This is a genomic window from Ruegeria sp. CDSA246 (assembly GCF_059611225.1).
In genome coordinates this window covers 339,686-557,455 of sequence record NZ_JBXWPD010000001.1, presented here as the reverse complement: position 1 = coordinate 557,455, position 217,770 = coordinate 339,686, and the positions used below count along the sequence as shown (strand labels likewise).

The 217,770-nt window shown below is 56.2% G+C and carries 214 protein-coding genes, 3 tRNA genes, 1 other RNA gene and 2 pseudogenes (1 of these 220 running past the window's edge); 134 read left to right on the top strand and 86 right to left on the bottom strand.

Annotated elements, in window-relative coordinates; all coding sequences use genetic code 11:
- The 8 genes from AC2FI9_RS02780 to AC2FI9_RS02745 form a co-directional block, all read left to right on the top strand.
- Positions 1-1,308, top strand: a 1,308-nt coding sequence (locus AC2FI9_RS02780) for a metal-dependent hydrolase family protein (protein ID WP_496765329.1), incomplete at its 5' end; no start/stop codon positions are given.
- 68 nt (positions 1,309-1,376) lie between these two features.
- Entirely contained in the window at positions 1,377-2,729 is a 1,353-nt protein-coding gene (locus AC2FI9_RS02775) for a metal-dependent hydrolase family protein (protein ID WP_282121510.1), read from the top strand.
- Between the two features lie 58 nt (positions 2,730-2,787).
- A complete protein-coding gene (locus tag AC2FI9_RS02770) occupies positions 2,788-3,186 on the top strand; it encodes a GYD domain-containing protein (protein ID WP_282121511.1) in 399 nt (132 codons plus the stop codon).
- A 59-nt stretch (positions 3,187-3,245) separates the two neighbouring features.
- Positions 3,246-4,484 (top strand): dipeptidase, encoded by a 1,239-nt coding sequence (locus tag AC2FI9_RS02765; RefSeq protein WP_282121526.1) that lies wholly within the window; start codon positions 3,246-3,248, stop codon positions 4,482-4,484.
- Positions 4,485-4,538: 54 nt separating this feature from the next.
- Positions 4,539-5,660, top strand: a complete 1,122-nt coding sequence (locus AC2FI9_RS02760; protein ID WP_496765327.1) for a HupE/UreJ family protein — start codon at positions 4,539-4,541, stop codon at positions 5,658-5,660.
- Positions 5,661-5,841: 181 nt separating this feature from the next.
- Positions 5,842-6,666 carry a hypothetical protein gene (locus AC2FI9_RS02755; RefSeq protein WP_496765325.1) on the top strand — a complete coding sequence of 275 codons (825 nt, stop codon included), beginning with the start codon at positions 5,842-5,844 and terminating at the stop codon, positions 6,664-6,666.
- A 660-nt stretch (positions 6,667-7,326) separates the two neighbouring features.
- Positions 7,327-8,253 (top strand): hypothetical protein, encoded by a 927-nt coding sequence (locus AC2FI9_RS02750; RefSeq protein WP_496765323.1) that lies wholly within the window; start codon positions 7,327-7,329, stop codon positions 8,251-8,253.
- 269 nt (positions 8,254-8,522) lie between these two features.
- A complete protein-coding gene (locus AC2FI9_RS02745; protein ID WP_496765320.1) occupies positions 8,523-9,158 on the top strand; it encodes a DUF2306 domain-containing protein in 636 nt (211 codons plus the stop codon).
- 349 nt (positions 9,159-9,507) lie between these two features.
- Here the strand turns inward: AC2FI9_RS02745 and AC2FI9_RS02740 are convergent, their stop codons facing one another.
- The gene (locus AC2FI9_RS02740) at positions 9,508-10,080 is read right to left on the bottom strand and encodes a recombinase family protein (protein ID WP_496765318.1); all 573 of its coding nucleotides are present in this window, start codon (positions 10,078-10,080) and stop codon (positions 9,508-9,510) included.
- Between the two features lie 319 nt (positions 10,081-10,399).
- On the opposite strand from AC2FI9_RS02740, the gene AC2FI9_RS02735 reads away from it, so the two are divergent.
- Positions 10,400-12,244 (top strand): adenylate/guanylate cyclase domain-containing protein, encoded by a 1,845-nt coding sequence (locus tag AC2FI9_RS02735; RefSeq protein ID WP_496726985.1) that lies wholly within the window; start codon positions 10,400-10,402, stop codon positions 12,242-12,244.
- Positions 12,245-12,472: 228 nt separating this feature from the next.
- Here the strand turns inward: AC2FI9_RS02735 and AC2FI9_RS02730 are convergent, their stop codons facing one another.
- Positions 12,473-13,486, bottom strand: a complete 1,014-nt coding sequence (locus tag AC2FI9_RS02730) for a helix-turn-helix transcriptional regulator (RefSeq protein WP_496765316.1) — start codon at positions 13,484-13,486, stop codon at positions 12,473-12,475.
- A 112-nt stretch (positions 13,487-13,598) separates the two neighbouring features.
- Here AC2FI9_RS02730 and AC2FI9_RS02725 point away from each other — a divergent pair, with 112 nt between their 5' ends.
- The 6 genes and pseudogenes from AC2FI9_RS02725 to AC2FI9_RS02700 all read left to right on the top strand — a co-directional run.
- Complete coding sequence (locus AC2FI9_RS02725) at positions 13,599-14,672, top strand: alpha/beta hydrolase (RefSeq protein WP_496741260.1); 1,074 nt, start codon at positions 13,599-13,601, stop codon at positions 14,670-14,672.
- 51 nt (positions 14,673-14,723) lie between these two features.
- Entirely contained in the window at positions 14,724-15,524 is an 801-nt protein-coding gene (locus AC2FI9_RS02720; RefSeq protein WP_496765314.1) for an efflux RND transporter periplasmic adaptor subunit, read from the top strand.
- Between the two features lie 55 nt (positions 15,525-15,579).
- Positions 15,580-16,284: an MFS transporter gene (locus AC2FI9_RS02715; protein ID WP_496765312.1), complete on the top strand. Its 705-nt coding sequence runs from the start codon at positions 15,580-15,582 to the stop codon at positions 16,282-16,284.
- A gap of 9 nt (positions 16,285-16,293) precedes the next feature.
- Positions 16,294-17,001, top strand: a complete 708-nt coding sequence (locus tag AC2FI9_RS02710; protein ID WP_282021412.1) for an IS6 family transposase — start codon at positions 16,294-16,296, stop codon at positions 16,999-17,001.
- Between the two features lie 56 nt (positions 17,002-17,057).
- Complete coding sequence (locus tag AC2FI9_RS02705) at positions 17,058-18,215, top strand: hypothetical protein (protein WP_496765310.1); 1,158 nt, start codon at positions 17,058-17,060, stop codon at positions 18,213-18,215.
- A gap of 238 nt (positions 18,216-18,453) precedes the next feature.
- Positions 18,454-18,636 (top strand): annotated as a pseudogene (locus tag AC2FI9_RS02700) (IS6 family transposase); the annotation flags it as partial.
- 52 nt (positions 18,637-18,688) lie between these two features.
- Here AC2FI9_RS02700 and AC2FI9_RS02695 read toward each other — a convergent pair.
- The gene (locus AC2FI9_RS02695) at positions 18,689-19,678 is read right to left on the bottom strand and encodes an AraC family transcriptional regulator (protein ID WP_282119862.1); all 990 of its coding nucleotides are present in this window, start codon (positions 19,676-19,678) and stop codon (positions 18,689-18,691) included.
- A 273-nt stretch (positions 19,679-19,951) separates the two neighbouring features.
- Here AC2FI9_RS02695 and AC2FI9_RS02690 point away from each other — a divergent pair, with 273 nt between their 5' ends.
- The 9 genes from AC2FI9_RS02690 (at position 19,952) to AC2FI9_RS02650 (ending at position 28,437) form a co-directional block, all read left to right on the top strand.
- Positions 19,952-21,529, top strand: a complete 1,578-nt coding sequence (locus tag AC2FI9_RS02690; RefSeq protein ID WP_416383906.1) for an arylsulfatase — start codon at positions 19,952-19,954, stop codon at positions 21,527-21,529.
- Between the two features lie 155 nt (positions 21,530-21,684).
- On the top strand, positions 21,685-22,194 hold the full coding sequence (locus tag AC2FI9_RS02685) for a DUF1269 domain-containing protein (RefSeq protein ID WP_271946075.1): 510 nt from the start codon (positions 21,685-21,687) through the stop codon (positions 22,192-22,194).
- Positions 22,195-22,332: 138 nt separating this feature from the next.
- Positions 22,333-22,686 carry a PRC-barrel domain-containing protein gene (locus tag AC2FI9_RS02680; RefSeq protein WP_271946077.1) on the top strand — a complete coding sequence of 118 codons (354 nt, stop codon included), beginning with the start codon at positions 22,333-22,335 and terminating at the stop codon, positions 22,684-22,686.
- Positions 22,687-22,750: 64 nt separating this feature from the next.
- Positions 22,751-23,347, top strand: coding sequence for an HdeD family acid-resistance protein (locus AC2FI9_RS02675; protein WP_271946079.1), 597 nt, complete (start codon positions 22,751-22,753; stop codon positions 23,345-23,347).
- A gap of 70 nt (positions 23,348-23,417) precedes the next feature.
- Positions 23,418-25,136: an alkaline phosphatase family protein gene (locus AC2FI9_RS02670; RefSeq protein WP_282021410.1), complete on the top strand. Its 1,719-nt coding sequence runs from the start codon at positions 23,418-23,420 to the stop codon at positions 25,134-25,136.
- The gene (locus AC2FI9_RS02665; RefSeq protein WP_271946083.1) at positions 25,133-25,918 is read left to right on the top strand and encodes a hypothetical protein; all 786 of its coding nucleotides are present in this window, start codon (positions 25,133-25,135) and stop codon (positions 25,916-25,918) included. The genes AC2FI9_RS02670 and AC2FI9_RS02665 overlap by 4 nt, the downstream gene beginning before the upstream one ends.
- Positions 25,919-25,990: 72 nt before the next feature.
- A complete protein-coding gene (locus AC2FI9_RS02660; protein WP_271946085.1) occupies positions 25,991-26,848 on the top strand; it encodes a DUF1269 domain-containing protein in 858 nt (285 codons plus the stop codon).
- Between the two features lie 109 nt (positions 26,849-26,957).
- Complete coding sequence (locus AC2FI9_RS02655) at positions 26,958-27,197, top strand: hypothetical protein (protein ID WP_271946087.1); 240 nt, start codon at positions 26,958-26,960, stop codon at positions 27,195-27,197.
- 22 nt (positions 27,198-27,219) lie between these two features.
- Complete coding sequence (locus AC2FI9_RS02650; protein ID WP_271946089.1) at positions 27,220-28,437, top strand: AI-2E family transporter; 1,218 nt, start codon at positions 27,220-27,222, stop codon at positions 28,435-28,437.
- A gap of 35 nt (positions 28,438-28,472) precedes the next feature.
- Here the strand turns inward: AC2FI9_RS02650 and AC2FI9_RS02645 are convergent, their stop codons facing one another.
- Entirely contained in the window at positions 28,473-29,561 is a 1,089-nt protein-coding gene (locus AC2FI9_RS02645) for a mechanosensitive ion channel family protein (RefSeq protein ID WP_496765308.1), read from the bottom strand.
- A gap of 362 nt (positions 29,562-29,923) precedes the next feature.
- Between AC2FI9_RS02645 and cls the strand changes: the two genes are divergently transcribed.
- Positions 29,924-31,312 (top strand): cardiolipin synthase, encoded by a 1,389-nt coding sequence (gene cls, locus AC2FI9_RS02640; RefSeq protein WP_496765306.1) that lies wholly within the window; start codon positions 29,924-29,926, stop codon positions 31,310-31,312.
- Positions 31,313-31,315: 3 nt separating this feature from the next.
- On the opposite strand, the gene AC2FI9_RS02635 is transcribed toward cls, so the two are convergent.
- A complete protein-coding gene (locus AC2FI9_RS02635; RefSeq protein ID WP_271946095.1) occupies positions 31,316-32,212 on the bottom strand; it encodes a YegS/Rv2252/BmrU family lipid kinase in 897 nt (298 codons plus the stop codon).
- 459 nt (positions 32,213-32,671) lie between these two features.
- Here AC2FI9_RS02635 and AC2FI9_RS02630 point away from each other — a divergent pair, with 459 nt between their 5' ends.
- Positions 32,672-33,379 (top strand): IS6 family transposase, encoded by a 708-nt coding sequence (locus tag AC2FI9_RS02630; RefSeq protein WP_496677384.1) that lies wholly within the window; start codon positions 32,672-32,674, stop codon positions 33,377-33,379.
- A 103-nt stretch (positions 33,380-33,482) separates the two neighbouring features.
- Here the strand turns inward: AC2FI9_RS02630 and AC2FI9_RS02625 are convergent.
- A pseudogene (locus AC2FI9_RS02625) lies at positions 33,483-34,485 on the bottom strand (AbrB family transcriptional regulator).
- 140 nt (positions 34,486-34,625) lie between these two features.
- On the opposite strand from AC2FI9_RS02625, the gene AC2FI9_RS02620 reads away from it, so the two are divergent.
- Positions 34,626-35,303, top strand: coding sequence for a GntR family transcriptional regulator (locus tag AC2FI9_RS02620; protein WP_496765304.1), 678 nt, complete (start codon positions 34,626-34,628; stop codon positions 35,301-35,303).
- Positions 35,304-35,432: 129 nt separating this feature from the next.
- On the opposite strand, the gene AC2FI9_RS02615 is transcribed toward AC2FI9_RS02620, so the two are convergent.
- A complete protein-coding gene (locus tag AC2FI9_RS02615) occupies positions 35,433-36,311 on the bottom strand; it encodes a LysR family transcriptional regulator (RefSeq protein ID WP_496765302.1) in 879 nt (292 codons plus the stop codon).
- A 106-nt stretch (positions 36,312-36,417) separates the two neighbouring features.
- On the opposite strand from AC2FI9_RS02615, the gene AC2FI9_RS02610 reads away from it, so the two are divergent.
- From AC2FI9_RS02610 to AC2FI9_RS02600, 3 genes are read left to right on the top strand one after another with little or no spacing between them, the layout of a single operon-like run.
- On the top strand, positions 36,418-36,759 hold the full coding sequence (locus tag AC2FI9_RS02610) for a hypothetical protein (RefSeq protein ID WP_496765300.1): 342 nt from the start codon (positions 36,418-36,420) through the stop codon (positions 36,757-36,759).
- Positions 36,760-36,762: 3 nt separating this feature from the next.
- Positions 36,763-37,017: a hypothetical protein gene (locus AC2FI9_RS02605; RefSeq protein WP_496765298.1), complete on the top strand. Its 255-nt coding sequence runs from the start codon at positions 36,763-36,765 to the stop codon at positions 37,015-37,017.
- A 43-nt stretch (positions 37,018-37,060) separates the two neighbouring features.
- Positions 37,061-38,065: a GlxA family transcriptional regulator gene (locus tag AC2FI9_RS02600; RefSeq protein WP_496765296.1), complete on the top strand. Its 1,005-nt coding sequence runs from the start codon at positions 37,061-37,063 to the stop codon at positions 38,063-38,065.
- A gap of 7 nt (positions 38,066-38,072) precedes the next feature.
- On the opposite strand, the gene AC2FI9_RS02595 is transcribed toward AC2FI9_RS02600, so the two are convergent.
- From AC2FI9_RS02595 to AC2FI9_RS02575, 5 genes are all read right to left on the bottom strand, one after another.
- Positions 38,073-38,633, bottom strand: coding sequence for a sarcosine oxidase subunit gamma (locus AC2FI9_RS02595; protein WP_496738636.1), 561 nt, complete (start codon positions 38,631-38,633; stop codon positions 38,073-38,075).
- Positions 38,626-41,571: a sarcosine oxidase subunit alpha family protein gene (locus AC2FI9_RS02590; protein WP_496765294.1), complete on the bottom strand. Its 2,946-nt coding sequence runs from the start codon at positions 41,569-41,571 to the stop codon at positions 38,626-38,628. The genes AC2FI9_RS02595 and AC2FI9_RS02590 overlap by 8 nt, the downstream gene beginning before the upstream one ends.
- A complete protein-coding gene (locus AC2FI9_RS02585; protein WP_058277765.1) occupies positions 41,568-41,855 on the bottom strand; it encodes a sarcosine oxidase subunit delta in 288 nt (95 codons plus the stop codon). The genes AC2FI9_RS02590 and AC2FI9_RS02585 overlap by 4 nt, the downstream gene beginning before the upstream one ends.
- A 13-nt stretch (positions 41,856-41,868) precedes the next feature.
- On the bottom strand, positions 41,869-43,119 hold the full coding sequence (locus AC2FI9_RS02580) for a sarcosine oxidase subunit beta family protein (RefSeq protein WP_496765292.1): 1,251 nt from the start codon (positions 43,117-43,119) through the stop codon (positions 41,869-41,871).
- A 77-nt stretch (positions 43,120-43,196) separates the two neighbouring features.
- Complete coding sequence (locus AC2FI9_RS02575) at positions 43,197-44,060, bottom strand: LysR family transcriptional regulator (protein WP_496765290.1); 864 nt, start codon at positions 44,058-44,060, stop codon at positions 43,197-43,199.
- Between the two features lie 107 nt (positions 44,061-44,167).
- Here AC2FI9_RS02575 and AC2FI9_RS02570 point away from each other — a divergent pair, with 107 nt between their 5' ends.
- The 6 genes from AC2FI9_RS02570 to AC2FI9_RS02545 are packed head-to-tail and all read left to right on the top strand — an operon-like array spanning position 44,168 to position 49,866.
- Positions 44,168-44,767: an amino acid synthesis family protein gene (locus AC2FI9_RS02570; RefSeq protein WP_496765288.1), complete on the top strand. Its 600-nt coding sequence runs from the start codon at positions 44,168-44,170 to the stop codon at positions 44,765-44,767.
- On the top strand, positions 44,739-45,518 hold the full coding sequence (locus tag AC2FI9_RS02565) for an alpha/beta fold hydrolase (protein ID WP_496765286.1): 780 nt from the start codon (positions 44,739-44,741) through the stop codon (positions 45,516-45,518). Before AC2FI9_RS02570 ends, AC2FI9_RS02565 begins: the two co-directional genes overlap by 29 nt.
- Positions 45,515-46,435, top strand: coding sequence for a flavin reductase family protein (locus AC2FI9_RS02560; protein WP_496765284.1), 921 nt, complete (start codon positions 45,515-45,517; stop codon positions 46,433-46,435). Before AC2FI9_RS02565 ends, AC2FI9_RS02560 begins: the two co-directional genes overlap by 4 nt.
- A complete protein-coding gene (locus tag AC2FI9_RS02555) occupies positions 46,435-47,469 on the top strand; it encodes an LLM class flavin-dependent oxidoreductase (protein WP_496765282.1) in 1,035 nt (344 codons plus the stop codon). Before AC2FI9_RS02560 ends, AC2FI9_RS02555 begins: the two co-directional genes overlap by 1 nt.
- Positions 47,470-47,477: 8 nt before the next feature.
- The gene (locus tag AC2FI9_RS02550) at positions 47,478-48,956 is read left to right on the top strand and encodes an aldehyde dehydrogenase (RefSeq protein WP_496765280.1); all 1,479 of its coding nucleotides are present in this window, start codon (positions 47,478-47,480) and stop codon (positions 48,954-48,956) included.
- A 43-nt stretch (positions 48,957-48,999) separates the two neighbouring features.
- Positions 49,000-49,866, top strand: a complete 867-nt coding sequence (locus tag AC2FI9_RS02545) for an urea carboxylase-associated family protein (RefSeq protein ID WP_496765278.1) — start codon at positions 49,000-49,002, stop codon at positions 49,864-49,866.
- Here the strand turns inward: AC2FI9_RS02545 and argE are convergent.
- Positions 49,863-51,002: an acetylornithine deacetylase gene (argE, locus tag AC2FI9_RS02540; RefSeq protein WP_496765276.1), complete on the bottom strand. Its 1,140-nt coding sequence runs from the start codon at positions 51,000-51,002 to the stop codon at positions 49,863-49,865. The two genes, AC2FI9_RS02545 and argE, sit on opposite strands and share 4 nt — an antisense overlap.
- Before the next feature lie 14 nt (positions 51,003-51,016).
- Positions 51,017-52,201 carry a M24 family metallopeptidase gene (locus tag AC2FI9_RS02535; RefSeq protein ID WP_496765274.1) on the bottom strand — a complete coding sequence of 395 codons (1,185 nt, stop codon included), beginning with the start codon at positions 52,199-52,201 and terminating at the stop codon, positions 51,017-51,019.
- A gap of 195 nt (positions 52,202-52,396) precedes the next feature.
- On the opposite strand from AC2FI9_RS02535, the gene AC2FI9_RS02530 reads away from it, so the two are divergent.
- The 7 genes from AC2FI9_RS02530 (at position 52,397) to AC2FI9_RS02500 (ending at position 60,630) form a co-directional block, all read left to right on the top strand.
- Complete coding sequence (locus AC2FI9_RS02530; protein ID WP_496765272.1) at positions 52,397-53,542, top strand: M24 family metallopeptidase; 1,146 nt, start codon at positions 52,397-52,399, stop codon at positions 53,540-53,542.
- Positions 53,539-54,246, top strand: coding sequence for a maleate cis-trans isomerase family protein (locus AC2FI9_RS02525; protein WP_496704307.1), 708 nt, complete (start codon positions 53,539-53,541; stop codon positions 54,244-54,246). Before AC2FI9_RS02530 ends, AC2FI9_RS02525 begins: the two co-directional genes overlap by 4 nt.
- A 149-nt stretch (positions 54,247-54,395) precedes the next feature.
- Entirely contained in the window at positions 54,396-55,487 is a 1,092-nt protein-coding gene (locus AC2FI9_RS02520; RefSeq protein ID WP_109311640.1) for an ABC transporter ATP-binding protein, read from the top strand.
- A gap of 111 nt (positions 55,488-55,598) precedes the next feature.
- A complete protein-coding gene (locus tag AC2FI9_RS02515; protein ID WP_496704306.1) occupies positions 55,599-56,690 on the top strand; it encodes an extracellular solute-binding protein in 1,092 nt (363 codons plus the stop codon).
- 69 nt (positions 56,691-56,759) lie between these two features.
- Entirely contained in the window at positions 56,760-58,031 is a 1,272-nt protein-coding gene (locus tag AC2FI9_RS02510; RefSeq protein ID WP_496765269.1) for an ABC transporter permease, read from the top strand.
- Between the two features lie 5 nt (positions 58,032-58,036).
- On the top strand, positions 58,037-59,248 hold the full coding sequence (locus AC2FI9_RS02505; RefSeq protein WP_108858770.1) for an ABC transporter permease: 1,212 nt from the start codon (positions 58,037-58,039) through the stop codon (positions 59,246-59,248).
- 161 nt (positions 59,249-59,409) lie between these two features.
- Positions 59,410-60,630 carry an aminopeptidase P family protein gene (locus tag AC2FI9_RS02500; RefSeq protein ID WP_496765266.1) on the top strand — a complete coding sequence of 407 codons (1,221 nt, stop codon included), beginning with the start codon at positions 59,410-59,412 and terminating at the stop codon, positions 60,628-60,630.
- Between the two features lie 21 nt (positions 60,631-60,651).
- Here AC2FI9_RS02500 and speB read toward each other — a convergent pair whose 3' ends face one another.
- Positions 60,652-61,626: an agmatinase gene (gene speB, locus AC2FI9_RS02495; RefSeq protein WP_496765264.1), complete on the bottom strand. Its 975-nt coding sequence runs from the start codon at positions 61,624-61,626 to the stop codon at positions 60,652-60,654.
- 150 nt (positions 61,627-61,776) lie between these two features.
- Here speB and AC2FI9_RS02490 point away from each other — a divergent pair, with 150 nt between their 5' ends.
- The 3 genes from AC2FI9_RS02490 (at position 61,777) to AC2FI9_RS02480 (ending at position 64,170) form a co-directional block, all read left to right on the top strand.
- The gene (locus AC2FI9_RS02490) at positions 61,777-62,619 is read left to right on the top strand and encodes a glycosyltransferase family 25 protein (RefSeq protein WP_496765262.1); all 843 of its coding nucleotides are present in this window, start codon (positions 61,777-61,779) and stop codon (positions 62,617-62,619) included.
- 127 nt (positions 62,620-62,746) lie between these two features.
- The gene (locus AC2FI9_RS02485; protein ID WP_496720189.1) at positions 62,747-63,115 is read left to right on the top strand and encodes a group I truncated hemoglobin; all 369 of its coding nucleotides are present in this window, start codon (positions 62,747-62,749) and stop codon (positions 63,113-63,115) included.
- Positions 63,112-64,170, top strand: a complete 1,059-nt coding sequence (locus AC2FI9_RS02480) for an adenylate/guanylate cyclase domain-containing protein (RefSeq protein WP_496765259.1) — start codon at positions 63,112-63,114, stop codon at positions 64,168-64,170. Before AC2FI9_RS02485 ends, AC2FI9_RS02480 begins: the two co-directional genes overlap by 4 nt.
- A gap of 8 nt (positions 64,171-64,178) precedes the next feature.
- Here the strand turns inward: AC2FI9_RS02480 and AC2FI9_RS02475 are convergent, their stop codons facing one another.
- The 9 genes from AC2FI9_RS02475 to guaA form a co-directional block, all read right to left on the bottom strand.
- Complete coding sequence (locus tag AC2FI9_RS02475; RefSeq protein WP_058271885.1) at positions 64,179-64,793, bottom strand: TetR/AcrR family transcriptional regulator; 615 nt, start codon at positions 64,791-64,793, stop codon at positions 64,179-64,181.
- Positions 64,794-64,896: 103 nt separating this feature from the next.
- Positions 64,897-65,706, bottom strand: a complete 810-nt coding sequence (ppk2, locus tag AC2FI9_RS02470; protein WP_496765257.1) for a polyphosphate kinase 2 — start codon at positions 65,704-65,706, stop codon at positions 64,897-64,899.
- A 109-nt stretch (positions 65,707-65,815) separates the two neighbouring features.
- The gene (locus tag AC2FI9_RS02465) at positions 65,816-66,769 is read right to left on the bottom strand and encodes an alpha/beta fold hydrolase (RefSeq protein WP_496765254.1); all 954 of its coding nucleotides are present in this window, start codon (positions 66,767-66,769) and stop codon (positions 65,816-65,818) included.
- Positions 66,759-67,676 carry a homoserine O-acetyltransferase MetA gene (metA, locus tag AC2FI9_RS02460; protein WP_058271457.1) on the bottom strand — a complete coding sequence of 306 codons (918 nt, stop codon included), beginning with the start codon at positions 67,674-67,676 and terminating at the stop codon, positions 66,759-66,761. The genes AC2FI9_RS02465 and metA overlap by 11 nt, the downstream gene beginning before the upstream one ends.
- Positions 67,677-67,715: 39 nt before the next feature.
- Positions 67,716-68,588 carry an ATPase gene (locus AC2FI9_RS02455; protein WP_496765252.1) on the bottom strand — a complete coding sequence of 291 codons (873 nt, stop codon included), beginning with the start codon at positions 68,586-68,588 and terminating at the stop codon, positions 67,716-67,718.
- 49 nt (positions 68,589-68,637) lie between these two features.
- Entirely contained in the window at positions 68,638-69,534 is an 897-nt protein-coding gene (locus AC2FI9_RS02450; RefSeq protein WP_282118578.1) for a DMT family transporter, read from the bottom strand.
- Positions 69,535-69,635: 101 nt separating this feature from the next.
- Positions 69,636-70,763 carry an OmpP1/FadL family transporter gene (locus tag AC2FI9_RS02445; protein WP_496765250.1) on the bottom strand — a complete coding sequence of 376 codons (1,128 nt, stop codon included), beginning with the start codon at positions 70,761-70,763 and terminating at the stop codon, positions 69,636-69,638.
- 121 nt (positions 70,764-70,884) lie between these two features.
- Positions 70,885-71,790 (bottom strand): DMT family transporter, encoded by a 906-nt coding sequence (locus AC2FI9_RS02440; protein ID WP_496765248.1) that lies wholly within the window; start codon positions 71,788-71,790, stop codon positions 70,885-70,887.
- Between the two features lie 97 nt (positions 71,791-71,887).
- Positions 71,888-73,447, bottom strand: a complete 1,560-nt coding sequence (guaA, locus tag AC2FI9_RS02435) for a glutamine-hydrolyzing GMP synthase (protein WP_496765244.1) — start codon at positions 73,445-73,447, stop codon at positions 71,888-71,890.
- 91 nt (positions 73,448-73,538) lie between these two features.
- Here guaA and AC2FI9_RS02430 point away from each other — a divergent pair, with 91 nt between their 5' ends.
- Positions 73,539-73,979, top strand: coding sequence for a GNAT family N-acetyltransferase (locus tag AC2FI9_RS02430; protein WP_496765241.1), 441 nt, complete (start codon positions 73,539-73,541; stop codon positions 73,977-73,979).
- A gap of 133 nt (positions 73,980-74,112) precedes the next feature.
- Entirely contained in the window at positions 74,113-75,657 is a 1,545-nt protein-coding gene (locus tag AC2FI9_RS02425; protein WP_496722559.1) for a trimethylamine methyltransferase family protein, read from the top strand.
- On the opposite strand, the gene AC2FI9_RS02420 is transcribed toward AC2FI9_RS02425, so the two are convergent.
- A complete protein-coding gene (locus tag AC2FI9_RS02420; RefSeq protein WP_108859085.1) occupies positions 75,658-75,957 on the bottom strand; it encodes a DUF6477 family protein in 300 nt (99 codons plus the stop codon).
- 240 nt (positions 75,958-76,197) lie between these two features.
- On the opposite strand from AC2FI9_RS02420, the gene AC2FI9_RS02415 reads away from it, so the two are divergent.
- Together AC2FI9_RS02415 and AC2FI9_RS02410 are read left to right on the top strand one after the other, a co-directional pair.
- Positions 76,198-77,307 carry a DUF6456 domain-containing protein gene (locus AC2FI9_RS02415; protein WP_496765238.1) on the top strand — a complete coding sequence of 370 codons (1,110 nt, stop codon included), beginning with the start codon at positions 76,198-76,200 and terminating at the stop codon, positions 77,305-77,307.
- Positions 77,308-77,359: 52 nt separating this feature from the next.
- Entirely contained in the window at positions 77,360-78,283 is a 924-nt protein-coding gene (locus AC2FI9_RS02410; RefSeq protein ID WP_496765236.1) for a hydrogen peroxide-inducible genes activator, read from the top strand.
- Positions 78,284-78,330: 47 nt separating this feature from the next.
- Here AC2FI9_RS02410 and AC2FI9_RS02405 read toward each other — a convergent pair whose 3' ends face one another.
- The gene (locus tag AC2FI9_RS02405) at positions 78,331-78,879 is read right to left on the bottom strand and encodes a peroxiredoxin (protein ID WP_496765232.1); all 549 of its coding nucleotides are present in this window, start codon (positions 78,877-78,879) and stop codon (positions 78,331-78,333) included.
- A gap of 263 nt (positions 78,880-79,142) precedes the next feature.
- Between AC2FI9_RS02405 and lipA the strand changes: the two genes are divergently transcribed.
- Both lipA and AC2FI9_RS02395 read left to right on the top strand, forming a co-directional pair.
- The gene (lipA, locus tag AC2FI9_RS02400; protein WP_058277796.1) at positions 79,143-80,093 is read left to right on the top strand and encodes a lipoyl synthase; all 951 of its coding nucleotides are present in this window, start codon (positions 79,143-79,145) and stop codon (positions 80,091-80,093) included.
- Positions 80,090-81,232: an amidohydrolase gene (locus AC2FI9_RS02395; protein WP_496765230.1), complete on the top strand. Its 1,143-nt coding sequence runs from the start codon at positions 80,090-80,092 to the stop codon at positions 81,230-81,232. The genes lipA and AC2FI9_RS02395 overlap by 4 nt, the downstream gene beginning before the upstream one ends.
- Positions 81,233-81,236: 4 nt before the next feature.
- Here AC2FI9_RS02395 and AC2FI9_RS02390 read toward each other — a convergent pair whose 3' ends face one another.
- Together AC2FI9_RS02390 and hpt are read right to left on the bottom strand one after the other, a co-directional pair.
- Complete coding sequence (locus tag AC2FI9_RS02390) at positions 81,237-81,596, bottom strand: hypothetical protein (RefSeq protein WP_496765225.1); 360 nt, start codon at positions 81,594-81,596, stop codon at positions 81,237-81,239.
- 131 nt (positions 81,597-81,727) lie between these two features.
- On the bottom strand, positions 81,728-82,270 hold the full coding sequence (gene hpt / locus AC2FI9_RS02385; RefSeq protein WP_058271886.1) for a hypoxanthine phosphoribosyltransferase: 543 nt from the start codon (positions 82,268-82,270) through the stop codon (positions 81,728-81,730).
- Positions 82,271-82,341: 71 nt separating this feature from the next.
- On the opposite strand from hpt, the gene AC2FI9_RS02380 reads away from it, so the two are divergent.
- Together AC2FI9_RS02380 and AC2FI9_RS02375 are read left to right on the top strand one after the other, a co-directional pair.
- Positions 82,342-82,788: a type II toxin-antitoxin system RatA family toxin gene (locus AC2FI9_RS02380; protein ID WP_496765222.1), complete on the top strand. Its 447-nt coding sequence runs from the start codon at positions 82,342-82,344 to the stop codon at positions 82,786-82,788.
- Positions 82,789-82,825: 37 nt separating this feature from the next.
- The gene (locus tag AC2FI9_RS02375; protein ID WP_496765219.1) at positions 82,826-84,121 is read left to right on the top strand and encodes an MmgE/PrpD family protein; all 1,296 of its coding nucleotides are present in this window, start codon (positions 82,826-82,828) and stop codon (positions 84,119-84,121) included.
- Here the strand turns inward: AC2FI9_RS02375 and pyrC are convergent.
- Positions 84,118-85,155 (bottom strand): dihydroorotase, encoded by a 1,038-nt coding sequence (gene pyrC / locus AC2FI9_RS02370; RefSeq protein WP_496765216.1) that lies wholly within the window; start codon positions 85,153-85,155, stop codon positions 84,118-84,120. The genes AC2FI9_RS02375 and pyrC overlap by 4 nt on opposite strands.
- A 154-nt stretch (positions 85,156-85,309) precedes the next feature.
- On the opposite strand from pyrC, the gene AC2FI9_RS02365 reads away from it, so the two are divergent.
- Both AC2FI9_RS02365 and AC2FI9_RS02360 read left to right on the top strand, forming a co-directional pair.
- Complete coding sequence (locus AC2FI9_RS02365; RefSeq protein ID WP_496722580.1) at positions 85,310-86,218, top strand: AAA family ATPase; 909 nt, start codon at positions 85,310-85,312, stop codon at positions 86,216-86,218.
- A complete protein-coding gene (locus AC2FI9_RS02360) occupies positions 86,218-87,474 on the top strand; it encodes a vWA domain-containing protein (RefSeq protein WP_496704294.1) in 1,257 nt (418 codons plus the stop codon). The genes AC2FI9_RS02365 and AC2FI9_RS02360 overlap by 1 nt, the downstream gene beginning before the upstream one ends.
- A gap of 3 nt (positions 87,475-87,477) precedes the next feature.
- Here the strand turns inward: AC2FI9_RS02360 and AC2FI9_RS02355 are convergent, their stop codons facing one another.
- Positions 87,478-87,978, bottom strand: coding sequence for a hypothetical protein (locus AC2FI9_RS02355; protein WP_254452874.1), 501 nt, complete (start codon positions 87,976-87,978; stop codon positions 87,478-87,480).
- 241 nt (positions 87,979-88,219) lie between these two features.
- Between AC2FI9_RS02355 and AC2FI9_RS02350 the strand changes: the two genes are divergently transcribed.
- The 5 genes from AC2FI9_RS02350 to AC2FI9_RS02330 all read left to right on the top strand — a co-directional run bounded on the left by AC2FI9_RS02350 (position 88,220) and on the right by AC2FI9_RS02330 (position 94,149).
- Positions 88,220-89,188, top strand: coding sequence for an XdhC family protein (locus tag AC2FI9_RS02350; protein ID WP_496765211.1), 969 nt, complete (start codon positions 88,220-88,222; stop codon positions 89,186-89,188).
- Positions 89,185-90,186 (top strand): molybdopterin-binding protein, encoded by a 1,002-nt coding sequence (locus AC2FI9_RS02345; protein WP_496765207.1) that lies wholly within the window; start codon positions 89,185-89,187, stop codon positions 90,184-90,186. The genes AC2FI9_RS02350 and AC2FI9_RS02345 overlap by 4 nt, the downstream gene beginning before the upstream one ends.
- 151 nt (positions 90,187-90,337) lie before the next feature.
- The gene (locus AC2FI9_RS02340) at positions 90,338-90,823 is read left to right on the top strand and encodes a (2Fe-2S)-binding protein (RefSeq protein ID WP_109311614.1); all 486 of its coding nucleotides are present in this window, start codon (positions 90,338-90,340) and stop codon (positions 90,821-90,823) included.
- A gap of 79 nt (positions 90,824-90,902) precedes the next feature.
- Complete coding sequence (locus AC2FI9_RS02335) at positions 90,903-93,263, top strand: xanthine dehydrogenase family protein molybdopterin-binding subunit (protein WP_496738600.1); 2,361 nt, start codon at positions 90,903-90,905, stop codon at positions 93,261-93,263.
- Between the two features lie 94 nt (positions 93,264-93,357).
- Entirely contained in the window at positions 93,358-94,149 is a 792-nt protein-coding gene (locus tag AC2FI9_RS02330; RefSeq protein WP_496740001.1) for an FAD binding domain-containing protein, read from the top strand.
- Between the two features lie 47 nt (positions 94,150-94,196).
- Here AC2FI9_RS02330 and AC2FI9_RS02325 read toward each other — a convergent pair whose 3' ends face one another.
- Positions 94,197-95,096, bottom strand: coding sequence for a MurR/RpiR family transcriptional regulator (locus tag AC2FI9_RS02325; RefSeq protein WP_496765204.1), 900 nt, complete (start codon positions 95,094-95,096; stop codon positions 94,197-94,199).
- 89 nt (positions 95,097-95,185) lie between these two features.
- On the opposite strand from AC2FI9_RS02325, the gene AC2FI9_RS02320 reads away from it, so the two are divergent.
- Both AC2FI9_RS02320 and AC2FI9_RS02315 read left to right on the top strand, forming a co-directional pair.
- Complete coding sequence (locus AC2FI9_RS02320; RefSeq protein WP_496765202.1) at positions 95,186-95,956, top strand: beta-keto acid cleavage family enzyme; 771 nt, start codon at positions 95,186-95,188, stop codon at positions 95,954-95,956.
- On the top strand, positions 95,953-97,275 hold the full coding sequence (locus AC2FI9_RS02315; RefSeq protein ID WP_496765200.1) for an aspartate aminotransferase family protein: 1,323 nt from the start codon (positions 95,953-95,955) through the stop codon (positions 97,273-97,275). Before AC2FI9_RS02320 ends, AC2FI9_RS02315 begins: the two co-directional genes overlap by 4 nt.
- Positions 97,276-97,363: 88 nt before the next feature.
- Here the strand turns inward: AC2FI9_RS02315 and infC are convergent, their stop codons facing one another.
- From infC to cobA, 7 genes are all read right to left on the bottom strand, one after another.
- Positions 97,364-97,945, bottom strand: coding sequence for a translation initiation factor IF-3 (infC, locus tag AC2FI9_RS02310; protein WP_186437359.1), 582 nt, complete (start codon positions 97,943-97,945; stop codon positions 97,364-97,366).
- Positions 97,946-98,073: 128 nt separating this feature from the next.
- The gene (locus tag AC2FI9_RS02305) at positions 98,074-98,907 is read right to left on the bottom strand and encodes a ferredoxin--NADP reductase (protein ID WP_113789088.1); all 834 of its coding nucleotides are present in this window, start codon (positions 98,905-98,907) and stop codon (positions 98,074-98,076) included.
- 107 nt (positions 98,908-99,014) lie between these two features.
- Complete coding sequence (locus tag AC2FI9_RS02300; protein WP_496765197.1) at positions 99,015-99,422, bottom strand: DUF934 domain-containing protein; 408 nt, start codon at positions 99,420-99,422, stop codon at positions 99,015-99,017.
- Positions 99,419-100,180 (bottom strand): phosphoadenylyl-sulfate reductase, encoded by a 762-nt coding sequence (locus AC2FI9_RS02295; RefSeq protein ID WP_282168401.1) that lies wholly within the window; start codon positions 100,178-100,180, stop codon positions 99,419-99,421. Before AC2FI9_RS02295 ends, AC2FI9_RS02300 begins: the two co-directional genes overlap by 4 nt.
- On the bottom strand, positions 100,170-101,834 hold the full coding sequence (locus tag AC2FI9_RS02290) for a nitrite/sulfite reductase (RefSeq protein WP_496765195.1): 1,665 nt from the start codon (positions 101,832-101,834) through the stop codon (positions 100,170-100,172). The genes AC2FI9_RS02295 and AC2FI9_RS02290 overlap by 11 nt, the downstream gene beginning before the upstream one ends.
- Positions 101,835-101,902: 68 nt before the next feature.
- Positions 101,903-102,217 carry a DUF2849 domain-containing protein gene (locus tag AC2FI9_RS02285; RefSeq protein ID WP_170557547.1) on the bottom strand — a complete coding sequence of 105 codons (315 nt, stop codon included), beginning with the start codon at positions 102,215-102,217 and terminating at the stop codon, positions 101,903-101,905.
- Complete coding sequence (gene cobA, locus AC2FI9_RS02280; protein ID WP_496765193.1) at positions 102,217-102,993, bottom strand: uroporphyrinogen-III C-methyltransferase; 777 nt, start codon at positions 102,991-102,993, stop codon at positions 102,217-102,219. Before cobA ends, AC2FI9_RS02285 begins: the two co-directional genes overlap by 1 nt.
- Before the next feature lie 143 nt (positions 102,994-103,136).
- Here cobA and AC2FI9_RS02275 point away from each other — a divergent pair, with 143 nt between their 5' ends.
- The gene (locus AC2FI9_RS02275) at positions 103,137-103,616 is read left to right on the top strand and encodes an Lrp/AsnC family transcriptional regulator (RefSeq protein ID WP_058271489.1); all 480 of its coding nucleotides are present in this window, start codon (positions 103,137-103,139) and stop codon (positions 103,614-103,616) included.
- Here the strand turns inward: AC2FI9_RS02275 and AC2FI9_RS02270 are convergent.
- Positions 103,613-104,794, bottom strand: a complete 1,182-nt coding sequence (locus AC2FI9_RS02270) for a cytochrome P450 (RefSeq protein WP_496765357.1) — start codon at positions 104,792-104,794, stop codon at positions 103,613-103,615. The genes AC2FI9_RS02275 and AC2FI9_RS02270 overlap by 4 nt on opposite strands.
- Before the next feature lie 47 nt (positions 104,795-104,841).
- Between AC2FI9_RS02270 and AC2FI9_RS02265 the strand changes: the two genes are divergently transcribed.
- The 6 genes from AC2FI9_RS02265 to AC2FI9_RS02240 all read left to right on the top strand — a co-directional run bounded on the left by AC2FI9_RS02265 (position 104,842) and on the right by AC2FI9_RS02240 (position 111,985).
- On the top strand, positions 104,842-106,575 hold the full coding sequence (locus AC2FI9_RS02265) for a sensor histidine kinase (protein WP_496765191.1): 1,734 nt from the start codon (positions 104,842-104,844) through the stop codon (positions 106,573-106,575).
- Complete coding sequence (locus AC2FI9_RS02260) at positions 106,572-107,801, top strand: sigma-54-dependent transcriptional regulator (RefSeq protein ID WP_496765189.1); 1,230 nt, start codon at positions 106,572-106,574, stop codon at positions 107,799-107,801. The genes AC2FI9_RS02265 and AC2FI9_RS02260 overlap by 4 nt, the downstream gene beginning before the upstream one ends.
- A 371-nt stretch (positions 107,802-108,172) precedes the next feature.
- Complete coding sequence (locus tag AC2FI9_RS02255) at positions 108,173-109,174, top strand: DctP family TRAP transporter solute-binding subunit (RefSeq protein WP_109311602.1); 1,002 nt, start codon at positions 108,173-108,175, stop codon at positions 109,172-109,174.
- Positions 109,175-109,289: 115 nt separating this feature from the next.
- The gene (locus tag AC2FI9_RS02250) at positions 109,290-109,967 is read left to right on the top strand and encodes a TRAP transporter small permease (protein WP_496765187.1); all 678 of its coding nucleotides are present in this window, start codon (positions 109,290-109,292) and stop codon (positions 109,965-109,967) included.
- Positions 109,967-111,343, top strand: coding sequence for a TRAP transporter large permease (locus tag AC2FI9_RS02245; protein ID WP_496765184.1), 1,377 nt, complete (start codon positions 109,967-109,969; stop codon positions 111,341-111,343). Before AC2FI9_RS02250 ends, AC2FI9_RS02245 begins: the two co-directional genes overlap by 1 nt.
- A gap of 330 nt (positions 111,344-111,673) precedes the next feature.
- On the top strand, positions 111,674-111,985 hold the full coding sequence (locus AC2FI9_RS02240) for a DMT family transporter (protein WP_496765182.1): 312 nt from the start codon (positions 111,674-111,676) through the stop codon (positions 111,983-111,985).
- A gap of 2 nt (positions 111,986-111,987) precedes the next feature.
- Here AC2FI9_RS02240 and tpiA read toward each other — a convergent pair whose 3' ends face one another.
- Positions 111,988-112,737 (bottom strand): triose-phosphate isomerase, encoded by a 750-nt coding sequence (gene tpiA / locus AC2FI9_RS02235; protein ID WP_496765180.1) that lies wholly within the window; start codon positions 112,735-112,737, stop codon positions 111,988-111,990.
- A gap of 121 nt (positions 112,738-112,858) precedes the next feature.
- Here tpiA and AC2FI9_RS02230 point away from each other — a divergent pair, with 121 nt between their 5' ends.
- Positions 112,859-113,770: an isopenicillin N synthase family dioxygenase gene (locus AC2FI9_RS02230; RefSeq protein ID WP_496765178.1), complete on the top strand. Its 912-nt coding sequence runs from the start codon at positions 112,859-112,861 to the stop codon at positions 113,768-113,770.
- On the opposite strand, the gene AC2FI9_RS02225 is transcribed toward AC2FI9_RS02230, so the two are convergent.
- A complete protein-coding gene (locus AC2FI9_RS02225) occupies positions 113,767-114,132 on the bottom strand; it encodes a HesB/IscA family protein (protein ID WP_058277823.1) in 366 nt (121 codons plus the stop codon). The two genes, AC2FI9_RS02230 and AC2FI9_RS02225, sit on opposite strands and share 4 nt — an antisense overlap.
- Before the next feature lie 238 nt (positions 114,133-114,370).
- Here AC2FI9_RS02225 and AC2FI9_RS02220 point away from each other — a divergent pair, with 238 nt between their 5' ends.
- Positions 114,371-114,667 carry a hypothetical protein gene (locus AC2FI9_RS02220; RefSeq protein ID WP_496765176.1) on the top strand — a complete coding sequence of 99 codons (297 nt, stop codon included), beginning with the start codon at positions 114,371-114,373 and terminating at the stop codon, positions 114,665-114,667.
- A 98-nt stretch (positions 114,668-114,765) separates the two neighbouring features.
- On the opposite strand, the gene AC2FI9_RS02215 is transcribed toward AC2FI9_RS02220, so the two are convergent.
- The 3 genes from AC2FI9_RS02215 to AC2FI9_RS02205 form a co-directional block, all read right to left on the bottom strand.
- Positions 114,766-115,128 carry an SUF system Fe-S cluster assembly protein gene (locus tag AC2FI9_RS02215; protein WP_058271500.1) on the bottom strand — a complete coding sequence of 121 codons (363 nt, stop codon included), beginning with the start codon at positions 115,126-115,128 and terminating at the stop codon, positions 114,766-114,768.
- A gap of 98 nt (positions 115,129-115,226) precedes the next feature.
- Positions 115,227-115,505, bottom strand: a complete 279-nt coding sequence (locus AC2FI9_RS02210; RefSeq protein WP_108858729.1) for an NfeD family protein — start codon at positions 115,503-115,505, stop codon at positions 115,227-115,229.
- Positions 115,505-116,395, bottom strand: a complete 891-nt coding sequence (locus AC2FI9_RS02205; RefSeq protein ID WP_282151106.1) for an SPFH domain-containing protein — start codon at positions 116,393-116,395, stop codon at positions 115,505-115,507. Before AC2FI9_RS02205 ends, AC2FI9_RS02210 begins: the two co-directional genes overlap by 1 nt.
- Positions 116,396-116,572: 177 nt before the next feature.
- Between AC2FI9_RS02205 and AC2FI9_RS02200 the strand changes: the two genes are divergently transcribed.
- Complete coding sequence (locus tag AC2FI9_RS02200; protein ID WP_496765174.1) at positions 116,573-117,484, top strand: nucleoside hydrolase; 912 nt, start codon at positions 116,573-116,575, stop codon at positions 117,482-117,484.
- A 64-nt stretch (positions 117,485-117,548) separates the two neighbouring features.
- Entirely contained in the window at positions 117,549-118,679 is a 1,131-nt protein-coding gene (tgt, locus tag AC2FI9_RS02195; RefSeq protein ID WP_496765172.1) for a tRNA guanosine(34) transglycosylase Tgt, read from the top strand.
- 46 nt (positions 118,680-118,725) lie between these two features.
- On the opposite strand, the gene AC2FI9_RS02190 is transcribed toward tgt, so the two are convergent.
- Complete coding sequence (locus tag AC2FI9_RS02190; protein ID WP_496765170.1) at positions 118,726-119,898, bottom strand: sugar-transfer associated ATP-grasp domain-containing protein; 1,173 nt, start codon at positions 119,896-119,898, stop codon at positions 118,726-118,728.
- 338 nt (positions 119,899-120,236) lie between these two features.
- Between AC2FI9_RS02190 and lon the strand changes: the two genes are divergently transcribed.
- Positions 120,237-122,645 carry an endopeptidase La gene (lon, locus tag AC2FI9_RS02185; protein ID WP_496765168.1) on the top strand — a complete coding sequence of 803 codons (2,409 nt, stop codon included), beginning with the start codon at positions 120,237-120,239 and terminating at the stop codon, positions 122,643-122,645.
- A gap of 52 nt (positions 122,646-122,697) precedes the next feature.
- Here lon and AC2FI9_RS02180 read toward each other — a convergent pair whose 3' ends face one another.
- Entirely contained in the window at positions 122,698-124,284 is a 1,587-nt protein-coding gene (locus AC2FI9_RS02180) for an APC family permease (protein WP_496765166.1), read from the bottom strand.
- A 127-nt stretch (positions 124,285-124,411) separates the two neighbouring features.
- A tRNA-Val gene (locus AC2FI9_RS02175) sits at positions 124,412-124,486 on the bottom strand.
- Between the two features lie 211 nt (positions 124,487-124,697).
- Between AC2FI9_RS02175 and AC2FI9_RS02170 the strand changes: the two genes are divergently transcribed.
- The 3 genes from AC2FI9_RS02170 (at position 124,698) to uvrA (ending at position 127,932) form a co-directional block, all read left to right on the top strand.
- Positions 124,698-124,774 (top strand) — tRNA-Asp (locus AC2FI9_RS02170).
- Between the two features lie 46 nt (positions 124,775-124,820).
- Positions 124,821-124,897 (top strand) — tRNA-Asp (locus AC2FI9_RS02165).
- Positions 124,898-125,073: 176 nt separating this feature from the next.
- Positions 125,074-127,932, top strand: a complete 2,859-nt coding sequence (uvrA, locus tag AC2FI9_RS02160) for an excinuclease ABC subunit UvrA (protein ID WP_108858724.1) — start codon at positions 125,074-125,076, stop codon at positions 127,930-127,932.
- A 9-nt stretch (positions 127,933-127,941) separates the two neighbouring features.
- Here uvrA and AC2FI9_RS02155 read toward each other — a convergent pair whose 3' ends face one another.
- The 5 genes from AC2FI9_RS02155 to AC2FI9_RS02135 form a co-directional block, all read right to left on the bottom strand.
- Positions 127,942-128,166: an excinuclease ABC subunit A gene (locus AC2FI9_RS02155; protein ID WP_472723686.1), complete on the bottom strand. Its 225-nt coding sequence runs from the start codon at positions 128,164-128,166 to the stop codon at positions 127,942-127,944.
- A 205-nt stretch (positions 128,167-128,371) separates the two neighbouring features.
- Positions 128,372-129,244: a 3-hydroxyisobutyrate dehydrogenase gene (gene mmsB, locus AC2FI9_RS02150; RefSeq protein WP_496765163.1), complete on the bottom strand. Its 873-nt coding sequence runs from the start codon at positions 129,242-129,244 to the stop codon at positions 128,372-128,374.
- 3 nt (positions 129,245-129,247) lie between these two features.
- A complete protein-coding gene (locus AC2FI9_RS02145; RefSeq protein ID WP_496765161.1) occupies positions 129,248-130,288 on the bottom strand; it encodes an enoyl-CoA hydratase/isomerase family protein in 1,041 nt (346 codons plus the stop codon).
- A gap of 7 nt (positions 130,289-130,295) precedes the next feature.
- Positions 130,296-131,438 carry an acyl-CoA dehydrogenase family protein gene (locus tag AC2FI9_RS02140; protein ID WP_496765158.1) on the bottom strand — a complete coding sequence of 381 codons (1,143 nt, stop codon included), beginning with the start codon at positions 131,436-131,438 and terminating at the stop codon, positions 130,296-130,298.
- 117 nt (positions 131,439-131,555) lie between these two features.
- Positions 131,556-132,671 (bottom strand): carboxylate-amine ligase, encoded by a 1,116-nt coding sequence (locus AC2FI9_RS02135; protein ID WP_496765153.1) that lies wholly within the window; start codon positions 132,669-132,671, stop codon positions 131,556-131,558.
- Between the two features lie 141 nt (positions 132,672-132,812).
- Here AC2FI9_RS02135 and AC2FI9_RS02130 point away from each other — a divergent pair, with 141 nt between their 5' ends.
- The gene (locus tag AC2FI9_RS02130; protein ID WP_496765150.1) at positions 132,813-133,664 is read left to right on the top strand and encodes a class I SAM-dependent methyltransferase; all 852 of its coding nucleotides are present in this window, start codon (positions 132,813-132,815) and stop codon (positions 133,662-133,664) included.
- A 72-nt stretch (positions 133,665-133,736) separates the two neighbouring features.
- Positions 133,737-134,213 carry a fasciclin domain-containing protein gene (locus AC2FI9_RS02125; protein WP_496722649.1) on the top strand — a complete coding sequence of 159 codons (477 nt, stop codon included), beginning with the start codon at positions 133,737-133,739 and terminating at the stop codon, positions 134,211-134,213.
- A gap of 53 nt (positions 134,214-134,266) precedes the next feature.
- Here the strand turns inward: AC2FI9_RS02125 and AC2FI9_RS02120 are convergent, their stop codons facing one another.
- Together AC2FI9_RS02120 and AC2FI9_RS02115 are read right to left on the bottom strand one after the other, a co-directional pair.
- A complete protein-coding gene (locus AC2FI9_RS02120) occupies positions 134,267-134,866 on the bottom strand; it encodes a L,D-transpeptidase (protein WP_496765147.1) in 600 nt (199 codons plus the stop codon).
- Between the two features lie 405 nt (positions 134,867-135,271).
- Complete coding sequence (locus AC2FI9_RS02115) at positions 135,272-136,771, bottom strand: CoA-acylating methylmalonate-semialdehyde dehydrogenase (protein WP_108858716.1); 1,500 nt, start codon at positions 136,769-136,771, stop codon at positions 135,272-135,274.
- A gap of 104 nt (positions 136,772-136,875) precedes the next feature.
- On the opposite strand from AC2FI9_RS02115, the gene AC2FI9_RS02110 reads away from it, so the two are divergent.
- From AC2FI9_RS02110 to coaD, 3 genes are all read left to right on the top strand, one after another.
- The gene (locus tag AC2FI9_RS02110; RefSeq protein ID WP_496765141.1) at positions 136,876-137,778 is read left to right on the top strand and encodes a LysR family transcriptional regulator; all 903 of its coding nucleotides are present in this window, start codon (positions 136,876-136,878) and stop codon (positions 137,776-137,778) included.
- Positions 137,779-137,838: 60 nt separating this feature from the next.
- Positions 137,839-138,276, top strand: a complete 438-nt coding sequence (locus AC2FI9_RS02105) for a CBS domain-containing protein (RefSeq protein WP_058271514.1) — start codon at positions 137,839-137,841, stop codon at positions 138,274-138,276.
- A gap of 85 nt (positions 138,277-138,361) precedes the next feature.
- Positions 138,362-138,853 carry a pantetheine-phosphate adenylyltransferase gene (coaD, locus tag AC2FI9_RS02100; RefSeq protein WP_170412872.1) on the top strand — a complete coding sequence of 164 codons (492 nt, stop codon included), beginning with the start codon at positions 138,362-138,364 and terminating at the stop codon, positions 138,851-138,853.
- Here coaD and gap (AC2FI9_RS02095) read toward each other — a convergent pair.
- The 3 genes from gap (AC2FI9_RS02095) to gap (AC2FI9_RS02085) form a co-directional block, all read right to left on the bottom strand.
- The gene (gene gap / locus AC2FI9_RS02095) at positions 138,845-139,849 is read right to left on the bottom strand and encodes a type I glyceraldehyde-3-phosphate dehydrogenase (protein WP_496765121.1); all 1,005 of its coding nucleotides are present in this window, start codon (positions 139,847-139,849) and stop codon (positions 138,845-138,847) included. The two genes, coaD and gap (AC2FI9_RS02095), sit on opposite strands and share 9 nt — an antisense overlap.
- An 82-nt stretch (positions 139,850-139,931) precedes the next feature.
- Positions 139,932-140,075, bottom strand: a complete 144-nt coding sequence (locus AC2FI9_RS02090) for a hypothetical protein (protein ID WP_282151119.1) — start codon at positions 140,073-140,075, stop codon at positions 139,932-139,934.
- Positions 140,076-140,146: 71 nt separating this feature from the next.
- Positions 140,147-141,148, bottom strand: a complete 1,002-nt coding sequence (gap, locus tag AC2FI9_RS02085; RefSeq protein ID WP_496722660.1) for a type I glyceraldehyde-3-phosphate dehydrogenase — start codon at positions 141,146-141,148, stop codon at positions 140,147-140,149.
- Between the two features lie 181 nt (positions 141,149-141,329).
- Here gap (AC2FI9_RS02085) and AC2FI9_RS02080 point away from each other — a divergent pair, with 181 nt between their 5' ends.
- Together AC2FI9_RS02080 and AC2FI9_RS02075 are read left to right on the top strand one after the other, a co-directional pair.
- Positions 141,330-142,301, top strand: coding sequence for a DUF808 domain-containing protein (locus AC2FI9_RS02080; protein ID WP_496739915.1), 972 nt, complete (start codon positions 141,330-141,332; stop codon positions 142,299-142,301).
- Positions 142,302-142,421: 120 nt separating this feature from the next.
- A complete protein-coding gene (locus AC2FI9_RS02075; RefSeq protein WP_496765108.1) occupies positions 142,422-142,730 on the top strand; it encodes a hypothetical protein in 309 nt (102 codons plus the stop codon).
- Between the two features lie 51 nt (positions 142,731-142,781).
- Here the strand turns inward: AC2FI9_RS02075 and tkt are convergent, their stop codons facing one another.
- On the bottom strand, positions 142,782-144,806 hold the full coding sequence (gene tkt, locus AC2FI9_RS02070; RefSeq protein ID WP_496765105.1) for a transketolase: 2,025 nt from the start codon (positions 144,804-144,806) through the stop codon (positions 142,782-142,784).
- Between the two features lie 234 nt (positions 144,807-145,040).
- On the opposite strand from tkt, the gene AC2FI9_RS02065 reads away from it, so the two are divergent.
- From AC2FI9_RS02065 to AC2FI9_RS02055, 3 genes are read left to right on the top strand one after another with little or no spacing between them, the layout of a single operon-like run.
- Positions 145,041-145,838: a hypothetical protein gene (locus AC2FI9_RS02065; protein ID WP_496765102.1), complete on the top strand. Its 798-nt coding sequence runs from the start codon at positions 145,041-145,043 to the stop codon at positions 145,836-145,838.
- On the top strand, positions 145,838-146,233 hold the full coding sequence (locus AC2FI9_RS02060; protein WP_496739919.1) for a cell division protein ZapA: 396 nt from the start codon (positions 145,838-145,840) through the stop codon (positions 146,231-146,233). The genes AC2FI9_RS02065 and AC2FI9_RS02060 overlap by 1 nt, the downstream gene beginning before the upstream one ends.
- Entirely contained in the window at positions 146,230-146,580 is a 351-nt protein-coding gene (locus tag AC2FI9_RS02055) for an MliC family protein (protein ID WP_496765100.1), read from the top strand. Before AC2FI9_RS02060 ends, AC2FI9_RS02055 begins: the two co-directional genes overlap by 4 nt.
- On the opposite strand, the gene grxD is transcribed toward AC2FI9_RS02055, so the two are convergent.
- The 6 genes from grxD to AC2FI9_RS02025 form a co-directional block, all read right to left on the bottom strand.
- On the bottom strand, positions 146,581-146,943 hold the full coding sequence (gene grxD / locus AC2FI9_RS02050; protein WP_496765098.1) for a Grx4 family monothiol glutaredoxin: 363 nt from the start codon (positions 146,941-146,943) through the stop codon (positions 146,581-146,583).
- Positions 146,930-147,220 (bottom strand): hypothetical protein, encoded by a 291-nt coding sequence (locus AC2FI9_RS02045; RefSeq protein WP_496765095.1) that lies wholly within the window; start codon positions 147,218-147,220, stop codon positions 146,930-146,932. The genes grxD and AC2FI9_RS02045 overlap by 14 nt, the downstream gene beginning before the upstream one ends.
- A 250-nt stretch (positions 147,221-147,470) precedes the next feature.
- Positions 147,471-147,707 (bottom strand): BolA/IbaG family iron-sulfur metabolism protein, encoded by a 237-nt coding sequence (locus AC2FI9_RS02040; RefSeq protein ID WP_108858706.1) that lies wholly within the window; start codon positions 147,705-147,707, stop codon positions 147,471-147,473.
- Between the two features lie 136 nt (positions 147,708-147,843).
- The gene (gene purL, locus AC2FI9_RS02035; protein WP_496765093.1) at positions 147,844-150,003 is read right to left on the bottom strand and encodes a phosphoribosylformylglycinamidine synthase subunit PurL; all 2,160 of its coding nucleotides are present in this window, start codon (positions 150,001-150,003) and stop codon (positions 147,844-147,846) included.
- Between the two features lie 189 nt (positions 150,004-150,192).
- Positions 150,193-152,439 (bottom strand): mechanosensitive ion channel family protein, encoded by a 2,247-nt coding sequence (locus tag AC2FI9_RS02030; RefSeq protein WP_496765090.1) that lies wholly within the window; start codon positions 152,437-152,439, stop codon positions 150,193-150,195.
- Positions 152,440-152,715: 276 nt separating this feature from the next.
- Entirely contained in the window at positions 152,716-153,621 is a 906-nt protein-coding gene (locus AC2FI9_RS02025) for a LysR family transcriptional regulator (RefSeq protein ID WP_058271530.1), read from the bottom strand.
- A 171-nt stretch (positions 153,622-153,792) separates the two neighbouring features.
- On the opposite strand from AC2FI9_RS02025, the gene AC2FI9_RS02020 reads away from it, so the two are divergent.
- The 10 genes from AC2FI9_RS02020 to AC2FI9_RS01975 all read left to right on the top strand — a co-directional run bounded on the left by AC2FI9_RS02020 (position 153,793) and on the right by AC2FI9_RS01975 (position 165,213).
- A complete protein-coding gene (locus AC2FI9_RS02020; protein ID WP_496765087.1) occupies positions 153,793-157,212 on the top strand; it encodes an indolepyruvate ferredoxin oxidoreductase family protein in 3,420 nt (1,139 codons plus the stop codon).
- An 80-nt stretch (positions 157,213-157,292) separates the two neighbouring features.
- Entirely contained in the window at positions 157,293-158,171 is an 879-nt protein-coding gene (locus tag AC2FI9_RS02015) for a lysophospholipid acyltransferase family protein (RefSeq protein ID WP_496765084.1), read from the top strand.
- A gap of 8 nt (positions 158,172-158,179) precedes the next feature.
- Positions 158,180-158,989: a glutamate racemase gene (gene murI, locus AC2FI9_RS02010; protein WP_496739925.1), complete on the top strand. Its 810-nt coding sequence runs from the start codon at positions 158,180-158,182 to the stop codon at positions 158,987-158,989.
- 94 nt (positions 158,990-159,083) lie between these two features.
- The gene (gene argC, locus AC2FI9_RS02005) at positions 159,084-160,112 is read left to right on the top strand and encodes an N-acetyl-gamma-glutamyl-phosphate reductase (protein WP_496765081.1); all 1,029 of its coding nucleotides are present in this window, start codon (positions 159,084-159,086) and stop codon (positions 160,110-160,112) included.
- 7 nt (positions 160,113-160,119) lie between these two features.
- Positions 160,120-160,566, top strand: coding sequence for a cytochrome c maturation protein CcmE (gene ccmE / locus AC2FI9_RS02000; RefSeq protein ID WP_496739927.1), 447 nt, complete (start codon positions 160,120-160,122; stop codon positions 160,564-160,566).
- Between the two features lie 123 nt (positions 160,567-160,689).
- Positions 160,690-161,301, top strand: coding sequence for a holin-associated N-acetylmuramidase (locus tag AC2FI9_RS01995; RefSeq protein WP_496765078.1), 612 nt, complete (start codon positions 160,690-160,692; stop codon positions 161,299-161,301).
- Positions 161,292-161,870, top strand: coding sequence for a holin family protein (locus AC2FI9_RS01990; RefSeq protein ID WP_496765075.1), 579 nt, complete (start codon positions 161,292-161,294; stop codon positions 161,868-161,870). Before AC2FI9_RS01995 ends, AC2FI9_RS01990 begins: the two co-directional genes overlap by 10 nt.
- A 74-nt stretch (positions 161,871-161,944) precedes the next feature.
- The gene (locus AC2FI9_RS01985) at positions 161,945-163,909 is read left to right on the top strand and encodes a heme lyase CcmF/NrfE family subunit (RefSeq protein ID WP_496765353.1); all 1,965 of its coding nucleotides are present in this window, start codon (positions 161,945-161,947) and stop codon (positions 163,907-163,909) included.
- Positions 163,906-164,361 (top strand): cytochrome c-type biogenesis protein, encoded by a 456-nt coding sequence (locus AC2FI9_RS01980; protein ID WP_496739930.1) that lies wholly within the window; start codon positions 163,906-163,908, stop codon positions 164,359-164,361. The genes AC2FI9_RS01985 and AC2FI9_RS01980 overlap by 4 nt, the downstream gene beginning before the upstream one ends.
- A 75-nt stretch (positions 164,362-164,436) precedes the next feature.
- Positions 164,437-165,213 (top strand): enoyl-CoA hydratase-related protein, encoded by a 777-nt coding sequence (locus tag AC2FI9_RS01975; RefSeq protein ID WP_496765073.1) that lies wholly within the window; start codon positions 164,437-164,439, stop codon positions 165,211-165,213.
- A 5-nt stretch (positions 165,214-165,218) separates the two neighbouring features.
- On the opposite strand, the gene bmt is transcribed toward AC2FI9_RS01975, so the two are convergent.
- Positions 165,219-166,235, bottom strand: coding sequence for a betaine--homocysteine S-methyltransferase (gene bmt / locus AC2FI9_RS01970; RefSeq protein WP_496765071.1), 1,017 nt, complete (start codon positions 166,233-166,235; stop codon positions 165,219-165,221).
- Between the two features lie 117 nt (positions 166,236-166,352).
- Positions 166,353-166,670, bottom strand: coding sequence for a DUF1476 domain-containing protein (locus AC2FI9_RS01965; protein WP_496765068.1), 318 nt, complete (start codon positions 166,668-166,670; stop codon positions 166,353-166,355).
- 187 nt (positions 166,671-166,857) lie between these two features.
- Here AC2FI9_RS01965 and purC point away from each other — a divergent pair, with 187 nt between their 5' ends.
- The 7 genes from purC (at position 166,858) to AC2FI9_RS01930 (ending at position 176,020) form a co-directional block, all read left to right on the top strand.
- Positions 166,858-167,613 (top strand): phosphoribosylaminoimidazolesuccinocarboxamide synthase, encoded by a 756-nt coding sequence (purC, locus tag AC2FI9_RS01960; protein ID WP_058271542.1) that lies wholly within the window; start codon positions 166,858-166,860, stop codon positions 167,611-167,613.
- Positions 167,614-167,751: 138 nt separating this feature from the next.
- Complete coding sequence (locus tag AC2FI9_RS01955) at positions 167,752-168,420, top strand: MarC family protein (RefSeq protein ID WP_496722693.1); 669 nt, start codon at positions 167,752-167,754, stop codon at positions 168,418-168,420.
- A gap of 117 nt (positions 168,421-168,537) precedes the next feature.
- Positions 168,538-168,768: a phosphoribosylformylglycinamidine synthase subunit PurS gene (gene purS, locus AC2FI9_RS01950; protein ID WP_109311572.1), complete on the top strand. Its 231-nt coding sequence runs from the start codon at positions 168,538-168,540 to the stop codon at positions 168,766-168,768.
- A gap of 23 nt (positions 168,769-168,791) precedes the next feature.
- A complete protein-coding gene (purQ, locus tag AC2FI9_RS01945; protein WP_496722696.1) occupies positions 168,792-169,460 on the top strand; it encodes a phosphoribosylformylglycinamidine synthase subunit PurQ in 669 nt (222 codons plus the stop codon).
- A gap of 36 nt (positions 169,461-169,496) precedes the next feature.
- The gene (locus tag AC2FI9_RS01940; protein ID WP_496739934.1) at positions 169,497-171,275 is read left to right on the top strand and encodes a sensor histidine kinase; all 1,779 of its coding nucleotides are present in this window, start codon (positions 169,497-169,499) and stop codon (positions 171,273-171,275) included.
- 12 nt (positions 171,276-171,287) lie between these two features.
- Positions 171,288-172,622, top strand: coding sequence for a sigma-54-dependent transcriptional regulator (locus AC2FI9_RS01935; protein WP_496722971.1), 1,335 nt, complete (start codon positions 171,288-171,290; stop codon positions 172,620-172,622).
- 509 nt (positions 172,623-173,131) lie between these two features.
- Positions 173,132-176,020 (top strand): Rne/Rng family ribonuclease, encoded by a 2,889-nt coding sequence (locus tag AC2FI9_RS01930; protein ID WP_496765351.1) that lies wholly within the window; start codon positions 173,132-173,134, stop codon positions 176,018-176,020.
- 46 nt (positions 176,021-176,066) lie between these two features.
- Here the strand turns inward: AC2FI9_RS01930 and AC2FI9_RS01925 are convergent, their stop codons facing one another.
- The gene (locus AC2FI9_RS01925; RefSeq protein WP_058271547.1) at positions 176,067-176,300 is read right to left on the bottom strand and encodes a sulfurtransferase TusA family protein; all 234 of its coding nucleotides are present in this window, start codon (positions 176,298-176,300) and stop codon (positions 176,067-176,069) included.
- 105 nt (positions 176,301-176,405) lie between these two features.
- Here AC2FI9_RS01925 and AC2FI9_RS01920 point away from each other — a divergent pair, with 105 nt between their 5' ends.
- From AC2FI9_RS01920 to AC2FI9_RS01905, 4 genes are all read left to right on the top strand, one after another.
- Positions 176,406-177,158, top strand: coding sequence for a cytochrome c biogenesis CcdA family protein (locus AC2FI9_RS01920; RefSeq protein WP_058271899.1), 753 nt, complete (start codon positions 176,406-176,408; stop codon positions 177,156-177,158).
- A gap of 63 nt (positions 177,159-177,221) precedes the next feature.
- A complete protein-coding gene (locus AC2FI9_RS01915) occupies positions 177,222-178,436 on the top strand; it encodes a hypothetical protein (RefSeq protein ID WP_496765065.1) in 1,215 nt (404 codons plus the stop codon).
- Positions 178,433-179,782, top strand: coding sequence for a cytochrome P450 (locus tag AC2FI9_RS01910; protein ID WP_496765062.1), 1,350 nt, complete (start codon positions 178,433-178,435; stop codon positions 179,780-179,782). The genes AC2FI9_RS01915 and AC2FI9_RS01910 overlap by 4 nt, the downstream gene beginning before the upstream one ends.
- A gap of 72 nt (positions 179,783-179,854) precedes the next feature.
- Entirely contained in the window at positions 179,855-180,736 is an 882-nt protein-coding gene (locus tag AC2FI9_RS01905; RefSeq protein WP_496765057.1) for a fructose bisphosphate aldolase, read from the top strand.
- A gap of 3 nt (positions 180,737-180,739) precedes the next feature.
- On the opposite strand, the gene AC2FI9_RS01900 is transcribed toward AC2FI9_RS01905, so the two are convergent.
- The 5 genes from AC2FI9_RS01900 to fumC form a co-directional block, all read right to left on the bottom strand.
- Positions 180,740-181,342 carry a DNA-3-methyladenine glycosylase I gene (locus AC2FI9_RS01900; protein ID WP_496765052.1) on the bottom strand — a complete coding sequence of 201 codons (603 nt, stop codon included), beginning with the start codon at positions 181,340-181,342 and terminating at the stop codon, positions 180,740-180,742.
- A 64-nt stretch (positions 181,343-181,406) separates the two neighbouring features.
- A complete protein-coding gene (locus AC2FI9_RS01895) occupies positions 181,407-181,625 on the bottom strand; it encodes a ribbon-helix-helix domain-containing protein (protein WP_496739939.1) in 219 nt (72 codons plus the stop codon).
- Entirely contained in the window at positions 181,622-181,798 is a 177-nt protein-coding gene (locus AC2FI9_RS01890; RefSeq protein WP_496765050.1) for a DUF4169 family protein, read from the bottom strand. The genes AC2FI9_RS01895 and AC2FI9_RS01890 overlap by 4 nt, the downstream gene beginning before the upstream one ends.
- Positions 181,795-182,319 (bottom strand): gamma subclass chorismate mutase AroQ, encoded by a 525-nt coding sequence (aroQ, locus tag AC2FI9_RS01885; RefSeq protein WP_496765048.1) that lies wholly within the window; start codon positions 182,317-182,319, stop codon positions 181,795-181,797. The genes AC2FI9_RS01890 and aroQ overlap by 4 nt, the downstream gene beginning before the upstream one ends.
- A complete protein-coding gene (gene fumC / locus AC2FI9_RS01880; protein WP_109311562.1) occupies positions 182,316-183,707 on the bottom strand; it encodes a class II fumarate hydratase in 1,392 nt (463 codons plus the stop codon). Before fumC ends, aroQ begins: the two co-directional genes overlap by 4 nt.
- A 207-nt stretch (positions 183,708-183,914) precedes the next feature.
- Between fumC and AC2FI9_RS01875 the strand changes: the two genes are divergently transcribed.
- Positions 183,915-184,478 (top strand): hypothetical protein, encoded by a 564-nt coding sequence (locus tag AC2FI9_RS01875; RefSeq protein ID WP_496765046.1) that lies wholly within the window; start codon positions 183,915-183,917, stop codon positions 184,476-184,478.
- A 33-nt stretch (positions 184,479-184,511) separates the two neighbouring features.
- Here the strand turns inward: AC2FI9_RS01875 and AC2FI9_RS01870 are convergent, their stop codons facing one another.
- From AC2FI9_RS01870 to AC2FI9_RS01840, 7 genes are all read right to left on the bottom strand, one after another.
- Complete coding sequence (locus AC2FI9_RS01870; protein ID WP_496765043.1) at positions 184,512-184,973, bottom strand: SspB family protein; 462 nt, start codon at positions 184,971-184,973, stop codon at positions 184,512-184,514.
- 76 nt (positions 184,974-185,049) lie between these two features.
- Positions 185,050-186,303, bottom strand: coding sequence for a chromate efflux transporter (chrA, locus tag AC2FI9_RS01865; RefSeq protein WP_496765041.1), 1,254 nt, complete (start codon positions 186,301-186,303; stop codon positions 185,050-185,052).
- The gene (locus tag AC2FI9_RS01860) at positions 186,300-187,115 is read right to left on the bottom strand and encodes a chromate resistance protein ChrB domain-containing protein (protein ID WP_496765038.1); all 816 of its coding nucleotides are present in this window, start codon (positions 187,113-187,115) and stop codon (positions 186,300-186,302) included. Before AC2FI9_RS01860 ends, chrA begins: the two co-directional genes overlap by 4 nt.
- 126 nt (positions 187,116-187,241) lie before the next feature.
- Positions 187,242-187,673, bottom strand: a complete 432-nt coding sequence (locus tag AC2FI9_RS01855; protein WP_282168355.1) for an ester cyclase — start codon at positions 187,671-187,673, stop codon at positions 187,242-187,244.
- Between the two features lie 99 nt (positions 187,674-187,772).
- Positions 187,773-188,118: a transfer-messenger RNA gene (gene ssrA, locus AC2FI9_RS01850) on the bottom strand.
- A 36-nt stretch (positions 188,119-188,154) separates the two neighbouring features.
- Positions 188,155-188,517 (bottom strand): DUF4345 family protein, encoded by a 363-nt coding sequence (locus AC2FI9_RS01845; RefSeq protein WP_496722729.1) that lies wholly within the window; start codon positions 188,515-188,517, stop codon positions 188,155-188,157.
- 10 nt (positions 188,518-188,527) lie between these two features.
- Positions 188,528-189,259 (bottom strand): FadR/GntR family transcriptional regulator, encoded by a 732-nt coding sequence (locus tag AC2FI9_RS01840; RefSeq protein WP_496765035.1) that lies wholly within the window; start codon positions 189,257-189,259, stop codon positions 188,528-188,530.
- An 86-nt stretch (positions 189,260-189,345) separates the two neighbouring features.
- Here AC2FI9_RS01840 and AC2FI9_RS01835 point away from each other — a divergent pair, with 86 nt between their 5' ends.
- From AC2FI9_RS01835 to AC2FI9_RS01750, 18 genes are all read left to right on the top strand, one after another.
- A complete protein-coding gene (locus AC2FI9_RS01835) occupies positions 189,346-190,137 on the top strand; it encodes a DUF2182 domain-containing protein (RefSeq protein WP_496765029.1) in 792 nt (263 codons plus the stop codon).
- 4 nt (positions 190,138-190,141) lie between these two features.
- Positions 190,142-190,846 carry a DUF1326 domain-containing protein gene (locus AC2FI9_RS01830; protein ID WP_496722732.1) on the top strand — a complete coding sequence of 235 codons (705 nt, stop codon included), beginning with the start codon at positions 190,142-190,144 and terminating at the stop codon, positions 190,844-190,846.
- On the top strand, positions 190,846-191,352 hold the full coding sequence (locus tag AC2FI9_RS01825; protein WP_496765025.1) for a DinB family protein: 507 nt from the start codon (positions 190,846-190,848) through the stop codon (positions 191,350-191,352). Before AC2FI9_RS01830 ends, AC2FI9_RS01825 begins: the two co-directional genes overlap by 1 nt.
- Positions 191,353-192,456: a dimethylsulfoniopropionate demethylase gene (locus AC2FI9_RS01820; RefSeq protein WP_496765020.1), complete on the top strand. Its 1,104-nt coding sequence runs from the start codon at positions 191,353-191,355 to the stop codon at positions 192,454-192,456.
- 59 nt (positions 192,457-192,515) lie between these two features.
- Positions 192,516-193,511, top strand: coding sequence for an acryloyl-CoA reductase (acuI, locus tag AC2FI9_RS01815; RefSeq protein WP_496765015.1), 996 nt, complete (start codon positions 192,516-192,518; stop codon positions 193,509-193,511).
- Positions 193,512-193,696: 185 nt separating this feature from the next.
- Positions 193,697-194,260 (top strand): ribosome recycling factor, encoded by a 564-nt coding sequence (gene frr, locus AC2FI9_RS01810; protein WP_496722742.1) that lies wholly within the window; start codon positions 193,697-193,699, stop codon positions 194,258-194,260.
- 8 nt (positions 194,261-194,268) lie between these two features.
- Positions 194,269-195,000: a polyprenyl diphosphate synthase gene (gene uppS / locus AC2FI9_RS01805; RefSeq protein ID WP_496722744.1), complete on the top strand. Its 732-nt coding sequence runs from the start codon at positions 194,269-194,271 to the stop codon at positions 194,998-195,000.
- Complete coding sequence (locus tag AC2FI9_RS01800) at positions 194,997-195,779, top strand: phosphatidate cytidylyltransferase (RefSeq protein WP_496765012.1); 783 nt, start codon at positions 194,997-194,999, stop codon at positions 195,777-195,779. The genes uppS and AC2FI9_RS01800 overlap by 4 nt, the downstream gene beginning before the upstream one ends.
- Positions 195,779-196,951: a 1-deoxy-D-xylulose-5-phosphate reductoisomerase gene (gene dxr, locus AC2FI9_RS01795; protein WP_496765008.1), complete on the top strand. Its 1,173-nt coding sequence runs from the start codon at positions 195,779-195,781 to the stop codon at positions 196,949-196,951. The genes AC2FI9_RS01800 and dxr overlap by 1 nt, the downstream gene beginning before the upstream one ends.
- A 4-nt stretch (positions 196,952-196,955) precedes the next feature.
- Positions 196,956-198,308, top strand: coding sequence for an RIP metalloprotease RseP (gene rseP, locus AC2FI9_RS01790; RefSeq protein ID WP_496765006.1), 1,353 nt, complete (start codon positions 196,956-196,958; stop codon positions 198,306-198,308).
- A 90-nt stretch (positions 198,309-198,398) separates the two neighbouring features.
- Positions 198,399-198,527: a hypothetical protein gene (locus AC2FI9_RS01785; protein WP_282151161.1), complete on the top strand. Its 129-nt coding sequence runs from the start codon at positions 198,399-198,401 to the stop codon at positions 198,525-198,527.
- A gap of 123 nt (positions 198,528-198,650) precedes the next feature.
- Positions 198,651-201,011: an outer membrane protein assembly factor BamA gene (bamA, locus tag AC2FI9_RS01780; RefSeq protein ID WP_496765001.1), complete on the top strand. Its 2,361-nt coding sequence runs from the start codon at positions 198,651-198,653 to the stop codon at positions 201,009-201,011.
- A gap of 7 nt (positions 201,012-201,018) precedes the next feature.
- Positions 201,019-201,603 carry an OmpH/Skp family outer membrane protein gene (locus AC2FI9_RS01775; RefSeq protein ID WP_496764999.1) on the top strand — a complete coding sequence of 195 codons (585 nt, stop codon included), beginning with the start codon at positions 201,019-201,021 and terminating at the stop codon, positions 201,601-201,603.
- A gap of 72 nt (positions 201,604-201,675) precedes the next feature.
- Positions 201,676-202,149 (top strand): 3-hydroxyacyl-ACP dehydratase FabZ, encoded by a 474-nt coding sequence (fabZ, locus tag AC2FI9_RS01770; RefSeq protein WP_496764997.1) that lies wholly within the window; start codon positions 201,676-201,678, stop codon positions 202,147-202,149.
- Positions 202,146-202,931, top strand: a complete 786-nt coding sequence (gene lpxA, locus AC2FI9_RS01765) for an acyl-ACP--UDP-N-acetylglucosamine O-acyltransferase (RefSeq protein ID WP_058277897.1) — start codon at positions 202,146-202,148, stop codon at positions 202,929-202,931. Before fabZ ends, lpxA begins: the two co-directional genes overlap by 4 nt.
- A 3-nt stretch (positions 202,932-202,934) precedes the next feature.
- The gene (locus tag AC2FI9_RS01760) at positions 202,935-203,729 is read left to right on the top strand and encodes an LpxI family protein (RefSeq protein ID WP_496764990.1); all 795 of its coding nucleotides are present in this window, start codon (positions 202,935-202,937) and stop codon (positions 203,727-203,729) included.
- Complete coding sequence (gene lpxB / locus AC2FI9_RS01755; protein ID WP_496764988.1) at positions 203,729-204,895, top strand: lipid-A-disaccharide synthase; 1,167 nt, start codon at positions 203,729-203,731, stop codon at positions 204,893-204,895. Before AC2FI9_RS01760 ends, lpxB begins: the two co-directional genes overlap by 1 nt.
- Positions 204,888-205,463: a hypothetical protein gene (locus AC2FI9_RS01750; protein WP_496765360.1), complete on the top strand. Its 576-nt coding sequence runs from the start codon at positions 204,888-204,890 to the stop codon at positions 205,461-205,463. The genes lpxB and AC2FI9_RS01750 overlap by 8 nt, the downstream gene beginning before the upstream one ends.
- A 10-nt stretch (positions 205,464-205,473) precedes the next feature.
- Here the strand turns inward: AC2FI9_RS01750 and mnmA are convergent, their stop codons facing one another.
- Positions 205,474-206,619 (bottom strand): tRNA 2-thiouridine(34) synthase MnmA, encoded by a 1,146-nt coding sequence (mnmA, locus tag AC2FI9_RS01745; protein WP_496764986.1) that lies wholly within the window; start codon positions 206,617-206,619, stop codon positions 205,474-205,476.
- Between the two features lie 129 nt (positions 206,620-206,748).
- On the opposite strand from mnmA, the gene sciP reads away from it, so the two are divergent.
- The 5 genes from sciP (at position 206,749) to AC2FI9_RS01720 (ending at position 212,413) form a co-directional block, all read left to right on the top strand.
- Positions 206,749-207,027 (top strand): CtrA inhibitor SciP, encoded by a 279-nt coding sequence (gene sciP / locus AC2FI9_RS01740; protein ID WP_496722773.1) that lies wholly within the window; start codon positions 206,749-206,751, stop codon positions 207,025-207,027.
- Between the two features lie 97 nt (positions 207,028-207,124).
- A complete protein-coding gene (gene ctrA, locus AC2FI9_RS01735) occupies positions 207,125-207,841 on the top strand; it encodes a response regulator transcription factor CtrA (protein ID WP_496733195.1) in 717 nt (238 codons plus the stop codon).
- A 124-nt stretch (positions 207,842-207,965) separates the two neighbouring features.
- Positions 207,966-210,092: an NAD-dependent DNA ligase LigA gene (ligA, locus tag AC2FI9_RS01730; protein ID WP_496764982.1), complete on the top strand. Its 2,127-nt coding sequence runs from the start codon at positions 207,966-207,968 to the stop codon at positions 210,090-210,092.
- Complete coding sequence (recG, locus tag AC2FI9_RS01725; RefSeq protein WP_496765349.1) at positions 210,089-212,179, top strand: ATP-dependent DNA helicase RecG; 2,091 nt, start codon at positions 210,089-210,091, stop codon at positions 212,177-212,179. The genes ligA and recG overlap by 4 nt, the downstream gene beginning before the upstream one ends.
- A gap of 111 nt (positions 212,180-212,290) precedes the next feature.
- Positions 212,291-212,413 (top strand): hypothetical protein, encoded by a 123-nt coding sequence (locus tag AC2FI9_RS01720; RefSeq protein WP_255414864.1) that lies wholly within the window; start codon positions 212,291-212,293, stop codon positions 212,411-212,413.
- Between the two features lie 185 nt (positions 212,414-212,598).
- Here AC2FI9_RS01720 and AC2FI9_RS01715 read toward each other — a convergent pair whose 3' ends face one another.
- Both AC2FI9_RS01715 and AC2FI9_RS01710 read right to left on the bottom strand, forming a co-directional pair.
- Positions 212,599-213,237 carry a MarC family protein gene (locus AC2FI9_RS01715; protein WP_058277905.1) on the bottom strand — a complete coding sequence of 213 codons (639 nt, stop codon included), beginning with the start codon at positions 213,235-213,237 and terminating at the stop codon, positions 212,599-212,601.
- 59 nt (positions 213,238-213,296) lie between these two features.
- Positions 213,297-213,749, bottom strand: coding sequence for an iron-sulfur cluster assembly scaffold protein (locus AC2FI9_RS01710; protein ID WP_282118465.1), 453 nt, complete (start codon positions 213,747-213,749; stop codon positions 213,297-213,299).
- A gap of 48 nt (positions 213,750-213,797) precedes the next feature.
- On the opposite strand from AC2FI9_RS01710, the gene hisI reads away from it, so the two are divergent.
- Positions 213,798-214,187 (top strand): phosphoribosyl-AMP cyclohydrolase, encoded by a 390-nt coding sequence (hisI, locus tag AC2FI9_RS01705; protein WP_496695431.1) that lies wholly within the window; start codon positions 213,798-213,800, stop codon positions 214,185-214,187.
- 5 nt (positions 214,188-214,192) lie between these two features.
- Here hisI and gluQRS read toward each other — a convergent pair whose 3' ends face one another.
- The 4 genes from gluQRS to AC2FI9_RS01685 all read right to left on the bottom strand — a co-directional run.
- On the bottom strand, positions 214,193-215,089 hold the full coding sequence (gene gluQRS, locus AC2FI9_RS01700; RefSeq protein ID WP_496764977.1) for a tRNA glutamyl-Q(34) synthetase GluQRS: 897 nt from the start codon (positions 215,087-215,089) through the stop codon (positions 214,193-214,195).
- On the bottom strand, positions 215,086-215,700 hold the full coding sequence (locus AC2FI9_RS01695) for a class I SAM-dependent DNA methyltransferase (protein WP_496764974.1): 615 nt from the start codon (positions 215,698-215,700) through the stop codon (positions 215,086-215,088). Before AC2FI9_RS01695 ends, gluQRS begins: the two co-directional genes overlap by 4 nt.
- Positions 215,701-215,737: 37 nt before the next feature.
- Positions 215,738-217,078, bottom strand: a complete 1,341-nt coding sequence (gene trmFO, locus AC2FI9_RS01690) for a methylenetetrahydrofolate--tRNA-(uracil(54)-C(5))-methyltransferase (FADH(2)-oxidizing) TrmFO (protein ID WP_496764972.1) — start codon at positions 217,076-217,078, stop codon at positions 215,738-215,740.
- 264 nt (positions 217,079-217,342) lie between these two features.
- Positions 217,343-217,770 carry the 3' portion of an enoyl-CoA hydratase gene (locus tag AC2FI9_RS01685; protein ID WP_282168336.1) on the bottom strand. It continues 358 nt past the right edge of the window, so 428 of the gene's 786 nt are visible here — the last part of the coding sequence; its start codon lies beyond the right edge, outside the window — the gene reads right to left on this strand; its stop codon occupies positions 217,343-217,345.

Sequence of the window (217,770 nt, the reverse complement as noted above, 5' to 3'; positions counted from 1 at the left end):
AGCCATCTGTTTCCAACTCATGCCGCTTCACAGGAAGAAAGTTTCCCGATCCTTTTCACAAATGTTCATGTCTTTGACGGGGTGAACGAGGCGCGGATCGAGAACGCAAATGTTCTGGTCGTTGATAACCTGATCGCCGAGGTCTCGACTAAGCCGCTTGCCGTCGCCAATGCGCAAATCATCGACGGCGGTGCGCGCACGCTGATGCCCGGACTGATCGATGGCCACAACCATATCATGATGCCAGCGGCCCCCAATCAGGCGGTGAACGGCTGGCACTGGGGATATCTCAGTGCTGTCGTGGGCCGCGAGGCGGAGAAAATGCTCCTGCGCGGTTTCACCACGCTGCGAGATACAGGGGGCCCAGCCTACGGCATCGCCAGAGCAATTGACGAGGGTATTCTGCCGGGTCCGCGGGTCTATCCCAGCGGTCACTTCATCAGTCAGACTTCCGGCCACACGGATTTCCGCTCGTTCAACGAAAGCCATACGCGTGACAGAAGCAGCCGCAATGCCTTTGAAAGTGAGTTTGGTTTCATGGCAGACGGCCGGAGCGAAGTTCTCGCATACACCCGAGAAACGTTGCGCCGGGGGGCGACGCAGATCAAGATCAGCGTAGGTGGCGGGGTCGCCTCCGCCTTTGATCCTCTGGACACGGCGCAATTCACCTTCGATGAAATCAGAGCCGCCGTCGATGCGGCCGAGGACTGGAACACCTACGTCTTGGCGCACGCCTATACGGACCGCTCCGTTCTGCGCGCTGTGGAGGCCGGCGTTCGCAGTATCGACCATGGGACGTTGATCTCGGAACTGGACACCATGATCGCGATGCGGGACGCGGGTGTGATCTACAACCCTCAGGCCGTGGCCTTTACGCCAACTCCCGAGAGCGTGGCGTCGCTCCCGCCCGAAACCGTTGAAAAATCACGCCCGGTCGTCGAAGGGCTCGACAGGTCAATGCGTCTGGCAAAAGAAAGCGGCGTGACGATCACCTTCGGAACGGACGTCTTCGGCTCGCCCGAAGCGTTGGCCCGGCAGAACGAAGAATTTGAACTCAGAAAGCAATGGTTCACGTCGCATGAGATCCTGGTCCAGGCCACGTCAAACACCGCGAAACTGGTGGCAATGTCAGGTCCTCGAAATCCTTACACGGACGGACCGCTGGGCGTGATCGAAGCCGGTGCTTATGCAGACTTACTTCTGGTTGAAGGCAATCCGGTGGAAGATGCCGGACTACTGGTCGACTACACAAATAACATCGATCTGATCATGAAGGATGGCGTGATCTACAAGAACACACTCGACTGAGTGTCGCGTGGGGTGAACTTACCTCGGCACCCCGCGCACAAACTAATTTGTCTAAGGGAGAGAGGAACATGAATGCATCAAAACGGTTATTGGCGGCCGCAAGTGTGGTTGCCTTCTCGGCGTCCGCGTCATTTGCGCAGGATGGACCTGTTCAAACCCTGTTCACCAACGTGCATGTCTTTGACGGAATAAATGAGGCCCGAATAGAAAACGCCAATGTTCTGGTTGTCGATAACCTGATCGCAAAAGTCTCACCCGAACCTCTTTCGGTTGCAAGTGCCGAGGTCATCGACGGTGGGGGTCGCACCCTAATGCCGGGTTTGATTGATGCGCATGTGCACATGGCGATCACGGAGCCGGTTGCGGACCTCAGGGACAATTTTGATTGGATGTACTGGGGCGCCGTTTCCACGATCGAGGCGGAAAAGATGCTGTTGCGCGGCTTCACGTCCGTGCGCGATGCGGGTGGACCGGCGATTGGGCTTCAGAAAGCCATCGACCGGGGCAAGGCTGTCGGCCCGCGAATCTATCCGTCCGGCCCTGTGATCTCTCAAACCTCCGGGCATGGCGAGCATCGGCACTACACGGAACCGCACCCAAACTTCGAAGGTGCCTCGCCCTCATTCTTCAACCAGCACGTAGAGTTTCTTGCTGACGGTGTTCCAGAAGTTCTGCGGGCGACGCGGGAAGCGCTGCGTCTGGGCGCATCGCAAATCAAGATCATGGCCGGCGGAGGTGTGTCTTCCAGCGTAGACCCATTGCACACGGTTCAATTCTTACCGGAAGAACTGGAAGCTGCAGTCAAGGCTGCGGCAGATTGGGATACTTACGTTCTTGTGCACGTCTACAATGACGAGGGCATTCTGCGGTCCATCGAGGCAGGTGTGCAGAGCATCGATCATGCACAATTGATGACCGAGGTGTCGGCGCAGGCGATCAAGGACGCGGATGTTTGGGTTGTGCCATTCTTCTCGCTGCTGGGGCTGGATGCCGAAACAGTCACCAAAGCGCTTGGTCCGTTGGCTGCGCCCAAGTTCCTCGAGGTTCAGGGCGGGGCGAGAAACCAGATGCGGTTGCTGAAAGAATTCGGGATCGAAAAAGTCGCCTTTTCAACCGACATTATTGGGGATCCTGTCGCTCTCACAAAACAGAACGATGAGTTCAAGTACCGTCTCGAACAATGGTCGTCCTACGAAGTTCTTATGCAAGCAACGTCTAAAGCCGGTGAGTTGTTGGCCCTGTCAGGCAAACTCAACCCCTATCCCGAAGGCCAGCTCGGTGTGATTGCAGAAGGTGCGTATGCCGACATTCTACTGGTCGATGGCAACCCGGTCGAAGACGCGATGATCATGACCGACTACGAGAACAACTTCGATCTGATCATGAAAGACGGCGTGATCTACAAGAACACGCTGGAATGACTCTTGGACCGGCGGAGGTGCCTCCCTTTGTCGGCTGTTGAACGAAAAGGATGAGCCTATGAAACGACTTCTATTGTCCGCATTTGCAAGTGCGCTGGTAGTCGCGACCGCCGTGAGCGCCGAAGAAACTCGCAGCCGATACTATCTGGGGATCGGAGAGCCGTCTCCCGAAGCTTGGCAGATCATGATCGAAAACCCCACCGACCGGGGCGAGGGCATGGGGGCCGCGCTCGAGGCAATGGGCGGTGAGATGATCAGCTATTTCTGGGGCATGGCCGACGGCCGGAACTACGTCACCGTGCGGGTGCCGGACGATCCTAGTATGGTGCAGGCAATGTACGCGGCCCGCCTCAGCCAGGGCGTTCTGAAGAACTACACCTTCATTGAATTGATGACGAGCGCCGACATGGTTGAGGCGCTGAAACGGGTGCCGGAGTTTACGACACCGGCGGAGTAATGTTGGCCTCTGATCATGAAAGACGGCGTGATCGATAGGAACAAACTCGATTGAGTGTCGTGCGGCGGGAATACACCTCGCCACAAGGTAAGTCTTTAGAAAATCGAAACAATCGAAACTGGGAGAACTTCACCATGCAAAACAGACGCGCATTTTTGAAAACTGCTGGCGCAGCAGCTGCCCTGTCAGCTACCTGCGGAAAAATGACATGGGCCAGTGAATTTAGTCCAGTTTGGGAGTCCAGTGACAAGGCAGCCCAATTCCTAAGGGACATTGTTGCCATCGACTCGCTGAACGCGAACTTTGAGCAAACCGCCACACGCCCAGAAATGTGGGACGAATATTACACCAGAGCACTCGACGCAGGCATAACGGCAACGGGTGTTACGACCGCGCAAGGCATCAACGACTTTGACACTTTTGCGCGTGAAACAAGCTACAATCTACGCAAAATCGCTGCGGATGATCGATTCATGGTAGTGCGTACAGCAGGCGACATCCAGCGAGCCCAGGACGCGGGAAAGTATGGCTTTTTCTGGAACTCGCAGTCAGCGGAAATTCTTAACAATCAGCCGGACATCTACATGCCCGTGGCAAAGTCGATGGGACTTGGCACAATGGGCTTGGCCTACAACGAGCGTCAGCGTGCGGGTGATGGGAATTTTGTCCTGAACCCAGGGCCAATCTCGGCCTATGGCAAGACAGTCGTCGACGCGATGCAAAGGCATGGAGTGCTCGTCGACACGTCACATGCCAGCGAACCCACCGCACTTAGTACCATCGAATATGCAAAACAAATGCGTCCCGACTTACCTGTAATCGAAACGCACTCTTCCGTGCACGCTCTCTACTCTGGCTATCCTGAGGGAGAAATCCGCCTGCGGACAAGTTCCGATGAGCGGATTCAAGCGGTTGCAGATACCGGAGGTGTGGTTAGCCTTTGTATGTTGCCTTTCATAATGATCAGCCCACAGACAGAGCTCACTCGTCCTCAGGACGTTGTCGACCGAATTGACTACATGCGGGATTTGACAAGCATCGACAACGTTGGACTCAGCTCCGACGACGGTTTTGACTGGTCTAAGATTTATGAGTTTGGGAAGTCAAATCCAGAACAATTCGACGACGGCGGACTCAGTGCAGCGGTAAACAAATTGGCCACAACTGGCATCGGGGAAGCCGCGAAAATCTATGCGGCCATTATCGATGAAATGTGGTTGCGCGGGTACTCTGACGAGGACGTCAAGAAAGTGATGGGAGGCAACTTCACGCGCATCTTCGAGCAGGTTTGGGGGTAGTCGATAAGAAAAGCGAGACATGACTTCCCATCGCTTGATAAGGTGGTCGGGTTATTGCTCACCCGACTAGCCCTTGCGTTTTTGCTTGTGCTCTTTGCGCAGTCCGCTCTCGCACATAAGTTCGAGTTGGGCGATGCACGGTTGTCCATTGAAGGCGAAAGCTATCAGATTGCCGTAAGCGCCGACTTGATCGAGGCTTTCGAGCGGCACTTAGGCTTGAACGGATCCGACCGATTTCTTGTTGAGCAGGTGCGCGGGCTGGATCTCGGCACAATCGAAACCACGCTGTCAGAAATACGTGCAGAAGTCTCCGAAGAGACGCTCATATGGTTCGACGGCAATACGGCCGAATTGCGGGCATTGTCCTTTCCATCTCCGCGCGATATCCGTGCTGTTCTCGACAGACCACCGGACAGCACTGAATACCGCTTGGTTTTCGTCGGTTATGGTGACGCTCCGCAAGGTGCCAGCGCAGTAAGTATCAAAATGTCGCCTTTACTTGGGGATATGCGGCTTGAAGTGTCGGTCCCAAGTGTCACGCTGCTGCAGGCTGGACGAACCAGCCAGACACTGAACCTTATTGGGTCCCAAGAAACAACACTGAGCTCAGCAGTGGCCGACTTCTTGTATTTCACATGGCAGGGGATCATTCACATCGTCCCTTACGGGCTGGATCACATCTTGTTCGTACTCTGCCTGTTCCTATTTGCGCAAACGGTCCGCGACCTGATCTGGCAGGTCACGGCTTTTACCGTCGCGCACTCGGTGACACTGACCCTCGGCTGGCTAGGCTTCGTTGATTTGCCAACAGGGTTCTTTGAACCTTTAATTGCCTTGTCCATTGTATATGCCGCTGTTGAAAACATATTGCGCAACAAACCAGGCGGTGCCCGCTTCACTCTAATTTTCTTCTTTGGTTTGCTCCATGGGATCGGTTTTGCGTCAGTTCTAGAGGAGATTAGCCCATCAGGCGGCCATTGGTTGACCCGGCTAATTGGATTCAATGTAGGCGTTGAGATTGGCCAGTTGGTTGTCATAGCGGCGGCCTTTCTGGCTGTTGGACTTTGGCGCAAGGAACCGTGGTACAGATCGCTCATCGTGGTACCCGTGAGTTTTGTCATCGCTTTGGTGGGCGCCCTCTGGACTGTCGAGCGGGCTCTTGCAGCGTTGACATAATACGTGAGCATCAAGTCTATGGTTTTTGATTGTCCGCTATTTATCAGAAGCCGTCTCCGAGCCAATGCGAACCAAAGGCTGCATTGTCCGCACAGCGGTCACTGGCGCACTGCGCAGCGAACGACTGTTCCGAGCCCATAGTGTTCGCGTCTGTTATTTTGCGTTTTGGCAATGGTAGTGTGTGAGCAGTCTGATAGTGATGATGTTTATTAACCAACTCGCATTCACGGTCGATTGGACAACCTATTTTGCAGAGACTTACACTTCTTGCCACCGCTCTTTTTTTGCTGTCCTAATTTGGGCATTTTACCCACGCGAAAACGACTTGAACCGACCAGACCCAGAGTTCTTGGCGACCGACGCGTATTTTCGATTGGGCGATTTCGTGATTTCTGTGCCAGTGGTATCGGTGCAAAGACTTACCGAGCCGCCAAACAACACTGATCCTCTTCCGAAGTTTAGAAATAGCGGGCCATTCGGTGAGTCTCGGTGGTTTGCGACCCAAAACTATAAAACTGCGATGCGCGAATTTGCAGCTGAGCCAACACAGCCCGCGGAAGTATCTAATATTAGACTAAATTTTGGTGTCTACGGAACCTACGGCGAGTACGGCATATCACAAGAAATTTGCCCAAAGTTGTCGTTGGAGTGGAGCCGGAAGGCATGCAACAATCAGCTTCGAATGGAGCTGAAGAACCTCCCTGCTGATTTGTATTTGTCCACCGAATTGGGTCTGAAAGTATTTGAACACCATCATTTTGCAGGGCTGCCGAATGCAGAGGTGGCGGCTCTAATTGATGAGATGTACCCCATTCAAAACAAGGCAAATGTGGCTTGCGCTGACGGTCAAAATAAATGCTACGCAGCCATTTTGATAGCAGATGGGATTTATGCCGTTTGGTCTTTCATCTGCACAAATGCTCACGAGGCTGTCTGCGAAAACAAACTTATTGCAGAGGGTGCCGAAGTCCTAAAGTTTGTGGCAACTAAACTCCGAGCCGGGTAAAAGGCAAAGTCGGCTTTGTCCGCGTAGCAGTCGTTCATGCCGAGTGCGGCGAATGACTGCTCCGAGCCCAAAGTAGACATGGTCCGGCACCGATACTCGCAGATGCAGCAATCTAATTGACCAAACCATCAGCTGCGTTGCAGAAAGAAAAGCGGCTGTTCGTTCTAGGCGCAGCGAAGTTTTCGACGCGGATATCTCATTTGCGGACGCAGTGAGCATTCGCTGGACGAGCCAGATCATCCCAGCGCACCCTGAAAATCGGTCCACCGCGCTTTAGCTAGAGTTCGCAGCCCGCCGACCATGGGCCAAAATTTTGGTGTATCAACGACAACTTGCTCAAGGTGGCCGCGAAAAACACAGTTCGGATCGCGGACTTTCTGGACCGTGAGGTTCCGAAAAAAGGCTGAACTTTACCGAGATCATATGGATGATTCGCGCGCTGGTAACTCTCCTGGCGGATTCATTTCGAATTGTGTCAAATCGGCACGACATCCAAAACAGTTGCGTCGGCCCTTGTGCATTGTCTGACACGCAACGACAATCAGGCGGGCCAAACGAGGATTTTTTGGATTTTGACGGATATGTGCCAAATATCATCTGTTATCTAATCGCGCGGGAGTGGGTGGTCCAGCGCCTCTATTATAAAGGGAGAGGTGCATTATGAGATTTGTTGATCTGGGTTTTGAAGACGACGGCGTTGAATTCGAATGGGCTGCGGCCAAAGGCGGTAACGGCGGAGGTCGCGGCGGCCCGCCAAGCGGTGGCGGCGGAGGAGACGGCGGCGACTCCACAACGGTGAGCTATACATTCTCCAGTGGTCTTGCGGATGTCGAAGCCGACGCTGCTCTTGGCATCGAGGCTATTGATAATTTCAACATCGATCTGAGGTTCATGGGAGAAGGTTGGACGCTTGATGCAATGAGCGCAATAGCTTCCGCCGCAGATTACTTGTCGCGCCTCATCACAGCCGGTCTGACCGAAGACGAAGGCATCGACGATGTGCAGATTGATCTGTCACTTGCCGACATCGACATTCTAGGTGGCACAGTCGCGCAGGGTCGTCCGACTTCAGTTCGGTCTTCCGATAACGGGACGCCCGACGGGCTGCCAGTAACAGGCGAGATCATCTTCGATACCAACGACCTGTCGGCTCTGCTGGATCTCGGAACTTTGGATGATTTGGCTCTGCACGAAATGATGCATGTATTGGGTCTTGGTACGCTTTGGGAAGTTTCTGGCGTGCGCGACTTTCTAAGCGATCCGGAGTTCGTCCCGGATCTGACCACAAAAAACCCCAGAGATGGATTTAACGTCATCGAATATACCGGCGGAGCATTGGACACCGACGGCAATCTGCCACTGGTCGAAACAGAAGGCACATTGGGCCATTGGGAAGAAGCGGCCTTTGGAGATGAACTGATGACGACAGTCTTTAATGTGAATGGCAACTTTATGTCTCAGATGACAGCGGATGCTTTGAAAGACCTAGGTTACTCGGTCGACGACTCGGTTGCAGCGGAACTGGCTTCAGCCATTGATCTGGATTTCAGCGGCTACACGATAGATGATTTCGCCTTTATGGCCTAATTCCTTGACCGCGTAAGCCCGGCTGACTTCGAAGAGCGGTCAGCCGAATTTTCTGATACCGTCCACTGACACGGAGCAAAACGACTAGGCAGTCCTTCATTGCAGCATGCATGAAAGTCTACATTCGGCGATTTACGATTACAGTCTGCTTTGAGCCCAGAGCGGTCGGATTGAAATCGCGTCCTTTGCTCATGCAGCATAACCAAACCTATTTTCGTTCCTCTGTCACAAAGTTGCGAAGGCCTGAAAGACCTTATCTAATGTAACCTATGAAAGCCTCGGTCCAAACAGCTTCTCTCATCCTTCTGGCACTGCTAACACTTCCCTTTGCGGTCTATGCTATAAACTTTGCTCAAGGTGGCCTGCGGGATGCTCTGCCCGCGCCGCACTACATACGGTCCGATTACCCTGTAGCCAATCTGTCTATTTTTAGCCATATGGCCACTGGAGCGGCAATAACCGCATTGGTGCCGCTCCAATTGATCCCTTTAATCCGGCTGCGTCTACCCGCGCTGCACCGCTGGTTAGGGCGGCTGATCATCATCGCTGCAGTTGCGACCGCAGTAGGTGGCCTCATCTACATTCCACTGCGAGGCACAATCGGTGGGACGCCCATGAATATCGGTTTCTCCCTTTACGGGGTATTGGTGCTCCTAGCCGCCCTTCAAACGATACGCTACGCAAGGGCAAGGCGCATTGTAGAACATAATGCTTGGGCCTTGCGTTTCTTCTGGCTGGCTTTGGGCTCTTGGTTCTATCGCGTCCATTATGGCCTTTGGTATCTGGCCACTGACGGCCTATGGTCCAACCCGCAATTCACGGGAGGCTTTGATCTGGTACAAAGCGTGGCGTTCTTTCTTCCCTATCTCGTTGGCGTCGAAGTTTACCTGCGCATCAAGCAGTAATTAGATCGCAAGGCTTTCGTACCGCCAACAGCTAAAAGTCTGCTTTGTCCGCAACTCAGACGCTCGACACTCGCGCAGCGAGTGTCCGGATTGGATTTCGGCCGATTTGGCAGATTTGAACGTCCGCTTTCGGGAAATCGCGCTGCGGCACCGCGACGCGTTCCAACTTTTGGTGGGCTTGCGACCGCCAAATTCGCCGCATGAGCAAAAGGCGGCTTAGTCCGCATAGCAGTCGTTCATTCCAGGCGATATGAAAGTCCGCTTTCTTTCTTCAGCCAGAATGTGAAGTCGGTGAACTTGAGTTCACTTCACCTGGTTGAGCTGAACTGATTTTGCGTCAAGTAGTTCGCTAAGCGAGCTCTGCATCCGCCTTCGTGGATAGAATGCGATAGACTGAGGCTCGCCCGATCCCAAGTCTTTTGGCTATTTCCGTGGCTCCTGTGCCCGCTCCGTGCAGTTCCAAAACTTCTTTAGACCGAGCCATGGCAGTTGGCTTCCGTCCTTTGTATTTTCCGGCGGCCTTCGCTTTGGCGATACCCTCTCGTTGCCGCTCCAGCATAATCTCACGTTCGAACTCGGCGATACCGCCCAAGACTGTCAGCATCAGCTTACCAGTAGGTGTGCCCGTATCGATGCCCATACCCAGGATACGGAGTGTTGCACCCTTGGTTGTCAGCTTATCCAGTATCTCCAAGAGGTGCGGCACTGATCGCGCTAGCCGGTCCAGCCGCGTTACGATCAGCGTATCGCCTTCGCGCATGTAATCTAACGCTTCAGCGAGCCTTTCGCGCGCTCTTACATCGACAGATGATACCTGCTCCTCAAACAACTTCTCACAACCAGTCGCCTTCAGTTCGTCACGTTGCGCTTCCAGACCGGCTTTTTGATCTAGTGTCGAAGTTCGGGCATAGCCGATAAGCATTTTGGCGTTCCTGTCTCACACGGTTCTTAAACAATATGAGGCATATTGTTTCAAAAATCAATACCCAGCCTAATGAGACACTTCTTGCACAGATCATTACTGTCTCACTAGGGCAAGCCCTATTGGAAACTCCATTGTTCGAAGGGGAAGCGGACATTCGTGACCAGCACGCCTAGCGACTGCTTCGAGCCCGAAGCGGTCACTGATCTTCGAAGAACCAGCAAAACCTAAATGCTTGACCAAGTGTCGTTCAACACAGACCATGATGTGACGCGGAAGTTCCCAGGGACGGGCGATGGAAAGACGCATAACCGCAATTATGGCCGCAGATATAGTCGGGTTCAGTCGCTTGATCGAACGCGACGAGGTCGGTGTTCTACATCGACAAAAGACAATCACGAAGTCAATAATCAAGCCCGCGCTCGATCTGCATCACGGAAGGATAATAAAGACGACAGGTGACGGCTTTCTCGCTGAATTTCCTTCAGTGTTTGCCGCGGCGAATTGCGCGATTGAACTGCAAAGGACGATCCTCAACTCGCAGGCCGAAATTGCGGAAGGAGACCAAATCAGCTACCGGATGGCTGTGCATATTGGTGATGTCGTTGCTGACGAAGGTGACTTGTTTGGAGATGGTATGAACGTTGTTTCCCGTCTTGAAGCGTTCGCCGCTCCGGGAGGCATCGTTGTATCTGATGTTGCTTGCAAACTATTGCAGAAACAACTGCCCGTCCGCTTCGTCTCGGGAGGCAAAAAGCAGCTAAAAAACATACTTGAGCCGGTAGAGATCTATCATATCAGCGTTGACGGTTTTGGAGACGCAAACGTAGCCGTCGAGCCATTGGGCAAGCCAAGCAGGCGCCTGAGGCTTGGTGTGTATGCGCTCGGTTTGGGTCTGCTTTTGGTCGGGACATGGTTCGCGGTTACAAGCTTTCCGAGCCGTCAAACTGAAAACGATTTGTACAATGGTCGCACGTCGATTGTCGTGATGCCGTTCAGTGACACCGGGTCGCTCCAGGGACAAGACTATTTTGCTGACGGACTGACGCATGACATCACGACCGATCTATCCCAACTTCCAGAGTTGTTCGTTATGTCACGCGCGAGCGCCTACAGTTACAAATCTACGAGCGCTGAGCCCATGCAAATCAGCCAAGATTTGGGCGTACGCTACATTTTGTCCGGAAACGTAAGGAAAGTCGAAGACACGATCCGCATTAACCTGACGCTGGTGGATGGCACGACAGGAGGGGAAATATGGGCAGAAAGGTTTGATGGCGAAACAGAAAATGTTCTCGCTTTTCAGGATCGGGTCGTCAATCGAGTAGTGTCTTCTCTGCCGGTGGAGCTCGACGTCCAGCAAGTTGCCAGAAGCGAAATTGGTGGCACCCAAAACCCTCTTGCTTTTGATGCATACCTTCAAGCTCTGCATCTATACGACACTGGCACAGCGCAGAGTTTCGCTGAGGCTGTACCTTATCTTGAGGTCGCTACGAAACTTGATCCCGACTACGGGCGAGCATATGCGCTTCTGGCTCTGATTTACTTTGAAGCTTGGCAAAACTACTGGCACGCAGAATTTGGATACCAAACCGAACTGGAGCGCCGGTTTCTCAAAAGGTCTTCGGAAGAGACACTCAAGTTAGCGAAACAAAACCCTACCGCACTCGCTTACCTGGTGACGGCGCAAATTATGCGTGTCGACGGCAAAACCAATGAAATGTTTCAGCAAGCCGTCAACGCCTTGGAGGTTGAACCGAACTCAGCTGACGCTCTATACACACGCGCTTTGGCCCGCCTGCTCAATGGTGAAACGAATGCGGCACTTACAGACATTGAGAAAGCCATCGCTGCGAACCGAATTTACCCGACGTACTACCTGACGTTAAAAGGCGGCATTCTGTTTTCTCTTGAGCGCTATGAGGAAGCAGCGCCTGTCTTGGAGGTAGCGCGTTCGAGAGAACCTTCTTCGCGGGATGCGCTGATGTTCAATGTCGCAACTCTTTCCATGCTTGGTCGTTCCGTTGAGGCTGAGATGCGGGAAATCTGGAGGCTTGGAGAGCGCATTCACATTTACAAAACCCGGTGGCGTTTCAAAAATGATAGCGATTGGGACAGATTGGCTGATGCGCTTCGATCTGCCGGCGTCTCCGAAGATTACTAGTCAAGTAGCTAAATCGATCGACTTGCGCAGATCTTTTTTCAGCGCTAGATGCCGCCTGGCGGCGAACGGCGTCTTTGTCCGCAATGCAGTCACTCACGAAATTTCGGCGAACGACCGTTACGAGCCCAAAGGCGACTTAGGTAATGGGCTTAGCATTTGTCGTTTTGGGCGGAAACTGAACCTTCGCTGCGCATTGCGCCATTGTCCGCTCCATTGAGGCCTTGCTACCTAAGTACCGCTCAATTTGCGAAACTTAGATGGTGAAATTCCAAACCAGCTGGCAAATGTGCGGCGGAAGCTGTTGACCTCGCTGAACCCAAGATTGAAGGCAACCTCCGCGACAGAAAGGTCAGTGCCCGACAGCAGCGACCTGGCTCGATCTGTCTGTTCAGCCACACGGATCTCTTTGAAACTGGTGTTCTCTGCAGTGAGTTGCCGTTGCAGCTTGCGTACGCTGATACCCAATGTGGCCGCCACCGTTTCGATGTCGGCGTGCCCCATGGCGAGTTGCGCACGCAAGGCGTTCCCAACCACCTCTTTGCTGGTTGAGGGCGTTTGCCGCGACCGGACATCGCGGATGCCTGCCAACGTCATCGCCAGCCTCTCATCGGTTGTCCGCGGATTGGGGGTTTCGATTTCTGACAGAGGGATCGCAATGCTGGCGGCGGATCCCCCCACGCGCACCTCTGCATTGTAGATGTACTGCAGCGCGGTTTCGGTGCCTCGGTGCACCTCTGGCATCTCCACCCAGCTCGGCCGCCAGCGGCGTCCACAGAACTCGCGCACCACAGACTGCAGCACAAACGGCAGGTCCTGATCGATCAAATTTGCCCCGGCGATTCCGCCGAGCATGGCATCAAACCCAAGCACAAAATGATCGCCAACCACGCGGGTGCGCATAACTGACCCCCGTTGAAGGAACGGCAGGATTTTTTCTGCCCGCGCCAGGGCCACATCCAGTTTCGGCGCGCCGAGCACATAGTCTGCGTAGGCCCCAAAGGAGGCGTAACGGAAGTCTTGCGTGATATAGGCACCGATGTGTTTTTCGGAGATCTTCAGGCTGGCGGCTTGCATGAACCGCGCCTGAAGCCGATAGGGGAGGAACACCGACGGGTCTTCCATTACCGCTCGCGACAGCCCGGCTTCTTTCAGCGCATGTTCGGACACCCGCGGCGATGCAATTTGGTCAAGCCCTTGTAGCGCGGGGCGAAACGCCAAGGTGCTTTGCAAAACCGTGTCCATGACGGACAGTTTGTCGTGAAATGATCACTTTTGGAAGTGGCGCGGCCTCCCCCCACAAATTACCTCCAGTTTAGCAAAACGAATGACCCAAACTGAAAGTTGGAGACCAAACATGAAACGCCGTTCCGTCCTGAAAGTTGTTCTGACAAGCGCACTGATTGCGGCTCTTTCGGTGCCTGCAGTCGCCACCGCAGACAGCGCAAAGCCCGTGATTGAAGGTCTGCCAATGGCGGCGCGGACCGCACCGGTTCCTGCGGGCGTGTCCCCGGAACTGGCCGGGCTCATCGAAAGCCGTCAAGTTGGAACGCATGCCGAAACGCCATCCTCCACCGAGCAATGGCTTACGTTGCAAGCCGAGTTTGACGCTGCCTCCCTGCAAGGGGTCGCACGTTTGCTTGAGATGACCGGCGCTCAATTCGCCATCGAGAACGTGGCGGGGGTGACCACCTACCGTGTCACGCCAATCACCATTGATCCCCGGTGGGCGGACACCGTTTTTGTGCATGTGCACGGCGGGGCCTTCGTTTTTAATGGTGGTGAGGCCGCCATGGCCGAAGCGATCTGGATGGCGCATGGTTTGGGTGTTGAGGTGGTGTCTGTCGACTATCGCCGCCCACCGCTGCATCCGTTTCCTGCCGCAACAGATGATGTGATCGCCGTGTGGCAGCAAGTTATCAAGGACTATGATCCAGCCAAAGTTGCGATGTTTGGCACATCTGCGGGGGGCAACCTGGTGTTGTCGACGGTTTTACAACTGCGCGACATGGGCACCCCTTTGCCTGGGGCCATTATGGCAGGCACGCCTGCTGTGGATCTGGCGCAGACGTCGGACAGCTGGATCACGTTGCAGGGTCTTGATCCGCTTGGCGCCCGCGAGGGTGTGATTGAAGGCACGTTTGACATTTATGCGGACGGTACCGACCGCACCGATCCGCGACTGTCCCCGATCTACGCCAATCTGGACAACCTGCCGCCGGCGGTTCTTCTGACCGGCACACGCGACCTGTTGCTGAGCGACACGGTGCGCATGCACCGCGCCCTGCGCGCCGCCGGAGTTGCCGCCGATCTACATGTCTACGACGGCCAGTCACACGGCGACTACATGGCAGGTTTCTTCGTGAACGCGCCGGAGACTCATGACGCTTGGCGTGAGCTCAACACCTTCTTTGACCTGCATCTGGAGTGACCAACAATGACCGTTTTTGCAAAACTCCCGCTTCTGCTGTTGGGTCTTCTAATGACACACAGTGCCCATGCAGAGCCTATTAAAGACTTCACCAACATGCTCGCCGCAGAGACATTTACCGGACGGATAGAGGCCAGTGAGAGCGCCCTGGTGGCCAATTCGGTGCGCGGCATCCTCGCGGCGGTGCATTTCAAGCCGGGCGATACGGTTGAGAAAGGCCAATTGCTGTTTGAAATTGCGGCCCCGGCTTACGAACAAAAGCTCGCCGCCAGCCGTGCGATCGAAAACCGTCGTGAGGCCGAATTGGCAACAGCGGAGGCCGAGGCGCAACGGCAGGCGAAACTTGGCGCGCGCGATGCGGTTTCCGAACTGGCCGTTCAAAACGCTACGGACCGGCTGATACTGGCCAAGGTGGCGTTGCAAGAGGCGCAGGCGCACCGTGCATTGGCAGAGCTTGAACTGGCTTCGACACAGATCAGGGCGCCGATTTCGGGGCAAATTGGGCTCGCCCGCAAACAGGTGGGCACCTATCTGGACACAGAAAACGGTCAAGCGCTGGCGCAGATTGTGCACACAGACACGGTCCGCGTTGTGTACGGAATGCCGTACAAGTCCCTGATCGCGCTGGACCAGTCGACGCCAGAGGGCCTGAGTGCTCTGATGGAGCGTTTTCAGGTCGACTTGCATTTGCCAGGTGACGTTCAGCCACTGGCACAGGGTGGCCGCGTGCTTTTTGCTGAAAGCGTGCTGGCCGCGAACGAAACCCTGCGCATCTGGGCGGAAATACCAAATCTTGAGCGCGGCCTTATTCCCGGCTTGAACGTCGAAGTCAAAGTCAGCTTTCCAAACTAAAGCAGGTCGCGCGTCAGGCGCGGCCCACTTTTCCTCTCTTTCCTGGAGCAGTTCCATGGCCCGGTTCAGCGATCAAATCCACACCCTGAAATACCTGTTTGTCGCGGTCGCGGCGATACAGCTGGTGACTGCGGCATCGGGCACCATCGTCGCGCTCTATTTTGCCCAAACCGGCGCGTCTCAGGAAATCGCCGCGCTGGCGCCCGCTGCTTACTCGTTGGGATTCCTGATCGGCTGTTTCTACATTGCAGGCTGGATCACCAGCATTGGACATATTCGTGCATTTTCTGCGGCGGCGGCCATATGCACCGCTGCCGCCCTGCTGTTTTCTGTGACTGAAAACGAGCCCACGCTGCTAATCGTGCGCCTGATGACCGGCGTTGCAACCGCGGGCCTATTTGCCATCGGTGACGCCTGGATCAGCGAAACAGTCGACGAAAAATCGCGGGGTCGATTGCTTGCCGTGTTTGCCATTATCCTCGGATTGATGTCGGTTCTCAGTCAGGTTCTCGTCATCGTTACACCCGACGACCTGAACCAGTCTTTTGTGCTGATGTCCTTGCTCTACTGTCTGGCCATTGTGGTGATCGCCGCCACACCCAGCACGCCGCCCGAGGGCAAAGAACGGGCAAATGTGCGTTTCAAGGCGCTGTTTCAAGACGCGCCGACTGCCGCCCTCGGCGCGCTCACCGTTGGTATCGTGTCCACCGTGTGGCACTGTCAGAAGAAACTTATTGAGGCGGGCAGGGCGAGCACTTAGCGTCGCAGGATGACAAGACGCAGCCCTTTTCGCTACTTCAAGACGAGCCCCGAGATCATCCGTCTGGCCGTCATGATGTATGTTCGGTTTCCGCTTTCGCTTCGCAATGTTGAAGATCTTTTGCACGAGCGCGGCATCGAGATCAGCCACGAAACTGTGCGTTATTGGTGGAACAGATTTGGCCCGATGTTCGCGGCAGAGATCCGCAGAAACAGGGTCAATCGGATGCGATCTTATTCGAACTGGCAGTGGCATCTGGACGAGGTCTTCGTGAAGATCAATGGCGAGACGCACTACCTATGGCGGGCTGTGGATCACGAAGGCGAGGTGCTGGAAAGTTATGTGACCAAGCGCCGTGACCGCAAAGCTGCGTTGAAATTCCTCAGAAAATCAATGAAACGCTACGGTCAACCTGAATCCATCGTGACAGACAAACTGCGGTCTTATGGCGCGGCGATGAGAGTTGTCGGGAACGGTAGTCGGCAAGAGACCGGCCGCTGGCTGAACAATCGGGCCGAGAATTCCCATCTGCCATTTCGACGACGAGAACGTGCGATGCTCCGCTTCAGGCAAATGCGGTGTTTGCAGAAGTTCGCCGCAGTTCATTCTTCCGTCCACAACCATTTCAATCAGGAACGCGCCCTCTACAGCAGAGACAATTTCAAGCTCAACCGCGCCGCTGCTCTCTCCGAGTGGCGCCAACTTTGTTCAGCATAAGTTACGGCATTTAGGGGTAAACAGAGACTGCTTCGAATTGGTCTGACAGCACCGTCTTGCCGTTCGAAGACTTCCAGATCACCGATATCAATTCCGAGACGTTGCGTGCCGCGATTGCCGAAGCGATCACAACCGATCTAGCGCTTCAGCCAGAGCTGACTGTTATCTCGCGGGCGTCCAGTTTTCAGTTGTCGCCGAACACACCTCTCACCTCGGTCTTCGCCAGACTGCAGGCGAACTTTGTCGTGACGGGCTCTTTGCGTTCCGACGGCAACAATGCAACGGCGACGATCAATCTCATTGAGGCAAAAGACGAGAGCTGCGTCTGGGTTGGCACCATTGATTTCCACATTCGGGAAGTGCTCTCTATGACCCGTGCGATAAGTCGCCGCGTCGCCAACTTGGTTGGTGCAAAGGCTATTGATCTGGCCCAAAACCGGATCGACCTCGGAGAGGTTAGCGCCGTTCTGATCGAAAATGCCGCCCGAAGTCGGATGATGCATTTTCAATCCAAGGACGCATGGCTGGTAAACCTCTATGAGCAGGATATCGCCCTGGAGCGCTATAGCGACTCTGCTTGGGGACATTTCGGTCAGGCTCTGGCCCTGCGCGTTGGGCTCGACGAGGGCTGGATTTTGGAAGGCCGTGCCGCTGCGGCGGCGAAAGCCGAGCAGTTCGTCGCGACGGCGCTTAAGTTGGTCCCCGACAACTACCTGACCCAGTACGCCCTTGCTCGAACGCTTGCCGGCAAGGGGGAAATGATCGCTGCGAAGGAGGTTTTTGAAAAAGCTGCACGGCTAAACCCCGCTTCAACGCTGGTTCTGTCGGGCCTGATCGGCCAACACCTTTACCTTGGCGAAACCGGTATGGCCCTGAAGATAATTGAGGATTCCGAGCGCATTAATCCATTGCACAACTATGATCTCAGTCACAAGAAAGCTTGGGCCTACTGGCTTTCGGGGGACGTCGACGCTGCCCGCGACGTCCTGATGACATGTCCGGCCTTGAATGAAGGGCAATCCAAACTCCATGCAGCAGTGCTTATGGATCTCGGCGAAAAGGACAAAGCCAGACAGGTCCTAAAACCGTTTCTTGAAGAAAACCCCGACTGGACCACGGGCATGGAAGAACAACTTCAGTCTGAGTTGTGGGCACCGGAAGAGGCGAGGCCAAGATGGCTATCCAGACTGTCTGGAGCGGGCATGCCCAGTTGACCAAGTCGTACCGCAGATACGGTGCAGCATCTGCGTGCAAGGAATTGCTTGAATACTGAAACCGGCCCAAGGACGATACCGCTCGCGCGGTACTGGCGCTTAATGCTAGCGTTCTTCCACCCACCAGATTTGGGCTCATTTTGGGAAGTGAGCATCCCCCCTGACGATTTAGGTTTCTGAATCGAACAGGGGGCTTCCATGACACGACCGAAGATGAGCCCGCTGCGCGGGCGGATGATGGCGGAAACGAGAACGCGCAATGCAGCGTTTCAAGCGGATGCAAAGTTTGCAGAAGTTCGCCGCTGTCCATTCCTCTGTCTACAACCACTTCAACCAGAAAAGATCGCTCACCAGCCGAGACACATTCAAGCTGACACGCACCGCTGCTCTCGCCGAGTGGCGCGAACTCGGTGCGGCATAAAAGTCAGCAATACAGGCCTAGCTGAGACTGGTTCGAATTCGTCTGACAGTACCTAAACCCTACTTGTGAAGGCCGACGGAGAAAGGCCTTCCCACCTTGAGAATGCCTCTGAAAAACTCTGCCGATGCTCGAAGCCAAGTATTTCGGCAGTTTCAACTATGTCTTTTCCAGCCACTAGGAGGCGCTTTGATGCAAGGTGCCGCTCAGTCTGAACGATTTCACGAAAAGAAGTTCCTTCAGACTTCAAACGAAGTTGAAGCGTCCGCTCGTGTAATTGCAGTGCTCCACAGGTGTTGACTAGAGACCATGGCGCAACTCCGAATGAAGCACGAACTAGGCCTGCGACAATGTCCTTCGTCAGTGGTTTTTCGCAAGCCTTTATGGATTCATCGGCCAAATAGCGCGAAAACACTTCGGCTCTCAGTGCATCCATTTTGGACATCTGCGACTTGAGTGCTTCTTCGTCGAACGAAATGTACCCTTGGGTGGAAGCCCTAACGCGACTGATAGCGGAGTTGAACAGAACGTGCGTCGAACAGCCATTAGGGTAGGAAACATCAATGTCCGGATCGGTGCGATTGTTTGCAAGGCAGACAACGTTGGCCAATAGAGTTATTGTGTATTGAACATCTTTGGCGCCTTCAAAAGCTTCAAAAGGATTGAAATACCAGATATGGCAACGCTTTTTGTAGGTTCTGATTACTAACTCTGAATCGCTCTGATAGTACAACAGCGCAGACTTGGCGATCTGCAAAGCGTCCCACAAGGTATCAGCGGAAACGATTGCGCGACCAAATACGCCCAAATCTTCCACTTTCTGAACATAGCCTGCTCGGGCAAAGAAATCATCATCGCCAGCGAACCGAGTTATTTCCTTCATGCCCTCTAGGTAGTTGGAAACGTCAACAATCTCCTCTGGCTCCGTTGGCAGGTTGAAAGAATGCAGCGTTTTTTGAAACATCCGAGCGTTGTCAGTAAGCAAGGAGATTGGACCATGGAATGAGCCCGCTCTAATCGTGAATTCGTTGACCTTTTCACTCATACACTGTGCTCGGACAGTGATTCATTATGTGCTTCGGCGTGTTTAGCGAATCTCTTCATATAACTTCTTATATATGAATGCTTCCCGTCGTTGGCAGGCTAACACACGTTTTTCGTGAATATGAATGTTGCTTTTGCAGCCTTGATTCGTATTTGCCGACAGATTGTAGGGCAAACACGGCTAACCAATGGGGTCATCGTGGGAATGAACTTTGATCGCGATGTCACCAGTCTGTCGATTGATGCGTTGGTTTCGAATTTTTCAGGAGAGCACATGAAACATAATTTGGGCATAACAAAGTCAGCGATATTGGGTGCATTGTCGGTCGCTGTCCTCGTGGTTGGCACACCAGTTTCTGCACAAGACAAACCAAACATTCTAGTGATTTGGGGAGACGATATTGGGCAATCCAACATATCCGCTTACACTAGGGGATTAATGGGCTACGAAACGCCCAATATCGACCGGGTTGCTGATGAAGGCATGATGTTCACCGACTACTATGGTGAGCAGTCCTGTACAGCTGGTCGGGCTTCTTACATTATGGGACAGTCTGTCTATAGAACCGGCTTGTCCAAGGTAGGCCTCCCGGGCGCAGACTTGGGTATGAAGGAAGAAGATCCCACGATTGCTGGCCTTCTGAAGCCTTTAGGATACATGACCGGTCAGTTTGGGAAAAATCACCTTGGTGATCAGGACAGCATGCTTCCCACAAACCACGGTTTTGATGAGTTTTTCGGAAACCTGTACCATTTGAATGCGGAAGAAGAGCCAGAAAATCGCGACTATCCCGGCGACGCGGTTTTGGCGGACGGCCAGACCTTCCGTGAGGCATTTGGCCCTCGTGGCGTTATCAAGTCTTCGGCTGATGGGCATGTTGAAGACACGGGACCGTTGACCAAAAAACGGATGGAGACAGTCGACGATGAAACCGTTGCAGCTGCCGTCGACTTTATCAAAAATGCGCACGAACAAGGCAAACCTTTCTACGTTTGGTGGAACGGCACACGGATGCACTTCCGTACACATGTGAAAGACGAATTGTTCGGGATCTCGGGGCAAGATGAGTATGGCGATGGCATGGTGGAACATGACATGCATGTCGGTCAGCTATTGGATGTGCTTGACGAACTGGGCATTGCTGACAACACCATTGTTCATTATTCGACTGATAATGGCCCCCACAAGAATACATGGCCAGATGCTGGCACCAACCCGTTCTACAGTGAAAAGAACACCAACTGGGAAGGTGGATGGCGCGTGCCCTCGCTCGTGCGTTGGCCTGGGAAAATAGAACCTGACTCTGTCTCAAACGAAATCATGCACCACATGGATTGGTTGCCGACGTTGTTGGCAGCAGCGGGCAATGAGACCATCAAGGAAGATTTGAAAGCAGGTGGTGTTCAAGCCATTGGTCGCGAATATAAAGTGCATCTGGATGGCTACAACTTCTTGCCCGTTCTTACTGGTGAAACAAAAGACGGCCCGCGACATGAGATTTTCTATTTCGCGGATACCGGAGAATTAACAGCCTTGCGCTATGACGATTGGAAACTGATTTTCCTTGAGCAAAAAGCTGTTTCGACATTGCGTGCGTGGATCGAACCTTGGACCCCACTTCGCGTCCCTTTGATCACCAACCTTCGGCGTGATCCATTCGAACAGGCGCATCTAACATCCAATACTTACTACGACTGGATGATTGATCGGATCTATTTCCTGGTGCCCGCACAAAAGTATGTAGGCCAGTTCCTGGCTACATTCCAGGAGTTCCCACCGCGTCAGAAGCCAGCCAGCTTTTCAATTGATCAGGTCATGGAACTGATGGCGGCAAATAACGGAAGTAAGTAGTTTCGAGCTTGCTAAACTTAATTCATGCGCGGTGTTGGGAGAGAACCGCGCATGGAGTTCAGAGATGAAACATCGTCACGGGATGGCGTCAGGACGTACATTCTTTTGTGTGTCACTGCGCTGCAAAAAACAATTTTCAACTAGGGAGAGAAACGATGAGTGATTTGGTCATTATTGTCTTCGAGGGCCGTCATACAGCAGACGAAGCACTTTTGCGTCTGCAAAAAATGAGCCTGGATTGGGAAGTCGATCTCGACGAGGTCGTGGTAATGACCCGCGATAAGAACGGCGTAGTGCGGACCCGGAATTCCGATACTCTTACAGCAACGGGTTTCGTCGGAGGCACGTCTCTTGGAGCACTGACCGGCACTTTGATCGGTGCCATGGTCGGTAACCCTGCTGCCGGGTTTATTGCAGGTTCGGCTGTTGGTGCTGGCTCTGGGACACTTGCAGGAATGCTGGATCAAGCAGACGAAGAGGATGCATTGGCAGCTCGCGTCGGCTCAAAGATGGGCCCTGACTCATCGGCTCTGGCCGTTATCGGGTGGTCAAACCGACCTACGAAGTTGTTGGGCGAATTGGAGGGCATGAAGGGCGAGGTTATCGAGACATCATTGTCTGTCAGTGATGAAAAAGAGCTTCGTGCCGCTTTGTCCGGAAACTGACCAGTTTGTTTTGGGGGCGGGCTGCTTGATCACCCGGCGACCTGAATTCAATTTTCACATTGTCGAGACGGGATCAGTAATATGAAAAAAGTTCTGAGAACAACGGCTCTCTTGTGTGCTTTCGCAATTGGAGACCCAATGTATGCGCTCGCACAGTCCACACCTCATGTGGCTGGCGGTGTTGTTGTCGAGTACAACAATCTTGATGTCGCCTTAGTCGCTTCCGGTTGGAGCGTAGTCGAGCTTTTACGCGGTGATGTTTACAATGCTGGTGGCGACTTTGTGGGATATGTCCATGATGCGCTCGTCTTGCCGGATGGTGATACGACCTTTGTGATCGTCAACGTCGCCGGCTTCCTGAACATCGGTGAAAAGTTGATCGCGCTGCCAGCGGTCGCCTTCGAGATCAACGCGGATGGCGATCTGGTTTTGCCCAATGCGACCAAGGAAAATCTGAAAAGCCTGCCGCGCTTTCACTACGCTCGAAACTAACGGAAGGTCGCACTCGACAGGCTTTGACCTGCTTGAGGGCGCCTAAACGCAAAAGCAGTCGCCAGTGTTTGAAAATGCAATCGACCAAGGGAAAGATACAATGAGTATGGGAAACTCAGACAACGATCTGCAAAAATACTGGGGCTGGTTTCTTGGACTCGGGATTGTGTTGGCTATCGGGGGTGTATTCGCATTTTTTGCACCTTTTTTGGTATCATTGGCCATTGAATTTGCTGTGGGATTTGTTTTCGCTGTAGGTGGCTTCGTGGTGCTAGTGCAGGTTTTCACAACCAAAGATGGCTGGAATGCAAGGCTCATCTATTCCATCTTGGGGGGCTTCAATCTGATTGCCGGGTTGTTGCTGATATTTCGCCCTCTTGAAGGGCTCATGGCGCTTACATTGGTCTTGATTGTTGCAATTTTTGTGAATGGCTTGATGCGGATTGCAGTGGGCGTGATGGCGCGACCGGATCAAGGTTCTGGCTGGGTCATTTCCGTTGGTTGTGTGTCCGTACTGGCATCGGGATATGTGTTAGCGAAGTACCCCGAGGTGAGCGTGATGCTGTTGGGGATCGTTGCACGCGTATCGCTGATCGGTGAGGGCGCAGGATATATCCGCTTTGCCAATGGCCTAAGGAACGACGTGTCGGTCGCGGTCTGAAAAAACGACCCAAAACTGCGGCAAACGTTGGGTAAACACAAATTCTACTGTTATAAAAAGGACGAAATACGTGATCGAACCGAGAACTTTTCCCCTGCTAATCAGATGGTTGGTTGTTGGAGGCAGCTTGGTCGTTCCGTCTGTCTCAAGCGCTCAAGGCAAGCCTCGACTGGTTCTTCAAATAACTGTTGATCAGTTGCGTGGAGACCTAATCGACAGATTCAGTATCCACATAGGAGAGGGCGGCTTTCGCTATTTGTTGGATCATGGCGTCAATTTTACAAATGCTCATCACCGCCATGCCAACACTGAAACAATTGTCGGGCACACGACGCTCGCGACCGGCACGGACCCTGCTATCCATGGTATGGTAGCCAACCTGTGGTTTGATCGAAAAACTGGCAAGCCTTTCTATAACGTGCAGGATCCGGACTTTCCTTTGGTCGGGGCTACCGGAGTCGATGCGGAGAACGAAATCGATCCGACCCAACGAGCAGCCACAACTGACGGTCGGTCTCCCCGCAATATCATCAGTTCAACTATCTCCGATGAAATTGGCCTGCACTTTGGGCCGACTTCAAAAGTGTTTGGTGTGTCGGTCAAGGATCGCGGTGCAATTGCAATGGCAGGTCACGCTGGTGACGCTTACTGGTTCTCAAAGTCAGAAGGCCGGTTTGTTACAAGCACGTTCTATCGCGACGCCTATCCCGGTTGGATTGAGGATTGGAACTCAAAAGGCCTTGTCGCATCATATGCCAATCGATCTTGGACTCTTCTGGGAGACGTTGGGAAGTATGCCTTTGCAGACCGCGACGACCAACCGTGGGAAACCGATATACAGGGGTTTGGCCGGACATTTCCGCATAACTGGGGAGCGGCAGAAGGGAAATACTTCACAACGCTCTTAACCCTCAGCCCGGCTGGGGATGAAATAACAGTAGATTTTGCCAAAGCCCTGTTGGATGCAGAACAACTGGGGCAAGATGACGTTACTGATTATCTGTCGGTCAGCTTGTCATCTACAGACTATGTCGGCCATATGTTCGGCCCTTCAAGCCTAGAAGCCGAAGACAATTTCGCGCATCTCGACAGGCAAATCGCTGACCTTTTAACACATGTGGATGCCGTAGTTGGTCTGGAAAACACATTGATCGTTTTGTCGGCAGATCACGGCGCACCGGAACACCCGGATTTTCTGGCGACTCTAGGCATTGAAGCTGGTTTGTTCAGCTTTGAACGCGTCGATACAGAACCAGGATTTGTGCGTCTTCAAATTGATTTTGGTGAATCCGCTGATCTGGTTCAGAACTTTTCCAACCCCTACGTCTATTTGAACCAAGATCTTATTTCCAAACGTTCTTTAGATCCTTTGGTCGTCGAACGAGCTGTTGCTGAGGAACTTCAAAAGCTCCCCGGCATTGCCTATGCGGTTGGGAGTTCAGATTTGCGACGCGGGTCGTTTGCAAAAACCAAGATTAGCGATGCCGTCTTGGCTAACTTTAATCCAGATAGGTCGGGAGATATCTATGTGGTGTTCGAACCGCATTGGTTTGTGGCTGATTTTGACGGGTTGCACGTTGCGTCTGCTCATGGCTCTCCCTGGACATACGACACACACGTTCCCCTAATTTTTACAGGTTCAAATATTGTTCCACAAACCGTCGCACGACGCGTCGAAACTGTGGATGTCGCGCCTACGATTGCGTCTCTTCTGGGCACTAAGCCCCCTTCCGGAGCGGTGGGTGCACCTTTGCCAGAAGCGATGCCCGAGACAAAGGCAGCCCCATGAAATCCTTCTTTATGCGCTTAGCCCAACTTTCCATTCTGTGCGTCGCCAGCACTCCGGCCTATGCGCAATCTGATGCAGCGCAAGCCAACAATCCGCTGGCTGATATCACAGCGTTCAATATCCAAAACTACTATATCGGTGACTTTACAGGACCAGGTAATGCGACCGGAAATCAATTTGTTCTGCGCTATGCAAAGCCGGTCACTTTAGGCAGCTCAAATTGGCTGATCCGAGCCTCGTTGCCATTTAACTCGTTACCGGTGGGAACAGATGGCCAAACTTTGAGTGGCGTCGGAGATTTTGATGTTTTTGCGGCCTATCAGTTTACTACGGGTAACCCCGGAATTAGTTTTGCGCTTGGTCCGCAAGTGGTCGTGCCAACAGCCTCCGACGACCGCTTGGGAGCCGATCAATGGCAGCTTGGGTTAGCCAACGTTTATTTCAATGCAACTTCGCCTGTCTTTCAGTATGGATATCTTCTGACATGGCGTGGAGGCGTTGGGGATACAAATGGGCGCCCACGCGCCAATTTGGGTGCCTTTCAACCCTTTGTTTTTTACCAACTGGGCAATGGGTACTACACGGGCGGCGCCCCGATCTGGACCTACAATTTTGTTAATGACAGCTATTCTGTCCCATTGGGCATTCGCCTAGGCAAGGTCACCAAACGCGGCAATACCGTTTACAACTTTTTTGTCGAACCGCAGTACTCGGTTTTCGACAAAGGAATCGGTCTGCCCAAATGGCAAATTTACGCGGCACTTAACATGCAGTTTCAATGAGCATTTAGTGTTTAGAAAAGTTCCTGTCCACTAAGAAATTCCCGCCTAAAATCAACCATCAGGAGTACTAACATGGAAAAGTTTATTGCCGTCGTTTTCGAGGATGATGCTGCTGCATTCAAGGGTGAAACCGCACTGCGCGCGCTACATTCCCAAGGAGATCTCGCGGTGTATGCCGCTGCAGTCATTGGGAAAGATCTCGAAGGCAAAGTTGAAGTTAAGAAGGTGGAAGATGAAGGGCCGTTGGGAACGGCACTGGGCCTCGTTCTCGGCGGAATGGTTGGTGTTTTGGCCGGCCCGGTGGCAGTCGCATCCGGAGCTGCAGTCGCCGGATCTGCGGCTGCAGCATCAGTGGCCGCCTCAGGAATGGCTGTCGGATCGATGACAGGTGGATTGTTTGGTGTCTACAGAGATCTTTGGGTTGCGGGAATAGATTCTACGATGCTTGACGAAATCAGCATCGAACTTATTCCTGGTAAATCTTGCTTGGTGGCCTCGGTTGACGAAGTTTGGACATCGCCATTGGATGTCAAAATGAGCGAGGCTGGAGGAGTGGTTTTCCGCAAGCCACGCGCCGATGCAATCGATGAACAATACGCTGCTGAAATGGCGGAACTTAATCGGGAAATTGCAGAGCTAAAAGACGAGTGGAAGCAATCTAACGAAGAAACCAAACAAGCAATCCACGACAAAATCGACGCAACCAAGGCAAAGGCAAGTATAGCCAAAGAAAAAATCTCGCAACGTATCACCGAACTGAACAGCCAAACAGCTGCAAGGCTCGAGGCGATTGAAGAGCAAATTGCGGTGGCCAAAGAAAATACAAGGAACAAGTTTGAAAAGCGTAAAGCTGAAATTCAGGCAGACTACAAAGAACGAAAGGCCAAGCTAGATGCGTCAATGTCACTGGCCAAAGAAGCATTGACCTAATTCTTTTTAGTAAGATGTTTAAACATCCAACCAGCACCGTTTAAATTGGCAGTGCAGATAAACCCGAGAGCCGTCTCGCGGCAATTACGTGTTACAAAAGGTGAAAGAAATGCCCGATCTGAAGGCCATGATGGCCGAGCTACAACAAAAGAGAGATGAAATTAAACTTCAGTTGAACCTTGGAACAATGGAGGCGGAAGACGAGTGGGATTCACTTGTTTCGGAGTGGGATAGGTTCCTGTCTACATCACAATTTAATCAGTCGGCGGATGAAGTCGGCGAAGCTGCGCGGGAACTTGGTTTGAAAATGAAAGCCGTATATGATAAGGTTCGGAAATCCGTAGGGTAATAGACAGGAAGTAGCCCAGCCGGTGCCAGATCAACAGCAAACACACGTTTTTAGTCTGGCGTTTTGGCACCGGGTTGTCGTGATCGCCTTTTTTACTATCGCAGGACTGGTCCTGGCGGCTGATGTTCTAGTTCCATTGTCGATTGCTTCCTTGATTTTCATTCTTCTGACTTCCGCAGTCGACAGGTTATGTCAGGTTGAAATTCTCGGGACACGGATCCCCAGATGGTTGGCCCATGTCATTAGCGCTGCTCTTTTAGTGTTGGGATTGCTCGGATTACTGTCAATTCTGACCAGTCAAGCGGGCGCGGTTGCCGATGCGTTGCCTAGATATGAAGCAAGGTTCTCTGAAATCTTGGCCCGAGTGGTCACTCTTGTTGGAGACAAGAACTATCAGGCAGCGCAACAGGCGATCTTAGAGATGGACTTCACCGGCTTCGCTGGCGGAGCAATCGGTTCAGCCGGAAGCTTTTTGAGCGCCTTCTTTCTGATCCTTCTTTATATTCCTTTCATGATGCTGGAACAGGGGCCCATGAGGTTGAAAGTCGCACTGGCAGCGCCAGATGCGGAATCCGCACAAAACTTACACCGCGTGCTGACGCGCATTTCAGAAAGCGTGCAGCGATATGTAGGAATCAAAACACTCGTTAGTTTCCTAACGGGTGTCGGTAGCTACGCGATCATGAAGCCCGTGGGATTGGATTTTGCCGAAACCTGGGCCATCCTGGCATTCGTACTGAACTTCATTCCAACGATTGGTTCAATCATCGGGGTAGCGTTGCCCTCGCTCGTTGCTCTTGTGCAGTTTGATACTAACACGCCTTTTCTAATTATTTTGGTGGGCTGTGGGGCGGTTCAGTTCATCATCGGGAATATTCTGGAACCATCGCTAACCGGAAAATCACTAAACTTGTCGCCTTTGATGGTTATCCTCGCACTGACGTTCTGGACCGCAATCTGGGGTATCCCCGGGGCTCTACTAAGCGTGCCGATTACCGTCTGTACTATGATCGTGTTAGCCAACATCCCATCGACGAAGTCACTCGCAATATTGATGTCGGGCGATGGTAACTTGTCCGACGGTAGTCAAAAAGACAATCCAGTAAGGGAAGTAGCACAGGGCGAAGCCTCTGAAGCTGCACGTCGAAAATCTAAGCTGACGGTATCCAAATCCGAACTAGATACCGAAACAGAAGCAATCCGTCAGGAATTTGAGCAAAACTTAGACAACCGGAGCTAGACGCTTGGGAAATACTGATCGGTATCATCAGGAGGTCACGGAATGGCTGATCCGCGCAGATTGATCGATTGTGTTGGATAGGCCAGTTCTGTTCCTGCCGCGCGCACTGTCTCAAGGATTTTGAGCGAAAGACTTTCATTCACACGGAGGAAATTGTCGTATTCAGGGGTAGTCGTCCACGCGTAAAAAATGATGGTTACGGCGCATTCTGACAACCCTTCGACATAGACATGTTTCGGTGCCTCTTCAGACAATTCGAAATCTCCACAGGCCGACAAATGTTCCCGCAACGTATCACGCACCTGAAGGACCTGAGCCTCGGTACTGTCTAGAAGCAACGGTATGCTAAGCATGACCCTTCGATGTCGGCGGTGTGAATAGTTTAGGACAACTGCGTTGGATAACTCGGAGTTCGGAACATGCCGTGGGATCTGATCGAACCCACGGATTAGGGTGGAGCGCAGGTCAATGGATTCGACTGTCCCGACAAACGAACCGTCGATTTGAATCGAGTCCCCAATAGCGAAGCGCTTTTCACTCATGTTATTCATGCCTGCCACAAGATTGCGGATCAGGTCCTGCGTCGCGATAGCCAATCCTGCGCCCAGTACTCCAACACCGGTCAGCGCACCGCTGATGTCGACCCTCCAGACTTCTAACAGTGACGTAATGGCAAACAGCAAGATGCCAAAACGGGCAACGCGCTCCATCCATCCGGCCTCCATCCTGACTTCTCCAAACCGGTCGCTCTGAAGAAGGGATACAAAAGACCCGCTCAGGTTGTACCACCCTGAGAATACTGCGATCACAGCGATTGAGGCCATAACGCGCCTAAAAATGTCACCAGGCATGTTTGGAACATTCAATGTTTCCAGAACCACAAAAACAGCAAAGGTCACAATCAAAACTGATGTGGTCCGCATCAGTTCGTCAGCTACCTTTTCCGAAAGTTCAATGGACAAGCGTCTGAGAAGTGCCCGAAACATTGCCATAAGCCATCGTGCAAGTGGCCGCCTGCCGATGACAACGGCCAAGAGAAAGATCAAAGAGAGAATTACGCTGCTTTGATTTAGTTCGGCCTGCCAGTGGCTGAAACGTTCCTGCATTTCGACAACTGCGCTCATCGACGGAGATTGAGTTTCTTCCAATTGCTGAACTGGCCTCTCTTTTGGATCATGTAGGTCGTAAACTTCTCAAACGACACCCGAAGTTTGCAGGAGGACAGCATCGGAAACTCTGGGAGAATCTTCCAGCTTTTTCTGGAGTATCGGGATAAATTGCTCCTAATTTGTCAAAGCGGCATACGAATGAAAATTCTCTATCGAATTGCAACCCGAGCTCAACAAGAACTGCGTTTCTACGCGCTTGCCCTAGGCGATCCTTTCCTGCGAGTATCGGTTAATCTGGTGGATCTCCACCGGGTGTTGGAACGCCCTTTCAGCAACCGTGAACCAAAGAGGCCCACATGGTGTCCACAATTCTGGTCTTGCTCCTGATCGCCCTCGAAGCCACTGCCATTTGGTTTGCATGGAGAGCGATCTCATCGGCGCGAACCTCTCAGGGTGCAGTGGGTTGGGTCGTTTTTTTGATTACTGCCCCGTATCTTGGCGTTCCGCTTTACCTTTTTTTGGGGCATCACAAGTTCGACCGATACTTAACTGCGCGCCGCGATAGCGAGGAGGTAATTGACGGAATCAAGACGTTTCGCGAGGTCAATGCCCCCGACGTGCCTACAGAGTTTCCGTCCGAAGCGTTGGAAAGGATATCTGAACTCCCTGTGGTCCGGGGCAACAACATGCGAATCCTATTAAACGGGCAGGAAACGTTCGATGCAATCTTTGCCGCTATTGACGCAGCCCAAGATTACATTCTGGTGCAGTTTTATATTGTTCATGATGATGATCTGGGTCGGAAACTGCAGGACCATCTGATCACCGCAGCAAAACGTGCAGTTGCAGTTCGGTTCATGTGCGATCCAGTTGGGAGCGTTAAACTTCCAAACTCCTATCTTAATGATCTCCGTTCAGCCGGTGTGCAAGTAGTTGAACCCGCGCAGATGCGCGGAGCTAAAAACCGATTTCAACTCAATTTACGCAATCACCGCAAGACGGTGATCGTCGACGGAACGGTCGGCTTTACCGGCGGATTGAATGTTGGAGACGAATATATGGGGCGCGACCCAAAATTCGGTGATTGGCGCGACACACATGTCGAAATCCGTGGCCCGATCGCCTCGCAGTTGCAACTGGTGTTTGTAGAGGATTGGCATTGGGCAACTGAAGAAATCCTGATTTCGGAGATGAACTGGGAGGCTGGTCACATGGAAGAGAACATGTCCGGGTTAATCGTCCCAACCGGTCCCGGGGACGAAATGGAAACCGGTGCCTTGTTCTTTTTCACGGCAATCGCGAATGCCAAACGTCGGATTTGGATCGCTTCGCCGTACTTCGTACCCGATACCGATGTGCTCACAGCTTTAAAACACGCTGCGTTGCAAGGAGTAGATGTCCGCATCCTGGTTCCGGACGTCATTGACCATAAGATTCCTTGGCTTGCCGCTTTTGCCTTTTTTGATGAAATCCGCGAGGCCGGAGTACAGGTCTTGAGATATAGTTCCGGTTTCATGCATCAAAAAGTATTGGTTGTTGATGATACTTTGGCCGCGATAGGGACAACGAACATGGATAACCGCTCATTCCGGCTGAATTTTGAAGCAATGGCCGTTTTCTTCGATACACGCGCCGCCGGGGCTACAGCCGCGATGCTGGAAAAGGATTTCGAACGGTCGTTTAGGCTAGACAAATTGCTTGCTGAACAGCCCCCGCATATCCGGATTGGCGCCCCGATTGCCCGCCTGTTCGCTCCAATTCTTTAGAGATCAAGACCCAGTAGAAGGTAGCGCAAAGCTTAGTCTACCCGGTAGAACCGAAATTTCGAACCTCGTGTCCACCATCGGTTCACCGTCAAGGTTTAAGTGGAACGGTGTTTCTGTTTCCAACACCGCATGTTTGAAACGGCTACGTTTTACGAGCCCCGCAATCGGGTCACTCAGGTCGGGGAAATTTCCAAAAGACAGGTTTGCAGGTGGCCACTCGTCCGTGGTCAAAACACCCAGATCGAGCAACCCGTCGAACATGTCAGCCTCTGGAGTTACTTCGAACCCACCACCGGCAAAGCGGTTGTTGCCAATTACCAGCGCAGAAACCGACGCCCAGTTATGCTCTGACCCATCCAAAGCAATCATGGCCTGCGTTGGTTTCAGCTCAGAAACTCGCGCCAATCCGGTAAGGGTGTAGGCTAACCCTCCTAGCCGCCTCTTAACTTCTTTGGGAGTTGTCGCGGTAATCATGGCCCCAAAACCGCCACTGGCGACATTCACGAATGGGCGACCGTTGATGGAACCAATATCTATCGACCGGGCTCTTCCGGTTGCGGCCTGCACCAATGATGCAGAAAGATCCGATCCGTCATCACCATAAGACCTGGCAAAGTCGTTAGCAGTGCCCAAAGGCATAAGCCCCAAAACAATGGTTGGTCCCGCATCGCATCGCAATAGGGCGCTGGTAACCGCGTTGAGTGTCCCGTCACCACCTCCTGCAACAAAGCGCGTCACCCCCTTGGCCAAGTGCTTGTGTATCGTTTTTCGCAACTGTTTACCTGACCATGGGATAGCAATCTCCAGACCAAGCTCCTTTTCCAGAGGTCTGACAGCCGAACGTACGTCAGGTCGGGCCGCAGATTTTCGATTGAGGATGAGGAGTGTTTTACAATCCATGAAGCCGGCCTTTTCCTCTCATTTATTCAGGTTCTTGATCACTGCCTTGGCAACCGTCGTGGCCAACCCAGGGTCAAACGCACCTAAAGGATCACGCGCCATTTTCTTTAGTGCGTCCGTGGCAGCTCTGGCTTATGCCGCTGCCATACAAAATTCGGCTTTGGTTGCCATTGTTTTTAGCCCTCCAAATCTGACCAAACATGTGATCGACGGTATGTTTTGCCATCCCACTAGGCCAATATTACTCAAGTAATTCACATTGGCCCTGAGCGGTGTCTACGCGGTGCTTCCTGAGAGCAAAAAAACTCAATGCCAAATTATGCCCCGAATTCAATAAGATTGCTACTCCCGTAGCACCGCGCAAATAAAACCAGTGGATTTCACTCCACAGAAACCGTGTTGGGTCTTGTCAGAAGAACTTTGCTTGAGAGGGGTAGGGCGGTTGCGTAGCTTTTGTTCATGACCAGACCTGCCTCATTCAAATACTTCAAAACCAGCCCTGAGATTATCCGCCTTGCGGTGATGCTGTATATTCGGTTTCCACTCTCGCTTCGGAATGTCGAAGATTTACTGCACGAGCGAGGCATCGACGTGAGCCACGAAACTGTCCGATACTGGTGGAATAGGTTCGGCCCGATGTTTGCTGCTGAGATCAGGCGGAAGCGGGTGCAGCAGCTGTGCGCGTTCTCGAAATGGAAGTGGCACGTGGATGAAGTCTTTGGGAAGGTGAATGGCAAACGCCGCTATCTCTGGCGTGCAGTTGATCACGAGGGCGAGGTGCTGGAAGCCGTTGTCACCAAACGCCGAAACAAAGCTGCAGCACTGAAATTCCCTAAGAAATTGATGAAACGGCACGGTTGCGCCGAGGAGGTCGTGACCGACCGTTTTGCATCCTACAAAGCAGCGCTCAGAGATTTAGGCGCCCTCGAAAAACAACAGACGGGCAGGTGGCTCAACAACCGCGTTGAGAATTCGCACCTGCCTTTCCGACGAAGAGAGCGCGCTATGCAACGTTTCAGGCGCATGCGAAGTTTGCAGAAATTCGCCTCCGTCCATTCCTCTGTCTACAACCACTTCAACCAGGAAAGATCGCTAGCCAGTCGAGACACCTTCAAGCTGACCCGCGCCGCCGCTCTTAGCGAGTGGCGTCAACTCTGTTCCGGATAGGTTCGCGGTTTCCTCGGCAAACTGAGACTGGTTCGAATTAGTCTGACAGCACCGCCACAATCCCCTATCAACATTTATCCAGCCGCGTTTTTACGTGAATCCGTCAATCCCTGGATTTCGACCAGCGCAGAAGTAGGTTGGCCGCGATTGGCGCGCCGATGATCACGACGACAATGCGCGCCAGGTGGTGTGTGACCACATAGCCCAGATCCGCCCCTGATACGATGGCCAGCACTGTCATCTCTGCCTGACCGCCCGGTGCAAAAGCTAGAAAGGCTTCGACCGGATGGCCCAGCCCCAGCGTGGTGACCACTGCCGTGAAAGCAGCGGCCAGAACGGCCAGCAAGATCACATAGGTGAACCCAGCCGCCACGACGCGTGTGAGTTCCGACCACGTGATGCCGACGAACTTGACGCCGATCCCACAGCCGATGAAGAATTGGGCGAACAGGATCGCCTCGCGCGGGGGGGCGGGTATGGATGAAATCCCCAAGCGATAAGGCCGCTGTCAGGATTAATGGTCCAAGAATCGAGGCACCGAAAAGCCCGATCTTCTCTCCACCTTTCCAGCCGACAAAAACTGCGACCGCCATGAGTATCAGTTCATGCAAGGGTAGGGCCGAGGCAGGTTCGCCCAACGGGTTGGTCAGTTCGGCACCTTAAAACAAAGTCAGGAACAAAGGGGCAAGGGTGACGATAATCAATACGCGCGTCCCGTGGATCAGAGACAGGGTTCGCGGATTGGCACCGGCCTCGGCTCCAAAGATAACCATGTCCTGAAAGCCGCCCGGCATGGCCGCAAAAAACGCAGTTTTGTCGTCAAAGCCCCAGAATTTACGAAAGAACGGCACACCAACCATTGCAATCAGCAGGATAAATACCGGTATCAGCAAAAGGGACGCCGCCATCTTTGGAAGTTCCGCGAACAGGCTGGGTGTGATCGACGCCCCGACCGCGACGCCAAGAATGGTTCTGGACGTGACCGAGATTTGCCCGAAATCCCGCATGGGTGCGTGTGCCAAAGCGGCAATCAAACACGCTGACATCGGCCCGAACAGAAAGGGCAGCGGCAGGTTCAACGCCCAAAAAACTGCAGTTCCCAACATAGCCAAAGTCAGCGTGACTTACCGTTGCAACAGCGGGGACAAATGAAGGCTTGAAGCGGTCAAGGATAGTGTCCGATTTCGTTGAATAAGATGTGTATCCAAATGTATACAAAGATATCCAATATGCAAGATTGAGATTGATGAAAACTCAAGAAGATCCTAATCAGACCGGCCCGCAGGGGAGTTCCGCTTATCAGCGTTTGCTGGATGAAATTCGCGAGGGCGTTTTGTTGCCAGGTGACAGGCTCAGAGAGATCGAGCTGTCCGAAAGACTGGGTGTCAGCCGAACACCTGTGCGCGAAGCGATACGGCAACTCGAAGCGGATGGGTTGGTTACGCATGTCCCTAGGCTGGGCGCAACGGTTCGCAGCCTGAGCTATTCGGAAGTCATGGAGCTGTACGAAATGCGCGCCGTACTTGAGGGCACGGCGGCACGTTTGGCGGCACGCTCGGCTTCGGATGTGGAACCGGACGAACTGAATGTCCTGAACAATCGCCTTGCCGAGGCTGGCACCGGTCCGGTGGCCGCCCAGTTGAACCGTATTTTCCATGCTACACTATTGGATGCCGCCAAAAACCGCTTTCTCACAAAGTCGATGCTATCGCTGCAAAAGGCGCTGTTGATATTGGGCCCGTCCCAAATGCTGGACGGTCAGCGCGCAGACGATGCCGCGGATGAGCATCGCCGTGTGATGGAAGCCTTGCAGGCTCGTGACGGCGACGCAGCCGAGCTGGCGATGCGCGCCCATGTTCATGCGGCCCAGCGGATGCGTATCCGCGCTTTGCAGAAACGGGACCGCGCAATTGATCAGACCTGATCTGAGGAGTTGATCGTCCTACCTCTTGGTCCTAGGCTCTTTCGCCAAACCACTCCTCCCATCCGCAGAAGTCGACGGAAAATCCGGCCATCGTGGAGGTCGTTGTTTAGGCTTTTCCGGTACAAACACTCAGCTGACCACTTTCAAAGGGTTGGGGCCTTCAACCTCGCGGCTGATCTCTTGAACCAGCGCCATCGCGGCAGGGTTTCGGCGCTTAACATGCATCCGCGCGACAAAAATGATCGCCGGGGGATCGGGGAACACGCCTTTGATCACCTCTATGTCCGGTGTGACATGCATTCCATTCAACAGGGCGACGCCCAAACCGGACCGCACGGCCGACTGAATGCCAGTGGCGCTTGGGCACTCTAATACGTTGTTGAAGCGGTGCCCTTGCAGCTGCCCATCTCCGAAGCCCCATTTTCGATAGAAGCACTGGCTGTCGAAGGACAGAAAGGGAACAGGTGCTGTCGTATCCAGTTGGAAATCCGGTGATTTTACCCAGTGCAGAGTGTCCTCGAACAGGATCAGGTCATCTGGCCGCGCATCGTGCCGAAAGATTTGCATGACGGCGACATCCAACTCTCCGGCCTTCAACCACTCTTGCACGTTCATACTTTGACTGGTGCGTGTTCGGACCTGAACGTCCGGATAAAGCCGTGTGAAACGACCCAATATGCGAGCGATGTCGCTGGTGGCCGTGTCCTCGGTCATACCCAGCCGGAGTGCGCCGGCCAAAGGTTTCTTGCCCAAGCTGGCAAGCGCCTCATCGTGCAGGGAACAAATTCGGCGGGCATAATCGCACAGGCGCAGACCAGTATCCGTGAACAGAGGGCCACCGGGTCGGCGCGCCAGCAGATCGCAGTCCAGTGCTTGCTCTAACCGTCTGATTTTGTGGCTGACTGCCGATTGCGACAGCGCCAGATGCTCGGCCGCGCGCGTCACGCCGCCATGGGATGCGATGGCTAGAAGGGCGCGCAGGGCGTCAATTTCCAATCGGTCGGTCATTTGTGAAGCCATGACAAATTTGGATTGAAGTATGAATATCATTCATTTGTGTCACATACCAGTATTGAACTACTGGTCAGGAAATCCAAAGCACAGGAGCATTCGCATGCCGCATCTCGTCCCGGACCACACAGTGATCAAAACCCCGCGGATGGCCCCCGGAATCCATGGGGTGGGCGATCCGGTGGTTTTGATCCACAGCACATTATCTTACATCCGGCGCGACGTGCTGCCTGAAATGGCAGCGGCGGGCAACAGGGTACACTTGTTCGATCTGGCGGGTCTTGGTCAGTCTGAACGGCCTTGGAATCCGGCGCTTAGTGGGCCGGTCACTGATCAGGTTCCCGTCGTTCACAAGTTGCCGAAAAATTCCGGTCAATCCCCGATAAATGATCAGCCCAAACAGACACCCGCGCCGCTGATCAATCTCCTGAAGCGAAAGGGCTGAGCCATGACAGATCAAATCAATACCCGTGACCAGCGCGGTCTGACGACCGTATTCGAAATCGGCGGATCGGTTCTGGCCATGGCCTATGCCTTGTTGATCGCGTCTAATACAGGGGCCGAGCTGTTCGGGTTTGCCCTGTTGTTACTGTCCTCGGGCCTGTTTGCGGCCTGGGCCGTGATTGATCGCCGCTGGACGTTCCTGTTGTTGCAGGGGTTTTATGCGGCCTCGGCGATCATCGGCTTGATCCGGTGGACATGAACTTCGCATAGGGCAGTTGCGGAAATCTTGTTAGAACAGCCTTATGCGAAACGAAGACAGAATCAAAATCGGCTTTTTGCTGTTCGACGGCTTTCCCATGGCTTGCCTGACCTCGGTGATCGAGCCGTTGCGGGCGGCCAATGAAATCGCCGGGCAAGAGGCGTTCTGCTGGTCGCTGCTGTCCGAGCGTCAACAGAAAGTACAATCCAGCGCAGGTGTCCGGTTCGAGGCCGAGAGGTCTTTGACCGACTGCAAGGATATCGACATTTTGTTCCTTCTCAGCAGCCCAACGTCCGGCTTTGACAACACAACCGTTGGCAACGGTGCTCTGCGCAGTCTCGGACGGCATGGCACCGTTTTGGGCGGGATTAGCGGTGGGGTTTTCCCATTGGTCCGGTCCGGGGTGATGGGGGGGCAACCTGTTTCCGTCCATTGGTGCTATGAGGCCGCATTTCTGGCTGAGTTTCCCGAAGTCGACTCGCGTAGCGAGGTGATCGTGAAAACGGCGACACGCTACACCGCAGCCGGTGCCGCTGCCGGGTTCGATCTGGCCCTGCATCTGATCGAGGATCGGCTGGGTGGCGAAGTCGCGCATGAGGTTGCCTGTTGGTTTCAACATCCGATGATGCGCGGGGCAGGTGTGCGGCAGCAGGTTCCTACCACGACCGCGCCGGAAACTGGCGACAGCCTGCCGCCGCTGGTGTCGCGCTGTGTCGACCTATTCTCGGGCCACATGAGCGAACCGATTTCCATCGCAGAGGCCGCACAGCAGATGGGGGTTACGCCGCGCCAGGTGGAACGTGCCTTTAAACAGGCGACAGGCCAAAGCCCCAGCCACTATTATCGCGCAATGCGCATGAAGGCGGCGCGCCAGATGGTGGTCTATACCAAAGACCCAATCGCAGACATCGCGGCTGCGATCGGGTATGGTTCAGTGGCGCCGCTTGTGACGCATTACCGGTCGGCCTTTGGGCTAAGCCCCAGCGAAGATCGCCGTAGGATCAATCGCTTCCGCGTTGAAGGTAATGCGCCGCTGCCGTCAGTCTGACACTGCTTTACAGCGCCGAACGCATTGCAGTGACGATGGCATGATGCAACGATCCGGCGGATGAACGGGGGCCATAAATGCTGAACGCTTCATCTGACCGACAGAGAACAAAGCAGCCAATGTGGTGAATTGAGCAACGGGCGACGCTGCCCGCATCGATATTGCGCAGGTCCAGCATAGATAACAGTTCCAACACAGCCGGAATCTGATCGCCGTTCAGGTCGAAACGTGTCCAACCGTCGGTCTGTTCTGTCACCGACGCGGTATCGCCCAAAGCGGACTTCACCTGATCAGCAAGCTCCTCGTGCGTGTCAAAAGGCGCCTCGATCATCCACTGATCCGGACCGGCCCAAAAAGCAGTGACAGTGTCACCGGCATGTTGGCCGATACCAGGTGCAGGGGCACCGATCAGTTTCGCCAGGGCTTTGCTGGCTTTGGTTTCCTGTCCCATCCGCGCGGCGACGGATGCCAGTGCGACGCCCGGAACTTCCCGGCACGTAACCCCGCCAACAGTGTCGACCTGCGGTTCTGACCCGCCCAATGCGGTTATTGCAACTAGATCATGCACGCAGACGCTCTCCTTCGGGGTCAACGAAATGGGCCGATACAATTTCGACTTCGACGGTCAGATCGGTCAGTGGGGACACGAGGCGCATTTTCTCGCCCATCCGGTTGGCACCATCCTTCAAAAGACCCAGCCCGATATTGCTGTTCAGAATGGGCGAATACGCAGCCGAAGTGACATAGCCCTGATCGTGCGCGGCATCCACAGGGCCGGTCGTGTTCATCAGATGGCCGCCCGCGGTGACTTTTTCTTCGGGCGATACCGGTTTGATCCCGACCAGCCGCAGGACATCCGGTTCTACCAAAGCCTCGCGTTCGGACAGGGTCGATCCAATGCTGTCTTTCTTTTTCGACACCATCTTACCCAATCCAAGGTTCAATGCCGTTGTGGTGCCATTCAGCTCGTTTCCTGCCGCGTGGCCCTTTTCGATCCGCATGACGCCCAGCGCTTCGGTGCCGTAAGGGACCACGTCAAATTCCTCACCCTCGGTCATCAGACGCCGCATCAGGGCGTCGCCATAACGTGAAGGTACCGCGATTTCGAACGCCAACTCTCCCGAGAATGAGATCCGGAACAGCCGCGCGCGCAACCCGCCGCAGACCGTAATGTTGCCACAGCCCATAAACGGGAACGCGTCGTTCGAGATGTCGAATTCAGGGTCGACGATCTTTTGCAACAGCTTGCGCGAATTGGGACCAGCGACAGCATATTGCGCCCAGGATTCCGTGGTCGAGATCAGCTGCACATCCATATCCGGGAACAGGCATTGGCGCACAAATTCCATGTGACGATAGACATTTACCGCGTTGGCCGTGGTCGTTGTGACGACAAAATGATCCTCGGCCAGACGCGCGGCTGTGCCATCGTCCATTACCATACCGTCTTCGCGAAGCATCAGGCCATAGCGGGTTTTTCCCACGGGAAGCTTGGCGAAACCGTTCGCGTAGACGCGGTTCAGGAAATCAGCCGCGTCCGCGCCCTGCACGTCGATTTTTCCAAGTGTCGTACAGTCGCACACCCCGACGGACGCGCGGGTCTGGCGCACTTCACGGTCCACTGATTCACGCCAATGAGTCTCACCCGGAAGGGGGAACCACTGCGCGCGCAGCCAGTTGCCGACTTCGACAAACACAGCGCCTTTCTCCTTGGCCCAGTAATGCGAGGGCGTCAGGCGCGTGGGGTGGAATTCTTGTCCCTTCATCCGACCGGCGAAGGTGCTGATCGGAACAGGCGTGTAAGGCGGGCGAAAAATGGTTGTCCCTGTTTCGGGGATCGATTTTCCGGCCACCTCGGCCATGATCGCCAATGCGCTGATGTTCGAGGTCTTGCCCTGATCAGTCGCCATGCCAAGGGTGGTATAGCGTTTCAGGTGTTCAACTGACCGGAACCCTTCCTGATAGCTGAGTTTGACGTCTTTGACGGTCACGTCATTTTGCTGGTCCAGCCAAGCGCGTTTGCAGCCTTCGACATACCAGAACGGTTTCTGCGCGATCGGAGTATCCTCGGCCTCGGGCAAGACAGGCTGAGCAACGCTCAGCTCCAGCGCTGCAGCGGCAGCCTCGGCACCGGATTGCAATGCACCTTGCGTAGACATCACTCCGTTCGCTGCGCCCGCGACAGTCAATCCGGCGGGCAGATTTGAACCGGGCACAAAGGCGGCCAGATCGTCGTTCCAAACCGGACGCCCGCGCTGATGGCAGGTCAGGTGCACATTCGGGTTCCAACCCCCCGAAACGCCCAGCGCGCCGCATTCCAGCGTGCGGGTCGAGCCGTCGGGCAGGGCAACTTCGACAAAGGTCAGACCAAGACGCCCCTTGGTATTCACAACCTGTGCGCCGCTCAGGACTTCGTAATCGTAGTTGACCGGAGCATCCTCGCGCACGTCGACAACGGCGCAAATGTGAACGCCCTTGGCATGCAAGTCGGCGGCGGTGCGGTGACCGTCGTCGTTGTTGGTAAAGATCGCCACGCGTTGAGAGGCCGTAACCGCAAACCGATTGGCATAAGTTCGCAAGGCGCTGGCCATCATGATGCCGGGGCGGTCGTTGTTTTCGAACGCAATTGGCCGCTCGGTCGCGCCAGCACACAGCAAGGCTTTCTTGGTGTAAATGCGCCAGAGGATTTGGCGCGGCTTACCGGCGGGCAGGGTGGCCACGTGATCCCCGGTGCGTTCTACAGCGCCATAGATGCCGTGGTCGAAGGCGCCGATGACAGTGGATCTGGCCATCAGCCGGACGTTGGGCAAGGATGACAGTTCCGCGACGGCCTGCGCTGCCCAGTCGCTGGCGCTTTGATCGTCAACCGAAAATGTCTCGCTGTTCAGACGTCCGCCGAACCGAAAATCCTCGTCTGCCAGAATAACATCCGCTCCAGCGCGCCCCGCGGTGAGAGCTGCCATCAAGCCCGATGGACCGGCGCCGATGATCAGCAGATCACAGTGGCGGAACCCCTTGTCATATTCGTCGGGGTCAGCCTCCATCGACAAAGAGCCAAGGCCCGCGGCGCGACGGATGATCGGCTCATAGACTTTTTCCCAAAAAGCGGCCGGCCACATGAATGTCTTGTAATAGAACCCGGCGGACAGGAAGTTTGAGAATAGATCATTTACACCCAGCGCATCGAACTTCAGGCTTGGCCAGCGGTTCTGCGATTGCGCCTCCAGCCCGTCAAACATCTCGGTTGTTGTGGCCCGTGTGTTGGGTTCCTGCCGGTTGCCAGAGCGCAGCTCGACAATGCCGTTGGGTTCCTCGGATCCGGCGGTCAGAAGGCCGCGTGGGCGGTGATACTTGAACGAGCGTCCGATCAACCGCACGTCATTGGCCAGCAAAGCCGAAGCCAGTGTATCGCCGGGATGGGCGGTATAGTTGCGGTTGTCGAACCGAAAGTTAACAGTGGTGTTGCGGTCGATCTGGCCACCGCCCAGCCTGTTGGATTGCGTCATTTGGATCGCCCCCGCGCGCGGGCCACATCGCGGGCCAGTTCTACCTTAGAAATCTCATGAGTGGTGGTGTCGCGGGTAACGACCAGCCAAGACCGGTCGCCAGCCTCATGATACCACAGTTCTTGATGCTCGCCTGCGGGATTGTCGCGCAGATAGCCGTATTCATAGAACGCGTCCGCCGCGTCTTCGGCCTGCCAGTCCGGGCGGTTAATCAGTGACGCGTCACCCAGATAGGTGAATTCAGATGCGTCGCGCGGGCCCAGAAGGGGATGGTTGATAATCATTCTCGTGCTCCCCTCAATGCAGGTTGGGCTGGTTGCCCACGCCCTTTTCGTCGATCATCCGGCCCGTGCGGAACCGGTCGAAGCGATAGGCCGTGGCGGTAGAGTGCGGTTCGTCCTTCGCCAACAGATGCGCAAAACAGTAACCGGACGCCGGGGTCGCTTTGAACCCGCCGTAACACCAGCCGCCGTTGAAATAGAGCCCCTCAACCGGTGTGCGGTCGATGATGGGTGAGCCATCCATCGACATGTCCATAACACCACCCCACATACGCAGCAGACGGGCGCGGCCGATCATTGGCATCAACGAGACGCCGCCTTCGCAGACATCCTCGACCACAGGCAGATTCCCGCGTTGCGCAAAGGTGTTGTAACCGTCGATGTCGCCGCCAAAGACGAGCCCGCCTTTGTCGGATTGGCTGACATAGAAATGTCCGGCCCCATAGGTGATGACGCTGGGCAGAACCGGCTTCAGACCCTCGGACACAAACGCCTGTAACACGTGGCTTTCGATCGGTAGGCGCATGCCCGCCATGCCCATCACCCGGCCCGAGTTTCCGGCAACAGCGCAGCCGACTTTGTTAGCCCCGATAAAGCCCTTTGAGGTCTCGACGCCCAGGCATTTGCCGTTCTCGATACGCAGCCCGGTGACTTCGCAATTCTGGATGATGTCGACACCGTGGCTGTCCGCGGACCGGGCAAAGCCCCAGGCCACGGCATCGTGGCGCGCGGTGCCGCCCCGCCGCTGGGCCAGACCGCCTTTGATCGGGAAACGCGCGTCGTCGAAATTCAGATAGGGGTGTTCTTTGCGTACCTGATCGGCATCCAGCAATTCGGCATCTGCACCGTGCAGGATCATCGCATTGCCGCGCCGCGTATAAGCGTCGCGCTGACCATCCGTGTGGAACAGGTTGAGTATTCCGCGCTGGCTCATCATGGCGTTGTAGTTCAGGTCTTGTTCAAGCCCTTCCCACAGTTTCATCGAGAATTCATAGAACGGCTCATTCCCGTCCAGCATGTAGTTCGAGCGAACGATTGTCGTGTTCCGCCCGACATTGCCGCCGCCGATCCAGCCCTTTTCGACAACCGCGACATTGCGATGACCGTAGACCTTGGACAGATAATGGGCCGTCGCCAGCCCATGACCACCACCGCCTATGACGATAATGTCGTAATGAACTTTGGGTTCGGGGTCACGCCAGACCGGTTTCCACCCTTTGTGGCCGGTAAGCGCCTCTTTGATGACTCGAAAGCCTGAATATCGCATGAATCGGACCTTTTTTGCCAGAATTCACTATTTTCCTGCTCAGCGATATCCTCAGATGCGACATTGGTGTGTCTGAATCAGACCCTTTGGTGTGACGAGCCGGGAACCAATTGTGAAAACCATGATACAAAGGCGTCAACCTCGGGTGATGCGCGCTGCACGGCCAGAAAGTACCCTTCGGCCGCTGGAGCAGTCTCATCGAAGGCACGCGCGACCTGTCCGGTCTGCAGAGCGTGATCGGCGATAAGTGCATTCACCAAGGCCACGCCGTTCCCGGAAGCCGCCAATTGCAAGGCGAGCCCGTAAGAATCGACATAATAGGCCGGGGTATGGATTTTATGACCGGTGACTTCCGCCCATGTGGACCAGTTGTCTGACGTTCCCACGGCCTCGATCAGGGGCAAGTCCTGAAAAGCGCCAACCAAGCCAGGTGCTTTTACCGCGATCAGGTCATTCGGTCGTAAAGGCATTGCATCCCGTCCAACCTGTTTTTCCGACCCGAACCGGATTTCGACATCGGCGCGCAGGGCCGAGTATTCATCCGGCCAGATCGTGCTGACAAAGCGAATGGACGTATCTGGGTTTTGCTCTCGGAACCGAGGTAACGCTGGGGAAATCAACCATTCGATGATACTGATCGACGCCGCAACAGTGACGTGCTTGGCCCGTTCCTCTGCCAAATACGGAGAGGCGGCGGATTGCAGCAATTGCAGTGCGGCTTCGACTTGCGGCAGCAGCTTTCGCCCCTCATCCGTCAAGGACAGGCCGCGCGGGTGCCGATGAAACAGAACGACACCAAGCCGGGATTCCAGCGACCTGATTTGTTGGCTTACGGCGGATTGAGTCAATCCGATTTCATCCGCCGCAGCTGTTGAGCTCAGCCGTCGGGCCGCAGCCTCGAAAGACCTGAACCATGTAAGGGGGGGCAGTGTTTTGGGCATGTGCAACCGACCTAGTAGCTTTGTTAATACCTAAGACCCAACTTCTTTCGTTTGTCAAAGTGCCGGCCAATCAAAGATATTTCTCGTACTCAAGATTGGGGGATATCGTGCAGCCGGAAATTCGTAAAATAGTGACCTTCGACGAAGAAGTTCTGATCGAAGGATATCGCAAAGCCGAACGGCCGTGGCGCATGTTCGCCGTGGCAGCGGTTGTCACGAACCCTTGGGTCGGGCGTTTCGTCGAAGATCTGCGGCCTGAAATTTTGGCCTATGGCCCAATTCTGGGCCAAGAATTGACCGACAAGATGATCGCGCTGGCCGGAAGCGGCGAGGCGATTGAGGCTTATGGCAAGGCCGCGGTTGTGGGGCTGGACGGAGAGGTCGAGCATGCCTCGGGCCTGATCCACACGCTGCATTTCGGAAATATCTTCCGGCAGGCAGTTGGTGCCAAGTCCTATCTTTCATTCACCAACACCCGGGGGCCTGCGAACACACCGATCATGGTGCCACTGATGGACAAGAACGATGCAGGCCGCCGGTCACACTATCTGACGCTGCAATTCGCCATCCCCGACGCGCCCCGTGCGGATGAGATCGTCGTGGTTTTGGGCGGAGCAACCTCGGGCCGTCCGCATCATCGCATCGGCGACCGTTATCAGGACTTGAAGGATTTGGGCCATGACGTGGACAACCCGGCCTCGGTCTGACATCGGCGGGCTCGCCGCTATAGACGAAGGTGAAGGCCCGCTTGTGGTTCTGCTCCATGGCGTTGGCCTGCGGGCCGAAGCCTGGGGCGCGCAAATCGATGCGCTGTCTGCCGCCGGGTATCGTGTTCTGTGTCCGGATATGCCCGGGCACGGAAAAACCCAGTTTCAAGGTGCTATAGGGCTGGATGGGTACTCCAACCCGATCGCGGCCCGATTGACCGAGCCTGCCGTTCTGATTGGGCATTCCATGGGAGCTTTGATCGCTTTGGACGTTGCGGCATCGGGGCATGATCAGGTGAGAGGCGTTGCCGCGTTGAACGCAATTTACCGCCGAACCCCCGAAGCGCGTGCGGCTGTCACGACCCGCGCGGCGGCACTGGATGCTGCGGCCATAAACGATCCCACCGTGACTTTGCAGCGTTGGTTCGGCGATCAGGTTTCAGAAGAAGGCGAAGCCTGTTCGCGTTGGCTGAAAGATGTCCACCCGGGCGCATACAAAGCGGCCTATACCATCTTCGCCGAAAGCGATGGGCCGACTGACGCACAACTGAGGCAAATCAAATGCCCGGCACTGTTTATGACAGGCGCGGATGAGCCGAATTCCACACCGGGCATGTCACAGGGCATGGCGCAGAAGGTGACAAATGGGCGGGTAGAGATAGTCCCAAATGCTGCCCACATGATGCCCATGACGCACCCTGCTGACGTTAACGCTAAATTGCTTGAGTTCGTTCGGAGGTGCCTGCCATGACCGAGATAGACACTCGCTCCCTGCGTGATGCATTCGGCAACTTCATGACCGGTGTAACGGTTGTGACGACCCGCGACACCTCTGGAAACCCGGTTGGGTTCACGGCAAATTCCTTCACGTCCGTGTCGCTTGATCCGCCTTTGCTGTTGGTCTGCCCCGGCAAGTTTCTGTCCAGCCACGATACCTTTGCCGGATGCTCGCATTTTGCGGTGAATGTTCTGGCAGATGGGCAGCAGGGCGTCTCGAATACCTTCGCAAGTTTCAAGGGCGACCGATTTGGTCGGGTGGCGCATCGCGACGGAGCCAATGGCTTGCCGCTGATCGACGGAGCGCTGGCGCAGTTCAGTTGTGAAACGCATCAGGCGCTGCCCGCAGGCGACCACACGGTTCTGATTGGTCGTGTCACAGACTTCACCCATATCGGTGGAAACGGTCTGGGTTATGTGAACGGGTCGTACTTCAGTCTTGGGCTCGAGCGTCAGATGGACGCGCAGGTTCCGACAATCTGCGGCGCGATTGTTGCGGCAAATGGCAAAGTTCTTCTGGAACGCTACGAAGGCGCATTTCGCCCGGTTCAAATCGCCGGTGCAGAACCCGGGGGGCAACGCAACAGGTTGGCACAGGGCCTTTCTGATCGGGGCATTCAGGCGCAGATCGAACAGGTCTATTCTTCGTTCAACGATGCCGAAACGAACCTGCACTACACGTTCTTTCTGGCGTCTTGCGTTCAGAACATCCCGGTGGAAAATGCCGAATGGGTAGATATCGGCGATCTGGCTGATCTGACTTACGCCAGCAATAGTTTGCACCACATGATGACCCGCTACGCCCTTGAAGCCCGCGAAGGCGTTTTCGGGCTGTATCTCGGCGACGCCGAGCGCGGCGAAATTCACAGTTTCGGTAAAGGAGCCATTTGATGGAGTTTTCACTGTTTGCCCACGTGGAACGTCTGACCCCGGATCAGCCTCACGATGTTCTGTATGATGAATTCGTGAGCCTGGTGAAGATGGCTGATGACGGGGGCATGCGGGCAGTTTGGACAGGTGAACATCATGGGATGGAGTTCACCATTGCCCCCAACCCGTTTCTGTCGCTGGTCGATCTGGCGCATCACACGCGCAATGTGCGGTTGGGCACCGGAACGGTAATTGCGCCGTTCTGGCATCCGATCAAACTGGCAGGTGAGGCCGCCGCAGCGGATCAGATGACGAAAGGGCGTATCGAGTTGGGGATCGCGCGCGGTGCGTATTCCTATGAATACGAACGTCTGATGCCGGGAATGGACGCTTGGGAGGCGGGGCAGCGCATGCGCGAGTCCACCCCGCTGTTGCCTCAGATCTGGAAGGGCGATTGTGCCCATGAAGGCGAGTTCTATGCGTTTCCGGCCGCAACTTCGGCACCGAAGCCATATCAGGAGGACGGCCCGCCAATCTGGATCGCCGCGCGGGATCCTAACAGCCACGAATTCGGCGTTCACAACGGATTCAATATTCAGGTCACCCCGCTGTGGCAGGGTATGGAAGAGATCGAGACCCTGATGGGGCGGTTCAACGATGCCTGTGACAGCTACGAGGGGCTGCGCCCCAAGATCATGCTGTTGCACCACACCTATGTCGGTAAAGATGACGACGATGTTGCGCAGGGCGTGCAAAATCTGCGCCGGTACTACAATTACTTTGGTGCTTGGTTCCTGAATAAACGGTCGGTTGAACAGGGCTTGATTAAGCCGATTACCGAAGCCGAGATGGACGCGAACCCGATGTATACCAAAGAAAAATTGGGCCGTGATCTGACAGTTGGGACTGCCCAACAGGTGATCGACAGGATCAAGCGCTATGAGGATCTGGGTTATGATGAGTTTTCGTTCTGGGTCGACAGCGGCATGACCAATGAACGCAAGCGCGCCTCTTTGGCGCGGTTCATCGACGACGTCATGCCGGCATTTCAGTGAGGACGACCATGGGAAACCTACCGCATTTTCAGCTGTTCATTGACGGCACTTGGACCGAAGGATCAGCCTCGCAGGTGATGACATCGGAAAATCCGGCGACAGGTCAGGGGTGGGCCACATTCGCGTGCGCTACTTCCTCCGATGTTGATCGCGCCATTGCCGCCGCCAAACGGGTTCTGGATGACCCGGAATGGCGGGATATGACACAGACCCAGCGGGGTAAGCTGCTGTATCGCCTGGCCGATCTGGTGGCTGAGAATGCCGCGCGTCTGGGTGAGTTGGAGACGACCGACAGCGGAAAGCTGTTGGCGGAAACCTCGGCACAAACCGGATATGTCGCGGATTACTACCGTTACTTTGCGGGGCTGGCAGACAAGATCGAAGGCACGGTCCTGCCCATCGACAAGCCCGACATGCACGTCTTTACCACACGCGAAGCGATCGGCGTCGTGGCCGCGATCGTGCCGTGGAACGCGCAAATGTTCCTGACCGCGACCAAGCTGGGTCCGGCGTTGGCTGCCGGGTGTTCCGTCGTGCTGAAAGCATCGGAAATCGCGCCCGCACCTATGCTGGAGTTCGCCAAGCTGATTGAACAGGCTGGGTTCCCGTCCGGAGTTGTGTCGGTTATCACCGGTGACGCCGAAAACTGCGCGATCCCACTGACCCGGCACCCGGATGTCGACCGAATTGCCTTTACGGGTGGGCCTGAAACCGCCCGCCATGTGGTGCGAAACTCGGCTGAGAACTTTGCGGTCACGTCATTGGAGCTGGGTGGAAAGTCGCCGATCCTCGTGTTTGAGGACGCCGATTTGGACGGTGCAGCAAATGGCCTGATTGCGGGAAATTTCGGCGCATCAGGCCAAAGCTGTGTGGCAGGAACGCGTGGGCTGGTGCATCGGTCAATCCTGGAACCTCTGGTCGAACGGATCGCCGAAAAGGCCAGCGCCATCCGGTTGGGTGATCCTTTGCAGCCCGAAACGCATGTTGGACCGCTTTGCACGGCAGCGCAGGTGCGCAAAATCGAAGAGACCTTGGACAAAGCGCAGGGGCAGGGCGCGACGATCCATTTCGGTGGAGAAGCAGCGGAGCGTCCCGGGAATTACATGAATCCCACTTTGGTCGAATGCGTGTCACCCGAGACCGAAACCTTGAAGATCGAAATGTTCGGACCTGTCATGTCCTTGCTGCCGTTCGATACCGAAGAAGAGGCTATCGCGCTGGCAAACAGCACCCCTTACGGGTTGGGCTCGGGCGTGTTCACGCAGAACCTTGCGCGTGCACACCGTGTTTCGAAACGGATCAGGGCCGGTATCTGCTGGGTGAACACCTATCGCGCGATCTCTCCTATCGCGCCGTTTGGCGGGTTCAATCAGTCGGGATATGGCCGCGAGGCCGGCGTTGAGGCGATCCTGGATTACACCAGAACCAAGACCACCTGGATCAGCACCGCGCAAGAGCCGATGGCGAACCCTTTCATAATGCGCTAAGGATTCGGAAAGGCAGGGATTTCCGGAGGGAAGTGAGGGGCGCATGAAACTGACAAAACCGAACTTCCCACCACCGGCCGATGCCGCCGACCGCAAGGCCATTGCCCCAGTAATCTGCTACCCACCGGACTCGTTGCAGCAGCCTGATCTGATTGGTTTGGGCCAACTGCGCGAAGGTGCCGTAAAGGTGGCCGAGGCCACTGCTGCCCCGCGTGACGCGGCATGCATTGATGTTCCGGCTGGCGCTTTCTTGAGGGTGGTTTCGGTCGACGGTCCTCAGGTTGGCGACCTGAACATGTGGAACAAGCATGACCTGACCGAGCGGTTCTATTCCGGCAAAACCCGCGCGCTGCACGGCACGCACCTGTCGACCGGAGACCGGATGTGGTCGAGCTTTCCCAACATGCGACCGATGGCGACGATCGTTGCCGATACTCTGGACTGGTATGGGTTCGATACCTATGGCGGATCGGTCCATGACGTGATTGGCACACGGTGTGATCCGTATACCGGGCGTTTGCTATCGGGGGACGACTATCACTATTGCTGCCACTCGAACCTGACCCGCTCGCTGGCCAGCCATTGCGACCTGCCGCTGCATGAGGCCGAAATGCTGGTGCATGACGTGCTGAACGTGTTCATGTGCACCGGATTTTCCCGCGACACGGGCCAGTATTTTATGAAAGCCAGCCCGGTTCGCCCGGGCGACTATCTTGAGTTTTATGCCGAGATTGACCTGATCGTCGGCCTGTCTGCGTGCCCCGGCGGGGATTGTTCGTCGGAACATTCTTCGGATGCCGCTGCCTGCCATCCGTTGGTGATGGAGGTCTATGACCCCGGCGAGAAAGCGCGTGCGGCGCATGTGCAACCGGATCGATCAAAATATGACCGCACGCACGGAACCGGTTAACGAGTCAGGCGCTGACCCAAACGGGTTAACATTCTGCAGCACAGGTCCAACTGTTCGATTTCAAGAAACTCGTCCGCCTTGTGGGCTTGAGCGATCGAACCCGGTCCGCAAACGATCGCGTGAACGCCAAGCTTCTGAAACAACCCGGCCTCGGTCGCAAAGGCAACAACACCTGTACCGTTGGCCCCGGTCAGTTCGGCGACCAGATCACGGGCTGCGTTTTCTTCCATGGGCTCAAGGCCTTCGACTTCGGCGATAGCCTCTTGCGTGATGCTCGAGTCGCTGTGGACCGCTTGCATTTCCGGCAACAGTGAATGCTGTACGTAGTCCGAAAGGGTTTTTTTGACGAGGTCGGCGTCGCCTGCTTGCACGGGCCGCATCTCCCACAAGACCTCGGCCTTGCTGGCTATGACGTTATGGGCTACGCCGCCTGAAATTTGGCCGATATTGACCGTCGTCCAAGGCGGCTCGAACCGGCTGTCGGCGGGTGCGCGGGACTTGAGGATATGGCGCAGCTCCAGCAGTTTGGCGATGTATCGCGCGGCATACTCCGCAGCATTCACCCCGTCATCGGGGGCAGAGCTGTGTCCCTCTAACCCGGTAAAGCGAGTTGTATATTCAAAGCAGCCCTTGTGCCCCTCAATCACGCGCATCTCAGTCGGTTCGCCGATAATCGCGATGTCCGGAACGATGCCGCGTTCGGACAAGTCATCGACCAGCGCTTGCGCACCAAGGCAGCCGACTTCCTCATCGTAAGTAAAGGCAAAGTGCAGCGGCTGGGTCAGCTTCCCGACATCCAGCGTTTCGCCGAAAGCCACCGCCGCTGCGATGAAGCCCTTCATGTCGCATGTGCCGCGACCGTAGAGCTTGCCGTCATTTTCAGCCATCTGGAACGGATCGGTTGTCCAATCCTGATCGGCCACTGGCACCACGTCCGTATGGCCTGACAAAAGGATGCCGCCGGGTTGATCGGGGCCGAGGGTGGCAAACACGTTCGCCTTTGCACCGGTCTTGTCCCGCGTCTCGATACACCGTGCACCCAATGCCTCGAGCCGTTCGGTCAGATAGCTGATCATTTCCAGATTCGAGTCCGCTGACACCGTCTCAAAAGCGATCAGGTCGGCTAGTATTTCCATGGTTCTGGGTAAAGTCATGGCTTCACAAACAGCTTTCTGGGGCGGTCGCAGAAACATTCGGCAGGTCCGGAATCTGTGATGAGGATCGGCTCTGTGATCTCCAACCCCCAATCATCCATCCAGAGGCCTGGCATGAAGTGAAAGGTCATGCCGGGTTCCAGTACGGTCTCGTCCTCGGGTCGCAGGGAAATCGTGCGTTCGCCCCAATCCGGTGGGTAGCTGAGACCAATTGGATAACCGCATCGCGCGCCGCGTTCGATACCGGCCCGTTCCAGCGGGGTGGCCAGTGCCAAAGCAATGTCACGCGCCTGATTTCCGGCACGCGCGGCCTCTAGTCCCGCTTCAAGCCCTTCTACCAGCGCGGCTTCAGCACGAAGCAAAAAGTCGGGTGGCTTACCCAAAAAGACCGAGCGGCAGAAGGGCGCGTGGTAACGGCGATAGCAGCCTGACAGTTCGAAAAATGTACACTCTCCGGATTTGAATGGTTCACCATCCCAAGTCAGGTGCGGTGCAGCGGCATCCGGACCAGACGGGAGCAAGGGCACAATGGCCGCGTAATCGCCCCAATCCTCGCCAACTCCGGTGATTGCGTCATGGTAGATTTGCGCGACAAGGTCGTTCTTTCGCATACCCGGTTCAATGCGTTCCAATACGCCGTCGGTCACATGCTCGGATATCCGCGCAGCTTTTCGCATTAGCGCAATTTCTTCATCGGATTTCACAGCGCGCTGCCAGTTGACCAATGTGTTTGCGTCGATCAGCTCTGCGTCTGGCAACTCTGCCAGCAAAGTCAGGTGCGCTTTGGCCGAATAATAATAATTGTCCAACTCGACACCGATCCGCCCCTTCGCGATACCAGTGTCCGCAATCAGCGTGGCCAGATCCTGCATGGGGTGACGCACGGTGGATTGTACGTATTCGTCGGCATATCCATGGATCCGGTCATTGGACATCCAAACGGTTCTGCGCGCGCCATTGGCATCCTGATTTCGGCCCCACCAGATCGGGTCGGCATCCTGAAGCACAAATACCCCCTGATGCACATAGAACGACCAGCCTTCATACCCGGTCAACCATGCCATGTTTGAAGGATCTTCGACAAACAAGGCATCTAAACCCGCCGCTGCCATGGCAGCGCGGGTTTTTGCCAATCTGCGGTCATACTCGGCGCGGCTGAAGGCCGGATCTGAATGGGGCATTTTAGGCTCCTGCCTTAGGCGAGTTTTGTTGACAGAACTTGACGAATGCGATCACGTCAATGGGCATCACGGGAAAGACACCAAATTGAGAATCTCACCTACCCCCCATCGCGGCGGCCAAATGCTGATCAATGGCGCTTGTTTGAGAATTGACGCGGACGCGCAGGTTAGCTGCTTTTTTTCTGAGGTCACGGAATGAGGGGGTTTGACACATCTGAGTTCGCAGCACGAACGGAACGTGCGCAAAACAAGATGCAAGCCTCTGGTCTGTCGGCGCTGTTGCTAACGACGGAACCTGAGGTTCGATATTTTACCGGCTACCTGACGCGGTTTTGGGAAAGCCCGACACGGCCCTGGTTTCTGATTGTACCTGCGAGTGGTAAGCCGATTTCTGTGATCCCTTCGATCGGGGCCGCGCTAATGGCCGAGACATGGCTCGACGATATCCGAACCTGGGCCGCGCCGGATCTCGCCGACGATGGCATTAGCCTTTTGGCTGAGACACTTCGTGAGGTGACGCCCGACGACGCAAGGATCGGTCTACCAGATGGGCATGAAACGCATGTCAGGATGCCGTTGGCAGACCTTCGACGTTTGCAACAGGCAGTCGGTCGGCGAGACCTTTGCGGCGACGAAGGGATCATGCGCGCGCTTCGGATGGTGAAATCATCAGCGGAGATTGCAAAGATCGAAACGGCTTGCGCCATCGCCGGACGCGCCTTTCAGCGGGTGCCCGAAATCGCCAAAGAAGGCGTGGCGTTGGATGCTGTGTTTCGCCGGTTTCAAATGCTGTGTCTGGACGAGGGGGCCGATTGGGTTCCATACCTCGCGGGCGGTGCGGAACAGGGCGGTTACACTGACGTAATATCCCCGGCATCTGATACGCAACTGCAACAAGGCGATGTCCTGATGCTGGACACCGGCCTGGTTTGGGATGGGTATTTCAGTGATTACGACCGCAACTGGTCGATAGGGTCCGCGAACGCACAGGTTAAGTCAGCCTATAGTGCATTGATTGAAGCGTCGGATGCGGCATTTGAGATTGCGCGCCCGGGCGCCACGGCGGCTAACTTATTTCAGGCGATGAACTCTGTGCTGTCGCGCCACGATGCCGATACGGGGGCAGGGCGTTTGGGGCATGGTTTGGGTATGTCTCTGACGGAATGGCCATCTCTCATTCCAACCGACCACACAGTTTTGAAACCAGGCATGGTCATGACGCTTGAGCCGGGCATTGCCGTGGGCGGAAAGATCCTTGTTCACGAAGAGAACATCGTCATAACCGAAGACGAGCCCCGCTTTCTTAGCCCGCGCGCTGGTATGGAGTTGCCCGAGATATGACCCGTTTACCTTATACCGTTGATGCAGATGATCCCGCCACGCTCCCAATGGGTCTGATCGTCTTGCAGACAGACGAGACCCTTGAGCCAGAGTTCAACGCGTATTTTTCCGACCGTAGCTGCCCCATTTACGTCTCTAGAATTCCCAGCGGCAAAGAGGTGACGACAGATACTCTGGCGGAAATGGAAACCGCGTTACCTGCCGCTGCTGATCTGTTGCCCAAGACCCGACCATATCGTGTGGTTGGTTATGGCTGCACCTCTGCCAGCTCGGTTATCGGCTCGGATCAGGTCGAACAAATGGTTCAAAAAACTTGCGAGGCAGAGGTCGTTACAAACCCATTGCGCGCGGCCTCGGCCTGCGCCCACGAACTTGGTGTAGCAAAGTTCGCACTTTTGTCGCCATATATCGAAGAAGTGAACGATCCCTTACGCAGTGCATTTGCGCAAAATGGCATTTCGATGGATGTTTTTGGCACATTCGGCGAAGCCGAAGAGGCCAAAGTCGCGCGGATTTCACGGAAGTCTCTGATTGAGGCTGCAGTGAGTCTTGGGCAGGATGATTCAGTTGAAGCTGTTTTTCTAAGCTGCACGAATCTAAGAACTTTTGATGTTATTCCGATTGTACAGGAACACCTGATGAAACCGGTGCTTTCCAGCAATCAAAGCCTTGCGTGGCACATGCGCAAGTTGAATTCTGCCTGAAAACTCTGCTGCTTCTTTTTTAATCGTTACCCACGTGTCATATTTTGGTTGCGTGCCGCACCCTGCATGTCCTTAAATGGCCTCGACAGGTCTTTGAGATCCGGATGAACCGGGCAGGCAAGGACTGCACAGGGGAGACTAATCGGTAAATGTCTAATGACGCAGCGTTCGTCGAGTTTCAGCATGTCCAAAAATCTTATGATGGCGAGATCCTTGTTGTAAAAGACCTTAACCTTTCCATGCCGAAAGGTGAGTTTCTTACAATGCTTGGGCCCTCGGGTTCTGGCAAGACAACTTGCCTGATGATGCTGGCGGGGTTTGAAACAGCCACCCATGGCGAGATTATGTTGGACGGGCGACCGATCAACAACATCCCACCGCATAAGCGCGGTATTGGCATGGTTTTCCAAAATTACGCTCTTTTTCCGCATATGACGGTGGCAGAAAATCTGTCGTTCCCTCTGGAAGTGCGGAAAATTGGCAAGGACGCAAGGGAAGAAAAGGTCCGGCGGGCGCTTGATATGGTCCAGATGGGGGCCTTTGGCAGCCGTCGACCGGCGCAATTGTCCGGGGGCCAGCAGCAGCGGATCGCCCTTGCACGCGCGCTGGTGTTCGAGCCCGAGCTGGTTCTGATGGATGAACCGCTGGGCGCGCTCGACAAACAGCTGCGCGAGCATATGCAGTTTGAAATCACGCGTCTGGCCCATGAACTTGGGATTACGACCGTCTATGTGACCCACGACCAGACCGAAGCGCTGACAATGTCAGATCGCGTTGCGGTATTCGACGATGGACGCATTCAACAGCTTGCGCCGCCAGATCTGCTGTACGAAGAGCCTGAAAACAGTTTTGTTGCCCAGTTCATTGGTGAAAACAACACATTGGAAGGCGTTATTAAGTCAATCAACGGCGACGAATGTGTTGTGGCGCTGGATGACGGATCTGAAATTGACGCCAAGCCGGTCAATGTCCATGCGGCAGGTGATCGGACAAAAGTGTCAATCCGGCCTGAGCGGGTGGAATTCAACAAGGATCGCCTGCACGCCGATGCGCACACTCTGAAAGCAACGGTGAAAGAGTTCATCTACATGGGCGATGTCTTCCGCTTCCGTCTGTCGGTTGCCGGGAATGACGACTTCATCATCAAGACGCGAAACGCCCCGGACGCTATCAGACTGTCGCCGGGCCAGGAAGTCGAAATCGGCTGGCTTGCGCGTGACTGTCGGGCGTTGGACGCCTGATCAGGGAACAACCCGTTCACGACACCAAAGTGCGCGGGGAAAGGCATGGGTGGGTTACCCCGTGGCCCAACCAAAAAGATCAAAATTAACGGGAATAACAGGGAGTTAACGATGAAAGTAACAAAAACCACTCTTATGGCAGGTGCTATCGTGGCAGTTGCCGGCGCTGCATCAGCCGAAGAAATGACAATTGTCTCTTGGGGCGGCGCATACTCCAAGTCGCAGCTGAAAGCATATCACGAGCCCTATTCCGAGAAGTCCGGCGTCACGATCCTGAACGACGACAGCTCGGCCGAGGCGGTTGCTAAACTGCGTGCGATGAACGAAGCAGGCAACATCACCTGGGACGTGGTCGACGTTGTGGCGGCAGACGCAATTCGTCTGTGTGACGAAGGCCTGGCGTTGGAAATCGATCCGGACACCATGTTGGCACCGGCACCCGACGGAACCTCGGCTGCTGATGATTTCGGTGACTTGCTTGTCAGCGAGTGTTTCATTCCGCAAATCGTTTACTCGACTACATTCGGGTATCGTACGGATCTGGTGGGTGACACACCGCCGTCGGATGTTTGCGCAGTCTTCGATCTGGAAGCCTATCCAGGCAAGCGTTCACTTGAAAAGCGTGCCATCAACAACATGGAATGGGCTCTGATTTGTGACGGCGTGGCAAAAGACGACGTCTATGACGTGCTGGCGACTCCGGAAGGGCAGGATCAGGCCCTGGCCAAGCTAGGCACCATCAAAGACAACGTTGTCTGGTGGTCTGCAGGCGCGGACACGCCGCAGTTGCTGGCGGACGGCGAGATCATCATGGGTTCGACCTATAACGGTCGCCTGTTCAGCGTGATCGAAGAGCAGAAGCAACCCGTTGCAATGCTGTGGGATGCTCAGATATTTGATCTGGACGGCTGGATTATTCCTGCTGGTCTGAGCGAAGAGCGTCAGAAGCGCGCGCTGGACTACATTATGTTCGCAACCGATACGCAGCGCCTGGCGGATCAGGCCAAGTACATCTCGTACGGTCCGGCACGTGCATCTTCGGCGCCGCTGGTGGGTCAGCACGCGGACCTGGGCATCGACATGGCACCTCACATGCCGACCGATCCCGAGAACGCCAAGAACACGTTCCTTTACAACTACGAGTTCTGGGCTGACTATCGTGATGATATCGAAGCAAAGTTCCAGGCTTGGCTGGCGAAGTAATCGCTGATTGAACCAAAAAACCAGCCGGGGCCAAGTTAGGCCCCGGCGTCAAAAAATCAGGGAACGCAGATGAGCGACGCAACTCAATCAGGTCCGATGTTGGCGGCAGATGGTACGCCGCTGAAGAAATCACTGGCGCGTTCATTGCGTCGGCGTAAATTGCGGGCGTTGGCTCTGGTTGCGCCACTTTTGCTATTTGTACTGCTATCATTCGTCATACCTATCATTTCCATGCTATTCCGATCGGTCGAAAACGGGATTGTCTCAGAGACACTTCCTTTGACAGTCGTTGAGTTACAGAAATGGGACGCCGAGAGCGGGGAATTGCCGGACGAAGCTTTGTATGAAGCATTTATTCGCGACATGGTTGTTGCCGTTGACGCCAAGCAACACACAAGACTAGGTACCCGCTTGAATTACGAACAGACGGGAATGTCGTCGATGTTCCGAAAATCTGGACGCCAAATCAAGCGGTTGGATCCGGAAGCTGACGCCCCGTTCAAGGAAAAATTGATCGAAATTCACGATGGCTGGGGGGACGTGGACACGTGGCGCGTGATCAAGACGCACGCGGTGCCGATCACCAATGGATACTTTCTGAACGCTATTGATATGCAGCGCACACCCGAAGGGGCGCAAGCGCAACCCGAAGATAAGCGCATCCTCATCAAGCTGTTCGGCCGGACATTGTTCATGTCGCTGATCATTACCGGGGCCTGTATTCTGCTGGCCTATCCAGTTTCTTACCTGCTCGCCAATCTGCCGATGCGGGCTTCAAACATGCTGATGATTTTGGTGCTGTTGCCATTCTGGACCTCGCTGCTTGTGCGCACCTCCGCCTGGAAAGTGATGTTGCAGCAGCAGGGTGTGATCAACGAAACGCTGGTCTGGCTGGGCTTTGTTGCCGATGATGCGAGGCTGGTGATCATCAACAATCAATTCGGCACGATCATTGCGATGACGCATATCCTGCTGCCGTTCATGATCCTGCCGATGTATTCGGTCATGCAGACGATTCCGCCGTACTATACCCGTGCGGCCAAATCCATGGGCGCCACCAACTGGACGACTTTCTGGCGGATTTACTTCCCGCAATCGATACCGGGTATCGGCGCGGGTTCGATCCTCGTATTCATTCTTGCCATCGGGTACTACATCACGCCCGAGATCGTTGGCGGCACCAAAGGTGTCTTCATTTCGAACCGGATTGCGTACCACATCTCATCCTCTCTGAACTGGGGACTGGCTGCGGCGCTGGGGACGATCCTGCTGGCGGTCGTTCTTCTACTCTACTGGTGCTACGACAAGATCGTCGGCATTGATAACGTCAAGCTGGGATAAAGAATATGGCTGCACTTACACCAATATCCCGCAAACCGTTGTCGGTGGTTCTGCCGGCTGTCGCAATCGCCGGAGGATTTCTGGGCATGTTCGTCGGAGCCGGGCAGGACAACGTTCTGCTGGGCATTCTGATCGGCGCTGCTTTGATGGCAGGGCTGGCATGGTTGTATATCAACGTGCTGGACAACGAACGCGTTGCGCGCTGGATTACGATACTGGGTCTTGCTGCAATTGGATTTTTCTTTGCAGGCATTACGGGCTTGATCGTCGGGCTGCTGGCGGGGTGGTTCTTTGCCTTCTTCATCTTCTGGCTCTACGAGGGGCGCTATCGGCAAAAATTGCTGCCTTACATGACGGCTGGTCAGGTGTTGTGGCATTTTACTTTCCGGGTGATCTGCGGGGCAATCTTCGTGTTCCTGATCACTCCGATCCTTGTGGTTCTGCCGCTGTCTTTCAATGCGCAGGACTTTTTCACCTTTACGCCCGAAATGCTGCGTCTGGACCCTGAAGGGTATTCGCTGAAGCATTACCGCGACTTCTTCACCAACAATGAATGGCAGCGTAGCTTCAAGAACTCGCTGATCATCGCACCAATTGCGACCATCATTTCGGTATCGCTGGGCACTCTGGCGGCGATAGGTCTCAGCCAGTCGCATGTTCCGGGGCGTCGGGCCATCATGGGCATTCTGATCTCGCCAATGATCGTTCCGCTGATCATCTCGGCCACGGGTATGTTCTTTTTCTACAGCGACATCGGCCGCTTTTTGGAAGGTACGCTGGGTATGAACAAGAACTTCGTCGGCTATGTGAAAGTCGTGCTGGCCCACGCGGTTCTGGGGATTCCCTTCGTCATCATCACGGTGACTGCAACGCTGGTCGGATTTGACCAGTCACTGACGCGGGCTGCTGCGAATATGGGTGCGGGTCCGGTGCGGACGTTCTTCAAGATCCAGATGCCGCTGATTTTGCCGGGTGTAATCTCGGGCGGATTGTTTGCCTTCATCACTTCGTTTGACGAAGTTGTGGTGGTTCTCTTTGTCGGATCAGCCAGCCAAAAGACATTGCCTTGGCAGATGTTCACCGGCCTGCGTGAACAGATCAGCCCGACCATTCTGGCCGTTGCGACCATCCTTGTCGTGATCTCGATCGCGCTGCTGACCACGGTCGAACTGCTGCGGCGGCGGTCTGAACGCCTGCGGGGTCTCACCCCGGCTTGACGCGACTCAAAAGCTGATTTAGCGATTTCACCATGTACCCCGGTCACGATGGCGTCGTGACGCAACGCGGGGTACATGGCTCTCGGATCCCGAGGCCGCTCGTCCTGAACGCCGGGACTTGTGGCCGGGCGATGCCAGTCCGGCGTTGAGGAGAGTCAAAGATGAAAGATCTGAACAACCGCCCCGAGTTTTTCACCTGCCACAACGGTGACAAAGCGCCGTTGCCATTCAGCCGGGCGGAATACGACCGTCGCCTTGCCAATCTACGCGCGACCATGGCGGCACGGGACATTCCCGCAGTTCTGCTGACGTCGATGCAGAACATCGCTTACTACTCGGGCTTCCTGTACTGCTCGTTTGGTCGCCCCTATGGCTGTGTTGTAACGCAGGATGCCTGTACCACGGTTTCGGCCAATATCGACGCCGGGCAGCCCTGGCGCCGGTCGGTCGAAGAGAACGTGATCTACACCGATTGGAAGCGGAACAATTACTGGCGCGCTGTAGCCAGCCTGATTGGCTCCGCCCGCCGGGTCGGTATCGAGGGTGACCACATGACCCTGGCAATGCGCGACACTGCGCTGGACATGTTGGGTGCACCGGAACTGATCGATATCGCGGCTGATACGATGGCTGCACGGATGGTGAAATCAGCCGAAGAGATCGAATTGATCAAAGGCGGCGCGCGTACTGCGGATGTTGGTGGCGCGGCTATCCACGCCGCGATCCGTGAAGGCGCGACCGAGATCGAGATCGCCATGGCCGGACGTGACGCGATGGAGGCTGAGATTGCCCGCGCCTATCCGGATGCCGAATACCGCGACACATGGGTTTGGTTTCAGTCAGGCTTGAACACGGATGGCGCACATAACCCGGTCACCAAGCGCGCGTTAGAAAAGGGCGATATACTATCCCTGAACACTTTCCCGATGATTTCAGGTTATTACACAGCGCTGGAGCGCACTCTGTTTCTGGGCGAACCCGACGCCGATAGCCTGCGCATCTGGAAAGCCAACGTTGCCGCGCATGAGCTGGGTCTGAGCCTGATTAAACCCGGCGCGACCTGCTCGGGGATCTGCGAGGAAATCAACCGCTTCTTCGCCGACGAGGGTCTGCTGCAGTACCGGTCCTTCGGGTACGGCCACTCTTTCGGTATCCTTAGCCATTACTATGGGCGCGAGGCAGGCCTGGAATTGCGTGAAGACATCGACACGGTTCTGGAACCCGGCATGGTCGTTTCAATTGAGCCGATGCTGTGGATTCCAGAAGGTCAGAAGGGTGCAGGCGGATACCGGGAACACGACATTCTGGTGGTCGAGGAAACCGGTGCCGAAAACATTACCGGCTTCCCCTATGGCCCTGAACACAACACGATCAGTGCATAATTGATCTGGCAGGAAGGGCGATCAGCCCTTCTTGCCACGTTCGTGAAAGATGAACCCGATGAAGTTCAGCAGAACCTGAGCCGCCAGAATCTGCGTGCTTTCGGTCGGGTCGTAATTCGGAGCCACTTCGACAAGGTCGATCCCGACTACGTCTCCGCGTTTCGCAAGCCCCTGAATTATCTCCAAGACATCATAGTACTGGAACCCGCCGTGGCTGGGCGTGCCGGTGCCAGAGGCGATGGACGGGCAGAATGCGTCGATATCAATCGTGACATAATACCGGGCGCCTTCCGGGATGCGCGCCAACACGCCATCCGTACCGAGCTTGCGCACCTGCCGAACAGACAAAATGTCCGACCCGCGGGCGCGGGCGTCCTCATATCCTTCTTTGGCGGTTGACGACACGTTCCGGATGCCCAATTGCGTCATGCCCGAAACGTAAGGCTTTTCAATCGCGCGTCGCATGGGGTTGCCGTGTCCCGCGGTCACGCCGTGGCGTTCGTCTACGAAGTCCAGATGTGCATCGATCTGAACAACGTGGATGGGTCCATTTTTCTCGCAATCCTTTTCGAAAGCGTTGATGCAGGGAATATTGACCGAGTGATCTCCGCCGATGGTAACCGGCAGGGCGCCCGCGTTCAGCATCTTTTCCACACCGAACTGGATGTTGGCGTGGCTTTCTTCGGTTTTGGTGTGGATGATATCCGCGTCGCCGATATCGACCATCCGGACCGAGCCATCCAAGTAAGTGGCATCATCCTCATGGTCATATGCGCCGGCATGGCCGAAGCTGAACAGAGTTGAAGCTTCGCGCACCGCACGCGGTCCAAACCGAGCGCCGGATCGCCACTGAGTTCCGAAATCAAAAGGCGCGCCCATGACGGCGACGTCAGCATCGATTTGATCCCAATCCTCGACGTACGGAGCTTTGCCAAAGGTCGATATGCCCACAAACGGCAGGTTCAGGCGACCGCCGGAATATCCATGAGACGTCATTGCAAGAATCCTGTTTATTGTTTTCCCAGAGCAGCTTAATCGGGACTTCTAAATCAGGATAGGCGAAACCGGATACATATTGCTCAAGCGCGGACTTGATTGTCCGCCTTGCCAGTGTGTATCTGGCGTAACTGCTTGAAAGGAAACACCGTGGGACGTCACGAACTGCCACCAGAGACGGGTGCCTTTTTTATCAATCTGGATCGGGTCCCAGTGCGCCGTGACTTCATGGAAGCGCAGTTCAATCATGCAGGCTTGGTGGGTGCCACCCGGTTTGGCGCGACGGATGCCCAGAAACCCGGAGTTGTGGACGCCAGCGGCTATGTTGCCGGATCGGGCAGTCGCTGGGGATTGACGCAAAGCGAAATCGCCTGTTTCGAAAGCCATCGCGCAGTATGGCAGGCGGTCGTGGATCAAAACCTGCAAGCGGCGGCCATTTTCGAAGATGACGTCGAAATGTCCATCCAGGCAGGATCTGTGATTTCCGCACTGATGGCGGACCCAGATGCCTTTGACATGTTGAAGCTGGACTATTCCCCCAAATCTCTTCGTTTTGGGCCAGAGATGCATATCGCAGGCGTCACCGTCCGGCCCATGCTGGAAACGGCCCCGAGTGCGGCCGCCTATGTGCTTTCTCAGCGGGCCTGCCAGAAACTGCTGAATTGGTCCGAAAAGTATTCGGATCACCTGGACGATTTCGTCTCCATCCCACGGTCGGATTGGCGGATGTATCAGTGCTTTCCGGCTGTTGGGGTGCAGATGATCTGGTCGAAACAGCAAGATCACACGGTCGAAGAGGTGAAGGTCAGCGAACGATCCCAAGACCAGAAAACCAACAGCGGGCTGGATAAGGGGCCGCTTTGGTTCCGCCTTCGGCGGGAATTGGTCGCGGCGCGGCGCAAGCTGTATTGGCGCATGGGGGGGCAGACGCGATTGCTGGAACAGGGGGGATATGTCGGGTTCATCCCCTGCGCCGACGATCTGAGCGTGTAAATTCAAGCCTCACCAACGCCACCTAAACGGACATCCCGCGTTGCATCCGCGTCATAAGCGTTAACAAAACTGTCAATATGATATAATCTCGTGACGTTAGTGGTGAATAACGTTTGGGTTATGTGTCGTGGGGCAGACAATTTACGAAAGATACGGTGGTTTCAAAACGATCTCGCGGATCGTGATGACCTTTTACGAAATGGCGTTGGAGTCCGATCAGATCGGCGATCATTTCGAAGACATAGACATGCCCCGTTTGATTGATCATCAGACCAAGTTCGTTTCGTCCCTGGTTGGTGGACCTGCATCCTTTAGCGATGACAGGATCGAGGCGGTTCATCGTCACCTGAACATCTCTCACGCCGATTTTGATGAGATGGCTGCGCTTTTCAGCGAAGCCTTGTCGATGCATGGAATGGAAGACGCGCATATAAAAATTGCCCTTGATGCCATCGAGTCAAAACGAGCCATCATCGTGGCACGCGACGCCGCATGAGTATTCTGGCCATAAACGAACAGCTGCTCCGCGCGATCGGTGTCGGCGTCGCTGTTGTGCGGGCTACGGATTTGGGTTTCGTGTTTCACAACGGTCCATTTACCGAGTGGTTTGGGGCACCGGCCGAAGGTCAGACCCTGTTGGATTATTTTCCCGACCTTGATCCAAAAGAGCTTGAAGACGTTAAACAATCCGGCCTGCGCTATTCGGCCGAGCTACAGGTCAAACCCAAGCGCCGGACGCTGATATTCGCAGTCGCGGTTTCCCTGGCCAACGGCCTTTCCGAACAGGTGTTGGTGGTTGAATTTCAGAACATCACCCGCATTCGCGAGCTTGAGAGTATGATCGACAGTTATTCGACCATGGTCGAACGTAATACGCGCGAATTGGAACGCGAGAAAGAGCGGGTCGAACGGCTGCTGTTGAACCTCATGCCCCGCGCTGTGTACGAAGAGTTCAAGACCTTTGGTGTCGTTACGCCGCAACTCTACGATCAGGTCTCGGTCGTGATGCTGGATTTTGTGGGCTTTACGGATTTTGCGGCAAAAACCGACCCGACTGTGACACTCAGCGAGTTGAACGATGTCTTCACGGCCTTTGACAGGATCGTCGAACAATATGGCTGCGAACGGATCAAAACCATCGGAGACGCTTATCTGGCGGTCTCGGGTATGCCGGACGCAACTCCAGATCATGCGACGGCCGTGGCCCATTGCGCAGTCCGGTTCCTGCGTTACCTCGAACGGCGCAACGAAAGCCATCCGCATAAGTGGCAGGCCCGGATCGGTCTGGGAATGGGGCCTGCAGTCGGCTCGGTCGTGGGTATTCAGAAATACGTCTACGATGTGTTTGGTCCGGCCGTGAACATTGCTTCACGCCTGCAAGTCTTTGCAAACCCAATGAATATCGTCGCCCCAGAAGAAATGAAATACGCGCTGATTGACGAGTTTCAAGTCTCGGATATTGGGCCGGTGGATATCAAGGGCATGGGGCAGATGGATCTGATTAACGTCACCTCGGGCCTTAGTGTTCCGGCACCAAGGCCCAGGTTCTAGCTCGAACCTCAATCGTCCTGCGGCACCAGGCCCAAACCCCGCAGATAGATACCGATACCGCTTTCCAGCAGATCCTCTGGTGGAAAGGGAGAGCTGGCGCCTGTGTTGCGCGCATAAAGCTCAACAACACCATGGCTCATCGCCCAGATATGGGCACTGAACATCGACGCAGGTGGCCGTTTCTCTGGCGGGATGTGTTGCGAAAGATCTGCGGCTGCTTTTTCCAGCACGCTCTTGGCCCGGTTCGCGGCCAACGCCAATTCAGGCGTTCGGTTTACGGATATCCCACTTTCGAACATGGCGATGTAGTGCCCTGGGTGCTTGCGGGCAAAAGCCAGATAGGCCCGACCAGTAGCCTCAAACGCTGCCAAGGCCGAGGGTTGGCCCGTGTCATATGCGTACTGCATCAGGTCGGCGAACATTTCAAAGCCCTGACGGGCGGCCTCGGCGATCAGATCTTCGCGCCCCTGAAAGTGCCTGTATACCGCTGCAGGTGTCACGCCTGCGGTCTTTGCGGCCTCGGACAGGGTAAAGCCGGTCGGTCCCTTTTCTTCAATCAGCGAAAGGGCGGCCTCGATCAGGGCTTGCTTGAGATTGCCGTGGTGATACCCGCGTTTCGCCATGCCTGTGTCACGAGCCTTTTTGTTTAAGTTCTGGGGAACCAAGACATAATCCACGCCTGCCGGTTCGTCCAACCCTTGGCAGCATTGTAGCGCGAAAATGTCATCACGCGTCCAACACCTCGGGTCCGCCGCAAATCAGTGGATCGATCTTGCCAATAGCCTTCTTGTCTTTTTCATCATAGTCCAGCGCGTGCAAAACAGTTCGTATTGCCGCGATGCGGGCGCGTTTTTTGTCGTCTGAGCGAATGATGGTCCAAGGGCAAAGGTCTGAGTGACTGCGGGTCAGAGTCTCCGAGATCGATTGCGTGTACTCGTCCCACTTACCAAGCCCCGCAATGTCGATTGGGCTGAGTTTCCATTGCTTTAGCGGATCTGTCTCACGTGCCAGAAAGCGGTTCAGTTGCTCCGCGCGCCCGACGTTAAGCCAGAATTTGAACAGTTTGATCCCGTCATTCACCAGTCCGGTTTCAAGCGGCAGAACTTGCCTGAAAAAACGTTCGCGTTCTTCGGGTTCGCAAAAACCAAAGACGTTTTCGACCACACCGCGATTGTACCAGCTGCGGTCAAAGAACACGATTTCGCCTGCCGCAGGCAGGTGTTGAACGTAACGTTGGAAGTACCATTGGCTGCGTTCGGTATCAGAGGGTTTGCTGAGCGCCACGTTGCGGGCGCCGCGTGGATTTAGGTTCTCGCGAAAACGTTTGATCGTACCACCTTTTCCGGCGGCATCGCGGCCTTCGAAAATGATCGCAACGCGGTCGCCCGTTTCCCTGATCCAGGATTGCATTTTGACCAGCTCGATCTGCAGCAAATCCATCTCTTTCTCGTAATCCTTACGCTTCATGCGTTCTTCGTAAGGATAGGTCGGGTTCAGGATGTCGTCTTTCTTCGCGTTTTCAATGGCTGACCGCATGTCTTTCGGGGCTTCCCTACGGAAGTATTTTTCAATGGAACCTTTGTCCGAACGGGCCATATGCTACCTCGCCATAAAATCCATATCCTACTATGGATTAGCTGGCGGTTTAACGCAAACCCGCTCGCTCGGCGGCGCGGTCGATTGCTGAGGCAACCTCGGGGGCGGCCACAACCTGCGGCATGTGACCAATACCCGGAAGCTCGATCAGTTCCGCGTCAGGGATTTGGTCGACCAGTTGTTCTGCATGCCAGGCAAATTTGACAGTGGTGTCAGCCGTTCCGTGAACAACTTCGGTCGGTACGGTAATTTTGCCATAGCGGGGTTGCAGGGCGCGAACTTCATCCAACAGATTGGCCCGCTGCTTGGCATTCGCATGCATCGAGGCGCGTCGCATTGTCAGGCCGGGGCCGAAGTGCTGTGAATATCCCTCGGGTGCCGTCTGCGGGGCAAAGACCTTGTCCAACGCTTTTTCCACGTACCATTCGGGAACGAACGCGGTGATCAGCGGCAGGGCCAGCGTATTGCCTGCCTCAGTCGACGCCAGCTTGTTGAAACCGTCCAGCGGCGTCTCCCACGGGATTGCAGCCGGTGCGATCAAAACAAGGGCAGAAATGTTGTCGGGCCGGGTGACCGCCCAAGCCAGCGATACCGATCCGCCATAGCTTTGCCCTGCAACAATAGGTTTTTCCGCCCCCAATTGGGCAGCGGCTTTTTTCAGGATTAACGCTTGTTCTTCAATGGTTTCGCCGTCCGGATTGAAGCTATCGCTATAGCCCAGACCGGGTCGGTCGAACACGATTACACGGAAGTTCTCGGCCAGGATCGGTGCAAGAGCAAAGGTCATGTCACGGGTGTTACCGCTGGATCCGTGGATCAGAACCACATCGGGGCCGTCGCCCATGACCACCGCATGGACGGCGATACCGTCGACCATCACCATTTCACCCTCGGGGGGAAACCGAGCCTCAGCCGCAGCCTCATTCTGTGCTGCGCGCCAGACGGTGAGCAGAATCAGACCCGATAGGACGAGGCCAAGGAATATCAGAACTTTAATGACCAACGTCTTCCATGTTGAACGGTGTGGACTGGTAAATCTCGTTGATCCAATTGCCATAAAGTAGATGCGCATGGCTGCGCCATCTGTTTTGCGGCGGTTGTGATGGATCGTCGTCTGGATAGTAGTTCATCGGCACGTTGATGGGTGTCCCGTTCGAGACATCGCGATCATATTCCTGCTTCAACGTATCACTGTCATATTCGAAATGGTTGAAGATATAGATCGCACGATGCGAAGGGTCCTCGACCAGACAGGGGCCGACCTCATCGCTTCCCAACAATGTCGTCAGGCCGGGCGCGCTGTTGATCTCAGATTGGTTCATTGTGGTCCAGCGGCTGACCGGGATCACGCAATCATCGGAAAACCCACGCAAAAACGGGGAAGAAGGGGCCAGATTCTGGTGCCGATAGCAACCAAACGCTTTGGCATCGAGCGCCTGCTTGTCGATGCCGTGGAAATGGTTAATCATCGCCATACCACCCCAGCAGACGCCAAAGGTGGAATGGACGTTTGTCTGAGTCCACTCAAAAACCTCGGTCATCTCGTCCCAATAGGTGACGTCATCGAACTCCAGATGCTCGATCGGCGCGCCCGTGATGATCAGGCCGTCGAATTTCTGATCCTTTACCTCTTGGAACGGTTGATAGAACTCGGCCATATGATCGGCGGCGGTGTTCCTGGTGCGATGTTCGGTCATGCGGATCAGCGACAGGTCTATCTGCAGCGGAGTCGCTCCGATCAGGCGCGCGAACTGGTTTTCGGTCTGAATCTTTTTGGGCATCAGATTCAGCAACCCGATCCGCAAGGGGCGGATGTCCTGACGCATCGCCTGATCCGCGGCCATGACCATGACGCCCTCTTTGGTGAGAACGTCGTAAGCGGGCAGGTCGGAAGGGATCTTGATCGGCATCAGGTGCAAGCCTTTGGAGTTACTGTGTAGAGGGGGTAATTAAGCCCGGTTTGTCCGGGTCTCAAGGGTGCGTTCGATCAACTCATCGAAATCACCCGCATCGCGGACCTTGTGCATGTCATCAGCGGTGACTGTGACACCCCAATTGTCCGCCATGGCCTGATAGCGCGGTTGGCGGTGCGCCAATGCGCGGGCATAGGTCCAGCGAATAAAGGTGTCCGGGTCGACGTCCTCGGGTGCGTAACCATGTTCGGTGAGGTATTCGTCCCAGACCCGGGTCAGAAACTCTGCCTGATAGGACATCGGCTTAGGGGCTTTATCGAAACGGCGGATCAGTTCAGCGGTGTGGTCCTCATCGCCCTTAATCCAGATCATCAGGGTTTGGCGGGACAGCTCGGACAAGACATGATCAGCCGGGTCCTCAGGATCGACCCATTCGCAAATTGACCCGCCGGTATCGCAGATGAAGTTCGGGTATTGATACAAACGCTTGGCGCGGTCGATGAAATACTCGGTGTCCAACAGGGCGTGGATCTCAGCAAGGCGGAACTGTTCCTGCCGACGACGATATTCAGTCAGCTCAAGCCCGCCGTGCGCCGGGTTGCCCGGTTTGCCTAGATAGGTCGCAACAGGTGTCAGGTTTTCGAACGAGATATTTGAGCCGATATAGATCGAATCCGACAGCAACAGGTCGCGCAGGAAGGGCACCTTCATCGCCTCGGCCTTGGCATTGTCGATGATGTATTCGCCCATGTACCGGGTGCCGATGCGGTAATCGATCGAGTAGTGGAACCAGTCCCCGGAATCGCGCAGCACGTTCGACACATAGGTCTTACCCAGCCCAGACATGCCGAAGAACAGCACTTTTTTCCGGGCCGCTTCGCGCCAGTCCTTTGCCGAGCTGTAGATCATTGTCCGCTGTCCCTTTTTCTGACCTAGCTAAAACGGGCAGGGGGCGGCGTCAATCACGTGAGCGGGACCAGTTCAGAATCAACAACCCGATCGCCAGCACGGCAAAGCCCAAAAAGGCCTGCGGCGGTAAGGTTTCGTCGCGCACCAGTGTGCCTAACACGATGGCGACTGGCGGTATGACAAGCGTTACTAACATCAGGTTTCCGGCCCCGGCCATGGCAAGAACGCGGTAGTACAGCAAGTACGCTCCGGCTGTTGCGATCAGGGCGTAATAGGCAATGGCCGCCCACGTGATCGCCGGCAAGTTCAAAACGGGAAGCCCGTCGACCACGAGGGAAACAGGCAAAATCAGAATGGTTGAGCCGGTCAGCATGCCAGCTGCGGCAACTATGGGAGACAAGCCAGACAACTTGATTCTGGCCCAGGCGCTGGCCAACGCGTAAGAAACTGTTCCTGCGATGATTGCCAGTTGGGCAACGCTTTGAAGGTTGAAAGTCGCGAAATTCTTGAGGCCAATTGCAATTGCTACACCCAGAAACCCCAGACCGACGCCCACACCACGAGCAAGGGTCAACCTCTCGTCCTTGAAAAACATAGCGGCGATCAGGACGCCGAAGACGGCGGTTGCTGCATTCAGGATCGAGGTCAGGCCAGTTTCGATGTAAAGCTGCCCCCAAGCCATAAGCGAGAATGGGATGGCATTGTTCAACAACCCCATCATCAGGAATGCGCCCCAGATGCGCGGACTGGTGGGAACACTCAGCTTTTTAACCCAGACAACGATCCACAACGCCAGCATCGCCCAGAATACGCGGTGCAGAACCGAGGTCATGACGGGGATCGTGTCCAATGCGACGCGGATCGAGATAAAGGATGCGCCCCAGATCACGCCCAGAAGCAACAGTTCGGCCCAAGCCCTTGGAGACAGGTGTTTTTGAGGTTCCATAGCCCGTTCTCGCATTCCCCAAGGCGATGTTCGACCCGAAACTTGCGCAAAGAAAAACCCCGCCGAAAGTGGCGGGGTTTGTTAGTGGATTGGTAGCGGGATCAATTCAGCGTGTAAGTGAGCTGCAGACCGACGCTCCATGCTGAGTTGCCCGAGAATTCGCCACCTGTGGTGGTGGTCGCATCGCCGATATCGGTATAGCGGATGCCGCCAGAAATCTGCGCCTGCTCGATGGTGTATGTACCACCTACGCCAAGGCTCCAGAAACCGTCGGTGGGGCCGAGGTTCGAAACAGTGGAACCTGAGGACGTTTCATAGCCCGCAGAGATCGCGCCAGAGAACTCTTCGGTGAACTTGTAGCCAAGACCCAGTGTGTAGGTGAAGGTGTCGTCCGCGTAGTCAACCAGGTTCTGTTGTGCAGCGGCAGTATAAACCGGCGGTGCCAGAACTGTCTGTGGCCAGTCAACCCAGCGGATCGAGCCGAACAGCAGCGTTTTTGGTGCCACACCGGTCTGGAAGTCCAGATTTACCGATTGAGGCGTCACAACTTCGGTTTCGGTCTGTGCGGTCACAAGCGGTGCGGGGACGGGCGGTGGTCTCCGGTTGATGGACTCTGTCGAGTCGAAATCGTGTGTGATTTTCGAGTTGTAGGTCAGTGCGACACGTGCCGCGATCTCGGGACGTTCCCATGCGACGCCTATGACGTAACCGAAGTCAACCTCAGAACCGGATTCAAATTCGTAACCGGCAACAACCGGGACAGCAACGGTTGCCTTGGCTCGCTGCGCGCGAATACCGCCGATTGCGCTGAAGCCGCCATCGAACTTGTAACGCACCAGGGCAGTAATCGCATCAACATCCGCTTTAGCGCGCAAAACGTCGGTGCGACCACCAAAAGCGGCCAAGGGGTTCTGCGACAAAGGATAGTTCGACGGGTACTCGACATCGGCACCGTACGGTTCATCATAAATGAGAGCAAAGTCCAACTGATCGGTAAACGAATGCTTGTATGCTAGGTGTGGTGTCCAGAAGCTTTTGGCGATGTTTCCGGAATCAACACCGTTCTGCTCACCGCTCACGTCGGGGTTTGCGTAACCCAAACGGAACTGAACAACAGAACCTTCCTCAAACAGAATGTTGACGCCCTGGCCGCTGCGATCAAGACCGCCTGCGTAAGCACCGGTTGCGCCAACGCATACCGCACACGCCTGTAGAAGCGCTTTTTTCATTAGTTCCTCCCTCTAGGTCTCCTGGAGGTCAGCGCCTGTTGATATGTGGTGCGGACTGACCTGCATTGTGGTGCTCGATATTTTCTTGAGCTTTACCTTATCGTCAACTGGTGACCGTGCGTTACTTGTGTTGAGTGTCGCGTAGAGGTGTTGCCAAACTGTTACGATTCTCGGCGTGAACGTTCAGGAAAATACCTACGAAAATTACCGCAGCGCCTAATAGGGTCCAGTGATCCAGCGGTTCGTGATACAGAACCATACCTATGACCGCGATTGTGGGCAGGCGTGCAAAGTCAAACGGCACCACAACGGTTGCCGGGGCAATCGCCAGCGCATTTGTGATGCAGTAATGCGCCAGCAGCCCGGCCAGTCCCACCAGTAACAAAAACGGAGCTGTGCTTGCCGAGGGCAGGGTGATTTGTCCGTCGATACCCGATGCGACCAGCCCCAGCACGGCTTGCATTACTGTCAGCCAGAACATGATGCATCCGATGCTGGCAAAACGAGTGAGGGACTTTGTCGATATCGTTGTTAAGGCGAAGAAAACAGCGGACATAGCAGCGGTCATCACACCTGCACTGAGAGGCACGGTGCCCGGCCGGGCGACCAGTAGAATTCCGGCAAATCCGATCAGCGCCGATAACATGCGCACGGTCGTCAGGCGCTCTTTCAATAGAAGTGGAGACAGCAGTATGACCCATATCGGCTGCGTAAACTCCAGCGCAAACACCTGTGCCAACGGAATGACGCTGACCGCATAGAACCAGAGGTTTTGCCCGGTGAAATGCAATACGTTCCGGATGCCGTGCAAGCCGATCCGTTCGGTCGAAACCTGGTGCCACTTTCGAGTCAGAGTCAGGATCAGGGCGACCACGCAGATGCCGACGAGGCTGCGGTAGAACATGATTTCGAACGTGTCGTGGGTCACGCTCAGTTCACGGCCCGCGATTGCCATGGACGAGAATGAGGCAATCGCCCCGGTCATCCAGAGCGCTGCCTTGCCGATCTGTGGTCTGGCCGTTTCCATCCGGGCGCCTGTAGCTTTTGGTTATACCAATTTGATTGCTATCGATTTCTTCACGGCGTGAAAAACAAAAAAGCCGGGACAGAGCCCGGCTTTCGCATTATTCCCACTCGATGGTTCCGGGTGGCTTTGATGTGATGTCATAGGTGCATCGGTTGATGCCTTTGACCTCGTTGATGATCCGAGTGGCCGTCTCGCCAAGGAACTCGTGGCTGAACGGATAGTAATCGGCAGTCATGCCATCCACCGATGTCACCGCGCGCAGGGCACAAGCGTAGTCATAGGTGCGGCCGTCGCCCATGACGCCTACAGTACGCACGGGCAGGATGGCCACAAAGGCTTGCCAGATGTCATCGTAAAGGCCGTGTTTGCGTATCTGGTCGATATAGACCGCATCTGCTTCGCGCAGGATGTCCAGCTTTTCACGGGTGATCTCACCGGGGCAGCGAATCGCCAGACCGGGACCGGGGAAGGGGTGGCGGCCAATAAAGCTCTGGGGCAGGCCTAACTCGCGACCCAGCGCGCGGACTTCGTCCTTGAACAGCTCGCGCAGCGGCTCGACCAGTTTCAGTCCCATCTTTTCGGGCAGGCCGCCAACATTGTGGTGCGACTTGATCGTGACGGATGGGCCGCCCGAGAAGGACACCGATTCAATCACGTCAGGATACAGCGTGCCTTGCGCAAGGAACTCTGCACCATCGATGGTGTCGGCGTGTTTCTGGAATACGTCGATGAATAGCTTGCCGATGATTTTGCGCTTGGTCTCGGGGTCGCTTTGGCCTTCAAGCTCACCAAGGAACAGATCGCTTTCGTTCGCGTGGATCAGCTGGATGTTGTAATTATCGCGGAACATGCCGACGACTTCTTCGGCCTCGTTCTTGCGCAGCAAGCCATGGTCCACGAAAACGCAGGTCAACTGATCACCGATTGCCTCGTGGATCAGGATCGCCGCAACCGAGCTGTCGACACCACCGGACAGACCGCAGATGACCTTTTTGTCGCCGACCTGCTCGCGGATCTTTTCGATCATTTGTTCGCGATAGGCACCCATGGTCCAATCGCCCTTGAACCCGGCCAGCTTGACGAAATTCTCATACAGTTTTGCGCCCTTGGGTGTGTGGTGAACTTCAGGGTGGAACTGAACCGCATAGAAGTGACGGTCGCTGTCCGCTGTAATCGCGAAAGGTGCGTTGGGTGAGGTGCCGTAAACGGTGAAGCCGGGCGCGATTTCGCTGACATGGTCGCCGTGGCTCATCCAGACCTGCTCGTCACCGTCCGAAAACCAGCCTTCCAAAATATCCAGCTTTGCCTGCGGGGTAACAAACGCACGCCCGAACTCGGCCGTGCCGTGTCCGCTTTCAACTTTGCCGCCCAGCTGGTGCATCATCACCTGTTGGCCGTAACAGATACCAAGGATTGGAACGCCGTAATCAAAGATCTCTTGCGGTACACGGGGCGAACCCTCACGTGTCACGCTGTCAGGACCGCCCGAGAATATCACGGCCTTCGGGGCCATTTCCCGCACAAAGTCCATTGTGACTTTTTGATAGGGGTGGATTTCGCAATAGACATTCAGCTCGCGCAGGCGGCGCGCAATAAGCTGCGTAACCTGGCTGCCGAAGTCGATGATCAGAAGGCGGTCATGGGTGTCTTGGGTCATGGTTGGCTATTAGGTCGCAAGCCTTGCATGTGCAAGCGCTATGACGTCATTTGTGCAATTGAGCCTCAGGATAATACAGAAAGAGCGCGAGATGCCCGAGATCGTACTACGCCGCGCAAGTGCTGCTGATACCGAAGCGGTCACAACCTGCATTGCGGCGGCCTATGCGGAGGCATTGCGCGATATTCCTGATCTGCCCGATGTCACGGACGGCGTTGGCGACGACATCGCCGCGCATCAGGCCTGGGTTGCCGCGAAGGATGAAGACATCGTCGGGTTTATTGTTTTTGACGAGGTCGATTCTGCGGTGATGATCTTTAACCTTGCCGTATCGCCAAAGGCACAAGGGGCAGGGTTGGCGAGGCGGTTGATCGAATTAGCTGAACAAGAAGCCAACGGAACGGGCGCCACTAAGCTCAGGTTGCGAACGCACAAATTGATGCGAGCGACAGTCTCCATGTACCACTACTTGGGCTGGCACGAGAAAGAGGTGAGCGGAAAGACCATCCTGATGGAGAAGGAACTTTACTGATCAGAGCAAGTGCCTGACGGTTTTGGTTTATGCAGATGTCGCTTTTCCCCCTATAGCGCCGTAAATTAGATGCATTGCCCCAAATGCTTGCTGTAACAAACTGATCAACTCAATCATTAGACGGGATCTTCTCATGGCAGAGGCAAACACCCGGCGTCGGGCAAGAGGTGGCGGTGGCGCCGCCCGCCGGGCCGAACGTACCGCGGTTCGCATCGAAACGGCGAAATACATCGAACGGAATATTCCGAACTTCGAGGTTCTCAACGAAGAAGCGTTGGAAATCATCGAAACCAATGCGGAAACCATTCTAGCCGAAGTCGGCGTGAACTTTGTCGACAACCCAGCCGCGTTGCAGCGCTGGAAAGATGTTGGCGCCGATGTCGATGGTGAACGCGTCCGCATTCCGCGTGGTCTGGCACGTCAGCTGATCAAAACCGCGCCCAGCGAATTCACGCAGCACGCCCGTAACCCCGAAAAATCGGTTGTCATCGGTGGCCGTAATCTGGTTCTGGCCCCGGTGTACGGCCCGCCTTTTGTGCGGGACGCGCAAGGTGGCCGTCGCTATGCGACTATGGAAGATTTCAACAAGTTCGTGAAACTGGCCTATATGTCCAAGTGGTTGCACCATTCGGGCGGGACTGTTTGCGAACCCACCGACGTTCCGGTGAACAAGCGTCACCTGGACATGCTGATGGCGCACATGACCTTGTCGGACAAGCCGTTCATGGGCTCGGTCACCGATCCCAGCCGCGCGCAGGATTCGGTTGAGATGTGCGAGATTCTGTTCGGCAAAGAGTTCGTTCAGGAAAACACGGTGATGACCTCGCTGACCAACATCAACTCGCCGATGACCTTCGACGATGTGATGATGGGCGCGCTTGAGGTTTATGCGAAGAACAATCAGGCCTGCATCATCTCGCCCTTTATCGTGGGCGGTGCGATGGCACCGGTTTCGATTGCGGGGACACTGACGCAGGTTCTGGCCGAAGTTCTGGCCGGCGTGGCCTATAGTCAGATCATCCGCCCGGGTGCACCTGCAATCTTTGGTGCCTTTGTGTCGTCGATCGACATGAACTCTGGTGCACCGACCTTTGGTACACCTGAGGCTTCGTTGGTCACCTACGGAGCGGGCCAGTTGGCGCGACGTCTGAATCTGCCGTTCCGCTCGGCCGGGTCGTTCTGCGGCTCGAAACTGCCTGACGCACAGGCGGCCTATGAGACCGCGAACTCGCTGAACATGGGGCTGATGTCTGGTGTGAACTTCATGCTGCATTCCTGCGGCTGGCTTGAAGGCGGTCTGGTGGCCGATTTTGAAAAGTTTGTCATGGATGCCGACCAGTTGGGTGTTCTGCATAGCCTGGCCAAAGGCGTGGCATATGATGAGAATGCGCAGGCGATGGATGCGATCCGCGAGGTTGGCCCCGGCGGCCACTATCTGGGCTGCGCCCATACGCAGGCGAATTTCAAAGAAGCGTTCTGGAAGTCCGATGTTCTGGATTACAAACCCTTCGAGACCTGGGAAGACGAAGGCGGGCGCGACACACGCCAATTGGCCACGTCGCGGGTCGAGCATCTGCTGGCCAACTACCAGCAACCGCAACTCGATCCCGCCGTCAACGAAGCATTGAACGCATACGTGGCGGAAAAGAAAGCTTCCATGCCGGATGCCTTCACCTGATCATTGATATTGCGCGGCGCGACTGGCTTTGAACAGTTGCGCCTCGCCCAACAGCGCGATCAGCAGGTCCAGATGGCGGACCAACGAATAGGCGGCGTCTTCGGCCAGTCTTTGGGCGTTAACCTCTCGTTCCAATTCCAACAAACGAACCAGCGCAGACCCTGTGCCGGGCAGTGATCCGTATCCCAGAACACGCTGAAGATGCCGATCCCGATCATACTCCTGCGCCCCAATTTTTGCGGCCCGAGCCAACAGGCGTGGGCGGCGGAGCGTTGTAATCATGGTCATCAGGTCCTGCATTTCGGTGATCCCTTGGTTGAACAGAAGAAAGCCATTTGTCACACAACCTAAACGAGTGTTGCCTTGTGCGGGTTCCCTCCGAACTCTGACTTCATGAGTGTTTATGATTTTGAATCAAATCTGGTTGTTGTCTCTCCGGGTTAACGAACGAGTAACGAAAGCGGCTCTAGTTAGGATTGGTTAACACATTCACCGGGGGCGATTGAGAACCGATTGTTTTGTCGACGAGGGCAAGTGACTATGCAAGAAAACATGGCTTTCACCATTCCGGCGTGGGTGCCTGAAGGGGCGCAGAGATACCTGGCGCATACCGAAACCGGTCAATCGATCCGCGACATCGCGCGATCCGTGGGGTGCCATGCGTCAACCATACTCAGGCAAATCCGACGTATTGAAATGCGCCGGGACGATCCGTTGGTGGATGCTGCGCTGCAAGCGCTGGCAGAGGTCCATTTCACGGATCAACAAGGGCGCGCTGGGTCCCTGAACGAGCCTTTGGGGATTCAGGCCAACGATGCAACAAGCAAGGACGATGAGTTTAACCGCGAAGCTCTTCGAATTTTGCGTCGCCTTTGTGAAACCGGCGCGGTTCTGGCTGTGGCGGAAGAGATGGACAAGGCTGTGGTCGTTCGGGATACCGGCGACAGCGGGACCGCAAGAACCGCAATCGTCGATTGCACGATTGCGCAAGCGCTGGCTCTGAATGATTGGATATCCTGCGACAATCCCGGCCGTATTTCCCGGTATCGCATCTCTTCCTCTGGGCGGTCGGCCTTAAGCCAACTGATCGCCGAGGCCGAGAACAAAGCCCGCGCCAGAAACGAGTTCGGCATGGCCGAGGCGCAATCGCCGTTTCAGGCGCATGGCGAACAAAGACAGGGCAGGTCGTCGCACGACGCCAGACGTATTCGGTACAGTGCTGCCGAAAGTCCGCTGATCGCGTTGGCGCGCAGGCGGGACAAGGACGGAAAGCCCTTTCTCGACGAAACTCTGGTCGGCGCTGGCGAACGGCTGCGCGAAGACTTTGAACTGTCGCAGATCGGTCCGCAGGTTGCCCAAAACTGGGATCACTTTCTAACGGCCGGGGGGCGGGGAAGTTTCGCAAATGGAACGTATGCAGGCCAGGGATCGTCAGACGCGCGCGCTCGGGTTGAACGTGCCCTGTCGGATCTGGGACCGGGGTTAAGCGACGTGGCACTGCGGTGCTGCTGTTACCTTGAGGGGCTCGAATTAGCCGAAAAACGCATGGGGTGGTCGGCGCGTTCCGGGAAGATCGTGTTGCGCATCGCCTTGCAACGTCTAAAGCGCCATTACGAAGATCAAGCAGAGAAAACTCGCCTAATTGGGTAGAAATTCCATAATTCGCAGTTGAGGTTTCAGGGGGTAGTGATAGGAATTGCCTATGAATTTTACCCTCAGACAGCTTCAGTATTTCAATGCGGTGGCGGATCAGCGCAATTTTGGCCGTGCGGCGCAGGTCTGCCATGTTTCGCAGCCAGCGCTGTCGGTTCAAATCAAAGCGTTGGAAGAAACGTTGGGCGGCCCGCTGTTCGAACGTCAGGCGCGTGACATCCTGCTGACGCCATTGGGACGCGATGTGCTGGACTACGCCCGTCAGGTGCTTGGCGCGGCAGACAGGCTGGACCAGTTCGCCAAGGATCATTCCGTTGGGCATCGGTCCTTGGCGATTGGGATCATTCCGACAATTGCGCCTTATCTTTTGCCTGGTGTGCTTGCCGGGTTGCGCACGGCAGATGTCTCCTTGCGGGTGCAGATCCGCGAGGCACGGACCGAGCGCTTGCTGGCCATGCTGCGGGCCGGGGAAATCGATGCCGGTGTGATGGCCTTGCCAGCTGGCGGCAACGAATTGTTTGAATTGCCGCTTTTCGAGGATCGCTTTCTGCTTGCCGGCAGCGTGGGGCGTCTTGGGACGGTGCGCACCGACCCTGATGCCTTGCGCCCGGTCGATTTGCAGACCGCGCAGTTGATGTTGCTGGATGACGGGCATTGCCTGACGGATCAAGCGCTTGAGGTCTGTGGTCAGGACAGGAGCAGCGGTTTGATCAATATGGGGGCGTCCTCATTGGCTACCCTGTCGCGACTGGTTGCCGAAGGGTTTGGTCTGACACTCATGCCTGAACTCGCGGCGCGCTCGGAAACCGAAGCAGTTCCGGGGCTCAAGCTCATGCGGTTCGGGGCACCGCAGCCTGCGCGGACGGTGGGGTTGGTCCGGCGCCTTTCGACGGGACATGAAGACTGGTTCGACAGTCTTGCGGAAGTCATCCGGCGTGTTGGCGATGATATCGTAACCGCGACACGCCATTAAAAAAGGCCCGCCAGAGGCGAGCCTTTGTTACGTCAGCCTGACAATTGTTATGCCAGTGCCGGTTCTTTGGCTTCTTCCAGGTGCTTCATCAGGGTTTCCGGGGACGAAACGCCATAGGGATCTTCTGGGCAGTTGTCCATCAGGCCGGGCTCTTCGAACCAAGCTTCGACCACGCCATCGGTTACGATGGCAGCGTAGCGCCACGAACGCATGCCAAAGCCCAAGTTTTCCTTCTCGACCAGCATGCCCATTTTGCGGGTAAATTCGCCCGAACCGTCAGGGATGACTTTGACGTTTTTAAGGCCCTGATCCTGTGCCCATTTGTTCATGACAAAGCTGTCATTCACGGACATGCAGTAGATTTCATCGATGCCCTTGGCAGCGAAATCGGCATACCCGTTTTCGAAACCGGGCAGTTGAAAGGTAGAGCATGTGGGTGTGAAAGCACCGGGCAGGGAAAACAGGATGACGCGCTTGCCTGCGAAGTAATCCGCGGTTGTTTTGTCTTCCCAACGGAACGGGTTGGATCCTTCGATTGCTTCGTCGCGGACACGAGTGTGGAAGGTAACGGAAGGCAGTTTTGCGCCGGTTTTCATCTACGGGCTCCTGTGATTCACATTAGAATTAATGGTGACCTAAAACAGTTCTAAACCGTCTTCAACGCCAGAAATGCTGCAATTGCGATATATCTTTAAGTGACAGTAAACGAAATTAAATCTGCCTTGAGTGTTTGAAGTGCGGGGCCGTATTCTGCGAGTGCAAACCTGACGTGCATGGCGGGTATACCCGGGTGGCATAGTCTGCGCGGGCGTATTATGTTAGGGCAAAGCAAATTGACCCAAAGTCAGGAAAGCCAGCCGTGCGTGATCTGAAGATCCCAGAACAACGTCATCCCGAAAAAGCGCATCGTCCAGACAATGCGCAGCCAAAAAAGCCCAAGTGGATACGCGTCAAGGCACCCGGCGGAAAGGGCTATGCTGAGACGCACAAGATCATGCGCGAGAATAATCTGGTCACTGTCTGTGAAGAGGCCGGATGCCCGAATGTCGGCGAATGCTGGAGCCAGGGCCACGCCACGATGATGATCATGGGCGAGATCTGCACGCGCGGCTGTACCTTCTGTAACATTGCAACGGGTCGCCCCGACTCATTGGATGCGTTTGAACCAGGGCGCGTGGCGCATGCGGTCGAAAAGCTGGGTTTGAACCACGTCGTGATCACATCTGTTGACCGCGATGATCTGAAGGACGGCGGTGCCGATCATTTCGCGCAGACGATACGCGCGGTGCGGCACCGGTCGCCGAAGACGACCATTGAAATCCTGACACCTGATTTCCTGAAATGTGACTCTTCCGTTCTTGAAACTGTCGTCGAGGCCAAGCCGGACGTGTTCAACCACAATCTGGAAACCGTACCCGGCCTGTATCTCGAAGTGCGTCCCGGTGCGCGTTATTTCCACTCGCTGCGGCTGTTGCAGCGCGTCAAAGAGCTGGACCCGTCTATTTTCACCAAATCGGGAATCATGGTCGGCTTGGGTGAGAATGAGCAAGAAGTTCGGCAGGTCATGGATGACATGCGAGCCGCCGATATCGACTTTCTAACCATCGGTCAGTATCTGCAGCCCACGCCCAAACACCATGGTGTGGATCGGTTCGTGACGCCGGAAGAATTCGCATCCTATGAAAAGGCAGCTTATGGCAAAGGGTTCCTGATGGTGTCCGCGACACCACTGACCCGGTCGTCTTACCACGCGGGGGATGACTTTGCCCGGTTGCGTGAGGCTCGCCAGAAAAAGCTGGAACAGGGGTGACACCCGAAGCGCACGCGCGGCTGACACGCCTGCGCCACAACCTGCACCAATATCCCGAACTTTCCGGGCAGGAGCACGATACCGCTGCCCGCATGACAGAGCTGTTGCAGGGATTCGGTGCGGACCATGTGCTTACCGGACTGGGGGGGCACGGTGTTGCCGCGGTTTTTGACAGTGGGCAAGCTGGGCCGACCGTGGGTATCCGGTGCGAGTTGGACGGACTGCCGATTCAAGAACTTGGCACGCACCCCTATGTGTCGAAGGTTCCGGGCAAAGGGCATTTGTGCGGCCATGATGGGCACATGACGATGGTGCTTGGCGTTGCCGAAGACCTGGGGCGACAGCGACCTAATAAGGGTCGGGTGGTTCTGATCTTTCAACCGGCTGAGGAAACCGGGCAGGGCGCCATCGCCTTTCGCACGGACCCCCAATTCGCGCAGATCGCGCCGGACTACGTGTTCTCTCTGCACAATCTGCCGGGATTGGAACTTGGCGCCGTTGAGTTATGTCAGGGTTCGGCTAACTGCGCCTCGCGCGGGATGAAGATAATCCTGACCGGCAAGACATCCCATGCGGCTGCGCCTCAGGATGGGAATTCCCCGGCTCGGGCAATGTCTGAATTGATGTTGCAACTGGCAGGTTTGGGCGCAGGCGGCGCGTTGGACGCTGATTTTGCGCTGACAACGGTGACGCATGCCCGTTTGGGAGAGCCGACTTTCGGCGTCGCTCCGGGGCAGGCCGAGATCTGGGTAACCTTGCGCACTGTTTCAGACGCCCGGATGCAAACGCTGATCACCGAGGCCGAGGCGCTGGCGCGCCGCGCTGCATCCACCGACAGTCTGGGTTTTGAGATCACCTATGACGATGTCTTCGAGGCCTGCGTCAATCACAGTGACGCGGTGAGCATCATCGCAACAGCCTGCGCCGAGCGTGGAGTGCCGTGCCATTCAACAAAGACGCCGCAAAAGTTCTCAGAAGACTTCGGGCAATTCGGCAAAGCCGCGAAAACGGCCATGTTCTGGCTGGGGTCGGGGCAGGATCATCCGCAATTGCATAACCCTGACTATGATTTCCCAGACGCACTTATCCCGGTAGGAGTAGACGTATTTGTTGCCGCAATTCGATCACTTAATGGCTGAAACTTCAGTTTACGAGATCGCTCACTATTCCAACGGCATCAATGACTGTCTTAGTGTCATCTGATATCGACAGGATTTCGTCATCCACGCGAATATATCGCTGACCGGCGGGTAGGGGCTTCAACTTCCAGCTGTCCAGGTCATCAAGATAATCAAAATTCAGATCGTTAGGGAGTTTCTGACCTCGCGTATAACGCTTGATCTGTCCGGGCGGTACACCAACGCCATTATTGGTCTTTATCGACTTTTCGATTTTCGACTTGTCTGGGCCTTTCCCTTTGCCCTTGTTGTCTTTTGCGTCCGCAAGACCAACCGTTGCGGCGACGGCGCAAGTCGCCAGAAGCCCAATAGACATTACTTTCATAAGCAGAATCCTCCCAAGATGGTCGGAGGGTAATCTGTTGTTGAGGGCGTTGTCCAATGGTATTCAATTAAGCGAATGAAAGGGTGCGCAGCTACTTTGACTATTGGAATCTGGGTTTGTTTTTGCCCCTCTCAGTCTTCGACAAATCGAACCTTACCAATAAACGGCAGGTTGCGATTGCGCTGCGCGTAGTCGATCCCGTAACCCACAACGAATTCGTCCGGAATTTCAAAGCCGATCCAATCGGAACGGAAATCGACCTCGCGCCGGCTGGGTTTGTCCAGCAAGGCAATGGACTTAAGTCGGCTTGGCTTGCGGCTGCGCAACAGTTTTGTGACGTGGTTCAGCGTGTGGCCGGTGTCGACAATATCCTCAACAGCCAAAACATCGCGCCCTTCAATCGCGCCGCGTAAGTCTTTGAGAATACGTACTTCCCGGCTGCTTTCCATCGCGTCTCCATACGAGGATACTTCGAGGAAATCGACTTCGATCGGCAGGTCCAGCTCGCGCACCAGATCCGCGATGAAGACGAAACTGCCGCGCAGCAGGCCGACCACGATCAGCTTGTCGGTATCTCCGAATTCTGCCGTGATTTCGCGGCATAATTCCTCGATTCGGGCTGCAATCGCCTTGGCCGAGATCATCGTATCTATCACATATGCGCGGTCGCTCATCGCTGCCCCCTTGATCTTTGGCGCGCAACATACGACATGACGCGCCATTGTCACCTGAAAAACCGGACGCCATGCCTACTCATTCGGAAACACGCCACCTTCTTTACACTGCGCAGCAGATGTACGAGCTGGTCGCCGATGTGGCCAAGTACCCCGAGTTTCTGCCGTGGTGCGCAGCTGCCCGCATTCGTCGGACCTATGCGGCGGGTGAGGCGCAAGTCATGGAAGCAGATCTGGTGATCTCGTTCAAAGTGTTCCGCGAACGGTTCGGCAGCCGGGTAACACTGTTTGCCGATCAGAAAAGAATCGACACTGAATATCTGGACGGTCCTTTCAAATACATGAAATCCGACTGGCAATTCGCTGACGCCGACGATGGCGGATGCAACATCACGTTCCACGTGGATTTCGAATTCAAGAACGCGATCCTTCAGGGGATCATCGGCGTGGTCTTCAACGAGGCTATGCATCGGATCGTTCAGGCCTTTGAGACCCGCGCGAAGGACTTGTACAGCTAGGTCTTTACCCCGGGTTGGCGGTCGCTAGACTGCGCCCATGACCGATTTTACCACATCACTGGCAGCCTTCGCGGCGGGGCCAATCACGACGACTTTGCAGACGCGGGTCGTTACGTCTCTTTCTGTTTTGGACTGGATTGCTGTCGGGCGTGCCGGAGTTGATGAACCTGTTTCGCGGACAGTGCGCGACCTTGTGCTTGGCGAAGGGGGTGCGGAACAAGCGCGCCTTTTTGGTGGAGGTGGGGCACCCCTGCGCGGTGCTGCATTGGTAAACGGAACCGTGTCGCATGCCCTGGATTATGACGACACGCATTTTGCCCATATCGGGCATCCATCCGTTGCCGTCCTTCCGGCGGCGCTGGCCATAAGCGAGTGGGACGACCGTATTCTGGTCGATTTCCTTGAGGCAGCCTTGGTTGGGATGGAGACGTCCATTCGGATCGGCGTCTGGCTGGGGCGCGAACACTATCAGGCGGGCTTTCACCAGACAGCAACGTCTGGCGCATTTGGTGCGGCTGTCGCTGCAGGGCGCATACTGGGGTTCGACGTCGAACAGATGCGCAAAGTTCTGGGCCTGACAGCGACTCGGGCTGCCGGTCTAAAGGCGCAATTCGGAACGATGGGAAAACCCTATAACGCGGGTCTTGCGGCCTCTGCCGGGGTTGAGGCAGCTTTGTTGGTGGCATCGGGATTCGATCCCAATTCAGACGCGTTGGAAGGGTCCTATGGATTTGGCGCGACACATAAAGGACAGTCTCACATTGCAGCCTCATTGGATGGGCTGGGCGCGGAATGGCTTTTTGAAGGCGTCAGTCACAAGTTTCATGCGTGTTGTCACGGATTGCACGCCGCGCTTGAGGCCGCGCGCGACCTGGATATCGCCGAACCGGAGGTGGCCGAGATCAAGATCAAGACGCATCCAAGGTGGATGAGCGTCTGCAACCAGACATCCCCGATAACTGGCCTCGGTGCCAAGTTCTCATATCGGACGGTGATTGCGATGCAGGCGCTTGGCTATGATACGGCCTTGCCTGGCAGCTATTCGGACAAGATATGCGCCGACCCGCGGCTAGTATCCTTGCGGGATCGAGTCTCCGTCGAAGCGGATGAAAGTTTGTCGGAAACGCAGGCGCAGCTGACCTTGATGCGCCGGGATGGGGCAAGGCGCGAGGCCACGCATGACCTGTTGGCCCCAATGACTTTGGCAGATCGTGAGGACCGCGTGCGCGGCAAAGCCAACAAGCTGATTGGGGCAGATGACGCGGACGCGATCTGGTCGATGCTGCGCACCGGAGGCCGCGCCCGCGATTTGTCTGCGTTGCTGGCGGGTTAAGTCACGCGCCAGTGCAACGGGAAACCCGGTTCAAACACTGTGACCGGTCCGTCATCGGACTCGATCTTGTCCGGGTATTCTACTGGTTCGCCCTTGGTCAGAGTGATGGTTTCCTCGTTCACCGGCAGGCGATAGAAAGCGGGGCCATTCAGCGAAACAAAGCCTTCCAGCTTGTCCAAAGCGCCTTCACGGTCAAACATTTCTGCCACAAGTGACATTGTGTTGGTCGCCGTGAAACATCCCGCGCACCCGCAGGCCATTTCCTTGTTGGCGTCGGTGTGGGGTGCGCTGTCAGTACCCAGGAAATACCGCGCATCGCCCGATGTCGCAGCCGCGAGCAGAGCCAGTCGATGTTCTTCGCGCTTGGCGACAGGCAAGCAATAGTAATGCGGCTTGATTCCACCAACGAGGATATGGTTGCGGTTGATAATCAGGTGGTGCGCCGTGATCGTTGCACCCAGATCCTTGTCATTGGATTTGACATAATCGACACCGTTCGCGGTCGTTATGTGCTCCATAACCACGCGCAGTCCGGGAGTGGCCTTGCGGATCGGATCAAGAACACGGTCGATGAACACAGCTTCGCGGTCGAAGATGTCGATCTCGGCGTCGGTGACCTCACCATGTACGCACAAGGGCAGGCCGATCTCGGCCATCTTTTCCAGCACCGGACGCACTTTGTCGAAGTCCTGCACGCCTGAGGCAGAGTTGGTCGTCGCGCCAGCTGGGTACAGTTTGACCGCTTTGACCAAACCGCTGGCATGGGCTGCTGCCATATCATCGGGGTCCGTATCCTCGGTCAGGTACAGCGTCATCAACGGCTCGAACGTCATGCCTTCGGGTAGCGCAGCCAATATGCGGTCGCGATAGGCGGCGGCCTGATCGCCGCGTACGACGGGCGGTACAAGGTTCGGCATAATGATCGCGCGGGCAAAATGACGCGCGGTTTCGGGCAGGACGGCCTGCAACATCGCGCCATCGCGCAGGTGCAGATGCCAGTCGTCGGGGCGGCGGATCGTGAGGGTATCGGTCATGGCCTTCCGCTAGCACAGCGGACCCGGCGGTGAAAGACCTTCAATTCGGTCCCAGACCTTGTCAACTTGTGCGATCGTCGTAAGTCCCGGAAAGAACACAGCCTTGACGCGCGCGAGCGCCCATGACCTGTTGTGCCAAGGGAGAGATCGAAACATGACACAGCCAGATTCCATCGACGCCGTTCAATCCACGCTGGGCGCGCAAGGTTATGTCTGCGGGCGCGCGCTGGCGACGGTGGTGTTTCTGTCCCTGAAACTGGGCCGACCACTGTTTCTGGAAGGTGAGGCCGGGGTGGGCAAGACTGAGATCGCCAAGGCCCTTGCCGCCGGACTGAATCGTCGCCTGATCAGGTTGCAATGCTACGAAGGTCTGGATGCCTCTTCCGCTGTTTACGAATGGAATTTTCCGGCGCAGATGGTGGCGATCCGCACGGCCGAAGCCTCGGGCGGGGCGGATCGGGGCACATTGCAGACCGAGCTATTCTCGGACGAGTACCTGATTGAACGCCCGCTGCTGCAGGCAATGCGCCCGGACGAACATGGTGCGCCGGTCCTGCTGATCGACGAACTTGATCGCACGGACGAACCGTTCGAGGCCTTCTTGCTTGAGGCGCTCAGCGATTTTCAGGTCACGATTCCTGAACTGGGCACGGTCAAAGCACCGGAGCCGCCCATCGTGATCGTCACCTCGAACCGCACACGCGAAGTGCATGATGCACTAAAACGACGCTGCCTCTATCATTGGGTCGACTACCCCGATTTCGACCGAGAGATCGAAATCCTGCACGCGCGCGCGCCGGAAGCTGCCGAAGCGCTTAGTCGTGAGGTCGTGGCCTTTGTTCAGCATCTACGCACCGAAGACTTGTTCAAGAAACCGGGTGTGGCGGAGACGATTGATTGGGCCAAATGCCTGCTTGCGCTGGACGTCATCAACCTTAGCCCCGAAGTCATCGGTGATACCTTGGGTGCGATCTTGAAATATCAGGACGACATCCAGAAATTGCAGGGGTCCGAGGCCAAACGAATACTGGATCAAGCCAAAGCGTCGCTGGAACCAGCCTGATGGCTGAACAGCTTCCGATCGACATTCCTGACAACCCCAAGCTGGCGCAGAACATCACTCATTTTGCGCGGGCGTTGCGTAAAGCCGGGTTGCCGATCGGAACTGGGCGCGTTGTTGACGCCATTCGCGCGGTACAAGCGGCGGGGTTCACGGAAAAACAGGATTTCTATTGGACACTGCACGCCTGTTTTGTGAACCGCCCGGAACACCGCACTGTATTTGCGCAGGTCTTTCGCCTCTATTGGCGTGACCCCCGATATCTTGAACACATGATGTCGATGATGCTGCCGGCCATCCGTGGCGTACAGGAAGAACGCAAGGCTGACGCGGCCGAAAAGCGCGCGGCCGAGGCGTTGTTGGACGGGGTCGAACGTGATCTGCCCGAGGTGGCTGAGCAGGAAGAGGAGACTGAGTTAGAGATCGACGCCTCGCAAACGGCGTCCTCCGAGGAACGCCTGCGCAGTCTGGACTTTGAGCAGATGAGCACCGCCGAGATCGCGCAAGCCAAGCGCATGCTGTCGCGGCTTGCTCTGCCGGTAAAGCCGATAGAATCCAGACGTGGTCAGTCCAGCCATTTGGGCCATCGTATCGATCGGGCGCGAACGCTGCGCGCGGCGATGCGGCAGGGGGGAGAGTTGCGCGACATTGCCAAGCTCAAGCCCAAGCCGCGATGGCCCAACCTTGTTGTACTCTGCGATATTTCGGGGTCAATGAGCCAATACAGTCGGGTCGTTCTGCATTTCCTTCATGCCGTTTCGAATGCCAAAGGGGCGGGCTGGGCCAAGGTTCATGCGTTTACGTTCGGGACGCGCCTGACCAACATCACTCGCCATCTTCAGCAGCGCGACGTAGATGCCGCGCTGGCCGCCGCCGGGGCCGAGGCGCAGGATTGGGAAGGGGGGACGCGGATTGGCGAGTGTCTGCATGCGTTCAACCGCGATTGGTCGCGGCGGGTCATGGGGCAGGGTGCTGTGGTCCTATTGATCTCGGACGGGCTGGATCGCGGAGACCCCGAGGCGTTGGGTAAAGAGGTGGAGCGTCTGCACCTGTCCGCGCGCCGTCTGATCTGGTTGAATCCATTGCTGCGGTGGGATGGGTTCGCGCCCAAAGCGCAAGGCGTCGCAGCAATGCTGCCGCATGTGGACAGCTTCCGTGCTGGTCACTCGATCGCGTCGTTGGAAGATCTGGCCAATGTCATCTCAAAACCCGATGACGTGGGTGAGAAAGCGCGGTTGTTGTCCGCGCTTTCCGACTGAGTATCAGCTCAGCTGTTCTTCGTTACACTTGCGGGCCATTTCCATGGCTTTGTAAGTACCGGTCAGATCAACGGTGAAGGCAAATTCCTTTTCCGGGAACACAACCATAACCTTTTGCTTGGCGAGGTCATCGGCGAATTGGGGATCGTCAGACAGGACGTACCCACCAGAGTAACCCTTGGTGATGTTGCCCTTCATACCGGTTGCTTCACCAACATAGATATTGTCGCCCAGCAGGACCGCGACAGCTTCTTTTTCACCGCGCTTGATGTCGGTCTTGGCCTTGGTGAAGACGCCGACATATCCGACGCTACGGTCTTCGGTCAGACCCATCTGAACGACATTTTCGGCGTCGTCTACAGCTTCGATCAGGCAGGATTTCTTGTCTTCGTCGATAAAGACTTTCCAACCTTCAACTTCGCCGTAACGCAGGAAAGTGTCCGCGGATGCAACGCTTGCGGTGAACAGGCCAAATGCCATTCCGAGTGTAATAATGCGTTTCAACTCTCTGTCTCCGTTGTGAAAAATTAATATGCGCATACTGGAATGCAGCAGCTATGCATGTAGGCTAGAATCTGGTTCAGGTGCAATCAATGATTAGTCGTTGGCGTGCTGATCTGGGCTTGTATACGCCGATTCAGGTCGTTGCGTAAGTGAGTGGGGAACATTCGATATTGGTCTTAAGGCTCACTTTTCATTGCGCCAAACCTGCCTATGTTGGATCAGAACAGGCCGGGAGGGTGCAATGGACAGATTCGACAACAGCCCAGAGACGGCTCTTAAATGGCATGACGAAGGTCATCCAACCGCGCTGGCCACGGTGGTTGAAACCTGGGGCAGCGCGCCGCGCCGTGTCGGGGCTCAGTTGGTGATTGCTGCAGATGGTCGCATCGAAGGCTCGGTGTCCGGTGGCTGTGTCGAAGGGGCGGTCATCGTCGAAGCGCTTGAAGCGATGGACGAGGGTGAGGCACGTCTGTTGGAATTTGGCGTCAGCGACGAAGATGCCTTTGCTGTGGGTCTGGCCTGTGGCGGAACGATCCGTGTTTTAGTGGAACCTATCGGTTCGGTCCTGCCAGAATCCATGTTGCGAGATCTGGTCAAAGCCCGCGCTCAGCGGGAACCGGTGGCCTATGAAGTTAATACCGAAACCGGTCATCGGGCTTTGCGGCGGAAAGCCTATTCAGACCGAATGCGCAAGGACCGATCAGGTTTTGAGGAGGACGGACAGACATTTGTTGCGGTCCACAACCCTCCGCTGCGATTGATAATTGTGGGAGCAGTGCACATTGCGCAGGCGCTGGTTCCGATGGCCCGGATCGCAGGATATGATCCGGCCATCATCGACCCGCGCGATGCCTTTGCCTCTGGTGCCCGTTTCCCGGGCGAAACCATCCTGACTGATTGGCCGGACGAGGCGGTGGCCAAGCTGGGTATGGACACGCGAACCGCTGTTGTCTTGCTGACGCATGACCCCAAATTGGACGACCCGGCTTTGGAATCCGCCTTGAAGGCGGGCGTGTTTTTTATCGGGGCTCTGGGGTCCACGCGTACGCATGCCAAACGAGTTGCTCGCATGAAAGAGGCGGGTTTTTCGGACGAACAGATTGCCCAGATCCACGGACCTATTGGATTGGATATCGGCGCGGCGGATCCGTCCGAGATCGCGGTGGCCATCCTCGCCCAGATGACGGCCGTGCTGCGGGGCAAGGCGTGAAATTCGGTCCCGTTCCTGTCGCTGAGGCCACCGGCGCGATCCTTGCACACTCCGTCCAGGTGCAGGATGCCAAGTTGCGCAAAGGATTGCTGCTGACGTCCGAACATGGCGCTCAGCTGGGTGCAGCTGGATATGATGAGGTCACGGTTGCGCAGCTTGAGCCCGGCGATTGCCACGAAGACGAGGCTGCTGAAATGTTGGCCGCAGCGCTTGCGCCTGATCCAGACGCTGCCGGTTTACGGGTAACGCAGCCGTTTACCGGGCGCGTGAACTTGCTGGCCGACGGGCCAGGTGTTGTCGAATTGGACGTCGCGGCCCTGCAGGAGTTCAACTGCGTCAACCCGATGATCACCGTAGCGACGGTGCCGCAATATCAACAGATGGGCCCGGGCGGGATGGTCGCCACGATCAAGGTGATATCCTATGCCGTTCCAAAGGATGACGTCGTGCAGGCCGCTGGTCTGGCCAGGGCTTCGATTCGTCTGATGGCACCGGTCCATAAAACGGCAGGGCTGATCGTCACGGATATTCCCGGAGGTCCCCCCAACGAAAAGGGTATTGCAGCCATTCGTGGCCGGGTGGAAACCCTTGGCATGGACCTCAGCGATGTACGGATCGTTCCACACAAAGCCGAACCGCTTTCGCAGGCTATTTCAGAGGCTGCCGGTGACATTGTGATGATCCTGACCGGCTCTGCCACATCTGATGTTTTTGATGTTGCACCTCAGGCCGTGCGGGCGGCTGGCGGTCAGGTGGACAGGTTCGGCATGCCAGTCGACCCCGGCAATCTGCTGTTTCTTGGAACACTCGGCCCAAGGCCGGTAATCGGATTGCCCGGGTGCGCCCGTTCGCCTGCATTGAACGGTGCGGATTGGGTCCTGTCGCGGGTTGCTTGCGGGATAGAAACAACCGGCGCGGACATTGCTGGGATGGGGGTTGGCGGGTTGTTGAAAGAAATCCCGACGCGGCCGCAACCACGTGCGTCGCGCAAAAGGTGATGTAGCAATTTAGCTTTTCTTCTTAGGCGGCTGAGATGGAAAAGACGACCCCTACGAACGTCGGATATTGGCGCTAAATATTTTTGTTCTCAAACAAATTTTCCCGTGTTTAACTCGGCGATAGCGATAAAAGCCAATAGGGGAGGATCTTATGACCAAGGTCTCAATGACCGTGAACGGTAAGACCGTGAGCGGTGAGGTGGAAGGTCGGACGCTGTTGTCCGGTTTTTTACGCGAGAATCTCAATCTCACTGGCACTCATGTGGGTTGCGATACAGCGCAATGTGGCGCGTGTGTTGTCCATGTGAACGGCGAGGCGGTGAAGTCCTGCAATATGCTGGCACTTGAGGCAGACGGGGCTGATGTGGGCACGATCGAAGGCCAGGCTAACCAGGATGGCTCGCTGAACGTGATTCAGCAGGCATTTCAGGACCATCACGGCTTGCAATGCGGTTTCTGCACACCGGGAATGGTCATGAGTGCTGCAGCACTGCTGAAGGAAAACCCGCGCCCGACCGAAGCCGAGGTGCGCAAGTATCTGGAAGGCAACCTGTGCCGTTGCACCGGCTACCACAACATTGTCAAGGCGATCATGGCCGCATCTGGTCAGGACGTCAGCAGCATCGCTGCCGAATGATGCCGCTACGGGCGTCCGATGAAGCGCCCGTGGGAAGACATAGGATGCACAGCATCCGTTTATGGGAGGAGAACAAGCAATGCCCAAAGACAGTGGCATCGGAGCCAGTTCCAAGCGGCGCGAAGACGTACGCTTTCTGACCGGAGCGGGCAATTATACCGACGACATCAACGTACATGGCCAGGCCTATGTACATTTCCTACGGTCCGACATCGCGCATGGACGGATCCAAAGTATCGACACCTCTGCAGCTGAAGGCATGCCGGGCGTGGTGAAGGTTTTCACCGGCAAGGATTTCGAAGGCGTGGGCGGGATGCCCTGCGGTTGGGAAGTGACCGACAAGCACGGCGCACCTATGCAGGAACCGCCGCACCCTATTTTGGCACAAGGCAAGGTGCGCCATGTGGGCGACCCGATTGCGGCCGTTGTGGCCGACAGTCTCGAACAGGCCCGTGATGCGGCCGAGGCGATCGATCTGGATATCGAAGAACTGCCGGCTGTCATGAACATGAAAGCTGCTGCTCAGGATGGGTCGACGCTGGTTCACGACGATCTGAAAAACAACATCTGCTATGACTGGCAATTGGGTGAGACGGACGACGCCAAGGTCGATGAGGTCTTTGCCAATGCAGCTCACGTAACGACGCTGGATCTGGTCAACAACCGCTTGGTCGCAAACCCGATGGAACCGCGTGTGGCGGTGGGTGAGTACAAGCGTGGTACGGACGAATACACGCTATTTACCACGTCGCAAAACCCGCATGTGATCCGCCTGCTGATGTGTGCTTTTGTTCTGGGCCTGCCCGAACATAAAGTGCGCGTGGTGGCCCCGGACGTGGGCGGCGGTTTTGGCACCAAGATATTCCACTATGCGGAAGAAGCGTTCTGCACCTTTGCCGCCAAGGCCTGCAATCGCCCGGTCAAGTGGACCTCAAGCAGGTCCGAGGCGTTCATGTCCGATGCCCATGGCCGCGACCATGTCAGCAAGATCGAGTTGGCGCTGGATGCAGACAACAACTTCATCGGCCTGCGCACCAACACCTATGCGAACCTTGGTGCGTATCTGTCGACCTTCTCTAGCTCAGTTCCGACCTGGCTGCACGGCACGCTGATGGCAGGCAACTACAAGACGCCGGTCATTCAGGTGAATGTGAAGGCGATGTTCACCAACACGGTGCCGGTGGACGCCTATCGCGGCGCTGGACGCCCAGAGGCGACCTACCAGCTGGAGCGTGTCGTTGACAAAGCTGCACGCGAGTTGGGTGTTGATCCGATTGCCCTGCGCCGTCAGAACTTTATCACTCAGTTCCCCTATGACACTCCGGTCGCACTGACTTATGACACCGGGGATTACAACGGGACGATGGACAAGCTTGAGGTCGCTGCCGATCTGGCGGGTTTCGCCGCGCGTCGGGCCGAAAGCGAAGCCAATGGCAAGCTGCGTGGTCTGGGCATCAACTGCTATATTGAGGCCTGCGGTATCGCGCCTTCGAACATCGTCGGGATGCTGGGGGCCCGCGCGGGTCTGTATGATGCCGCAACTGTTCGGGTGAACGCCACCGGTTCGATCAGCGTCATGGTGGGCGCACACAGCCACGGGCAGGGGCACGAGACGGCCTTTCCGCAAGTCGTAGCCGACATGATCGGTATCGACGAGTCGATGGTCGAGATCGTTCATGGTGACACCTCCAAGATCCCGTTTGGTATGGGCACATACGGTTCGCGTTCGCTGGCCGTTTGTGGTTCGGCCATGGTCAAGGCGACGGAAAAGGTGATCGAGAAAGCGAAGAAGATCGCGGCCCACCTTTTGGAAGCGTCCGAGGCCGATATCGAGCTTAAGGACGGTCAGTTCAGCGTCGCGGGCACGGACAAATCGGTGGCCTGGGGTGATGTGACCCTGACGGCTTATGTTCCGCACAACTATCCGCTGGAAGTTGAGCCAGGGTTGGAGGAGACCGCGTTTTACGACCCGGCCAACTTTACTTACCCCGCCGGTGCATATGCGTGCGAGGTCGAGGTTGACCCCGAGACCGGTCAGGTGACCATCGAGGCCTTCACTGCCGCTGACGACTTTGGCAACATAGTCAACCCGATGATCGTCGACGGTCAGGTTCATGGCGGTATCGGTCAGGGTATTGGTCAGGCGCTGCTGGAAAACTGTGCCTATGACGAAAACGGTCAGTTGCTGAGCGCGTCTTTCATGGATTATGCGATGCCGCGCGCGGATGACGTACCTTTCTATGGTGTCGATCATTCCAGCCAGACGCCCTGTACGCATAACCCGTTAGGTGTGAAGGGCTGCGGCGAAGCCGGTGCAATTGGCTCGCCGCCGGCGGTGGTCAATGCGGTGTTGGATGCGCTGAACTCGGGCGGCAAGGCGGTCGATCACATCGATATGCCGGTGAGCCCGTCCCGCGTCTGGGCGGCGATGAACAGCTGATTGGTTGGGTGGGCTGGGGGCTCTGCCCCCAGACCCCCGGAATATTTATAGCCAGATGAAGGGCGGATCCGCGCCTTTCGGAAAGGAAAGCGAAATGTACAATTTCGAGTTTGAAAAGCCCTCGACAATTGCGGATGCTGTTTCGGCATTGGGAGGCGAGGATGCACAGGCGTTGGGGGGTGGCCAAACGTTGATCCCAACGCTGAAACAACGATTGGCAGCACCGTCTACACTGGTGTCGCTGGGTGGGATACCCGACATACAGGGCGTTTGCATCGAGGATGACGGGTCTGTGGCCATTGGTGGCGCAACAACCCACGCAACGGTGGCGTCAGAGGCCGCCGGCAGCTATCCGGCACTGGCCGCGCTGGCTGGACAGATCGGCGATCCAGCGGTGCGTAATCGAGGTACAATCGGTGGCTCGCTGGCCAACAATGATCCGGCCGCTTGCTATCCGGCGGGCGCTTTAGGATCAGGTGCGACGATCATCACCAATACGCGCCAAATCGCGGCGGATGATTTCTTCGAGGGCATGTTCAGTACAGCCCTGGAGGAAGGTGAGATCATCACCACGGTCAATTTTCCGGTGCCACAAGCGGCCAGCTACCAGAAATTCCTGCAACCCGCATCGCGATTTGCACTAGTCGGAGTGTATCTGGCGCGTTTCGCGGACGGTGTTCGCGTTGCGGTAACAGGTGCCAGTGAGGATGGTGTGTTCCGCTGGTCCGAGGCCGAGGAAGCACTGAACAAGGAGTTTCGGCAGGATGCCTTGACCGGGCTGAGCATCAATCCCGCGAATATGATTGCCGATTTGCACGGCAGTAAGGCGTATCGCGCGCATCTGGTCAGCGTGATGACCAAGAGGGCCATTGAAGCCTGCATGTAAGCTCAAAACTGTCAAAAAAGCCCCGGACCTTATGGCCGGGGCTTTTTTTATTTCCGTCTTATTCTGGGCGGCTGGGATGGTTGCCAGTATGCGCCTGTGTCTTCTCGGGACTTTTGGTAATTGTCCACGCGATTGCGCGCGACGTCTCCGCCTGCTTGAAATAGGTGACCCAGTAGGCATTCCAGAACCGCCATGGCCCCAGCATAGTTCGAGAAGTGGTGCAGAGATCGCGTGCTGACGGGGAAAACCACGTCCAGCTCGATCCCGGGTGCGATCACTTCGCTGTCGGCAATCAGGATGAGCGGCACATTCATGCGTCGCGCCAATCGCATTGATTGGATGGTGTCGGCGGAATAAGGGTGAACGGTGATTGCAATCAGGCAATCGTTGGGGCTTGCGTCCAACAGATCATCTGCCGCGGACCCCATGTGGCGCGGAACAAGTTGCAGACCGGGGTGTGCCATGCGTCCGGCATAAGAAAAATAGTATGACAGGGCATAGCTGGCGCGCGTGGCGGTGACAAAGCACCTGTCAGAAGACGTCATAATTTCAATGGCGCGCTTGACGCGTTCAGGGTTCATTAACCGCAGGGATCGCATGACGACGTTCTGTGCATTCTGGGCAAATTTTGCCTGGGCAGCGCTGAATGAATCACCGTCTTGCATGTCGGCAAGCCAACTTTGGCTCAGATGATCCTCACCATCTGTGACCAACGCATCGCGGAACGGAGCGCGCAGGCCGTCGAAGCGGTCATATCCAATCCGATCCGCCAGCCGGACCAGAACGTTTGAGCTGACGCCGATCTTTGCTGCGGTTTCTCGAATTGAGTCCAGCCCGAAATCTCCGGGATGGTCGAGGATGTATTTTGCCGCCATCTGCAATCCGGGAGGCAAGTGGTCAATCTGCTGTCGCAGAGCTTCGGTAAGCTGGCTCAAAGACTTGGTCATCCGCGAAAGAAAACAAATGTTATGAAAGATGTAAATTGAAAACGCGCGTAGGGCCTTTAACTGAGTTAAAAGTTCAAAAGGGTGCTCTTATGTCCAAAACACTGCCTCAATCGCATACGCCCTATGTTCTGGTGGCGCCGAACGGTGCCCGGAGGGGGCATGCGGATCACGTTCAGCTTCCGGTTTCGGTGCAGGAGATCGTATCGACTGCACAAAGCTCTTTTCGAGCCGGGGCAGATGGAATCCACCTGCATGTGCGCGATGAACAGGGGCAGCATTCTCTGGATGCCGGGCGTTATCTTGAGACGATGTCCGAGTTGCGTCGTGCCGTGCCTGAAATGGACATCCAGATTACTACCGAGGCGGCGGGTATCTTTGATGTCCCGGCCCAATTGCACTGTTTGCAGCACGTAAAGCCAAAATGGGCTTCGATCTCGGTCCGGGAAATCGCGCGCGCGCCGGACCTCGCGGATAATGTTTACGGTCTGTGTGCCGAGCAGGGAACGCGCGTTCAGCATATTCTCTATGACGATGCAGATGCTGCGTTTCTGGCAGACTGGCAGGCCCGCGGGATCGTCCGCGACGAGCAAACTGATCGGCTATTGGTTCTGGGGCGTTACACCTCGGGGCAGGAATCCGCACCAGAAGACCTTGATCACTTTCCGCAAACCCACTCCAGTTGGATGGTCTGTGCATTCGGAAAGCAGGAACATGCTTGCCTAAAAACGGCTGCGGACCGTGGAGGGGATGTGCGGGTTGGATTTGAAAACAGTTTGACCGACCAGGACGGAAGTGCCTGGGCGAACAACGCAGCGTCGGTTTCGGCGCTGGTCGCGGTTTTGAAAGGACCTCAGCAATGAGCCACGTTTTTCCTCGTCATACCAAATCGAACCTGCCGGTCGCCGTTGGGGGCGACGGGTGTTACCTGATCGACGATCAGGGGCAACGCTATCTGGATTGTGGTGACGCTGCGGTGTCATGCCTTGGGCATTCGAACCCGGCGGTTATCGAAGCCGTGCAGCGGCAGGTCGAACAGATCGCTTTTGCACATACCGGTTTCATGACATCCGAACCTGCCGAGGCGTTGGCTGATCTGTTGGTGGAACACGCGCCTGATGGTCTGGACCGTGTGTATTTCGTCTCAGGCGGGTCCGAGGCGACCGAGGCGGCGATGAAACTCGCGCGGCAGTACTTTCTTGAAATTGGTCAGCCCGAGCGTCGCCGGGTGATCGCGCGGCGGCAGAGCTATCACGGGAACACTTTGGGCGCGTTGTCGGCTGGAGGTAACGAATGGCGACGCGCGCAGTTTGCTCCGATGCTGATCGAGATGACACATATCGCGCCCTGTTTCGAATACGCTGAAAAGCCGGATGCCGAGAGCAGCTTTGACTACGGCCAGCGCGTCGCGAATGAGTTGGAGGCCGAGATCCTACGCTTGGGTCCTGAAACGGTTATGGCGTTCATGGCGGAACCCGTTGTGGGCGCAACGCTGGGCGCGGTTCCTGCCGTTGAGGGGTATTTCCAGCGTATTCGCCAGATCTGTGACCAATATGGCGTTCTGTTGATCCTTGATGAGGTGATGTGTGGCATGGGGCGGACCGGACATTTGTTTGCCTGCGATCGTGATGGAATTGCACCGGACATTCTGTGCATCGCCAAAGGGTTGGGCGCTGGTTACCAACCGATTGGTGCGATGATGTGCACCGGGAAAATCTATGATGCAATCTGCGACGGGTCCGGGTTCTTTCAGCATGGTCACACCTATATCGGTCACCCGGTTGCGACGGCAGCGGCCCTGGCTGTAGTCACCGAACTTACTACGCGCGCTTTGCCCGCGCGCGCCGGCGTCATGGGCGAAAAGCTGCAAGCGGCGTTGCAGGCCGAATTCGGACAGCATCCAAATGTCGGCGATATCCGCGGCAGGGGGCTGTTTCGAGGGCTGGAGCTGGTGGCTGATCGCGAAACAAAAACACCGTTTGATCCGGCTCATGGCGTTGCAGGCAAAATCAAGAAAGCCGCCTTGGCCGAGGGGCTGATCTGCTATCCCATGTCCGGTACACGGGATGGGCGAGTTGGGGATCATGTCCTGCTGGCCCCGCCATTCATCATTGAAGACGCGCAGATAGACGAGCTTGTGGGCAAACTTGGTCGGGCGATCTCGACTTCGATCCCCGGCTGAAGCGCCGCGTGGCCTGTTCCTAATAACCAACAAAAAAACCCTGTCAGAGCGGATCTGACAGGGTTTCGAATTCGATATGCACAGGGGCTTATTTCTGTGGCAGCGGTCCAATCAGCATGATCATCTGGCGGCCTTCCATCTTCGGCATGTTTTCGACCTTGCCGATGTCTTTTGTGTCGGCCGCAACACGTTCCAAAAGTTCACGACCCAGATTTTGGTGCGCCATTTCACGGCCGCGGAAACGCAGGGTCACTTTGACCTTGTCCCCGTTTTCAAGAAACTTGAACACGTTCCGCATTTTCACGTCGTAATCATGAGTGTCAGTGTTGGGTCGGAATTTGACCTCTTTGATCTCTATGATCTTCTGTTTTTTGCGGGCTTCGGCTTCGCGTTTCTGCGTCTCGTATTTGAACTTACCAAAGTCCATGATCTTGCAGACCGGCGGGTTTGCGTTGGGCGAAATTTCGACCAGATCAAGACCGGCATCAACTGCCATCTGCATGGCTTTGGCGGGATGAACCACCCCGACATTTTCACCTTCAGCGCCAATCAGACGAATTTCGGGGGCACGGATCTTATCATTGACGCGGGGGCCGGTGTCTCTTTGCGGCGGCGCGTTGTGAGGTCTGCGGGCTATGGGTTCATTCCTTTGATGATTGCAGAATTTCAAGGCCGGAATTTAGACTGGCCTGCACGCCGATTCAAGCGGCATAAGTGCAGGCGAGGCCGAAAAAACCGGGTTTTGTCATAGGTTTTTCGCCAGTCCGGGGCCAAATGCCCCGGAACCGGTGCATCGAGTTAACCAACAAAGGCTTTTTCGATGACAAACTCCTTGGGTTCGGAATTGGCACCTTCGCGCAGGTCGAACTCTTCCAGAATCTTTTTGATGTCCAGGTTGAAGGCCAACGACCCACAGACCATAGCCCGGTCGGTTTCCGGCTTGATGCCGCCTTCGATGCCCAGATCAGCAAAAACTGTGCCGTCTTTCAGCAACTCGGTGATGCGACCCATCTTGGGGCTCTCTTCCCGTGTCGTGGTCGGGTAGTAGCGAATCTTGTCGGCAAAGCCTTCGCCCATCAGTTCGGCCAGCATTTCGTCCTGACGAATGCTTTCGATCAACTGACGGCCATATTCCAATTCACCCACTTCGCGGCAGGTATGGGTGATGATGACTTCGTCGTAATCCTCATAGGTCTGCGGCTCGCGCAGCAACGAGGCGAAGGGCGCAAAACCTGTTCCGGTGGCAAAGAACCACAGGCGTTTTCCAGGCAGCAGGGCGTCGTGGACCAGCGTGCCAACGGGCTTGGGCCGCAGGATGATCTGATCACCCGGTTTGATGTGCTGCAGTTTCGATGTCAGCGGACCGTCCTGCACCTTGATCGAGTAGAACTCCAGCTCTTCATCCCACGAAGGCGAGGCGATGGAATACGCGCGCAGCAAAGGCTTGCCGTTGTCGCCCAGCAGGCCGATCATCACGAACTCGCCCGAGCGGAAGCGCAGCGAGGCGGGACGCGAGACCTTGAAAGAAAACAGGCTGTCGGTCCAATGTTTGACATCTGTTACGGTCTGGGCGTCCGGAAGGACGGGTGCCTTGACGGCGGTTGCTTCGGTCACGGGTTTCATCTCTGTCATCGTTTCACTATCGGCTGGGTAAACCGACATCTCCGTTTAATCTTTGATTCAAGTCAGGAAAAGGGGCTAAATGCCCCTTTGAAGTCACAAGCTGGCGATTGGCGGGGTTAGCCGCGCAGGCGGGCCTGATAGCTATGATCTTTCCAATTGGTGCGGGCTAGCCATTGATCTTCGGGCTGGCGATTGGCCAGTGCGTCGTCGATTTCGACCTCATCGAACCCGCTGCGGCGCGCCATGGCGTATTGGTCGGCCAGAACGTGGCCCCTGGCCCGCAGGCGACCTGTGAAACCCTTCAGGCGCAGCACGCGCGCGATGGTAAAGCCGCGGCCATCCGCCGAAGAGGGGAAGTCCACGCGGACCATGCGGGCGCTGCCCAGGCGGTCAACCAGTTCATCAGGATCAGCGTCCGAGGCCACGTCCAGCGCAACGACATCATTGGCCGCGTCTTCCAGCGTGACAAAGCCATCTGTCCAGTCGTCGGGGGCGAACCCCTCATCCGTTACGATTACATTCATGTTTTCTCTCCAGCGCGCACCATCTTGCCGTCGACAAAATGGATGCCGCATTCTTCTTTGTTCTGATCGCGCCAGCGTCCGGCGCGGGGGTCTTCGCCTTCTTTGACCGGCGAGGTGCAGGGCGCACAACCGATCGAGGGGTAACCTTTGGCCACCAGCGGATGCCGGGGCAGGTTGTTTTCATCCATATAGGCGCGCACGTCTTCGGGCGCCCAATGGGCCAGCGGGTTTACCTTGATCCGACCGGTGCCGTCTTCGACCTCAAAGAAGTCAAGCGCGGCGCGTGTGCCAGACTGAAACCGCTTCCGACCCGAGATCCAGCCGTCATAGCCCGCCAAAGCACGCTGCAGCGGGAAGGTTTTGCGCAGGTTGCAGCAGGCATCCGTGTCGCTCAGGCGCAAGGCGCCGTATGGGTCTTCGCGCTGAACATCCTCATCATCTGCGCGGATGATGTGGACGTTCTTCAGGCCAAGCCGATCTGAAACGTCCTGCTGATATTCCAGCGTTTCGGTGAACAGCATCTGCGTGTCCACAAACAGGACCGGCGTGGCTTTGTCGACCACGGCCGCCATGTGCAACAACACCACCGACTCCGCCCCAAAGCTGGAGACCAAAGCAAGCTCTTCGATGGCCTCCAACGCGCCATGCATGACGTCATGGGCACTGTGGTGGCGGAACTGGGTGTTCAGCGCTTCGACCTTTTCGGTCAGCTCTGCGCGGTCAACTCCCAGTTCCGTCTGGATCAGGTCAAGCGGCATTCGCTCGCGCCTCGGGGTAGAGGGCTGCCTTGAACGGTGCCATGCCTACACGGCGATAGGTTTCAAGGAATGTCTCTTCGGCGCCGTCGCGCTGTTCCAGATAGGTTTCGACGATACGTTCGACGGCAGGCACGATCTCATCATAGGCAAAGCCCGGTCCGGTGCGGTCGCCAACGGCTGCAGTCTCGGTAGAGTCACCACCCAGAGTGATCTGGTAGTTCTCGACGCCAGCGCGATCCAGACCCAAGATGCCGATGTGACCCACGTGGTGGTGACCACATGCGTTGATGCAGCCCGAGATCTTGATCTTCAGGTGACCGATATCATGCTCCAGCTTCAGATCATCGAAACGGGTCGCGATTTCCTGTGCAACCGGGATCGAACGTGCCGTTGCCAGCGCGCAGTAATCCATGCCAGGGCAGGCGATGATGTCGCTGATCAGGCCGATATTGGCGGTGGCCAACTCATGCTCTTTCAGACGAGCGTGGATCGCAGGCAAGTCCGACTTATGGACATGCGGCAGGATCACGTTCTGCTCATGACTAATACGCAGCTCGTCATAGGCGAACTCTTCGGCCAGATCGGCCATCACGCGCATCTGCTCAGCAGTCGCATCACCAGGTGTCTGGCCGTGCTTTTTGATCGAGATCGTGACGATTGCATGGTCCGCGTTCTTGTGCGGCGCGATGTTGGTATCGACCCAAGAGCGGAAGACTGGATCGTTGGTGTAGGCACTTTCGAACGACGCAACCGAGGCTTCACGGAAAGTTGGCGGGGCAAAGTGGCCCTTGATCTCTTCCAGCAGGTTCATGTCCGCGCCTTTGAACTGCGGGCGGACCTGCAGGAAACGCTCGTTGACCTTGGCGCGGATGGCGTCAATGCCATGCTCATGCACGGTGATCTTGATGCGGGCTTTGTACTTGTTGTCACGGCGCCCGATCTGGTTCCAGACCGAAACGGTGGCTTCAAGATAGGCCAGCAGGTCGTCAAAAGCGACGAACTCGGACAGTTCTTTACCGATCATCGGCGTACGGCCCAGGCCACCACCCACGATGACACGTGCACCAAGAACACCGTCACGCTCAACCAGTTGCAGGCCGATGTCATGCGCCTTGATCACGGCGCGGTCGTTTTCCGATCCGGTGATGGCGATCTTAAACTTACGCGGCATGAACTGGAATTCCGGGTGGTCGGTCGACCACTGGCGCAACAGTTCGGCATAGGGGCGCGGGTCTGCGACCTCATCCGCCGCGGCACCAGCGAAATGGTCGGCGGTCACGTTGCGGATTGTATTGCCCGAGGTCTGAATGGCGTGCATGCCAACCTCAGCCAGCGCGTCCAGCATGTCTGGCACGTCGTTCAGTTTCGGCCAGTTGTACTGGATGTTCTGACGGGTGGTGAAATGGCCGTAGCCCTTGTCCCACTTCTCGGCCAGCAGGGCCAGTTGACGCATCTGCGCGCTGGAGAGCGTGCCGTATGGAATCGCGACGCGCAGCATATAGGCGTGCAGTTGCAGATACAGGCCGTTCATCAGGCGCAGGGGTTTGAATTCATCCTCGGTGAGCGAGCCGTCAATGCGGCGCTCGACCTGCGCGCGGAACTGCGCGTTACGTTCTGCCAAAAATGCTGTGTCGAACTCGGAGTAGCGATACATGATTAGCTGTCCTTAGTTGCAGCCCCGAACCTTGGGGCCTTGAGTAGGGGAGAGAGACGGGCCAGAGGTCAGGCCCGGGGCTGCGGGGAAGTTTCCTGTTTGCCGTGGGCATAGTTGGACGGACCAGTGCGGCGGAAGTCTTCCCGGAAATGTGTGGGCTCGGGGCCGTTGTCGCCGGCGACGGCATCGGCAAGATAAGCACCAACGATTTTGCTGGCCTGACGCGTGGCATCCAGCAGGCGCACCTGAGCGTGCGCTTCATCGGTGATCAGTTCGGCCTCGGACAGCTCCCGAGACCAGCGATCGTCTTCGGTCAAATAGATAACGTCACCTTCCAACAGGTCGTTGGCGGTCACCACTTTGGGGGTAAAAGCGCGGGCCATCAGGCGTGCTCCTTCTTGAATTCGGTCAGGGCCACGGCCGCTTGGCGCGGGGCGAGGCCATAAAATGTCAGGGTAGGGCCGTCCATTTCGGCGGCGTTCAAATCGGTGGGCAACTGGTCCAGCGTTGTTTCCAGAATGCGCTGGTCGGGGCGCGTAGCGTTTTCGACCAATGTCACCGGTGTCTGGCGATCTGCGCCGTGCATGATCAGGCGGCCTTGAATAAAGCGGGCGGACTTTTTACCCATGTAAATCGCTGCAACCGAACCCGTGCGCGCTAACGCGGTCCAGTCGTGATCCGCAAACCCTTTCATGTCATGGCCGGTCAAAAAACGAACCGAAGAATTGCGGCCACGCCGTGTCAGGCTTTGACCGATTCCGGCAACCGCTGCCGACGCAGCCGTGATGCCCGGAACGATCCGCCACGATATGCCAGCAGCCTCAACCGCTTCGATCTCTTCATCCAGACGTCCAAACACGGTCGGGTCGCCGGACTTCAGGCGCACGACGCGCCGACCTTTCAGGGCGTGATCGACCAGCAGGGCGTCAATGTCTTCCTGTTTCCAAGACGGGCCGAAACCGGCCTTGCCGACATCGACCAGTTGGGCGGTCTTGCCGGCCAGCGCCAGAACCTCAGCGCTGATCAGACGGTCATGAAGCACAACGTCCGCGCGCTCGAAGGCTTTCAGCGCCTTGAGCGTCAGCAATTCCGGATCGCCCGGACCCGCGCCGACAAAGTCGACATGTCCTGTGCCATCATATGATTGCGTAAGCTGCATTTCGTGTCCCGAGTGTGGTTTGACTTGTCTTGCAATATAGGAAATATTCCCGCCAATACGCCATATAGGCGAACAAATAAGGACAAATGTTCCGCGCCAACGGCAAAGCGGGACATTGGTTTCGAAACGAAGGGAAATTTGGAATGTCGGTGCGGATTGATGATACGGATCGGAAAATTCTGGTCGAGCTGCAGCGGGACGCCAGTCAATCGCTGGACGAAATAGCCGCTCGTGTTGGCAGTTCCAAGACCCCGGTCTGGAATCGGATACGCAAACTGAAAGGGGCCGGAGTGATCGGTCAACAGACCGTTTTGCTGGACGCCGAAGCGCTGGGATTTGAAGCTACGTTTTTTGTTCTGATCCGAACGTCGGAACATGAGGCTGACTGGCAGCATAAATTCCTGAAAGCTCTGCGGGACAGGCCCGAAGTGCAAGAGGCGCATCGGCTGGCCGGCGACATCGACTATATCCTGAAGGTGCGGGTCAAGAACGCGCGTGCCTATGACGAATTCTATCAGGCGCTGATTTCAGAAGTGCGCGTTCACAACGTGACTGCCTTGCTGTCGATGGAAGAAATCAAGTCCACCACCATGTTGCCTTTGAAAGCGCTGATCGAAAGCTAGGTCTGCACCATCAGTTTGGTCAGCCCGTGAAAATGGTAGGTATTCGAGTACTCGGGCTCGGCGCTCAGGCGCAGGTTCGGATATCTGTCGAACAGCGTGGACAGTGCGATGCGCATTTCCATCCGTGCCAGAGGGGCGCCAACGCAAAAGTGCAGGCCGCCACCGAAACTGGTGTTCGTGACGATGGCGCGGGTGGGATCGAACCTGTCCGGGTCGCTCCAGACCGCAGAATCCCGGTTCGCAGCGCCCAGTAGTAGCGCGACCTCATCACCACGTTTGAAACTGTACCCAAATGCGTCGATGTCTTCATAGGCATAGCGAGTGAACATGTGCAGCGGCGGGTCATAGCGTAAAATCTCTTCTACCGTGCGGTCGATGCTGTCCGGCGCAAAGTATTGCGGTCCGATGCCATTTTGCAAAACGGTCTTTACGCCGTTTCCAAGTGAATGCACCGTCGCTTCGTGCCCGGCATTCAAAAGCAGAATGCAGGTGGCGACCAGCTCTTCGCGTGACAGCTTTTCGCCATCCTCTTCGGCCGCGATCAACCGTGTGATCAGATCGTCCTGCGGATCGCTGCGGCGCTGCTCGATGTAGTCGATCAGAAAGTCGGAGAATTCCTGGGATGAGGCTGCGGCAGCGGTCTCAGTCTCGGGCGTACGGCTGGCTTGATACATTGCCACCATATCATGTGACCAGCGTAATAGGCTGGGTGACATATCCTCGGGCACGCCCAAGAGGCGGCAGATCGTGATGACCGGAACTTGGGTGCAAAAGGTAGAGAGCAAATCGAACGGCTGGTCGGGAAATGCGTCAATCAAAGAATGGGTTAGGTCGTGGATCGAAGGTTCCAGTGCCGCAATAGCACGGGACGTGAATGCCCGCATCACCAATGCACGCAGGCGTGTGTGTCTTGGCGGTTCGGCTTCCAGCAACGAATGCGCCTCGACCGCCAGCCAAGGGGCAAGATGCGCCGGACCTGGGGTTTGCATTTCTACGGGTACTTCCCGACCGAAGCGGCGGTCTTTCAAAAGCGCCGAGACCGCCCGGTGTGATACAGCCGCAACTTTCCCATAGTCCTCCCAATAGACCAGATTACCGCACGCGCGGGCCTGATCATAGAACGGGTAGGGGTTCTGCACGAATTCCGGATCGACCGGAGATTGAAATACCGTCTTCATGCGGCGCAGACTTGCCATGCGGCGCGCCGAATGCAAGACCCTATATCATGCAACGCGTTTGGGTCATTCTGGGATTTTTGTTTGCTGTCGGCCTGTTGACCGCAGGGGTCTGGTCCTATGGCTACCGTCAAGCGCTGTCGCAGCTCAGTGAAAAAGCCGAGGCTGACCTTGAACTGGCTGCCGACCGGCTCAGCACTCAGATGCAGGTCTATCAGGAACTGGCCGTGCTGATGGCCACGCATCCGGCCCTGCGCGCCCTAGAGACACCGGTGCAACAACGGGCAGCGCGCGCGATATTGCTGGACGTCGCCGACAAAACCTCGGCCGTCAACATGATGTATCTTGACCGAAGCGGGCAGGTGCTGGCCTCGGCGCAGCCGGTTGTGTGGCCAAACATGCCGGACCACCCCGCGTTTCGGCGCGCATTGCAGGGCGCAATGGGCAGCGCGCATGGGGTTGTGGAAAGCAGCGGAGATCGCACCTATTCCTACGCCGCCCCGGCCTTTGGTGATGCTGGTCAGGTCGAGGGTGTATTGATCGTCGTGGCCGATGTCCAAGATGTGGAACAGACTTGGCGCGGCAGTACCGAGGCGGTGTTCTTCACCGACGGGGACGGTGTCGTGTTTATCTCCAACCGATCGGATTTGTTGTTTTGGCACCGGGATGAGGGTCAATTGGGCCTGACACCGCCAGACGGCGGGGTGGTCGATTTTGCCTCGGTTCTGGTCGGTCCGCACGAGGTCTGGGAACTGAATTGGGGGCGGTATCTGCCTAGTCGCGCTTTACACCTGATGCTGGACTTGCCGGTGATCGACATGACGGCTGAAGTTCTGGTCGATGTGGCCCCCGCGCAGCGTTTGGCGGGGTTGCAGGCGGCGACCGTTGCCGCAATCTGTTTGGCCTTCGGCGCGCTGTTGTATCTGGCGACCGAACGCAGACGCACTTTGGCCGAGGCCAACACGATCCTGGAAATCCGGGTCGCGCAACGGACGCATGCGTTGACAGCTGCAAATACCGCTCTGCGCCATGAAGTGCGTGAACGTGAAGACGCAGAAGCGGCTCTGAAACACGCTCAGGAAGAGCTGATCCAGGCAGGTAAACTCAGCGCGTTGGGTCAGATGTCGGCGGGTATCAGTCACGAACTGAACCAACCGCTGATGGCGATCCAGCAATTCGCAGATAATGGCGCGGCTTTTCTATCCCGGGGCCGGGATGAGAAAGCGTCGGAGAACCTGACGCGTATCTCCGCTATGGCAGCGCGCATGGCACGTATCATCAAGAACCTGCGCGCCTTTTCGCGCAACGAAAGTGAACCGATGGGCAAGGTTAACCTGGTTCAGGTGATCGATACGGCGGTCGAGTTGACCGAGGCGCGGTTGCGGACCGAGGATGTCCGTATGGATTGGGCCCCGCCCAATAACCCGGTTTACGCATGGGGCGGCGAGGTGCGGTTGGTTCAAGTGTTCGTCAACCTGATTAACAATGCCGCTGACGCGATGAGTGAGCAAGACGACCGCCTCATCCGCATTGCGATCGACCGCGGCGACAAGCTGGCCGTGACTGTCCGCGATATCGGCCCGGGCATCGAAAACTCGGAAAAACTGTTCGAACCGTTCTATACGACAAAGGCTGTCGGAACCTCGGAGGGGATGGGGCTTGGGCTTTCGATTTCGTATGGTCTGGTGCAAAGCTTTGGGGGTAACATCCGGGGTGCAAATCTGGACACCGGGGCGCTGTTTACCGTCGAGCTTGAACCTTTCACGGAGCACGAGGTCGCATGACGCGGAAAATTCTACTGGTTGATGACGACGCTGCCGTCCGCGAAGCTTTGGCGCAAACACTTGAGTTGGCAGATTATGATCCGGTTACTGCGGGATCCTTTGTGGCAGCAAAAGACCATATACGCGCCGACTTTCTGGGCGTGATCGTTTCGGACATCCGTATGCCGGGCCGGGATGGTTTTCATCTGCTGAACTACGCGCGTGAGGTTGATCCAGACTTGCCCGTTGTCCTGTTGACCGGTGAGGGCGACATCCCGATGGCGGTGCAGGCCATGGGACAGGGAGCTTTTGATTTTCTGGAAAAGCCATGTGCGGCGACGGACCTGCTGCCCGTGTTGGAACGAGCCTTTGACGCGCGCGCGCACGTGATCGAACAGCGTGCCCTCAAATCAGAGCTTGAGCGCGGCGATCCGGCAGCGCGGCTTTTGTTCGGCCTGTCCGCGCAGGCCGAAGCACTGCGTGAACGGGTCCGATCCGTCGCCCCCACCGGGGCAGAAGTTCTGGTAACCGGGCCACCGGGCAGCGGGATATCGAAAGTGGCCGAAGTCGTTCATCTGATGTCGCCGGTCGGGCAGGGGCCGTTCGTCAAGCGCCCGGCCTCAGGGCTGACGCCCGAGGGGTTGGTACGCGTGTGCGAAGATGCGGCCGGTGGGTCGTTGTTCTTGGATGAGGTTTCGGCCATGCCAGACGCCACGCAATACGCCGCGCTTGAAATGATAGAGCAGGGCACCGGTTCACGGATTGTCGCGGGAACAACCGCAGATCTGGCGGTGCTGTCAGAGCAGGGCCAATTCAATGCCGACCTGTTTTATCGCCTGGATGTCATGCGTGTGCGGATCCCGTCGCTGGCGGAACGACCCGAAGATATTCCCGTGATCTTTCGCCATTATGTCGCGCAATCGGCGGAACAGGCGGGCATTGCCGAACCCGAGATTACCTCGGAGCAACTTGCGTCGTTGATGGCCAGCGATTGGCCGGGCAATGCCAGATCGCTGATGTCGGCGGCGATGCGGTTCGTGTTGGGGATGCCGGAAGAGGTGGCACGTGCCGCTGATCTGGGGCTGAACGAGCAAATGGCGCGCGTAGAGCGGTCGTTGTTGATTGCGGCGCTGGGTCGGCACAATGGCAAAGCCTCGGATGCGGCAAGTGCGTTGAAACTGCCACGCAAGACTTTTTACGACAAACTGGCGCGCTATCAGATTCGCCCAGAAGACTATCGGCGCTAACGGGGGCACCCGCCGCCTTTGACCGCATTATCATGCATTTAAAGGCGTTGGGCCGGGCAGCCTGCATTCGCAGGCTGCGGGTAGTCACCACAGAATCAGGGGGTGAGTCGTTCGATCTGATTCGAAGTGCGTGCGGAAATCCGCACAGCCGGGGAAATAAATGTGCGGATTTTCGCACAACGGGTAGTGTCACTGCCTTTTGATGGCGTGGAAGTACCTTCTAAAACTATGAAGTAAAACAAAAATATTTGAACTTTCTGAATTTCGAACAAAAAGTTGAGCGGTGCCCCTTGATTCGCTTCACTGCGCCACATGAGACGCCGATCTGGCGTTGACTGAAGGTTTCATGGAAGTCTGGGAGGAAAAGACAGATGAAATTCCTGACAACTGCCGCGACCGCGCTGGCGTTGAGTGTTACAGCAACCGCCGGTATGGCCGCGTGTGATGACGGCGAGATTGTCGTCAAGTTCGCGCATGTGACGAACACGGACAAACACCCCAAGGGCATCGCGGCATCGCTGCTGGAGCAGCGCGTCAATGACGAGATGAATGGCGTAATGTGCGTTGAGGTCTATCCGAACTCGACGCTCTATAATGACGACAAGGTGCTTGAAGCAATGCTTCAAGGCGACGTCCAGCTGGCCGCGCCGTCGCTGTCGAAGTTCGAGAAGTTTACCAAACAGTTCCGTCTGTTCGACCTGCCGTTCATGTTCAAGAACATCGATGCAGTTGATGCATTCCAGGCCTCGGCGGATGGTCAGGCCATGAAGGACAGCATGCAGCGCCGCGGCCTGCAAGGGCTGGCGTTCTGGCACAATGGCATGAAACAGATGTCGGCCAACAAACCGCTTGAGGCTCCGTCGGATGCCGAAGGCCTGAAATTCCGTGTTCAATCCTCGGACGTTCTGGTAGCCCAAATGGAAGCCATTGGCGGCAGCCCGCAGAAAATGGCGTTCTCGGAAGTTTACGGCGCGCTGCAGCAGGGCGTTGTGGATGGCCAAGAAAACACCTGGTCGAACATATATGGCAAAAAGTTCTTCGAAGTGCAGGACGGTATCACCGAGACCAACCATGGCATCATCGACTATCTGGTCGTGACATCGGTTGACTGGTTGGACAGCCTTGATCCCGAGGTGCGCGATCAGTTCCTGACGATTCTGGGCGAAGTGACCGAGACACGGAACAAGGAAGCCTTCTCGGTGAACGAAGCAGCCAAGGCTTCGATCACTGATGCCGGCGGAATCATCCGCGAACTGAACCCCGAACAGCGCCAGGCCTGGGTCGATGCGATGAAGCCCGTTTGGGACCAGTTTTCCGACGACGTAGGTCAGGATAAGATCGACGCCGCTCAGGCCATCAACGCCGGGTTCTGATCCTGGTTGAGGCCGCGTGTCCAAAGACTGGGGAGTGGCGGACACGCAGGCTGGGCGGGCCGTAATTTGGCCCGCCACACCTAACTCTCATCACCAATAATGTGGGGACAGAAAAATGTCTGGTTCGAAACCCGGCCAAGGCGGGCTGGTCGACCATATCGAAGAGACCATGATTGCCGCTCTGTTGGGCGTGATGACGGTCGTAACCTTCGCCAACGTGATCGCGCGTTTTGTGTTTAACTCCAATATCTTATGGGCGCTTGAGCTGACGGTTTTCACCTTTGGCTGGCTGGTGTTGCTGGGGGCCTCTTATGCGGTCAAGAAACACGCGCATCTGGGTGTTGATGCAATCCTGAACATGCTGGCCCCGGCGCCACGCCGCATTCTGGCGCTGATATCGGTGGCGTGCTGTCTGGTGTTCTCGCTTCTGCTTCTGAAAGGGTCGTATGACTACTGGGCCGTGTTTGCGGACCTGCCGCCAACATCGGGCCGCTGGTTCCCGACCGGGTTTAATTTCGACGCACGCAGCCAGAGTTTTTACGAAGTGGACGATATTCCGATGGTCGTGCCGCTGCGCTTCCTCGAGGATCTGATCAACTATGGCGAGGGGTATGAAAAATTGCCCAAGGTGGTGCCGTATCTGGTGTTGCCGGTGTCGATGCTGCTTCTAGTGATCCGCTTTGCTCAGGTCGCAGTACAAATCTGGCGTGGTGAGACCGACCGTCTTGTTGCCAGCCACGAAGTCGAGGACGAGATCGAAGAAGTCCGCGCTCAGCAAGGAGAGCATGACTGATGGACGTCGTACTTCTTTTCTCTATGGTTATTGGCCTGCTGCTGATCGGTGTGCCGATTGCGGTGGCCTTGGGCCTCAGCTCGACCCTGTTCCTGTTGATCTACTCCGACAGTTCGTTGGCTTCGGTCGCGGGAACCCTGTTCGAAGCCTTTGAAGGCCACTTTACTCTGTTGGCGATCCCGTTCTTCATTCTTGCGTCGTCTTTCATGACGACCGGTGGAGTGGCGCGGCGGATCATCCGCTTTTCCATCGCCTGTGTTGGGCACTTGCCAGGCGGTCTGGCAATTGCGGGTGTCTTTGCCTGTATGTTGTTCGCTGCGCTTTCAGGCTCTTCTCCGGCCACGGTTGTTGCCATCGGTTCCATCGTGATCGCCGGTATGCGGCAGGTTGGCTATTCCAAGGAATTCGCTGCCGGTGTGATCTGTAACGCGGGTACGCTGGGCATTCTGATCCCGCCGTCCATTGTCATGGTGGTCTATGCCGCCGCCGTTGAGGTCTCGGTCGGGAGGATGTTCCTTGCGGGCGTCATCCCGGGCCTGATGGCGGGTCTAATGCTGATGGTCACGATTTACGTCATGGCCAAGGTTAAGAACCTGCCGAAGGGTGACTGGAAGGGTTGGGGTGAAATCTTTACCTCGGCACGCGAAGCCGGTTGGGGCCTATTCCTGATCGTGATCATTCTGGGCGGTATCTATGGTGGTATCTTCACGCCGACCGAGGCTGCTGCCGTCGCTGCCGTCTATGCCTTCTTTATCGCCAGCTTTGTCTACAAGGACATGGGGCCCCTCAGCACCAATGGGGACGGGCAGAACATTCCGCTGTTGAAAAAGCCCTATGCTTTGGTCACGGCCTTCTTTCACCCTGACACCAAGCACACGCTGTTCGAGGCCGGTAAGTTGACGGTGACGTTGCTGTTCGTCATCGCTAATGCGCTGATCCTCAAGCACGTGCTGACCGATGAACAGGTGCCTCAGCATATCGCTAGTGCCATGCTATCGGCGGGTTTGGGGCCGGTTACCTTCCTTATTGTGGTCAACGTGATCCTGCTGATCGGTGGTCAGTTCATGGAACCTTCGGGACTGTTGGTCATCGTGGCACCTCTGGTGTTCCCGATTGCCATCGAGTTGGGCATCGACCCGATCCATCTGGGCATCATCATGGTGGTCAACATGGAGATTGGGATGATTACGCCTCCGGTCGGACTGAACCTGTTCGTGACTTCGGGCGTGGCTGGTATGCCGATGATGAGCGTTGTGAAGGCGGCGCTGCCGTTCCTGGCTGTCCTGTTCGTCTTCCTGATCATGGTGACGTACATTCCGTGGATTTCGACCTTCTTGCCCAATACCTTTATGGGTCCGGAAATCGTGACGAACTAGCGGGCATACCTGCGACAAGAAAGGCCGGGTCTATGCCAGACCCGGCCTTTTTTTTATGCCGCCATTTTTAAGTATTTCGCACCCAGCGCGATCCCGCGATAGGCAAGGTGACGGCTTGTCCCCCAGTAACGGATGCCGTCATCTGAGGGCAGGGATCACCGATGGGCGCAACAAATACTGGGTTTTTCGGGTCGCGCCGCGTTGGAGGTTTTGAGCTGCACGCCGCGCCCTCTTGAATACCGGGCAAGAGAATTTATGTACGGGAAAGAGGACGACCTCGCCTTGTTGGCTGATCATTCGGGACGACCCGAATAGATGTGAGGTGTCTCTATGCCCTGGATGTTTTTGTTATTCGCTGGCCTTCTGGAAATTGTCTGGGCCGTCGCCATGAAGCAATCCGCCGGTTTCACGCGCCTATGGCCTACGGCTTTGATGGCTGCTTCAATGATCGGGTCGTTCGGGTTGCTTGCCCTTGCGATGCGGGATTTGCCCTTAGGCACGGCCTATACGATCTGGACAGGCATCGGCGCCGTCGGTGCCTTCATGGTCGGCGTGATGTTTCTGGGCGAGGCGCTGACCGCGCCCCGCCTGATCGCGGCGGCCCTGATTGTGGCCGGGCTGGTGACGATGAAATTGGCTTGACCTCAGGCCTTTTGCAGGGCGTCGATAATGCCCGAAAAATCCTCGGCTTTCAGGCTTGCGCCGCCCACCAGCGCCCCGTCCACGTTGGAGACTGCAAAGATATCGGCTGCGTTGCCCGGTTTGACCGAACCGCCATAGAGCAACCGGACCGAGCGGCCGACGCCTTCGCCAAATCGACGTTCAAGCCGAGCGCGGATGAAGTCGTGCACTTCTCCGATCTCGTCCAGTGTGGGGACTTTGCCGGTGCCAATGGCCCAGATCGGTTCATAGGCAACAACCAGGTTCTCACCGGTTGACTGATCTGGGATCGAGCCGGACATCTGACCGCCAATGATGTCCAGCGTGTTCGCGGCTTCGCGCTGTTCCAGGCTTTCGCCGACGCAAATGATGGCTTTCAGGCCCGCGTCCATCGCGGAGCGTGCTTTGGCGCGGACATCCTCATTCTGTTCGTCGTGATCTTCGCGCCGTTCTGAATGCCCAAGAATGACCGCGCTTGCCCCTGCATCAACCAGCATCTGAGCACTGACATCGCCGGTATGTGCGCCGGATTCGGCTGCATGGCAATCCTGACCGCCGACGGTAATTCCGGTGTCTTTCACCGCTTCTGCCGCGCGATACAGTAGGGTTGCCGGTGGGCAAATCAGGACGTCTACCGATGCATCAGGAAACGATGTAGCCAGCGACTGAAGCTCGGGCAATGCAGCCGCAGTTCCGTTCATTTTCCAGTTTCCAGCTGCCAGCTTGCGCCGCATAACGCGTACCCCCAAATAAGTCGTTGTTTGCTCATCGGATAGCACCACCAGCCGAGCCTGACAATTCCGGTTGCAAAGGTCCGACCACAACGGCAGGTTCCGCGTCATTGTGGAGGGCGGCATGATCGACGATCTGGATCTGAGAAAACTGGACGAACGCGAGGCTTCAGAGATGGCAAAGCTGCTGCATGCCATTGGTGAAGTTGGGTTTCTAACGGTGTCGAACACCGGGTTGAACGCCGATCAAGTCCGAAACGTGATCGAGGTGTATCGCGACTTCTTCCATTTGCCGGATGCCCAGAAGAAAACCGTTGATATGGCGATGACGGGTTCAAACCGAGGGTGGGGCGCGCCGCGATCAGAGCAGGTCGACCCAAAGGCCAATCCGGATTTCAAGGAAGTGTTCGATTGCGGTTACGAATTGCCTGCGGGAAATTCTTATGCCGGAAAAGGGCTCAGTGTGTATGCACCAAACCTGTGGCCGAACAGTCCCTTGGATTTCCAGGATATTATCAGAGATTACTACAGCGACGCTTGCAATGTGGCGATGCGCGTTCTTCGGGCCATTGCGGTCGCATTGCGCCGGGATGAACTCAGCTTTGATCGTGCCTTTGACACGCCAATGGCCCTGTTGCGCGGGAACTACTACCCAGAACGCCCGGCATGGGCAGGTGATCGGGATTTTGGCATCGGGGCGCACACTGACTATGGGTGTCTGACATTGCTGGCCACGGACGGGGTCTCAGGGCTTGAGGTCCGCATGCCGGATGATCGCTGGCAACCTGTCTCTGCGGCGCCTGGTACGTTCATCATCAACTTTGGAGAGATGCTGGAATTCTGGACCGCCGGAAAAGTCAAAGCCACCGAGCATCGCGTCATAGGCGGGACGCAAGAACGCATTTCGGTCCCACTGTTTTTTAACCCGTCCTACGACACCAACGTTGCTCCGCCAAGCTCAGGCAAAACGATCAGCGCAGGTGACCATCTTACACGGCGCTACAACGAAACCTATCTGCACCTGCAGGCAACTTAGTTTTGTGTGGAAAGCGTCTCGTCAAATTTGATGGATTCGCCGCAACCGCAAGCGTCCACAACATTCGGGTTGCGGAACTTGAACCCGGCTTCCAGAAGCGAGACCTCATAGTCGATTTCAGTTCCGAACAAGAACATCTGCGCCATTGGCGCGATCATGATGCGGGCACCGTCCTGTTCGACCACTTCGTCGTTGGTATCGGCCTCATCCACGTAGTCCATGGTGTATTCCATGCCGGCGCAGCCGCCTTTTTTGACGCCAATGCGCAATCCGGCATGACCGCCGGACGCCATCAGGCGTGCGATCTGCTCGGCCGCTTTGGTCGTCATTGTCACGGCCTGTTTGCCGGGAATGCCAAACATGGTGGTCTCCGTTGCGCTACGTTATCCCCAATCTAGGGCCGAGAGGCGTCAGGCTCAAGACATAGCAGACCTGCTGACCTAAGTTTTACCGGCAGTGACGCGGCCAAACGACCAATTGCCACAGCAAACTTGCGTCACTCCCGGTCTTCGCCTTAGCTTGACGATTGTGACAGGACATTTGAGCGAAGGGCGAAAGAAGATGGCGAAGAACAGGCATTTCCGCAGAAAAATCATAACGATGCAAGCTGTAGCCGCAGTCTTTCTGACCGCAGGTCTGGCACATGCAGCAACGGATAGCGCACGGCATCCGGTGAATTGCGCAACAGCCGAGGGGGATCTTCGGGCTATCGCCGCAGAAAAGAAGCACGCAGAAGACCAGCAGGCAGAAAGTATCATTGCGATCACTCCTGCCGGTGCATTGCTGGGACTGGTCACGGGAACCGAGCAAAAAAGGCTCAGTATGTTGAATGGCGATTACGTCAAAGAGCTGGATCAACGCGCGGCCGAGATAAAATCGACCTGCGGCGTGGAATAGGCCGCTCGGGCCCTTTGACGTAAAAAGGGCTGCTCCGGTTCATAGACAGCTCTTTTTGTTATACTTCAATGCTTTACTTGGTAAAGCTGAGCGAAATTCTACATGAATCCCAGTTCAAGACGTGCTTCGTCTGACATCATCTCCATGCCCCAGGGGGGCTCCCATGTCAGCTCGACGTCAACCTCTTTGACGCCAGCGACCGGTTCGATGGCTTCGACAATCCAGCCTGGCATTTCACCGGCGACCGGGCATCCGGGCGCGGTCAGTGTCATGATGACCTTCACCGCGTTTTCCTTGGTGATGTCGATCGTATAGATCAGACCCAGATCGTAGATATTCACCGGAATCTCGGGATCGAAGACGGATCTGCAAGCCTCGACCACGGAATCGTAGAGTGGATGATCGATGGTCGAAGGTGCGATCAACGGCGTACCTTCGAACTGTTCACTTGGATGGGTCATTCGTGCCTCGGGGCTGTTACCTGAGAAATTATATAGGGAAAGGCTGGGGCAGCGTCCAGTGGTGCCGTGTGGCCCGTCGGACGCTGCGTCGATTTGGATCAATCGTTGATATCGTGGCGGAAGGTTTTCACCTGGCCATGGGGCAGGGCGAACATGCGCCGCAGGATCAGCCAGGCCACAAGCGAAAGACCCGCAAAGATCAAAAGCAAGACTGCCAGGCTCGGGGCAAAACCGGGGATCACAAGTAGAAGCCCTGTGACCGCCGCGCCAATCGCAAAGCCAAGAAAGATGAACCCCGGCAAGACGATCTCAAGTATGCCCAGAGCCAGCGCTCCGGCCAGCCAGAGCCACCATGTCAGCCAGAAGGGATCAGCCATTACTTTCCTCCTTTCAACATCTTGAAGGCATCGCCAAAGGCCTCAAGCGCATTGGCGGGAACCACGATGGTCTGCGACCCGGTGCCGTTACCCAGTGCGTTCAGTGCTTCGACTTGCTTCAATGCGACCTGATACTGGGCGGCCTCGATACCATTGTCCTGAATGGCCTTGGCGACCACGCCGGTTGCATAAGCTTCGGCCTCGGCCTGAATACGGCGGGCTTTTGCGGTCTGCTCGGCCGCATAAAGTTCCGCGTCCGCATTCAATTCGACCGAACGTTTTTGACCTTCAGCCTCGGTCACCTGCGCACGACGGGCACGTTCCGCGTTCAGCTGCTGCAACATAGCATCGCGTGTGGCCTGATCCAGGTTTACGTCCAGAATCTCGGCGCGGGTGACTTCGATCCCCCAGTCGTCAACGGCAGTTTCGACGCTTTCCTGAATGCGTTCAATCAATTGCGCGCGATTGGACTGCACCTCATCCAGATCCATTTTACCGATTTCGGCACGGACGATACCTGCAACGGTTGTTGCAATCGCACCGTCGACGTCACGGATACGGTACACGGTCTTTTCCGGTTCAAGAATGCGGTAGAACACCGAAGTATCGATCTGAACCAGAACGTTGTCCTTGGTGATCGCGTCCTGCGTCGCATTCGGCAGCTGGCGTTCAAGAATAGATATCTTGTGACGCGCAACATCTAGAAAAGGAACGATAAAGTTAATGCCGGGGCCAAGCACCGAATGCAGGCGGCCAAAGCGTTCAACCACGTATTTTTCGGACTGAGGCACAATTTTGATGCCCTTGAAAATAACGACGACAATCAGAACTGCCGCGAGCAGGTAAATGATGTTCGATGTTAGCAATCCAATGATCTGTTCTTCGGTCATATCTGTCCTCTGTATTTTTGTGTACTATGGTATACACTTGGGGATTGACTCGCCCATTTTCAACTCTGGTATGGCGGGAATGGGGATAGAAGCAAATCTCTGAAAACCACAATGTGGCGCGGAATTTTTTGAATGTGGCTGCTTTGCATCCGGTTGTGATTGCGCTATCGGGCGGGGATGAAACTGATAATTGATACAGATCCGGGCATCGACGATGCGATGGCCATTGCCTATGCCGCCGCTGCACCTGAAATTGACCTGATCGGCCTGACCACGGTTTTCGGCAACACACATGTGCACCAATCCAGCCGCAACGCGCGGTTCTTGCTGCATAAACTGAGATTGGACGCGCCAGTAGCCGAAGGAGCGCGGCTTCCAGTCGGTGCGACCACCTACGACCCGTCCGAGCATGTGCACGGCCCCGAAGGATTCGGTGATTTGACTGACATCCCGCAGATTGGGGAAAATCACCCCCTGACGGCGGCCGAATTCCTTGTCGAGCAGGCGCGGGAACACAAGGGTGAGCTGGTCGTCTGCGCCATTGGACCGTTGACCAATGTCGCCGATGCAATGCGGTTGGACCCAGAGTTTGCAGGCAACATCAAGCGACTGGTGATCATGGGCGGTGCCGTGTTTTGCCCCGGGAACATCACGGAGCATGCCGAGGCCAACATCTATCACGATGCACAGGCCGCGGATGCAGTGTTCGCGTCTCCGCCAGATACTGTTCTGGTCGGCTTGGATGTCACTCTGAAAACTCTGTACGAGACCGCGGATTTTGATGCATTGGCGGCGCGTTCCGCTGACATGGGCGGTTTCCTGCGCGACATCTCGAAATTTTATCTGAAGTTCTACAAGGATATCGGCGGATTGGAAGGGTGCGGCCTGCACGACTCGACGGCTGTGATTGCCTGTACCCACGAACCCATGTTCGAGATAGTCGAAACCGGGCTTCAGGTTGAGGTAGATGGTCCGCAAATCGGGGCAACCCGACCGGATGCCAATAGACCAATGGTGCGCGTATGCCGGGATGTGGATGGGGCAGGGGTTGTCAGCCTGTTCACTGACCGCGTTGCGTCATTGCCCTGACGACTTGCAATACCAGCGAAGATCGGGCAATTGCTGCCCGGTTCAGCGACCCTGAGGCATTCACATGACAGACCGTTTCTCATTTGACCTGAAAGCCACGGATGGCAAGGCCCGTACCGGAGTCATCAACACTCCGCGCGGGGAAGTTCGAACGCCGGCCTTTATGCCGGTTGGCACGGCGGCAACGGTCAAAGCGATGATGCCGGAAAGCGTACGTGCCACTGGGGCAGACATCCTGCTGGGCAACACATATCACCTGATGCTGCGCCCGACCGCCGAACGGATCGACCGTCTGGGCGGGTTGCACAAGTTCATGAATTGGGAACGGCCGATCCTAACGGATTCCGGTGGGTTCCAGGTCATGTCGCTGGCCGGGTTGCGCAAGCTGACCGAAAAAGGCGTGACCTTCAAATCTCATATCGACGGTTCGCGCCACGAATTGACGCCTGAACGGTCGATGGAGATTCAGCGCCTGTTGGGGTCCGACATCGTTATGTGTTTCGACGAATGCCCAGCGTTGCCCGCTGACCGGGATCGCATTGCCGAGTCGATGCGCCTGTCGATGCGGTGGGCTGAGCGGTCGCGTGATGCTTTCGGGGATCGCCCGGGTCACGCCTTGTTCGGCATTCAGCAGGGCGGACTAGAGCAGGATTTCCGCGAGGAATCGGCCGAAGCGCTGAAAGAGATCGGTTTTGAGGGCTACGCCGTCGGTGGACTTGCCGTGGGTGAAGGCCAAGAGGCGATGTTCGACGTGCTGGACTTTGCGCCGGACATGCTGCCGGTCGACAAACCACGTTATCTGATGGGCGTTGGAAAACCGGATGATATCGTCGGCGCCGTTGCGCGTGGCATTGACATGATGGATTGTGTGCTGCCGTCCCGCTCGGGGCGCACAGGGCAGGTATTCACGCGCTACGGCGTGGTGAACATCAAGAATGCCCGGCATTCCGACGATCCGCGCCCGTTGGATGAACTCTGTACGTGTCCTGCCTGTTCAAACTACTCCCGCGCCTATCTGCACCACGTGTTCCGCTCGAACGAGATGATCTCGGGTATGCTGCTGACCTGGCATAATCTGCACTATTTCCAAGAGATCATGCAGGGCATGCGCGACGCCATCGCCGCCGGAACATTCGATGCCTGGCAGGTCGAGTTCCACGCACAGCGTGCGCAGGGGGATATTGAACCAGTCTAGGCATGGCGAGGTTTGGGAAGGTTCCTCACCTTCCCAAAACAGACTGTTAACGCCTAAAACCAAGCAGTGAACGCCGTTTTTTGTTCGGCGCTTGACCGAAGTCATAACCAAAGCTCTCAAAAAAATCCCGGACTTCTTTTGTAAGCATTCCGCGACCAGTCGCGTATTGAGGTAAGTCGAAACCGCCGCCGTAATTCAATTCAACAACAACGGGGCCTAACTCAGTAATTGCGATGTCGGTGGATTGATAACGTATCGGCGCAAAGGTTCGGGCAGCACGGCTGTTTATCTCGCGCAATTCTTGCCAGTAGGGCAATTGCATTCCCATCAAACCGGCTGTTTCGGGGTGATCTTCCAGAAAGGTAACCTCCATGCCATCACGCCGAGTGACGGTAGTGATTTTTCCAGTCTCGGGGTCAATCGCACAAGCTAGATTACCGGGGCGCCAAAAGGCATCAGCGATATTGTCGTTTTGGGGCAGCTTGATCACTGCGATCGGACAAAAAACGTCGTCCTCGCGAAGCAGGTTCACCATTCTAATCGTGGCCAGAGCAGAAGCATACGGCCTGAGGGCTGAATGATTGTGAAGCAAAGGTTGCAAGACATACGAGTTCTGCCCAACGGTTTCTGACAAGAATTCTTCGTATGGTACAGGGTTCATCCCCGCGCATGTTAAAGTATCATTATCAGCGTTCTGGATTCGGAATGCGCCAAAGCTGACCATCCCTTCAGTAATTTTCCCAAACAGGCCCGTATGTAGATTATCCAGTGCCGTTTCGCGTAGATCATCCGCAGTGCAAATCTTTTTTATGCCTGGAAATACACGTGAGGTTTGGTCGATTACGCCCACAATGTCCGGGACCGGCACATCCACCGCATTGAGCAGAGTTGTCGCTACTACTTTGTCTTCAGCTGCGCTTTGCCAGCCAGTGTGGTTGCATATATGTGTGATTGGCCAGTGAAGATCGTTTGAAATGTACTCGGATCTTTGAGCGTCCGAGAACCGATCAGAATGATGCAGCCCGTTACGCACATATTCGGCCATGTTCAATCTGCTGTGCGACTTGGCTATTTTGTTAAACTCGCGCTGAATTTGAACTGGGGACCGGCCGGACGATTTTGCCGCGTGTGTTAGCAACGCGGTATGATCAGAGTCTCGGGCAGACAAATACTTTTCATAGTCAATATCCGCGGCGCTTGTGGGGTTTGACGTTGTCATGGCAGAGATCTCCACGTTCGATTTATTGGTTCCATTTTGGAAACTGTTTTGAGCGGAAAAATGGCAGTTTTATGACTTGTTGCCGGAATATTTAGTTGGGTTCCTACAGAGATTGCCGGACAAGGTTTTCTCTTCTATCCAGCTCGGCCCCAGAAATTAGCTTCTGTGGTCCTGTTATCGGCTTGCCGATCTTTCTGGTTCGCGTCATTGTGATGGTCAAAAGGGAAGGTTGAATTGTGTGCCCATGTGCACCATTTCTTCACTCTAAAGTACAGGAGACGGACAGGCGTTGCCTCGATGAGGGACCAGAGCCGTCTTGCCAATGATAAGGATAGAGCATGCAAGAGCCCCTGAACTCATCATACCCAGTGCTGCCGCTGCGCGATATCGTGGTTTTCCCGCATATGATTGTGCCGCTGTTCGTAGGTCGGGAAAAATCCGTCCGCGCGCTGGAAGAAGTGATGCAGGACGACAAGCAGATTCTGTTGTCCAGCCAGATCGACCCGAGCGACGATGACCCAACCGAGGACGGCATCTACCGGTCCGGTGTGCTGGCCAATGTACTGCAATTGCTGAAATTGCCGGACGGCACAGTAAAGGTGCTGGTCGAGGGCCAAGCCCGTGTGATGATCACGGAATTCCTTGAAAACGAAGAGTTCTTTGAGGCCCGCGCCGAGTATCTGACCGAGATTCCGGGTGACGTGACCACGACCGAGGCACTGCAGCGCACGGTTGCGGATGAGTTCGAGCGTTACGCGAAAGTACGCAAGAACATCCCCGAAGAAGCGTTGACCGCGGTTGGGGAATCCACCGAACCGGCAAAGCTGGCTGACCTTGTGTCGGGTCATTTGGGTATCGAGGTTGAGCAAAAGCAAGACCTGCTGGAAACCCTCAGCGTGAGCGAGCGGCTTGAGAAGGTCTATGGCCTGATGCAGGGCGAAATGTCGGTTCTGCAGGTTGAGAAAAAGATCAAGACCCGCGTCAAAACCCAGATGGAGAAGACGCAGCGCGAGTACTATCTGAATGAGCAGATGAAGGCCATTCAGAAGGAACTTGGCGATGGCGAAGACGGCAGCAATGAAGTGGCCGAACTGGAAACCAAGATCGAAGAGACCAAGCTGTCGAAAGAGGCCCGGGAAAAGGCCGAAGGCGAGCTGAAAAAGCTGCGTAACATGAGCCCGATGTCGGCTGAGGCTACCGTCGTACGCAACTATCTGGACTGGATTCTGGCCTTGCCGTGGGGCACCAAATCCCGCGTCAAAAAGGATCTGGGCCGCGCGCAGGACATTCTGGATGCCGATCACTATGGCCTTGAGAAGGTCAAAGAGCGGATCGTCGAGTATCTCGCCGTACAGCAGCGTTCGAAAAAGCTGAAGGGCCCGATCATGTGCCTTGTCGGCCCCCCGGGTGTGGGTAAAACTTCGCTTGGTAAGTCGGTTGCACGTGCGACGGGGCGTGAGTTCATTCGCATCTCGCTGGGCGGTGTGCGTGACGAGTCCGAGATCCGTGGCCACCGTCGGACCTATATCGGTTCGATGCCTGGTAAGATCATCCAGGCGCTGAAAAAGGCGAAGACCACAAACCCGCTCATCCTGCTCGACGAGATCGACAAGATGGGGCAGGACTTCCGTGGTGACCCGGCTTCGGCGATGCTTGAGGTGTTGGATCCGGAACAGAACAGCACGTTCATGGACCACTATCTTGAGGTCGAATACGACCTGTCCAACGTGATGTTCCTGACCACATCCAACAGCTACAACATGCCTGGGCCTTTGCTGGACCGGATGGAGATCATTCCGCTGGCCGGCTACACCGAGGACGAAAAAAGCGAGATCGCCAAGCAGCATCTGATCAGCAAGCAGGTGAAAAACCACGGCCTGAAGGCCAAAGAGTTCGAACTGACCGATGACGCGCTGCATTCGATCATCCGCACTTACACGCGGGAAGCTGGCGTTCGGAACTTAGAACGTGAAATCGCCAAGGTGGCGCGGAAGTCGCTGACCAAGATCATCAAGAAAGAGGCTGAATCTGTAACGGTGACGCCAGACAATCTGGATGAGTTCCTGGGCGTGCCCAAGTTCCGCTATGGCCTGGCCGAACAGGACGATCAGGTTGGTGTTGTCACCGGTCTGGCGTGGACATCGGTCGGTGGTGATCTGTTGCATATCGAGGCGCTGAAACTGCCGGGCAAGGGTCGGATGAAGACCACCGGCAAGCTGGGCGATGTGATGAAGGAATCCATCGATGCGGCGTCGTCCTATGTGCGGTCAATTTCGCCGCAGATCGGGGTGAAACCGCCCAAGTTCGACTCGCTGGATATCCACGTCCATGTGCCGGATGGTGCGACTCCGAAAGACGGGCCTTCGGCTGGTCTGGCCATGGTGACCTCGATCGTATCCGTGCTGACCGGTATTCCGGTTCGCAAGGACATCGCGATGACAGGTGAGGTTTCGTTACGTGGTAATGCGATGCCGATTGGTGGTTTGAAAGAGAAACTGCTGGCGGCCCTGCGTGGTGGCATCAAAACGGTCCTGATCCCGGAAGAGAACGAAAAGGACTTGGCTGAGATCCCGGACAACGTGAAAGAAGGTCTGAAGATCATTCCGGTCGAGCACGTGTCCGAAGTTCTCAAACTGGCGCTGGTGCGTGAGCCGGAAGCGATTGAGTGGGATGAGGCCGCTGAAGAGGCTGCCGCAGCCGCCGCGAAAGCCACTGAAAGCGCGAGCCCCTCAGCTACGACGCACTAAGCGATCGGCGATAGACAAAGAAAAGGCGGGGTTTTCCCCGCCTTTTTCCTTTTCAAAAGCCTATAACGGGTTTCTTTGGGTTCAGAACCTCTTCCTCAGCGATGTAAGTCTGAAACTTTTTGGCGGACAGGGAGGATCGGACCGCTAGGCCAAAAATGACGATTGAGAACATTACGCACAGCAAAATATCCCAGCCAAAGGGGATTTGCTTAAGCGCACCTACCCCGAACTGTCCCAGGTACGAGATCAAGCCGATCCCTCCGAAATAGGGAACCAGCCACAGGGCCTCGGTCACGTCCATTTCGTCCAGCCGATTGTGGAACCGTGCGAGAAGAAGAACAAACCCGACGATTAACGCTATGCCAAGCCGCCAAACGGTGTCCCATCCGCTCCAATAGACGATGAGTGTGGCGATAGCGAAGGCCGTGATGGCCACCACTTTGACGAAGGGGATGCGAATGGAACGCGGGCGGTCCGGCATCAGGCGGCGCAGGCACACAACGGCGATTGGCCCAACGGCGAAAGACACAACGATGGCCGCACCATTCAGAGCAATAACGGTGGTGAACGGGACCGTAAGAAGGAACAGGATTCCGATCAGAAAGTTCAGAGCCAAGGCCCACAAGGGCACCCCAAATGAAGACAGTATTTGCAAACGCTTTGGCAGGAACCCGTTCTGTGACAAGGCCAGTGCAATGCGCGCGTTCGAGCCTGTCGATACCAAACCGTTGCCGAAGGGGCCAATGACCGAGCCTATGTTCAAAACGCTCAGGAACCAGACGATCCCAACCGATAGGATGACCCCGTCCAATGGCCCCTGACCGCTAAAATTCAGGCTTGCCCAGCCGTTCTTTAGCATCTCCGGGTCAAGTGCGCCGATAAACGCGATCTGCAATCCGACATAGATGGCCGCACACAGAATAATAGACAGCACCAGCGCCGCAGGAATGGCCACTTTGGGGTTTCGAACCTCACCAGCCATATCGACCACATGACGGAAACCGATGAAGGAAAAGATGACGCCTCCGGTTGAAACAGCCGCCATGATGCCCTGCAAGCCGTACGGCGCAAAACCACCCGGTTGGGTGAAGTTCCCGGTGTCAAATCGACTTGCGATCAGCAGAACCGACAGAACGATAGGAATGGCAATTTTGGCCCATGTCAGTGTCGCGTTGACTTGCGTGAAGAATTTTACCCCCAACGCATTAATGACAACGAACAACAACATGAAAAACAACGCCACGGCGATACCCGCGCCGGTCAAATCGCCCGTATCGGCTGTGTGCAGCCAGGGAGCGTAAGGCCCGAGGTATTTCAGCATCGCCTCGACCTCAATCGGGGCGGTGGTGTTGTAGCCAATCCAGGCGGTCCACCCCATTGCCATCGAAACGATGTTCCCGTGCGAAAACTGGGGGACGCGGGCGATCCCTCCGGGAATGGGCAGCATGGCCGAAATCTCGGCGAAGGTTATCGCAAGAACGAACATGGCCACCGCGCCAATGATCCACGAAAGGATAGCGGCAGGACCTGCGTGTTGAACTGCGAGGAGGGGGCCGAACAACCAGCCGGAACCGATAATTCCACCGACCGAAATGAAGGTCAGGCCGACAAGGCCAATATCCCGTTTCAATTTGGCCATGCGAAACCCCATGCCTCAGCGCCGGTTGATCACACGGCAGATGTAGGAACGATACGCAGCTGAAATACAAGCTGGCAAGCATCGTAATTTCAAGGCCTTAGAGGGCGTTGATTCTGAGGAAGTGGAATGGTGGGTGATAAGAGATTTGAACTCCTGACATCTTCGATGTGAACGAAGCGCTCTACCACTGAGCTAATCACCCATAGGCGCTGCTGTTACAGCGACTCGGATTGGTTGGCAAGATGGCCGGTATTGAATTCGATGCAGCTCATGAAAAGCTGGTTTTGCGGCCTCGGTGGCGGATGGCTCATTCGGAAAAAATCAGGTTCTTCGAAAAAACTTCAAAACGCCGCTTGACGATGTCGGGGCGTAGCCATAATACACCCAAACGTTCAGCGATGAACAGACAGCGGGCGGTTGTAGCTCAGATGGTTAGAGTACCGGCCTGTCACGCCGGGGGTCGCGGGTTCGAGCCCCGTCAACCGCGCCACTGCTGTCAGCCTGGATCCGGGTTAAGGGATCACGAAAAAAGATGCGCGGTTGTAGCTCAGTTGGTTAGAGTACCGGCCTGTCACGCCGGGGGTCGCGGGTTCGAGCCCCGTCAACCGCGCCATTTTCCCAAAAGTCAGCGTTGAAATCGTAACTTGTTGCACGCTTCGGCGTGTCAGTTGCGATGCTGCTTTGTTGGATAGGCGAATAAATGACAGTTCTTGCTTTGTTCTGATTTTTCTGTTGGAGTTCCAGCGTCGTTCACCTATTTCTAAGACACTTGTGTGTTGGGGGCCAAAAATGGCTGAGCTGAAGAATATCGAAGTGCGTGGAGCGCGCGAACATAACCTCAAGGGTATAGACGTGGACATCCCACGTGATCAGCTTGTGGTGATCACCGGGCTGTCGGGGTCTGGTAAGTCGTCTTTGGCTTTTGACACGATCTATGCCGAGGGCCAGCGGCGCTACGTGGAAAGCCTGTCAGCCTATGCGCGCCAGTTTCTGGACATGATGGAAAAGCCGGATGTGGATCACATCAGCGGCCTGTCGCCTGCCATTTCGATTGAACAGAAAACCACGTCCAAAAACCCGCGTTCTACGGTAGGAACGGTCACCGAGATCTATGACTATATGCGCCTGTTGTTCGCTCGCTCCGGTACGCCGTACAGCCCGGCAACGGGGCAGCCGATTGAGGCCCAACAGGTTCAGGACATGGTCGACCGCATCATGACGATGGAGGAGGGGACGCGCGGATACTTGCTCGCCCCCATCGTGCGCGACCGCAAAGGCGAATACAAAAAGGAATTCCTCGAACTGCGCAAGCAGGGCTTCCAACGCGTGAAGGTCGACGGAGAATTCTACGAACTGGATGAACCGCCCACGCTGGACAAGAAATATCGCCATGACATTGATGTCGTCGTCGACCGGTTGGTCGTGCGCGAAGGGATGGAGACCCGGCTGGCCGACAGTTTGCGTACCGCGTTGGACTTGGCCGACGGTATCGCCGTTCTGGAAACCGCGCCGCGTGAGGGCGATCCGGAACGGATCACCTTCAGCGAGAATTTTGCTTGCCCGGTCAGCGGCTTCACCATTCCTGAAATCGAACCCCGTTTGTTTTCGTTCAATGCTCCGTTCGGGGCGTGCCCGGATTGTGATGGTCTGGGTGTCGAGCTGTTCTTTGACGAACGCCTTGTGGTGCCGGACCAGACCCTGAAACTATACGATGGGGCGTTGGCGCCCTGGCGCAAGGGAAAGTCGCCGTACTTTCTGCAGACCATCGAAGCGATTGCCCGACACTATGAGTTCGACAAGAACACGCCTTGGAAGGACCTGCCACCAAAGGTGCAGCAAGTGTTTCTACGCGGTTCCGGCGACGAAGAAATCCAATTCCGCTATGATGAAGGCGGGCGGGTCTATCAGGTCACCCGCAGCTTTGAGGGCGTGATCCCGAATATGCAGCGCCGCTATCGCGAGACTGACAGCGCCTGGATTCGGGAAGAGTTTGAGCGGTATCAGAACAACCGCCCCTGTGGCGCCTGTGAAGGCTATCGCCTACGGCCCGAGGCGCTGGCGGTTAAGATCGCAGGCGCGCATGTTGGGCAGGTTGTGCAGATGTCGATCCGCGAGGCCCTGGCCTGGATCGAAGATGCACCGAACCATCTTAGTGTCCAGAAGAACGAAATCGCGCGTGCCATTCTCAAGGAGATCCGTGAGCGGCTGGGGTTTCTGAATAACGTTGGTTTGGAATACCTTACACTGTCCCGTTCAAGTGGAACTTTGTCCGGTGGCGAAAGCCAGCGTATTCGTCTTGCGAGCCAGATCGGATCCGGTTTGACAGGGGTTTTGTACGTCCTCGACGAACCTTCTATCGGTCTTCATCAACGGGACAACGATCGCTTGCTTGGGACGCTCAAGAACCTGCGTGATCAGGGTAACACCGTGATCGTCGTCGAGCATGACGAGGAAGCAATCCGCGAGGCGGATTATGTTTTTGACATCGGGCCGGGGGCTGGCGTGCATGGTGGTCAGGTTGTCAGCAAGGGCACACCTGATCAAATCGCGGCTGATGCGGCCTCGATGACCGGGCAATACTTGTCGGGAACCCGCGAGATCTCGGTCCCGGCCGAGCGACGCAAAGGGAACAAAAAGAAGGTTACGGTCGTCAAAGCGACCGGGAACAACCTCAAAAACGTTACAGCGGAGTTTCCGCTGGGCAAGTTTGTCTGTGTCACGGGTGTCTCCGGCGGCGGAAAATCGACGCTTACGATTGAGACGCTGTTTAAAACTGCCTCCATGCGTCTGAACGGCGCGCGGCAAACGCCGGCGCCCTGTGAGACAATCAAAGGGTTGGAGCATCTGGACAAGGTCATCGACATTGACCAGCGCCCCATCGGGCGAACTCCGCGTTCGAATCCAGCGACTTACACCGGGGCCTTCACGCCGATCCGCGATTGGTTTGCCGGTCTGCCCGAGGCAAAGGCGCGCGGCTACAAACCGGGGCGTTTCAGCTTTAACGTCAAGGGCGGACGGTGCGAGGCATGTCAGGGTGACGGCGTCATCAAGATTGAGATGCACTTCCTGCCAGATGTTTATGTCACCTGCGAAACCTGCAAGGGCGCGCGGTACAACCGTGAAACGCTGGAGATCAAGTTCAAAGGCAAGTCCATCGCCGATGTACTGGATATGACCGTCGAAGACGCGCAGGAATTCTTTAAGGCTGTACCCTCAATCCGCGATAAAATGGATGCACTGGCGCGTGTCGGGCTTGGCTATATCAAGGTCGGGCAGCAGGCGACAACGCTTTCGGGTGGTGAGGCGCAGCGCGTGAAGCTTTCAAAGGAATTGTCCAAACGATCGACCGGTCGCACGTTGTACATTCTGGATGAACCGACAACGGGTCTTCACTTCGAAGATGTTCGTAAGTTGTTGGAAGTGCTGCATGAACTGGTCGATCAGGGCAATACGGTCGTTGTGATCGAACACAATCTGGATGTCGTCAAAACCGCCGACCACATCATTGATATTGGCCCGGAAGGCGGCGATGGCGGTGGTGAGATCGTGGCAACCGGGACACCCGAGAATGTGGCCGAGGTTGATCGCAGCCATACCGGCAGGTATCTCAAGCCGATGTTGGACGGTGCGCGCGTTGCTGCGGAATAGTGCCGTTCTTTAGTAAAGAATATCAGCCACTGCGCCGATCAGGTTCAGCACCTTTTGCGTTTCGGGGTCGACACGATAAACGTAATCGCCGGCGCGAATGTAGGATCCGCCGCGATTCAGACCATAACGGTAGGGATCGTTGATCCAGCGGTAGTCGCGCGTGATATAGTCGCCCTTTTTGTACAGGTTTTTTACCTGACCCGGCGGAACACAGGGTACTGCTTTTTTTGCCAAGCCTGGCGGGCAATGACCCGCCTTACTCTTTCCGTTCCCAGCCATTGCTGTAGCCGGACTCAATGAAAGCGCGACAATGGTCAAAGTAACAGACAGAATTCGCGACATCATGTTTCCTTTCGCGTTAAAGCGCGGTTAGGAAACAGATGGCCGCTGTTTGTCCGCCGGTCAACCCGATGGGCAGGAAGTTGCCACCCTGCGGCAGCTAGCCCCTGGTACGGTTTTCAAAACGTGGCAGCATGGCGGAAAAATCCTTGCCCAGTCCGTCTTCGGATTCGACGAATTTCTCATAAAGCGCTGTTGCAACCTGTCCCATGGGCGTGTCTGCGTCCGAGCTTTCAGCAGCTTGCTGGCTGAGCCGCAGGTCTTTTAGCATCAGCTCGGCCGCAAATCCGGGTTGATAGTCGTTATCCGCCGGGCTGGCAGGTCCAACGCCGGGGGCGGGGCAGTAGGCGTTCATCGTCCAGCTATAGCCCGAGGACGTGCTGACCACGTCAAACATCTTCTGCCGGTCCAGCCCAAGCTTGTCGGCCAGCGCAAAGGCCTCGCAGGTGGCGATCATGGTTACGCCCAGGATCATGTTGTTGCAAATCTTGGCCGCTTGACCAGCACCGGATTCGCCGCAATGCACAGCTTTCTGACCCATGATGTCGAACAGCGGCGATGCCTTTTCAAACGCCGCGTCGCTACCGCCTGCCATGAAGGTTAGCGTACCCGCCGCCGCACCGCCGATGCCACCTGACACAGGGGCGTCTACTGCGAGAACGTCCGCTTCCTTGGCCTGCTCAGCGACGGCACGGGCGCTGTCGACATCGACCGTTGAACAGTCGATCCAGACCGCTCCGGGCACCATGGCGGGAATGATCTCTTTTGCCACCGCCCGCAGGATCTGTCCGTTCGGCAGCATGGTCACGACGATGTCGGCACCAGTCGCGGCCTCAGGACCGGAGCTGGCGATAGTGACACCCGGGACAGAGACATCCGCCATGTCAAAGCCGCTGACATCATGCCCTGCTTTGGCAAGGTTGGCCGCCATCGGATTGCCCATGTTGCCCAGACCGATAAACCCGATTTTCATTCCTTAATCCTCCTCAAAAGTCAGCGTGTCCGCGCCCAAAGGTTGTAGCATCTTTGAAACAGCGACAGCCGGTACGTCTTGGTTCTGATGGCGCCAGCTCGGGTTGCGATCCTTGTCGATGATCTGCGCCCGGATACCCTCCAGAAAGTCCCCGTGTTCCATCGCGCGATAGGTAAATCGGTACTCCAGTTCCAACGCCTTGCGTATGGTCAGGTTTGGAGTGCGGAGACGGTGCAGCATTTCGACCGTGCACGCCATGGAGAGTGGCGAATTGCGCCCGATCAACTTCAGTGCGTCAGCGGCGGCTTCATTGTTCGAGTTGCGCAGGCTGTTCTGTATATCTGCAAGAGTTTCGCCACCGAAATCTGACTCAATCGCATCTTGCATTGCGCCCAACGAGCCTTGGGGCGGCGTTTCGGAATGGCTTTCAAGAATGCTGGCGTCGCCGGATGCTTCAAGCATGTCGATCAGATCCGGCCATTGCTGGATCGGAATGTAATGATCTGCGAAACCGGCCAGAATGGCATCTGCTGGACCCATACGATGACCGGTAGTGCCGAGATATTCACCTAACCGTCCGGGTGCGAGTGCCAGCATCAGTGTGCTGCCGACATCCGGAACCAAACCAATCGAGCATTCAGGCAGGGCGATTTGCGACGTTTCACCCACGATGCGATGGCTACCATGGCAACCGATGCCGACGCCACCACCCATCGTGAACCCCTGAAGAAAGCTGACTACTGGCTTTGGGTATTCGAAGATCAGAGCATTCAAGCGGTACTCATCGCGCCAGAACTTTCGGCCGTATTCAAAATCGCCCTTGGTGCCGGTCTCATAAAGCTCGGCAATGTCACCGCCCGCGCAAAAGGCCTTGTCGCCCTCGGCATCCAGAATAACCAGTTCGACCGCGTCGTCCTCGCGCCAGTTGCGCAGCGCGGTGTCGATCGCCAGGCACATGTCATAGCTGAGTGCATTCAGGGCCTTGGTTCGGGTCAGGGTGATACGACCGGCACGGCCTGCGGTGCGAATATAGATGTCTGACATAAAGTCCTCAGCGCTGAGAGAGCATCTGGCGGGCAACGATGACCCGCATGATCTCGTTCGTGCCTTCCAAAATTTGATGCACGCGCAGATCGCGCACAAGTTTTTCGATGCCATAGTCGGCCAGATAACCATAGCCGCCGTGCAATTGCAGGCACTGATCCACCACTTTCGATCCCGTCTCGGTCACGAATTTCTTGGCCATAGCGCAGAACTTTGTTGAATCGGGCGCGCCCTGATCCAACTTCCACGCCGCCTGACGCAGGAATGTCCGGGCGGCCTGCAGCTCGATCTCCATATCTGCCAGACGGAACTGAAGGGCCTGAAACTGGTCGATGGACTGCCCGAAAGCCTTCCGCTCGGACATGTATTGCAGTGTCATGTTCAACCCGGTTTGTGCGGCACCTAGAGAACAGGACGCGATGTTCAGACGTCCGCCATCCAGTCCCTTCATCGCGTATTTAAAACCGTCACCCTCGACACCGACAAGGTTGTCGGAGGGGATCTTGCAATCGTCGAACTGTACCTGAGCAGTAGGCTGGCTTTTCCACCCCATCTTCTGTTCCAGCGCGCCAAAGCTCAGGCCTGGGGTGCCATCCTCGACATAGACCGTCGAAATGCCCTTGGGCCCATCCTGGCCGGTGCGCACCATGCAGACATAGGCATCCGAATACCCGCCCCCCGAGATGAAAGCCTTGGTGCCGTTCAAAGTATAGCCTTCGTTCGTTCGTTCCGCGCGGGTTTTCAAAGCGGCCGCGTCCGAACCTGAGCCGGGCTCGGTCAGGCAATAGCTGAGCACGGTGTTCAAGCTAAGAACATCGGGCATGATGCGGCATTTCAGCTCGTCACTGGCGAAGCTGTCCAGCATCTTGGCGCACATGTTGTGGATCGACAGAAAGGCCGCGACAGAGGGGCAGGCCATCGACAAAGCTTCGAACACAAGCGTGGCGTCCAGACGAGACAGGCCAGAACCGCCGCTGTCTTCCGAGACATAAAGGCCGCCGAAACCCAGCTCACCAATGCGCGGCCAAAGGTCTTTGGGGATGGTGCCTTCGGCTTCCCACTGGCGGGCAAATGGGGCGATGTTTTCCTGCCCGAAATCATGGGCCATGTCGAAGATTGCGTTCTGCTCTTCGGTTGTTGCGAAATCCATGGATTGCCTCCCACGCTGCCCGTTGAATTGAACGAGTGTTTATTTCCCAATCCTTACAGAAATTTTGCACGGCCATCAATCACGGGCACATTCTTGTGCGGGAGAACGTGCCAACGTTCAGAGGTCTTGATGGAATTCGTCAATCAAGTGTTGAACCACAGCCTTGCCGGGGTCATCACCTTTTGCCGCTGCCTCGGCATGTACCCGGCGCTGGCGGGTGGCCGAGGTGCCGTTCTGGGCAATCTGCTGCAGCTTTGCCAACTCAGTCATGGTGCCCAGAGCTTCGGCGTCTTCGGCCAGTAGACCCATCAATTCGCCCATAAGTTCCGGCATGGGTTTGATTGAGCGATCTCCGAAGTCAATCATCCCTTCGCCAACGCCATAGCGCTGCGCACGCCAGCGGTTTTCGCCAATGAGAAAGCGATCGTATTGTCGCCACCTGAGATTTCGGTCTTTCAAGCGACATAGCATGCGCGTTAACGCCTGCACCATTGCGGCCAGTGAAAGTGCATGCTCCATGCGGGGCTGCACGTCCATGATCCGGGTCTCCAGCGTTGGATATTGGTGCGACGGTCGCAAATCCCACCAGATTTTCGTGGTATCTTCGATCACGCCCAGTTCGACCAGGACGCCCGTAGTACGTTCATATTCGGACCAGCCGGAAAAGATCGGCGGGAGTCCTGTCCGTGGCAAGTTGTCGAACACCGTTAACCTGTACGAAGACAGTCCTGTGTCCTCACCGTTCCAATAGGGCGATGACGTCGACAAGGCCAAGAGATGCGGCAGAAAGTAGGACAGCTGCGGAATCAGGTCGGCGCGCAAGGCTGAATCGGCCACCCCGATATGGACATGCATTCCACAGATAAGCATACGCCGCGCCACTCCGCCCAACGCGTGTTGGAGCGCGTCATATCGGTCTTTGCGCGTGTGTTGCTGCTTTTTCCAGTCGGCAAAGGGGTGGCAGGAAACAGCGATTGGGGCAAGGTTGTGCTCGGCGGCGCGTTTCGAAACACAGGACCGCAAGCGTTTCAGATCCTCGCGTGCAGAGCTGATGTTCACATGCGGTCGCGTACCGACCTCGATCTGGCATTGCAGGAATTCGGGGCTGACCTGTCCTTCAAAATCGGCCTGGCAGGCTTCCATTAACGCGGCAGGCGCTTCGGCGAGTTCCAGACTGTCTCGAGCAACCAGCAGATACTCTTCTTCGATGCCCAGCGTAAATTCCTGCTGCATTCCGGCCCTCGCAACTGTGTTCTGACCAGTGAATACGGAAATTGTCTTTTTGCCAAGTGTTTGCCAGCTGGGTTCTTGCGAAGCCCCCATACGCACAGGTAAGGAGGCGTTCAGATTATCACCAAACCCGGAGCCACCCCCGTGAAACCAAGGAAATTCCCCCGGCTGAACGCCGTGCTTGACCGGTTGGGTGTAAAACTGATCGACAAAGTGACCGAACGGGATGAGCGTGCGCGTCTTGAGGCGTTCGAACGGGCAGGGGGTTTGACCCGGCCTGCCTATGCCCTGTCACCGGGGATGGAGGGGTTCGACATTGCCCAGCTGGTGTCGGAATACCAAGAACATTCCGCTTCGCTGGAAGCTCTGAAAGACCCTGCGCGCAACAAGACCGGATATCGTATTAACAACGCCTACTACGACAGCCCGGATGCGGACGCGCTGTATCTGATGATCCGCCGGTTCAAACCCAAGCGGGTGATCGAGGTGGGTTGCGGAAACTCGACCCGTGTAACGCGGCAGGCGATTATCGACGGCGGATTGGAGACCAAGGTCACCGCAATCGATCCGTATCCCCGGGCAGACATCGCGCATGTGGTGGATCAGTTCGAACAAAAACGTTTGGAGGAGATCGACCCGACGCTCTTTGAACAGCTCGAAGCTGGCGACGTGTTGTTCATCGATTCCAGCCACGTTGTCCGCATGAGCAATGACGTCGCGCACCTGTTCTGCCGCATCATTCCGGCGCTCAAACCCGGTGTGGTCATTCATGTGCACGATGTTTTTCTGCCCTACGAATATCCCAAACGGTTCTTCTATGATTGCCCGGGCTGGGGTGAGCAGTACATGCTGCATGCACTCCTGCAATCTGGTGCATATTCAATGCTTTGGCCCGGCTACTACCTACAGCAGGATTGCCCCGATGCGGTAGAATCCTTGCCATTTTTGAAGGACGGTCGTGCTCAAAGTTTATGGGTGCAGGTCAAAGAAAATTGATCAGTTAGTGATCCGGCGCGACTAAGCGCCCGTACCCCTTTCCATAACCAAGCTGGAGAGGAGATGACAGCCATGTTTCGTCGTACGTTTATGGGCGCCGCCGCCGCAATTGCACTGACACTGCCTGTAAAAGCACAGGCTGCAGATATCGTGGATACCGCAGTATCAGCCGGTTCCTTCAACACATTGGTCGCCGCCGTTCAGGCCGCGGGTCTTGTCGACACGTTGAAAAGTGACGGACCGTTCACAGTGTTCGCACCGACTGATGAAGCTTTTGCGGCACTGCCCGAAGGTACGGTGGAAACGCTGCTGTTGCCTGAAAACAAAGATCAGTTGGTCGAAATCCTTACCTATCACGTGGTCCCGGCCAAGGTGATGTCGGGTGATATCGCTGGCAAACGTGCGAAGGTGCTTACCGTACAAGGCGACCGTCTGAGCGTGAACGCCAAGAACGGCGTAAAAGTGAACGACGCTAAAGTCGTTCAGGCCGACATCGAAACCAGCAATGGTGTGATCCACGTCGTCGATGCGGTGATCCTGCCGGAATAAGACCCCCATCTGAGTAGAAGAAAGCCCCGGTTCTGATGACCGGGGCTTTTTCGTTAGACTAGTCTGACTTGGGTTCCGACTTTTACCAGAGGATAAAGCTCCTCGACATGTTGGTTATACAGGCCAATGCACCCTGACGAGCTTTGGCGTCCGATCTTTCGCGTATCATGAGTTCCGTGCACAAGATAAGCTGGCCAACCTAGATACATGGCGCGTGTACCCAGCGGGTTGCCGGGCTCCCCGCCTTCCATACGAACCGGCAAAAGCGGGTCGCGTTCGCGCATCGAGGCGGTCGGCGTCCAGCTTGGGTTTTCCGCTTTGCGCACAACTTTGGTATAGCCGCGCTTGGTCAGCTCTTCGCTCATCGGTACCGAACTGGGGTACAGCTTGTAGGTGCCATCGGGTCCCCAATAGTGCACCGCGCGGCTTGTGATATCGGCCAGCAAAGCGCCAGCGCCCAGCTGGTCAAAATGGTCCTGCCAGTTCTGTTGCGAGAAGGACGAGACATTGCGGCGCACCGGCAGTTGCGTGCTGATCGCCTCTTCTGTTGTTGGGAAAGCATCTGAACTTTCGGCGCGCAACAGCGTCGGTGTCGCAAGGACGGACGCAGCACCCAGCAAGGCGGTACGACGATTAATACGGGAACTGGACACGGATGCCTCCTGAAGGACTGCTCGAGAGTTTCCAGCAATTTAGTGACTGCGTTGCTTCAGGGCCAGATGCTTGGCTTAAATTTTCCGTGAGATTTACATGTTTCACGCGGTTTTTTGCCTGCTCGGACGGGGAATTGACCGGTGTCCGGACAGGGTTTTGCTGTTTGCCGGATAAGGCTTGGGGTATTTTTCTAACTTGGCCCCTCCATTTCCAAGGGACAGGCCCACAGATGTTCGGAGACCGCACGATATGACCAAGAAATCAGAAACCCTGGAAAGTCCCGTATCTTATGAGCTGAAAACCAAATTGGCAGATCTGAGCGAGCTCCTAAACAACTGATACCTTGACGAGGAACGAAAAAGGCCGCCCATTGAGGCGGCCTTTGGTCAATTTGACGCTAAAAATCAGTCCATCGCTTTGAAGTTGAACTCGCCACCTTCTTTGATGCCCGACGGCCAACGGGCCGTAACGGTTTTCGTGCGGGTGTAGAACTTGAAGCTGTCCGGACCGTGCTGGTTCAGGTCACCAAACATGGATTTCTTCCAGCCGCCAAAGGTGTGGTAGGCCAGCGGAACCGGGATCGGAACGTTGATACCGACCATGCCGATATTCACACGGCTGGCAAAGTCGCGCGCAGTGTCGCCATCGCGCGTAAAGATCGCGGTGCCATTGCCATACTCATGGTCCATCGCCAGTTTCAGAGCTTCTTCATAAGAGCCTGCGCGCACGGTCGACAGAACCGGGCCAAAAATCTCTTGCTTGTAGATGTCCATCTCAGGCGTCACATTATCGAACAGGTGTGGGCCGACAAAGAATCCGTCCTCATAGCCCTGCAAGCTGAAGTCGCGGTTATCAACAACCAGCTTCGCGCCTTGTTCCACACCCGAATTGATCAGACCAAGAATACGCTCTTTGGCAGCGCCGGTTACAACTGGGCCCATGTCGACGTCATCACCGGCGGTGTAAGGTCCGACCTTCAGCTTTTCGACGCGCGGGATCAGTTTTTCGATCAGAGCGTCAGCGGTTTCTTCGCCAACTGGCACAGCAACCGAGATGGCCATGCAGCGTTCGCCCGCCGCGCCAAACCCGGCACCGACCAGAGCGTCGGCAGCCTGATCCAAATCCGCGTCAGGCATGACGATCATGTGGTTCTTGGCGCCGCCGAAACACTGCGCGCGCTTACCGTTCGCGGTTGCGCGGGAATAGATGTATTGCGCGATCGGGGTCGAGCCAACAAAGGACACGCCCTGAATGGTATCGCTGTCCAGCAGAGTGTCCACGGCCTCTTTGTCGCCGTTGACGACCTGGAAGACGCCCTTGGGCAGGCCGGCTTCGACGAACAGTTCAGCCAGCATCAGCGGTACCGAGGGGTCACGCTCAGACGGTTTCAGAACCACGGCGTTGCCGCAGGCCAGTGCAGGACCCACGTGCCACAGCGGCATCATGGCCGGGAAATTGAACGGCATGATCGAAGCAACAACACCCAGCGGCTGACGCATCGAATACATGTCAATGCCCGGACCTGCGCTGTCGGTGAATTCACCTTTCAGCATCTGAGGCGCGGCGATGCAGTATTCGATCACTTCCAGACCGCGCTGCAGATCGCCTTTTGCGTCAGGGATAGTTTTGCCATGCTCGCGGCTCAGCGCTTCGGCCAGCTTGTCCATGTCGCGATTCATCAGGTGAACCATTGCCATCATGACACGTGCGCGTTTCTGCGGGTTGGTTGCCCCCCAGGTCAGCTGCGCGGCGGCTGCGCTTTCGATTGCGGCTGTGGTTTCAGCAGCACTTGCCATCGGGCACTTGTACTGAACCTCTCCAGTGGCAGGGTTAAAGACGTCGTCAAATCGTCCTGAGGTTCCGGCGACATTCTCGCCGTTGATGAAATGGGACAGCTCGGTCATTGCAGATCTCCTCCGATGCATTTGTGCGCACAATAGGCTTGCATAAATTGCTTGAACAGAGGCAATGTCCCAAAGAGGTTTTGCAAAAATGCAAAGGGCAGGGCGTGACACCGAACTGGGATGATATGCGGGTCTTTCTGGCCGTCGCGCGAGAAGAAAGCCTTTCGGCTGCCGGGCGTCAGCTGAAGATCGACCCTGCCACCGTCGGGCGGCGGATTGCTCGGTTAGAAGCCTCATTGGAAGCTCCCCTGTTTACCAAGTCGCAGCAAGGCTACCTTTTGACCGCTGCGGGTGAGCGCCTAATGGAACACGGGCAAAAAGCAGAAGAGGCGATGCGCGCGGCGGCGGGTGCAATGGCGGGAACGTCAAAAACGCTCAGCGGACAAATACGGATTGGCGCGCCAGACGGGTCGGCCAACTATCTTTTGCCGCAGGTCTGCGCGAAAATCAGCGATGCAAACCCCGATCTGGATATTCAGATTCTGGCCCTGCCGCGCGTGATCAACCTGTCCCGGCGCGAGGCTGATATGGCGGTGACCGTCAGTGCACCAACAGCTGGGAGCCTTCTGGTCCAGAAAATCACCGATTACAAACTGCACCTTGTTGCGACGCGCGACTATCTGGCCTCTTACCCGGCAATCCGCACGGTCCAAGACCTGAGTGGCCATCGCATGATTGGCTACATTCCGGATATGATCTTTGACCGCGAGCTGGATTATCTAGTGGATATCGGTGTTGACCGTGTCGCGCTTGCATCGAATTCGGTGTCGGTTCAGCTGCGGCAGGCCACGCTTGGAACGGGGGTTTGTGTTGCGCATGACTTCACCTTGCCGTTTCATCCCAACCTGCAGAAAATCCTGACGGATCAGGTGAGTTTGACCCGGAGTTTTCACCTGGTGCGACATCAGGGCGATCAGCGGAATGAAAGGTTGAACCGGTTTGCGCAGGCCTTGTCTCAGGGTATTCGGGAAGAGGTTGAGCGGCTTGAGGCTCAAGTGTCACCTTGACAGGTTTAAGCATTCCGGCAACGCTTTGGAAAACAGGACATTATTTCGGAGGTTACGCTTATGCTCGTTCAGGCCATTCTGAAATCCAAGGCCACCGGAGGGGTCGAGACAGTCAGCCCGACAATCACTGTGGCTGACGCCTCGAAAATCCTAGCCGAAAAACGGATCGGGACGGTTGTTGTATCAGAAGATGGCGGCGAAACGGCATCTGGCATCCTTTCCGAGCGGGACATCGTAAGGGAGTTGGCCGCAAGCGGCAGTGGTTGCCTGGCGCAGCCAGTCAGCGCCTATATGACCCGTAACCTTGTGACAGCCACTCAGCAGGACACGGTTCAGGATATCATGACGCGCATGACCGAAGGGCGCTTTCGCCACATGCCCGTTGTTGAAGACGGCAAGCTGGTAGGGATCGTGACGCTGGGCGACGTGGTTAAGGCGCAGCTGGCGGAACTGGCTATGGAAAAAGACGCGCTGCAAGGCATGATCATGGGGCATTGACGCCCTTGATCCCCATAGCTGCCTCTTGCACCTGCGGCGAAGTTATGTTTGCTAGCGCAGAAAGTTTATTGCGCAGGAGGCCACGATGAGGGTTGGATTATATCCCGGAACATTCGATCCAATCACCCTGGGTCATATCGATATCATTCGCCGTGCGGCTGCTTTGGTGGACAAGCTCGTCATTGGCGTCGCGATCAACCGCGACAAGGGCCCATTGTTCTCACTTGAGGAACGCGTTGCGATGATCGAGGCGGAATGCGCCCATCTGACTGAGCAAACGGGAACTGAAATCGTTGCGCATCCCTTTGAAAACCTGCTGATCGACTGCGCCCGCGATGTTGGGGCGCAGATCATTGTCCGCGGGCTGCGGGCGGTTGCGGATTTTGAGTATGAATTCCAGATGGTCGGAATGAACCGGGCATTGGACGACTCGATCGAGACGGTCTTCCTGATGGCCGAGGCGCGGCATCAGGCCATTGCCTCCAAGTTGGTTAAGGAAATCGCCCGGTTGGACGGGGACGTGTCGAAATTCGTCACGCCCCGCGTCAATGCTGCGCTGCGTGACCGTTTAGGATAGGGCTCCCATCGCCGCGGCGGTGTCTAGCATCCGGTTCGAAAAACCCCATTCGTTGTCATACCACGCCAGCACACGCACCAGTGTGCCGTCGGTCACCTTGGTTTCCGGCAATGAAACGGTCGAACTGTGTGGGTCGTGGTTAAAATCCACCGAGACCAACGGGCGGTTCTCTGCCGCCAGAACTCCGGGGATTCTGGCTGCGGCTTCGGTAAACAGCGCGTTGACTTCTTCTTCCGTTGTCGGGCGCGAGACTTCGGCGACCAGATCAACCACGGACACGTTCGGGGTTGGGACACGAATAGCCTGACCTGTCAGTTTTCCGGCCAATTGCGGCAAGACGAGGCCAACGGCAGAGGCCGCGCCTGTTGTGGTCGGAATCATCGACAATGCTGCCGCGCGGGACAGGTATGGGTCTTTCCCGGCAGTGTCGTGGACGGGTTGGCTGGCTGTGTAGGCGTGAACCGTGGTCATGTTGCCATGCACAATGCCAAGCCCTGCATCCAGTGCTGCGGCAACCGGTGACAAGCAATTGGTCGTGCAAGACGCGTTGGACACCACGTTATCTTCAGCCGTCAGCTCGTGATCGTTGACGCCGAACACAATCGTTTTTACCGCGCCATCGCCGCGGGCTGGGGCCGAGATCAAAACCTTCTTCGATCCGTTCGTGAAATGGCGGGATGCAGCTTCGCGTGTGCGGAATACGCCAGTGCATTCCAGAACGACGTCCACATCGGACCAATCCAGTTTTTCCGGCTCGCGTTCGCTGCTCAGGCGGATCGGACCGTTTCCAACGTCCAGGCCTGCCTCGGTTAAAGTGACCGGTTTGCCGTACCGGCCATGGACGCTGTCGAATTCGAACAAATGCGCGTTCATTTCCGGCTTCGCCAAGTCGTTTATCGCAACGATTTCAACGTCCGTCTGCCCGGATTCTATGACGGCCCGCAGCACGCCGCGTCCGATCCGTCCAAATCCGTTGATTGCCAGCTTGAGTGTCATGTCCTGCTCCGTGCGAATTGCGGCCAATATGAAGTTAGCGCTAACAAAGCCAGATCAGAGAAAAAGTCAAGCAAAACCTCAGTCAACGCCAGAAGGCGAGCCAGTCCAGAAAGAAGTAGAGTTTCTTGCCAAGGAACACGAATTGTTCGGTTCCAAAGAGGGCATAGCTGATAACGAACAAGCCCAGAATGAGCAGGGCAAGCCAAATGGCGATTTGATTTGTCATGCTAGCCCCGGACGAAAACGCCCGCCCAGTTAACCTGAGCGGGCGAAAAGGTTCAAGATTTCAAAGCAACCTTAGTTAAGGCGACCCATGGCAACTGCAACGTCTGCCATGCGGACCGAGAACGCCCATTCGTTGTCGTACCATGCCAGAACGCGGACCATGCGGTCGCCGACCACGCGGGTCTGATCGGGTGCGAAGATCGAGCTTTCTTCGGTGTTGTTGAAATCGGTCGAAACCAGCGGAGCGGGCTCATAGCCCAGAACGCGCTGCATCGAACCCTGCGAGGCCTCGCGTACGATGGCGTTCACTTCTTCTACCGTTACATCACGTGCGGCGCGGAATGTCAGATCAACCGCAGAAACATTCGGGGTCGGAACACGAATGGCCGAACCATCCAGGCGACCTTTCAGGTTGGGCAGAACCTCGCCCAGTGCTTTCGCGGCACCTGTTGAGGTCGGGATCATCGACATCGCGGCAGCACGGGCGCGGTACAAATCGCTGTGACGGCGGTCCAGGGTCGGCTGGTCGCCGGTATAAGCATGGATCGTGGTCATGATGCCGTTCTCGATGCCGATGCCCTCGTCCAGTACCTTGGCAAGCGGAGCAAGGCAGTTCGTGGTGCACGAACCGTTCGAGACCATTTTATCATCGGTCACAAGGCTGTTGTGGTTTACACCATACACGATGGTCTTATCGACGTTCTTGCCGGGGGCTGACAGCAGGACCTTTTGCGCACCACGATCTAGGTGCGTTTTGGCTTTCAGACCGTCATTGAATTTACCGGTGCATTCCAGAACGACATCGCAGCCATCCCAGTCCAGTTCATTCATGTCATAGGTCGAGAACATCTCCATCGGGCCGCGGCCCAGATCCATGGTTTTTCCGTCGATTGCGACATCGCGGGGGAAACGTCCGTGGACACTGTCATACTTTAGCAGGTGCGCTGTGGTTTCCAGCGGGCCGGTTGCGTTGACCTTGATCACTTCGATGTCGTTGCGGGCGGATGCCGCGATATGCGACAACGTGCAGCGGCCAATGCGGCCAAAACCATTGATACCGACCTTGATGGTCATGTGCTGTCTCCAAATGCGCTTGCGTTGGACGCCATATAGCGGTCAAAGCGCTTTCTCAAAAGACCAAAAGTGACATATTTTTAACGTGTTAGCGCAAACCTATGCCGGTTGCGCTAACGCTTGCGCTAGCCGTCGGATCGGGTAGGCTCCGGGTGCGGCAGGTGAATTGAAAGGAAACACCATGAGCGGTCTGTTGGCCCTGTTGGATGATGTAGCGGGTATTGCAAAGGTAGCGGCATCGTCTGTGGATGATGTGGTCGCGGCTGCCGGGAAGGCAGGGGCGAAGACCGCAGGCGTTATCATTGACGATGCCGCCGTGACCCCGAAATACGTTCAGGGATTCGCCCCGGCGCGGGAATTGCCGATCATCTGGCGTATCGCGCGCGGATCTATCTTTAACAAGATCATCCTGCTGCTGCCGGTTGCCTTACTGCTGGCGAACTTTGCACCGTGGTTGATTACGCCTTTGTTGATGATCGGCGGCTCTTATTTGTGTTTCGAAGGGGCCGAGAAGATATTTCATGTCCTATTCCCTCATGGCAGTCACGTTATCGACGAAGATATGGCCATTCGCGACCCCGGCCATCTGGAAGAGCAAAAGGTCAAAGGCGCGATCAAGACAGATTTTATCCTTTCGGCTGAAATCATGACGATTGCGCTGGCCGCGATTGAGGCCCCAAACCTGTGGATGCAGGCCGCGACCTTGGCGGTTGTGGGGATCGGTGTCACCGTGGCGGTCTACGGGTCAGTTGCCCTGATCGTGAAGATGGACGATGTCGGGCTGTACCTCGCGCAAAACGCACCGACACCGATTGGGCGAGGGCTTGGGCGCGGGTTGGTCAAAGCCATGCCGGTTGTCATGAAAATCCTGTCCATAGTCGGCACCGCCGCGATGTTGTGGGTCGGCGGTTCCATCATCATTCACGGGATGGAGGTTCTGGGCTTTGGGTGGCTGGGACACCACATCCACGACTGGGCCTATGCCATTGGTCATTCCGTGTCTGAGCAGTGGACCGGCGTTGTTGAATGGGTATCCAAGGCAACGATGGACGGTGTGTTCGGTCTGGCATGGGGATTTGTTCTGATCCCGGTGGCGACAAAGGTGGTCGGGCCGATGATCGGGATGTTTTCAAAGAAGACTGATGCGCATTAAATTCATAATCCTGAAATGAGAGACCTGAGCCATTTACCGACTTTTAGACCGGTCCAGAGTTGGGTTCGCATACAATTGAAGGGACGGGCAGCCAAACGCAAAGCGGCGGCCTTGTCGGCCATGAACCTTGGTGCGGAACAAATACCGTTTGAACCGCTCAGGCTTTACCAAGTACTGTATTTCCGGATCGACACGGCGGAGACTGCGGCCCGACGCGCCAAGTGGGCAGGGGGGCGATTGTTTAACCTGCTCAGCGGCCAGTCGGCGCAATTCATTCCGCTATATGGAACGCATGTTAGGCAGGTTTTGTCTGCTGCAGGGCTGAACGTGCCCGATAGGATTGTGCCAGCAGAACGGTATGAGTTGCGGTTGGGTTATGCGAAACGGGCCTATACGGCGTTGAAGGCCGAGCTAAAGCAGCCAAAATAGGAAAGGGCGGCCAAAGCCGCCCTTTTTGTATCTGGCTGATGAGCCGAGCGTTTATTGACCCAGCAGTTCCTTGACCTTGGCCACTGTCGCCTCGGCGGTGATGCCGAAATGCTTGTACAGTTCACCGGCTGGGGCCGACGCACCGAAGCTGGACATGCCGATGAAACCGGCTTTGGCTTCGCGACCACGTTCACCCAGCAACCAGCGATCCCAGCCACCGGCGCGAACGGCGGCCTCAATACCAACGCGGACGGGTCCACCTGGCAGGACGCGCTTTCGATAGGCTTCATCCTGCTCGGCGAACAGCTCCATCGAGGGCATTGAGACGACGCGGGTGCCAATGCCTTCAGCCTCAAGCATCGCTTTGGCTTCCATCGCCAGCGATACTTCGGACCCGGTGGCGATCAGGATGGCCTGACGTTTGCTGTCCGCGTCGGCCAGAACATACGCGCCCTGTGCGGTCAGGTTCTTGGTCTTGTGTTCTTTGCGAACCGTCGGCACGCCCTGACGGGTCAGCGACAGAACGGACGGGCTATTCTTGAAGGTCAGAGCCAACTCCCAGGCCTCAGCCGTCTCGACAACATCAGCAGGACGGAACACATAAGTGTTCGGCGTTGCGCGCGAGATTGCCAAATGCTCGACCGGCTGGTGGGTCGGGCCGTCTTCGCCCAGACCAATCGAGTCATGGGTCATCACGAAGACCGTCGGCACCTTCATCAAAGCGGCCAAACGCATAGAGGGGCGGGCATAGTCGGTGAACGCCATGAACGTGCCGCCATATGGGCGGATACCACCGTGCAGCGCCATACCGTTCATCGCTGCGGCCATTCCGTGCTCACGGATACCATAGTGAATATAGCGACCCTTGCGGTTTTCCGGCAGGAATACGCCCATATCCGCAGATTTGGTGTTGTTCGACCCGGTCAAGTCGGCCGAACCGCCAACGGTCTCGGGCATGATCGGGTTCACGACGTTCAGAACCTTTTCCGAAGACGCGCGGGTGGCGAGTTTCGGCTGATCTTCCGACATCTGTTTTTTGAACGCACGGATGGCACCGGCCAGTTTCTTAGGTGCATCAAACGCATAGGCGCGGTTGAATTCGGCCTGTTTGCGTTCGGAAATCTGCGCGAAACGCTCTTCCCATTCGGCGCGTTCAGCCGCGCCACGGGCACCGATGGCCTCCCAAGCCGATTTGACGTCAGTAGGGACCACAAAGGCATCATGGGGCCAACCATAGCCGTTTTTGGCGGCTTTCAGCTGATCCTGATCGGTCAGTGCGCCGTGACCTTTGGAAGTATCTTGTGCGGCGTGACCAAGCGCAATATGGCTTTCGCAGGCGATCATGGATGGTTTGTTCGATGATTTGGCTTGCACAATGGCCGCATCAATCGCGATCGGATCATGACCATCGATTTCAATCACGTTCCAGCCCGAAGCCTTGAAACGGCGCACTTGATCGGTGCGATCGGCAATATCCACGGTGCCGTCGATGGTGATGTTGTTGTTGTCCCAGAAAACAATCAGTTTGCTGAGCTCATGACGGCCAGCCAGAGTGATGGCTTCCTGGCTGACGCCTTCCATCAGGCAGCCGTCACCCGCGATGACGTAAGTATAGTGGTCGACAACCTTTTTACCGTAATGGGCGCGCTGAATTTCTTCGGCCATGGCGAAACCAACTGCGTTGGAAATGCCCTGACCCAGTGGTCCGGTCGTGGTTTCAATCCCGTCCACCAGGAAGTTTTCCGGGTGGCCTGCAGTTTTCGCACCCAGCTGGCGGAAGTTCTTGATCTCGTCCAGCGTCACGTCCGCATGACCGGTGAGATACAGCAGAGAATAGACCAGCATCGAACCGTGACCTGCAGACAGGATGAACCGATCACGATCGGGCCAGTTCGGGGCCGAGGCGTCGAATTTCAGATGCTTTTCAAACAGCACGGTCGCAACGTCGGCCATGCCCATCGGCATACCGGAATGGCCGGAATTGGCGGCAGCGACGGCGTCAAGGGTCAGGGTGCGGATAGCCGCAGCCTTGTTCCAGTGTTCAGGATTGGCATTGCGCAGCGCAGTCAGGTCCACGGGCGTTGTTCCTTTGGATTACAGGCAGATGGGGCGCTCAATACCATCCACCCCCCAAAGTGCAAGTGGAACCGAGGGTGGCGTCGCATTCGTGGTTCAAGAATGCTGTCCAAGTGATTGAAAGCAAACAGTGGGTATTTTCCGTTTCATTCGGTTAGACTAGGCCAATACCCGGCCTGTATTGATTCGGATGGGCCGCGAAAAAGTGAACCTTGGTAAAGAGGTGGCAGGGGCATGAGCCAGATCGAAGAATTACAGCGCCGTATCGTTGCCGCGATGGAGAGGATCGGAACCGGGGTCGACGCCCTGCGTGACGCGGTGCCTGCAAGTGGCGGTGACGACACCGCTCTACACACGGCATTGGAAGACGAGCGCGTCGCCAATGCGCAGCTGGAAGAGCGGCTGAAATCCCTCAAGGAACGGCACGAGAAAGAAGTCGACGCGATGCGCGCCGACATGGATGCGCTGAAAGCAACGCCAGCCGAAGATCCTGAAAACGGCGCGTTGCGTCAGCAGCTGTCAGAGGCCACCGCCAAATTGGCGGCGGTCGAAGCGGCCAGGGCCGAGTTGGCAGAGGCTAAGGCTGCATTGGAAAACCAGGACGAACTGGTTGTTCTCAAGACAGAAAACGATGAACTTAAATCGGTTGTGAGCAAAACGCAGTCGCTTGAAGATGAGAATAGAAAGTTGCGGTCCGAATTGGCCGACAGCGAGCGTGTTGCGGAGTTAAGCGCAGAGCTTGAGATGCTGCGTGCGGAACGTGCCAGCCACGGCGCGGCCATGTCGCGTTTGGATGATGATCTTCAACGTATGCGCAAGGCGAACGAACAACTGCGCAACTCGGTTGATGAGTTGCGGGCGGCCAGCAAGGACGGTCTGGCCGATGCCGAGCTGTTGAACCGCGCGACTGTGGCCGAGCTTGAGGCGACGAAGGCTGCGCAGGCGACGGACGCTGCCGAAGCTCAGGCGGTACTGGCCCGGCTGGAACCGTTGCTGTCGCAGGCAAAGCTGGCTGAGGGGGAGGTAGAGTAATGCCCGAATTGACCATTCATATCGGTGGCCGTGGTTTTGACGTTTCCTGCCAGGACGGTGAAGAGCCATTTCTGCAATCTGCGGCGAAAATGCTGGATGACGAAGCGCAGGTTTTGTCTGATCAGATCGGTCGGATGCCCGAAGCACGCATGCTGTTGATGGCCGGGCTGATGCTGGCCGACAAGACCGCCGCTACAGATGACAAGCTCAAACGGGCAGAGTCCAAGTTGGCCGAAGTTGAAGCCGAATTGCAAAGCCTGCGCAACCGACCTGAGCCCGAGCCTGAAAGAATTGAAGTGGCCGTCGTCCCGCCTTCGGTCACGGACACACTGGCCGAACTGGCCGCACGCGCCGAAGCCCTGGCCTCGGTGGTTGAGGAGAAAACGGCAAAATGAATGTGTTGAAAACGGTAGCGTTGACCGGTCTGATTGGTCTACCGGGGGGCTTGGCCTGGGCGGAAATAGATATCCTACCGGTTACCTTCACCTGCCAGAATGGCGTTGAATTGCAGGTTGCGTATTTCAATGCGGCTGATGGGTCTGGTGCGGCGGCGATGATGGTGGACAACCAATTGGTTGCCCTGCAGCAAGTGCCCAGCGGATCGGGTATTCGCTATGAAACCGTAGGAGAGACCGGGTCGTATATCCTGCGATCAAAAGGGTGGGATGCGACAGTCAGCTTTCTGGCGACCGGAGGGGCCGCCAGTGAGCAGGTTGTTTTGGAGAATTGCAACAGTCGCTGATCAGGCGTTTGCTTCGCGAATTTTGTCAGCAGCTTCCTTGTTGAATTCGACACCGTTTTCGTCAAACAAAGTGTCCAATTCGCCCGACAGGGTCATCTCGGTGATGATGTCGCAGCCACCGACGAATTCACCTTTGACATACAGCTGTGGAACTGTCGGCCAGTCAGAATAATCCTTGATGCCCTGACGAACGTCTTCGTCGGCCAGAACATTAACATCGGCATATTCAACGCCCATGTAATTCAGCACGCCGGCCACGCGGGACGAGAACCCACATTGGGGCATCTCTTTGGTGCCTTTCATGTAGAGCACCACATCGTTGGCTTTGACGGTTTCGTCGATCTGAGTCTTAACGTCGGTCATCTTGCTTGTCCTTTTCACCCGCGTCGGGGGCGGTCGTTTCATCTTGTGACGGGTCGGGACCCCATCCTTCTTCCTCAAGTCGCCGATGCTCGGCCTGTGCCAGGGCCAGCGGATCCAGCCCGTATCGTTCAATGCCGCCGACCTTGCTGATCTTGTCCGGGTCCGGGCGCATGTCGGCCAGCTTACGCTTTCTGTTGCGCTTCACATAGGCTTCGATCAGAGCGGCGGCAACTATCAATGCTGCAATGATGCCTATCCAGAAGAGCCAGCCGTTCATTTTTTGGGAGCCATTGTCTTTGCGTATTGCTGCGGATCACGCGGAACAACTATCGCACTCACCGCGCCCCCCCTGCCTCCGTCCATCGTTGAGGCGACCACGCTGGCATTCTGACTGGGGGTCGCCCCTTTGCGTCCACGCGTGATGGGTCTTCGTGCAGAGCGGCTACGCCTGACAATGGCGACGACATAAATACCGACGATGCCGACAAACACGGCGCCCCAAATCGAATATGCCCAAAAAGCCGTGCTCACTCAGGCACTTTCGTCGTCAGCGCCAGAGCGTGTAACTCTCCGTCCGCGCCGTCCATCTTGCCCTTCAGGGCCGAATAGACTGCTCGCTGCTGCTGCACCCGGTTTTTCCCGCGAAAGCTCTCGTCCACGACCATTGCGGACATATGCACGCCATCACTGCCGCCAACCTGAATTTCCGCATCCGGAAAGGTTTCGCGCAGTAGGGCTTCGATTTCGTGGGCGCTCATCGGCATGTAGGTTTCTCCTGAAGGTCTTTCTCAAGATGTAGAGCGCCCAGACGGGGCGTGCAAGGGGAGGATAGGGGCTCTGAAACAACAAAACCTGCACCGGGGCAGGCGCAGGTTTCATTTTGCAAAGATTGCTTCGGTGTTATGCGACGGCCTCAGCAAAGCTGGTGCGGAACGTGGTAGCCAGATCCTCTAACGCGGCCTCAGAGTTGCCAACCCGAATGCTATCGCCAGTGAACCGACCAACGGAAACCAGAGGGACGCCTGCCTGACCAGCAGCGATCATCAGCGCCTCGGCCTGATCAAAGTTGCAAGCAACCAGATAACGGGCCTGATCCTCGCCGAACAGGAACTCGGTCGAGGCCTCATCAAGGTGAACGCCGACGCCTGCGGATTCCGCCAGCTCAAAGGCTGCCAGCGCCAGACCACCGTCACCCAGATCGGTGCAGGCCTTGATCATCTCACGGTTGGCGCGGATGAACTCGCCATTGCGTTTTTCTGCGTCCAGATCGACATGCGGCGCGTCGCCGTCTTCGCGGTTGAACACTTCGGCCAGCAGGGCGGATTGGCCAAGGTGGCCGTTGGTTTCGCCGATTACCAGTGCCACATGACCTTCGCGAACCTCGTTGCCGATGATGTCGTCCGTGTGGTTCAGCAAGCCGACCGCGCCAATGGTTGGGGTCGGCAGGATCGCCTGACCATCAGTTTCATTATAGAGCGACACGTTGCCCGACACGATGGGCATATCCAGCGCGGCTACGGCTTCGCCGATGCCTTGGATCGCGCCGACGAACTGGCCCATGATCTCGGGCTTTTCGGGGTTTCCGAAGTTCAGGTTGTCGGTGGTCGCCAATGGGTTGGCCCCAACAGCGGTCAGGTTGCGGTAGGCCTCGGCCACAGCCTGCTTGCCGCCCTCAACTGGGTTGGCGCGGACATAGCGCGGGGTTACGTCGCTGGTGAAGGCGAGCGCCTTGTCAGTGCCGTGCACGCGGACCATGCCTGCGCCCAGACCCGGCGTGCGGGCGGTGTCGGCCATGACCATGGTGTCGTACTGCTCATAAACCCACTGCTTGCCTGCGTAGTTTGGCGAAGCGAGCAGGGCGCGCAGACCGTCGATCGGGTCGATTTGCGGGACTTCAGCCAGTTCTTCGGCTTCTGGCGTGGCTTCCCATGGGCGGTCATATTCCGGCGCCGTCGAGGACAGCTTGGACAGGACCAGATCGGCTTTGACTTCGCCGTTGTGAAGGATCAGGAAGCGGTCTTCGGCGATGGTTTCGCCGACGATGGCGAAGTCCAGGTCCCATTTTTCGAACACGGCGCGGGCTTCGGCTTCAAGCTCGGGCTTGAGGACCATCAGCATGCGTTCCTGAGATTCAGACAGCATCATCTCATAGGCTGTCATATCCTCTTCGCGCTGGGGAACGTTTTCCAGATCCAGACGCACACCCAGACCGCCCTTGTCGCCCATCTCAACGGCAGAACAGGTCAGACCAGCCGCCCCCATATCCTGGATCGAGATCACGGCACCCGTCTGCATCAGCTCCAGCGTCGCCTCCATCAGGCGCTTTTCAGTGAACGGGTCGCCAACTTGAACAGTGGGGCGCTTTTCTTCGATGGTGTCATCGAACTCGGCCGAGGCCATGGTTGCACCGCCAACGCCATCGCGGCCAGTTTTTGCACCCAGATAGACGACGGGCATACCAACGCCGGAGGCTGCCGAGTAGAAAATCTTGTCGCTGTCGGCCAATCCGGCGGCAAAGGCGTTTACAAGACAGTTGCCGTTATACGCTGGGTGGAAACGAACTTCACCGCCAACACATGGTACTCCGAAACAGTTGCCGTAGCCGCCGATGCCTTCGACCACACCATTGACCAGTTGGCGGGTTTTGTGGTGGCCGGGCTCACCAAAGGATAGCGCGTTCATGGATGCGATAGGCCGCGCGCCCATGGTAAAGACGTCACGCAAGATGCCGCCAACGCCTGTGGCCGCGCCCTGATAGGGTTCGATGTATGAAGGGTGGTTGTGGCTTTCCATCTTGAACACCACTGCCTGCCCGTCGCCAATATCGACCACACCTGCGTTTTCGCCCGGTCCGCAGATCACCTGAGGCCCGGAGGTGGGCAAGGTGCGCAGCCATTTCTTGGACGATTTGTAGGAACAATGTTCGTTCCACATGGCCGAAAAGATGCCGAGTTCGGTAAATGTCGGCTCGCGCCCGATGATTTCGAGGATCATATCGTATTCGTCGGGCTTCAGCCCGTGTGCGGCAATCAGATCCGGGGTGATGGCGGGCTCTTGCATCGTTTGTCCTTGTCCAGGTTGGCCGGGATTGCCGGCCTTTTAGGGCAAGGTGCCGTCTGTGGAAAGGGTCAAGTCAGCGCAGGCCAATTGTGAAAGTAAAAAACGGAACCGGCGATTGGGCCGGTTCCGTCTGTTGTTTTGAAAATGAGGGTGTCAGTCAGTGTCCAATCAGCGACTGAACCGATGCCGCTAGGCCGGGTTTTGCGCCTTGGACGCATCTGCAGCCGCAGCGCCAACGGCTGCCTTTTGCTCCTCGGTCAGATTTTCGGCATCATCCAGCCCCGGAATAGCGACGCGAACTTCGCGACGGGCAAAGTCGATGCCGTTTTCCTTGAAGGCGGCTTTGACCCGATTGAAGATCTCTTTGCGCAAGGTGAACTGCTTGCCCGGTTTTGCCATGAACTTACCGCGGATGATCATGCCTACATCGTCAAAGTCGAACACACCCTGAGATTTGAAGGGCTGCAGGAAGCCGTCCTTGTGAACCTCATCCTCCATCATCTCGGCGCCGATCTTCTTGAAGATTTTCTTCACCTTGTTCGGATCGGTATCGAAGGGCACGGTGAACTTCAGCTTCATGATGACCCAGTCGCGGCTGAAGTTGGTGATCTTCTGAATCTCACCATATGGGATGGTATGAACCAGACCGCGGTGGTGGCGCAATTGCATGGAGCGGATCGAGATCTTTTCGACCGTTCCCATGGTGCCGCCGATATCGACATATTCACCTACCCGGAACGCATCGTCGATCAGGAAAAAGATCCCGCCGACAATGTCAGAGACCAGTTTCTGCGCACCAAAGCCGATAGCCAGGCCTAGAATACCAGCACCAGCCAGCAGCGGTGTGATATCCAGACCCAGCGCGCCAAGCGCCAGCAGGACAAATATCACCGCAATCGCGACCTGAGCTGTCACGCGCAGCAGGGGCAGAACCGTCGCCAGACGTGATCCACCAGAACCGCCGCCTTCGCCCGCTTCTTGATCGGCACTTTGTTCAACCGCAGTTTGCTCTTTCGCAAGGCGACGGTTGATCCAAAGCGAAACGACCTCGTTCAGGATGTAGCCAACAGCAATGATGATGAAGAACTGGATGACCTTGCTACCGGATTCATCCCCACCACCCGCGATTTCACTGAGGTCGAGATCCCATGCCCTGGCGATCATCAGGATGACAAGAATGCCGGCCAAAACCCGACCAATCCGGATATAACTGCGTTTAGTAGACTTGTATGCGCGCTCGGCCACCGGGCCTTCGCCAAGCATAGGCGGTTGCAGATGGCGAACCAACCCACGTATCAGCGTATCCAAGGCAGGTGCGATCAGCAGCCAAGCCATGGTGGTGAAATGCGCCCCCTTGACCAGCAGCGCCAAAGACGAGGGATTGCGTTGCGCTACGATAAACTCGACCAGCAGCCAGATTACCGCCGACACGCCGATTGCGAAGTAGGGGTAGTAGTGGGCGACTTCCTCATCAAATTTGGAATGATCAGGGTCGGTACCCAACATCATCTGAGACAGGCCTTCGCGCGCGGTCCAGGCGATGACGCCGATATAGATATGGATCGCTGCGTTCAGCCAGAAACCAATGCGTGTTTCGCCGCTGGTAATGCCGTTCAGCCTGTTGAAATGAAGCAGGAACAGCGTGAAACCGACCAAAATAAGCAGACCGATCAGGTTGCGGTGTAGGTATTTTGCCCAGTGATCATCGATATTCACCAGCCGGTAGTGTGGTTTGCTTGGTGCAAGTACGAACCGCGAGGCCGCTGCGCCCAAGCGCGGAATCCAGATCAGGTAAAAAACGAAGGGTGCCGCGTAGGTGATTTGTTCCGGAGTCAGAAGCCCACGACCAACCGCGCGGATGACGACATAGAACACGACCAATCCCGCGATCTCGCGGCAAAAACGGCGAAACAGGTAACTGACGGCGCCCCAAAGGTCATTTTCATCCCCAACTTCAGCATGTTCGTGCCACCGCCGAGTAAGGAATTCGAACAGCTTTTCCGCGAGGAAGCCGACGACAAGTACACTGAGGATCAGGCCCAACAGGGTAAATGCGCCGGTTGTACCAAAAGTTGCTGAAAAGTTTTTGAAAGCGTCGGCTTGCGCACTGAAGATGTTCGGTACAGTGACGATAACCTGTGTCCACGACGCCACCATTTCGGCCCAAATCTCATTGATTTCCGTGATTGGGTCTTCGCGTTCTTCCGCTTCGGCGGCGTTTTTTTCCGCAACCGCGTCCAGACGCTCCAACAAGATCGCGCGAACCTGGTCGTCGGACATACGTGCGACCATGTCATCGACTTGTTCGGGCGTCAGATCCTCGGGAATTGTGACGGTAGTCGGTGCACTAGAGGTACTAGTGACCTGGGCAAGTGCTGGCCCAGATAATAGCGCAATAGAGAGGAACGCCATTAACAGGCGAGTGAGGTGAAACATCGAATCTGTCCTCGACCATAAGTCTTGATGATTTTTTCGTGATCATAGGCTTAAGTGTAGGATTTTCCCAGATGTTTCACCCATTCGGATATGAATTTAGTGTTGCGGGCAAAAAAAAGGCCGAGCACTAAGCTCGGCCGTAGTCCAACAGGGAGGTGAAGATGATGAGCGTTACAGCATCATCGCCTTCGATTGCTCATTTAGGGGGCGGTTTGTGTACTATCAAGGTTTTATAGACTGATCGTAGGTCATTGCCGCTATGCCACTGGTGCATAGCTACAGTTTTCCCATCTGCTTCAACTGCTTGCGCTGCGCAATGATCTCATCCTGAACAAAGTCGCGGAATGCCGCGACGCGTTTGGAATGGCGCAGTTCCTCGGGGTAGGCGAGATAAACCGGGACATCGGCGGTTTCGATATCCGACAGGATCGACTGCAGATGCGGAAAGTCATGGGTCACGTAATCCGGCAACACACCGATGCCGAGGTTGTGCAAAACACCCTGCAAAACACCGAAATAGTTGTTCACCGTCAACAGCGAGGTCGGATTGTAGGTCATCAGGTGCCGAACCATCATCGCGCTTGCGCCGACCTGCGGGGCCGAGGGTGTCTGGCAGATCAACCTGTGTTTCGAGATGTCTTCGGGACTTTCCGGGCTGCCGCGTTCTTCCAGGTATTCCGGCGTAGCATAAAGCTGCATTTGCACGGTCATCAGGCGTTTTCGAACCAGATCGGCTTGGCTGGGTTCTTTCATGCGGATGGCGACATCGGCCTCGCGCATCGGCAGGTCGAGAACACGCTCTTCCAGCATCAGGTCGATATTTAGATCGGGGTATTGCTCGTATAGTTTCGGAAGGCGTGGTGCTAGCCAGAGTGTGCCAAAGCCAAACGTGGTGGTAACGCGCAGAACTCCGAACACTTCTTCTTCGCTGTCGCGAATGCGGGCGGCGGCCGCATCCAGACGTTTTGACATGGCAGAAGTTGCGTCGAACAGCAGCTCACCCTGTTCGGTTAGAATCAGGCCGCGGGCGTGGCGGTGAAAAAGCGTCGAATCAAGCGACTCTTCAAGCGCGCGGATCTGCCTACTGACCGCGGATTGGGACAGATTTAGCTTGTCCCCCGCATGTGTCAGGCTGCCGGCATCTGCAACCGCGTGAAATATCCTTAACTTGTCCCAATCCATCGCCGCAACTTTCGTTATCCTTCCGAAGCCCTATATGAAATAGGTAACAAGTTCTACATTCAAACTGTTGAAACGTTACAATAACAGACTGGTAGGTCCTATACAGGTCAGCTTTTTTGACCTAAAATGCGTATGAATGAAGCACACTGATCTGACGAGGGGAGGCGTCCGATGAGTCAGCCACAAATATCGCTAAACGACCGGTTCGATCTTGAGAAAAACCCCGTTCTTTTGAACGGCACACAGGCGCTGGTGCGTCTTATGTTGATGCAGAAGGCACGGGACAATGAGGCGGGTCTGAATACCGCAGGTCTTGTGACCGGATACCGCGGCTCGCCCCTTGGGGCTGTAGATCAACAGATGATGCGAGCCCAGAAACATCTGGCTGAAAGCGATGTGACCTTTCAGTTCGGGCTGAACGAAGATTTGGCCGCCACAGCATTATGGGGTAGCCAACAGGCCGGGTTGCGCGGTGACGGCAAGTTCGACGGCGTCTTTGGACTTTGGTACGGCAAGGGTCCGGGAGTGGACCGTTCCGGCGACGTGATGCGTCACGCGAACATGGCCGGAACCGCCAAACATGGCGGCGTTCTGATGGCCATGGGTGACGACCATACCGGCGAAAGCTCGACCGTGTTGCATCAGTCTGAATGGTCTTTGGTCGACATGTACATGCCTGTGGTTAGCCCTGCTGGTGTGCAGGAAATTTTGGACTATGGCATCTACGGGTTCGCACTCAGCCGGTTTGCAGGCGTCTGGGTAGGGCTGAAGACAATGAAAGACACGATCGAGGTTACCTCGGTCGTGGATGGCAGCCCGGATCGCATGAACGTGGTGGTTCCCGAATTCGACATGCCCGAAGGCGGTTTGAACATTCGGTTGGGTGATACACCGCACCTACAGGAAGGGCGGGTCATTGACTATAAGCGTTTCGCGGCCGAGACGTTCTCGCATGCCAACAAGATGGACAAGCGCGTCTGGGGCAAACTGGGCGCGAAAATCGGGTTTGTAGCGGCCGGCAAGAATTGGCTGGACCTGACGCACGCCATGTCATTGCTGAATATTGATGAGGCCGAGGCCGAGCGCCTGGGCATTACGACTTACAAGATTGGTCAGACATTCCCGCTGGATATGGCGGGTTTCCATGACTGGGCCGAAGGATTGGACCTGATTGTAATCGTTGAAGAAAAACGAAAGCTGATCGAGGTTCAGGTCAAAGAGGCCATCTTTGACGACCGCCGCGGGCGTCGCGTCTACGGCTGGTACAAGGGCGGGGCCGGTACCTTGCATCGTGAAGAACTGTTCCCGACACGCGGCGCGCTGGATCCGATCATGATCGCCGAAAAACTGGGCGATATCCTGATTGAGGAAGGGCGCGATACTGACGGGGTGCGCGCTGGAATGGCCAAGCTATCCGAGGCGCGCCGGGCGGATAATGCAGAAGAGATTGCAACGCGTTTGCCGTATTTCTGCTCGGGCTGCCCACATAACAGTTCGACCAAACTGCCCGACGGCAGCCGAGCCTATGCGGGGATCGGCTGTCACTACATGGTGCAGTGGATGGATCGGGAAACCACCGGGTTCACCCAGATGGGCGGAGAGGGTGCGAACTGGATCGGCGAAGCGCCGTTCTCGACGACCGATCACGTGTTTCAGAACCTAGGTGACGGGACATACAACCACTCGGGCGTTCAATCGATCCGAGCGGCGCTGTCGGCAGGAACCAACATCACCTTCAAAATCCTGTTCAATGATGCCGTCGCCATGACGGGCGGGCAGGATAACGAAGGTGATCTGAGCGCAGAGCGGATCGTGGCCGAGGTCAAGGCCATGGGCGTTCAGCATGTGGCCGTGGTTTACGATGAAAAAGAAGACGTGAACTTCAAGGCAATGCCGTCTGGCGTGGAAACCTTTGAACGCGCCGAGCTGATGAACGTGCAGAAGAAATTCCGCGAGATCGAAGGCGTTTCGGTCATCGTCTACGTTCAGACCTGCGCGGCAGAAAAGCGTCGCCGTCGCAAGCGGGGTACGTTCCCGGATCCAGACAAGCGCGTGTTCATCAACTCGGACATCTGTGAGGGGTGCGGCGATTGCGGGGTTCAGTCGAACTGCGTCTCGATCGTTCCGAAAGAGACCGAGTTGGGGCGCAAGCGCGCTATCGACCAGTCCAGCTGCAACAAGGATTTCTCTTGCCTGAAAGGGTTTTGCCCGTCTTTCGTGACATTGGAAGGGGCCAAGATCCGCAAAGAGGCCACGACCGAGATCGATTTGCCGGACTTGCCGATGCCCGTTCTGCCGACGATCAACGGTACACATAACGTTGTCATTACTGGCATTGGCGGGACTGGCGTGGTCACTCTGGGCGCTGTGATGGCGCAAGCAGCTCAGATCGACGGCAAGGGCGCCGGGATGATGGAGATGGCGGGTCTGGCCCAAAAAGGCGGCGCGGTGCACATACATTGCCGTCTGGCCAACCGGCCCGAGGACATCAGTGCCATTCGTGTGGCCACGGGCGAGGCACATGCGCTGATTGGGGGCGACCTTGTTGTGTCCGCTGGGGCCAAAACGCTTGGACTGACTCGCACCGGACAAACTGGTGCCGTGGTAAACAGCCATGAAACCGTCACGGGCGACTTTACCCGCGACACCAACTTCCAAATCCCCGGCGATCGACTAGAGCTTGCGCTGCAGGCGCGGTTGAAAGAGGGTCTGTCGCTGTTCGACGCCACCGATCTGGCACGCGCGGTGATGGGCGACTCGATTTACTCCAACATGATGGTCTTGGGAGCGGCCTGGCAGCGTGGTTTGTTACCGATCAGCCATGAAGCGATGTTACAGGCGATCGAGTTGAACGGGACCGCGGTTGAGCGCAACAAACGCGCCTTTGATATTGGCCGTTGGGCCGTTCTGCATCCGGAAGATGTCACCGCGATTTTGAACCCTCAGGTGACCGAGCTGCCAAAAACTCTGGAACAGCTGATTGAATTCCGTGCGCAGCACCTGACCGACTACCAAGGCGCCCGTCTGGCAAAGCGTTATCGTAAGCTTGTCGATAGCTTCGAGGATGATACCGTCAAAGAGGCCGTCGCAAGAGGGTATCATAAGCTATTGTCTTACAAGGATGAATACGAAGTTGCGCGTCTGTTGCTTCGCAGTCGCGAACAGGCAGAGGCCGAGTTTGACGGCGACTTCAAGATGACCCTGCACCTTGCGCCACCGATATTGGGTGGGAAGGATGCAGAAGGCCGGCCACGCAAGCGGGCATTCGGAGAGTGGATGTTGGGTCCGTTGAAGTTGCTTTCCAGGTTGAAAGGCCTGCGTGGTACTCCATGGGATATCTTTGGCTACAGCACCGAGAGACGGATGGAGCGCGCCTTGATCCGGCAATATGAACATGATCTCAAAGAGATAACGCCCTTGGTTACACCACAAACCAAGGATGCGGTTGTTGCTTTGGCCAAGTTGCCACTAGAGATCAAGGGTTTTGGCCCGGTTCTACTTGAAAACGAGGCTAAGGCCGCAAAAAGGCGCGAAGAACTGTTGGCGACCATTCGAAATGGCGGTCCAGAAATGCAAGCGGCGGCCGAATAATCCGTCACAAGCCTGTCACGATAGCTAGGCAAAAATGTTACTTGGTACTATCTAGCAGGTGCCAAGTATCGGAGTTCGAAATGCCCTCGCGCCGCCACGTTGCTCGTGACATCTCTTATGCCTATTCCGCCGAAACCAAAGGCGGGCGTATGGTTATTAAGTTGATGGAGAACACAACGGGTCGCATGCGCCTGATTAAGCGTGCAGACGGGTATGAAAAAGAAGTGGCCGACGGGCGTGATTTCTGGTCGGTCATGGTTGAGAGGTACGGGCTTACGCTGGACGTGGTCAGCGGGTCTTTGTCCAACATTCCCAAAACCGGGCCACTGATCCTGATTGCCAACCATCCATATGGTATTCTGGACGGGATGATGATGGGGCATATCTTGTCCGAAACGCGCGGAGATTTTCGCATTCTGGCGAACCACGTGTTTCGCAAGGCCGAAGACTTGGACAACATTGTCTTGCCTATATCGTTTGAAGAAACGAAAGAGGCGATGAAGCAGAATATTGAAACCCGGAAAACCGCGCTGAACTATCTGGGTGATGGCGGTGCCATTGGGATATTTCCGGGTGGCACGGTGAGCACGGGCGTAAAGCCGTTCTCACATCCGATGGATCCGGGGTGGCGTGGGTTTACTGCAAGGATGGTGGCCAAATCCGAGGCTACCGTAGTGCCCGTTTTCTTTGACGGTCACACCTCGCGCCTGTTCCAGATTGCCAGCCATCTGCACAACACTTTGCGCATGGGGTTGCTGATCAAAGAGTTCAAAAAGCGCGTCGATACGCCGGTAAAAGTGGTCATCGGTGAGCCGATTTCCCGCGACGTTTTGGACCCGTTAGCCACCGACAAACGCAAGATGATGGATTTCTTGCGCAAAGCCACGTATGAGCTGTCCCCAAAGCCGCTGAAGTCTTATGACTACGGCTATGAATTTGAGGAACGGCATCGCGCCTAAAGGGGCAAATGGCAGTAGGCATCTTTGATTCCGGATTGGGCGGTCTGACCGTCCTGAACGCCGCGCAGAAACGTCTGCCCGACGTAGATTTTCTATATTTCGCGGACAGCGCACACGCGCCCTATGGCGTGCGGGACGCTGAAAATATCTATGACCTGACACGCAGAGCCGTGAACGATCTGTGGAACCGTGGTTGTGATCTTGTGATTCTGGCTTGCAATACCGCCAGCGCGGCCGCATTGCGCCGGATGCAGGAAGAGGGTGTGCCCGAAGGCAAGCGCGTGCTTGGCGTGTTTGTTCCGCTTATTGAGGCGCTGACGGAACGGCAGTGGGGCGATAACAGTCCGCCTCGTGAGGTTGCGGTCAAGCACGTGGCCCTGTTTGCGACGCCTGCCACAGTGTCCAGTCGGGCCTTTCAGCGGGAACTGGCGTTTCGAGCCATCGGTGTCGATGTCGAGGCGCAGGCCTGTGGAGGTGTCGTGGATGCCATCGAAGACGGTGACATGATCCTCGCTGAAGCGTTGGTTCGGTCGCATGTGGATGCGCTGAAACGCAAGATGCCCGAACCGCAGGCGGCGATTCTGGGTTGCACCCATTACCCGCTGATGGCCGAAACCTTCCAGCGGGCTCTTGGGCCGGATGTTCAGGTGTACAGTCAGGGTGATTTGGTCGCCGAAAGCCTAGCGGATTACTTGCAACGGCATCCGAGAATGCAGGGTGACGGCGACGGTGGCTTTCTGACCACCGGCAAGCCCGCGTTTGTCAGCGACAGGGCGACGCAATTCCTCCGACGACAAATCACCTTTCAGGCCGCCTGACTTAGGTCAAGGACGCAGCCTGTTTGATCCCGTAGTTCAACGACCGTCACACCGGCGATCGTATCCCGTGTCACACTGAAACAAGAGGTCTCACATGACCCATAGAATCGCAATTCTGGGCGCATCTGGTTATACCGGCGCTGAACTGGTGCGGCTGATCGCCGAACACCCGAATATGGACATCGTCGCGCTGGCCGCCGAGCGAAAGGCCGGTCAGTCGATGGCGCAGGTCTTTCCGCATCTGCGGCACATGGACTTGCCGGATCTGTGCAAAATCTCCGAAATCGATTTCTCGAAAGTCGACCTTTGTTTCTGTGCCTTGCCGCACAAAACCAGCCAGGTGGTCATTCGCGACCTGCCCAAGACACTTAAAATCGTGGACCTGTCCGCTGATTTCCGGCTGCGTGATCCGGACGAATACGAAAAGTGGTACGGGAACCCTCATACGGCCTTAGAGCAACAGGAAGAGGCCGTCTATGGCCTGACTGAGTTCTATCGGGATGAGATCCGCAATGCGCGCCTTGTAGCCGGAACCGGCTGCAATGCGGCGACTGGTCAGTACGTGCTGCGCCCGCTGATTTCGACCGGCGTCATTGATCTGGATGACATTGTTTTGGACCTGAAATGTGCGGTGTCAGGGGCAGGGCGGTCGCTTAAGGAAAACTTGCTGCATGCAGAGTTGAGCGAAGGATACAACGCCTACGCGATTGGCGGCACGCACCGCCATTTGGGTGAGTTCGATCAGGAATTCTCGGCGCTCGCCGGGCGCACAGTGCACGTTCAGTTTACGCCACATCTGATCCCGGCCAACCGCGGTATTCTGGCGACAACATACGTGAAGGGCGATCCGGCCAGCGTGTACGAGACATTGGCCAAGGCTTATGAAGACGAACCCTTTATCCAGATGCTGCCTTTTGGTGAGGCGCCTTCGACCCACCATGTGCGGGGATCGAACTTCTGCCATATCGGCGTGGTCGCCGACCGGATCGAACGCCGGGCCATAGTGATCGGAGCATTGGATAACCTGACAAAAGGTAGCAGCGGGCAAGCCTTGCAGAACGCCAACCTGATGTTAGGTGAGGATGAAACCCGGGGCCTGATGATGGCCCCCTTGTTCCCGTGAGGACGGTATGAAAACGCTCAAGAAACGTCGTCGTATTCAGGTCATTGTTTTGGCCGCTGTCGCATTGGCGCTGTCGACGGCGTTGATTGGGTATGCCATGCGGGATGGCATCAATTTCTTCCGTTCGCCCAGCGAGGTGATCGCCGAGCCCCCGAAGCCGACCGAAGTGTTTCGGATTGGCGGACTGGTCGAAGAGGGCTCGATTGTGCGTGGGCAGGGAGAGACAGTGCGATTTGTTGTAACCGATGGCGGCGAAAGCGTTCCAGTGGCATTCACTGGAGTTCTGCCGGACCTGTTCTCGGAGAATCAGGGGATGATCGGCACCGGATCTTACGTAAACGGCGTTTTCGAAGCCACTGAAATTCTTGCCAAACACGATGAAACCTATATGCCGAAAGAGGTCGTCGATGCCCTGAAGGAACAGGGTGTCTATAAAGAGGTCGACGGAGGCTGATCCGGGCCTGATACCTAACTTCAAACAGGGGCGTTGCGTGCACATGGCACACAGCGCCCTTTTTCATTGCCACGGGTTAACTAATTTGCCCGAGCCTTTACGCAATCACAGGCGGAGGGTCCGATGCAGACGGTTCGGCAAATTGCGATTGAGATCGTGGGGCGTGAGGGTGGGTTCGTAGATGACCGGGATGATCCGGGCGGCGCGACAAACTATGGTGTGACCGTTCATACCATGCGGCGTCTGGGTCTGGATTTGTCCGGTGATGGAGTGGTGGACCGGACGGATGTTCGAAGGCTCAGCAAAGCGCAGGCCATTGATATTTTCGTCCGACATTATTTTGAGCTTCCGCGCCTGAGACTGTTGCCTCAGATAGTCCAACCCTCGGTGTTCGACATGTATGTCAATGCTGGTGCGCAGGCAGTCCGCATTCTGCAGCGATTGTTGCGCGAAATGGGTTTCGACGTGGTGGTGGACGGGGTTGTTGGGCCACAGACAGCTCGGGCATGCCGAAGCGCGGCCAAGTCTGACCCGGTTACCTTTGCAGATGCCTATGGGGTTGCACGCCGCAACTATTACTTCCGTCTTGCGGATCGAAGGCCCGCGTCCCGGAAATTCGCGCGCAGTAGGGCGGGCGGTAAAGGAGGCTGGATCCGGCGGGCGGAAGAGTTTGTTTCACCTTCCTATCACCTGACGGACACAGAGTTTCAAAAGAGGGTTTCACGATGGGATTGATCTCGGGTATTTTGGCTTTTCTGTTTGGAAACGAGCGCAACATCATACGAGAAACCGCCGAGGTCTTTCGGGAAAATGCAGAAAGCGGCGCCGAGAGGGGTTTGCAGATTCGACGGCAGGCTGTCAGTCAGTTCGGGGCAGAATTTCAGGGCTCTGGAAAAGCTCCGTTTGATCGGTTTATCGACGGTCTTAACCGCCTGCCCAGGCCCGCGATGGCACTGGGAACGCTTGGTCTTTTTGTGGCGGCGATGGTCGATCCGATCTGGTTTTCGGCGCGTATGCAGGGGATCGCCCTGGTACCCGAGCCGTTGTGGTGGTTGCTGGGGGTGATCGTGTCCTTCTATTTCGGCGCGCGGCATCAGGCCAAGGTGCAAGAATTGCAACGCGAAATTTCGGCCACCATGATGCGCACTCCGCAGGTGCTTGAAAGCCTAAAGGCGCTGGCTGAGATGCGTAGCGACGGCGTGGGCGTGGCCAAATCCGGCCCCGACGCGGCACTAACAGCAGCCGTAATAAAACCTGACGAAAACCTTGCGTTAGAGACATGGCGGCGCAAAAGGACCGGCTGACCCGCGACACTATGTTCGCGGCAAGGGGGCGAAAGTGATTGGTGCTGGTCACGCAACAGGATTATATCTGGGGCATGATTACAGAACTTGGCCATTTCGCCCTGATCCTCGCCTTCCTCGTCGCAATCGTGCAGTCGATCGTTCCCTTGATCGGCGCAGCCAAACGTTGGGTCGGCTGGATGGGGGTCGCGGAACCCGCCGCAATCGTCCAGTTCTTGCTGGTTTCTTTCTCGTTCGGAGCCTTGGTCTGGGCATTCGTGACTTCGGACTTTTCCCTGCGTGTGGTCGTCGAGAACAGCCATTCGGCCAAGCCGATGCTGTACAAGATCAGCGGGACATGGGGAAACCACGAGGGCTCGATGCTGTTGTGGGTTCTTATCGTGTCATTGTTCGGAGCGATGGCTGCTTTTTTTGGGGGTGGCTTGCCACCGACATTGAAAGCGCGCGTTCTATCGGTTCAATCGATGATTGCGGTCGCCTTTTTCGCGTTCATCCTGTTCACATCGAACCCGTTTGACCGGCTGATTGTCGCCCCGTTCGATGGTCGTGATCTGAACCCGTTGTTGCAGGATCCCGGCTTGGCCTTCCATCCGCCGTTCCTGTATCTGGGTTATGTGGGGCTTAGCATGGCCTTCAGCTTTGCCGTCGCCGCCCTGATCGAAGGGCGCGTTGATGCCGCATGGGGCCGCTGGGTGCGTCCGTGGACCCTTGCCGCGTGGATATTCCTGACCATTGGCATCGCTCTGGGATCATGGTGGGCCTATTACGAGCTGGGTTGGGGCGGTTTCTGGTTCTGGGACCCGGTGGAAAACGCCTCGTTCATGCCATGGCTTTTGGCCGCCGCGCTGTTGCATTCCGCCATCGTCGTGGAAAAACGCGAAGCGTTGAAAAGCTGGACCATCCTTTTGGCGATCATCGCATTCGGCTTCTCGCTGATCGGGACATTCATCGTGCGGTCGGGCTTGCTGACTTCTGTGCATGCCTTTGCAAATGACCCGGAACGCGGCGTCTTTATCCTGATCATTCTGGTGCTCTTCATCGGTGGCGCACTGACCCTGTTCGCGGCCCGCGCGCAAGCGATGGAGGCAAAGGGTGTGTTCAGCGTGGTTAGCCGCGAAAGCGCGTTGATTCTAAATAACATCCTGCTGGCGGTCAGCTGTTTCGTGGTATTCTTCGGAACGATGTGGCCGATGGTGGCAGAGATGGCGTTCGACCGTAAGCTCTCGGTCGGCGCGCCATTCTTCAATGCGGCCTTCACGCCCTTTATGGTCGCCCTAGGTATCGCGTTGCCGATAGGGTCCATGTTGCCATGGAAGCGAGGCAAATTGGGCAAGACGGCCTATTCCCTGCGCTATGTGTTCATCTTGTCGGTCGCGTTGGCCCTGTTGGTCTGGGTTATGCAGACCGGACGCAGCGCCCTTGGGCCGATCGGACTGTTTCTTGGGGCCTGGATCACTTTAGGTGCGGCCGTTGATTTATGGAGCCGCACCGGTCGCAAGGGCAGCATCCAACGTCTGTTCCGCTTGCCGGGCGCGGACTGGGGTAAAGCGGTGGCTCATACCGGGCTTGGAGTAACCATCTTTGCCATTGCCGGTCTGACCGCGTGGGAGGTTGAAGATATCCGCGTTGCGCAGCCCGGTCAGCCGTTTGAAGTTGGGCAGTTCACACTGACGCTTGAAAATGTCCGCAACGTGCAAGGGCCGAACTATTTTTCAACCACTGCGGATGTTCAGGTTGAAAAGAGCGGTCGATCTATGGGCACGCTGCATCCCGAGAAACGCAATTACCCCGTTGCCCGGATGCCTACTACCGAGGCGGCGATCGACTATCGCTTTTGGGGCGACCTCTATGTCGTGATAGGGGACCAGCAAGCCGATGGTGGTTGGGTCATGCGGACTTACATCAAACCTCTGGCCAACTGGATCTGGGGCGGATGTATCCTGATGGCATTAGGCGGGCTTCTGAGCTTGACTGACCGCAGGTTCCGGGTGGCAGCGGGTGCGCGCAAAGCACCCTCGGGTGGAGTACCGGCGGAATGAAGCGTCTGATCCTGATTTTCGCCCTGATCGCATCGCCCTTGTTTGCGGTGCAGCCAGACGAGGTACTGGAGGACCCGGTCCTGGAGCAACGCGCGCGTGACCTGAGCACCGGCCTGCGCTGCCTTGTCTGCCGCAACGAAAGCATCGACGAAAGCAATGCCGAACTTGCCCGCGATCTACGTTTGTTGCTGCGCGAACGGCTGGTCGCGGGCGATACCGATGAGGAAGCGGTCGATTTTATCGTGGATCGTTACGGTGAATACGTTCTGTTAAAGCCTACGGTTACGGGGGCGAACCTGATGCTATGGCTGGCCGGTCCGATCATGCTGTTGATCGCCGCCGTGATAGGCTGGAGTTTTTTACGCAACCGATCTCAGGCGGTGGGCACTGAAGTCAAGGACGGCCTCAGCGAATCTGAGAAAGAACGCCTGCGCCAAATTCTTGACGACTGACCCACCGTATTTCTTTCCCTTCGTCTTGAATTGAGTCAGGGTTCCCTAATGCCGTGAGCATGGGGAGAGGACTACATGGATTATGAGGCTATACTGCTGGAAATCACTGACAATCTGGCAGTGGTAACCCTGAACCGACCAGACAAGATGAACGCGCTGACCGCACAGATGCGGGCCGAGGTCACCCATGCGATGACACATGCGGCCCGGCATACGCGGGCCATCGTGCTGACGGGGGCAGGGGGTGCCTTCTGCTCGGGTCAGGATCTGGGCGATTCTTCCAGCACGGGCCGGATTGATCTGGAACGTACGCTACGCGACGAATACGATCCGATGTTGGAATCCATCTACAACTGTCCGGTGCCAACCATCGCCGCGGTCAACGGACCAGCAGCCGGGGCCGGGGCGAACATTGCGCTCAGCGCAGATGTGGTGATTGCGACTGAAAGCGCGTATTTCCTGCAGGCGTTTTCCCGTATCGGCTTGATGCCAGATGCGGGCGGCACATGGTTCCTGCCACGACAGATGGGGTTCGCCAAAGCCATGGGGGCGGCACTGTTTGCCGACAAAGTCAGTGCCAGACAAGCGGACGAATGGGGCATGATCTGGGAAGCGGTGGCTGACGACGATTTCGACGCGCATTGGCGCAAGCGAGCTGCCTATCTGGCAAACGGACCGACCACCGCGTTTGGCGCGATCAAACAGGCAATCCGCGGAACTTACGACAACACTCTGCCGCAGCAACTGGAGATGGAGGCGCATTTGCAGGGCTACTGTGGCCGTTCGCGCGACTTTGCCGAAGGGGTAGTAGCCTTCATGGAAAAACGCCCCCCGAAATTCGAGGGGCGTTGAATAGTTTAAGCGCGACGCCGGCGGCGATTGCGCCGTTCGGGCACTGCCGCATCGTCTCCGGTACCGTCCGAAGCTGAAGAGAACGGGCCCAAAGCATCCGTGATCTGATCCAGCGTCGGACGTGTCCCGCGGCTGGTTGTATCCAGTGCCTCACGCATTTTGCGCAGGTGATCTGGCATGGTGCCACAGCACCCGCCGATGATCGTGGCACCCGCATCCCGTGCCATCGCGGCGTACTGCCCCATCAATTCAGGCGTGCCGTCATAGTGGATATGGCCATCGACATATTTCGGGATACCCGCGTTGCCTTTGGAAATCACCGGACGTTCCGTTCCCTGAGCCGCAAATCCAAGCACAGTACGCAGGATGTCTGACGCACCGGTGCCGCAGTTGGCCCCAAATGCGATTGGCGGATTAGGCAGGGTTTCGACCAGTTGGGCCAGATCGGCCGACGTTACACCCATCATGGTACGTCCGGCAGTGTCAAAGCTCATGGTGCCACACCAGGGCATGTCGGCCAGCGCAAAAGCTTCCGCCGCTGCTTTGAATTCCTCTGGTGCGCTGATGGTTTCGACCCATAGAACGTCCGCACCACCTTCTTTCAGCGCTTCGGCTTGCTCGTGAAACATCTCAACGGCGCCGGCATGGGACAGGCTGCCAATAGGTTCCATGATCTCACCGGTCGGACCAACAGAGCCTGCAACAACAATGGTGCGCCCGGATTTGTCCGCCACTTCACGGCCCAGTTCGGCCCCGATCCGGTTCAACTCACCAACCCGGTTCTGGGCGTCGTGCAGTTTCAGGCGCGCGGATGTGCCGCCAAAGGTGTTGGTCAGAAACAGGTCGCTGCCTGCGTCAACCGAACCCTGGTACAAAGCGCGGATTTTGTCCGGTGCTTCGACATTCCACAGTTCGGGCGCGTCACCTGATTGCAGGCCCATATTGAACAAGTTCGTGCCTGTGGCACCATCGGCCAGCAAAGCATCATTTGTTTCCAGAAGTTTATTGAGCGCATTTGTCATGGGGGTATTCCCAAATAGCCGAATAGGGCCGTTAAAAATTCAGACGCCCCGTGTCTCATGACCGGGGCATCAAATCAAATTCATAAAACTCATGAAGATCATGAGCCGAGTGTTTTTTTATTCGGTTTCGCTCAGGACCTGCGCTTTGGCTTCAGGCAATAGCTCGGCCATTTTTGCGCGGATTTCCTCATCGGACGACAACGCGCCCAAATCTCCGGCGACCTTGCGCACGACATCTTCGTGCCCGGCCTCTTCGAAATCGGCGATTACTACGGTTTTGGCATAGGCTTCGGCGTCCTCGCCGGACTTGCCCATCTTTTCTGCGGCCCAGAGACCTAGCAATCTGTTGCAGCGCGCCTGTGCTTTGAACTGCATTTCCTCGTCATGGGCGAATTTAGCCTCAAAAGCGTTTTCGCGTTCGTCAAAAGTGGTCATTGGTTGCGGACCTCATAGATTACATCTTCTTTATTGATGATATGACTATAGCTGAGCGCCTGTGCAAGGGAATTGCGCTGCGTCAAAGCCTCTCGGTCCGCTGAACTTGCGGGAAAGGGGGGCTTGGACTATGAGGGCGCCAACGCGAAGGGACTCATTCCCTCGCCCCGGACTGGAAAGGTCGCTCATGGCGCGTCGCAAAAAGATCTACGAAGGTAAGGCCAAAATTCTGTATGAAGGCCCGGAACCCGGCACCATTGTCCAGTATTTCAAGGATGATGCCACCGCGTTCAATGCGGAAAAGAAAGATGTCATCGACGGAAAGGGCGTGTTGAACAACCGTCTGAGCGAGTTCTTCATGACTGGCCTCAACCAGATTGGTGTTCCGACCCACTTCATCCGTCGCCTGAACATGCGTGAGCAATTGGTGCGCAATTGCGAGATTGTTCCGCTTGAAATCATCGTTCGCAACTATGCGGCGGGAACAATGTCAAAACGTTTGGGCATTGCCGAAGGGACGCAACTGCCGCGCCCGATTGTCGAGTATTGCTACAAAGACGACGCGTTGGGTGATCCGCTGGTCACCGAGGAACATATCGCCGCTTTTGGCTGGGCCAGCCAACAGGACATGGACGATATCCTGAGCCTCGCGCTGCGCGTCAATGACTTTATGAGCGGCATGATGCTGGCTGTCGGCATTCGTCTGGTCGATTTCAAGATCGAGATCGGTCGCGTTTACGACGGGGATTTCCAGCGTTTGATCGTGGCTGATGAAATCAGCCCCGACAGTTGCCGCCTGTGGGATATCGAAACCGGTCAAAAGCTGGACAAAGACGTATTCCGCCGCGATCTGGGTAGCCTGACGGACGCATATTCCGAAGTTGCACGCCGGCTGGGCGTATTGCCGAAAAGCAACGTCGCTAAGCCCACGCTGATCAACTGATCACACGGGCGAACCGGATTTTATCAAAAGCACTGCTATACTCAAAGCGGTGCTTTTTTCTTTGTATCTGGCGGTTTGACAGGATTGCCGGTTGTCCGGCATTGTCGGGCAAATAGGAAAACGAGAGTAGCGCTATACATGGCCGAATTGTTTGATCAGGCAGTTTTTCTAAAGTTCCTTGCAGCCCTTCTGGCGATTTTCAACCCGCTCTACGGCATCCCGATTTTTCTTAGCATGACGAAAGGGTATTCGGCCCCCGAACGCCGGCGGGTAGCGTTTATCGTGACGGGTACGGTGATTATTATCGGTCTGATAGCGGTTGTGATCGGAGAAGAGATCCTGGCTGTGTTCGGGATCGACATACCCTCGTTCCGTATTGCCGGGGGTCTGATCATCTTCGGTATTGGTATGTCGATGCTGAACGCGTCGGACAGGCCACAAGGGGATCAGCAAGCTGTGGAGGAGGGGCATAAGAAAAAAGAAAACATCGCCGTTGTACCGCTTGCAATTCCGTTGACTATTGGGCCCGGCACTATTGCGATAACAATCGTCTACTCTCATACGCTTAGCGATGGTGCCGAAGTGGTGACGCTTGGCACGGCAATCGTAATCGCTTGTTTGATCGTTGGCTTAGGCTTGTTGTTCGCCGATCCGATCTCGCGCTTATTGGGGATGACGATGATTAATGTCATCACGCGTGTCATGGCTCTCATACTTGTGGCGGTCGCAATCGAGATGGTTTTGACAGGCACGTTCAATGCAATTGACGCGCACTATCCTGGTCTGATTTCCGGGGGTGGCGGGTAGCGGGCATAAGTGCGGTCATCTGCCCACTTCAAGAAGGGTTGTCGAACGCCTTTCAGCACGTTATCCCCGCGCAACGGAACGGGCCGACAATATCGGCCCTCAGCTGGAGTTGCGAGAATGAAAGCACGTGTGCATGTGATGCTCAAAAACGGGGTCCTCGACCCGCAGGGTGAGGCGGTGCGTCACGCATTGGGTGCCATGGGCTTTGATCAGGTCGAAGGCGTGCGGCAGGGCAAGGTGATCGATCTTGAGCTGGCCGAAGGCGCGACCGAGGCGGACATCACCGAGATGTGCGAAAAGCTGTTGGCCAACACGGTCATCGAACGCTACGAAATCGAACTGGTCTGAACCTTATCCCCGGAGGCCCCGCCATGCGCGCAGCTGTCATCGTATTCCCAGGCTCAAACTGTGACCGGGATCTTGCCGTCGCTTTCGAACAGGCAGGTTTTGAGGTCGATATGGTCTGGCACAAGGACGCCGCGCTGCCTGAAGGTGTGGATATCGTCGGCGTTCCGGGTGGCTTTTCCTACGGCGATTACCTGCGCTGCGGCGCCATTGCTGCGCAGTCACCGATCTGCAAAGCCGTGGTCGAACATACCAAACGTGGCGGTTATGCCATTGGTGTCTGCAACGGGTTTCAGATATTGACTGAAACCGGCATCCTGCCGGGCGCTTTGCTGCGCAATGCCGGTTTGAAATACATTTGCCGCACGGTCGGTCTGAAGGTGGAAACCAGCGACAGCGCGTTCACCGAAGGTTACAATGCGGGCGATGTGATCGGTATTCCAATCGCGCACCATGACGGTAACTATTTTGCGGATGACGCCACACTGGCCAAACTGCAGGATCAGGATCGGGTCGCGTTCACCTATACCGAGAATCCGAACGGCTCGGTCGGGGATATCGCCGGTATTCTGTCTGAAAATCGCCGGGTGCTGGGAATGATGCCACACCCTGAACGTGCGGCGGATGACGGCCATGGTGGAACGGACGGAACGGCATTGTTCCGCGCATTGTCTGGTGTTCTTGCCCCAGCGTGACTTGAGGTTATGATCCAGCCCGCGTAACTTTCTGGGATGAGTTCCGAAGTTCGCTCTGGCTGGTCCTTTCTGACAAAACCGTTTCGTGGTGCGCCATTGGGTTGGCGGCTGCGCTTGGCGATTATCATTCTTTTGATCGCAACGGTCACCACGGTTTATGTAACCAACCGTCTTCTGACGGACCGGTTTACTGAATCAACACGAAACCGGGCCGAAGTGCGGCTGGCGTTGTATTCCGGCAACTTGCTGAGCGAACTGCGCCGAAACGCAATTGTTCCGCAGCTTTTAGCACGCGACCCGACGTTGATTTCCGCGCTGCAGTCCAGTGACTATTCCCTTTCCACCCAGCGTTTGATTTCGTTTGTCGAAGAGATTGGCGCGGCCTCGCTGATGTTGCTTGACGGGGACGGGCGAACTGTTGCGGCCACTGATCGTGCTCGCTTGGGAGAACCACACCGGAGTTCGCCGTATTTCATTGATGCAGTGCGGGCGAATTCGACGATCTTCACCGTGATTGAAAAGGAATCGGGCGGCTACAGCTTTGTCTATTCAAGACGAATGGAAGCCAATGCCGACGTTCTGGGCGTCATCGTGGTCGAGGTCGATCTGCAGAAATTCGAGCGCGCCTGGGCAGGTATTTCCGACGCTGTAATGGTGACTGACAGTACCGGAACGATCATTCTGTCGACTGAACCGCAATGGCGGGGGCTTGAAGAGAACGCCGCGTTGCTTCGCCAGCCGGCGCAAGGTGCCATTCAGCGGGCAATACGCGCCACAACAGACTGGACCGCGTTGCCGCCAGACGCCTATCTGCAGGGTGAGGCGGTGATGCGGATGGAAACGCGCATCCCGTTCCGGGGATGGAAAATGACGTCGTTCACCACTTACGAGTCGATTCGGGAAAAGGTTAACAGCGTTATCGCGCTCGAGATCATGGGTTTTGCGATTCTTCTGGCACTGGCCTTCTATGCGCTTAGCCGTCGAGCCACGTTCCGCATGGCGTTGTTCCAGCGCGAGTCGGCAGAGCTTCGCGCATTGAACTCAAGGCTAAAGCGGGAAATTGCTGAGCGGGAAAGGGTTGAAAAAACACTGGAAGTTGCCGAACAGACGCTGGCGCAAAGCTCGAAACTGGCCGCTTTGGGTGAGATGTCGGCGGCCGTGAGTCACGAGCTAAATCAACCCCTGGCTGCAATGAAGACCTACCTGGCTGGCGCACGTCTTTTGCTGCGTCGGAACCGGCCTGAGGAGGCGTTGGCAAGCTTTGGTCGGATCGATGGTCTGATCGAAAGGATGGGGGCGATTACCCGCCAGCTCAAATCCTACGCGCGTAAGGGTGCGGATACGTTTTCCCCAGTAAATCTTAGTGAAGCGCTGGCATCGTCGCTGTCCATGATGGAGCCGCAACTGCGCCAGCGTCACGTCAAGATCACCCAGATACTGCCCGACGAACCGGTGTCAGTTATGGGCGATCGGATGCGGATCGAGCAGGTGATGGTGAACCTCTTGCGCAATGCGTTGGACGCCACCAAATCTGTATCCGAACCGGATATCGAAATCATACTGGCAGCGGGCGATACGGCGGTGCTGACAGTGCGCGATAACGGCTATGGAATCGAGAACATCGAAAATCTGTTCGAACCGTTCTATACTACGAAACAGCCCGGCGACGGGGTCGGTCTGGGGCTTGCCATCTCTTCCGGGATCGTGAACGACCATGGCGGAAGGCTGACTGCACGAAACAGCCCACAAGGCGGGGCCGTGTTCGAGATGCAGTTGCCGATACTGGGAAGCGACGGCCTAGAGGCCGCGGAATAACGAGGAATGACTATGGCACAGGCCATGAAGATCGCCATTGTGGATGACGAACAGGACATGCGCCAGTCGATCAGCCAATGGCTGGCACTGTCGGGATATGACACGGAAACCTTCGCCAGCGCCGAGGACGCGCTGAAAGTGTTGGGACCGGAATATCCTGGTATCGTGATCTCGGATATCAAAATGCCCGGCATGGACGGCATTCAGCTCCTGAAAAAGCTTATGGGCGCCGACAGTACGTTGCCGGTCATCATGATCACCGGTCATGGCGATGTGCCGATGGCGGTAGAAGCGATGCGCGTTGGGGCGTTTGATTTCCTAGAAAAGCCCTTTAACCCTGATCGCATGTCGGAACTGGCCAAACGGGCCAGCAACGCGCGCCGACTGACCCTGGACAACCGTGCCCTTCGGCGTGAGTTGTCGGGCGGTACCCAGATCATGAACAAGTTGATCGGCGCCAGCCCGGTCATGGAACGTCTGCGCGAAGATATCCTCGATCTGGGTCAGGCCGATGGCCATGTACTGATCGATGGAGAGACCGGCACTGGTAAGACACTCGTGGCTCACGCGTTGCACGCGGTTGGCAGCCGTGCTGGCAAGAAGTTCGTTCTGGTGTCTTGTGCAGCGCTTGAGGAAGAGGCGCTGTCGAAACGCCTGTTTGGCCCAATGATGCCGGAAGACGCGCAATTGCCTGCGATCGAAGAGGCGCGGGGCGGTACACTTGTGCTGGAAGACGTAGAGGCGTTGAGCGATACGCTGCAGGCCCGGTTACTGAGCGTGATGAACGATCAAGGAACGCCGGCGGAAACCCGGATCATCGCAATTTCGAACCTGCAAGAAGCAGGCAAGACCAGCGAAGACGTTCTGCGCCCGGACCTGTTCTATCGTCTAGCTGCGTTGCGGATCACTATGCCGCCTTTGCGTCAGCGTGGCGAGGATATCCTGACGCTTTTCACCCGTTTGAGCGAGCAGTTTTCTGAAGAGTACGGCTGTGACGCGCCACAGGTAAGTGCACAGGAAGCGGCTCAGCTTTTGCAAGCGCCGTGGCCGGGCAATGTGCGGCAATTGATCAACATTGCGGAACGGGCCGTTCTGCAATCACGCCGCGGGTCGGGAACGATTGCGTCGCTGCTAATGTCCGATCATGAAGAAATGCAGCCGGTGATGACGACCGAAGGCAAGCCGCTCAAGGAATATGTCGAGGCGTTCGAGCGGATGCTGATCGACAACACGATGCGGCGGCATAAGGGCTCGATTGCATCTGTGATGGACGAACTTTGTTTGCCACGTCGGACCTTGAACGAGAAGATGGCGAAATACGGGCTGCAGCGCTCGGACTATTTGTAAGAAAGAGAGGGGGCCAGCCCCCTTTTGAGCCTACGGTTCAAATCACCCCCGGGATATTTTTGGCCAGATGAAGCGATCCCGGGGCTTTGTGTTGTTCTTCTCGCAGTTTGCCCATTGTGTTTTCCACAGGACTGCTTTTATTGTATCTGGACGGGCAGGGCTAATTTGCGCCCAAAAGTCCCGAATCTTTGAGTTTCGCTGCTCTGTCGTTGATGGTGATCAATCCCGCAAGGCAAAGCAGACCGATTATGCCCCCAAGGGGGCAGCTGAACGCCTGAGCTCGCAAAAGCGGGTGAAAGGAATAAATGGGCAGGCAGCGGTTAGATCTGCGCCTGTCGGAGAAGAACCGCGATGACGCGCGCGCAACGATTGAGTATACGGGCAGGGGGCCACCGCGCCAGACCCTGCCGCGCGCCGTCCGAAATCGCCCTGACAAGACACCACCCCAAAAGCGCCCGTCCCCCCGGACGGGTAAGGACAACGCGTTTGGCGCGGTGCACCAAGGACAAATGGCTAAGAAAATGCTTATCGATGCCACCCACGCGGAGGAAACCCGCGTCGTGGTGGTTGACGGAAACAAGGTTGAGGAGTTCGACTTTGAATCCGAAAACAAACGCCAGCTTGCTGGCAACATCTATCTTGCAAAAGTAACCCGGGTCGAACCGTCCCTACAGGCGGCTTTTGTGGATTACGGCGGGAACCGGCACGGTTTCCTGGCGTTTTCGGAAATCCATCCGGACTATTATCAAATCCCGGTCGCAGATCGCGAAGCGCTGATGGAAGAAGAGCGCGCCTATGCCGAGGCAATGAAGGCGCGGGATGAAGCCGAAGAGTCGAAGCCTAAAAAGCGTCGCTCGCGTTCTCGCACGAAGGCTGCGGATGTAAAATCCGATGATGCCGTAGAGTCGATCGAGGTTTCATCCGAACCCACCGGCATGGAAACCATCGATCTGGACGAAGGTGAAGAAGGGGCCGACATGTCGGTTCCGGAAGGCACCTCTCCGGCTGATCGTGTGGCTGAAACTCCGGTGGAAGAGCCGGTCGATGCCGAAGAAACCAAAGAACAACCTATTGAAGCTGAATCTTCGGAAGAGCCAGTTGATGCCGAGGTTGTGGCAGAAGCAGAAGGTGCTGCTGAGGTCGAGGAAGTGGCCGAAGCCCCTGCAGAAGCAGAGGAAGCAGCCGCCGATGGTACTCAGCATGACTCTGTCAAAGCTGCCGCAGAGGAGTCTGTTGAAGATTCTGAGGTTGGCGGTGACGAACCAGAGGCAGCCGTTGAAGAGGCGGAAGCCTCTGAGGACACCACGTCTGAAGATGACGAAAAGTCCGATGTCGAAGCGCGGGCTGATGCGACCTCGAAGGACGATTCAATCGAATCTGTCGCGGACGAAGATGACAGCGAGGACATTCGCCCGGCGCGCAAGCCGCGGCCACGTCGCTATAAGATTCAGGAGGTCATCAAGGTCCGCCAGGTCTTGCTGGTCCAGGTCGTAAAGGAAGAGCGTGGCAACAAGGGTGCTGCTCTGACCACCTACTTGTCTCTGGCAGGTCGGTATTGCGTTCTGATGCCTAACACGGCGCGTGGTGGCGGGATCAGCCGCAAAATTACCAATGCGCCGGACCGTAAAAAACTCAAGGAAATTGCTGCGGAAATTGACGTTCCGACCGGTGCGGGTCTGATTATCCGGACAGCCGGTGCCAAGCGGACGAAATCCGAGATCAAGCGAGACTATGAATACCTGCAACGCATGTGGGAGCAGATCCGCGAGTTGACGCTGAAATCCATTGCGCCGGCGAAAATCTATGAAGAAGGCGATCTGATCAAACGGTCGATCCGCGATCTCTATAATCGCGAAATTGATGAGGTTCTGGTCGAAGGTGAAGGCGGTTATCGCATCGCCAAAGACTTCATGAAGATGATCATGCCTTCACACGCGAAGAATGTGAAACGGTATGAAGACGCGCTGCCTTTGTTCGCGCGCTATCAGGTCGAAAGCTATCTGGCCGGAATGTTCAACCCGACCGTTCAGCTGAAATCGGGCGGATATATCGTGATCGGCGTGACCGAAGCGCTGGTCGCGATTGATGTGAACTCGGGTCGGGCGACCAAAGAGGGTTCAATCGAGGAAACCGCGCTCAAGACCAACCTTGAGGCCGCAGAAGAGGTTGCGCGCCAGCTGCGCCTGCGTGATTTGGCAGGCCTGATCGTCATCGACTTCATCGATATGGACGAGCGCAAGAACAATCTGGCCGTCGAAAAGCGTATGAAGGAACGGCTAAAAACAGACCGTGCGCGCATTCAGGTCGGCCGCATCTCGGGCTTTGGCCTGATGGAGATGAGCCGCCAACGTCTTCGTCCTGGGATGTTGGAGGCGACCACACAGCCATGCCCGGCCTGTCATGGCACTGGCCTGATCCGCTCGGACGACAACATGGCGCTGACCATCTTGCGTCAAATCGAAGAAGAGGGCACCCGCCGCCGCTCACGCGAGGTGCTTGTTCGTTGCCCAGTCAGCATCGCCAACTTTCTGATGAACCAGAAACGCGAGCATATCGCACAGATTGAGGCCCGTTATGGCCTGTCTGTACGTGTTGAAGGCGACGTACATCTGGTCAGCCCGGATTTCTCGATGGAGAAATTCAAGACGGCAAGCCGGATTGTACCCGAAGCCAGCGCACCCGTTGTTTCCGTGGATGCGTCCCTGATGGATCTTGTCGACGCCAGCGAGGAAGAGCCGGTCGAAGAGGAAACCACCGTTCAGGCCGAAGAGGAGGCTAAGCCCAAGCGCAAGCGTCGTCGCCGCCGTCGGAAGAAGAGCAATGGTTCTGACGAAACCCCTGAGGTGAACGCTGAAGAGGGTAACGCGGCGGCGTCCGAGGAATCGGATGAAGCCAAAACCGAAGCGGCGGATGACGTAAAGCCTGAGGGTGAAGCACCTGAGCCTGCCGAAGAAGAAAAAGCGGCCAAGCCCAAGCGTCGCCGTGCACCGCGCCGCAAGAAGAAGGACGCGGAACCTGTTGAAGCTACGGAAGAAGTCGCCGCTGAAGCTGTTGTGAGCAAGGATGCTCAGGCCGCAAGCCCTGAAGCACCGGCCGAGGAAACTGGCGCGACAGACGCACCTGTTGAAGCCCCTGTCGAAACTGCCGAAAAAGTTGAACAAACTGAAACCGCGGCAGAGCAGCCCGCGCCCGAGGCGGAAAGCGTCGGTGAAGAACAGGTTGAACCTGCAGAGGCTGAACAACCCGAACCTGTGGCTGAGGTGATCGCAGAAGACCCGCAGAAACCAGCGGACATCATGGTTGAAGAAGCCCCTGAGCCGGTTCTGGAGGTCGTAGCCGAAGAGCCGGAGCAGCCCGCCAAACCCAAACGGCGTGGCTGGTGGTCACTGGGTCAGTAACAAGAAAAGGCGGGCCATGTGCCCGCCTTTTTCTTTTTGGCCGGTCTTAGTGAGATTTCTGGATCAAATAGATCTGATGGCCGTCTGCGTCTTCCTGCGACAGCAATTGGTGCCCGCTTTCAGAACAGAAATGCGGGACATCAATTATGGCGGCAGGATCATCTGCCAGCACGCGCAAAACGGCCCCGGCAGGCATGGATTTCAAACGCTTGCGCGCTTTCAGGACGGGCAGAGGGCACAACAGACCCAACGCATCGAGTGTTTCAGGCGGATTTGACATAAGGTTCAGATATTTCCAACTGGGCAGGGTGTCCAGCATGCAACCACGAGGATGTGACCGAATGGCCCCGTGACGTTGGCCGTCTCATACCATATGTGCTGAGACATGTTCGGAATAGATATCATAGACGCGGGCCTGCTGCCTGCCATGTTCATCGCGATGTTGGGCGGATTGATCAGCTTTCTGTCGCCCTGCGTTCTGCCCATCGTTCCGCCATACCTGGCTTATATGAGCGGCGTGACGATCAACGAGATGCAGGATGAGGCGAAAGCACGCCGCAAGGCAACCTTGGCCGCCCTGTTCTTTGTTCTGGGCCTGTCTACGGTGTTTTTGTTGCTGGGTTTCACCGCTTCTGCCTTCGGGGTGTTTGTCCTGCAGAACCAGGTGTTGTTCGCAAAGATCTCTGGCGCAGTGGTCATCGTCTTTGGCCTGCATTTTCTGAACGTCTTCCGTATCCCGTTTCTGGACCGCGAAGCGCGGATTGAGACCGGTGATTCTGGTGGATCAGTGTTTGGCGCTTATATCCTTGGTCTGGCCTTTGCGTTTGGATGGACACCGTGCATTGGGCCGCAGCTGGGGGCGATCTTGTCACTGGCCGCGTCCGAGGCCTCGGTCGCGCGGGGAACCCTGTTGTTGGGCGTCTATGCGGCGGGCCTGGGTATTCCATTTCTGCTGGCTGCGATGTTCCTGAACCGGTCGATGTCGGTGATGAATCGGATCAAGCCATACATGGGCACGATCGAAAAGGTGATGGGTGGCTTGTTACTGTTCGTGGGCATCATGCTGATCACCGGTCTGTTCACTGAATTCAGCTGGTGGCTGTTAGAGACATTCCCGGCGCTGGCGAATTTTGGATGATCTGCTGATCTGACTTACCTTGGCCCCATTGCTGGGTTAACCTGCGCCGCAGAAGGTAAGGCCATGAGCAGTCAGAAAAATCAACCTCGGGTGTGTAAACGCCGGGTATTCTATATACCCGGCTACGACCCGATTCCGCCGCGGCGATATCGGGAGCTGTATCGAACCGAAGGCAAGCTGCAGGCCGAGATTTCCGGTTATGAAATTTCGACGTCCGCCAAGTCTGGCGATGGCCCTTATGGGTGGCATGTCACTTCACGTCAGGACGGGACCGAAGTTCACGTTGATGTGGATGTTCTTGTCTGGTCGGACCTGGTTCGTGACAGCATGTCCAACTCGATCCCAGCGACCTATCTGCAACTGGTGCGGACCGCGTGGATCTATATGTCGACAGGAACACTGTGGCGCCTGATGCGGTTGCGCAAGGGGCCGGTGGTTGCCGCACTATATCCGGTTGGAATGTTGCTGGCTCAACTGCTGTTGGCGATCTTGCTAGCCGGGGCCATGACATGGGTTTTAATGCCGTTTATCGGATGGATGGGCGTAATCCTTGCGGTTGTGGCCGCTTACGGTCTGTTGCGCTGGTTTCGCCGGCAAGACGGTCAGCTTTTTGCCTATTACCTGATGCATGATTATGCCTATTCCGCAAAACTCAAAGGGGCGACGCCAGTTGAATTGCGCAATCGCCTGCGTGCATTCGGTGCGTTGATCCAAGAGGCGCTGAATTCAGACGCAGACGAGGTGCTGGTCGTCGGGCATAGCTCAGGGGCCCATCTGGGTGTCAGCGTTCTGGCCGATGTTATCCGCGACAACAGTCAACGTGATGACGGCCCTGTATTTTCGTTCCTAACGTTGGGACAGGTCGTGCCGATGGTATCTTTTCTGCCCCAAGCCCGTGAATTGAGGGCAGATTTGCAATTCTTGTCCACGCAGGAAGGCCTGACCTGGGTCGACGTCTCGGCCCCCGGCGATGGCTGTTCTTTTGCGCTGTGCGATCCGGTTTCCGTCAGCGGTGTCGCCACCGCCGAAAAGAAATGGCCGCTGGTTCTGTCTGCGGCCTTCACGCAGACCCTGTCCCCCGAGCGATGGCAAGCATTGCGTTGGAAATTCTTCCGCCTGCATTTCCAGTATCTCTGCTCCTTCGACAAGCCGGATCGTTATGATTATTTCCGCATCACCGCCGGCCCACTGACGCTTGGGCAGAGGTTCAAGGGCCGGGCGCCTTCTAAGTCGCGGGTGGAAAAGCCGGTTTCAAAATACAGTTCGGTGACGGCATGACGCCGCCCAAGCCACCTTCACGCCCTGATAAAGTATCGCTTTGGCGGTATCTGAGGTTGTTTCGCAAGGACGTTCTGTCAGCCCAACCCCATAGGCTGTACCGCGCCTGGATGGCCGAATTTCGCACGCCGTTCTTTCGATCATACTTGGTGAATCAGCCAGAATTGATCGACACAGTTCTGAAAAAACGCCCTGATGATTTCCCCAAATCTAACCGCATAAGTGAGGGGCTGCGTCCGTTGCTGGGGGACTCTGTCTTCCTGACCAACGGGGACACCTGGAAGAGGCAGCGCAGGATCATTGATCCGGCGTTTGAAGGCGGCCGTTTGAAAGATACGTTTCCAGCAATGCATGCGGCTGGTCAAGCGGGCGTGGATCGGTTGCGCACGCAGGCAGGTGGTGTTGTTGAATTTGAAGAGGTCACCAGCCATATCGCGGCGGATGTCATCTTTCGCACTTTGTTTTCGGTGCCCATCGAACACGAAATCGCCGCTCAGGTGTTTGACAAGTTTCGCAGCTATCAGCGTGAACAACCCATTCTGAACATTGCGGCCTTTGTCCCCCTGCCAAAGTGGTTGCCACGACTGCATTCGTGGCGCACCAAGAAGAATGCAAAGGATATCAGGGCGCTAATCCAGCGACTTACGGCGGACCGGGCTGAACTGATCGCTCGTGGTAGCGCGCCGAATGATCTGGCAACCAAGATCATGACCACGCGTGATCCCGAAACCGGGCGTAGGTTTGACACGCAGGAAATGGTTGATCAGGTGGCGATCTTCTTTCTTGCCGGGCACGAAACCAGCGCGTCCGCACTGGCCTGGACGCTGTACCTGATTGCAATGTATCCCGAATGGCAGGACAGGCTGGCTGAGGAAGCTGTGGCGTTCGACTCGCCTGATTTTTCTGTATTGTCGCGGCTAAAGCTCAGCAGGGATGTGTTTCGCGAAGCGCTGCGGCTTTACCCGCCCGTGCCGATGATGGTGCGCGAGGCGACATGCCCCGAACATTTCCGGGACAGGGATGTCCCCGAAGGGTCGCAAATCGTGATCAGTCCGTGGCATCTGCATCGGCAGGAAAGGCTCTGGGACCGTCCCGACGAGTTCGATCCGACCCGGTGGGGAACTGAGAATGGAAAGACCTGTCAGCGCAACGCGTACATTCCATTCTCGACAGGGTCCCGCGTATGTCCCGGTACTGGGTTCGCCATGATCGAGGGGCCGCTTCTGTTATCCATGCTGCTGCGACACTTCCGGTTCGAGTTGGTCGCGGGACAAACGCCCATTCCGGTCGCGCATTTGACCGTCCGATCGAAAGACGGAATTTGGTTGCGCTTGGTTGAGCGCTAACAAACTACCATCCTATCACGCCTTGCTGTATGCGGTTTGAAATCGCGGAATCATATTGAACGGGAAAGTCTTATGTCATCAGCAGAACAGCGCACACAAATGTCCGACGGCGCAGGATTCATCGCAGCATTGGATCAAAGCGGTGGCTCGACCCCCAAGGCGCTGGCGCTTTATGGCGTTGACGCATCTGAATACGGCTCGGACGAAGAGATGTTCGGTGAAATCCAGAAAATGCGCGCGCGGATCATTCTGGCGGATGATTTCACCAAGGACAAAGTGATCGGCGCGATCCTGTTCGAACGCACTCTGGGCGAGCAAATTGATGATCAGAAGGTCGCCGACTACTTGTGGTCAGTGAAAGGCATTGTACCTTTCCTCAAGATTGACAAAGGTTTGGAAGACGAAGCGAATGGCGTTCAGATGATGAAACCCATCCCGGGTCTGGCCGCAACATTGGCCAAAGCCGATGGTGTTTTCGGAACCAAGGAGCGCTCGGTCATTCATGAGGCAAACGCCGAAGGCATCGCGGCGGTTGTTGCACAGCAGTTCGACGTTGCGCGTGAAGTCGTGGCTTCCGGAATGGTTCCGATTGTTGAGCCCGAGGTGAACATCAACTCCGCCACCAAAGCCGAAGCCGAAGACATCCTGAAGGCTGAAATCCTGAAAAACCTTGATCAATTGGCTGACGGACAGGACATCATGCTCAAGCTGACGATCCCTAACCGAGCTAACCTCTATGACGAATTGGCCGATCATCCGCGTGTTCTGCGCGTGGTTGCACTGTCGGGCGGTTATTCGACGGAACAGGCCTGCGATCTGCTGGGCCAGAATGGTAAGATGATCGCGTCCTTCTCGCGCGCGTTGACCGAAGGATTGTCAAAAAAGCAATCAGATGCCGAGTTCAACGCGGCCTTGGGCGGAAACATCGACAAGATTTTCCGTGCGTCAATCTAAACACTATTGGGGTTTGGTGAATTCGCGGCGCAACTGCGCCGCTTTTTCACGCATGACGCAACCTTCGGCGTGATCATTCAACAGCCCCATTGCCTGCATAAAGGCAAATACGGTCGTCGGCCCGACAAACTTCCAGCCCCGTTTTTTCAGGTCTTTCGACATCGCCACAGATTCTGGCGACGTTGAAGCGGTTTGCGGGGCAGGCGGTGAGTCCGCCTCGTATCGCCATACATATGCCGCCAGAGACCCTTCGGCAGCGATTAACTCTTGCGCGCGACGTGCGTTGTTAATCACGGCCTCGATCTTTCCACGATGTCGCACAATCCCTGCATCTTGTAACAAGCGCTGTGTATCTGCATCATCAAACGCGGCTACTGCGTTGACATCAAAAGCTTTGAAAGCCTTCCGAAAATTCTCGCGTTTGGACAGGATTGTGCGCCAGCTTAGGCCGGACTGAAAGCTTTCTAGGCAGAGCTTTTCAAACAGGCGTTGGTCGTCACCAACCGGATACCCCCATTCCTGATCGTGGTAGTCAAAGAATTCGGGCGCGGCCTGACACCAGGCGCAGCGTGGTTTTCCGTCTGGACCTAGAACTGTATCAACCACCGCTTCGTACTCCTTTTGTTCCCCCTTACTGTAAGCGGTTTCTGGATGTCAGAGCAAGACTGATTTACTTGGATTGATACCAGTTCAGAATGAAAACCCGTATGGCCGATGCAAGTCCGATGTCCGGGTCACGCTCGACATCAATTTCGGCCGCCAGAGCGTTGATCGGTAGGTTTTTTTCCTTGGCAATGGTCCGGAACGCCTGCCAGAATTCATCTTCCAGCGATACGGATGTCCGATGGCCTTTCAGCGTCAGGGATCGTTTGACCGGGCGTCCGCTCATTTGTCCAACTTATAGCCTTCATGGTCCTGGCGCAGCTTGTGTTTCTGCTTTTTTGCTAGATCCTTTTCGGCCTTGGTGCGGCCAAAAGCGACGGCATTTTGGTCAGCACGGGCCTTGCTTTCGGTCCGCGCTTTTTCTTTTCGAAACTTGTTCAGATTGACCGGTTCCGTCATTGCGCATGTCTCACTTTGGTCAGACTATCGAACAATTCCGCACGGCTGTCATCTGAAAGGCATTCGACATTCACGGTGTCCAGAAAATCGGCCTGCGACGCTGTTGAGACCGGTGGTTGATCCGACAATGTCTCAAGGATTTGCCCGCCCAGATCTAACAGTGCAGGGCGTACCTCGGTTGTCAGGTCCGCATAGCTTTCGGGAACAGAGGTTTGGTCTTTGGTCCACCGTTCAATCCAACAGGATTGAATCTCTTTCGCGGCTTCGATCTGCACTTCGAAAAACAGCTGCGCGCTGTCCGGGTCAATGCCCGAAAGCGCTGCTTGTTCCAAGGTCTTGTCAACTACGACTTTTTCACGCTCGAGGTCTTCGACCGGGCGGTCATTGGCGTGTTTGAACGCAGCAACGTCCTGCATCCATTCCAGCCGAGAGTCGATCAGGTTGAACAGGTCAGCCTGAGCTGAGGTCGCTGTGCCTGCGATTAGCAGGCACAGGCAGGCAGACTTACGCCTCGCGATCATTTGGGGCCGATCATGTGTTCGGGGCGTACGACCGCATCGAATGTCTCCTCATCGACAAAGCCCAGCGCAATGGCCTCTTCCTTGAGGGTCGTGCCGTTCTTATGCGCCGTTTTGGCGACAGTGGTGGCGTTGTCGTAACCGATGGTCGGAGCCAGCGCCGTGACCAGCATCAGGGATTCCTTCATCAGCTTATCGATGCGTGGTTCATTGGCCTTGATGCCCAGCAGCATACGCTCGGTAAAGCTGTCGGTGGCATCGCCCAGCAGCTGAATAGATTGCAGCAAGTTGTACGACATCATCGGGTTGTAGACGTTCAGCTGGAAATGCCCCTGCGAACCCGCAAACTTCATCGCTGCATCGTTGCCTATTACATGTGCGGCCACCTGTGTCAGCGCTTCGGCCTGTGTCGGGTTCACCTTGCCGGGCATGATCGACGAACCCGGCTCATTCTCTGGCAGGATCAACTCACCCAAGCCAGACCGCGGGCCAGAGCCCAGGAACCGGATGTCGTTGGCGATTTTGTAGCAAGAGCCAGCAATGGTCGCCAGCGCACCTGATAGGAAGACCATGGCATCATGGGCAGCGAGCGCTTCGAACTTGTTGGGCGCGGTAACGAAGGGCAGGCCGGTGATGTCGGCCATGTTCTTGGCGACGGCCTCATCCCAGCCATCATGCGTGTTCAGACCGGTGCCGACAGCGGTGCCGCCTTGCGCCAGTTCATAGATGCCAGGCATCGCGGCTTCGACCCGGGCGATTCCTTGGCGGATCTGGTGCGCATAGCCGCCGAATTCCTGCTCCAGCGTCAGTGGGGTCGCGTCTTGCGTATGTGTACGACCGATCTTGATGATCCCGGCGAATTCCTTGGCTTTCGCTTCCAGTGCCGATGCAAATTTCTCGAGCCCGGGCAGCAATACGTCGCGCACGCTCATCGCGGTAGCGATATGCATTGCGGTCGGGAAAGTGTCGTTCGACGATTGCCCCATATTGCAGTGATCGTTCGGGTGCACAGGCTCTTTCGAGCCGATCACACCGCCCATGATCTCAATCGCGCGATTGGCGATTACTTCGTTCGAGTTCATGTTCGACTGAGTACCCGAACCGGTTTGCCACACGACCAGCGGGAAGTTGTCGTCAAACTTACCCTCAATCACTTCGCCCGCGGCCTGAATAACAGCGTCGGCGATCTTGGCATCCAGCTTGCCGATGGCTTTGTTCTCCATAGCACAGGCCTTTTTGATGACGCCCAGCGCACGCACGATGGCGACGGGTTGCTTTTCCCAGCCGATCGGAAAGTTCATGATCGAGCGTTGAGTTTGTGCACCCCAATACTTGTCGGCGGGAACTTCCAACGGGCCAAAGCTGTCGGATTCGGTGCGGGTCTGGGACATCGGTCACTCCGTCTAGTATGCAGTCGTATGCCGTTTACCCGTGACGGCGTCATCGCGCAATCGGCCAGTTGCGCGCACCATAAGCGTAAGCCGACCAAAGGTATAGGCGTTGAAGCGGCGCATTTTTCTTTGATACACAGGTACTAGGACCATTGTGTGCGCCTGTGACTGGGGTAGAATAGCAAGATCAAAACGCTGGAGGGTCAGGTGCTGCAATTTAACGGGGTTAATCCGCTGCGGCTTATCGCATTCGCGGTGGGTGCCGTATTCTGGCTTGTCTTTGCCAATCTTCAGGCCCAGGCCGGGGACATCACGCCCTTTATCGGGGATTACGTCGGTTCAGCCAATTTAGTTGACGATGATGGTACCGAAACCCCACGCGATATGAGCGTTTCGATCCATGAAACCAAAGAAGGGTTCAACGTCAGTTGGAAGACCACGACCTATAAGCCGGATGGCCGGGTCAAAGATCAGTCCTTCTCGATCGATTTCAAGCAATCTGACAGGTCAGACGTGTATTCAGCGGCGATGAAGCGCAATGTGTTTGGTCACGAGGTGCCCCTGGACCCAATGCAGGGTGAACCGTTCGTCTGGGGCCGGATCGAGGGCGAGACTCTGACGGTGTTCTCGTTGTTCATTGATGAAAACGGTGGCTATGAATTGCAGCAGTTCGATCGCACGCTGGCCGACGGTGGGCTTAACCTGTCCTTTTCGCGGTTCCGTAATGGGATTAAATCCCGCTCGGTCGATACGTTCCTCGAAAAACAGTAAACCCCGCGAGAGGCGGGGTTTGTAAGTCTGAGCTTACTTTCTGAAACTGTCCAGTGAAACGACATCCGCGTCTTGCTGGACCGGAGTTTCCTCAACCTCAATCGATTCTTCGACGATATGGGTCGCAACCTCTTCTTCGTCTTCGGGGCTCTCGAAACGCAACCCGAATTCAACCGACGGGTCCACGAAGGTTTTGATCGCATCATACGGAATATAAAGCGGTTCGGGCGCGTCACCGAAATTCAGTGTAATCGCAAAGCCGTTGTCGCCGACCTCGAGGTTTTCGAACCAGTGCTGCATTACGACAGTCATTTCTTCGGGATAGCGTTCGCGCAACCAGTCAGCTATTTCAACTCCGTCCTGCCGTGTATCGAACGTGATAAAGAAATGATGCGCCCCAGGCAGACCGTTTTCAGAAACGTTGGTCAGAACTTTCTGAATGAGGCCGCGCATGGCGGTGTGCATCAGGGTTCCATAGTCAATGTCCTGCGACATGTGTCATCCTCAAAAGTGGTTACCCCAAGCATAGGGGATTCGTTCGGAAACGAAAGACCGGGAGGGGGTGGATTGTTCAAAGATAATGAAAACCGACTCCGGCCACGGCCATCAGGGCCAAGGTCATTCCCATGCCGAATTTTAGCTTGAATATCAACACCCCGGCCATGAACGTCAAAACCAGCGCTTTTGTGTTCAGTGTCGCAAGTTCGGGCCATGGGATGGTTAGGGGTCCCCATGCCAATTCCGGGATTGTTCCGAAAAGAACGTTAAGAGCAAACCACACGGAAAGGTTGAGAATCACGCCGACAACCGCTGCTGTTATCCCGTGTAGGGCTGCGGACAGCCGTGGACGGGCGGCCAGCTGGTCCAGATATGGTGCGGCTAGGAAGATCCACAGGAAACACGGGACAAAGGTGGCCCAAAGTGCCACCGCGCCGGCGGCAAGTGCCAAAGGGATGCCGCCCGAAATCTGTCCCGTCAGCATGGCCACAAATTGTGTCACCAGTATCAGAGGTCCCGGCGTTGTTTCGGCCAGCCCCAGCGCATCAATCATCTGATCTGTGCTGATCCACTGATATTTGTCCACGACGGTTTGGGTCATATATGCCAGAACCGCATAAGCGCCGCCGAACGTAACAACGGCCAGGCGGGCAAAGAACCACCCGAGATCGCTCAGCAATTTCTGACCAGTCACGCTCAGCAACACCAATGGGCCAAGCCATAGGGTCAGCCAGATGGCGCAGGTACGCAGCGGGCGCGTCGCACTTGGGGCGGGGGGTGTTTGGGCGGTGTTGGCCTGACCCTTGAAGCTCAGATACCCCCAAAGCGCTGCGGCCAGAATGATCAAGGGAAAAGGCAGGTTAAAGGCAAAGATTGCGACAAAACCCAATCCGGCTATTGCCCGGTGCTCCACATCGGTCAGGGCTTTGCATGACAGGTTTCTAAGTGCCTGAAGGACAATGATGATTACAGTTGCCTTCACACCAAGGAAAGCGGCCTGAACCAGTGGCAGGTCCCCGAAAGCTGCATAAAGCCCGACCAAAACGGCGATAATCAGCGCGCCAGGGATGACGAACAGGCCGCCGGCGATCAACCCTCCGGTCACGCCGCGCAGGCGCCAGCCGGCATATGTGGCAAGTTGCATGGCCTCGGGACCAGGCAATAGCATGCAAAGAGACAGCGCCCGCAGATACGATTGCTCGTCCAGCCACGGGCGTTTTTCCACCAGTTCCTGATGCATCAGTGAGATTTGCGCCGCAGGCCCCCCAAAGGACAACAAACCGATGCGCCCAAAGATACGGACCAGCTCCGATAGTGTCGGGGTCATGACTTGCGATCCGTCGGCCAGTCGTGTTGTTCTTCAAACCCGTCGCGCGCCCAACGATACAGCGCATCATACAGGTGCATTCCTGCAGCAAGGTTTTCGTGATCGTCACGGTATTGCCGGGACAATCCGACAGAGACCGCAAGCAACCCGGCAGCTTCTGGTACAAGGTCATGGCGATTGGTGTCTGCGCCCCGAATGACAGTTGCAAGCCGATCCAGCGCGGGCGTGTGCAATGCGAATTCGTCCAGCATAGTGTCAAAGGTGCATTTGTCTTGCCGGTGGCTCCAATGAGCGCCTTCGATGTCAAAAGGGGTCGCGTCAAATATTGCAGCGGTGGCTGCGACTTCCGACGGGGCAACAAACAGGAACCGGGCATTTGGGTCCACAAACCGCCGGATCAGCCAGGGGCAGGCGATGCGATCGATCTTTGGGCGGTGTCGGGTCACCCAAAGGGATCCTTCGGGCTGCAGCATCGAAAACGCCTTCGCAGGCACACGCGGAGCGTCTGGCATGTCTCGCCACGCAAACATGCCGCCTTCAAGATACTCGGCTTTTACACCTTCGCCTCGCAACCACGAGACGACGGCCTGGCTGAGCTTCTTGCCTTTCTGGCAAATCACGACTGCAGGTCGGTCACCGATCAGGTTGACCAGCCCTTCGATATCCTTCGCAGGATGGCGTATTGAGCCGGGGATAAGATAGGGGTCAGCCTCAAAATCCGCATCCATACAGATGTCGATCAGTATGGGGGATTGCGGCTTGCCGATCAGTCTTAACAATTGCTTTGGGGTGATCGAGTTTGGTGCGGGCACAGCATGTCTCCTGGTTTTGTCGGATACATGCGAAACTTGGGCTGACGCCTCACGGGGTGTTCGCAATCTTACCCCATGGCACTTGCTACCGCGTAAGCGCTGAGGGGGTCAAGATTGCTTATATGGTCAAGCCCAATCCAGCCTTTGACCGGTCATACACACAGGCAATGTGTCCTGCGGGAACTGGCCGAGCTGTTCGAAGAGTGAGATGAAATCGAACTGGTTATACGCTTCAACCATGCGTCCGTTTTTAATTCGCCCCATGACGCTGCCCGTGGCTTGAAGCGGGGCACCATTATCGGCGCGCGTTGTGCGCAGGTGAATGATGGCGGATACCCAATCGCCGTTTTCGATGATTTTGGGCATATCGACCTGAATGTCCCCAAGGATATGGCGAAAGGCCATGACCAGATCCCGGAAATCATCCGCACCGACCTGCATTTCCGGAATAAGCCCTTCGGCCATGGCTTCGGGGGCAAAATACTGGTCAATAGCGTCTGTATTGCCGTTTTCCCAAACTTCGGAATACCACTCTCTGAGTAGATCTGCGTGCGACATCCCAGCTCTCCTTATTCTGCTGGGGTCAGCATGAGACCAAATAGTGAAAAAACTCTGAACATGAACATGCTCAGCAAAAAACTCAGACTTTAAGTGGAAAGTGCAGGTTTCTGTTGCCAGGTACCTGCGAACCCCGCCTTACGCGGCTAGGCGCAAGGGCTTAAGTTTCGGTCTTGCTACTGCTTACGCAGCAACTGCAACCGGAGCACGATTGTCATTTGCAATTGTACTTTTCGGGCCGATACGGTGGCACCCCGCCGAGACAAAGCTAACCCCTTTAGACGTTCGTCGATCCTATTTCGGCCCCATGATCCCCAAATGAAGGATGTTGGTGGAGCCGCCGGGTACCGCCCCCGGGTCCGATCCGCTTATTACGAGCGCGTTTATGTCCATAGTCCCGAAGGACATACCCTATATAGGTGAGCGTGCGAGCAGATGCAAACTGGGAATTGAATCGGGTGTACTAAGCAATTACAGCGGGTTAAGTGGCCCTGTTGATGTTGGCCAGTATCAGCCAAAGTGCAAGGACCAGTTCGATTCCACCAAAAGTAGCCGCCTTGACCAGTGGTGGGTTGTCCAGAAAAACCGAAACAAACCGGCCCAATGCCGCGCCCGCGTAGACAACCCCCAGCATGGCGTAGGCCATCGGGTTGTTGAGGAACAAAACAGCCACGCCAGTGACGACGAAAAGCCCGCCGACCGAAGCACGCATCTCGCTCAGCCCCATGTTGCTGTTGGTGGTGCTCAAATCCAGCGCGCCCAAGGTAAAGCTGGGCGCCAGAAATCCGAATAGGCCGAACCCAATGGTCATGAGGGCTGCAATCACGTTCAAAGCGGTAGTCATTTCATTTTCCTTACGCCGGATTACGTCGCTGCTGCGCCACGTTTTGCGCCAATTGCCTTGTGTAGCTCTCAAGCTCAACTAGCGTCGTGTCCACTTTGGTCGAGTCGCGATCTTCCAGGGCATTGGCGATTTGATTGTGGAAGGCAATAATTGCTTCCCGGGACCGCGCTGTGAAGGTGATCATGTTCATCAATGGCTGCATGGCTTCGACCGCGCCGGCCAGTTGATAAGACAGCACGGGATTGCCTGCACCATCAACCAGTGCCCGGTGAAACGCCACGTCAGAGGCGCAGAATGCCTCATCCGTCAGGCCGGGTTGGGATTGGCGGTGAACTTCGGCACGCATGGTGGCCAACTGATCCGCTGTACGGCGCTGTGCGGACAAGGCGGCGCAGGCGCGTTCGAGCGCGAAGCGCGCTTCGCAGGCGGTGTCGAAACTGACTGCATTCATCGACAGTAGCAGGGTCGAGGTCGTGATCTGTTGGGAATACGCGCCCTCAAAACTCAACCGGTTCACAAATGCACCACCGCTTGCGCCGCGTTGCGTGCGGATCAGGGATTGCGCTGCTAGACGCTTCAATGCCTCCCGCACGGTTGGGCGAGATACCTGGAATTGCTCGGACAATTCTGCCTCGGAGGGCAAACGTTCATCCACGATCAATTCGCCCGAGATGATTGCGTCACGAATGGCCTGAGCGATCTGCGCAGACAGATCAGCAGGCTTCTTGGGGTCAATTTTCATATTCTGGGGACCGTTGGTGAATTTTTATTTGTCTGACATTTAAAAGTCTGACATTTGAAAAGCAAGGACTGAGTCGGGAGGAGCGCGTGAGTCGCACAGTTCTACGCACTGCATTTTGGCTGGGGTTTTATGCCCTGATCCTGTCCGCGTGGTGGGTCATGTTCACCATGAATCGCGACATGGATCTGGATTGGATTGGTCGCCCCGGCCCAATGGGTCAGGCCATGGCGGCCATGGACCCGCGCATGGACATGTATATGCCCATGGCCGAGTTTGGCCCGCTGTTCTGGATGTGGGCTATCATGATGGCGGCGATGATGCTGCCGACGCTCGTGCCGACGTTGCGCAGCTATGACGATCTGATCCGCAGCGCCAATGGCTCGCGCGCAGGTTGGTCGGGTGTTCTGTCCGGGTATCTGGTCGTCTGGGTTGGCTTTGCAGCTTTGATCACCGGTATTCAGTTGGCGCTATTGTTTGGTGGGGTCGTTGACATGCTGGGCATTGGTAAATCCGGGTATTTCGCAGGCGGCTTGATGATCGCCGTCGGCGCATTTCAGTTCACCCGCGCGAAAGAGGTCTGCCATGGCGTCTGCCATGCCCCCATGACCTATTTTCTGGGGCACTGGAAAACCGGGTTCACTGGCGGAATGCGTATGGGGCTGGGGCTGGGCGCATTCTGTGTGGGCTGCTGCTGGGGCTTCATGGCGCTCGGCTTTGTTGGCGGTGTCATGAGCCTGTTGTGGATGGGTCTCGCGACCCTGTTCATGGTTTTGGAGAAACTACCCCAGATCGGGCACGCAGTGACCCGACCGATGGGATTTGCATTGATTGCGGGCGGCCTTGTTCTGCTCGTCTATCCAATAAGCTACGGAGGATAAGCCTATGGCTAAGAACAGAAAACCCGAGGCCGACAAGTTGCCGATTAGTCAGCGCATTGATAGCCGTATGCCCAACCCCAAGCGGCGCGAGATGAGCCCGACAGATTGGGCAATCAAAGGCGAATTGATCCTGAACTGCTCATGCGATGTGTTCTGCCCCTGCGTGGTTTCATTGGGCGCGCATCCTCCGACTGAGGGGCATTGCCACGCGTGGATGGGTATTATCGTTGATGAGGGCCACTATGAAGGCGAAGACCTGTCCGGTCTGAACGTCGGGTTGCTGGTCGATATTCCGGGCCGAATGGGCGAAGGGCAGTGGAAAGTGGCCGCTTATGTCGATGAGCGTGCCAGCGGCAAGGCCTACAACGGGCTGTTGCAAATCTTCAGCGGTCAGGCAGGCGGGACCACCGGTTTGTTTACCATGCTGGTCAGCGAGATTATCGGGGCCGAGCGCGCTCCGGTTCAGATTGAGCGCGACGGCAACAAACGCCGCATCGCGATTGGCCGCAAAATTCAGGGTGAGATTGAGATGCTCGGCGGCAAAGATCCGGACCACCCGGTCATGGTGTCAAACTCGAAATATTGGATGGGTCCGGACATCATCGTGGCCCGCGGCACCAAGTCCAAGGTGCGCGACTACGGCCGTGTCTGGGATTTTGGCGGAAAATCTGCCGAAATCTGTCCAATTGACTGGCACGGACCAAAGTGATGATCACCGCCGGCTACGCGCAAGAAATGGCTCGGTATAATCACTGGCAAAACAGTCAGTTGAAGGGGTTCCTTGCGGCACTTTCGAATGAGGAACTGACCCGCGAGCGCGGAGCGTTTTTTGGTTCGATCCTGGGCACGGCAAATCATCTGCTTTGGGGGGACTGGATATGGATGTCGCGGTTCGACAAGGGGCAGGGTCCCGGCGGCGGCATCCCGGAAAGCTCTTCATTGTGTATCGATCTGGCAGAATGGTTGCCGCTGCGCGATCAGATTGACCAGCGGACAACCCAATGGGCCGCGTCCTTGAATGACGAGGACCTGCGCGGCCCGTTCACATGGTTCTCGGCCGCCAAAGAAGCCGATGTCACGAAACCGTATGCGCAATGCGTCATTCATTTTTTCAACCACCAAACACATCACCGGGGCCAGCTTCATCAGATGCTGACTGAGACGGGTTCGGCCGCTCCGGTGAGCGATCTGGTTTTTCTGCCTGAGGAGGCTTAAGTGGCTCAGATCTCACTCTCGCGTCGCCTGCGCCGAACACCTTTTTCGGATGGTGTCGAAGCTGCTGGGGTTAAAGGATATACGGTCTATAACCGTATGTTATTGCCCACTGTTTTTGAATCCGTCGAAGCAGACTACCGGCACTTGAAAAGCCATGTGCAGGTTTGGGATGTCTCATGTGAACGGCAGGTCGAACTGCGTGGGCCGGATGCCGCGCGGCTGATGCAAATGCTGACGCCACGGGACCTGCGGAGGATGTTGCCCGGCCAGTGCTTTTACGTTCCCATTGTCGATGAAACAGGCGGAATGCTGAATGATCCTGTGGCGGTGAAGCTCTCGGAAGATCGGTGGTGGATTTCGATTGCCGACAGTGACTTGCTGCTTTGGGTCAAGGGCATTGCCAACGGATACCGCCTGGATGTGCTGGTCGACGAACCCGATGTGTCTCCGCTGGCAATACAGGGGCCGAAGGCGAATGACCTGCTGGCCCGTGTTTTTGGCGACCGGGTGCGTGACATTCGCTTTTTTAAGTTCGACAAGTTCGAGTTCGAGGGGTGTGAACTCGCAATCGCACGGTCTGGTTATTCCAAACAAGGTGGTTTCGAAATCTATGTCGAGGGTTCGGACATCGGTATGCCCTTGTGGAATGCGCTGTTTGCGGCGGGCGAAGACCTGCAAGTCCGTGCGGGCTGTCCAAATCTGATCGAACGGATTGAGGGTGGGTTATTGTCATACGGCAACGATATGACCGACGACAACACGCCGCATGAATGCGGACTGGGCAAGTTCTGCAACACGCATACGGCGATCGGGTGTATTGGCCGAGACGCGCTGCTGCGCGTGGCTAAGGAGGGTCCGGTTCAGCAAATCCGTCCAATCGCAATCGACGGTGACGCCGTGCCACCATGCGATCGCCCTTGGCCGATTGTTGCGGGCGGCAAGAGGATTGGTCAGATCACGTCGGCCGCATGGTCCCCTGATTTCAACACAAACGTCTCCATAGGAATGGTCAAACTGAGCCATTGGGAGCCCGGCACACGGATCGAAGTAGAAACTCCGGACGGGATGCGCGGCGCAGTCGTACGAGACAAATTCTGGATTTGAACGGCATATCTCAGATCAGCAAAGGCTGATGACTGATTGAAAACGAAAGGAAAGTTGAAATGTTCAATGCTTTGGTAATGGATAAGGACGAAGACAGCGGACTGGCAAGCGCTTCGGTCAAAAAGCTTTCCGATGGGGATCTGCCCCATGGCGAAGTGACAATCGCTGTTGAGTATTCAACCGTAAACTACAAAGACGGCCTTTGCATGTCGCCGAAGGGCGGCGGGCTGGTACGCAGCTATCCGCACGTGCCCGGCGTTGACTACAGCGGCACGGTCGAGGCGTCCTCGGACGATCGCTATAAGCCGGGCGACAAGGTCGTTCTGACTGGCTGGCGCGTAGGTGAAGCGCATTGGGGTGGGTATTCCCAGAAAGCCAACGCCCTGGCGGATTGGCTGGTTCCCTTGCCGGAAGGTCTGGACACACGTCAGGCCATGGCAGTGGGCACTGCCGGTTTCACAGCGATGTTGGCGGTTATGGCGCTTGAGGATCAAGGCATGCAGCCGGGACATGGTCCGGTGCTAGTTACCGGGGCCGCTGGCGGTGTTGGTTCGGTTGCGACTGCCATTCTGGCCAATTTGGGCTATGAGGTGGCTGCCGTGACCGGCCGGCCAGAGGCGGGTGACTACCTGAAATCATTGGGCGCCACCACGATTGTCCCACGAGAAGATCTCAATGAAACCGTGAAACGCCCGTTGGAAAGCGAGTCCTGGGCCGGGTGCATTGACGCGGTGGGTGGCGAGATGTTGGCCCGTGTGCTGGGTCAGATGAAATACGGTGCCTCAGTCGCAGCCGTTGGTCTGGCCGGAGGGGCAGGGCTGCCTGCCAGCGTCATTCCGTTCCTGTTGCGCGGTGTCAGCCTGCTGGGCATCGATAGTGTGATGCAGCCCTATGACAACCGGGTTCGCGCATGGCAACGCGTCGCAACCGACCTGCCGATGGACAAGCTTGAGGCAATGGTTCATCCCGCAACCCTGGGCGATCTGCCTCAATTGGGTACGGATATCCTAAAAGGGCAGGTCAAAGGCCGTGTTGTTGTCGATGTAAACGCCTGATTCCTATGCACATGGTCGAACCGGCTGACATCAATGTTGGCCGGTTCAGTTGCCATTGAAAGAACCTGAAAATGCCAGAAACACCTCTGGTCATTGGCTCAATTCCAGATCATCATTGCTATACATCCCAATTGCGATGGACTATGAGCCATGCAAACAGCACCTGAAGACGGGGAGTGAGCAGCATGTCTGACGATTTTGAACTGGACACCGACGATCTGAAGCGCCGCATGGAAGGCGCGATGGGCAACCTGAGAACCGAGTTCGCCTCGTTGCGAACGGGCCGCGCGTCGGCCTCGATGTTGGAACCGGTCATGGTTGACGCTTATGGGTCGATGACCCCGATCAATCAGGTCGGCACCGTAAACGTCCCCGAGCCACGCATGGTGACGGTGAATGTTTGGGACAAAGGCCTTGTCGGCAAGGTCGAGAAAGCCATCCGCGAAAGCGGTCTGGGTATCAACCCCCAGCTGAACGGCACAATCATCATGCTGCCAATCCCCGAATTGAACGAAGAACGCCGCCGCGAGCTGGGTAAGGTTGCCGGGCAATATGCCGAGCACGCCCGTGTTTCGATCCGTAACGTCCGTCGCGATGGCATGGATCAGATCAAGAAAGCCAAAGCTGACGGCATGTCAGAAGACGATCAGAAGTTCTGGGAAAGCGAAGTCCAGGACCTGACCGACCAGATGATCAAGAACGTAGATGCCGCGCTTGAAACCAAGCAGGCAGAGATCATGCAGGTCTGATCCACGAAATGCCTGACACGTCGCAACCCTCACCCGCTACCGGACCACGCCACGTCGCCATCATCATGGATGGCAACGGTCGTTGGGCTCAGGCGCGCAACCGGCCCAGGCTGTTTGGGCATCAGGCCGGTGCCCGGCGGGTAAGGGAAGTAGTCGAGGCCTGTCCGGGGTTGGGTATCAAGTATCTGACAGTATTTGCTTTTTCGACTGAAAACTGGAAACGGACCCAGGTTGAAGTCGCCGGATTGATGAGCCTGTTTCGACGGTACATCATCAAGGAAGCTCGCAACCTGACCAAAGCCGGTGTGCGCGTGCGCTTTATCGGCGATCGGGTTCGTCTGGATTCCAAGCTGACCGAACTGATGGACACTTTGGAGGTAGCAACCCAGCACAACGATCTGGTGCACTTGACCATTGCGTTGAATTACGGCGGGCGGGATGAGGTTGCCCGGGCGACCAAACGGCTGGCGCGTGACGTGGCCGAAGGCCGCCTGCGACCCGATGACGTGGATGAGGAAACTCTGCCCAAGTATTTGGATACGCATGTTCTTCCCGACCCGGATTTGGTGATCCGAACCAGTGGCGAAGCCCGTATATCCAACTTTCTTTTGTGGCAATCCGCCTATTCGGAATACGAATTCATCGACACGCTATGGCCCGACTTCACCTCGGCCGAATTGGAACGGCTGTGCCGAAACTTTGGAAGCCGTGACCGGCGGTTCGGAGCGGTTCCGGCATGAGTGAGGGCCGATGGTCTGACCTAACCGCCCGTGTTCTGTCTGCCGCGGTGCTTGTGTGCATCGGTTCAGTCGAAGTGTGGCTGGGCGGGCTGTGGTTCGAAGCCTTTATTGCAATCGCCTGCGGCTTGATGACCTGGGAACTGGTGCGGATGATCGATCCGGACCGCAATGGTATCGCGATCCAGTTGGGCATTCTCACCGGTGTTGCGGTCGTGCTCAGCTATCATCTTCCGCCGCTTTATACGTTGCCATTCCTGCTTGCACCGGCATTGGTCGGGGCAGGGCAAATCAGTCGATCCAAGGGTATCTACGCACTCTTTGCTCTCTGGATCGCTGCGTCGGGTCTGGGCTTCATCTCAATCCGCGAGAACATGGGGTTCGGCTGGATGGTCTGGCTGATCTCGGTGGTCGTGGCAACGGATGTTGCGGGATACTTTGTTGGCAAAACCTTTGGCGGCCCTAAATTCTGGCCAAAGGTCAGCCCAAAGAAAACATGGTCGGGCACTGCAGGCGGGTGGGCTGCAGCAGCTGTGGTTGGCATGATCTTTGCCGTGAATGCCGGTTTTGGCGTCATGTTTGTGGTGATTTCGGTACTTGCGTCGATGGCCAGTCAGGCTGGGGACATTGTCGAAAGCGCGACAAAGCGCAAGTTTGGGGTCAAAGACAGCTCGAACTTGATCCCAGGGCATGGCGGGTTTCTGGATCGCTTTGACGGCATGATGGGTGCGGCCTTGTTCGTTTTGATAGCCGGGATTCTCTATTCCCCCGGAGCGATGTGATGCGCAAAATCTCAATCTTCGGCGCGACCGGATCAATTGGACAGAACACGATTGATCTGATTGATCGCGACCCCGCGTCCTATGACGTCGTCGCTCTGACGGGTGGGGCGAATATCGAAAAAATGGCGGAAGATGCCCGGCGTTTGAACGCAGATGTGGCGGTTACGGCCTATGAAAATCGGCTGGATGATCTGCGCGCGGCCCTTGCGGGTTCGGGCGTCGAAGTGGCTGCCGGTCAAAATGCGCTGACAGAAGCTGCAGCGCGGCCTGCCGATTGGGTTATGTCGGCCATTGTCGGTGCAGCCGGTTTAGAGCCTGGTCTTGAAGTGCTCAGGCAGGGCGGCACGCTGGCGTTGGCCAATAAGGAAACGCTTGTCTGCGCCGGTGCGTTGGTTCTTGAGACTGCCAAGGCGAACAATGCGCGGCTTTTGCCGGTCGACAGCGAACACTCGGCCGTTTTTCAGGCGCTTGTCGGCGAGGATATGGCCGCGGTCGAGCGTATCATCATCACAGCAAGTGGCGGCGCGTTCCGTGACTGGCCACTGAGCAAACTGGCACATGCGACGGTTGAGCAAGCCTCGAGCCATCCGAACTGGGATATGGGGCAGCGGATCACAATCGACAGCGCGTCTATGTTCAACAAAGCGCTGGAGCTGATTGAAACCAAAGAATTCTTCGGCGTGTCTCCGGATCAGATCGAAGTGCTGGTGCACCCGGAATCCATCGTTCACGCTCTGGTCGGGTTCCAGGACGGCGCTGTCATGGCCCATATGGGCGCCCCAGATATGCGCCATGCCATCGGGTACGCTTTGCACTGGCCCGATCGGAAGGACTTGCCGGTCGAACGACTGGATCTTGGAAAACTGAAGCAGCTTAGGTTCAATGAACCTGATGAGGCGCGGTATCCCGCGCTGCGCTTGGCACGCGCCGTGATGGAACGCGGTGGCCTGTCAGGTGCTGTATTCAACGCCGCCAAAGAACGGGCGTTGGATCGGTTCATTGCGCGTGAAATCGGTTTCCTTCAGATGGCCGACATAGTCGAGACCGTTCTGGACAGGTTTGAGGCCGCAGGCGACCTTATTGATGCCCCTTTAACCCTTGATAACGTGCTGCAAACGGACCATTTGGCACGTACATGGGTCGATGACATCGTCATCCAACGAGCAGGATAGAATTTTGGACGTACTTTCTCTGATCCCTCAGTTCGGCAATTTTCTGTATACGATCATTGCCTTTGTCATCGCACTTTCGGTGATCGTGGCGGTGCACGAGTACGGCCACTACATTGTTGGACGCTGGTCCGGTATTCATGCCGAGGTGTTCTCGGTCGGGTTTGGCCCGGTTCTTTGGAGCCGCATCGACAAGCGCGGCACGCGGTGGCAGATCGCCGCGCTGCCTTTTGGTGGGTATGTCAAATTTCTGGGCGACGCGAACGCGGCGTCGGGCAAAGACGAAACGGCGATGGAGGAAATTTCCGAGCAAAGCCCGGAGGATCTGCGTCGCACCATGCATGGGGCACCTCTTTGGGCCCGGTCGGCCACGGTTGCCGCAGGTCCGGTTTTCAATTTCATCATGTCGATCCTGGTGTTTGGTTTGATTTTCCTGACCCAGGGCGTGACCAAAGATCCACTGACAGTTGGGACCTTGCACCCTTTGCCCGGCACTGTTCAGCAATTGCAGGACGGTGACGAAATCGTCGCCATTGGCGGCGTTGCGGTGCCCGATTTCGACGAGGAGGGCGCATGGACAGACTTTGTTGACGCGCTGCCGGTGGAACCTGTTCTGGATTATACGGTCATCCGCGATGATCAGACCATGGATGTGACGGGCCCCTGGCTGTTTCCGCCACTGATCCAGCAGGTTAGCCCGCGCAGTGCGGCCATGGATATCGACCTTCAGCGCGGTGATGTCATCACTTCGGTCAACGGAGACCCAATTTATGCTTTCGATCAGTTGAAAGAGCATGTCGAAGGGTCCGACGGGAAAGTTCTGCTCTTGAATGTCTGGCGCGACGGGGCCGATCTTGAATTCGCCCTTGCCCCGCGCCGCACCGATGAACCACAGGCAGAAGGCGGCTTTGTCACGCATTGGCGCATTGGTATCGTTGGCGGCATGATGCTGGAACCTGCGACTGAATCGGCTGGTGTTCTCGAATCCATTTCGGGCGGCGCACGTCAAACTCTGCGTGTCATAGACGGCTCACTGTCAGGTATCTGGCACATGATTACCGGTGCCATCAGCACCTGCAACATGACCGGCCCGATTGGTATTGCCGAAACTTCGGGGGCGATGGCCAGCCAGGGTGCGCAAAGCTTCATCTTCTTTATTGCTGTGCTGTCTACAGCAGTCGGTTTGCTGAATCTGTTTCCGATCCCGGCCTTGGACGGCGGTCATCTGGTGTTTTATGCCTATGAAGCTGTAACTGGCAAACCGCCAAGCGATGGCGCGCTGAAGATTTTGATGGGGGTAGGGGTCTCCTTGATCCTCGGCTTGATGATCTTCGCACTGACCAACGATCTGTTTTGCTGATTATGGCCTTACGCGCCAACAAAAGCCGCAATTTCGCCTCAATCCGCAGATAATTTTATCGCGTCTCAATTTTATGTGGCAGATACTCAAATGACCAAGGCACTTCGAAAATCGTATCAAAGCTTTAGCTTCCTGTTCATGTTGAACTGGGACTTTTTGCTGTTTTTCGGTGCGACTGCGCTCGCCATCGGCGGCTGGACTTTCTTGGCCAACATGTGATTCTTACCAAAAATTGAACATGATTAGCAGCGGCCCACTGGGCCGCTTTGTGTTTTCGTCTTTTGACAAGGAAACCTAATCTCGCTACTCAACAATAAAGTCCTAAAATTCGGGTAGAAAAAAATGACTGATAGGCGAGGCGCAGGCACATCCTGCGGGGGGCAGAAGCCAGCAAACAATATTTTGTGGCAGACGCTACGTATTTTTTCTTTTGTTTTTGTAGCAAGCTTTACCTTCCTGCCGGAGGTTGCGCGCGCGCAAAGCTACACTATCAATTCGTTCGATGTTGAGGGTAACAGGCGGATCGAAAGTTCGACAATCATTGCCCGGACTGGAATCCAACCCGGCCAGACAGTGACCGCCGGACAGTTAAACGATGCGTTTCAGCGTTTGCTTGACAGTGGTGTTTTTGAGACAGTTGAACTGACGCCGCGTGGAAGCACTCTGGTGATCGAGGTCGAGGAATATCCGACGATCAACCAGATCAGCATCGAAGGCAATCGTCGCGTAAAGGACGATGTTCTGCTTGAGGCGATCAATTCTCAGCCCCGCCGGGTTTTCACTCCACAGCTTGCTGAAGCCGACGCGGATCAGATCGCCGAAATCTATTCCGCGCAGGGCCGCGTTTCCGCGACCGTCATCCCGCGCATCATTCGCCGCAGCGACAACCGCGTCGATCTTGTCTTTGAAATTGCCGAGGGCACCACGATCGAGGTCGAGCGTGTTAGCTTTGTCGGCAACCGGGCATATTCGGATCGCCGCTTGCGCCGAGTTCTTGAGACTAAGCAAGCCAACATTCTGCGCACGTTCCTGCGCGGCGACACGTTTATCGCTGACCGAATCGAATTTGATAAACAGGTCATCCGCGACTTTTATCTGTCGCGCGGATACGTCGATTTCCGTGTGAACAGCGCAAACGTCGAATTTACCCGCGAACGTGACGCCTTCTTTCTGGTGATGAACATCACCGAAGGGCAAAAATTTTCGTTCGGTAAGATTTCGACCGTCAGTGAAATTCCCGGGGTGGACCCTGCCGCATATCAAGCAGCGTTAAAAATCCGTCCAGGTGTGACCTATTCCCCGTCGCTGATCGAAAGCTCGATCGCCCGCCAGGAACGGTTGGGTTTGAAACAGGGTGTTGATTTCCTGCGGGTCGAACCGCGGGTCACGCGCAATCCACGTGATCTGACGCTGGATGTTCAGTTTGTTCTGACCAGAGGTCCGCGGATCTTTGTTGAACGTATCGACATCGAAGGCAACACAACGACACTTGACCGCGTGATCCGCCGTCAGTTCGATACGGTCGAAGGTGATCCGTTCAACCCGCGTGAAATCCGCCAGAGTGCCGAACGTATCCGTGCCCTTGGATTCTTTGCCGTGGCAGATGTTGAGCCGCGCGAAGGCTCCACGCCCAGCCAGGTGATTGTGGATGTGGACGTCGAAGAACAGCCCACCGGCTCGTTAAGCCTTGGTGGTAGCTACTCGATTTCAGACGGTTTCGGGATTGCAATTGGCCTGAACGAATCCAACTTCCTGGGTCGCGGTCAAAACCTTGGGTTGACCCTTTCGACGGCGCAGGATTCCGAGCAATACATCATTAACTTCACCGAACCATATTTGCTGGGTCGCCGGTTGCAGTTCGATCTCGGTCTTGGTCTGGCATCGACGAATTCGAGTTTTGCAAGCTACGATACCAAGCGCGTCTTCTTCGAGCCGCAGCTGAGCTACGCAATCAGCGAATTGTCTTCGCTCCGTCTCCGCTATGGATGGAACCGCAGCGAGATGACGCAGCAGGACGATGAAGTGAACGGTGCTGTTATCGCTTCGGAAATCGAGCAGGGCAAGCGGACATCCAGCACGCTGGGCGTATCCTACCTCTATGATAGCCGTCGCGGTGGTTTGAACCCGAATGCGGGCGTTTTGTTTGAGGTAGGCGTTGATGCAGCCGGTCTTGGCGGCGACAACGAGTTCTACAAGACCACAGCGCGCGGCATCGCGCAGACACGTGTCCTGAACGAGGAAGTTGTTCTGCGGGCATCGATGGAAGTAGGTGCCCTGCATTGGCAGGGCGACGACTTCAGCCGCGTGATCGACCGCTTCTTGATTGGTCCGAACACGTTCCGTGGCTTTGAACCCGCGGGTCTGGGTCCGCGTGACCTGTCGAACGGTCAGGACGATGCGATCGGTGGTAACTATTACTGGGTTGCCCGCTTTGAATCAGACTTCCCTCTTGGCCTGCCCGAAGAACTTGGTCTGCGCGGCGGTGTGTTCTACGATGTTGGTAACGTCTACAACATCAACAACGTGAACACTGCCGGTGCCGACATCGTGGGCGCGGACGGGTCTGTTCGCCACGTGATCGGTGTGTCGGTTCTGTGGGAAACGCCTTTTGGGCCCCTGCGGTTCAACTTCTCGAAAGCTTTGAAGAAAGAAGACTTCGACAAGGAACAGAACTTTGACCTGACCGTTCAGGCGCGGTTCTGATCGCCAGATGCTGAACTTGATAAAATTAATTGCACAGGGCCCATTTCGGGCCCTGTGCGTTTTTCTGGCGCTGGCCTGCGTGTCGACCGCTCAAGCGCAGCAATTGGGCGTTCCTCAGGCGAATGTTCTGACCCTGTCCAGCGACCGGTTGTTTTCCGAGTCGCAATTCGGTCGGCGCGTCATGCGCGAGATCGAAAGTGAAGGCGCATTGCTGGCCGACGAGAATGAACGAATTGTCGCTGAACTGAGTAGGGAAGAAAAAGACCTGACCGAAAAGCGCGCAGAACTGCCAACTGAAGAGTTTCGCCCGCTGGCCGAGGCGTTCGACAACAAGGTTCAGACACATCGCGAAAGTCAGCGCGCCAAACTGGACGCCCTAGCGCGCCGAAGCGAAGAAGCGCGGCAGACCTTTCTGGTTCTTGTGCAACCGATCCTGATCGAATTGTTGCGCGAATCCGGGGCGTCTGTGGTTATCGAACGTTCCAATGTCTTTCTCAGCTCGGACCGAACTGATGTGACGGACACGGCGATTGCGCGGATCAATGAACAGATTGGCGATGGCAGCCAACTTGAAGACGAAAGCAAAGAATAGGTTTGCTTGCCCTTAAGGCGCGGTGTTGCTAACCACGCGTCAAAGAGAAATCCAGAACGGGACGACTGCACTATGACCACGGAAACCAAAAGCGCAGACATTCAGCTGATCCAGCGGATATTGCCTCACCGCTATCCGTTTCTGCTGGTCGACAAGGTCGTCGATATCTCGGGCTTTCAATCGGCTGTTGGCATCAAGAATGTCACCATGAACGAGCCACATTTCCAGGGCCATTTTCCGGGAACCCCGATCATGCCGGGCGTGACCATTGTCGAGGCGATGGCGCAGACCGCAGGGGTCATGCTGGGCGTGGGCATGGATGTGATCGACAGCGAGCTGCTGATCTATTTCATGAACATCGACAAATGCAAATTCCGTCGCAAGGTAATCCCGGGTGACGTGCTTGAGATGCATGTCGAAACGGTTCGCGGTAAAAAGGGTGGCAAGATCTTCAAATTCAGTGGCCGTGCCACGGTCGAAGGAGAGGTCGCGGCCGAGGCTGAGTTTTCGGCCTATGTCGATTGGGACATGGAAAAGACCACATGAGCGGCATCCATCCAAGCGCAATCATCGAAGAAGGCGCGCAGATTGGTGAAGGCTGCGTCGTTGGTCCGTTTTGCTATGTGGGTCCTCAGGTCAAGCTTGCGGATCGGGTCGAGCTGAAATCGCATGTTGTGGTGACCGGCGATACCTCGGTTGGTGAAGAGACCGTGATCTTCAACTTTTCGGTCATTGGAGAGATCCCACAGGATTTGAAGTTCGGTGGTGAGAATACGCGCCTTGAGATCGGTAAACGCAACCGGATTCGCGAACATGTCACGGTGAATACCGGGACCGACGGCGGCGGCGGCGTTACGCGGATTGGGGATGATTGCCTGCTGATGGCGGGCGTGCATGTGGCCCACGATGTCCAGATTGGCAATCGGGTGATCATGGTGAACCATGCCGGCGCAGCGGGTCATTGCATCATTGAGGACGACGTGATTGTCGGTGGTATCTCTGGATTGCACCAGTGGGTCCGTGTTGGGCGCGGCGCGATTATCGGCGCGTTGACCATGGTTCCGAATGACGTGATCCCATATGGCCTGGTTCAGGCGCCGCGTGGCGAACTTGATGGTCTAAATCTCGTCGGCCTCAAACGGCGCGGTGTCTCACGTGAGGATATTGCCGCTTTGCGGGCGGCCTTCCGCGAATTGTCGACTGGCGATGGTACGTTCATGGAGCGCGCGCACCGGGTCGGCACGGATAACGAAAGTGAATACGTTCAGCGGATCGTCGATTTCGTGACCGGACATTCGGATCGGTCTTTCCTTACACCGGGGAAATAAACAATGCTGGCGCTGATTGCTGGAACAGGCGTTTTGCCGGGTGAAGTTGTCGCGCAACTGCCCGACCGCCCGGTGGTCTGCGCGATGGAGGGGTTCCGTCCTGACACTCTGACCCCGGATGTCGAGTTTCCCCTGGAACAGGTTGGAACCTTTATCACCGACATCAAGGCGCGGGGTGTGACCCAGATCTGCATGGCAGGTGCCGTAGGCCGCCCGCCCATTGATCCTGCAAGGATCGATGTTGCAACAATGCCTTTGGTCCCAATCCTGCAACAAGCCATCATGTCTGGCGATGACGCGGCGCTGCGCGCCGTTATCGGCATTTTTGAGGATGCAGGTCTGGAGGTTAAGGCTGCCCATGAAATCGCACCTAACCTTCTTCCGAAACTTGGGTCTTTGACGCAGGCGCAACCGTCCGAGGCCGATCTGACGGATGCGGACCGTGCATCGGGTATCGTCCGGGCGATGGGTGCTGCGGATGTGGGGCAGGCCTGCGTGGTTTCAAAACGGCAGGCGCTGGCGATTGAGGGTATTTTTGGCACTGCATGGATGTTGCAGTCACTGACTCAGCGCCCCGATGCGGGCGGCGGCATTCTGTTCAAAGCCCCGAAACCAGATCAGGACGTTCGTGCAGATCTGCCTGCGATCGGGCCTGATACTGTGTCTGGCGCAGTTGCGGCGGGGCTGTCGGGAATTGTGATCGAAAAGGGCGGCGTTCTTGTGCTTGAGAAAGACCGCGTGATTGCGGAATGTGACCGGCTGGGCCTGTTTTTGTATGTCCGCGAGCGGGCGAACTGATGCGGGTTTTCGTCGTCGCCGGTGAACCTTCGGGGGACCGGCTTGGCGGGGCTTTGATGGAAGGCCTGCGCGCACTTGTACCCGGAGTTGAATTTCAGGGCGTTGGCGGCCCGCTGATGAAGGCACAAGGGTTGGACAGCCTGTTTCCTATGTCCGAACTGTCGGTCATGGGCTTGGTTGAAGTTCTTCCCAAGTTTTTTCACCTCAAACGTCGGATTTCTGAGACAGCGCAGGCTGTTCTGGATAGCAATCCAGATGTTCTGATCACCATCGACAGTCCGGATTTTTCGCTGCGTGTTGCCAAGTTGGTCAAAGCGCAAAGTACTATTCGCACAGTTCACTATGTCGCCCCCAGCGTCTGGGCCTGGCGTCCCGGGCGTGCGGACAAGATGGCCAAGGTCATCGATCATGTGCTGGCGCTGTTGCCATTCGAGCCGCCCTATATGCAGCGCGCGGGGATGGAATGTGACTTTGTCGGGCACCCGGTGGTCAGCGAACCAGTGGCGACCGAACAAGACATTCAGGCTTTTCGCGAGGCATACGGCCTAGGCCAAGCGCCCATTGTTCTGGCCTTGCCCGGTTCGCGGCGGGGTGAGGTGGATCGTCTGGCTCCGGTCTTTGGTCAGGCGTTAAGCCTGTTTTTGAAACAGCACCCTGACACGCGCGTGGTCGTGCCAGCTGTGGCCCATATGGTTGATGCGGTCACCGAACATGTTCAGGACTGGCCAGGGTCGCCAGTCGTAGTTGATCCGCGGGACTTGCCCTCGGACCAGGCTCAGGCGCAGAAAAGGGCGGCTTTTGCTGCGGCCGACCTTGCGCTGGCGGCGTCTGGGACAGTTTCATTGGAACTGGCGGCACAGGCCACGCCAATGGTGATAGCCTACAATCTGAACTGGCTGACGACTCTGATCGCAAAGCGCATGGTGAATCTGGACACGGCGACCCTTGTCAATCTGGTGTCTGAAACACGCGCGGTCCCCGAATGCCTGCTGGATGATTGCGAACCGAATAAGATTGCCACGGCATTGTCGGACGTTGCCACCAGTCCGGATGCGCAGCGCAGCGCTATGGACGTGACCATGGATCGTCTGGGCCGGGGTGGTGAAGCGCCGGGCCTGCGCGCCGCCCGAGCGGTTTTGAACAGGCTGCCCAATCGCCATGATTGAACACATCCTGTTCGCATTTTCCGCTGCGATCGTGACCATATCAACTAACCTGGACAATCTGGTCATCCTGTTTGGACTGATCATGGTGATGGAAACGCGCCGGGCCGTCTTTGGCTTTGCCGCGGCGCAAATGATAATTCTGAGCGTGTCGCTTGTGATTGCCAGCGGGCTGGATCACAGCCGGTTTCTGAATTGGGTCGGTTATCTTGGGATTATCCCGTTGTCTCTGGGCCTTTATGGCATTTGGCAGCAACGGAAAGGCTCGGGCGGGCGTCAACTGCCCGATACTGGGGCTATCACCTCAGTCGTCGCGCTGTTTTTGACGCTATCGATTGACACGCTTGCGGCTATGACTCCGCTATTCGCGGATTCGACGCCAGCATTTCGGTTGACGGCCTTGATCGGGGCCGGATGTGCACTGGCGACACTAATCGGAATTGCAAGTTGGGGCGCACCACGCGCACAGGTTTTAGGGCCGCGTTTTGCCCGCCTTGATAGGATTGCGCCTTACATCATGGTGGCAGTCGGACTGTATATTCTGGTGAACAGCCCGACCGACGTCTTGTGATCCGGACGCCTCAGTAACCGCGCCAGATCCAGCCGCCGCCGTATATGCGGCTGCTTTCATTGGAATAGAACACGCAGGCCTGACCGGGCGAAATGCCTTCCTCGGGTGTCAGCAATTCGACTTCGGCAGTCGTTTCAGAAAGAGGTCGGACAATCGCCTCGCGCGGCGGGCGGGTCGACCGCACCTTGACCGACAAATGCCATTCGTCGCGCGACGTAAAAGGCTCATCCCCCAGCCAGTTGATCTCGCGCACCGGAACGGTCCGGGTCGCCAGCAGCTCTTTCGGGCCAACGACAACCTGCTTTTTGTCTACGTCCAGCTTCACCACATACAAAGGCTCGCTCAGCCCGCCGATACCCAGACCGCGGCGCTGACCGATGGTGTAGTGGATGACGCCATTATGCTGCGCCAGCACCCGACCGTCGGAATGTACGATCTCACCTGGTTCCGCTGCACCGGGGCGCAGCTTTTCGATCACACTGGCATAGTTGCCATTGGGCACAAAGCAGATGTCCTGACTGTCGGGCTTGTCCGCCACCGACAGCCCGTATTGCGCGGCCATCTCTCGGGTCGCGTCCTTCGAGGGCAAATGGCCCAGAGGAAATCGCAGAAAGTCCAACTGCTCAGGCGTGGTGGAAAACAGGAAATAAGATTGATCCCGGTTCGCATCCTCGGCGCTGTGCAGCTCTGGCCCGTTCGCGCCCATCTTGCGCTGGATATAGTGACCAGTCGCCATGCAGTCGGCTTCAAGGTCCTTGGCGGTTTCCAGGAGGTCCTTGAACTTCACGCGTTCGTTGCAACGGATGCATGGTACAGGGGTTGCACCAGCCAGATAACTGTCGGCGAATTCGTCGATCACGGCATCTTTGAAGATGTTCTCGTAATCCAGAACATAATGGGGAAAGCCGCGTTCTTCCGCCACACGCCGAGCGTCATGGATATCAATCCCCGCGCAACAGGCACCTTTTTTGGCCAGGGCCGCGCCGTGGTCGTACAGCTGTAGCGTTACGCCAACGACGTCGTAGCCCTGATCGGCCAGATAAGCAGCGACGACAGAGCTGTCCACACCACCGGACATGGCAACAACCACCCGCGTTTCCGACGGGGGTTTGGCAAAGCCAAGCGAGTTCAGCGGTGTCTCGGTATCGAGGGCCATGACGATTCCAGTACGGGTTAAGAAAGACCGGCAGAATATAGGAAAATTCTACACACTCTCAAGGGGCGGTTTCACGCGACATTAAGTAGGCTGTTGGCAGCTTTGTCGCAGCTGAAAAAGGGTCAAGAGATGTATTTGCACAAAGTCGAAGGGCCAAGGTCCGTAACCCTGCCGGATGGAACGGTTTTATCGCGTAGCGATCTACCACCTGCAGAGACGACCAGATGGGTCGCATCGCGCAAGGTGGTTGTGGTGCGCGGCGTTCTTTACGGGCTGATTTCGTTGTCAGACGCCAAGAAGCGGTATGGGCTTAGCGATGAAGAGTTCAATTCCTGGGTTTCTGCAGTCGCTGAGCACGGAACAGACGCTTTGAAAGTCACGGCCTTAAAAAAATATCGACAACTTTAAGATGAATGTGAATAAATGATTCAACGGTAACGTCAGATTAACCATTTTTGATCAGGCTCATTATGAAATTGGTAAGTTGACTAAATTGGAGCAGTAAATGCGTATACTTCTTGTCGAGGATGATCCGACCACATCGAAAAGCATCGAATTGATGCTGACGCATGCCAATCTAAACGTTTATGCGACGGACCTGGGCGAGGAAGGCATCGATCTTGCCAAGTTGTACGACTATGACCTGATCCTTCTGGATCTGAATCTGCCAGACATGAACGGGCACGAAGTGCTGAGACAGCTGCGCATCGCGCGTGTTGAAACCCCCATCTTGATCCTGTCGGGCGCTGACGATACCGAAAGCAAGATCAAAGGTTTCGGCTTTGGCGCCGACGACTATATGACCAAACCGTTCCACCGCGAGGAACTGGTCGCTCGTATTCACGCGATCATTCGGCGGTCCAAAGGGCACTCGCAATCTGTCATTCATACGGGCCGCGTCGCGGTAAATCTGGACGCCAAAACGGTTGAGGTCGAAGGCAAAGCCGTTCATCTGACCGGCAAGGAATACCAGATGCTGGAATTGCTGAGCCTGCGGAAGGGTACAACGCTGACCAAAGAGATGTTCCTGAACCATCTCTATGGAGGTATGGACGAGCCCGAATTGAAAATTATCGACGTTTTTATCTGCAAACTTCGCAAGAAACTCAGCAATGCGACCGGCGGCGAAAACTATATCGAAACTGTTTGGGGCAGGGGCTATGTGCTGCGCGATCCGCAAAGCAACAGTTTAGACGAACGTCGGATCGCTGTTGGAGCCTGACCTAAAATGAAATCCGGTCGCCGTTGGTCCAGGGCGACCCCCTCACTCATGGTACAGCACATCTGGACCTAGCCATGGCCTCGCCCTATCACTGGGTTCAAAGACTATGTGACAGGGCGAGGCCATGAGCGACTCAATTGCGGTAACAGAGCTGACTGAAGATCAAGCACGTGCCGAGCTGGCGCGGCTCGCGGAATTGATTGCGCGGGCCAACACGCTGTATCACGCCGAGGACGCCCCCGAGATCTCGGATGCGGACTACGATGCGCTAAAGCGGCGAAACGCGGACATCGAGGCGCGTTTTCCGGAGTTGAAGCGGTCCGACAGCCCCACAGATCAAGTGGGCGCAAGACCGGCGGAGGGATTTTCAAAACTCGTACATGCCGTCAGAATGATGTCGTTGGGCAATGCGTTCAACGATGAGGACGTTGCTGATTTTGACAGGTCAATCCGCAAATATCTGGGATTGAGCGACACGGCCGAGCTGGGTTTTACTGCTGAACCCAAGATTGACGGTCTGTCCCTATCGCTAAGATATGAACAGGGGAAGCTCGTGCAGGCGGCAACCCGAGGCGACGGCGAGATTGGTGAAAACGTGACTTCGAACGCGCGGACGATCTCGGACATTCCGCACAGCGTCCAAAACGCTCCGGATGTTCTGGAAGTACGCGGTGAAGTTTACATGTCGCATGAAGACTTCGATAAGCTGAACTCGCGACAGACGGAGTTGGGCGAAAAGGTATTTTCAAATCCACGAAACGCTGCCGCAGGGTCGTTGAGGCAGCTTGACGCGAAAATCACACGATCCCGTCCGCTGCGGTTTTTCGCTTATGCCTGGGGTGAGTTGTCGGCCCCTTTGGCCGATACACAAATGGGTGCCATCGAACGGTTGGCGGAATTCGGTTTCTCAACCAACCCACTGACAGCATTGTGCGAAACAACAGATCAGTTGATCGGACATTACCGCAGAATCGAAGCCCAACGCGCCACTCTTGGCTATGACATCGACGGCGTTGTCTACAAGGTGAACGACTTGGCGCTGCAGGCCCGGTTGGGGTTCAGGTCCACGACCCCAAGATGGGCCATTGCGCATAAGTTTCCCGCTGAACTTGCATGGACAAGGCTAGAGGCCATCGACATTCAAGTGGGTCGCACGGGTGCGCTCAGCCCGGTTGCCCGGCTGCACCCGGTAACTGTTGGTGGCGTCGTAGTGTCCAATGCCACGCTGCATAACGAGGATTATGTCGCCGGTCGCGATGCAAAGGGCGGTACGATCCGTGATGGGAAAGATATTAGGGTCGGCGACTGGGTGCAGGTTTATCGCGCGGGCGACGTGATCCCAAAAGTGGCGGATGTCGATATTTCGAAACGTCCAGATGGCGCGCAACCTTATGATTTTCCCACAACCTGTCCGGAATGCGGCAGTGATGCGGTTCGGGAAGAAGGCGATGCCGTTAGACGTTGCACCGGTGGGATTATTTGCCCGGCGCAGGCTGTTGAAAAATTGAAACATTTCGTATCTCGGAAAGCGTTCGATATCGAAGGGCTGGGCGCCAAGCAGATTGAAATGTTCTACGATGACCCGGACTTGCCAATTAAAACTCCGGTGGACATCTTTACACTGCAGACCAGAGATGCGGCCAATCTCAACAAGCTCGCCAACCGTAAGGGTTGGGGTGCCCAAAGTGCCGGGAACCTTTGGGCTGCAATTGATGAAAAACGCCAAATCCCATTCGGACGCCTTCTTTTTGCATTGGGCATTCGACATGTCGGAGAGGCCGCATCGAACCTGATCGCGAACCACTATGGCTCCTGGCCAGAATTTGAACGCGCCGTCACCGCAGCCGCTGATTTCGAAGGTCTTGAGTGGGACGAGCTTTTGGGTATTGATGGCGTAGGTGACGTCATGGCGCGCGCGTTGGTTTCTGCATTTGCTCAGGACGCAGAACGCGCCAGCATCGACGCTTTGGTCGAGCAATTGGACGTGCAGGACGCCAAACGACCCGACACATCGGGCAGTCCGGTGGCTGGCAAGACGGTTGTCTTTACAGGGTCACTTGAAAAGATGACCCGCGCCGAAGCCAAGGCCCGGGCCGAGGCACTGGGGGCCAAGGTCTCTGGTTCGGTCAGCAAGAAGACCGATTTGCTGGTGGCCGGCCCTGGTGCTGGTTCAAAAGCCAAGAAAGCAGCAGAGCTTGGGATCGAGACGCTGGACGAAGATGAATGGCTGCACCTGATCGGTACCGCATGAGTGGCCGTCCTGAGATCCTGTTTCCCCTGTTCGCCGGGCTGGAGACGCTGGAGGGCGTTGGCCCCAAGACTGCGCAGACAATGGTGCAGGCGGGGATCGAGTCGCCGTGCGATGTGCTGTTCGGCTTACCGTATGCTGTCGTTGATCGCAGGCGGCGCGATACAATCCAGGGGGCTGATCTGCCAACGACATTGACGGTTGAAGTCACAGTCGGCACCCACAGGCCGTCGCGAAACAAGGGCGGGGCTTACCGCGTTCACGTCGAAGACACGCAGATCGAGTTTCAGTTGGTCTTTTTCCACGCACGTGGAGATTATTTGAATAAAGTTTTGCCGCAAGGCAGTCGTCGTGTGATCTCTGGCAAGCTCGAACTGTTCGACGGCATGGCGCAGATGGTCCATCCAGATCACATGCTGCCCGTGGAAAGCGCGGATGACATAGCAGAATTTGAACCGGTCTATCACCTGACACAGGGCATCACCCAAAAAACGGCGTACAAGGCGGCACGTAGCGCATTGGCCCGCGCGCCACAGCTGGCTGAGTGGATTGACCCTGCGCAAGTGTCAAAACAGGGCTGGGCGGATTGGGCGACGGCTGTATCCGCGGCGCATAACCCACAGGGGGCGGATGACGTGGCCGCGCACGCGCCAGCCCGGGAACGCCTTGCCTATGACGAACTGTTTGCCCATCAGGTGACGCTGGCTCTGGCGCGACAGCGCGAGCGTAAGGCTCGGGGCATCGTGAGCGTCGGCACTGGTGCTCTGCAGGCCAAAGTTCTTGCTAATCTGCCTTACAAACCAACCGGGGCCCAGACACGTGCGATCAAGGAAATAACTGCCGACATGGGCTCAGACTCGCGGATGAACCGATTGCTGCAAGGCGATGTGGGTGCAGGGAAAACTCTGGTCGCCTTCATGGCGCTTCTGGTCGCGGTCGAGGCTGGTGGGCAGGGTGTTATGATGGCCCCGACCGAGATCCTCGCTAGGCAGCATCTGGAAGGCCTGCGCCCGCTTGCCGAAGAAGCCGGGGTGGTTCTGGAAATCCTGACTGGGCGGGACAAGGGCGCTGAACGGCGTGCAAAGCTGGCCGCTCTGAAACAGGGTAACATTCACATCCTTGTCGGCACCCATGCAGTGTTTCAGAGCGATGTTGAATTTCATGCCCTGCGACTGGCCATTGTGGATGAACAGCACCGGTTCGGGGTGCGGCAACGGATGGAGTTGTCGGAAAAAGGGCAGGGCGCGGATGTTCTGGTGATGACCGCGACACCGATTCCGCGCAGCCTGGCTTTGGCGCAATATGGGGACATGGACGTCTCTGTTCTGGATGAAAAACCACCGGGGCGGAAACCGATCAAAACGGCGATTATCAGCACCGAGCGTATGGATGACGTCGTGGCGCATTTGCGTCGGGCTATCGATGAAGGACGTCAGTGCTATTGGGTCTGTCCGCTGGTCGATGAATCCGAAGTCTCGGACCTGACGGCAGCGGAAGAGCGGTTCAAACGGCTGCGCGCCATACTGGGCGAGGGTATTGTCGGCCTGGTCCATGGCCAGATGCCCGCGTCCGACAAGGATGCCGCAATGGCCGCGTTTCAAGAGGGCCGAACAAAAGTACTTGTTGCCACGACTGTAATCGAGGTTGGCGTGAATGTTCCGAACGCCTCGATCATGGTGATCGAACGGGCTGAGATATTCGGGTTGGCTCAACTACACCAGCTGCGCGGCCGCGTGGGACGGGGTGAGGCGGACTCGACCTGCTTGTTGATGTATCAACCCCCGCTCAGTGAAGGTGGGCGCAAACGGCTGGAAGTTCTGCGTGAGACCGAAGACGGGTTCCGGATATCAGAGACTGACCTGCAGATGCGCGGCGCAGGTGACCTGATCGGTACGGCCCAATCCGGGTTGCCTAAATTCCGGATTGCGGACCTGGAACGCCAGGCCGGATTGATGGCTGTAGCACAGACGGACGCACGCAATTTGCTTAGCAAAGACCCGACCTTGGCCACGGAACGTGGGCAGGCGGTGCGTGTTCTACTTTGGCTTATGAAACAGGATCAGGCAATCCGTTTAATTTCAGTGGGTTAGCAATTTTGTTCTATAGAGTTCACAAATGTTCTCAAAAAGTTCTTTACTGACTCGACGAAATATGAGAACAAAAGGTCAACAAAGGATTAAATCCCGACCGGAGGTGAGACCATGCTGACCCAGATCAAGACCGCCATAAGCCGTTCGCATTCCACGCTATTGCAGGATGCGGCAGGTGCGGTGTCATTGGTGGTGATGCTGGTGGTTGCCCTTCACCTTCCCGGAGCGTTCTGACCCTTTCTGCCTGCGATCTCGTGCCGAAAACTCCGCGCCGTCGTCCCCATTTCTGTCAAGGGTGACCTGCCTGTCCCAATTCCCTTGAAAGGGCCATGCCTCGGCCCTGCGCGGAAATACGGATCCCACGCGAGACACGCATTGCCTACCGCCGCCCTTTCCGCCAGGAAGGAGCGGCGGTTTTTTTACAACTGTCCGGTTTTGAAGATTTCCAGCATCGCCGACAGCACGGAATTTACCGCAACCGATGCCAGGATCATCCCCATGATGCGGCTGATAATGGCAGCACCGGAATGGCCAATCAGTCGAATGATCGGTTCGGCCAGCAGCATCAAAACAAAGGCGATGGCCACGACAGACAACATAACCAGTGCCGTGATGCCTTGATCCGCCACGCTGAACCGGTTGTTGTCGGTCAGGATAACCACGGCCAGCATTGCACCCGGCGACGCCAGTGAGGGTACCGCCAGCGGAAAGATCGCGGGGTTGGGCTTGTGGAATTTGTCTTCCTGATCGTCTTCTGCTGCGCGTTGTTCAACCTCTTGTTTGCTTTCGCCAAAGATCATCGTCAGGGCGAACAGGAACAGGATGATCCCTCCGGCCACTTGGAACGAGTTCAACCCGATATCCAGCGCCTCGATCAGCAGTTGTCCAAAGACAAGGAAGAACAGCAAAACCCCGGCACTTATGAACGCCGCCAACAGGGCTGTTTTACGACGCGCCGCCGCCCCAAGCCCGGCTGTAACGGCGATAAATACGGGAATTGTTCCAATCGGATCAATAACGACCCACAGGGTAACAAAATGTTCCAGCAAACTATTCAAACCAAATTCTCCCCAAAACTTTGGCGGAGGTTAGATGGGTTTGAATTGAATTACCATCTTCAGGCGCAGTTGGCCTGTTCGGCTTTTTCCATAGCTTCAGCAGTAGCATCCAACGCCAGCAGAATCGAAGCGTGCCGGTTCTTGTAATCACGCGCAGGCATAAGAACTTCCAGCCCGTTAAACGGTGCGTCCGGAGCAGGGCCGTCTTTCTTCAGCATAGCCGACAGTTGATCCCGCGCGGTTTCGATTTGCGCGCGCGTGGTTCCAATTACAGCGGATCCAACGACCGAGGCCGAGGCCTGACCCAGGGCGCAGGCCTTAACGTCCTGACCAAAGTCGGACACGTGACCGTCCTCAACCTTGACGTCCACGGTCACGGTCGATCCGCACAATGGCGAGCGTTTCTTGACGGTCGCATCAGGGTTTTCCAGTCGTTCCAGATGCGGAATATCCGCAGCCAGGGCCAGAATGCGCCCGGAATACAGCTTTATCAGGTCGTTCTCGCCAGACATGGCTTTCCCTCGTTGCGTGTTCCCCATACATAGTGAGCATCCAACGGGATGCAAAAGGTTTTTACAATGTCTGAGACCGTCACCTTCGATCCGTCCAGCCTGACGTACAACGACGCTGGTCTGATTCCAGCCATCGCACAAGATGAGGCCTCGGGCGAGGTATTAATGATGGCGTGGATGAACGCCGAAGCGATTGAAAAAACACTGGAAACGCGCCGCGTAACGTATTGGTCGCGGTCGCGTCAATCGTTCTGGATCAAGGGAGAAACCTCAGGCCACATGCAAGAGTTGGTCGATTTTCGCGTTGATTGTGACCGCGACTGCCTGCTTGTTTTGGTGCGACAGACAGGCGCGGCCTGCCACACCAACCGGCGCACTTGTTTCTACACTGCTGTTCGGGATGATGCAGAAGTCGAACTTATGGGCCCAATGGAATAGGTCAATTAAAGCCCGACCATTGCCCGTATCTGTTTCGCGGAAACGCCTTCGGCGCGGTATTTGGAAATGGCGCGAGCATCGTCACGTTTGGCCAAACGTTTGCCCAAGTCATCTCGGATCAGCTTATGATGGTGATAGACAGGTGTCGGCAAGCCTAGCAGGGCCTGCAACAGAACATGGATACGCGTCGCCTCGAATAGGTCCTGACCGCGTACGACGTGGGACACGCCTTGTTCCGCATCATCCAGAACGACGGATAGATGGTAGGATGTTCTCATATCGCGCCGGGACAATACCACGTCTCCGATTGTGTCTCGTAACTCATCGGCCGTGAAAGCGACTGTGCCCGATTCCCCGTTTGGTCCCACGCCATTTTCTTCGAAGAACGGCTTTTGGGCAGATGGTTGAGTGGCGATCCTAAACAGATCTGGAACCACACGCGCAGCCATTTTAATGTCCAATCGAAGGGGCGTTTCGTGCGGGATCGGCCCCGTTCGATCTGACACATCCCTGCACGTGCCCGGATAAATGATCCCATCCGGCCCATGAAGAGGTATACCTTCCTGTGGTGCCCCGGCGGCTGCGGCAATGTCCCGACGATTGCACGTGCACGGGTACAGCAAGCCCCGCGACCACAATGCCCTCAGAGCGTCTTCGTAGGTCGACACACGAGACGATTGCTGCATCACGGGTTCTGGCCAGGTCAATCCTAGCCAAGTCAGATCGTCATAAATCTGCTCTTCCCAATTTGCCCGGCAGCGGGAGCGGTCGATGTCTTCGATCCGCAATAAAAATTGACCGCCTGCAGCGGCGGCCATATCACTGGCAAGAAGTGCAGAATAGGCATGGCCAAGATGAAGCGGCCCAGTAGGAGATGGGGCAAATCTGGTAATGAATGTCACGTCTTCTCAACAACATATACGTCAGATTTAAGGTCCATACCGGGAAGGTGCGGCCCGTATTCCCGAAACAACAACCGCGCAGCGCCCATGTCCAGCCAATCGTTCAAACGGGTGGTGAAGGACGGATCGTCAAGCGTGTGATCGTTGAAGGAAAAGGCCAGCAAGCCACCTTTGGGTAGCGCCTTCATCAACAGGTCGAATGTCTCTGGCGGGGCGGCACCGGTTCCGATCACGCCAATCGCGGTGATTGCCTTATAGGCATCTTGCTCCAGCGGTTCCGGATCGGTGATCTCAAACGTCGTGAGGTTTCTGTAAACCTCCTTAGCGGCCGCCCCTTCAAGCATCTTGGGCGTGGGATCCACACCATCGATTACCTGAAATCCCGTATCATGCAGGGCCTTGCCGGACAGACCCGTGCCACAACCGTAATCCAGAACAGGCGTCTGCGGTTCGGGCATCTGGGACCAAAGCGCCTCGGCCACGCGACCAGGCGTGGCGTAGCCATGTGCTCCAACTTCGGCGTCGTATGACGAGGCCCATTTCTGATAATGCGTACGGGTCGCCTCGGGCGTATCAAGCCCGTAGGCGTCTTTGAGGTATTTGTCGCTCATACCCGTATGTTAGGCCGGTAGGGTGCAATGCGTCCAGTCAGCAATGCGCCAACCAGTCGGTCCATTCCGTCTTGGCCCGGTCGGTGTAGGCCTTGTACCGGTCCTTACGGCCCCGGCGACCGCCTTTGAGGCCATCAACCGGGCGAAACAGACCAAAGTTGACGTTCATGGGTTGAAAGGTCTTGGCTTCGGCCCCGCCGGTAATGTGGTGTATCAACGCGCCCATGGCACTGTCCTGCGGGATCTCGGGCAGGGAACGCCCCAGGATCTCGGCAGCAGCCAGCCGCCCAGCCAACAAGCCCATTGCAGCGCTTTCCACATAACCCTCGACGCCGGTGATCTGGCCGGCAAACCGAATATTCGGTTTTGATTTCAGCCGCATCTGCGCGTCCAGCAATGTCGGAGAGTTGATGAACGTGTTGCGATGAATCCCGCCCAGGCGCGCGAAACTGGCGTTCTCAAGCCCCGGGATCATGCGAAACACTTCGGTCTGAGCGCCGTATTTCATCTTGGTCTGAAAACCGACGATGTTGAACAAAGTGCCCAGCGCGTTGTCTCGGCGCAGTTGCACAACGGCATGAGGTTTGACGTCAGGCTGATGCGGGTTGGTCAGGCCGACTGGCTTCATGGGACCGTGGCGCAGCGTTTCGCGGCCCCGTTCCGCCATAACCTCGATGGGCAGGCAGCCGTCAAAATACCCGGCAGTTTCACCTTCGTGGAATTCTGTTTTGTCCGCCGCCAACAGGGCGTCGATGAACGCCTCATACTGATCGCGGTCCATGGGACAGTTCAGATAGGCCGTCCGCTCCTCTTCGGTTTCGCCCTTGTCATAACGGGACTGCATCCACGCCTGGCTCATGTCGATGCTGTCGGCATAGACAATGGGCGCGATCGCGTCGAAGAACGCCAGAGCCTCGGCACCTGTCTGGGCCCTGATCGACTCGCCCAGCGACGAGGACGTCAACGGACCCGTCGCAATGATCCAGTGGCCGTCGTCGGGCAGGGCGGTGACTTCTTCGCCTGTCACTTCCACCCGCGGATGGGCCTGCAGCTTGGCGGTCACTGCTTCAGCAAACGGATCACGATCCACGGCCAATGCGCCACCGGCGGGCAGGCGATGCGTATCGGCGGTGCCCATGATGATGCCGTTGGCTTCGCGCATTTCCCAATGCAGCAGACCGACGGCATTTTGTTCGTCGTCATCCGAGCGGAAGGAGTTCGAGCACACCATCTCGGCCAGATTACCGGTCTGGTGCGCAAAAGTGCCCACTTTGGGCCGCATTTCGTGGATTACAACATCCACGCCCATTTCCGCTGCTTGCCAGGCCGCCTCGGACCCCGCCATGCCGCCGCCAACTATATGCAATTTCTGTGTCATGAGGTGCCACATAGGGCACAGCATCGCGCAACGCAACACACGCCAAGTTTCGCGTTGATTAGCTAGTAATTTAAGGAGGGTACTTGGGGTCGCCGCAGCGGGAATGTCAGCGCCGGTGAGAGAAACCAGCTTGGAGGGACCTTCCGCCTACAGCGACCCAAAAGCGTATTTGGGCCTAAGCCATGTCTCAGCTTTGCCACAGTGTGGCCCTTTTGAAAAGGACTAAATTGCGAACAGTCGCGAAAATTTCCTTAAATAATCTCGTTATTGTTCCCAATTTGGCGGTCTTTTTTCGATAAATGCAGATATTCCTTCTTCGGTATCCCGATGCATCATATTCTGTGCCATCACCTCGCCGGTATAGGCGTAGGCCTGTTCGATCGGCATATCCAATTGCTTGTAATAGGCCTGTTTGCCCACTTTGACCGCTGATCCAAGCTTGTCCGCCAGTTGTTCGGCCAGCGCCATCGTTTCATGTTCCAACAACATTTCGGGTACTGCGCGATTGACCAGGCCCAGCTCTGTCGCGCGTTCTGCGGAGATGAACGCGCCTGTCGTCAACATCTCAAATGCCTGTTTCCGGGGGATATTCCGGCTGAGGGCCACCATAGGGGTCGAGCAAAACAACCCGATATTGACCCCGTTTACACCAAAGCGCGTGCCTTCGGCTGCAATCGCAAGATCACAAGTGG

Excerpts from the sequence above, each read along its gene's own strand:
- AC2FI9_RS02775 (WP_282121510.1), top strand. The coding sequence starts at position 1,377 with ATGAATGCATCAAAACGGTTATTGGCGGCCGCAAGTGTGGTTGCCTTC.
- AC2FI9_RS02770 (WP_282121511.1), top strand. The coding sequence starts at position 2,788 with ATGAAACGACTTCTATTGTCCGCATTTGCAAGTGCGCTGGTAGTCGCG.
- AC2FI9_RS02750 (WP_496765323.1), top strand. The coding sequence starts at position 7,327 with ATGAGATTTGTTGATCTGGGTTTTGAAGACGACGGCGTTGAATTCGAA.
- AC2FI9_RS02745 (WP_496765320.1), top strand. The coding sequence starts at position 8,523 with ATGAAAGCCTCGGTCCAAACAGCTTCTCTCATCCTTCTGGCACTGCTA.
- AC2FI9_RS02740 (WP_496765318.1), bottom strand. The coding sequence starts at position 10,080 with ATGCTTATCGGCTATGCCCGAACTTCGACACTAGATCAAAAAGCCGGT.
- AC2FI9_RS02735 (WP_496726985.1), top strand. The coding sequence starts at position 10,400 with ATGGCCGCAGATATAGTCGGGTTCAGTCGCTTGATCGAACGCGACGAG.
- AC2FI9_RS02730 (WP_496765316.1), bottom strand. The coding sequence starts at position 13,486 with ATGGACACGGTTTTGCAAAGCACCTTGGCGTTTCGCCCCGCGCTACAA.
- AC2FI9_RS02725 (WP_496741260.1), top strand. The coding sequence starts at position 13,599 with ATGAAACGCCGTTCCGTCCTGAAAGTTGTTCTGACAAGCGCACTGATT.
- AC2FI9_RS02720 (WP_496765314.1), top strand. The coding sequence starts at position 14,724 with ATGACACACAGTGCCCATGCAGAGCCTATTAAAGACTTCACCAACATG.
- AC2FI9_RS02715 (WP_496765312.1), top strand. The coding sequence starts at position 15,580 with ATGGCCCGGTTCAGCGATCAAATCCACACCCTGAAATACCTGTTTGTC.
- AC2FI9_RS02710 (WP_282021412.1), top strand. The coding sequence starts at position 16,294 with ATGACAAGACGCAGCCCTTTTCGCTACTTCAAGACGAGCCCCGAGATC.
- AC2FI9_RS02695 (WP_282119862.1), bottom strand. The coding sequence starts at position 19,678 with ATGAGTGAAAAGGTCAACGAATTCACGATTAGAGCGGGCTCATTCCAT.
- AC2FI9_RS02690 (WP_416383906.1), top strand. The coding sequence starts at position 19,952 with ATGAAACATAATTTGGGCATAACAAAGTCAGCGATATTGGGTGCATTG.
- AC2FI9_RS02685 (WP_271946075.1), top strand. The coding sequence starts at position 21,685 with ATGAGTGATTTGGTCATTATTGTCTTCGAGGGCCGTCATACAGCAGAC.
- AC2FI9_RS02680 (WP_271946077.1), top strand. The coding sequence starts at position 22,333 with ATGTATGCGCTCGCACAGTCCACACCTCATGTGGCTGGCGGTGTTGTT.
- AC2FI9_RS02665 (WP_271946083.1), top strand. The coding sequence starts at position 25,133 with ATGAAATCCTTCTTTATGCGCTTAGCCCAACTTTCCATTCTGTGCGTC.
- AC2FI9_RS02660 (WP_271946085.1), top strand. The coding sequence starts at position 25,991 with ATGGAAAAGTTTATTGCCGTCGTTTTCGAGGATGATGCTGCTGCATTC.
- AC2FI9_RS02655 (WP_271946087.1), top strand. The coding sequence starts at position 26,958 with ATGCCCGATCTGAAGGCCATGATGGCCGAGCTACAACAAAAGAGAGAT.
- AC2FI9_RS02645 (WP_496765308.1), bottom strand. The coding sequence starts at position 29,561 with ATGAGCGCAGTTGTCGAAATGCAGGAACGTTTCAGCCACTGGCAGGCC.
- AC2FI9_RS02635 (WP_271946095.1), bottom strand. The coding sequence starts at position 32,212 with ATGGATTGTAAAACACTCCTCATCCTCAATCGAAAATCTGCGGCCCGA.
- AC2FI9_RS02630 (WP_496677384.1), top strand. The coding sequence starts at position 32,672 with ATGACCAGACCTGCCTCATTCAAATACTTCAAAACCAGCCCTGAGATT.
- AC2FI9_RS02620 (WP_496765304.1), top strand. The coding sequence starts at position 34,626 with ATGAAAACTCAAGAAGATCCTAATCAGACCGGCCCGCAGGGGAGTTCC.
- AC2FI9_RS02615 (WP_496765302.1), bottom strand. The coding sequence starts at position 36,311 with ATGACCGACCGATTGGAAATTGACGCCCTGCGCGCCCTTCTAGCCATC.
- AC2FI9_RS02610 (WP_496765300.1), top strand. The coding sequence starts at position 36,418 with ATGCCGCATCTCGTCCCGGACCACACAGTGATCAAAACCCCGCGGATG.
- AC2FI9_RS02605 (WP_496765298.1), top strand. The coding sequence starts at position 36,763 with ATGACAGATCAAATCAATACCCGTGACCAGCGCGGTCTGACGACCGTA.
- AC2FI9_RS02600 (WP_496765296.1), top strand. The coding sequence starts at position 37,061 with ATGCGAAACGAAGACAGAATCAAAATCGGCTTTTTGCTGTTCGACGGC.
- AC2FI9_RS02590 (WP_496765294.1), bottom strand. The coding sequence starts at position 41,571 with ATGACGCAATCCAACAGGCTGGGCGGTGGCCAGATCGACCGCAACACC.
- AC2FI9_RS02585 (WP_058277765.1), bottom strand. The coding sequence starts at position 41,855 with ATGATTATCAACCATCCCCTTCTGGGCCCGCGCGACGCATCTGAATTC.
- AC2FI9_RS02580 (WP_496765292.1), bottom strand. The coding sequence starts at position 43,119 with ATGCGATATTCAGGCTTTCGAGTCATCAAAGAGGCGCTTACCGGCCAC.
- AC2FI9_RS02575 (WP_496765290.1), bottom strand. The coding sequence starts at position 44,060 with ATGCCCAAAACACTGCCCCCCCTTACATGGTTCAGGTCTTTCGAGGCT.
- AC2FI9_RS02565 (WP_496765286.1), top strand. The coding sequence starts at position 44,739 with ATGACGTGGACAACCCGGCCTCGGTCTGACATCGGCGGGCTCGCCGCT.
- AC2FI9_RS02560 (WP_496765284.1), top strand. The coding sequence starts at position 45,515 with ATGACCGAGATAGACACTCGCTCCCTGCGTGATGCATTCGGCAACTTC.
- AC2FI9_RS02555 (WP_496765282.1), top strand. The coding sequence starts at position 46,435 with ATGGAGTTTTCACTGTTTGCCCACGTGGAACGTCTGACCCCGGATCAG.
- AC2FI9_RS02550 (WP_496765280.1), top strand. The coding sequence starts at position 47,478 with ATGGGAAACCTACCGCATTTTCAGCTGTTCATTGACGGCACTTGGACC.
- AC2FI9_RS02545 (WP_496765278.1), top strand. The coding sequence starts at position 49,000 with ATGAAACTGACAAAACCGAACTTCCCACCACCGGCCGATGCCGCCGAC.
- argE (WP_496765276.1), bottom strand. The coding sequence starts at position 51,002 with ATGGAAATACTAGCCGACCTGATCGCTTTTGAGACGGTGTCAGCGGAC.
- AC2FI9_RS02535 (WP_496765274.1), bottom strand. The coding sequence starts at position 52,201 with ATGCCCCATTCAGATCCGGCCTTCAGCCGCGCCGAGTATGACCGCAGA.
- AC2FI9_RS02530 (WP_496765272.1), top strand. The coding sequence starts at position 52,397 with ATGAGGGGGTTTGACACATCTGAGTTCGCAGCACGAACGGAACGTGCG.
- AC2FI9_RS02525 (WP_496704307.1), top strand. The coding sequence starts at position 53,539 with ATGACCCGTTTACCTTATACCGTTGATGCAGATGATCCCGCCACGCTC.
- AC2FI9_RS02520 (WP_109311640.1), top strand. The coding sequence starts at position 54,396 with ATGTCTAATGACGCAGCGTTCGTCGAGTTTCAGCATGTCCAAAAATCT.
- AC2FI9_RS02515 (WP_496704306.1), top strand. The coding sequence starts at position 55,599 with ATGAAAGTAACAAAAACCACTCTTATGGCAGGTGCTATCGTGGCAGTT.
- AC2FI9_RS02510 (WP_496765269.1), top strand. The coding sequence starts at position 56,760 with ATGAGCGACGCAACTCAATCAGGTCCGATGTTGGCGGCAGATGGTACG.
- AC2FI9_RS02505 (WP_108858770.1), top strand. The coding sequence starts at position 58,037 with ATGGCTGCACTTACACCAATATCCCGCAAACCGTTGTCGGTGGTTCTG.
- AC2FI9_RS02500 (WP_496765266.1), top strand. The coding sequence starts at position 59,410 with ATGAAAGATCTGAACAACCGCCCCGAGTTTTTCACCTGCCACAACGGT.
- speB (WP_496765264.1), bottom strand. The coding sequence starts at position 61,626 with ATGACGTCTCATGGATATTCCGGCGGTCGCCTGAACCTGCCGTTTGTG.
- AC2FI9_RS02480 (WP_496765259.1), top strand. The coding sequence starts at position 63,112 with ATGAGTATTCTGGCCATAAACGAACAGCTGCTCCGCGCGATCGGTGTC.
- AC2FI9_RS02475 (WP_058271885.1), bottom strand. The coding sequence starts at position 64,793 with ATGGCGAAACGCGGGTATCACCACGGCAATCTCAAGCAAGCCCTGATC.
- ppk2 (WP_496765257.1), bottom strand. The coding sequence starts at position 65,706 with ATGCGGTCAGCCATTGAAAACGCGAAGAAAGACGACATCCTGAACCCG.
- metA (WP_058271457.1), bottom strand. The coding sequence starts at position 67,676 with ATGCCGATCAAGATCCCTTCCGACCTGCCCGCTTACGACGTTCTCACC.
- AC2FI9_RS02455 (WP_496765252.1), bottom strand. The coding sequence starts at position 68,588 with ATGATCTACAGCTCGGCAAAGGACTGGCGCGAAGCGGCCCGGAAAAAA.
- AC2FI9_RS02450 (WP_282118578.1), bottom strand. The coding sequence starts at position 69,534 with ATGGAACCTCAAAAACACCTGTCTCCAAGGGCTTGGGCCGAACTGTTG.
- AC2FI9_RS02445 (WP_496765250.1), bottom strand. The coding sequence starts at position 70,763 with ATGAAAAAAGCGCTTCTACAGGCGTGTGCGGTATGCGTTGGCGCAACC.
- AC2FI9_RS02440 (WP_496765248.1), bottom strand. The coding sequence starts at position 71,790 with ATGGAAACGGCCAGACCACAGATCGGCAAGGCAGCGCTCTGGATGACC.
- guaA (WP_496765244.1), bottom strand. The coding sequence starts at position 73,447 with ATGACCCAAGACACCCATGACCGCCTTCTGATCATCGACTTCGGCAGC.
- AC2FI9_RS02430 (WP_496765241.1), top strand. The coding sequence starts at position 73,539 with ATGCCCGAGATCGTACTACGCCGCGCAAGTGCTGCTGATACCGAAGCG.
- AC2FI9_RS02425 (WP_496722559.1), top strand. The coding sequence starts at position 74,113 with ATGGCAGAGGCAAACACCCGGCGTCGGGCAAGAGGTGGCGGTGGCGCC.
- AC2FI9_RS02420 (WP_108859085.1), bottom strand. The coding sequence starts at position 75,957 with ATGCAGGACCTGATGACCATGATTACAACGCTCCGCCGCCCACGCCTG.
- AC2FI9_RS02415 (WP_496765238.1), top strand. The coding sequence starts at position 76,198 with ATGCAAGAAAACATGGCTTTCACCATTCCGGCGTGGGTGCCTGAAGGG.
- AC2FI9_RS02410 (WP_496765236.1), top strand. The coding sequence starts at position 77,360 with ATGAATTTTACCCTCAGACAGCTTCAGTATTTCAATGCGGTGGCGGAT.
- AC2FI9_RS02405 (WP_496765232.1), bottom strand. The coding sequence starts at position 78,879 with ATGAAAACCGGCGCAAAACTGCCTTCCGTTACCTTCCACACTCGTGTC.
- AC2FI9_RS02390 (WP_496765225.1), bottom strand. The coding sequence starts at position 81,596 with ATGAAAGTAATGTCTATTGGGCTTCTGGCGACTTGCGCCGTCGCCGCA.
- hpt (WP_058271886.1), bottom strand. The coding sequence starts at position 82,270 with ATGAGCGACCGCGCATATGTGATAGATACGATGATCTCGGCCAAGGCG.
- AC2FI9_RS02380 (WP_496765222.1), top strand. The coding sequence starts at position 82,342 with ATGCCTACTCATTCGGAAACACGCCACCTTCTTTACACTGCGCAGCAG.
- AC2FI9_RS02375 (WP_496765219.1), top strand. The coding sequence starts at position 82,826 with ATGACCGATTTTACCACATCACTGGCAGCCTTCGCGGCGGGGCCAATC.
- pyrC (WP_496765216.1), bottom strand. The coding sequence starts at position 85,155 with ATGACCGATACCCTCACGATCCGCCGCCCCGACGACTGGCATCTGCAC.
- AC2FI9_RS02365 (WP_496722580.1), top strand. The coding sequence starts at position 85,310 with ATGACACAGCCAGATTCCATCGACGCCGTTCAATCCACGCTGGGCGCG.
- AC2FI9_RS02360 (WP_496704294.1), top strand. The coding sequence starts at position 86,218 with ATGGCTGAACAGCTTCCGATCGACATTCCTGACAACCCCAAGCTGGCG.
- AC2FI9_RS02350 (WP_496765211.1), top strand. The coding sequence starts at position 88,220 with ATGGACAGATTCGACAACAGCCCAGAGACGGCTCTTAAATGGCATGAC.
- AC2FI9_RS02340 (WP_109311614.1), top strand. The coding sequence starts at position 90,338 with ATGACCAAGGTCTCAATGACCGTGAACGGTAAGACCGTGAGCGGTGAG.
- AC2FI9_RS02335 (WP_496738600.1), top strand. The coding sequence starts at position 90,903 with ATGCCCAAAGACAGTGGCATCGGAGCCAGTTCCAAGCGGCGCGAAGAC.
- AC2FI9_RS02330 (WP_496740001.1), top strand. The coding sequence starts at position 93,358 with ATGTACAATTTCGAGTTTGAAAAGCCCTCGACAATTGCGGATGCTGTT.
- AC2FI9_RS02325 (WP_496765204.1), bottom strand. The coding sequence starts at position 95,096 with ATGACCAAGTCTTTGAGCCAGCTTACCGAAGCTCTGCGACAGCAGATT.
- AC2FI9_RS02320 (WP_496765202.1), top strand. The coding sequence starts at position 95,186 with ATGTCCAAAACACTGCCTCAATCGCATACGCCCTATGTTCTGGTGGCG.
- AC2FI9_RS02315 (WP_496765200.1), top strand. The coding sequence starts at position 95,953 with ATGAGCCACGTTTTTCCTCGTCATACCAAATCGAACCTGCCGGTCGCC.
- AC2FI9_RS02305 (WP_113789088.1), bottom strand. The coding sequence starts at position 98,907 with ATGACAGAGATGAAACCCGTGACCGAAGCAACCGCCGTCAAGGCACCC.
- AC2FI9_RS02300 (WP_496765197.1), bottom strand. The coding sequence starts at position 99,422 with ATGAATGTAATCGTAACGGATGAGGGGTTCGCCCCCGACGACTGGACA.
- AC2FI9_RS02295 (WP_282168401.1), bottom strand. The coding sequence starts at position 100,180 with ATGCCGCTTGACCTGATCCAGACGGAACTGGGAGTTGACCGCGCAGAG.
- AC2FI9_RS02290 (WP_496765195.1), bottom strand. The coding sequence starts at position 101,834 with ATGTATCGCTACTCCGAGTTCGACACAGCATTTTTGGCAGAACGTAAC.
- AC2FI9_RS02285 (WP_170557547.1), bottom strand. The coding sequence starts at position 102,217 with ATGGCCCGCGCTTTTACCCCCAAAGTGGTGACCGCCAACGACCTGTTG.
- cobA (WP_496765193.1), bottom strand. The coding sequence starts at position 102,993 with ATGCAGCTTACGCAATCATATGATGGCACAGGACATGTCGACTTTGTC.
- AC2FI9_RS02275 (WP_058271489.1), top strand. The coding sequence starts at position 103,137 with ATGTCGGTGCGGATTGATGATACGGATCGGAAAATTCTGGTCGAGCTG.
- AC2FI9_RS02270 (WP_496765357.1), bottom strand. The coding sequence starts at position 104,794 with ATGAAGACGGTATTTCAATCTCCGGTCGATCCGGAATTCGTGCAGAAC.
- AC2FI9_RS02265 (WP_496765191.1), top strand. The coding sequence starts at position 104,842 with ATGCAACGCGTTTGGGTCATTCTGGGATTTTTGTTTGCTGTCGGCCTG.
- AC2FI9_RS02260 (WP_496765189.1), top strand. The coding sequence starts at position 106,572 with ATGACGCGGAAAATTCTACTGGTTGATGACGACGCTGCCGTCCGCGAA.
- AC2FI9_RS02255 (WP_109311602.1), top strand. The coding sequence starts at position 108,173 with ATGAAATTCCTGACAACTGCCGCGACCGCGCTGGCGTTGAGTGTTACA.
- AC2FI9_RS02250 (WP_496765187.1), top strand. The coding sequence starts at position 109,290 with ATGTCTGGTTCGAAACCCGGCCAAGGCGGGCTGGTCGACCATATCGAA.
- AC2FI9_RS02245 (WP_496765184.1), top strand. The coding sequence starts at position 109,967 with ATGGACGTCGTACTTCTTTTCTCTATGGTTATTGGCCTGCTGCTGATC.
- AC2FI9_RS02240 (WP_496765182.1), top strand. The coding sequence starts at position 111,674 with ATGCCCTGGATGTTTTTGTTATTCGCTGGCCTTCTGGAAATTGTCTGG.
- tpiA (WP_496765180.1), bottom strand. The coding sequence starts at position 112,737 with ATGCGGCGCAAGCTGGCAGCTGGAAACTGGAAAATGAACGGAACTGCG.
- AC2FI9_RS02230 (WP_496765178.1), top strand. The coding sequence starts at position 112,859 with ATGATCGACGATCTGGATCTGAGAAAACTGGACGAACGCGAGGCTTCA.
- AC2FI9_RS02225 (WP_058277823.1), bottom strand. The coding sequence starts at position 114,132 with ATGTTTGGCATTCCCGGCAAACAGGCCGTGACAATGACGACCAAAGCG.
- AC2FI9_RS02220 (WP_496765176.1), top strand. The coding sequence starts at position 114,371 with ATGCAAGCTGTAGCCGCAGTCTTTCTGACCGCAGGTCTGGCACATGCA.
- AC2FI9_RS02215 (WP_058271500.1), bottom strand. The coding sequence starts at position 115,128 with ATGACCCATCCAAGTGAACAGTTCGAAGGTACGCCGTTGATCGCACCT.
- AC2FI9_RS02210 (WP_108858729.1), bottom strand. The coding sequence starts at position 115,505 with ATGGCTGATCCCTTCTGGCTGACATGGTGGCTCTGGCTGGCCGGAGCG.
- AC2FI9_RS02205 (WP_282151106.1), bottom strand. The coding sequence starts at position 116,395 with ATGACCGAAGAACAGATCATTGGATTGCTAACATCGAACATCATTTAC.
- AC2FI9_RS02200 (WP_496765174.1), top strand. The coding sequence starts at position 116,573 with ATGAAACTGATAATTGATACAGATCCGGGCATCGACGATGCGATGGCC.
- tgt (WP_496765172.1), top strand. The coding sequence starts at position 117,549 with ATGACAGACCGTTTCTCATTTGACCTGAAAGCCACGGATGGCAAGGCC.
- AC2FI9_RS02190 (WP_496765170.1), bottom strand. The coding sequence starts at position 119,898 with ATGACAACGTCAAACCCCACAAGCGCCGCGGATATTGACTATGAAAAG.
- lon (WP_496765168.1), top strand. The coding sequence starts at position 120,237 with ATGCAAGAGCCCCTGAACTCATCATACCCAGTGCTGCCGCTGCGCGAT.
- AC2FI9_RS02180 (WP_496765166.1), bottom strand. The coding sequence starts at position 124,284 with ATGGCCAAATTGAAACGGGATATTGGCCTTGTCGGCCTGACCTTCATT.
- uvrA (WP_108858724.1), top strand. The coding sequence starts at position 125,074 with ATGGCTGAGCTGAAGAATATCGAAGTGCGTGGAGCGCGCGAACATAAC.
- mmsB (WP_496765163.1), bottom strand. The coding sequence starts at position 129,244 with ATGAAAATCGGGTTTATCGGTCTGGGCAACATGGGCAATCCGATGGCG.
- AC2FI9_RS02145 (WP_496765161.1), bottom strand. The coding sequence starts at position 130,288 with ATGTCAGACATCTATATTCGCACCGCAGGCCGTGCCGGTCGTATCACC.
- AC2FI9_RS02140 (WP_496765158.1), bottom strand. The coding sequence starts at position 131,438 with ATGGATTTCGCAACAACCGAAGAGCAGAACGCAATCTTCGACATGGCC.
- AC2FI9_RS02135 (WP_496765153.1), bottom strand. The coding sequence starts at position 132,671 with ATGCAGCAGGAATTTACGCTGGGCATCGAAGAAGAGTATCTGCTGGTT.
- AC2FI9_RS02125 (WP_496722649.1), top strand. The coding sequence starts at position 133,737 with ATGTTTCGTCGTACGTTTATGGGCGCCGCCGCCGCAATTGCACTGACA.
- AC2FI9_RS02115 (WP_108858716.1), bottom strand. The coding sequence starts at position 136,771 with ATGACCGAGCTGTCCCATTTCATCAACGGCGAGAATGTCGCCGGAACC.
- AC2FI9_RS02105 (WP_058271514.1), top strand. The coding sequence starts at position 137,839 with ATGCTCGTTCAGGCCATTCTGAAATCCAAGGCCACCGGAGGGGTCGAG.
- coaD (WP_170412872.1), top strand. The coding sequence starts at position 138,362 with ATGAGGGTTGGATTATATCCCGGAACATTCGATCCAATCACCCTGGGT.
- gap (WP_496765121.1), bottom strand. The coding sequence starts at position 139,849 with ATGACACTCAAGCTGGCAATCAACGGATTTGGACGGATCGGACGCGGC.
- AC2FI9_RS02090 (WP_282151119.1), bottom strand. The coding sequence starts at position 140,075 with ATGACAAATCAAATCGCCATTTGGCTTGCCCTGCTCATTCTGGGCTTG.
- gap (WP_496722660.1), bottom strand. The coding sequence starts at position 141,148 with ATGACCATCAAGGTCGGTATCAATGGTTTTGGCCGCATTGGCCGCTGC.
- AC2FI9_RS02080 (WP_496739915.1), top strand. The coding sequence starts at position 141,330 with ATGAGCGGTCTGTTGGCCCTGTTGGATGATGTAGCGGGTATTGCAAAG.
- AC2FI9_RS02075 (WP_496765108.1), top strand. The coding sequence starts at position 142,422 with ATGAACCTTGGTGCGGAACAAATACCGTTTGAACCGCTCAGGCTTTAC.
- AC2FI9_RS02065 (WP_496765102.1), top strand. The coding sequence starts at position 145,041 with ATGAGCCAGATCGAAGAATTACAGCGCCGTATCGTTGCCGCGATGGAG.
- AC2FI9_RS02060 (WP_496739919.1), top strand. The coding sequence starts at position 145,838 with ATGCCCGAATTGACCATTCATATCGGTGGCCGTGGTTTTGACGTTTCC.
- AC2FI9_RS02055 (WP_496765100.1), top strand. The coding sequence starts at position 146,230 with ATGAATGTGTTGAAAACGGTAGCGTTGACCGGTCTGATTGGTCTACCG.
- grxD (WP_496765098.1), bottom strand. The coding sequence starts at position 146,943 with ATGACCGACGTTAAGACTCAGATCGACGAAACCGTCAAAGCCAACGAT.
- AC2FI9_RS02045 (WP_496765095.1), bottom strand. The coding sequence starts at position 147,220 with ATGAACGGCTGGCTCTTCTGGATAGGCATCATTGCAGCATTGATAGTT.
- AC2FI9_RS02040 (WP_108858706.1), bottom strand. The coding sequence starts at position 147,707 with ATGCCGATGAGCGCCCACGAAATCGAAGCCCTACTGCGCGAAACCTTT.
- purL (WP_496765093.1), bottom strand. The coding sequence starts at position 150,003 with ATGCAAGAGCCCGCCATCACCCCGGATCTGATTGCCGCACACGGGCTG.
- AC2FI9_RS02030 (WP_496765090.1), bottom strand. The coding sequence starts at position 152,439 with ATGTTTCACCTCACTCGCCTGTTAATGGCGTTCCTCTCTATTGCGCTA.
- AC2FI9_RS02025 (WP_058271530.1), bottom strand. The coding sequence starts at position 153,621 with ATGGATTGGGACAAGTTAAGGATATTTCACGCGGTTGCAGATGCCGGC.
- AC2FI9_RS02020 (WP_496765087.1), top strand. The coding sequence starts at position 153,793 with ATGAGTCAGCCACAAATATCGCTAAACGACCGGTTCGATCTTGAGAAA.
- AC2FI9_RS02015 (WP_496765084.1), top strand. The coding sequence starts at position 157,293 with ATGCCCTCGCGCCGCCACGTTGCTCGTGACATCTCTTATGCCTATTCC.
- murI (WP_496739925.1), top strand. The coding sequence starts at position 158,180 with ATGGCAGTAGGCATCTTTGATTCCGGATTGGGCGGTCTGACCGTCCTG.
- argC (WP_496765081.1), top strand. The coding sequence starts at position 159,084 with ATGACCCATAGAATCGCAATTCTGGGCGCATCTGGTTATACCGGCGCT.
- ccmE (WP_496739927.1), top strand. The coding sequence starts at position 160,120 with ATGAAAACGCTCAAGAAACGTCGTCGTATTCAGGTCATTGTTTTGGCC.
- AC2FI9_RS01995 (WP_496765078.1), top strand. The coding sequence starts at position 160,690 with ATGCAGACGGTTCGGCAAATTGCGATTGAGATCGTGGGGCGTGAGGGT.
- AC2FI9_RS01990 (WP_496765075.1), top strand. The coding sequence starts at position 161,292 with ATGGGATTGATCTCGGGTATTTTGGCTTTTCTGTTTGGAAACGAGCGC.
- AC2FI9_RS01985 (WP_496765353.1), top strand. The coding sequence starts at position 161,945 with ATGATTACAGAACTTGGCCATTTCGCCCTGATCCTCGCCTTCCTCGTC.
- AC2FI9_RS01980 (WP_496739930.1), top strand. The coding sequence starts at position 163,906 with ATGAAGCGTCTGATCCTGATTTTCGCCCTGATCGCATCGCCCTTGTTT.
- AC2FI9_RS01975 (WP_496765073.1), top strand. The coding sequence starts at position 164,437 with ATGGATTATGAGGCTATACTGCTGGAAATCACTGACAATCTGGCAGTG.
- bmt (WP_496765071.1), bottom strand. The coding sequence starts at position 166,235 with ATGACAAATGCGCTCAATAAACTTCTGGAAACAAATGATGCTTTGCTG.
- AC2FI9_RS01965 (WP_496765068.1), bottom strand. The coding sequence starts at position 166,670 with ATGACCACTTTTGACGAACGCGAAAACGCTTTTGAGGCTAAATTCGCC.
- purC (WP_058271542.1), top strand. The coding sequence starts at position 166,858 with ATGGCGCGTCGCAAAAAGATCTACGAAGGTAAGGCCAAAATTCTGTAT.
- AC2FI9_RS01955 (WP_496722693.1), top strand. The coding sequence starts at position 167,752 with ATGGCCGAATTGTTTGATCAGGCAGTTTTTCTAAAGTTCCTTGCAGCC.
- purS (WP_109311572.1), top strand. The coding sequence starts at position 168,538 with ATGAAAGCACGTGTGCATGTGATGCTCAAAAACGGGGTCCTCGACCCG.
- purQ (WP_496722696.1), top strand. The coding sequence starts at position 168,792 with ATGCGCGCAGCTGTCATCGTATTCCCAGGCTCAAACTGTGACCGGGAT.
- AC2FI9_RS01940 (WP_496739934.1), top strand. The coding sequence starts at position 169,497 with ATGAGTTCCGAAGTTCGCTCTGGCTGGTCCTTTCTGACAAAACCGTTT.
- AC2FI9_RS01935 (WP_496722971.1), top strand. The coding sequence starts at position 171,288 with ATGGCACAGGCCATGAAGATCGCCATTGTGGATGACGAACAGGACATG.
- AC2FI9_RS01930 (WP_496765351.1), top strand. The coding sequence starts at position 173,132 with ATGGCTAAGAAAATGCTTATCGATGCCACCCACGCGGAGGAAACCCGC.
- AC2FI9_RS01925 (WP_058271547.1), bottom strand. The coding sequence starts at position 176,300 with ATGTCAAATCCGCCTGAAACACTCGATGCGTTGGGTCTGTTGTGCCCT.
- AC2FI9_RS01920 (WP_058271899.1), top strand. The coding sequence starts at position 176,406 with ATGTTCGGAATAGATATCATAGACGCGGGCCTGCTGCCTGCCATGTTC.
- AC2FI9_RS01915 (WP_496765065.1), top strand. The coding sequence starts at position 177,222 with ATGAGCAGTCAGAAAAATCAACCTCGGGTGTGTAAACGCCGGGTATTC.
- AC2FI9_RS01910 (WP_496765062.1), top strand. The coding sequence starts at position 178,433 with ATGACGCCGCCCAAGCCACCTTCACGCCCTGATAAAGTATCGCTTTGG.
- AC2FI9_RS01905 (WP_496765057.1), top strand. The coding sequence starts at position 179,855 with ATGTCATCAGCAGAACAGCGCACACAAATGTCCGACGGCGCAGGATTC.
- AC2FI9_RS01895 (WP_496739939.1), bottom strand. The coding sequence starts at position 181,625 with ATGAGCGGACGCCCGGTCAAACGATCCCTGACGCTGAAAGGCCATCGG.
- AC2FI9_RS01890 (WP_496765050.1), bottom strand. The coding sequence starts at position 181,798 with ATGACGGAACCGGTCAATCTGAACAAGTTTCGAAAAGAAAAAGCGCGG.
- aroQ (WP_496765048.1), bottom strand. The coding sequence starts at position 182,319 with ATGATCGCGAGGCGTAAGTCTGCCTGCCTGTGCCTGCTAATCGCAGGC.
- fumC (WP_109311562.1), bottom strand. The coding sequence starts at position 183,707 with ATGTCCCAGACCCGCACCGAATCCGACAGCTTTGGCCCGTTGGAAGTT.
- AC2FI9_RS01870 (WP_496765043.1), bottom strand. The coding sequence starts at position 184,973 with ATGTCGCAGGACATTGACTATGGAACCCTGATGCACACCGCCATGCGC.
- chrA (WP_496765041.1), bottom strand. The coding sequence starts at position 186,303 with ATGACCCCGACACTATCGGAGCTGGTCCGTATCTTTGGGCGCATCGGT.
- AC2FI9_RS01855 (WP_282168355.1), bottom strand. The coding sequence starts at position 187,673 with ATGTCGCACGCAGATCTACTCAGAGAGTGGTATTCCGAAGTTTGGGAA.
- AC2FI9_RS01845 (WP_496722729.1), bottom strand. The coding sequence starts at position 188,517 with ATGACTACCGCTTTGAACGTGATTGCAGCCCTCATGACCATTGGGTTC.
- AC2FI9_RS01840 (WP_496765035.1), bottom strand. The coding sequence starts at position 189,259 with ATGAAAATTGACCCCAAGAAGCCTGCTGATCTGTCTGCGCAGATCGCT.
- AC2FI9_RS01830 (WP_496722732.1), top strand. The coding sequence starts at position 190,142 with ATGGCTAAGAACAGAAAACCCGAGGCCGACAAGTTGCCGATTAGTCAG.
- AC2FI9_RS01825 (WP_496765025.1), top strand. The coding sequence starts at position 190,846 with ATGATCACCGCCGGCTACGCGCAAGAAATGGCTCGGTATAATCACTGG.
- acuI (WP_496765015.1), top strand. The coding sequence starts at position 192,516 with ATGTTCAATGCTTTGGTAATGGATAAGGACGAAGACAGCGGACTGGCA.
- frr (WP_496722742.1), top strand. The coding sequence starts at position 193,697 with ATGTCTGACGATTTTGAACTGGACACCGACGATCTGAAGCGCCGCATG.
- uppS (WP_496722744.1), top strand. The coding sequence starts at position 194,269 with ATGCCTGACACGTCGCAACCCTCACCCGCTACCGGACCACGCCACGTC.
- AC2FI9_RS01800 (WP_496765012.1), top strand. The coding sequence starts at position 194,997 with ATGAGTGAGGGCCGATGGTCTGACCTAACCGCCCGTGTTCTGTCTGCC.
- dxr (WP_496765008.1), top strand. The coding sequence starts at position 195,779 with ATGCGCAAAATCTCAATCTTCGGCGCGACCGGATCAATTGGACAGAAC.
- AC2FI9_RS01785 (WP_282151161.1), top strand. The coding sequence starts at position 198,399 with ATGACCAAGGCACTTCGAAAATCGTATCAAAGCTTTAGCTTCCTGTTC.
- bamA (WP_496765001.1), top strand. The coding sequence starts at position 198,651 with ATGACTGATAGGCGAGGCGCAGGCACATCCTGCGGGGGGCAGAAGCCA.
- AC2FI9_RS01775 (WP_496764999.1), top strand. The coding sequence starts at position 201,019 with ATGCTGAACTTGATAAAATTAATTGCACAGGGCCCATTTCGGGCCCTG.
- fabZ (WP_496764997.1), top strand. The coding sequence starts at position 201,676 with ATGACCACGGAAACCAAAAGCGCAGACATTCAGCTGATCCAGCGGATA.
- lpxA (WP_058277897.1), top strand. The coding sequence starts at position 202,146 with ATGAGCGGCATCCATCCAAGCGCAATCATCGAAGAAGGCGCGCAGATT.
- AC2FI9_RS01760 (WP_496764990.1), top strand. The coding sequence starts at position 202,935 with ATGCTGGCGCTGATTGCTGGAACAGGCGTTTTGCCGGGTGAAGTTGTC.
- lpxB (WP_496764988.1), top strand. The coding sequence starts at position 203,729 with ATGCGGGTTTTCGTCGTCGCCGGTGAACCTTCGGGGGACCGGCTTGGC.
- AC2FI9_RS01750 (WP_496765360.1), top strand. The coding sequence starts at position 204,888 with ATGATTGAACACATCCTGTTCGCATTTTCCGCTGCGATCGTGACCATA.
- mnmA (WP_496764986.1), bottom strand. The coding sequence starts at position 206,619 with ATGGCCCTCGATACCGAGACACCGCTGAACTCGCTTGGCTTTGCCAAA.
- sciP (WP_496722773.1), top strand. The coding sequence starts at position 206,749 with ATGTATTTGCACAAAGTCGAAGGGCCAAGGTCCGTAACCCTGCCGGAT.
- ctrA (WP_496733195.1), top strand. The coding sequence starts at position 207,125 with ATGCGTATACTTCTTGTCGAGGATGATCCGACCACATCGAAAAGCATC.
- ligA (WP_496764982.1), top strand. The coding sequence starts at position 207,966 with ATGAGCGACTCAATTGCGGTAACAGAGCTGACTGAAGATCAAGCACGT.
- recG (WP_496765349.1), top strand. The coding sequence starts at position 210,089 with ATGAGTGGCCGTCCTGAGATCCTGTTTCCCCTGTTCGCCGGGCTGGAG.
- AC2FI9_RS01720 (WP_255414864.1), top strand. The coding sequence starts at position 212,291 with ATGCTGACCCAGATCAAGACCGCCATAAGCCGTTCGCATTCCACGCTA.
- AC2FI9_RS01710 (WP_282118465.1), bottom strand. The coding sequence starts at position 213,749 with ATGTCTGGCGAGAACGACCTGATAAAGCTGTATTCCGGGCGCATTCTG.
- hisI (WP_496695431.1), top strand. The coding sequence starts at position 213,798 with ATGCAAAAGGTTTTTACAATGTCTGAGACCGTCACCTTCGATCCGTCC.
- AC2FI9_RS01695 (WP_496764974.1), bottom strand. The coding sequence starts at position 215,700 with ATGAGCGACAAATACCTCAAAGACGCCTACGGGCTTGATACGCCCGAG.
- trmFO (WP_496764972.1), bottom strand. The coding sequence starts at position 217,078 with ATGACACAGAAATTGCATATAGTTGGCGGCGGCATGGCGGGGTCCGAG.